The organism is Yersinia sp. 22-579 (genome assembly GCF_030433455.1).
GTDB classification, from domain to species: Bacteria; Pseudomonadota; Gammaproteobacteria; order Enterobacterales; family Enterobacteriaceae; genus Yersinia; species Yersinia enterocolitica.
Map to the genome: position 1 here is coordinate 171194 of NZ_JAUJTZ010000002.1, position 230686 is coordinate 401879.

Sequence of the window (230686 nt, forward strand, 5' to 3'; positions counted from 1 at the left end):
TACGATTTTAGGCTGAGTTTGGCCGCTGCCAATTAAGGCATTTAATTTTTTCATGTTTAATTACCCTTCGTTAAATCTTTTAGTATCTGTAGCGACGGAAATAAAATGCTGGATTAAACCTAACGCAAATACACGCAACAAATGCACACCCTATATGCTTAATTAGGCGACATCCTTGCGGGATTCAGCAATACGTTGGTTGATCCACTCGTCAATCTCGCTTTCAACGAAGGCAATAGAACGGGTACCGATTTTAATGGAGGAAGGGAAGCGATTCTGGCTGATAAGACGGTAAAGCCAAGCTTTACTGTAACCAGTTCGGCGTTGGACTTCTGATAAGCGGATAAGTGATTGTGGTACTTGCGGCATGTAGCCCCCTGTTTACGTTAAAATAACAAGGGGGATTAAAAACTTTTAATGTGCAGATAGCATTGCAAGCAAAAATGTAAAAACAAAATGCAAAACTAACCAATTGATTTATTTAATGAATTTGCCTTTGCAAAAATCCCATTAATTGTGCGTTCTCCTATCCCCTTAATTTTTTTATCGCTGATAGAAGCAGCTAAATCACCTTGAGTCCATTTTTTTGCTTTTGAAGTAACCAAATCCAGCATGTTGGCAACTAAAAGCAAATACTGAATATCAGTAAATTCTTCAGAATCATCACTTAAAGATTGCTCAAATTCCGATAAATTTTTTGGTCTTACACCTATTTCATATCCTTCAGGGAGTCCACCCGCTGGAAAATAGTCTCCACCATGAAGTTTTAATGTCTTATCCTTTCTACGATTTCTATTTTTTTTAACTATTTCTTCATCAAAACGTTCCAAGAGATTAATAAGATCTCCATTCTCATCCTTTAAAAAAACACCATCTAAATTAACCATCTCAGGAGCTTCTTTACCTCTATTTATCTCATACAAAAATTCGATATCAAGTCTTTCTGCTCCTATCATGGGTAGATCATACAAAACATCATCAAGATAGTATAAATCTCCTATGCTTTTTCTAGATGAGAACATTATTTTTTCAGAGAAAAACTCAAAAGTAGACTCTTCCTCCGAAGAAAATCTATCGGCATAATCCTTAATATAATCAAGATACTTGATATATATATATTGATCCACATCGGATAATTCTTTTATTTCCTTTGGAACTGATTTTAACTTTTCTATATATTCATTATTTGAATCAAACCCTGATAATTTAAAAAATGCATATTGCTTTTTAAGCTCCTCAGAGTATTTAATTAATTTGTCTTCTTTTTTTATTCCGACATGCTTTGCGCTATAAGGTAATCTAACAGTAAGAACCAAATGACCTTCAAGCCCAAATTCCAGTAAATCTAAAATGGTCACCTTCTCTTCCAGAACTGAAGATAATCTTAATGCTGCTTCGTCTAAAGATAACCATTTTTTTACTTTTAATAATTTACTTTTTAGCATATATCTACTGCTCCTCTAGATGTTAGAGATTTTGCCAGTCAGCAGGTATGTACTTGTTTTCTGGACTAGGCATAGCCTTATTCTCTTGAGGTCTACTATAAATCACCACTGTATACTCGTCCAGCACCTACCCCACCGATGCACAGCATCACTTCACATTTTCACATCAAACTGTGGTGAACAATTTCGGCTTATTGATGGCAGATTTAGGGTGACTTAACTGAGAGAAAGCCAATTTTGCGGGGGATAACGTGAATAGGGTCGGTTCAAACGGCCTAAAGTCGGTTCAGGGTCGGTTCAAAAAATGAATTAATTAACCTATAAATCAACCAACTAAAATATTGAACCGACTGAACCTACTGAACCGACCCTTTTTTATTCCTCACGGAAGAATTTTACCTAATCACTAAACTTTTGACTGACGTTCCAGGCTATCCATATAGTCGGCATACCACTGAAGCATTTCTCGACGACCATCCAGATACTGGGCGTGATTGTAGGTACCACGAATGCTGTTTTTATCCACGTGTGCCAACTGTGTTTCTATCCACGCAGTATTAAACCCCTGCTCATGTAAAATGGTACTCATAGTGTGACGGAAACCGTGACCAGTGGCTTTACCATGATAACCAATACGTTTTATGACCTGATTAATACTGGCTTCGCTCATTGGCTTTAAGCTGTCATTACGACCGGGGAATACCAGTTTAAATCGCCCAGTAATCTCATGTAATTGATGCAGTAATGCCAAAACTTGCTCTGACAAGGGAACCAAGTGAGGACGACGCATTTTCATTCTGGCGGTGGGAACTTCCCAGACGGCTTTGTCCAAGTCAAATTCTAGCCACTCAGCAGCCCGTAGTTCAGTTGTACGAACACCAGTAAGCATAAGTAGCCGTGTTGCTATTCGAGTGACTGTGCTGCCGCTATAGGCATTGAGAGCGTTAAGGTATGCGGGAAGCTCGTTAGCTAAGAGGTGGGGGTAATGCGTATGCTTCTGAACAGCCAGAGCGCCAGCTAGTTCACTTGCTGGATTGTTCTCTGCTCTGCCAGTTACTATTGCATAACGGAAGGTTTGGCTGCATGCCTGACGGATTTTACGCATCTTATCGAGGACTCCACGCTTTTCTAATTTGCGTAGGGTTTCGAGAATTTCTAGAGGTTTGATTTCGGCAACTGGACGTTTGCCAACGTAAGGGAAGATGTCTTTTTCGAATGACTCCATTAAATCTTCAGCATAACCTTTGGACCAATTGGGCCTTTTGTAGGCATGCCATTCTCTGGCTAGAGCTTCGAACGTGTTATCAATGCTGACTTTTCTGGTTTGTTTTTCTACTTTTTTTTCTTCACCAGGGTCGCCGCCCACTGCAAGTATACGCTTTGCCTCATCTCTTTTTGCTCTGGCTTCAGCAAGAGTGATATCAGGATAGACCCCAAATGCTAGCAATTTTTCTTTACCGGCGATCCGATACTTCAGCCGCCAACAACGTGAACCAGTAGTTTTTACTAACAAAAATAATCCACCGCCATCAGATAGCTTATAAGGTTTCTCTTTTGGCTTTGCCGTATCGACTTGTCGGGCGTTCAATTTCATGTGGGGGTATCTCACTTCATTGAACCTAGACATACCCCCAATAGTACCCCCACTTTGTTGTTGATTGCAGTGGATGTAGGTAGACGTTGGGATGCTAGGAATTGTCAGAGAGGCTGATTATATAAGGGATTAGTAGACTTAGATAGACGGCAGAAGAAGTATAGATGGTACGCCCTACAGGGCTCGAACCTGTGACCTACGGCTTAGAAGGCCGTTGCTCTATCCAACTGAGCTAAGGGCGCATTTGATATTTACCGCAGCATAGAACGCTGCCGGTAGTCAGTTGCGGGTTGGATTATACGGGCAGTCGCTTTTGAGTCAATGGGTTTTCGCCTTATGGTTTATCAACTGGCTATTTAATCGTTAATTAATCGTTATTATACGCCTGACAGCACGCCCCGCTTCTGACAAAATAGGCGGATTCCCGCTTTTTTAATTGATGGACCCTTCCACTGATGTCAGCGAAAATTATAGATGGTAAAACGATTGCGCAGCAGGTACGAAACGAAGTAGCTGCGTTGGTACAGAAACGTTTAGCTGCCGGTAAACGTGCTCCCGGCCTTGCTGTTGTGTTGGTAGGTGAAAATCCAGCTTCACAAATTTATGTCGCCAGTAAACGTAAGGCATGCGAAGAAGTGGGTTTTGTTTCCCGTTCTTATGACCTGCCGATGACCACCACGGAAGCCGAGCTGTTAGCATTAATTGATTCACTGAATAATGATAGTGAAATCGATGGGATTCTGGTGCAACTGCCACTGCCCGCGGGGATTGATAATGTCAAAGTCCTGGAACACATTCATCCAGATAAAGACGTCGATGGTTTCCATCCTTACAACGTGGGTCGCTTGTGTCAGCGCGCACCTAAACTGCGCCCTTGCACCCCACGCGGTATAGTGACACTGCTGGAGCGTTACGACATCCCGACTTACGGCCTGAACGCTGTCGTCGTGGGAGCATCCAATATTGTTGGTCGCCCGATGAGCCTTGAGTTATTGCTGGCTGGCTGCACCACTACCGTCACGCATCGTTTCACTAAAAATCTGCGCCAGCATGTCGAAAATGCGGATTTATTGGTGGTCGCCGTCGGTAAACCCGGTTTTATTCCCGGTGAGTGGATTAAACCCGGCGCAATCGTGATTGATGTCGGCATTAACCGCCTTGAAAGTGGTAAAGTAGTCGGCGATGTAGAATTTGATGTCGCTGTTGAGCGTGCGGGTTGGATTACACCGGTTCCCGGTGGCGTCGGGCCGATGACCGTTGCAACACTGATACAAAATACCTTGCAAGCCTGCGAGGAATATCACGACATCAACGAAAATAGAGTGAAAGGACAGTAATGGACATTTTTCATTTGGAAAAACACCCGCACGTCGAACTGTGTGACTTATTAAAGTTGCAAGGTTGGAACGATAGCGGAGCATCAGCAAAAGCCGCCATCGCTGATGGGCAGGTAAAAGTCGACGGAAATGTAGAAACGCGTAAGCGCTGCAAGATCCTGGCTGACCAAATTGTTGAGTTTCAAGGTATGAAAGTACAGGTTAAAGCCTAATAACCTCAGCAACGGCGAGTTTTAGCTGGTTATTGCAAAAAACTGCCGTTGTAGTAGTGAAAAGTACAAGATATAGGCAAAAAAATGCGGTTGCTGGCGAACACCAGAACCGCAATTTTTTTAATTTTCTACCTGTCAGACTTCAAGCTGCGTGTGCCTTCCTGCAACTCGAATTATTTAGGCTAACAGCACCTAAACTACCTGTTACTTACGACGCCAGGTCGTCCCTTGCGGGCCATCTTCCAGCACAATACCCAATTCATTCAATTGATCACGAGCGGAGTCTGCCAGCGCCCAATCTTTGCTGCTGCGGGCATCGTTGCGCTGTTTGATCAGAGCTTCGATTTTTGCCACTTCATCGTCGTCCGTTTGCGCACCACTTTGTAAAAACAGTTCTGGATCCTGTTCCAATAATCCCAGCACATGCGCCAGTTTACGCAACTCTGCGGCTAACGCATTTGCCGCGGTCATATCTTCAGTTTTAAGACGATTCACTTCGCGTGCGATATCAAACAGCACCGAGTAGGCTTCTGGAGTATTGAAATCATCATCCATTGCCGCACGGAAACGCGCTTCAAACTCAGCGCCACCCGCCGGCGTTGCATTCTCGTCAGTGCCGCGCAGCGCAGTATATAAACGCTCTAATGAAGCACGTGCTTGCTTGAGGTTTTCTTCGCTGTAATTAAGCTGGCTACGATAGTGGCCAGACATCAGGAAATAGCGCACGGTTTCCGCATCGTAATACGCCAGCACATCACGGATAGTGAAGAAGTTATTCAATGACTTCGACATTTTTTCTTTGTCGATCATCACCATACCGGAATGCATCCAGTAATTAACATATGGGCCATCATGGGCACAGGTAGATTGTGCAATCTCATTTTCATGGTGCGGGAACATCAAATCAGAGCCACCACCATGAATATCGAAATGCGCACCGAGCTGTTTACCGTTCATTGCGGAGCATTCAATATGCCAGCCTGGGCGGCCCGGCCCCCAAGGTGATTCCCAACTAGGTTCACCCGGTTTGGACATTTTCCACAGCACGAAATCCATCGGATTACGTTTAACATCAGCCACTTCAACACGTGCACCTGCCTGCAACTGATCCAAGTCCTGACGTGATAACACACCGTAATCCGGATCACTTTCAACCGAGAACATAACATCCCCATTGGCCGCCACATAAGCATGGTTGCGGGCGATCAAACGCTCGGTTAGCTCAATAATCTCTGGAATGTGATGAGTAGCACGTGGCTCTAAATCTGGGCGTTTAAGGTTCAATGCATCAAAATCTTTATGCATTTCAGCCAACATGCGCGTGGTCAATTGCTCACAAGTTTCATTGTTTTCAATGGCGCGTTTGATAATTTTGTCGTCAACGTCTGTCACGTTGCGGACATATGTCAGAGAGTAACCTAAATAACGCAAATAACGCGCAACGACGTCGAAAGCGACAAAAGTACGCCCATGCCCAATGTGACACAGGTCATAAATGGTGATCCCGCATACGTACATGCCAATTTTACCGGCATGAATAGGCTTGAATTCCTCTTTTTGGCGACTCAGTGTATTAAAAATCTTTAGCATCGGGACATTCCGTGGTTTTTGTTTTTGCGAAACGCATGGTTTAAAAAGATATCATCAGATTATGCGGCAAATCAGCTCATGATACAGCACTTTTTCGCCTATCCTGGCGGCGTTTCGAGTGCTGACTCAATCCCGCAGATATGATATAAGAGCCGTCTAAAGAGTCACGACTCATTTGTGAATACACTTATTACACTAGCAGGAACATTATTATGGTCACTTTTCATACTAATCACGGCGATATCGTCATCAACACCTTCGCGGATAAAGCGCCGGTTACCGTTGAAAACTTCCTGAACTACTGCCGTAAAGGTTTCTATGATAACACTATCTTCCACCGTGTTATCGATGGTTTCATGATTCAGGGCGGTGGTTTTGAGCCAGGCATGAACCAGAAAACGACTGATGCTCCAATCAAGAACGAAGCCAACAACGGTTTGAAAAATACCCGTGGCACTTTGGCAATGGCGCGTACTAACGATCCACACTCTGCCACAGCTCAGTTCTTTATTAACGTTGCAGACAATGACTTCCTGAACTTCCGTTCAGAACGCCCGGATGGTTGGGGTTACTGTGTATTTGCTGAAGTGACTGAAGGCTTGGACGTGGTTGATAAAATCAAAAACGTGGCTACCGGTCGCAGCGGTATGCATCAAGATGTGCCAAAAGAAGATGTGATCATTCAAAGCGTTACTGTAAGCGAGTAATAACGGCTTAATGAGCACGCTTTTTATTGCAGATTTGCATCTTAGCGTTCAGGAACCGGCAATCACTGCCGGTTTTCTGCATTTTATCCAGCGTGAAGCGATTCATGCTGACGCGCTATATATCCTAGGCGATTTATTCGAGTCCTGGATTGGCGATGATGATCCCGAACCGCTGTATCGGCAAATCGCTGCTGCGTTAAAATCACTCCAACAACACGGCGTGCCTTGCTACTTTATCCACGGAAATCGCGATTTTCTACTCGGTAAACACTTTGCTTTTGAAAGTGGCATGACTTTGCTACCGGAAGAAAAAGTTGTTGATTTATATGGCCGTAAAATCGTTATTTTACATGGCGATACCCTGTGTACTGATGATGCTGACTATCAGCATTTTCGCCGTCGAGTACACAACCCTGTGATCCAAAAATTATTCTTATGGCTGCCGCTGCGCTTTCGGTTACGCATTGCTGCTTATATGCGCAATCAAAGCCAACAAAATAATAGCGGCAAATCGCAACTGATTATGGATGTGAATCCACACGCGGTAGTTGAGACTTTCGAGCGGAATAATGTCAGTTGGATGATTCATGGGCATACCCATCGCCCTGCTGTTCATACTGTTGAATTAGCATCGACAACCGCACACCGGGTGGTTTTGGGCGCCTGGCATGTTGAAGGCTCAATGGTTAAAGTCACGGCCGATAAGGTTGAATTGATTAAATTCCCGTTTTAGCCTTCACGTTTTACCTCATAAACCACGATAAAAAACTAATAAAACCCGCCAAAAGCAGCTACGCAACCGTTTTCCTAGCCTGTGGCTCATGATATGCTCTACGCCCTCTTCGCCAGTCACGATTTATAGAAAATCGCTCTGGCCGACGCTTGCGCAATCACAGGAGCTTTACACTCATGGGAGCTAACCTCGATTCGGCTTATCCAGCCGGGGTTAAAATCGCTATCGTAATGGGGTCCAAGAGTGACTGGGCCACCATGCAGTTCGCCGCCGACGTGCTCACCACGCTCAATGTCCCGTTTCATGTCGAAGTTGTTTCCGCGCACCGAACCCCTGACAAACTGTTCAGTTTTGCCGAACAAGCCGATGCCAATGGCTTACATGTCATTATTGCAGGTGCGGGCGGCGCAGCTCACTTGCCGGGTATGCTGGCAGCCAAAACACTGGTACCCGTACTCGGTGTGCCGGTACAAAGTGCGGCATTAAGTGGTGTCGATAGCCTGTATTCCATCGTGCAGATGCCGCGTGGGATTCCTGTGGGAACATTGGCGATTGGTAAGGCGGGTGCCGCGAATGCCGCCTTGCTAGCAGCGCAAATATTGGCACTGCATGATACTGAATTGGCTGCACGTTTAGCTGATTGGCGCAAAAACCAAACCGACGAAGTGTTAGATAATCCAGATCCGCGGGTGCCAGACATACAGGTGACGGCATGAAACCTGTTTGCGTATTAGGAAATGGTCAGTTAGGGCGCATGCTGCGTCAGGCCGGCGAGCCGCTAGGTATTGCCGTTTATCCGGTGGGTTTAGATGCCGAGCCAGAAGCCGTGCCCTATCAGAATAGTGTGATTACCGCCGAAATTGAGCGCTGGCCGGAAACTGCTTTAACGCGCGAACTCGCCACCCACACGGCTTTCGTTAACCGCGATATTTTTCCTCAGTTGGCTGATCGTCTGACGCAAAAGCAATTGCTCGATAGCCTGAATTTGGCGACCGCTCCCTGGCAATTATTGGCGAGCGCCAGCGAATGGCCGCACATTTTTGCCACGCTGGGTGAATTAGCCATCGTAAAACGTCGGGTCGGCGGTTATGACGGCCGAGGTCAGTGGCGTTTACGCACCGGTGAACAAGAGAGTTTACCCGCCGATGCTTACGGCGAATGTATTGTCGAGCAGGGTATTAACTTTTCTGGCGAGGTTTCACTGGTCGGTGCGCGCAGCCATCAAGGTAAATCGGTCTTTTATCCACTCACCCATAATCTGCATGAAGATGGCATCCTGCGCATGAGTGTGGCTTTACCACAACCCAATAGCAAACTACAGCAGCAAGCAGAAAAAATGCTGTCTGCCATTATGGATAAGCTGAATTATGTTGGTGTGATGGCGATGGAATGCTTTATCGTCGGCGACAGTTTGTTGATCAATGAGCTGGCACCACGGGTACATAATAGTGGGCATTGGACACAAAATGGCGCTTCTATCAGCCAGTTTGAGCTGCATCTGCGCGCTATTTTGAATTTGCCACTGCCAACGCCGGTGGTCAATACTCCGTCGGCGATGGTCAATCTGATTGGTACGCCAGTGAATACCGAGTGGCTGTCACTGCCCTTGGTGCATCTGCATTGGTATGAAAAAGAAGTGCGCGAAGGCCGCAAAGTGGGTCATCTGAATTTAAATGATCCCGATGGTGCGGCATTAAGCACCGCCTTGGCGACACTGGCCCCGCTGTTACCAGCGGAATACCAAAACGCCCTGCGCTGGGCGCAAGCCAAGTTATAACTGAAGCGCGGGCAGTTTATGCCGCCCGCGTTATTTCACTAATCCGTGTAATGACGGAACAGCGCCCGCCCTCGCAATAATCGAGCCCCTAACCAACCACCGCACAGTGACAGCAACAAGGCCGCAGCCAGCGGTAATAACCACCACATGACCCAGTTTGGCTGCCACGGGAAATCAAACACTAACCGTTGTAATGCCCAAAGTGCGGCTTCGGCACCAATGGCTGCCGCCAGCCCCGCCACCAGCCCCAGTAACGCAAACTCCCACCACAATGTACCTCGCAGTAAGCGTTTACTTGCACCAAGTGTCCGGTAAACCACCAGTTCTTGACGACGCTGGCGCATACCAACTTGCACTTGCGCTAATAGCAGTAAGGTGCCACAGATGATCACCAATACCACCATCACTTCCAACGCTCGGCTAACCTGTTGCAGCACTTGCCCAACCTGTTTCAACATCGCGCCGATATCCAGCAAGCTGAGAGTCGGGAACTGGCGGTTCAATTGCGTCAAAACCTCCCCGTCACCGTGATAACGGAAGCTGGTCAGCCAGGTTTGTGGTTGCCCATCCAGAGCGCCCGGCGGGAAAATAAAGTAAAAATTAGGGCGCAGACTTTCCCAATCCACCTGACGAACACTGCTCACCGTGGCACCAAATGACTGCGTATCGCCACTGAATGTCAGTTTATCGCCGATTTTAATACCCAATCTGTCAGCAATCCCCTGCTCTATCGATACCTCATCCGCCTTAGGCGGCCATTGGCCTGCGGTCAAAATATTGTGCGCCGGTAAATCCTGCTGCCAGGTCAGATTCAGCTCCCGATTAACCGCCTCACCACCGGGTGCATCTTCTGCGACCCGCTCAGTCGCCAGTTGCTGATTAATCTCACTCAAACGCACTCGGACGATAGGATAGAAAGTCGACGGCGTTATCTGATGCTGCGTGAGAAACTCCGTGACTTGCGGCACCTGTTGCGGTGTCATATTCAGCAAAAAGTAATTCGGGCTGTCTGGCGGCAACTGTTGTTGCCAGCGGTCCAATAGATCCCCGCGCAGCACCAATAACAGCGCCAAAAGCATAAATGAGAGTGAGAATGCGGCCAGTTGGGTCAAGGTCATCCAAGGTTGGCGCAATAGGCGGTTTATAGCCAGCCGCAATGACAGGCGAGTGACCGTCAGGCGGCGTAACAGTAATAAACCGCCCCATCCAACCACACCTAGCAGCAACGCCAATACCACCATCCCCCCGAGGATCGCCCATAGCAGCGTATTCCCCCCCATCAGTAAGGCTAATAGCCCCACCACAATGACGAGCATCACCGGAATAAAGTAGCGCAGCGGCCAGACATTAGCGGAGACATCACGGCGCAGTACTCGCAGCGGTTGAGTCGCCAGCAGTTGCCGGTATGGGCGAATACCCACCAGCAGAGAAATCAATATCAGCGATCCCATTGACCATACCCATGGCCATACGCCAGCTGCCGGTAATGCGGCGGGTAATACCGGGGATAACAAACGAACTAATATTTTCTCGAACAATAAACCAATGACACTGCCGCACAGCCCTGCCAATACTAAAACCGAGAGCCATTGGCCGATAATCAACCGCCGCAATGCACTGCGCCCGGCACCTAATGTCTTTAGCACGGCCACCAGATCATAGCGACTGCGGCAATAATGCCCCATCGCCACGGCAACAGCGGCAATGGAGAGCAATAACGTCAATAACGCCGATAACAGCAAGAACTGCTGCGCGCGCTGTAGGGATTTCCCCAGCGCACCGCCCGACTCTTGCAAACCATACCAGCGCTGATCCGGTTTCAATTGCGGCGTCAGCCAGTCACTAAACTGAGTAATAGCCTCCGTTGGGCCTGCAAACATATAAAGATAGCTCAAACGGCTGCCCGGTTGTATTGCACCGGTTTTCTCTACATCCGCCAGATTGATTAAAATTCGCGGTGCGGTCTGGAAGGGGTTAAAACCCGAATCAGGTTCCTGCAGCACTTCGCCAATGATTTTCAACGAAGTATCACCAACTTCCAGTGTGTCGCCGACTTTAACGCCGAGCAGCGCCAACAACCGCGGGGCCACCAGCGCGGTTCCCGGCTCAAGTTTGACTTGTGTCGGTGAGGTTTCTAGCTTGCCATACAATGGATAAGCTAAATCTGTGGCTTTTACATCTGCCAGTTGTGGGCGATCACCAGCAAAAGTCATGGTCATAAATGAAAGCTGGCGGCTGACAGACAATCCCTGCTTTTTCGCCTCCAACAACCACTCTTCCGGGGCTGGGTGAGACGTCTTCAGCACCCGATCGCCCGCCAGAAAATCACGACTTTGCTGACTAAGCCCTTTTTCCATGCGATCGCTGATAGTCCCTAGCGCCAGTACACAAGCGACAGCCAGAGTTAATGCCAACCAGACAATCAGCAGTGAGGGCGAGCGCCATTCACGCCAAAACCAGCGCCAAATCATGCTTCCTCCCACAATTTACCGTCTTGTAGCCGCAGCCGACGCTGGCAACGGCCAGCCAGTTGCACATCATGGGTTACCAGTATCAGCGTGGTGTCATAGTCGCGATTAAGAGAAAAGAGTAAGTCAGCAATACGGTCACCGGTATGGCGGTCAAGATTGCCGGTTGGCTCATCGGCAAATAACACTTTTGGCCGACCACTAAAAGCCCGAGCCAGCGCCACCCGTTGCTGCTCGCCGCCGGAGAGTTGGGCAGGAAGGTGGTGAAGGCGCTTCTCAAGGCCCACCAGCTTTAATAGCTCAATGGCATGCACTTTACTCTCGCGCTCACTTTCACCACGTAACAGCGCCGGAAGCTGCACGTTTTCTAATGTATTAAGTGTCGGCACCAACATAAATGATTGGAAAACAAAACCGACATTTTTTGCCCGCAGTTGTGCGCGCCCTTCTTCATCCATGGCAGTCAAAGAGTGGCCGAGTAAACTCACCTCACCGCTACTGCCATCATCGAGGCCCGCCAGAATTCCCAGCAAAGTTGATTTACCTGAACCTGACTCACCAATCAGCGCAATTGTCTGAGCGGGTTTGACAACCAGCTCAACTCCGGTAAGGATGGAGAGCTGTTGCTCACCCTGACCGACGTGTTTATTAAGATGATGAACTTCAAGAACGTTTTCCGCTGGCATCTTCCCTTCCTATTACTATTGGGATTATTCAGTTTGCGTGCCGCCGCAACCGATACACTTTTGATTCTCGGCGACAGTTTAAGCGCCGGTTACCGCCTGCCCATTGCCGAAGCCTGGCCTTCACGACTGGATAAAACATGGCAGACTACCCCATCATTACCAAAGGTGGTTAACGCCAGTATCAGTGGCGATACGGCGGCCCAGGGCTTAGCCCGTCTGCCTGCCTTGCTGAAACAACATCAGCCCCGCTGGGTACTGATTGAATTAGGTGCCAATGACGGCCTGCGCGGTTTTCCACCGCAGGATATTCAACGGGATCTCACGCAAGTTATCAATCTGATAAAAGAAGCAAAAGCGCAACCTTTGTTGATGCAAATCCGCATTCCACCTAACTACGGCCGCCGTTATACTGATGCCTTCAGTGCGATGTATCCACAACTGGCACAGCAATTTGGCATTCCATTGGTACCTTTCTTTATGGAACAGGTTGCTGTGAAGCCAGAGTGGATGCAGGATGATGGTTTACATCCTAACGCACAGGCGCAACCTTTCATTGCAGATTGGATGGCGCAACAACTCAAGCCGTTAGTAACTAGTAAGCAGTAATAACACTTGTTCAAACAAATAGAACCACTCACCAGGTAAAGTTATGCAAAAAACAGTATTAATTACCGGTTGTTCCAGCGGCATTGGCCTGGTTGCAGCACAAGACTTGAAAAACCGAGGCTATCGCGTCCTCGCCGCCTGCCGTAAGCCCGATGATGTGGCAAAGATGATACTGTTGGGTCTGGAAGGTATTGAACTGGATTTGGATGACAGCGCCAGTGTCGAACGCGCGGCAGCACAAGTTATTGAACTGACTGACGGGCGTTTGTATGGTTTGTTTAATAATGGTGGTTTTGGCCTGTACGGCCCATTACAGACAATTTCACGCCAGCAGTTGGAAAAACAATTTTCCACCAATCTGTTTGGCACCCATCAATTGACGCAGCTTTTACTGCCCGCCATGCTACCTCATGGTGAAGGGCGCATTATTCAAACCAGTTCAGTGATGGGATTGGTTTCAACTGCCGGCCGTGGTGCCTATGCCGCCAGTAAATATGCGTTAGAAGCTTGGTCGGATGCATTACGAATGGAACTGCATGACAGCGGAATTCATGTCAGTTTGATTGAACCAGGCCCGATAAGCACCCATTTCACACAAAATGTGAATCAGGCCCAAGTTGATAAGCCGGTGAGTAACCCCGGTATTGCGCAGCGTTTTACACTGCCACCAGAAGCGATTTTGCCGAAATTGCGTCACGCGCTGGAAAGCCCGCGCCCGCAATTGCGATATCCGGTCACCTTAGTGGCCCATGCATTGACGATACTGCGCCGCATATTACCGGGCCGAATGTTAGATAAAGTCCTGCGTGGCAATTCTTGATAATAGTGATGAGGGTTGAAGCAACATAATTAGCCCCAATTAACTGCTATACCCTAAATAATTCGAGTGGCAGGAAGGCGGCAAGCGAATGAATCCCGATGAGTTGACACCAGTCAATGATTCGGGTGAATGAGAGCAGCCAACACACATGCAGCTTGAAGTATGACGGGTATAAAACGGATGAGAGAAATAATTCATGCTAGCACCTACAACGATTGATATTACCGAAGCGAACCTACATCAGACCTTAGAACAGTCCATGACAGTACCGGTGCTGTTCTATTTTTGGTCTGAACGCAGCCAGCACTGTCTGCAACTCACTCCAGTGCTGGATAAACTGGCCGCTGAGTATGCAGGCCAATTTATTCTGGCGCGAGTCGATTGCGATGCACAGCAGATGGTGGCTTCACAATTTGGTTTGCGCTCAATTCCAGCCGTTTATCTGTTTAAAGACGGACAACCGGTTGATGGCTTCCAAGGGCCACAGCCAGAAGAAGTTATCCGCGAATTATTGCAACGGGTATTACCGAAGCCTGAAGAGTTGAAAGCGGCCGAAGCGGCACAGTTGATGAACGAGGGTAAGGTACAAGAAGCACTACCACTGCTGAAAGATGCGTGGCAGTTAATGCAACAAAGCCATAACCCGCAAACCAGCGATATTGCGCTGCAACTGGCTGATGCGCAAATTCAGCTCAACCGTAGCGAAGATGCCGAAAGCGTATTGGCGACCATACCACTGCAAGACCGTGATAGCCGTTATCAGGGGCTGATTGCACAAATCGAGTTGCTCAAACAAGCCGCTGACACACCAGAAATCCAGCAACTCCAACAACAAGTCGCTGAACAACCTGATAACGTCGAACTGGCGGTTCAGTTAGCGCTGCAACTGCATCAGGTTGGCCGTAACGAAGAGGCGCTGGAGTTGTTGCTAGGCCACTTGAAGCAAGATCTGGCCGCCGCGAATGGTACTGCGCGTAAGACATTAATGGATATTTTGGCGGCATTAGGCACTGGCGATGCACTGGCGGCTAAATACCGCCGTCAGCTTTATGCATTACTGTACTAACAGGCGCTCTTAACGATCATTTTTCGCCCTACCTGTTACCATTATTTGCTACTGCGCGGGGCCAACCCGCGCTGTTTTATTCTGCCCCAACCTGACTTTCTCTCATTTACACGCTTTTACCTGCCTTTCGTTAGGCATTTAGCGCCCCGTCACGTAATATTAAGAAACAAAAATCATTGCTGACAGGAAGTTAAATATGTTTACGGTTATCCCTGTTCTTATTGTTGTAGCTCTGATTGTGGTCTTTTCCTCAATCAAAATCGTCCCACAAGGTTTTCAATGGACAGTCGAGCGTTTTGGCCGTTATACCAAAACACTGATGCCAGGCCTGAATATCGTCGTGCCATTTATGGATCGTATTGGTCGTAAAATCAATATGATGGAACAGGTTCTGGATATTCCATCCCAAGAAATCATTTCCCGCGACAACGCCAATGTGGCGATTGATGCTGTCTGCTTTATTCAGGTTATTGACCCGGTGAAAGCCGCATATGAAGTCAGCAATTTGGAGTTGGCTATCGTCAACCTGACCATGACCAACTTCCGTACTGTTTTGGGTTCTATGGAGCTGGATGAAATGTTGTCCCAACGCGACAACATCAACAGCCGCCTGCTGCACATCGTCGATGAAGCCACCAACCCGTGGGGCATTAAAATTACCCGTATTGAAATCCGTGATGTGCGCCCACCGACTGAACTTATTTCTGCGATGAATGCCCAGATGAAGGCTGAACGTACTAAACGTGCTGATATTCTGGAAGCCGAAGGGGTTCGTCAGGCGGCTATTCTGCGTGCTGAAGGTGAGAAACAATCACAAATTCTGAAAGCCGAAGGTGAACGTCAGTCTGCATTCTTGCAAGCAGAAGCTCGTGAACGTGCGGCAGAAGCGGAAGCTCAGGCAACCAAAATGGTTTCTGAAGCTATTGCTGCCGGTGATATTCAAGCTATTAACTACTTTGTGGCACAGAAATATACCGACGCCCTGCAACACATTGGTTCGGCCAATAATAGCAAAGTCATTATGATGCCACTGGAAGCCAGCAACCTGATGGGTGCTATCGGTGGTATTGCAGAGCTGATTGGTGAGAGTAAAAACAGCCGGGGTAAATAACCATGCTGGAGGAAATTGCAGCAAATCCAAACTGGTTTTGGCTATCACTCGGCGGCCTATTACTGGCAGCCGAGATGCTAGGGGCCAGTGGTTATATGCTGTGGAGCGGTGTCGCAGCCGTGGTGGTCGGTATTCTGGTCTGGCTTTTCCCCTTTAGCTGGGAGATGCAAGGCGTACTGTTTGCTGTTTTGACAGTCGTATCAGCCATCTTGTGGTGGTATTGGCTCAGTAAGCGTATCAAGCCACAACCCGCGATGTTGAATCAACGTAATCATCAATTGCTGGGAACGCGGGCTACCCTGACGGAACCGACAGTTGATGGCTACGGTCGCATGAAAGTGGGTGATAGCAGTTGGCGCATTTATAGTGCTAATGAGCTAAATGTCGGCACCGAAGTTGAAGTCATTTTAGTGGAAGGCAATACTTTGCACGTCAGGGCTGTTCACCACTAAAACATTGAAAAGGCGTATTTATTTTGATACGCCTTTCACATAACATTAGCCAACTTTTTGTTTCTCACTCCCGTGACAACACCCCGCCAAGTTATTAATAATCGGGCAATCTGCACCCTCATCTCCTGGGCACTCGTCTGCCAAAGCCAATAAACGTAATCGCATCTGATTGAGATCATTAATATGTTTCTCGATTTCCGCTACCTTTTGTAACGTTGCAGCTTTCACATCCGCACTGTGGCGAGCGGGGTCATGAAACAATGCCAGCAGCTCGCGGCATTCATCTAATGTAAAACCGACCTGCCGTGCCTGACGCAACAGTGTTAACTCTTCGATATGTTTGGCGCTGTAGCTTCGATAACCATTATCCGTGCGGATAGGCGGTGTCACCAGTTTCTTTTCTTCGTAAAAACGAATGGCCTTACTGGTTAAACCGGTTTTTTTTGCGACATCGCTAATATTCATTCTTCCCCCTTGACCTTCCCCTTGCTGGAAGGTTTAACCTCTATAATTAGTGAAAGGAAGGATGTCAGTCAAGCGGAATAAAACCTGTACAGATCAAAGTCCGTTATTGCCCTATATAAGCGATATGACTGGGAATACCGACTAAACTTATCCCGACAAATTTATGGATAGGTTCCTACTCGATAAGGAGTCAACTATGTTGCAAACCACAGTGCTGGCCTTACACGGCCTCTCCTGTATGAATTGTGCCAAACGCGTAAAAACGGCATTAGAAAGCCGTGAAGATGTTCATCATGCAGAAGTGAATGTTCACTATGCCAAGGTAACGGGTGAAGCCGACACCACAACACTGATTGATACGGTTAAACAAGCGGGTTATCAGGCAGAGGAAGCTCAAACTCCTGATATTGAATTACAGCTATCAGGCTTGAGTTGCGGGCACTGTACCGAATCTACGCGCAAAGCGCTGGAAGCCGTTCCCGGTGTGATTGCAGCAGATGTCTCCCTCGACAATGCCAAAGTGTATGGCAAAGTTGAGGCACAAACGTTAATTGATGCTGTGGAGCAAGCAGGCTACCACGCCACACTGCCGGGGGCGCAATCCCCAAAAACTGAGCCGCTGACTCACTCAGCCCCATCTTCGCCGGAATATCTGGCAGCGGCCTCTTCAACCATTCCGGCAGCGACAACTGACATTAAAAATACGCAACCCAGCCAGCCGCTAGCAGAACCTGCTGACAATGATAGTGTTCAGTTGTTACTGACCGGGATGAGCTGTGCCAGTTGTGTATCTAAAGTACAAAATGCCCTGCAAAGTGTTGATGGTGTTGAGGTCGCACGAGTCAATCTGGCGGAGCGCAGTGCATTAGTCACCGGTCACCCTAGCAATGAGGCACTGATTGCAGCGGTCAAAAATGCCGGTTATGGCGCTGAAATCATTGAAGATGAAACAGAGCGACGCGAGCGCCAACAGCAAATGTCGCAAGCCAGTATGAAGCGTTTTCAGTGGCAAGCGGCACTGGGGCTGTTATTGGGTATCCCATTGATGGGATGGGGGTTATTTGGCGGTAGCATGACGCTAACCCCTGAGACTCAAACGCCGTGGCTGATAGTTGGGATAATCACTCTGCTGGTGATGATATTTGCCGGTGGGCATTTTTATCGTAATGCCTGGGTCAGCCTAAAAAATGGTAGTGCCACCATGGATACCCTGGTAGCGCTAGGTACCGGTGCGGCGTGGATCTACTCCATCACAGTGAATATCTGGCCGGATGTCTTCCCGATGGAAGCCCGCCATCTTTATTATGAAGCCAGTGCCATGATTATCGGTCTGATCAACCTTGGTCATGCGATGGAACAACGCGCCAGACAACGTTCTTCCAATGCGCTGGAGCGCTTGTTGGATTTGGCACCGCCGACAGCCCGGCTGGTCAGCGATGAAGGTGAAAAACTCATCCCATTGGCCGATGTGCAGTTGGGTATGACCTTGCGTTTGACCACCGGTGACCGCGTGCCGGTTGATGGTGAGATTGTACAAGGCGAGGTGTGGATGGATGAAGCCATGTTGACTGGCGAACCTATCCCACAACAAAAGTCCACCGGTGATGTTGTTCATGCCGGGACACAAGTACAGGATGGTACGGTACTGTTTCGCGCCAATGCTATCGGCAGCCAAACAACATTAGCGCGAATCATTAAGCTGGTGCGTCAGGCCCAAAGCAGTAAACCAGAAATTGGCAAGCTGGCCGATAGGATCTCCGCGGTATTTGTGCCAACGGTGGTCGCCATTGCCGTTATTGCTGGGCTGATTTGGTATTTCTTCGGCCCGCAACCGCAATTAGTCTATACCCTGGTGGTCGCCACCACAGTGCTGATTATCGCCTGCCCTTGTGCACTTGGGCTGGCAACGCCGATGTCAATCATCTCAGGCGTGGGTCGGGCGGCTGAATTTGGGGTATTAGTACGTGATGCCGATGCGTTGCAGCAGGCCAGTAATCTCGACACCTTGGTATTCGACAAAACCGGCACTCTGACCGAAGGGCATCCGCAAGTGGTCGCCATTCATACCTTTAATGGGGTCAGTGAGCAACAAGCGTTGGAATGGGCGGCCGCGTTAGAAACCGGCTCGAATCACCCACTGGCACGCGCCATTTTACAACGCGCCGAGGGGCTGACACTGGCAACGGTCAACCAATTCCGCACATTACGTGGTTTAGGTGTTAGTGGCGAGGTTGATGGCGTGGCGCTGTTGCTGGGGAATAATCGCCTGTTGGAGGAGCAACAGATTGATACCAGTGAGTTGCAATCATTAATACAGCAACAAGCTGAAAGTGGTACAACTCCGGTTATTCTGACAGCACAAGGTAAGCCTGCGGCACTGCTATCAATACGCGATCCGCTGCGCAGTGACAGTATCAGCGCATTGCAACGTTTACATCAGCGAGGATACAACTTGGTGATGTTAACCGGTGATAACCCTATTACTGCCAATGCCATTGCCAAAGAAGCAGGTATCGATCAGGTGATCGCCGGTGTCCTGCCTGATGGCAAAGCTGAAGCTATCAAGCAACTGCAAGCTGCCGGGCATAAAGTGGCCATGATTGGTGATGGTATCAATGATGCACCAGCACTGGCGCAAGCCGATGTCGGTATTGCCATGGGAGGCGGCAGTGATATTGCGATTGAAACTGCGGCTATTACCTTGATGCGCCATAGCCTGCATGGAGTTGCAGATGCTGTTGAGCTTTCCAAAGCAACATTGCGCAATATGAAGCAAAACCTGCTGGGCGCATTTTTCTACAATGCGCTGGGGATCCCGATTGCTGCGGGTATTCTATTCCCGTTCACCGGCACATTACTCAGCCCAGTAGTTGCTGGTGCGGCGATGGCACTGTCCTCTATTACCGTAGTCAGCAACGCTAACCGCTTATTGCGTTTTAAACCTAAACAATAAAAACTCGGTGGCGCACAACCCTTTCTTGTGCGCCACTAAGCGTTTAGGATACAGAAAACGCTAAAAGAGAAGCATATAGGCATGGGCCAATTATTACGCCGCATCGCAAAATTTTTAGGGGTTGGTGCTCCAGCTACTTACTCCTACCCCGCTTTAGATGTCACCTTAGCCGGTGAACGCCACTTGCATCTGGTCGGTAGCATCCATATGGGAACCGAAGGCATGTTTCCCCTCCCCCACGAATTGCTGAATAAATTGAATCAAGCTGATGCGCTGATAGTAGAAGCAGATATCACTGACGCAACCTCGCCGTTTGGTAACGAAAATCTGGCTGATCCGTTGATTGACCGATTATCTGAAGAGCACTACCAACAATTGTTGCAACGCTGCGAAGAACTCGGTCACGATCCGCAGTCCATGGCCTTTCTGCCCGCATGGCAAACCGCCTTGATGCTTCAGGCACGCCAGGCCCAACGTTTGGGATTACGCGGCGAATACGGCATCGATTATCAATTACTGAAAGCGGCCGCAGCGCAGAAGAAAACCATTATTGAGCTGGAAGGCGCACAAATGCAGCTCGATTTACTGGAAACACTGCCCGACAATGGCATGTCTTTACTGCTCGATACCTTAACTCACTGGCACACCAACGCTCGCCTGTTGCAAACCATGATTGGCTGGTGGTTGGAACATCATCCGGTCAATGACTTGTCCACACTGGCCCCCACTTTTAGTCCGGGGTTGTACGACGTACTGATGATACAGCGCAATAAACGCTGGCAGCAGCAGCTTGAACAACTGCCAGCCGGCCACTATGTGGTCGCGGTTGGTGCATTACATTTATATGGCGAAGGGAATCTCCCTGAACTCTTGCAGCCCAACCATCGGTAAAAAATACAAAAAAATGGCCGATATCGCTATCGGCCAGTCAAAGAGGAATTTTCATTATTTTAGTTATTAAGCCCTCACATTCCTTGCGGAAAATATGAGCAGCCAGTATAGGGTAGCAACCTGACGATTAGATTAGCAACTGACATTCATCATATATCGTATCGCATCGGATCATTGTGCTGATTTTATTAGGTTAATTTTTAGTCTTGTGACAAAAATTAGGTGTAGGATATTCCAACTGAATAAATTTTCATTTTAAATTGGACGTTTATTATGACACCTGCAGTCGTTTTGCTGGAAAAACAAAAAGTTCCTTTCACATTACACCCCTATCACCATGACGCCACAGAAACCAATTTCGGTGATGAAGCGGTTAAAAAACTGGGCCTCAATGCCGATCAAGTTTATAAAACATTGCTGGTTGCGTTAAATGGCGATGCCAAAAATCTGGCGGTTGCCGTCACACCGGTGGCCACCCAACTTGATCTTAAGAAAGTGGCGCGTGCATTGGGGGTAAAAAAAGCCGAGATGGCGGATCCACAATTAGCGCAGCGCAGTACTGGCTATTTAGTTGGCGGTATCAGCCCATTGGGGCAGAAAAAACGCTTACCTACTGTGATTGATAGCCCTGCTCAAGACTATGCCACCATATTTATTTCCGGCGGTAAACGGGGGTTAGATATTGAATTGGCAGCAACAGACCTATGCCGTTTATTGCAGGGAACCTTTGCTGATATCGCCAAGCGGGATTGAGTCATCACAAATATGAAAGGGCCACAAATAGCCCTTTCATAAAAAATTAATTTATTGTCTATAAAGCTCTTTTACGTTAAATAAACCTTTATCACTGTGATTAGTTTTAAATGAGGAATATAAATCTATTGGATTTTTTAAATTTCCGCCTTGCAAAACTGGCGTATGTATTGAGCCAAGATCACAGAAAGGCACCTCCCAGAGCGGCAACTGAGCACATCGTGTGAAACAGCTAGGTTGGTGGAAACACGCGAGTGCACTCGCAACAGGCAGTGCTGTGAGCATTGAAAAAATAATAACTATTTTATGAAAGCGCATAGTGAGCCTCCTGAACCTAATATCCAATAAATAACAAGTAACTTACTTACCATCTTTGGCTTAGTCCCAGTGATATTATCTCACTTAGGTAAAAGTGATTTTATGAACACAAATATAAACAATACATCAACAAAATATATTTTCCGCTTAACACACCTTGGTTTCTAGATATAACCAATAGCAATCAGGATTATATAATAGGAGTCACTGACTATAGTGACTCCTTATCTAATTGATTATTTATAAACAATCTCGCCTTTCGGCTGATATTGGCTGGCATCCAGTGGTGAGTGCTTTTCAATATACTGTTTAAGCACTTCTGCGTCGATAAAACCGGTATTCACATAGCTCGGTAAAGTATCAATCTTCGGATAACCATCACCACCTAGCGCATTGAAATTCAAGGTTGCCAGACGATAGGTTTTATTCGGATCTAACGGTTTGCCTTGTATTTTCACGTCACTGACACCTTTGCCATCAGCGACTAAACTGACATTGGCAAATTGTGCATAAGCACCTGAATCGACTTTCTTATTGGCCACAACCGCCAGATACTTCTCAACTTCACTGCCTGTCATATCAGCATAAACCAGGGTATTACCAAATGGCTGGACCTTAAGAACATCTTTATAGGTGATATCACCCGCATCGATAGAGTCACGAACCCCACCGCCACTCATCACCGCAAAATCAGCACCCGCACGTTCCATTTGTGCCGCCAATAGCAACCGCGCCAGATTGGTTTGCTCGAAACGCACTTTGCTGCGATCCCCTTCCAACTTACCACTCACACTACCCACTTTGACATCCAGCTGCGCTTTGCCCTGTTGTTCAAATGGTGTCAGCAGTTTCAGCATTGACGGGTCTTGAGCAATCTCTTGCGTATAAAAGATGCGCTCACTGGTGCCATCAGCTTTCTCTACTTTTTTCTTCAAATTGATTGGGATTAACTGATAGCTCACTAACTTCAGCTCGCCATTACGGAATTTGAAATCTGCCCGCCCCACATATTTACCCCATTCATGCGCCTGTACTATCCACGTACCATTCTGCCGATCTGGGGCACAAGGCGTACCTGGCACATAATCAGCCTGCTTATGGTTCTCACTGGCCATACAGACCGGATCTTGTGAGTGCCCACCCACAATCATATCCAGATAGCCCGCCGGTAAACTGCGCGCCATCTCGACATCACCCGGCGCATTCGACCCGTGTTTGCCATCATCATAATGGCCCATATGAGTCGCCGCGATGATAATGTCAGGCTTTTCAGTTTTTCTCAGTTGCTCGACAACTTGCTTTGCTTCTGTCGCAGGCACGCGGAATTCGATATCGGTGAAATACTCGGGATTGCCGATCTTAGCGGTATCATCAGTGGTTAAACCAATTACGGCGATTTTCACACCTTGCTTATCAAACAAGGCGTAAGGTTTGAATAATCGCTGTTGGGTGCTTTTCTGATAAATATTGGCTGATAATAATGGGAAAGTGGCCCATTTCTCCTGCTGGCGCAGCACACTCAGTGGATTATCGAACTCATGGTTGCCGATAGCCATTGCGTCATAACCGACCAAATTCATACCGCGAAAATCAGGCTCAGCATCCTGTAAATCAGATTCCGGAACACCGGTATTGATATCCCCACCGGAGAGCAACAACAAGCTTCCCCCTTCTGCGGCAACTTGCTTACGAATGTCATCAACTAAGGTTTTCTGTGCCGCCAGGCCATATTCGCCGTGGTCATTTTGCCAGAAGTGGCCATGATGGTCATTGGTGTGCAGTATGGTGATATCGTAAGTTTTATCTTTTTCCCAGGCGGCAGCCCATCCCGGTGCAAACGCCAGCGACACAGCTAAAGCAGCTGCTGTGGTCGATAATGAAAAACGCATCGCAAATCTCCATGTTGTCGTTAAAACCAGCCCGTTCAGTGCCAGTTTAATGAGTAAAAATGGGGTGACACATACCAATATCATGATAAATCAAGATCATACTGTGACAGAGTTCGTATTGTAGTCTGATGATCTATCGGTGAATTTCAGAATATTTGAATATATATCAAATTGTATCTGCTGTAGTAAAAATCATTCGATCTGCATAATATGTATTCATTACCAATATATTATTAACAGTGATAATTATTAGGCGAATACTCACTATGACCGATCGTTCTGAGACGGAACTCCCTCCCTCCGTCAATACCCAACCCTTCGATAATACCAAGGTAAAGCGCACATCATTTTCCATCTTGGGTGCGATCAGCGTATCTCACTTACTTAACGATATGATCCAGTCGCTGATTCTGGCGATTTATCCTTTATTACAAGCTGAATTTTCTCTGAGTTTTGCGCAGATAGGATTAATCACCCTCACTTACCAACTGACCGCCTCATTATTACAGCCACTTATTGGTCTCTATACCGATAAGCATCCGCAGCCCTATTCACTGCCAATTGGCATGGGTTTCACCTTATCAGGTATCTTGCTGCTTGCGGTTGCCACGACTTTCCCGGTGGTTTTACTGGCAGCGGCATTAGTCGGAACCGGTTCTTCGGTCTTCCACCCAGAATCCTCCCGCGTAGCCCGTATGGCATCCGGTGGCCGCCACGGTATGGCTCAGTCTATTTTTCAAGTGGGAGGCAACTTCGGCAGCGCTCTCGGCCCACTATTAGCCGCTATCCTTATTGCACCTTACGGTAAAGGCAATGTAGGTTGGTTTTCACTCGCGGCACTGCTGGCTATTGTGGTGCTGTTGCAGGTCAGTAAATGGTATCAGCAACAACAAAGAGCAACCTATGGCAAAGTAGTAAAAGTCTCATCGGCCAAAATACTGCCTAAAAAGACGGTTATTAGCGCGTTAGTTATCTTGATGGTACTGATATTCTCTAAATACTTCTATTTGACCAGTATCAGCAGCTATTACACCTTTTATCTGATGCATAGGTTCGGTGTTTCGGTACAAAATGCCCAAATACATTTGTTTGTGTTCTTATTTGCCGTTGCCGCAGGCACCATCATTGGCGGGCCTCTTGGCGATAGGATAGGTCGAAAGTATGTTATTTGGGGGTCAATATTGGGCGTTGCGCCATTTACCCTTATTTTACCCTACGTTTCTCTGTATTGGACCGGGGTTTTAACCGTGATCATTGGCCTTATCCTCGCCTCTGCCTTCTCGGCAATACTGGTGTATGCGCAAGAGCTTATTCCGGGGAAAGTGGGCATGGTATCTGGTCTATTCTTCGGTTTTGCTTTCGGTATGGGGGGTTTAGGTGCGGCTGTACTAGGGTATGTTGCTGATTTAACCAGTATTGAACTGGTTTATCAAATATGCGCCTTCTTACCATTACTGGGGATAATTACGGTCTTCCTGCCTAATATAGAAGATAAGTAATAGTAATAACCTTATAATCCCGACTGAGATATGTGTTTCAGTTGGGAGATTTCCCTGCGTAATAGAGACAGAAACAGCAAATCCCTCACAAACAACCACTTCAAACAATTTCCATGCCAAAGCTGACTTTTATCGATAAAAAATGAATTTTTATCGCGCATTGATCGCATAAATGCAATAAACTGATGTTATTGCTGTGAAATGCTTGCCGCCCTGCCGAACTAGAAGGAGTCTGGATGCACCACTCAACACCCTTAATTACCACGATCGTCGGAGGCCTTGTTCTCGCCTTCCTCTTGGGCTCCTTGGCTCACCGCCTGCGCATCTCACCACTGGTGGGGTACCTTGCCGCAGGGGTGCTGGCCGGGCCATTCACGCCAGGTTTCGTTGCTGATACCTCATTAGCACCAGAACTGGCTGAAATTGGTGTTATCTTGTTGATGTTTGGTGTCGGACTTCACTTCTCACTTAAAGACCTCCTCGCAGTAAAAGCCATCGCCATACCCGGTGCTGTGGCACAAATTGCCGTTGCCACCTTACTTGGAATGGGACTGTCTCATTTATTAGGCTGGGATTTGATGACGGGTTTTGTCTTCGGTCTTTGTCTATCAACAGCAAGTACCGTGGTATTACTGCGAGCTCTAGAAGAACGGCAACTCATAGATAGCCAGCGGGGGCAAATTGCTATCGGCTGGCTGATTGTCGAAGATTTGGCGATGGTACTCACATTGGTGCTATTACCAGCCTTTGCCGGCGTGATGGGTAACGAAACCACCAGTCTCAGCCAGTTATTCACTGAACTAGCAATAACCATCGGTAAAGTCATTGCCTTCATTACGCTGATGATTGTTGTCGGTCGTCGTTTGGTCCCCTGGATACTGGCTAAAACCGCCAGTACCGGTTCCCGTGAGCTATTTACCTTGGCAGTGCTGGTATTAGCGCTTGGTATTGCTTACGGCGCTGTAGGGCTGTTCGACGTATCCTTTGCTCTCGGTGCATTCTTCGCAGGAATGGTATTGAATGAATCAGAGCTCAGCCACCGTGCGGCGCAAGATACCTTACCGCTACGTGATGCATTCGCCGTACTGTTCTTCGTTTCAGTTGGGATGTTATTCGACCCAATGATTTTGCTACGTGAACCATTAGCTGTACTGGCTTCACTAGCTATCATTATCTTCGGCAAATCAGCCGCAGCGTTTATATTAGTGCGCATGTTTGGTCACTCAAAACGTACAGCACTCACCATTTCTGTCAGCCTGGCGCAAATCGGTGAATTTGCCTTTATTCTCGCCGGGCTTGGAATTTCTCTCGGTTTAATGTCTGAGCATGGCCGTAATCTGGTGCTGGCGGGCGCAATTCTATCAATTATGCTCAACCCGCTACTGTTTACACTATTGGATCGCTATTTGGCTAAAAACGAGACGATGGAAGATCTGATTCTGGAAGAGGCAGTCGAAGAGGAAAAGCAGATCCCGGTAGATTTGTGCAATCATGCACTATTAGTCGGTTATGGTCGGGTGGGGAGTTTATTAGGTGCAAAACTGCACGCGGAAGGTATTCCATTAGTGGTCATTGAGAACTCTCGACCAAGAGTTGAAGCGCTACGTGAACAAGGTATTAATGCGGTATTAGGTAATGCTGCAAGTGCAGATATTATGTCGCTGGCTCGTTTGGATTGTGCTCGTTGGTTATTACTGACCATACCGAATGGCTACGAAGCTGGTGAAATTGTCGCCTCCGCCAGAATTAAACGGCCAGATCTTGAGATAATTGCTCGCGCGCATTATGACGACGAAGTGGTTTATATCTCGGATCGTGGCGCGAACCAGGTTGTGATGGGCGAACGTGAAATTGCCAACAGTATGCTTAATATGTTGAAGATAGAAACGCTGACCGAAGAAGACAAACGCCCTCTTTGCCCAATTTAAAAACATCTCAGTGTTTATAACTGATGTTCTATATCCAATAGATTTCAAGCTGCAGGAAGGCGGCAAGCAAGAGAATCCCGATGAGCTTACACCAGTAAGTAATTCGGGTGAATGAGAGCAGCCAACACACCTGCAGCTTGAAAGATGACGGATATATTATCTTTCCCAGTACGACTCTTCTAAACTGTCTTCCCGCTCAGGCAAACCACGCGTCAAACGCGGTGAATGCTGATTCAATACTTGATAACTAACCCGATTGGCATATTTACATACTTGCGCCAATGAAGAGTAGCTCAGGTAGCTACGTACATGTTTGCTAGAGTTAGGAACATTGTTACGATGAAAACCATTGGCAGCAATGTCATGCAGCACCGCCGATAAAGCACCATCCCCTGCCCCATTAGTATTCATTATTTTCTCTGGGCCACCCATATAAGGGGCAATATGAGAATAAATCCGTAATGGGTTATCACAATGCTCTTTACGCATCGCGCGGCTGAATTCATACAAGTTAAATTCAGCAATCGCACCGGGTAATAATGGGTGCTGAGTTTGGCGCTTATTAGCCTCTTCCGTATAGCCCGCCATATAAAGGCCATTAGGGCCAGCGGTACAAAGCACTAAATCAACCCAGTTCAAGGCCATATCTGAGGCCATCAGCGGATCATTAAGCCCCGTCAGTTCATAAGCTTCATCTTCATTCATCGCTACTATAGAGACGTTCTCTTTAAGAAAATCACGCCACCACTGTGGATTATCTGCAATAACGTATTTTGTCCCAAGTGTCATCACGACAGGAACATTATATTTCTTCGCATAACTGATAGCTTGCATCGTCGCTTCAGGCATTGGTTCGCCCGGCTTACAACGCACCAAATAAGCGGTAAGAACCAATGCCGATGCCCCTGCGATAATATCTTCAGGGATACTTTCCGGTCGTAGTTGATTCATTTGACCGGGACTGATCGCAAATGTGCGCTCGCCATTATCCGTAATGAGAGTGAAACAGCGACCAATCGCACCATCAACTGCCTGTAAATAGTTCAAATCAGTGCGACTAGAGGTATTACACAGATAACGATAGGCATAACTACCAATTTTGATATTGCTACACATCGTACCTAATAAAATAGAGCGGTCATCCGCCAAAACAGAATAATTGTGCAACGTATTACCAATGGTTCCCCCCGCAAACTCATGCGTTATTAACCCCTTGGCGGTCAGTTCCTGATAAAGGTGTTCAGCAACATCATCCTCGATAACCAAAGAATGCCCCTGACTAAGACCATAACGCGTAATAAAGTCCTCATCGACTTTCGCTTCAATATCAACTAGCGTCTGATCAATACCAACAATATAAGACGTGCTCACTTCATTTTCTGTCTGAGCCGGTTGTAATAAAGGGTCACGAGCATTAACAGGAAAATAGTGCTTAGATTTGCGTTTACCAGGAAATTTCATTGTTGTTTGTTACAAAATTAGGGATGAAAAGATAGGAGGATTTTAGCACAGCTGACCAAGTATTCAGCGAACATAACCATTTGGATTAGATTGCTGCCAATTCCATGCATCTTTTAGCATGTCTGTTAAATTTCTTTTGGCCTTCCACTTTAATTCCTTAAAAGCAAGCTCAGGGCTGGCCCAACACTCAGCAATATCGCCAGGGCGACGAGCCACAATTTCATAAGGAATTTTTTTGCCTGATATTCGCTCAAACTCTGCAATCATCTCAAACACTGAATGCCCAACACCCGAGCCAAGATTATAAACCTTAAAACCCTGCTTCAGGTTATTAAGCGCACAAAGATGCCCTTCTGCAAGATCCATAACATGGATATAATCCCGCACACCTGAGCCATCTACGGTAGGGTAATCATTACCGTATACTGCTAATTTGGGAAGTTTACCAATTGCCACTTGAGCAATGAATGGTAGTAAGTTATTAGGCTTCCCATTTGGATCCTCGCCAATTAGCCCTGATGTATGAGCACCAACAGGATTAAAATACCGCAGCGCTCTTATAGAGAAATCAGGATAAGCAAAAGCGAAATCTTTCAATATCTGCTCAACCATGACCTTTGATGAACCATAAGGATTTGTTGTTCCGCCAATACGTGCATCTTCAGTCAGGGGAACAAACTCAGGATCACCATATACTGTCGCAGAAGAGCTAAATATTAATTTTTTTACGCCAGAGATAGCCATTTCTTCAAGCAAAACAATCGAGCCGGTGACATTATTTTGGTAATATTCAATGGGTTTAACTACTGACTCGCCCACTGATTTCAAACCTGCAAAATGAATAACAGCATCAACTTTATGCTCGAAAAATATCTTCTTAAGGCAATTCCTATCTAATATATCACCTTGGTAAAATACGGGTGTGTGGCCAGTGATTTTAGATACACGTAATAATGACTCAGCAGAAGCATTAGATAAATTATCTAATACAACAACATTTTCACCATTTTCTAACAGAGTCAGTACAGTATGTGACCCTATATAACCTGCACCACCCGTTACTAAAATAGTCATAATTCACCTATTAAATTTAAGAAACCAAGCATATCTATCATCCAAGAATAATTTTTCTACATTTATCTTTTACGTTATTTATATCAAATTTATTCTTTTGCTTCTGTGCTGCTTTATAGAATGAATCATAGTTTGAAAATACAGTATTAAGAGCGGAATCTAATTCCTCTGTCGTATTAGCAATTAAGATACCGTTTTGATTGACTACCTCACTGCAACCACCGACATCACTCAAAATAACCGGTAGACTGGCACTGGTAGCCTCAATTGCGGCCATAGGTAAACCTTCACTTTCTGATGTTAATACAAAAACATCATACTCATGAAATCTGTCGAATCCTTTAATTTCACCGTAAAAATGAATATTGTTATAATCTGCATATTCTTTTTTAAGATCTTGATAGTATTCCCCGTCACCAACGATATCCAGGTCAAATTTAGGGTTAGCTGCAGCGACTTTTAATATTAAATCAGGACGTTTAGGATAAGCCAATCGACATACATAAATGATTTTATTTTGGCATGGACGGTCAGGTCGCTCAGTTAGTGGTGTTATCGCATTAAGCTGGGTTATAATTTTCTCAGGTTTAATTCCAATTATTTTAATAGCTTTATCTGCATCACTTTGAGAAACACACCATACGACATCTGTAATGTTTGATAGTAGCTTTTCAATATAACAAAATATGAATTTGAGTACATTACCATTGTAAATACATGACCATCCGTGAGAAACATACACGCCACGAAAACGTAGGAATAAACGGGCCAACCTACTATAAAGACCGGCATTGGCAGAACTGGAAACAACAATATCAATCTTATTTTCTTTAAGCGTCTTGTACAAAACGTAGATGGCCTTAATACTAGCCATTTTTCTTATCTCTGGAATAATAACGATTTTGTCACAGACAATAGTTTCAGTTAACCAGCCCGGTTCAGAAGTTATTAAAATAATCTTACAATCGTCTTTAAGTAGTTTGACTTGCTCCAAAACCCAACCTTGAGCACCACCAATGATTGATTTAGTAATTACAAATGCAATATTCTTCATATTAATTCCATAAACAATAAAATGCAAATATTCCTAGAGAGTAACTTTAAGCCGTTAGTGAACAATAACGTTTTTTGCATTTTCGCCGTGAGCCTTTTGCCAAACAACATCACAGATGCCATCTGTTGGTTGAAACCCTGTAGGTGCTTCTAATAATAAAGAACGGATACGTTCGTAATTAAAGTCATTACAGGCAGTTTCAATTTTGTTCAGCAGAGTATTCAAATTGTCCCAATCAAGCATAACTTCAGTTGCAGTCATAATTCGAGGATGATAGGTATGCTGTACGGAATCACCAATAAGTAACTCTTCGTATAACTTTTCTCCAGGCCGTAATCCTGATATTTCAATCGCGATATCGCCATCAGGATTTTCTTCACTCTTAATAGAAAGGCCCGAAAGATTAATCATTCGCTTGGCCAAATCAATAATTTTAACAGGATCGCCCATATCTAATACAAAAACATCACCGCCGTGTCCCATAGCACCAGCTTGAATAACAAGTTGAGCAGCTTCAGGAATAGTCATAAAGTAGCGAATAATATCTTTATGTGTAAGAGTGATTGGGCCACCCTCTGCAATTTGTTTCTTAAAGAGAGGAACAACAGAACCAGACGATCCAAGCACATTACCAAAACGAACCATACAAAATTTTGTTTTATTTTGTTCTGTCGATAATGCCTGCAACACAAGTTCGGCCATTCTTTTGGTAGCCCCCATGGTGTTGGTTGGCCGTACAGCTTTGTCCGTGGAAATTAAAACAAATTTCTCAACCTTAGATTTTATTGCTGCTTTAGCACAATAAAGCGTACCGAATATATTATTTCTTACTCCCTCTATCACGTTGTTTTCGACAAGAGGTACATGCTTATAGGCTGCGGCATGATAAACAGTATTTACATGGAAGCTAGACATTATCTGAACTAACCGTTTTTCACTTTGTACAGACCCAAGTAATGCAACAAATTCTGTCTCAATTTTATTATTTTTACATATTGCTGCTATTTCATTTTCTATGGAATAAAGCGAAAACTCAGAAATATCAAAAAGAATTAATAAACTTGGTTTCTCAACAATAATCTGACGACATAGCTCAGAGCCTATTGACCCTCCAGCGCCAGTCACCATCACCACTTTCCCAGTAATATTTTTAGCTAACAGTTTTTCATCTGGTACGACTGGATCTCGCCCCAGCAACTCTTCGATAGAAACTTTCTTTAAGCTGCTTATTTGTGCTCGACCTTCAACCAAATCAGACATTCCCGGAATAGATAAAACTTCACAAGAGAGATTTTCGAGTTTATTGACAACTGCTCGACGCTGACTTTGGCTAACACTGGGCATAGCCAGTAATACTTTCTTAATGCCATAGCGCCCAATTAAATATTCAAGTTTTTCTGAAGGATAAACTGTGACACCATGAATAACAGCTTTATGTAACTTAGGATTATCATCAACAAAAGCAATAGGGAAATATTCACTGGCTTGCATTAGAGCGGGTAATAATTGCCTTCCAGAAGCGCCCGCACCATATATAACAACGGGAATCTGTCCTCTAACACCATAATTTAATAGCATCCTAAAAAACAACCGAGAGCCGCAAATAAGCACTAATGAGAAAATAAAGAACATGACAGAGACTGTTCTTGGTAAATATACTCCTAAGAAATAAGATCCAAGAACAAGTAAACCAGAAGAAAGAACAACACCTACGAGCACAATACTGACAATCTTAGCACTGACATAACGTAATACTGTTCGATATAAACCCAATCTTACATATACAAAAAGTGTCGGTGGTATAATTGCAGCTAAAGCAACCCATTGCTCAATGCTGGTAAAGGGACTATCTACGTCCAGTCGTACCCAGAAAGCCCCCCAGTATGCTAGAACAATTAGAATCGTATCTAACAATAGCATAATAATTCGTTTAACAGTTCTTGGCAAAGATAATAAAAATACGAGAAGCATATAATACCAACCCTAATAAGGAATACACGGTTTTACGCAGTATTCATTCAGCTCAATTATCCAGTCACAAATTAAAATCGATTAATTATTATTAATGCCGGCATTAAGTTTATAATCAATGTATAAAATAGGAGTATAGGAAATAATGAGTGCTATTATTGGATTGACTATATTAAGCCCTACCAATAATGCAATAGGAAATAGCCAAATTATATTTATAGCAATTGTTGATAAAGTCACAGGTAAATGACGTTTAAATTTTCTGGACGCAATTTGATAGCCATGGCTTCGGTGAGCTTCATAAACCTTAAAACCACCAAGAACACGACGTACCAAGGTCCATGTTGCATCAACAATAAATACGCCTAATAGTATTAGCCAACAAAAGAAAAATTTTGTTTCTATCCAACCAGCACTTATTGCTAAAGAACCGATCATTAACCCCAGAAAACCACTTCCTGCATCGCCCATAAATATCTTAGCTGGCGGGAAATTCCAAAGTAAAAAACCTAAAACAGTGCACACAAGCAACCAAAGAACCAGATAACTATTCAGTTCAATGTAATCTCCACTTATATAATAAATGACAATCATCCCGATACAAGCGATTACCGCCTCTGCGCTTGCCAAGCCATCAATACCATCCATAAAGTTATAGAGATTTAGCATCCACACTAAAAATAACAAACCAAATAAGCTGCCAAAGATTCCCAAGTCAATAATAAAATCTGAAACTTTTAAGACAGGGAAACCACCTAAGCAAAATAGTAAAAATGCCGCAGCGGAAAAATGAGCCAAAAGACGCCAGCGAGCGGCAATATGCCCATGGTCATCCCAAAAGCCAACCAGAGCTATTACCCCGCCAGATACGATTAGCCCTACCGCCGATAAAATAGGAAGATAGCCCAAGAAATAGAAAAGAATTATACCAATAAGGAAACTGATAACGATAGCAACCCCCCCGCCCCTTGGGGTCGGGGTTACATGTGAGCTGCGAGAGTTAGGAGTATCAATAATATTATTCTTTAATGCATAGAGCCGTAATAAATATGTCAATCCTACTGATGCAAGAAAGAATATTGTTAGTAAAAAAATGAAAGTTAGCATTTCGAGCCCCAAACTTTTCCTGACAGTAGAAATTATAAAAACATTTCGTTGTTCTTAACATATCTAGCTTAACAATTATTTTTTAAATTGAGTGTAAATGGATAACCAACGTTCAATTATCGTCTCAATGGAGTTTGTTTGTATAATTCGTTCTCTCGCTTTATTACCTAATATTTCTTTTTCATTATCAGATAGTTTTATCATTTTATTTATTGCTTGAGATAAACTATTAGGGTCTTTTATCGGGACAATCGAACCGCAATCTCCTAATGCCTCGGTTATACCTCCGGCATCAGTTGCAACGATAATTTTCTTGCATGCCATCGCTTCAGTAATAACAAGCGGAAAACCTTCCCATTCAGAAGAGAGCACAAAGATATCAGCAGCACACATTAATTGTCGTATATCATTTCTTTGTCCAATAAATGTTACATATTTATCAATGCCAAACTCTTTGGACATATTCTTAAGATAACCGTCTAGATGACCGGTTCCAACAATAAATAGCTGAGGAAAACTTTGTAAGCTACGGTCTTTAATAAGTAAAGAAAAGGCTGTTAGTAAGTTTGGATAATCTTTTGCTTCTGTTAGCCGCCCTACGCTGAGAAGTATTGGAGTATCATTAAATATACCTAGTTCTGACCGTTTTGCCTTCCTCTCATCCATTGAAAAATCAAACTGCGAAGCATCAATACCATTTGAAACAACAATCATTCTACCAGGACTTGAGGCACCCTTACGAATGAAGGAATCAACTGCATCTTGACTAACATTGGTCGACAGGGAAGCAAGTTTGTCAGTATATTTATATGCTAACATCCTCAATGAGCTTCCTTCATTAGTATTATGTGCTGTACATATTAAAGCTGGTATTTTCGTAATAAAACGCAGTGTTCTGGCAAATAAATTCGCATGAAACATATGGCTGTGTACAATATCAGGTTTGAATTTTTTTATTATTTTTTTAACTTCAAATAACCCTTTAAATAGACTAAAAGGAGTCTTGTTTAGCTTTAATTCATTTAATTGAATACCATCATTGGGTCTAACTAATGTTTCGCCAGTTAGCGAAACAATCATTACGTTATGCCCTGCCTCATACATTTTATTAGCGATCAAGACAGTTTGTTTCTCAGCTCCTCCCATGCCAAGCCCTGTAATAATATATAATAAATTCACTGAAACCTCTTGTTATTTTATTTGAATTTTATACTAATCCATTATATTTACAATTTTGCTAATAGACTAAACATCCGCTGAAATTCAATTTTAGATATTCTCTATTAAACTTTTCCATTTATCACCTATTGCCACTTCTATTTTATACTTTTCTGCATTCTTTAATGACCTGAGCGACATAGACTCTCTTAAGTCATCGTCATTCATAAGTAAAATAAGTTGCTGAGTAAAAGCATTACTATCAGAAAATGGAATAAGGAAACCATCTTCATTGTTAATAATCAACTCAGAAGGACCGGTATCACAGTCATATGCAATTATTGGTAACCCACTAGCTTTTGCTTCAAGCAGTACCATTGGAAAACCTTCAAAACGCGATGTCATTACATAAATACCAGCCTGGTCATATAATTCGCTCACATGAGGAGTTGATGGGAGTAATTTTACATTTTTTAAGTTTAATGTTTTTATCTTATCTAATAACAATTGCTTATCCTCTCCATCACCAGCAATGATAAGGTCCCAATTATTATTCTTTTCTTCAACCTTAGCCCAAATATCTAATAAAAGATCAAAACCTTTCTGATAAGAAAGACGCCCTAGAGCTAAAATTTTTTGGGAGTGTTTCGTTGTTAATTTATTTTTTGACTCAAAAGGTAATGGGTTGGGTATTGATATTATTTTTTCAGGATATTTATTTTTTTCTAACCAATAGTCGCGATCTTTCTCTGTTAGAGTGACAACTGCATCGGAATATTTGGCTGCTATTTTTCTAGCCAGTTTACGTGATTTTATATTCAGATTACTTTTATAGTTAAAATGCTCCCATGATATATGCTTTATCTTGGTACCTAATAATGCAGTAGTGCTAAATAATGCTAACATTGTGTCAACATCAATCAAAACATCTATTGATTCATCTAGTAAGATACGACGTAACTTAGAAACAACCGAAACATAGGCCAGTGAAAAACGTCTTTTTTCATCAAAAAGTGAGACTAATTTTATATTCTCGTCGACAGAAAATTTAGGTGGCATATTGCCACTTAAACTGATAATAACAACCTGGTAGCCATTTTTACCAAGATAGTTAGCAAGTGCTATGCTGACTCGCTCAGTTCCACCGGTATGACTTATATCACCACCAAAGAAAGCGATTTTTTTCATAAAATCTCTTATTATCTTTTAATTTTTCGGATTATTACACCAGGTAATGTAACCACTCGCACTAAAAGAGATGATTTATTATGATCAATATATTCCGCATCCATCATAACGAGAGCCTGGTTAATTCTTAAAACAGATTTTACAAAATCTAACGGACGAGATAACCATATTTTAAATGGTATATTTTCTAATAGGGCTTTACGCGAAATATAATGACCTACAGCATGTTTTTTTATAGATGATTTACTTAATCTATTAGTCTGATCATCATCAAAGAAAATACCCACGTGAATTGAGCTATAATAAAAACAATACTCTTTAGATACTGTGCTATAAAACCAAATTTCCGGAATAAATTTTATATTTTCGTTTATTGGATACAAATACTTCTTTAATATTTTAGTTTTAAAAAAATCAATTCTTTCGCCACGAAGACCTGATCGAAACTCGTCAAACCATGAGCTTTCATCATCGCGCCCATATAAATACAAGCTATCAGGTTTCATCTTATTTGAATTCATCGAAATTGCTCGTATACCGATAATTGATTCGTCGTCAAACACGTCTCTTATTGAAAGTAAATTATTAATTGAACCAGTAGCAAGAATGTCATCAGAATCAACTCCAATAAAATACTCTCCCTTAGCATTTTCAACGGCTCTATTCCAGGATGCTTGTTTTCCACTATTATTTTGATATATATACTTTATCTTTAATTTATTTTCGTTTTGAAACTCTTTAACTATATTGGCCGTATCATCTGTCGATCCATCATCAATGATTAGCCACTCAATATCATCTCTATGTTGTTCTAAAATTGAGAGATAGCAACGTTTTAGCACATGTGATCTATTGAAAGTAGGTGTAAATATAGTAACCAGCGTCATTTTATTTTTTCACCTCTTTTTCGACAGATGAAATAAGCCTGAAAAATAACTTATTTTTAATCAGGTAATATAAAATAGGTTTTAGCTTCCCCGAGTGGAGTATCGGTTTCATTGAAACAATAGCATAAGATTTATTAAAACTGTCTAGTGCTCTTATTTTATTATAATGATAAATCCTAGCACACTTTGAAACATGTGAAATAAAGACGCTGGCTAAGACGACAGCCCAGTATTTATTTTTATGTTTTAAGTATTTATCCCTAAATCTTACCAATCCGAATTCACTGTCATCCAAGTCTGATATATTCAGATTTTTAGTAATACTACTCGATATCTGCCTATATTTGACAATTAAATCTTTACACTCGAATATTGATTTACATTTATCAATCAGTATAGGCAATAATAATTGATCTTCAAATCGCCGTCCCACATCAAAAAGCATTCCATCAAAAATATTTTTTCTAAAAACACATCGCCAGACATAAAACATCTCACTTTCAGCTATTTTTAATTTCACATGGTCAAGACGATCAATAGTAAATTTATTTACTTTTATTAACTCAAATACATGTTCTTTATCATCGAAAAACTCAGAGTAATTGAAAACCATACCATCTGGTGAATTCTCTAGAATAATTGTCTTAATTGAGCTATAAATTCCATCACACCAAATATCATCAGCATCTAAGAAAGTAATATATTTCCCTGTCGAAACCGACACTCCCATATTCCTCACAACAGATATACCTGTATTTTCTTGTGCAAGATAAACAAAATCATATCTTTCACGGTACTTCTGTATTATATCGTCAGAATGATCTGTTGAACCATCATTAATAATTATAACTTCTAATGTATTATCCCATTGGACAAATACAGAGCTTAGACATGCATCAAGATATTGTTCTGCATTAAATACAGGTATAATCAAAGAGAGCAGTTTTTTATTATCCATTTTTATTTCTCGAAAGAATTTCAAACAATAATTTCTTTCTCTTAAGAATAAGAATTAAGCATATGAATGATAAAGTTTCAATAAAAATAATTGAAAGCACTCCACCCCATGCGCCATACATAGATGCAAGATATGCACAAAGAGGAATATGAATCACTGCTGAAATCATGGGCAAAATAGTGTAGGATTTCTTATGCCCGTGGGGGAGTAAAATATAATTACCTAGTACAGTAGACTGTATGACTAACAAATAAACCGGAGAGAATAAAATCAGTAAGGTTGATACTTCTGAATATTCATGTCCAAACATAATTTTGGTAATTAGTTTAGAAAAGACAATAACAAATATAGTTATGATTATACATAATGAACCTTGCCAATAAAAAATTTTTCTAATTAAAGCATACGCTTCATCTTTTTTATTGACTAATAATGAATTTATTCTCGGATAAAATGCATTTCCTAAAACGAGAAAAACACCAAGGATAGCACCTTTTACTCTATCTGCTGCCGTGAATATACTGACTTCATAGACATTGCTGAATATGCCAATAATAATTGTAGTGCTCATGGTATAAAGGCTGATAGAAAGTGTGGCGCAAAATATCGGAAACGAATCTTTTAGAGTATATGCTACCCTCAGACTAGAAAAGCTAACTACCCTAACTAATTTTTTCCGGTATATATATATTATTGCTATTATACCTGCCAGTAAATTCATTGATGATTGAATCATTACGGCATATTTAACATCTGCATCACTATGAACAAATATAAAAAATAATGGCAACATTGATAACTTTGCAACTATCATTAAATTAGTCACCACGGACAGTTTTTCTATTCCTTGGAAAAACCACACTGGCATCAGTGTCGTCCCTATTAACATGAGTACTGTATAAATTAACTCACGCTGAATCACTGCATGTGAATTTGTAGCAAGAAGTAAAACTACTATTACAATTGAAACTAAGCATAATATAGATTTTGATATGAGCGTTTCAAAGAAAATCTTAGATATATATTCTGGGTCATCTTGGTGTTCAGCTATTTTTTTTGACGCTGATAAATTAAATCCAAAATCAATTAAAATAACAAAATATTGAGCTAATGAAAGTGTAAGACTGTAGACACCGAAACCTTCAACTCCTAAGACACGAGTCAGATAGGGTAACGTTAAAAGTGGAATAATATAATTACTCCCTTGTAACAAAAGCAAAGAAAAAATATTTCTCCGTAACACTGACATTTAAATTTCCAGCTATTGGGTTAAATTACATTTTCATGAGAGTTTAGTCTATTTGTTAACTCCCCCATAAAGTGAAATATCTTTCGCACCCGAAATCTACAGAAATACAGGCCTAAATCAAAATCAAGACACGCTACCGCCCTTGGCTCACAGCTACCAATGCACTGTTTTCTCATTTTATGATGTAGCTCAATTAAAAAATCAAACTACAATAGTGAGTTACAAAAACATTTACATATCTTTTTTATAAAAATGTAATTCTCATACATCTAAATAGGCATTACAAGCAAAAGGGCCAGGTAAAAATATGTATTGATGTATCATTCAGGTAACGATCAATACATAAAAAATCATGAACGATAGGGTAATAAACTAATCTATTGTTTTACCAACTGTTCTAAAAGGTCTATATGTGCCTTGTCATCGTTCAGCGCGGGGATATATTCAAACTTCTCACCGCCAGCATGTAAGAAAATATCTCGATTTTGTTCTTTGATTTCTTCCAATGTTTCCAGGCAGTCAGCAGAAAAACCGGGGCATATCAACTGAATATGTTTAACACCCTGGGAAGGCAGACTTTTTAAGGTTTCGTCAGTATATGGAGTTAACCACGGCTCGCGACCAAAACGTGATTGATATGTCATCATGATTTGCTCTGCCGGTAAGGCTATTTCAGCACGTAAAGCGCGACTGGTTTCTTCACAGCGTTGTGGGTAGTCATCCCCTAATTGCGCATAGCGTTTAGGAATACCGTGAAAAGACAGGACTAATCTGTCTGGTTTACCATGTTGCACAAAAGAGTTTTCAACACTTTGTTTTAGCGCTGAAATATAGGCAGGGTGCTCAGCATAATCACGGATAAAAGAAATCGACGGTAAACAGCGATAACCTTTCAAAATACGGGCAACAGCATCCCAGACGGCCGCACTGGTCGAGCAAGAATATTGCGGATAAAGCGGTAATACCACCAGCTTGGTAACACCTTGCGCCAATAGTTTATCAATAGCACCTGGCAGATTCGGTGAGCCATAACTCATCCCTAACTCTACAGGGATATCGGGCATACGGGCGGCTAACGCTTTTTGTTGCCGGCGGCTATAGACCAATAAAGGCGAACCTTCTTCCATCCAGACAGATTGATACAGTTTTGCCACGCGCGGGGATCGAATCGGTAAAATTACTCCACGTAGCAAAGGCCACCACAACCATGGTGAAGTATCAACTACCCGGCGATCACTCAAGAACTCAGCCAGATAGCGTTTTACTGCTTGCGGTGTCGGGGCATCCGGTGTTCCCAGATTAACCATCAGTACGCCAAGCTTGCTTTGCTTCATGCAGGAGTCCTTATTGTGTATTAAGCCGCTTATTCAAACCGACAAATATATTTCAGCTGTTCTGTAAAATAATAAAGGCGACCTCAGGCCGCCTTGACTATCTTACCATCCAGAATTAACCGAGAATAGTCGCCAGTTCCGCACTGACTTCTGCTACTTTACGGGTTCCGTCCAGTTTAAAATATTGTGTGTTACCTGCATCAGCTTCTTTACGATAGTAAGAAACCAATGGTGCAGTTTGCTGATGATATTCAACCAGACGTTTGCGCACTGTTGCTTCCTGATCATCTTTACGAATTGTCAGTTCTTCACCGGTCACATCATCTTTATCTTCAACTTTAGGTGGGTTGAATTTAATGTGATAAACCCGACCTGAAGCAGCATGTACCCGACGCCCAACGATGCGATCAACAATCAGTTCGTCTGGAACATCAAACTCCAATACATAATCAACCTTGATACCTGCTTCTTTCATGGCATCAGCTTGAGGAATGGTACGCGGGAACCCATCTAGCAGGAAACCGTCACGGCAATCGTCCTGTGTAATGCGCTCTTTAACCAATGCGATAACCAGCTCATCAGTGACCAGCTTGCCGGCATCCATAATTTCTTTCGCTTTCAGACCTAACTCAGAACCTGCTTTTACAGCGGCGCGCAACATATCACCAGTAGAGATTTGCGGAATACCGTATTTCTCCATGATGAATTGAGCCTGAGTACCCTTACCAGCGCCCGGAGCGCCCAGCAGAATGATACGCATTGCGTAAATCCCCTTGCTATGTAGTTTTTCTATGTATTTTTACGTAAACAAATCAAAATTGCGGAAACAAGCAACCTTACCATTTTCAGGGGGGTTGGCTCAAGGCGCACGAGGTGACTTCGTAGAATTGGATCGGCAGAAACAGGCAGGATAAAAATTTAATTCATTGAAATAAAATAAAAACGCCCCGAATAAGCTATCTATCCGAGGCGTTCTAATACTAAATTAAGCGGTTAATAACTGATTCATTCGACGAATAAACTGGTTAGGATCCTCTAGGGTTCCTCGCTCAGCCAATAGTGCTTGATCCAGCAGTAACTCAACCCATTCAGCGAACTGCGTATCATCAGCCACATCAGCAGCACGTTTGACCAGGCTATGTTCCGGGTTCAGTTCAAAGATATACTTCACTTCCGGTGCCTGCTGACCCGCAGCGGCGAACAATTTCGCCATTTGCGTGCTCATTTCATCCGCATCCGTGGTGACAATGGCCGGAGTATCCGTCAAACGGTGGGTCAGACGGACATCTTTTACACGCTCACCCAACAGCGTTTTCACACGCTCGACAAAAGGCTCCAGCGCTTTATCCGCTTCTTGCTGTTCTGGGCGCTCTTCATCGGCCAATTTGTTCAATGAGTCATCTGCTTTGCTGACTGATTGGAAAGCTTTACCATCGAACTCAGTCAGGTAGCTCATCATCCATTCGTCAATACGATCGGACAACAGCAAGACTTCAATGCCTTTTTTACGGAACAGCTCCAAATGCGGGCTGTTCTTGGCAGCGGCATAGCTATCCGCAGTGATGTAATAAATCTTCTCCTGCCCTTCGGCCATGCGGCTGACATAGTCTTCTAGCGACACGGTTTGCGCGGAGCTGTCAGTATGGGTCGAAGCAAAGCGCAGTAACTTGGCAATGGTATCTTTGTTGCTACCGTCTTCCGCTGGCCCCTCTTTAAGAGCCATACCAAACTGTTGCCAGAACTGCTGATACTTCTCAGCGTCATCTTTAGCCAGTTTTTCCAACATTTGCAGTACACGTTTGGTCAGCGCACTGCGCAGGTTCTGCGTTACACGGCTGTCTTGCAAGATCTCGCGCGAAACGTTCAGCGGCAGATCATTGGAATCAATCAGGCCGCGAACAAAACGCAGATAATTCGGCATGAACTGCTCAGCGTCATCCATGATAAACACGCGCTGTACATACAGTTTGAGGCCGTGCTTATGGTCGCGATTCCACATATCCCAAGGCGCTTGCGCCGGGATGTACAACAGACTGGTGTACTCTTGCTTACCCTCTACGCGGTTATGACTCCAAATCAGTGGATCAGTGAAGTCATGAGCAATATGTTTGTAGAATGCTTTGTATTCGTCGTCAGTTATTTCAGCTTTGCCGCGAGTCCACAACGCCTGGGCTTTGTTGATTTTCTCCCAAGTGACAGTGCCATCTTCTTCATTTTTGCTTTCGATTTCGACTGGCAGTGCAATATGGTCTGAATATTTGCTGATAACAGAACGCAAGCGCCAGTTATCAAGGTATTCATCTTCACCTTCGCGCAAATGCAGAGTAATTTCCGTACCGCGCTCTTCTTTGGTGATATCCGCTATGGTGTAATCACCCTCGCCTGCTGATTCCCAGAACACACCTGCATCTGCGGGCGCGCCAGCAGCGCGAGTGCGAACGGTGACTTTATCTGCCACGATGAAAGCAGAATAGAAGCCCACACCAAACTGGCCAATTAATTGGCTATCTTTCGCCTGGTCTGAGCCGATAGATTCGAGGAATGCTTTAGTCCCTGATTTCGCGATAGTACCGAGATTATCAATGACTTCTTCACGGCTCATACCAATACCGTTATCACTTAGTGTCAAAGTACGCTTTTCTTTATCAAAAGATAAACGCACACGCAGCTCGCCATCGCCTTCAAACAATTCTGGGTGAGACAGTGCGCGGAAACGAAGTTTATCTGCCGCATCAGAGGCGTTAGAGATAAGCTCGCGCAAGAAAATTTCTTTATTGGAATAAAGCGAGTGAATCATCAAATGAAGAAGTTGTTTTACTTCTGACTGAAATCCACGGGTTTCTTGACCTTTCATACTCATTAATTACCTCAATCCAAATTACCGACAGGTAGATAAAATCGAACAGTGAGTATCAAATGGGGTCAATTGCGGGGGCTTTCAAGCCTTAACACAGAAAAAACAGAGAATCAGGGGCGATTGATTGAACATCACGGATGAAATTATTCATATGATAATCAATAACAAAACAATCGCCCAGCAGATTAAATAAGATGGGACTTGCTAAAACTAGTACTTAATGGGATTACGTCCCGCTAATGAGTGGGATAGGGTTGTACCATCAACCATTTCCAACTCACCACCGACTGGCACACCGTGTGCAATACGGCTGGCTAACACACCATACTGACCGCACATCTGACCAATATAGTTGGCAGTTGCATCCCCTTCGACTGTCGGGTTAGTCGCCAGAATGACTTCACTGATAGTTTCAGTTTCCAGCCGTTTTTCAAGCAAATCCAAACCAATATCACCGGGACCTATGCCGTCCATGGGCGATAAATGCCCCATCAACACAAAATAGCGCCCGCCAAACTGGCCCGTTTGCTCAATGGCATGGATATCTGCCGGGCTTTCGACCACGCAGATTTGACCATTTTGCTGCCGCCGTGGATTAGAGCAAATGGTGCAATGCTCTTGCTCGGTAAAGGTACGGCAGTCAGCACAGTGACCAATTTCAGACATTGCACGCGTCAATGACTGTGCCAGGCGCATTCCACCGCTACGATCCCGCTGTAGCAATTGGAATGCCATACGTTGCGCCGATTTCGGGCCTACGCCCGGCAAACAGCGCAACGCCTCCATCAATGATTCAAGGAGTGGACTGGTTTGCATCAGAACGGCATCTTAAAGCCTGGTGGTAACTGCATACCACTTGATACTGAAGCCATTTTTTCTTTTTGCGTTTCATCGATGCGACGAGCAGCATCGTTCAATGCCGCAGCAATCAAATCTTCCAGCATTTCTTTATCTTCTTCGACCAACAGGCTTGGGTCGATTTCAACCCGGCGGCAGTTATGCGCCCCATTGATAGTCACTTTTACCAAGCCCGCGCCAGATTCACCGGTAACTTCCAATTTGGCGACTTCTTCCTGCATCTGCTGCATTTTTTCCTGCATCTGCTGGGCTTGCTTCATTAAATTGCCAATACCGCCTTTACCAAACATAGTCATCTCTCATAGCAAGGGGCCGCGTCAGTGCACCATGCACTTATCGCAGCGGTTAAACCGGTCGGATACTTTCTTCATCCAGTTCGGCGTCGAAGAAACGACGCAGCGTCTGAATATTATTATCCGCAATAATTGACTGGCGTGCTTGTGCCAGCTTTTCTTCATAAATGGCCTGCCGCCACTCTAACGGGGTACGCTCCGCCAGATTATCATCTTCGATAACACTTAGTGTGACTGTATTACCGTGTAATTCACTCAATGCGTCTGCCAACGTCTTTTGTGCCGAGGGCGAGTTTAAATGGCGCTGAGCAGAACGCAGGTGAAGGCGAATATTACCCGGTTCTATTTCTTCTTTAAATGCATTCAGCGCAAGTTGTTGCACCAATTTGGGAATGTGTAATTTATCAATTTCTGCTGCCCAAGGATCGCGTACCATCGCTTCTTGAGCCAATTTAGCAGAAAGTTCCGGCGTTTTTTCATGCTCCAATGCCGATCGCAATGCTTTTGGTGTCGCTACCGGCTCTGCTGGCACCTCTGGCTGATTCTGCGCAGTCCAGCGATAAGCTTCTTTCTTCGCCGGTTTCTTCTCTTCCGTGGATTTGGCGGCCAGGCGCTGCTGGCTGCGCTCAGTCACCGAAGCTAAACGCTCCAGCGCTGAGTTTACCGGCCGCGCTTTTCCTGGCGCTGCCGGCTCATTCTTTTTTGGTGGGGTCGTCCCCGACTTGCGCAGTAACTGCGTGCGTGCTTGCAGCAATTGCGCGGTAGCGTCTGGAAGCTCGGTGTTAACCGACGCAGTGGCACCTAATGGCGGGGCCTCATGCTGTGGCGCATGTTGGGTAGATGACGGAGCCTGAAAATGTTGCTGCGGCGCTGGTGTATTATCCGCTATCGCCGCAGGAGCACTAACTGGCACCCTCTGTGGCTCGGCAATTATCGCTTTAGGGTGAAACGCCAAGGCACGCAATAAAGTCATTTCGACCCCCATGCGGCGGTCAGGGGCATATGCTAACTCTTTTCGCCCCACCAGCAATGTCTGGTAGTACAGTTGGATATCTGTCGGCGGCAGTGTCCGCGCCAACTCGCGTAATCGCGGCTCAATAGTCGCGTAGTGATTATCCAGCATGGAGGGCAATAACTGCACCATCGCAATGCGGTGCAGCAAACTTAAGGTTTCGACTAATAGATTTTCCCAGTCAACACCGCGTGATGCCGCTTGCTCAAGCTGGGCCATCACTCGTGCACCATCGGCACTCACTAACGCTTCAATAATCGCCAGCGGTTGTTCGTCATCCAATGTGCCCAACATTTGGCTGACAGTGGCGGTAGTGACATGACCATCCCCCATCGCGATGGCCTGATCAGCCAAACTGAGCGCATCGCGCATACTGCCATCAGCAGCGCGCGCCAGTAATTGCAATGCTCTGGCATCACTACTGATTTGCTCGGCTAACAATATTTTTTCGAGCTGGGCACGAATCACCTCAACATCAATGACCTTTAGGTGAAACTGCAAACAGCGAGAAAGTATGGTGACGGGTAACTTCTGCGGATCGGTTGTCGCCAGCAGGAATTTCACATGGGCTGGCGGTTCTTCAAGAGTTTTCAACAAGGCATTGAAACTGTGCCGTGACAACATGTGCACTTCATCGATCAAATAGACTTTGAAGCGGCCACGAGCCGGCGCATATTGGACATTATCCAGCAGTTCGCGGGTATCTTCGACTTTAGTGCGCGAGGCCGCATCAATTTCGATCAGATCAACAAAACGACCTTGCTCGATTTCCAGGCAATTTGCACAGGTGCCACAAGGGGTGGCAGTAATGCCCGTTTCGCAGTTGAGGCCTTTGGCTAACAACCGGGCAATAGAGGTCTTACCTACCCCACGGGTGCCAGAAAATAAATAGGCGTGATGAATTCGCCCTAATGAAAGGCCATTAGCCAACGCCGTCAGGACATGTTCCTGACCAACGACGTCGGCAAACGTTTTGGGGCGCCACTTACGGGCAAGGACCTGATAGCTCATTAATACCGGAGAAGTTGAATAATATAGAAGGTCATGCTAACACAGCCTCACTACTGACAGCGAGGCTGATATTTTCAGTACAATCAATGGCCAGAAAAATCAACCAGACTGTAGCAAGTAATGCCTTGGTCATTCAGGCGAGCTTCGCCACCCAAATCGGGTAAATTAATCACAAACGCGGCATCGGTGACTTCACCACCCAGTTGACGAATAAGTTTAACCGTCGCTTCAATTGTCCCACCGGTCGCCAGTAAGTCATCAATAACCAAGACCTTATCGCCCGGTTTAATGCTGTCGGTGTGGATCTCAAGTTTGTCAGTACCGTATTCTAACTCATAGCTTTCGCTGATGGTCTCACGTGGTAACTTGCCCGGCTTACGGACGGGAACAAAGCCAACGCCAAGAGACAAAGCCACTGGCGCACCAAATAGAAAACCACGCGCTTCGGTGCCCACGACTTTAGTTACGCCCTTATCCAGATAGCGCTCAGTCAACAGCTCAATGCTGGCGGCGTAGGCTAATGGATCTTCCAGCAAGCTGGTCACATCACGGAACAGTATTCCCGCTTTTGGGTAATCGGGGATAGTTTGGATACTGTCTTTAATATATTTAAGCTGTTGTGCTGTATTAGGTGCAGTAGCGGTCATAATTTGTGCCTGATAAAACTGCTGTACATACTAAAGCGCGGCCAGTCGATGCTAAAATGGCATCAACTGAGTAACTTAGCCTATCAACCCATCACGCCTCGATAGAGTAAATTACGTCATCCTTAACCCTAAGGATGCAACGAGGGGATATCCCGCGCACGAAAACGCTCAAATCTATGCAAACTGGCATTAAAATGCAACTGATGTGAACGACTCAGGGCCTTTTTTGTTGCGATAGGTCAATAACTGGCATCCGTAACATAAAGGTCAATAATAACGTCAATATCACCAGCAAAATGCCTCTGACCCACCAAATTTTCACCAACCAGAGCGAAATTGCGAACGTGAGCACCGTCACCAATATTGCTTTCCATTTAACGCCTGGGGGCAAAGCCCGATGTTGCTGCCATGTGCGTATGTAACTACCAAACCATGAACGATAAAGCAGCCAATGATGAAAACGAGGAGAGGATCGTGCAAAACACCACGCCGCCAGTAGCAAAAATGGCGTAGTGGGTAACAAAGGAAGCACAACACCTAAGGTTGCCAAAACCACTGCCAGCCAACCCAAAGCTATCAACAACCAACGAGACATACACTCCCTTTATAATAATATTTCTCAATGTGGTCCTATCATTAACGCATGCACTGGTCATCATCAATAGATATTATTGGCATTATTACCACTAACATAGCGTTTTAGCCGCCCCTCGCTTGTATCGACATTCAAAGGCAAGCTGGCGGAAAAATCCCCCAGGAGAAGCGCCATGAGTACAGAAAAGCTATTACAGGTGCTTGAAAGCCAAATTGAGGCATTATCGGCTCAGGTCGGCCCACAAGCTAACATGCCTTCTCAGCAGGCCCGTTTTGACCTGAAATTATTTGGCAATCATGGTAACCGTTTTCGCGATTATCTACTGGAAGTACACAAAAACATGGCCCAATTAAAACAGGTCGTTGCAGAAAATCGTACACAGCAGGTCGCCTTTTTAGCTGAAAAGCTGGTCGCACAAATATCCGCCTTACAACGAGAGTTAGCCACTCAAAAGCTGAGAAAAACCAACCCTGAACCCAAGTATAATAAGTTAGACCCTTACCACAAGCTGGCTGAGCATCAAGATTATGAGCGGCGAATACTGGCCATGATTCAGGACAGAGAAAGCCAACTGGGTAAGCAAAATTTATTGACCGAGCAACAGAAGATACAAAAAGAACTCGCCGCACTGGAGGGCCGTTTAATGCGCTGCCGGCAGGCACTGATAAAAATAGAACGCAGTATTGAGAAGAAAGAGAACGGTTTTTGAATATTTATCACATTTTTTGAATCATTAGGGTTTCGATAGCGAATACTTTTCTATAATGTTTTATACCTACCTTGTTTCAAGTTGCAGGGGTTAGCTGGTTCAATCCCCCATGTGCTGTGTTTATGTGAACTTATCGGGTTTTCTCACTAGCCACCTGAGTACAGCTTGAAATCTATTGGGTAGATGAATTGAAATCAAGTTAGGTGGGAACTGGCAGTAACTTATCCCCATCAAACTTTCCTCACTCACTGAAAATCAAATATTGGCCAGATTATGTCAGTTGAAAAAGCTTCACCAGAACTGCAACTGGCAGTAGATCTTATCTACTTGCTGGAATGCAATGAGATAGCGCCGGAAACAGCACTGGCAGCGTTAGCTATCGTGCAACTTGATTATCAGCATAAGCTGCGCAATCAAACATCTGATTGACCCGGTTATTCCTGATGTTTAGCCAAGGCGATACCATCGAGTATCGCCTTGTTGTAGTTAGTTACATGCAAAACGTATGAATTCACCGTTACCCCTACCTAACAGTTTTAAGCGAGTGGCTTGTTGATATCCGGTAAATCAGGTTTGGTATCCCCAATTGGCGACTTCTCCGACGGTGCAGAGGGCAATTCTTTCGTATCAAAAGGCCGGCTTACCTCTTGAATTTCAGTGCCATCAGGTTTGTGTAAATACACATCCAACTGATTAAACGCAATGTTGATGTCATTCTCGCGGCATAACTTATCAATCGCACTATTCAATTCATCAACCGTATAGCTGCGGTCACGTAATTCGCGTACATACACCCGCAATTCATGATCAAGGGTACTGGCACCAAAGTTGAGGAAGAATACATGAGGCTCAGGGTCAGTCATAACCCGCGGATTCTCATGAGCCGCTTTTAGCAATATATCTTTAACTTTCGCTAAATCAGAGCCATACGCAACGCCAACTTTAATAATAATCCGGGTAATAGTATCTGATAGCGACCAGTTGATCAGGCGCTCGGTAACAAAGGCCTTATTCGGAATAATCACCTCTTTGCGGTCAAAGTCGGTGATCGTGGTGGCACGAATACGGATTTTGTTAACATTGCCGGAGAAAGTGCCAATGGTTACGGTGTCGCCAATACGAACAGGGCGTTCGAACAAAATAATCAAACCCGATACAAAGTTGGCAAAAATCTCCTGCAAACCAAAGCCCAAACCAACTGACAGCGCGGCAACCAGCCATTGCAGTTTATCCCACGATACCCCGAGAGAGCTGAGTGCAGTTATCCCCCCAATCGCGGTAATGAGATAGGTTAAAATGGTGGTGATGGCATAAGAGGTGCCCTGACGTAGCTGTAACCGCGACAACACCACCACCTCAAGCAATCCGGGCAGGTTGCGCGTCAGGATATAAGCAACCACTAGCGCCATTAATGCCACGAGCATATTTCCCAATGTGACCGCCTGAGAAACACTCGCGCCCGCCACGGTTGTGGTGTAATGCCACAAAGAGATGCTGTCGAGATAGGAGATAACCGTTATCAAATCAGCCCAGATGGCATAGAAACAAGTGGCGAAAATCAGGAACAGAACCATAGTGGTCAAACGCAATGACTGCTGGTTAATTTGTTCCAGTGCCAGTGGGGGTTCTTCGACCGGCTCACCGCCCTCAGCCCCCTCTTTCACCAGATTTTGTCGCCGGGCGATGGCGCGACGATAGGCTAAACGTCGTGCCGCAACCCCCAACCCACGAATCGCCGTCAGGTAAATGATATTCCACAGGAATAATAAATAGAGACTATCAATCCAGCGGCCTGCCAGTTGCAGAGTTGTGTAGAAATACCCAGCAACCATTAATCCAATCAATATGATCGGCGTTCCTGCAATAGCGGTGACTATCACGAGTCGAACCGCGTGAGAATCTTTCTCACGCCAGCTATCACGGCAGAAGGGATAGACAAACAGCGCCAACAATGCCAAAGCAATAACAATGACGACCTGCCCGATAACATCATCTACCAACCGAAGTGGGCTTTTCTCCCCCAAGGCAGACCAGAAGATAACAGGCAGCAATGCAGCCCCCAATCGCACCATTTGACGTCGATAATGGGCGCATCGGTCAGCGGCTATCATAAAGTGCCGCTCGGTAATGCCACCTGGCGATAACATGCGATAGGTCAGGTCAAACACCAGCCAGAACAGCGCCAGACGTTGGAAGAAACTCCAGAAGAAATCACTAAGATTAAAATCTGAACGCAAACACCAATAACCTATACCCAATATGATCAGAGACCCTGGCAACACTTTCAGCAAGGTGAGCATGATGGCTTTCGGTGTGTGCATTTGACTGTCGTGTTTTAATTGCCCGACATCAGCGGCCAGACTATCCAGATGCTTATTAATGATTTTGTAGCGTGAGCGGATCACACCGACCACAATCAGCATTGGTATCAGGAATACCAGTGATTTCATTAACCCTGCTAATACATCATTCCATGACAGGGTAAAATTAAAATTACTCAGCTCAGCTTTCACTGCTCCCGGCAATGCTTTTAGCCAAGACCAATCCATTGGTTTATTGCTACTAACCCAGAAAATTTGCTGTGTCAGTGTATGTTGTAGTGACTCGTTAACACTCAATAACTGCTGCTGATTAATTTGCAGGTTAATTGCCAGAGTCAGTTGATTGCCCAGCTGTTTATTCAATTGATCTAACAATTCGCGACGAATATCAACTATTTGCCCCAGTGCGTCTTCAACATCAGGGCTGACTTTTTCTTTACTGTCAGTCATCAGGGTTTGAATGTAGTCATCCCCCTGGAATAGCTGGTCACGCTGCTGATTAATTTCAAATTGTTCCAGGCGCAAATCAGCGATTCGTGGACCCATATTGGTAATCAGCCCAGATGCAGGTAAGTTGAGTTGCTGCTGATACAGAATACGGGAAAGCAACAAGCTGCCACGTAAAACGGTAATTTGTTCCTTTAAATTACGTTCAGATTGTAATGCACGATCCAGCCAGTTTTTGACCCGGATATTCTGTTGTACCAGCGTGTTACCTTCTTTAGTGGCGTTAATCAGCCGCTGGCTCAACTCTTTGTTTATCGCCAATTCACGGCTAACCAAGGGGTCATTTTGGATATCAGTCGCATCATCAGGCACTTGCGCTTCTTTGGCTGTTTTCTCCGAAAGAATCAACCGTTTACCGCTCACCACCTCTTGCAATAGCTGGACATAACGCTCCAACTGATTAATGTGCGCAGTGGTGTAATCCCGCTGTTTTTGCAGTAAATCTTGTAAGGTGGTATTGGCTTCCAGATTTTTACGCTGTAAATCTAGCTGCGCATTTAGCATGACTTGTTCAGTCAATAGCGCTTGCTGTTGGGTGGGCCGTAAAACTTCTTGATTCGGAGCCAATCCATTGAGTTGGTTGCGAATCTGCATTAAACGCATCGATGCGTTATACATAGCACTCTGCACGCGTTCTGGCTGAGTTTGCAGGGAGATTAGCTGGCTATTATAAGCCGAAAGATCTTCTTGGGCAGATTGTAAGTCATCCAGAGTTTCATTTAGGCGAGATTCTAATTGGCGCAATGAATAATTAGACAGGGATTCTCGGGTCAGTGTATCGGCTGAACTGTTCTTAAGCGCATCCAGCCCTTCCGTCGCCTGACGCAGCTTCGCCGGAGCCTGTGCTAATTGTTGTCTAAGTTGAGCGGCTTCCTGCTTGGTACGCTCAATGGTATCAAGGTATTCCAGCGTTTTTGTTAGATCTTGCTGCGATAACTTTTCAGCAGGTGACAATATTTTTTGTTTTGATAATGCATCTAACTGACTCAGCACTTCACTGCGCGTTGGCACATCTATATTCATTCCAGCCGCGAAAATTGCCGGTGAAATTAGCAATGATATTATAAGCAGGATAATCATTGTTTGCAGACGCAATAAAAAGGCGCTTGATAACAACGAAAATGACAAAGAATCTGGATTAGGAAATCTGCTGCTCATATTTGAACTTCATTTCAACAGAGAGAGTGAAATCCTATCACGTTCAGTCTCGAGTCATAATAAGAAAAGTTTTTCCGGTCATGAATAGCGATCATTAATGCGGGCAGTTACGCATTTACTCTTGAACAATATGTAACAGATAGAAATAACAGTTGATTGAGGAAGCCAAAATCAGCAACGCTCTGGTCACTCAAAACGTCAGCACTTTCTCGGCAGCCAGCGTCCATTGGGCCAATTCAACCAAAGTGCCGATTTCCACTCCGTCAACCAAGGTTAATCCCGTTATCCCACGCGCATCTGTACAAGTTTTACAGAGTTTAACCGGGACATTCTGTGCAGTGAGAATTTCCAACATCTGCCGTAAATTGTAACCTTCTGCTGGCTGCTGCCCTTGAAGGCCGGCAATAACCGCATCAGACATTAAAAATAAACGTAAATCGAGATCGCCTTGCTGTTCTTTCAATGCGATGGATAAACGCAACGCATTAAATAACGACTCTTGTCCATACGCCGCACCATTGGCAATGACGACCAGTGAATTCGTTTTGTCGCTCATATAAATTTCTCCAGTTAATCCGATACCTTGCTATTCATCTCTTTTTGCAATGAAAGGCTGTGGGCCAGCATATCCAGATAGGCATCAATTAATACCGGCGCCTCTTGTTTTATATCAAAACTTTCTGGCATAAAAAGCCAGTTTTCCATCAAACCTGTAATATAGGCTCTCATGATAATCGCAGCACGGCGGGTATCAAGATTGACGGGCAGCTGATTAGCATCAATACAGCCTTGCAAAACCGATTCAATTCGCTCATAACTAGCTAAATCAAGGACTTTACGTGCATCGTGGAAAGAGGTCATCTCTCCGACAAATTCGCATTTATGGAACACAATTTCCATCAATGCGCGTCGCCGGCAATCCTCTCGCGTAGAAACAAGCACATAAATGAGTATTTCACGGAGAATACGGAGTGGATTATCAGGATATTTTGCCTGATACTCTAATTCGAGCAGATCAACTTTAGACTCTGATAACTCCCAGACTTCGTTAAATAGGTCTACCTTATTCTTGAAGTGCCAGTAAATTGCGCCTCGGGTGACACCTGCGGCGACAGCAATATCAGTAAGTGAAGTGCCTGAAACGCCGTGCGCAGAAAATTCCCGCACTGCGGCATCTAAAATTTGTTGCCGGGTCTCTTCGGCTTGCTGTTTGGTTTTTCGTGCCATAGCGTTGTTTTTTCGAGGGGGTGCGATTTACATACATTCACGAATGTATGTACCATAGCACGCACATATAATTTACGCAGCAATGGGTTTTAAAGCTTGTGATCCATTGAATTAAATTAAAAATCGGACACTTGAGGTTTATCTATGAGCAAAAACAGAGGGGTAATGCCTCTGGCTGCAATTCTGGTACTTTCAGGCAGCTTAGTACTTATAGGATGTAATGACAAAGATGCGGCGCAAGCCCATGCTCAACAGGCACCTGAAGTCGGCATTGTGACATTAAAAGCAGCACCACTGAATATCACAACCGAATTGCCTGGCCGCACGTCCGCATTTCGTGTTGCAGAAGTTCGTCCGCAAGTTAGCGGTATTATTCTTAAACGTAACTACGTTGAAGGCAGTGATGTCACCGCCGGAACATCCCTTTATCAAATTGACCCAGCCACTTATCAGGCTGCTTATGACAGCGCCAAAGGTGACTTAGCTAAAGCACAAGCTGCAGCTGAAATCGCTCGTCTGACAGTTAATCGCTATAAACCATTGCTGGGTACCAACTACATCAGTAAACAAGAGTACGACCAGGCGGTATCTAATTCTATGCAAGCTAATGCAGCAGTCGTTGCGGCAAAAGCAGCAGTAGAAAGTGCCCGCATTAACCTGGCTTATACTCAGGTGACCTCGCCAATCAGTGGCCGTACCGGTAAATCTTCAGTGACTGAAGGTGCATTGGTGACCAGTGGTCAGGCAACTGCTTTGACAACAGTCCAACAACTTGATCCGATGTATGTTGATGTGACTCAGTCAAGTGATGAGTTCCTGCGCCTGAAAAAAGAGCTGGCTGATGGCACGCTGAAACAGGAAAACGGTAAAGCTAAAGTTCGCTTGTTACTGGAAAACGGCTCTGAATATGCCGAAACCGGTACCTTGGAATTCTCTGGTGTGACCGTAGATGAAACCACTGGCTCTATCACTATCCGCGCTATCTTCCCTAACCCGAATGAAGCGTTATTACCAGGGATGTTTGTCCGCGCCCGTCTGGATGAAGGTGTCCGCCCTGATGCACTGTTAGTGCCTCAACAAGGTGTGACGCGCAACCCACGCGGTGAAGCAACGGCCATGGTTGTTGGTGCTGATGACAAAGTTGAGTTACGCACACTGGTCGCTAATCAGGCTATCGGTAATAAATGGTTGGTAACTGAAGGCTTGAAAGCAGGCGATCGCCTGATCGTTTCCGGCTTGCAGAAAATCAGACCGGGCGTGCAGGTGAAAGTGCAGGAAGTTACTGAGACAGAACAAAAAGCAGCCCCGGCTGACACAGCGAAGAAGTCTTAAAAGGAGCCGGTAATTCATGGCTAAGTTCTTTATTGATCGCCCTATTTTCGCCTGGGTTATCGCCATCATAATTATGTTGGCCGGTAGCCTGGCGATAATGAAGTTACCCGTAGCGCAATATCCGACCATTGCGCCACCGGCAATTTCAATCTCCGCCAACTACCCTGGCGCCGATGCGACAACTGTGCAGAATACAGTTACGCAGGTTATCGAACAGAACATGAACGGTATCGATAACTTGCTGTATATGTCTTCCAGCAGTGACTCCTCCGGTAACGTGCAGTTGACGTTGACCTTTAACTCAGGCACTGACCCCGATATCGCTCAGGTTCAGGTGCAGAACAAACTGCAATTAGCCATGCCTTTACTGCCGCAAGAAGTGCAGCAGCAAGGTGTGAGCGTTGAAAAGTCCAGTAGTAGCTTCCTGATGGTTGCCGGCTTTATTTCTGAAGACGGTACCATGAAACAGGAAGATATCGCCGACTATGTAGGTTCTAACGTTAAAGACCCAATTAGCCGTACCGCAGGTGTGGGTGATGTTCAGTTGTTTGGTTCCCAATACGCGATGCGTATTTGGATGGACCCGCACAAACTAAATAACTACGGCTTGACGCCGGTTGATGTTATTAACGCCATTAAAGTGCAGAACAACCAGGTTGCCGCCGGCCAATTAGGTGGTACACCGCCAGTTCCAGGGCAAGAACTGAACTCCTCTATTATTGCTCAGACCCGTCTGACCAATGCGGAAGAATTCAGCCAAATCATGCTGAAGGTCAACACTGATGGTTCACAGGTTCGTTTGAAAGATGTGGCTATCGTTCAACTGGGTGCTGAAAACTACAACATTATTGCCCGTTTTAATGGTAAGCCAGCTGCAGGTATCGGTATTAAGTTGGCAACAGGGGCTAACGCCCTGAACACCTCTGCGGCAGTAAAAGCTGAATTGGCAAAATTACAGCCGTTCTTCCCGGCAGGGTTGAAAGTGGTTTACCCGTATGACACCACACCGTTCGTTAAAATCTCCATCAACGAAGTGGTTAAAACACTGGTAGAAGCCATTATTCTGGTGTTCTTGGTCATGTATCTGTTCTTGCAAAACTTCCGGGCGACGTTAATTCCAACGATTGCCGTTCCGGTAGTATTGCTGGGAACTTTCGCCATTCTCTCGGCCTTTGGCTATTCGATAAACACCCTAACGATGTTCGGGATGGTGTTGGCGATAGGGCTATTGGTGGATGACGCCATCGTCGTGGTAGAGAACGTCGAACGTGTGATGCAAGAGGAAGGGCTACCACCGAAAGAAGCCACCAAGAAATCCATGGAGCAAATCCAGGGCGCATTGGTGGGGATCGCGATGGTGCTGTCAGCGGTATTTATCCCGATGGCCTTCTTCGGTGGCGCAACCGGGGCGATTTATCGTCAGTTCTCTATCACTATCGTTTCGGCCATGGTGCTCTCTGTTCTGGTAGCATTAATACTGACGCCAGCACTGTGTGCCACCATGTTAAAACCGATCGCCAAAGGCGAACATGGTCCGAAAACCGGCTTCTTCGGTTGGTTTAACCGCATGTTCGAGAAAAGCACCCATCACTATACCGACAGTGTTGGCAACATTCTGCGCAGTACCGGGCGTTATTTGGTTATCTATCTGGCCATCGTGATTGGTATGGGCGTGCTGTTCCTGCGCTTACCGACATCATTCTTGCCGGAAGAAGACCAAGGCGTGTTCCTGACTATGGTGCAAATGCCAGCAGGTGCGACCCAAGAACGTACGCAGAAAGTGCTGGATCAAGTCACTGATTATTATCTCGACAAAGAAAAAGATGTTGTTAACTCAGTATTTACCGTTAACGGCTTCGGTTTCAGTGGTCAGGGTCAAAATACCGGTTTGGCATTCGTGAGTTTGAAAAACTGGGATGAACGCCCTGGCGAGCAAAACAAAGTTCCAGCGATTGTTGGCCGTGCTTCTGCTGCCTTCTCGCAAATTAAAGACGGTTTAGTGTTTGCCTTTAACTTGCCAGCAATTGTGGAACTGGGTACAGCTACCGGCTTTGACTTCCAGTTAATTGACCAAGGTAACGTAGGACATCAAAAGTTAACCGAAGCACGTAACCAACTGCTCGGCATGGCGGCACAACACCCGGATATGCTGGTAGGTATGCGTCCTAACGGTCTGGAAGATACGCCGCAGTTCAAAGTCGAAGTGGATCAGGAAAAAGCACAAGCTCTGGGTGTGGCTATTTCTGATATCAATACCACCCTGGGTTCAGCAATGGGCGGCAGCTATGTAAATGACTTTATCGACCGTGGTCGTGTGAAGAAAGTTTACGTGCAGGCTGATGCGCCATTCCGCATGTTACCAAGTGATATTGATAAGTGGTATGTCCGTAACAGCACTGGCCAGATGGTGTCATTTGCCACCTTCTCCAGCGCCAAATGGGAATATGGTTCACCGCGACTCGAACGTTATAACGGCTTGCCATCCATGGAAATTCTGGGTCAGGCCGCACCGGGTAAAAGTACCGGTGAGGCGATGGATCTGATGCAAGAATTGGCGTCTAAGTTACCAAGCGGCATCGGCTATGACTGGACCGGTATGTCCTATCAGGAACGTCTGTCCGGTAACCAGGCTCCGGCGCTGTACGCCATTTCACTGATTGTGGTGTTCTTGTGTCTGGCAGCGTTGTATGAAAGCTGGTCGATTCCATTCTCCGTTATGTTAGTGGTACCGCTGGGTGTGGTCGGTGCGTTATTGGCAGCCTCTCTGCGTGGCCTGAATAACGACGTTTACTTCCAGGTAGGCTTGTTGACCACTATCGGGCTATCGGCCAAGAACGCCATCTTGATTGTTGAGTTCGCTAAGGACTTGATGGATAAAGAAGGCAAAGGCTTGGTGGAATCAACATTGGAAGCGGTACGTATGCGTCTGCGCCCAATCTTGATGACCTCACTGGCCTTTATCCTTGGGGTTCTACCATTGGTAATCAGTAGCGGTGCAGGTTCTGGTGCACAAAATGCGGTTGGTACAGGTGTTATGGGCGGTATGATAACCGCTACCGTACTGGCTATCTTCTTTGTTCCGGTATTCTTCGTGGTGGTTCGCCGCCGCTTCAGCCGGAAAAATGAAGATGTAGAACATGCACATGCTGTTGACCATAAGGTGAAGTAAACCTGACTGGTAACCCATGATGTCATATTTAAAAGGCCGCAAATGCGGCCTTTTTCTTTATCTACCATCAATCTCGGCAACATCGCCTCAGCAGAAAACAGGGCGCTATCGCCACACTGAAGCAGCCAATTTCGTGCAAATGATTATATTGTGATCAATATACCAAATAACGATTTGAGCATTTGCAGCCGTACAATAAATTACTAATATACAAATATTCATAAAAATGAAGATAAAGAAATGGAAACGAGATTAAAAATTTTATATGACACGCAGGTTATTGATTCTGCGGTCTACTTCGGGATGCTGAATGTTCTCACTCGTTTGGAACAACACTGGCAACTATCTATTCGCCATTCCCAGGGAGAAATGCTGATCACTCATATGGCAAATGCGCTGATGCGAGCGAGTCAGGGGCAAGTTATTCCAGCTATCGATGATGAAATATTAAAAGAGATCGAAACCACAGCCGTTTTTGCCAATATCAGGGAAATTAATAACGACCTACTCTCACTGTTTACCTTTCAAGTGCCCGATTACGAAGTAGGATATTTATTAGCAAATCTATATGGCCTGCATCTTGCGCAGCAGACGGCGTGCTAAATATTTTAGCGCTCGTTAAATATTCAAAAAAATGAAAATAAAATGGCGTTATATAGGGATCTAATATGCTACTGAAAGCATTACAAAAACAAAATCCAGCGCTGATAGAAGTCGCTCTTTTACTCTGGAAACAAGGGGTGATTAGACCTGACAGCTATGTTATTGACGTTGATCAGGTCAAACAGAATGCGAGTTTGCTACTGGAAACAGCAACACGTTATGGCATTACTCTTTATCTAATGAGTAAGCAGTTTGGCCGCAATCCACTACTGTGCAAACTCCTGCTGGAATGTGGCTACCAAGGTATCGTCGCGGTAGATTTCAAAGAAGCACGTCAACTCTATCAATATAACTTGCCGGTCGCCCACATAGGCCATTTAGTTCAAATTCCCAGCGCAATGGTGGATGAAGTTGTATCCCGCAAACCCGAGGTCATTACTGTTTACAGTATTGACAAAGCACGCGAAATTGCTGCGGCCGCAGTGCGTCAAAATAAAAAACAAGCCCTGTTATTAAAGGTTTGTCATCACGGCGACCTGGTTTATCCCGGCCAGGAAGCGGGGTTCTCTCTGGATGAATTACCCACTGTTATCCGTGAAATAAAAACAATACCCGGCATCCGTTTGGTGGGCGTCACGCATTTCCCTTGCATGCTTTTTGATAATGAAAAAGGCAAGACGCTGCCCAGCCCAAATCTCAATACATTGATTGAAGCAAAAAGTATTCTTGAGCAGCAGGGCATAAAGGTTGAGCAGGTTAATGGCCCCTCCGCCACCGGGGTTGAAAGCTTGCCGCAATTGGCTAAATGGGGAGTAACGCACGCCGAACCGGGGCACTCTTTAACCGGAACCATGCCCTCTAACCAACAAGGTAATCAGCCCGAGCATGTCGCCATGCTGTATCTGACTGAAGTTTCCCATTGCCATCAAGGCAAAAGTTATTGCTATGGTGGCGGATACTATCGGCGCGGCCATTTAAGCAATGCGCTGGTGTATGACCAACAGTGGCATACCGCCAAAGTAGTGAGTCCAGCCAATGACAGCATTGATTATACACTGGGTCTTACCGAGCCATTCACCATCGGCAGCCCGGTGGTGATGTGCTTTCGTACACAAATTTTCGTTACCCGCAGTGATGTGGTCTTGGTCGCAGGCATCCAATCCGGTCACCCCACCTTACTCGGAACTTTTGATAGTCAGGGTAATACCATTCCAACGTCCACAGGACAGGAGGGGTTATGAGTAAGTTTATTGTACTGGTCATCGACAGCTTTGGCGTGGGTGCCATGCCTGATGTCTCTGCCGTGCGTCCACAGGATCTCGGAGCGAATACTTGTGCTCATATTTTACAAACTTACCCGGAATTGCGTTTAGCCAATTTAGAGAAGTTGGGGTTACTTAACGCCTTGCATATCGGCTCTCCAGATTTTCAGGACAGCGTGATGCAAGACAACCCTCTGGCCAGTTTTGGTGTCGCACTATTGCAACATGAAGGTGGTGATACCTTTATGGGCCATCAAGAAATCATGGGCACCCTGCCCCGCGCGCCCTTAAGCATGCCGTTCTCCACCGTAAAGTCACGTGTCGCTGATGCATTACGCCAGCAGGGTTATCAGGTTGAAGAGCACAGTGCGCCTGATGATAGCAGTGATTTACAATTTCTATGGGTCAATAACTGCGTCGCAATTGGCGATAATCTTGAGGCAGATTTAGGTCAAGTATTTAATATTTGTGCTAATTTAAGTGCCATTGATTTTGAGCAGGTCGAAAAGATAGGTCGGATAGTTCGCGGTTGTGTGGAAGTAAACCGCGTTATCGCCTACGGAGGGCAACTGATGAATAGCCAGGAAATCATCAGTGCAGCTGAAGTTAAGCAACAACATTATATTGGCATTAACAGTCCAAAATCCGGTGTTTACGATACCGGTTTTCAGGTTATTCATCTCGGTTATGGTGTCGATGCTGATGTTCAGGTGCCTCATCAGCTTGAGAAAGTGAATATTCCCACAGTATTGGTGGGTAAAGTCGCGGATATTGTTGCCAATCCGGCGGGGAGAAGTTACCAGCAATTGGTTGATTCCCAAGTTATTTTGGATATCACATTAGCAGAAGTACAACGCGCGGGTAGTGCCTTTATCTGTACCAATATTCAGGAAACTGACTTGGCAGGCCACGGGCAAGATGTCGAGCGCTATGCAGAACGCCTGCAATTAGTCGATAACATGTTAGGGAAAATTACCGCAGCCATGGCACCCGGTGATTGTCTGGTCGTGATGGCCGATCATGGCAACGACCCAACAATCGGCCATAGCAAGCACACACGCGAGCAAGTTCCATTACTGGTCTATCATCCGGGAATTAAATATTCACAGCAGAAAGCTATTCACCTGGGGGTCCGGGAAACTATGTCAGATGTTGGCGCGACAGCCTGTGAGTTTTTCGCGGCAATTGCGCCACAAAACGGTCACTCTTTCTGGCGACAACTTACTGAAGCCAGTAAATAATGGAATATATTCAGATTATTTAAAATATATTCAGGGTACTTAAGGAGAAGTCATCATGTTTAAAATTGCTATTGGTGGGCAGTTGAATAAAAACGAAATACAAGATTGTTTAATTAAATATGGCGCGGGGAAAATCACTTCTGACATATTTACCGACATGGATGCCGCTATGAAAGTCAAAAATGGTAGCTTCGACTATTACGTAGGGGCTTGCCAAAGTGGTGCCGGTGGTGCTTTGGCTATGGCTTATGCCCTGATTGGACGCGATAAGTGCGCCACAATAGCCAATGCTTTGACCCAACCCTCAGAAGCCAATATCAGCCAATTGATAGATCAGGGGAAAAAAGCATTCGGTTTTACCAATGACCGTGTTGAAAATTCTGTTAAAGCCTTGTGTGCCGTTTTATTGGCTGAAAAGTAATACTGAAAATCTATTACTGTCATTCATTTTATTCTAAAAAGACTGACACAACTGACAACAATAATAAACAAATTAGCCTGGGGCTCATTGGCCCCGATGGGGTCGTGATATGGAATCGTTTAATTTAGTCAAGATTATTCTTTTCTCGCTAATGGGGGGGTACGCCACCTTTCTCGCCAATAAATCTATCGCGGTGTATCACGATGGATTGCGGCCTATTATGCCGGAGTTCATGAACGGCAATATGAGCCGGAAAGAGCTGGCGGGTATCTCTTTTGCTATCAGCATCGGGTTTATTACTGGTTTCGCCATGCCGATTACATTGGCAACCGGCATTATCGTTATTCATATCGTTTTGCTCACAGCGGATATTATTGGGGTATCACTGAATAATACTAAGTTAGCCGTATTAATTGGCACAGTTTATGGCGCTTTAATCACTATTGCGCTGGATGGATTGATTAAAGGCTTCAGTTATCTGCCGGTCAACTTCCTTGATGCCCTCGCCTCGGTGGGTGATCCGATAATTTATGCATTTGTGGCCTTCCCTGCCATTGCCGTCGGTTATCAATTCGGTAAGAAAGCCGGGTTAATCACCATCATTATTGCCTTCCTGGCCCGTGTGGTGATTGAGCGAATTAACCCAGTCACCATTGCTGGTAATGAAGTCGCGCTCAGCCCGGAAGGTATTGCAATGCTGTTTGGTATGATTTGCTTGCTGTTCTTTGCTTCTCGCGATAAACGCCACGGCGAAGAAATAGAACATAGTCTGTTTGATGACAATATTAAGCGCATTCGGAAAAATGCGATTTATCTGTTGCCAATGGCCGCATTGATTACTATCACTGCCCACTACCACTGGATTGCGGGTGAACCGATTGCAGCAGCATTACTCGGAAAAGGGCAAATTACCTCTGCGGCCATAGTGGCAATTGTCCAAGCACTCGCTTTCATGCCACTGATTATTACAACTGCAATGATAAGCGGAGTGTATGGCACTAATGGCTGGTGTGACTGGTTCCTCGGCTTAGGCTATCTGGCACCTAACCCAGTGGTGGCTGGCATACTGGGCGCGGGGGCAATGGGGGTCGAGATCACCAGTTTGAGTCGAATTGGTAAAGCGATGAACCGCTTCCCGTCGTTGAAAATGTCCGGTGATAATATTCGTACCGCCATGACGCAAATTCTTGAAATTGCACTTTTAGTGGGCGGGGTTAATGCGGCAAATCAGATCTGGCCCGGTACCGGCATTTTCGTGGTGGTCAGCTTGTATATCCTCAACGAAATTTGTGGCCGTCCGGTTATGAAACTGGCGGCAGGCCCGATTGCGGCCATTGTCGTCGGTATATTGGCTAATATCTTTGCTGTACTCGGATTACATGTAGTCGCCTAGTCGCAGGCCGTAGAGCCATCCATCTAAAAAAGCCCGCAAATTTCGCTTTGCGGGCTTTTTATTTATTCGGATTTGAAACTCGGACTTGAAACTGAAAATCGAAAGGAGCATAATTATTGTTATAGTATAACATAACAAATGGAGTTCATATGAAACCTGGCATCCATCCTAACTACCGAACTGTGGTTTTTCACGATACCAGTGCAGACACTTATTTCACTGTCGGTTCAACTATCGCCACAGCGCGCACTATTGAGCGCGATGGTCAGACCTATCCTTACGTCACATTGGATATCTCTTCAGCATCGCATCCGTATTACACCGGGAAACAAAAAGAGTTTTCAAAAGAAGGTAGCACCGCGCGTTTCCATCAACGTTACGGCAGCTTCCTGACCAAAAAAGCCAGCTAATTCTGAGAGTTAATTATGCAAGTATTGAGTTCATTACGTTCGGCAAAAAACCGCCATCCCGATTGCAAAATCGTCCGTCGTCGTGGTCGGGTGTATGTTATTTGCAAAAGTAATCCACGTTTTAAAGCGGTTCAGGGAGGAACCCATAAGAAGCGTTGATGTTGAGTGTATTCCCTGCCGTTAAAAAGCCCCGTTGCTGCCCAACGGGGCTTTCCTATTTGTCATAAAAGGTTCGAGAACTCAGCCCCTTGGTTCCCTTCGAGGCTGAGTAAATTTCATCCTATTATTACTTCATAGCGCCAACAAGGGTATCCACATTGTGTTTAAACGCTTGCGCATAGGTTGCTGCCGGGCCACCAGCAGCAGATAACGCCTCTGGATAAAGCTCTCCGCCGGCTTGTGCACCACTGGCTTCGGCAATTTGTTTTACCAACCGTGGATCAGTTTGGTTTTCAATAAAATAGGTTTTTATTTTCTCTTTTTTGATTTGGTTAATCAGCGCAGCAACCCCACTGGCGCTGGCTTCAGACTCGGTGGAAAACCCGACTGGTGACAAGAAGTTAACCCCATACTCCTGGCTAAAATAGCCAAATGCATCATGGCTGGTCAGTACTTTTCGCTGCCCGGCAGGGATTGCAGCAAACTGCGCTTTGGCATAAGCATCCAGTTTTTCCAGTTGCTGAATGTATTCTCCTCCACGCTTGCGGAAATAGTCTGCATCTTCTGGATCGGCGGCAATCAATGCATTCATCACGTTGTTAGCATATTTGATACCATTCGCCATACTGTTCCATGCATGGGGATCCGTCACCATTTTGCCTTCCTCATCCATCTTACGGGTATCAACCCCGGTTGATGCAATCACAACCTGTCCTTTATAGCCCGAGGCAGTGATCAATCTTTCTAACCACCCCTCCAACCCTAATCCACTGACAAACACCACATCAGCTTTGGACAATTGTTTACTATTTTTCGGCGTGGGTTCAAAACCATGTGGATCACCATTTGGCCCGACCAAGGTCACCACATTGACGTGCTCGCCGCCAACCTGCTGGACGATATCACCTAAAATAGAAAAACTGGCAACGGCTTCAACTGTTTTGGCCATCGCCAGTGGGCTTGACAGTAGGGCAGCTACCGCCAAACTAATAGGTAAATACTTCATTTAACTCTCCTTTAATGACACGGGGTTTTCAATAAAAATAAATAGTTCTCAACGGCGCGCGGTGGCTAGCACACCACCACGCGTTCCAAATAAAATAGATAAAAAGAAAATTAAACTGGCGCTTAAGACAATCGCGGGCCCGGCAGGTAATGAGGCGTAATAGGACCACAGTAAACCGACGATGCTGGCAATCATGCCGATAGTCATGGCGATCCCCAGTGTTTGCGGCAAATTTTTGGCCCAAAAACGCGCACTGGCTGCCGGTAGCATCATTAATCCGACTGACATCAGAGTGCCTAAGATCTGAAACCCAGCCACCAAATTAAGGACGACCAACGACAGAAATAACGCATGAACCACCATCAACCAGCGACCCATACTCACCCGTAGAAAAACGGGGTCAAATGACTCCACCACCAATGCGCGATAAATGGCGGCTAATGCCAGCATGGAGAATGTCGTGATAACACCAACCATGGTCATGGCGTTGGTATCAACCGCCAAAATAGAACCGAACAACACATGCAGCAGATCCATACTGGAGCCGCGCAAAGAGACGAGGGTGACCCCCAGAGCCAAAGAACCAAGATAGAAACCGGCAAAGCTGGCATCTTCTTTTAACAGTGTTCGGCGACTCACCCAGCCCGACATCATGGCAACCGCAAGCCCAGCAATGAAACCACCAATCCCCATAGCAACCAACGACATACCTGAAATCAGATATCCAATAGCCGCCCCCGGCAATACCGCGTGTGACAGGGCATCACCAACTAAACTCATTCGTCTTAATAATAAGAAAACCCCTAGAGGTGCTGAACTGAGCGACAAAGCTAAGCAGGCCACCAATGCTCGTCGCATAAAGCCAAAATCCATAAAAGGATCGGCAATTAAATGAAACAACGTCATAAATTGATTGCTCTTAATGTGCTGGGTCGAGAAGAAAAGGAGCAAGATGAGCCGTGCGAGTGATGCCACTGTACTAAAACCTGCTCAGCGGACTGCCAGCAATGGCCTTGAGGTGTTAGCCATAAAGCATGAGGAAAATGTTCTTCCACCATCGACATGTCATGTAAGACAGCAATGATGGTTCGCCCTTCAGTATGTAGCTGATGAATAACCTCAAGCAGCAATCCGACAGTTTGGCTATCGATCCCGGTAAAAGGCTCATCCAATAAAATCAATTGCGCTTGTTGCACTAAAAGACGCGCAAATAACACCCGCTGTAACTGCCCGCCGGAAAGTTCACCTACAGGCTGACGAGCCATATCCTGCATTCCGACCGCACTCAATGCCTGGTTAATTCGTTGTCTGGATTGATGATTAATCCCGCCGAGTAACCCACTTTGGGGCCAACACCCCATGGCAACAACATCTTGAACGACAATAGGAAACTGCCGGTCTAATTCGGCTTGTTGCGGTAAATAGGCCATTTGCGGAACTCTCCCGCCGGTAAAGGTAATCTGTCCCGCTACGGCCGGTTGTAGTCCTGCCAACGTTTTAAGCAAAGTGGATTTACCCGCACCGTTTGCCCCGATAATGGCGGTAAGCGAACCGGCAACAAAACAGCCATCAATAGGCGGTGTCAGAGCATGATTACCATAGCCAATTTCAGTATTCTTAAGATTTATCATGGCAATACATTCGCCCAATAAATAGCGCACCACAGCAACACACAAAGCAAAGCAACACCGGCAATGCGCTGCAAAGAAGATAATGAGAACAATGTCCAATGTGGCAGTGGGGTAAACCGGGCAGTGAATTTATTCATGTCAGAAAGAACAAGTGATTAATTGATACAATATAACATCACAATGAATTATTAAATTCAAGCGCACATCGCTGCCTTACCGATTTCAAAAGTAACAAGCCATGACGGGATACCAGCACAATATGGGCATAAGGGGGAAGCAAACCTGCCGCTGTTGATAAAACACACAACACTCTCATAGTTAGTTACAGTAAATTAAACTATCTTTACTGAGGGCTGACTGGTGAGTACGCACTGAATTTTGGTAATCTAACAGCAGAACTATTCGCTCGTGCTCGCAAAACAGTAAATTATGCAATAAAAATAAGCCATGCGGCGGCCCCACCTCTTGATCAAATCCGCATAGCATTCTAAATTAATAGAAGTAGGTTGAATTAATCGTAAGTAATAGTCGTAAATATGAGGATGACTATTTGGGAATTGTTATTTTATTGCCATATGGCGTTATTGAAGATGGCAGTTTTAATAACACCACTGAGTGTTAACTCGCCAGTTTAGTTGATAAATCTCATTAAATTTGATTTTTTTGATTCAAATCATACGAGTAGTAACTCAAAAAAATTGCTATCGCATTTTTTGTGACAATGGCAATGCGCTAATGAATTAATCTTGTCACCATGAGCGGACAATTAATGAACAATGAAATAGCCGGGGACTTCTCCTCAGGGTGTTACCCGATTTCATTACTAACGGATGCTATCAGAAATAATATTCGTGAAATTGAAGGAAGTTTAGTTTCCGGGTTAATGTATTATTCTGAAAATGCACAGTACACAGAAGGCTCATTAGAAATTCTTGATATTTCCACTTTGAAAGATAACTGTTATTCAATGAGTTACTGTTATAGGTGGTATATCTTCAACCCTTGTTTGGATATCAACACTGAAGATTTACTAACAAATACTGTAACATTTATTGTACATCCCCAAAAAATCATCTTTGATATAATTAACAATGACAGACCTTCAACCGCTGACGAATTGTAAGATTAAGTAATAAAGTTGCGCGGTGAGCGGAGAAATGATTTATATTAATAGCAAGACCAGTTTATTTAGTTTCTGATAAGCCCCTGCATTTATATGATTACCGATCTACTCACATTGTGTTATCAACACCGAATTAAGCGTTTACGGAGGGGATGATATGGATGAGTACTCACCTAAGCGGCATGACGTTGCCCAATTGAAGTTCCTGTGCGAGAGTTTGTATGATGAAGGCATTGCTACCCTTGGTGATAGCCATCATGGCTGGGTAAATGATCCAACTTCAGCCGTAAACCTGCAACTCAATGATTTGATCGAGCATATAGCTTCATTTGTGATGAGTTTTAAAATAAAATACCCGGATGGCGGCGACCTTTCAGAGTTAGTGGAAGAATATTTAGACGACACATATACTCTGTTTAGTAGTTACGGAATCAATGATCCGGAATTGCAGCGCTGGCAAAAAACCAAAGAGCGTTTATTCAGACTTTTCTCAGGGGAATACATCTGTACCCTGATGAAAACTTAAGGGATAGTTTCCCTATATTATTTTTATATTGAGAAGAAAAAACACCATGACAAAAACTGACTACCTGATGCGTTTAAGAAAATGTACGACTATTGATACATTGGAACGTGTAATTGAAAAAAATAAGTACGAACTTTCTGACGATGAGCTGGAATTGTTTTACTCAGCAGCAGACCACCGCTTAGCTGAACTCACAATGAATAAACTTTATGATAAAATTCCACCTACTGTATGGCAACATGTGAAATAGTCTGCTTAACGCTGGTTAAGACACACAACGTTGAGCCGATAATCGTTATCGGCTTCAATGCAGCAAGCGGGTTGTAAGTGTTTAATGTTAGATAAACGTCCTGATAGAACTACGGTATTGAAGGTTAACTTTAATCCCGCGTTATTGCATACCTGTGTTTAGATGTGGCCAAATGCGTTATCAGAGTATTTAAGTAGTACGCTCTTACGTGCTATTTAATTTATTAAAAACCTGCCTGGCTGCTAATAATTTAGAGATATTATTAATTATTGGCTAAAACTAAAATGCAAATAGAAAATTCAACCTGTAAACAAATAAGAATATTCTTATTTTATCATTCAGTCATCAGATGATGTTTGCGCTTGTGTGAACGATACTCGTCACCTATGGCGCTCAGGTGAAATATTGATTCATCAGAAATGGTGGAGGCCCTGCCAGCTACATCCCGGCACACACCTCGCCTGCTGCGGCTGCTTCCTTCCGGACCTGACCGAGTTCACAAGTTAGTGTTGCGGGAGAACCAACAGGGCCTCCATTGTCGTTAACGGCTCCTTATATTCTGGAGCGGTGGGCATTATCGGCCATGAACTTCGAAATAGCAAGACAACACACGCTAACTGGTGGTTTCTTGCCCAGGCGGTTCAAAGTTAGACCTAAACCTATTTTCTTCTGGCAAAAAATGCACTGATAATGTTATTTATTGCCTTCATTCTATTTATCCCACTCTATTTCTTACTGTCTCTCCATGACCATGTGCAGTGAAAACAGATCAGAAAGAGGACGCAGTGACATCAACAAAAATAGAACTAAAAAAACCGGGTGACACAGCAGAACACAGTAAAATGGACAGCTTTCGTCAGCGGGTATTTCACGTTGTGGCAGCTATCCCCTATGGGCAAGTCACCACCTATGGTGATATCGCCCGTCTGATAGGTTCTCCCCGAGCTGCGCGGCAGGTGGGCGGTGTTCTAAAACGCTTACCTGAAGGCTCTATTTTACCCTGGCATCGGGTGATTAATCGCCATGGCGAAATATCGTTAATTGGAGAAGATTATCTCAGGCAGAAAAATGCATTGCTGGCGGAAGGTATTGAAATAAGCCCTGCCGGGCGGATTGATTTACAGCAATATCGTTGGCAATACAGCTAGCTTCAGCGCCACAGGGAACGATGCCCTGTAGCGCATACAGCCAGTCGAAAGTTACTGTATCGTCCCAGTGCCAGTCATTGTAGCAGTAGGAGCAGTTTCAATAGCCACAGAAGTCACAGGAACCAGCAGCAAGTTAGCCTGTGTACCGGTACCATTGTTAATCACTTCCTGGATAGTATCAGTGATAAACATTAGCTGACCATTATGGGTAATGGCTGCACTCACAATGATCCGCGCATTTGGCTGAATCTCAGCTGGGTTAAACGGCAAGGTAAAAGTAAAGGGTGCTTGTTTACCCTCGGTGCGAATCGCTTTCTGAGCAATAACTCGCGTTGGCGCATCAGCCAGTGAGGCATCCGACAGCGTCACCGTAACGACAGCATCAGGTGGCAAGGCAATGCGCTCGCGGATATTCACTGTCCCTTGTACGGCAGGTTGTGCAATAGGTGCAGCGGCTGTCGTGATTCCTGCTGGAGCCGGAACGGGAACATCAGCCCCTTTATGGGCACACCCAGCTAAACTGACTACCAATGCTGCCCCACCCGCGATCTGCCAGAATTTTTTTGATTGCCAAGGTTTCATAGGTCGCACTCCTTCTTATTATTAAGATGCGAGTTCTATCCAAAAAAACTCGCGTTTAATAAGTGGCTTCAACCACCTAGCAAGCTAATTATAGCACAATCTGCTAGCCCCTGCCGTTTCTCTCCCGATTGAGCCATTTATCAGACTATTCCTTATAAGTCTAACTTCAACCGCACTGCTGTTTCACAGCAATATATTGACGATAGCCCTGATGATTCAGCACACTGTGTACGAACTCAACCACCAGGGGCCACAACATGAGCCAGGCATTAAAAAAATTGCTCGATCTACTCTTTCTTGAAAAAATTGAAGAAGGGATCTTCCGTGGCCAAAGTGAAGATCTGGGTTTACGCCAGGTCTTCGGGGGGCAAGTTGTCGGTCAGGCGATTTATGCGGCAAAACAAACTGTCCCCACTGATCGAGTGGTCCATTCATTTCACAGCTATTTTTTACGCCCGGGGGACAGCAGCAAACCCATCATTTATGACGTAGAAACACTGCGCGATGGCAACAGTTTCAGCGCCCGTCGGGTCAGTGCGATTCAAAATGGTAAACCTATCTTTTATATGACGGCGTCATTCCAGAGTCAGGAAGAGGGTTTTGAGCACCAAAATACCATGCCGGACGTCCCACCACCGGAAGGATTAATGTCTGAAACGGACATCGCCCGCAAATTTGCCCATTTAATTCCCGAGAAAGTGCGGGATAAATTTATCGGCCATCAACCGATTGAAATGCGTCCGGTGAAATTCCACAACCCACTGCAAGGTTCGACTGCGGAACCCAATCGCTATGTCTGGTTTAAAGCTAACGGCGAAATGCCGGATGACTTGCGAGTTCATCAATATTTACTGGGTTATGCCTCTGATTTTAATTTCTTACCGACGGCCTTGCAGCCTCATGGAATTGGGTTCCTTGAACCAGGGGTGCAAATCGCCACAATCGATCATTCCATGTGGTTCCATCGCCCATTCCGTCTTGATGACTGGTTGTTGTATGCGGTAGAAAGTACCTCAGCGTCAGGTGCTCGTGGCTTTGTTCGCGGGCAAATCTATAATCGGGAAGGAGTCTTGGTTGCCTCTACGGTGCAGGAAGGTGTGATTCGCTTACATCGGTCATAGCAAAAAATAGAAGGGGCGATGTCTCCATCGCCCCTGTTGCTATCATCATTATTATTTATTTTACTGTCAGTGATAACTTACTGACACTCTTAACTTACTGATTGTAAGCATTTTCGCCGTGGCTGTTGACATCCAGGCCTTCGCGCTCTTGCTCTTCTGGTACCCGCAGACCAACCACCAGGTCAGCAATTTTGTAGGCAACGAAAGCAACCACACCGGACCAGACCAAACACACCCCCACACTGAACAACTGTACACCCACTTGATGACCCATAGTGACGCCAGCTGCATAACCTGTGCCGCCCAATGAGGCAGAGGTGAAGACACCTGTCAGGATACAACCGACAATCCCGCACACGCCGTGAACACCGAACACGTCGCAGGTATCATCCACCCGCAGCCATTTCTTCAGCAGAACCACACCCCACAGACCGGCGACCCCACCCACTAAACCGATAATCAGTGCGCCACCGACACCAACAGTACCTGCGGCAGGTGTAATCGCAACCAAACCGGCGATACAACCTGAACATGCGCCTAACAGAGACGGCTTGCCACGCAAAATCCACTCAGCAAATACCCAGGAAAGAATGGCACCTGCGGTTGCAACTACGGTGTTCAAGAAAGCCAATGCAGCGATTTCGTTAGCGGCGCTGGCTGAACCGGCGTTGAAACCAAACCAGCCGATATACAGAATTGCCGTCCCGGTAAACACCATCGGTAAGTTGTGAGGTTTAAATGCCTCTTTACCAAAACCGGCGCGTTTACCCAGTAAGTAAGCCCCTACCAACCCCGCGATCGCGGCGTTAATATGCACTACAGTGCCGCCCGCAAAGTCCAGTGCGCCGTCCATTGCCAGGAAACCACCGCCCCATACCATGTGCGCCATTGGCAAGTATGAGAAGGTGAACCACAGCACAGCAAAAATAAGCACCGCAGAGAAACGAATACGCTCAGCAAATGAACCCACCACCAGAGCCACTGTGATACAGGCGAAGGAAGCCTGGAATACTACATGGATATATTGGTAGAAGGTGCCGCTCAGGCTGGTCAGGCCGATACCTTTGAGCATCGCCATATCGAAGTTACCGAAGAACGCGTTGCCCGTACTGAACGCCAGGCTGTAACCATACAAAATCCACAAGACACAAATCAGCGCAAAACTCACCATGACCTGAGTCATCATTGACAATACGTTTTTGGAACGCAGCAGGCCGCCGTAGAACAGGGCAATACCGGGCACGGTCATAAACAGCACCAACGCGGTGCAAATCATCATAAAGGCATTATCTGCTTTGTCAGCCACTGCCGGTGCAGCAGCCATTGCCAAAGAAGGCAGCATCGCTACCGAACTCAGGCCCAACACGGATAAAAGTTTTTTCATCATCAACCCATCCCTATTCACTAAATTTGAGCCTGCAAATTACAGTGCTGCTTCGTCTGTTTCGCCGGTACGGATGCGAATAACACGTTGCAATTCAGCAACGAAAATTTTGCCGTCACCAATTTTTCCGGTATAAGCGGCCTTACTGATAACATCAATCACTTCATCTAATTGATCATCCGCAATCGCGATATCAATTTTCACTTTGGGTAAGAAATTGACGCTGTATTCCGCTCCCCGATAGAGTTCTGCGTGCCCTTTCTGGCGACCAAATCCTTTCACTTCGGTTACGGTCAACCCCTGAATACCTACTGAGGACAAGGCTTCGCGCACATCCTCCAACTTAAATGGTTTGATAACCACGGTAACCAGCTTCATATTTGCCCCTTCTCGAATTAAGTCGAATTTATGTCGGCCACGAAATACTTATCTTCCACGAAACACTTACTTTTCTTAAAACAGTTACCTTTCTTAAAACATTTATCTTTCTTAAAACAAGTAAAGCAAAGGCTATGCCATAAATAATATTGGCGAGAATTTAATACTGAAATGGCGAACTGATGGGGCTTGAGATGCGCAGCACAATAGCGATGTGACGAAATAGAGAGGATTGAACAGTTTTTGCGCACCAAATTAGTGCGACACGCGTCACAGAAGTGCACTGCGGTATATTCGCGCTATTGCTTTGCCTGATTATGGTGCGGCAGCTTATTCCTAATAGGCGCTGGCAGAGTTATTGACTGAAATGAAAAGTAACAGCAGCGAAATGAGGAATAGTGAAAAGTAATGGGGCCATTTGACCCCACAACGTTTTATTTAACTGACTGCAGTTTCGACTTGATCAATAGCTGCCAAATCTTCACTGACTAATTGCAACTGATACATTTGATAATAACGCCCATGTGCAGCTAGCAACTCTTGATGCTTACCCTGCTCAACTGCCACACCACGGTGTAATACCAAAATAGTATCAGCATCGACAATGGTTGAAAGGCGGTGAGCTATCACCACCAGCGTGGTGTTTTTGCGAATCAGCTGTAATGCCCGCTGAATGGCCTGTTCAGTGCCCGAATCAATATTGGCGGTCGCTTCATCCAAAATCAGAATTTGTGGCGCTTGTACCAATACGCGAGCCATCGCCAATAGCTGTTTTTGCCCGACGGACAGCGTGTTGCCCTGCTCCCCAAGCAAACTGTGTAGCCCATCAGGCAACGCACGGACTAGCGAAGCCAACTGCACAGTTTCCAGTGCATCCCACACTTGCTGCTCACTAATGTCACGGCCTAATGTCACATTGGCAAAAAACGAATCAGCCAATACCACTGGGTCTTGCTGCACCATAGCAACGCCCTGTCGCAGGGTTTGATGTGATAATTCGGCTAGAGGGCGACCATCAAGTAAAATCTCTCCTTGCTGCACCGGGTAATAGCCCATTAACAGATTTGCCAGGGTACTCTTGCCACTACCGGTATGCCCTACTAAAGCGACAAAACCGTGTGAAGGCACATCAAGGGAAATATTTTGCAGCACCATTTTATCGTGGCGATAAGCAAAGCTGACATTTTTCACTTGAATATGGCCGCTGGTCAGCGGGCGATCATCGCTACCATATCCTTGCTGGACGCGGTCCATCAAATCGAAAATACGCTCTCCCGCGACCACCGCCTGTTGCAAGATCGACTGCTGTGATGTCAATTCAATCAATGGCTCATTGAGGCGGCCAAGGTAGTTGATAAATGCATATAGCACCCCAACCCCGACTGAACCTTCCGGGCTGAAACCGAAAAGCAGTAATAAACCGCATAGCACCATGGCAGAAAACAGGCTCAGTAACGGGCGCAGCAGAAAGCCTTCCAGACGCAATGTTTGCATCCGCGCCTTATAATGGGCACGGCTGGCAGACTCCATGCGTTCACCAAAACGCGCCTGCTGGCGGAACTGTTGAATAACACCCATCCCGCTAATGACTTCATTAAAGCCGTCGTTAATATCGGCCAAATAGGCCCGAACCCGGCGTACTACTGGCGTGCTGTAGCGCTGGTAAATCGCCATAACCACCAGTACCGCAGGGAAAATACAAATAGAAATCAGCGCCATGCGCCAATCCAGACTGAACATCGCCACCAGCATTGCACCAATTAACGCCGCGCTTTTCAATACCGTCGACACCACCATCACATACAAATCTTTTATGACTTCGGTATCGTTGGTTACGCGGGAAATCAATTGCCCGACAGGTTGAGTATCAAAAGCACTAAGAGGTTGGCGCAAAGCTGCATCCATCACTTCAATCCTGAGCCGTTGAACCACACCGACTGCCGCACGATTAAACAGCAATGCTTGAAAATAGTGCAATGCGGCTGCCAGTAATTGCAGCAGCAAATAAGCCAAGGCCAGCCCGCTGACTAATCCCAAAGGTAACGTGCCTTTCGCCACTACGTGGTCAATGAAATAGCTGATCAATAGTGGGCCGCTGACTTCGGCTGCCGCAGCAACCCACAGCATCAGCACCGCCAGCCCTAATGGCTTGCGATAGGGGGAGCCATAAGAAAGCAGGCGCTTGAGGGTTGGCCAAAGTTGCTGAACTTTACTCATCGGTTTTGGCCTCCGACTCACCGTCATCCAATGCTGCCTCTAATTGTTGATAGCGATACATTTCCCGATACCAGCCAGACTGATTCACCAATACATTATGCGTACCGCGTTGCATCACCCCACCATGCTGCAACACCAGAATTTCGCTGGCTTCAGTTAAAGCAGAAAGGCGGTGTGCGCTGATAATCACAGTACGATGCTCGCCCCACTCGCGCAGGTTCTTTAAGATTTCATGTTCGGTTTGGCCATCAACCGCAGAAAGTGCATCATCAAGAATCAGAATTTCAGTATCCAACAACAATGCCCGAGCAATAGAAATACGTTGCTTTTGCCCACCGGACAGCATCACACCGCGCTCACCCACCTCAGTGTCATATCCTTGTGGGAGGCGCAGGATGTCTTCATGTACGCTGGCTAAACGAGCAGCGCGTTCGATTTGATCCTGAGTGGCATCAGGTTTACCTAATGCAATGTTGCCCGCGACCGTATCTGAGAATAAGAAAGGTGTCTGGCTGACCACAGATAAACGCCCGCGCCAGTCATGCAAACGGATATCAGACAGCGGATGCCCTTGATAACAAATCATGCCGTCATCAATATCAAATTGCCGCTGAATTAATGCTAATAAGGTACTTTTGCCGGAACCCGTTGGCCCACATAGACCTAACATCTGCCCCGGTGCCAATTTCAGTGATACATCGTGTAAAGCGGGCTTTTCAGCTTCAGGGTAATAGAAATGACGAATATTCACCGCTAAAATACCGCGATCGTTTGATAATGCGATGTCACCATCTTTCACGACTGGCGCTTCTTCCAGCAAACTGCGGATACGACTATAGGCAGCACTGCCGCGTTCAACAATATTGAACATCCACGCCAGTGCCAGCATCGGCCAGATCATTAACCCCAAATACATCACAAAGCTGGTTAACTGCCCTAAGGTGATGCTGTGATTGACCACCATCCAGCTACCACCACCGATGGCTAATAAATTTGCGATACCGATAGCAATATAAATGGTTGGATCAAAACGGGCGTCAATACGAGCGACATACATATTCTTGGCACCCGCTTCTTCAGCAACCTTCGCAAATTGTTGCGACTGACTGTTTTCCAGACCAAAGGCTTTGATCATGCGGATGCTGGTGAGACTTTCCTGCGCCTGATTATTCAGAGCTGAAAATGCTCCCTGAGCTGACTTAAAACGCTGATGCAATTGATCGCCGTAATATTTGATAACCACCGCCATGACTGGCATGGGAAGCAATGACAGCAAGGTTAGTTCCCAACTGATTTGCGTGCTCATGACAATCAGCACCGCACACCCCATCACCAGCGAATCGACTAGCGTCAATACGCCCTCACCTGCGGCAAAAACTACGCGGTCAACATCATTCGTAGCGCGTGCCATTAAATCGCCAGTACGGTGACGTAAATAGAACCCAGGAGCCTGGCGGCTAAGTTGGCGATAAAAATTCGCCCGTAACTCCACGGCCAATTGATAGGAGGCCCCGAAAAGTAACACTCGCCAAACGTAGCGCAACAAATAGACCACGATGGCCGTCACCAGCATCACGCCAATCCATACCAATAACATATTGGTCGACATCTGTTTGGTGCTGATGCCATCGACAATTACCCCTACCAACTTAGGGGGTAATAATTGCAAAATAGCAATAATGATCAGTAGCAGCACGGCACCTACATAGCGACGCCATTCACGGCGGAAATACCAGCCTAATTGTGCAAACAATCTCACGCAGTTTTATCCATGATCTGACACCGAATAACATCGGTATTTGTTCGCTAAACGCGACAGGGCAGTAGAATACCATCGTTAAAATGGTTTTTTATATCCAATAGATGCCAGGCAGCCAACACTTCAGCTGTTTGGACCATAGCGGATTATCACTCAGGCACTGGCAACACTGTGGTGTATTTAATCTTTTCCATCGCAAAGCTCGAAGTCACATCAATCAACCCTGGAACACCGTTAACCATACGCTTGTAAAAACTGTCATAGCTTTTCATATCGGCAACTTCGACCTGCATCAAATAGTCGTATTCCCCCGCCATGCGATAGAAGGCCAGCACCTCTGGCATCTGCTTGGTGAACTCGACGAACTCCTGATACCAACCGCTATTATGCTGCTGTGTCTTGATCAGTACAAATGCGGTGAGTCCTAATCCTAATTTTTCACTGTCTAGTAATGCCACGCGCCCACGAATAAACCCCTCATCCTCAAGGCGCTTCAAACGTTTCCAACAGGGTGTAGAGGTCAAATTGACGGCTTCGGCCAGTACTTGCAGCGACTGCGTGCAATCTTCTTGCAACATGCACAGAAGTTTACGGTCAGTTTTATCTAACATAGCGGGCAACCATAGAATAAATTTCTACCATTTGGCGATAAAGAAGGAAAAATGGCAACGTTTTTTTCTTTAATAACCGTTAATCTAGTCATCATTAGTTTACTACCTACATCGCAGGCCATAAAAATGACCAACACTTGGGTAAAAAATGCGATCAGCGAAATAGAAGCCGATTTTCAACGCTCCGCTGATACACACCTAATCCGCCTTAATCTGCCAGCATTCCCTGGTATTTATCTCTATTTAAAAGATGAAAGCACGCACCCAACCGGTAGCTTAAAGCACCGTTTGGCCCGTTCATTGTTCCTCTATGGCTTATGTAATGGCTGGATTAAAGAAGATACAACGATAATCGAGGCTTCATCTGGGAGCACGGCGGTGTCGGAGGCCTACTTTGCTCGCTTAATTGGTTTGCCCTTTATCGCGGTAATGCCAAGCTGCACTGCCCGGCGTAAAGTGGAGCAAATCTCCTTGTATGGTGGCCGCTGTCATTTTGTCGATCATGCCGGGCAAATTTATGCTGCCTCCGAGCAATTGGCGCGTGAACTTAACGGCCACTATATGGACCAGTTTACCTATGCTGAGCGGGCAACTGATTGGCGCGGCAATAATAATATTGCCGATAGCATTTTCCGCCAAATGGCGCGCGAACCTTTCCCCGTACCTGACTATATCGTGATGAGCGCAGGTACCGGCGGCACCTCAGCCACTTTGGGGCGCTACATTCGCTATCAAGGGCATGACACGCAACTGATGGTGGTCGACCCGGAAAACTCCGTTTTTTATGATTGTTTTTGTCACGGTGACCGCACCGTAACCGGCAGTTGTGGCAGCCGTATTGAAGGTATTGGCCGGCCGCGAGCGGAGCCATCATTCATTCCAGAAGTGATTGACAGTATGTTGCGGGTTCCTGATGCAGCCAGCGTTGCTACCATCCATTGGCTGGAAGGCATTTTGGGCCGCAAAGTGGGGGCGTCAACCGGCACTAACGTTTGGGGAACATTACAACTCGCTAAGCAGATGCGCGAGCAAGGTAAAACCGGTGCTATCGTGACGTTACTGTGCGACAGCGGTGAGCGTTATCTCGATACTTATTACGACCCTCAATGGGTCAGCAACAATATTGGCGATTTAACGCCATATCGTGATGAATTAAACAATCTGTAATATCGTGATAAACGGGGCCGTAAACCGGCCCCTTTCAGAAGAAAAAAACCGGATGGTTATCCGGCTGGCTAATAGCTATCCTCAAAGTCATTAGTTTTATCGCACCAATAACCCGTGGATATACCTCAGAATTCGGGGGAATAGGTGAGGTGTGGTGAACTTAGCCAATGTTGCAAATAATGAGCTACGCCTTGTTCCTCGCAGCGACCAATAACCTGTAACTGAGGTAACTCTTGTTTCAGTTGAGGTAATGCATTTCCCATGACTAACCCACGACCGACTCGCGACAACATTTCTTTATCATTCATCGCATCGCCAAACGCCATGCAATCAGCCAGGGTTAAATCAAGATGATGGCTCAAACGCTCTAAAGCAGCCCCTTTGTTACAACCACGAGGTAGCATTTCGAGGCAATCGACGGCTGAGAAACAGAAATCGGCTTTATCACCCATTTGTTGCTCAAGCTGAATCTTAAGTTCGACCAGTTCCTGATGTGGCGCAATAAAACAAATTTTGTGATTACCCGTTTTCGGTAATGCATCTAGCGCAGTCAGTTGGAACTGGAAACTGCTGGTTTTATGGGCTGCTAATAAAGCGGGATCATTGTAATCAGTAAACCAGCCATCATCGCGGAAGATATGAATGCTGGCATTGGTCTGCCAAGGGGTACGCAGCACAAACTCCACCAGTTCTGCCGGCAAATCCATACCATCTAAATGCACACCATCCATGTCACACACTCGTGTGCCATTACCCGTAATTAAATAACCGTTAATACCCGAATGAGATAGGATCCCTTTCATATCAAGGTAATGCCGACCGGTAGCGAATGTCAGGATCATCCCCTTTTCCACTAACTGGTGTAACGCATTTAATGTCGCACCACCAATTCGATGGTCACGCATCAGTAAGGTTCCATCCATATCAAAAGCGGCTAAACGGTACATTCAAAACCTCACTAAGAGTGAAACTGGTGGTATGTATAAAATTATGGCGTAGTATTTACGGAACTAATAGTGAACAAATAATTTAAACTATTCCGGATTTAGCATGCGCATTATTCACCGACTTACCCAATATCAGCGCTTATTCCAAAAGTTCGGAGAAAACCTGGCTTCGACAACAGTAAGTGAAGTCGCAGGTTTGCTATTTTGCAGTGAACGCCACGCTCGCACCTTAATACAACAGTTACAGGCAAATGGCTGGCTCAGTTGGCATTCGCAAGTGGGCCGGGGCAAACGCGCACAACTACAATGCCTGAAAAGCCCCGATACACTTCGGGCAACCTATATGCAGGCGTTTCTCGAACAAGGTGATCATCAGGCTGCGCTCGAATTGGCTCAACTGGAACCTGAACGTTTACAGGCGTTGCTGAACCCTCATATGGGGGGGCAGTGGCAAGCAGACAGCCCAGTATTACGTATTCCATATTACCGTATGCTTGAGCCGTTAAATCCACTCACCGCCACTGGTCGGGCAGAGCAGCACCTGATTTACACCTTGCACGCGGGGTTGACTCGCTTTAATACCGGTTGCCCACAACCCCAACCGGATCTGGCCCACCACTGGCAAGTCAGTGATGATGGTTTGACCTGGCAATTCTTTTTACGTAGCCAGTTGCGTTGGCATAATGGGGAGCGCCTTCACGGTCAGCAATTATTGCAAACACTCAAGCTATTGCGTGCCAATACCCGCAGCCAGCCAAGTTTTGCCAATATTTTGACCATTACCCTACCCCACGCTCTATGTCTACAGTTTACCCTTTCTCAACCAGACTACTGGTTGGCTCATCGATTGGCTGATTTACCCTGCCGGCTATTTCATCCAGATAATCCTTTGCTGGGTGCCGGCCCGTTTAAATTGGCGACCTTCGAACAGCATCTGCTACGGTTAGAACAACATGAGTTCTACCATTTGCAGCACCCTTATCTGGAAATCATTGAATACTGGATAACCCCGAATCTAATGGTGCAATCAACCGACGGTAGTTGCCAACATCCGGTGCGTATTACCATCGGTCAGGAAGAGGACTTCCCTTTAGCCCGCCCCGTTCAACGCAGTATGAGCCTGGGGTTTTGCTATCTGGCGGTTAATCAGCATCGCAGCAATATGACTTCTCAGCAACTCGCCCGGTTACTGATGTTAGTGCAAACCTCGGGCATATTAGAGGAGTTATCAATCCGGCGCGGGATCATAACTCCAAGCCATGAAATGTTGCCGGGTTGGCCCATCCCACGGTTTGCATCTGATAATGACTCGCCATTGCCGGCTCATCTGATATTGATATATCAACCGCCAATGGAGCTTAAAAGTGTCGCCGAGCAGCTAAAAGTTGTATTAGCAGCACAGGGCTGCACATTAGAAATCCGTGCCAGCCACGATAAACAGTGGAAAGATAGCCACCAAATTGAAAAGGCTGATTTATTATTAGCAGACCATTTGGTTGGTGAATCACCAGAGGCGGCAATGGAAAGCTGGCTCCGACTTGATCCCCTGTGGCGTGGCATCCTGTCACCATCACAGTGGGAGCAGCAGCAAAAAACACTGACCCATATTCAGCAAATAGAGCTGGCTTCAGAGCGGCATCACCAATTACGGGAGCATTATAATGATCTGATGCTATCCGGATTGATTCTACCGCTGTTCAACTATCAATATCAGGTCAATGCTCCACCACGAATTAATGGTGTGACATTAACGGCTTACGGTTGGTTCGACTTCAGTCAGGCGTGGCTCCCTCCGACTGCGACGTGATAACCAAACTCCGGTAGCTACCTTTTCTTGCGCTATCTAAGTACCATATTGCCAGTTTTCAATTTTGCTGTGAGATTTGCGCTTTAAGGCTCACAGCTGTACGAGGTAACAGTATGAAACGTGCCGTAGTTGTCTTTAGTGGTGGACAAGATTCCACCACCTGCTTGATTCAAGCATTACAGCAGTATGATGAAGTCCACTGCATTACCTTCGATTATGGGCAGCGACATCGTGCTGAAATCGATGTCGCTCGTAAACTGGCAATTCAACTTGGGGCTAAAGCGCACAAAGTACTGGATGTGGGCATGCTTAATGAGTTAGCTGTCAGTAGCCTGACCCGAGACAGCATCCCTGTACCCTCTTACAGTGAAGAAGATGAGGATTCGATTCCCAGTACCTTTGTCCCTGGCCGTAATATTCTATTTCTGACCCTGGCTGCTATTTATGCTTATCAAGTACAAGCTCAGGCTGTCATTACCGGTGTCTGTGAAACAGACTTTTCGGGTTACCCAGATTGCCGGGATGAATTCGTTAAGGCTCTTAACCATGCCATCGATTTAGGTATTGGCCGTGATATTGCTTTTATCACCCCGCTAATGTGGCTGGATAAAGCCGAAACATGGGCGTTGGCGGATTACTATCAGCAACTCGATCGTATCCGTCATGACACATTAACTTGTTACAACGGGATTCAAGGTGATGGTTGCGGTCAATGTGCTGCCTGCCACTTACGCGCCAAAGGGTTAGAGTTCTATCTGGCTAATAAACCTAAAGTCATATTAAGCCTAAAACAAAAAACCGGACTGGTCTAACCGCTTTAAGCCCATAGACTAGCGGCAACCTGACTTTCTCTACCTCCTCCAGAGCGAGGTAGAGCCCTACTAAGCACGATCCCTTTTTTATAAACCCCGATTAACAAACTCCTGAAGTTTTTCGCGTAATTCCCCATCAATGGGTAATGCCTTTTGATTACGCAAATCGATGCACACAAAAGTCAGCTCTGCATCAGCCACAGGAATAGAATCAGGCTCTAGCGTGACAGTCTGTTTCATCACACCACTTTTTCCATTCAACCTTAATAGTTGACTATCGATCCGTAACAGGTCGCCCAAAACCGCAGGCCGACGATAGTTAATATTGATATTAACCACGATAAAAGCGATTTGATTTTCAGCCATCCATTGTGCTGCTGGCTCTCCATCAAGCCATTCCCAGCGGGCTTCTTCGAGAAACTCTAAATAGCGGGCATTATTAACATGTTGAAAAACATCAATATGAAAACCCCTGACTCTAATATGAGTATGCATGCGACGAGCTTCTCCAGACAATAAGTTGTTATTATAGAATGACAGATACAACTGGTATGACCTCAAAAAGAAAGCCTAGCAGAGGAAGAGCGCTTCATAGCGTGCTTATTATATAATCCGGACCAACATCACAGTTTTACCTGACAGCTGCGACTTACATTATGAAATAACTGGAAGTTATTCCTGGTGAAAAAGCCAGGCAAACACAGCATCTGCCTGACTGCGATATCTGTTTTTCTGACTCTATTTACATTCTAAGCTTGCTGCGATTCCTCTCTAAGAAAGAGGGGCCAATACCTGGCACTTCAAGCAGTTGCTCTGCATCAGTAAAAAAGCCGAACTGCTCACGATAGTTAACAATTGCTTCCGCTTTCTTCCTGCCAATCCCGCTGAGGGACTGCGCCAGCTGTTCCGCATCTGCACTATTAATATTGATTTGGCTCTGCGGATTATCCTGTAAATTGCCAGCAGTGGCTGTTACGACCATTTTGTCATGCGTGGCTTTCTCGGGAGTTTTCGATACGGTATTTGCCTTGGTTGTAGCCTTTCCTGGTACTGACGGGTTAAGAATTTTACCCTCAGAGGAGCTTGGGGCGGCATAAGCCAAAGGTTGAATATTAAAACCTGCCAGTAATGTCGTGATGACAAATAATTTTCCTATGAATTTCATGCTGTATCCTCCTTGTGTTTGACAGCATGCCTACCTTGCCTGAGCCTCCGATTTGTCGCAAAGGCCAGTTTTTAGATATGCGAAAGGCCGCCAAAGCGACCTTTCGTTGTTACATCCAATTGCAAATCAATGCGAGGCTTATTGAGGTTGTTGCTGCTCCGCAGGGCCCATCTTGATAGTGGCCTGTTTACGCAGATTCGCCATCAGTGCATCGAAGGTCACACCACTAGCCCCCTCTTCCATCTTAGCGATAAAGTTCTTCATTTCGCCTTCCGGCAATTTGCCCGGGGTCACCGATAACAGTTCGATCAATACGATGTTATCTTGGCGATCCTGAGACAATCCATATACCGGCTGGTCTTTTTGTGGATGAGGCAAGGCAAAGATAGTCTGCACTAATTGGTCATCATCTGGCGCGCGTGACAAGGTTTTCTTCTCACCGAAGCTGATTCCAGCGGCCTTCATAGCTTCTTCGCCCTTACCTTGTTTCAGCGCAGTCAGGATCTTCTCGCCATCAACACGAGCTAATTGCTCCGCTTTCTGACGTTTTACCAGTTCGGCGACCTGATCACGAACTTGATCAAATGGTTCGATTCCTTCAGGTTTGTGGCCGTCAATGCGGATAACAAAAGCACGATCGCCGTCAACAGTGATGACATCAGAGTTGCTACCAGGTGCGCCATTCTCACCTACCAAGCCCCCCTCAAAGATAGCTTGCACCACAGGCTTGAAGTTAACCTCAGTTGGCACCGCATCACGGGTAAACCAACCAGTTTGCTTAGCTTTCGCACCCGCGGCTTCTTCAGCCGAAGCCAGAGACTCGTTATCGCTGGTAGCCGCTTCGCTCACTTTTTGTTGTAAGGCGTAGTATGCATCAACCGCTTTTTCCTGCTTAACCTGTTTAGCCAGCGCATCATGAACTTCTGACAACGGTTTTACCTGCGCAGGTTTGATATCGTTAAGACGAACAATCAAATAACCCACGGAAGATTTCACCACATCAGACAACTGGCCTTTCTCAGTCAGATTTGCTTGTTTCAGCTCATCCGCTGTTGTTTCCGGTTCTAACCAACCCAACTCGCCGCCATTTTTGCGGGAAATGATGTCAGTCGATTTCTCTTTTGCGATTGCAGCAAAATCAGCACCTTTTTTCAGCTCATCCAATGCAGTTTTGGCTTCAGCTTCAGTTTTAAACTGAATGACACTGTAGTTGCGTTGCTCAGGCTTAGTATAAGTACTTTTATGCTGGTCGTAATACGCGGCGATATCTTCTTCAGTAACAGTAATTTTGTCCTGCATCGCCGCAGCATCCATTGCAATGAAACTGATTTTCATCTGTTCCGGTGCAATGAAGCTATTTTTGTTCTGATCGTAATAGGCTTGCAGTTCTTCATCTGTGACTTTCTGCTGCGCTTGAAGTGCTTTGAGGTCTAGCGTTGCCAGACGGACTTCACGTTGCTGCAAAATCAACTCTGACATCGCTTGTGCTTCGACAGGCAGGACGAAACCAGTATCGCCGAAGGCTTGTAGCAATTGCTGATTAATCAGCTGCTGGCGCTGTAATTGAGCGAATTGATCTGGGGTGTAGCCCATTCGATTGACCAGCTCAAGGTATTTGTTGTTATCGAACTTACCATCAGTCTGGAAATAAGGTGCCTGGCGAATAGCATCTTTCACTTGTTCGTCACTGGCAGTCAGGCCTAACTTTTTAGCATATTGGTCGAGCAACATATTGTTGACCAATTGCCCAAGTACCTGCTGACGCAGTTGCAGCATGTAACCTTCGTTCGCGGCCAACGCGGAGAACTGTTCGCCCAATTGCTGTTGCAAGCGGCCACGTTCGCTCTGTACAGCCTGTTCTAACTGAGCACGACTAATCTCTTGGCCATTAACTTTGGCAGCAAAGTCGTTGGAGCCACCAATCAGATAGCTGCCAACCCCAGTCAGGATAAAGGACAACATGATCAGGGCCAGAATGATTTTGAGCACGACGTTATTAGCAGCCGCGCGTAAATTGTCCATCATAATGTGACAATACTCCGCTGTAATATGGATAAAAACTGTTGCGCAGGTCTAAATAAACCCAGCATTCCTTGCGACAGCCCTTCATGCTGCTGCGCGAAAAAAAAGCGCATCATTAACGATGCGCCTTGTATCTTACCTTACCAACTCAACTGCGTCAGGTTATTGTTAACACAAACACAGGTGAGAAGTGACGCGGCAATCAGTTTACAGCGTCTTTCAGGCCTTTACCGGCACGGAAGCCTGGTACTTTGGCTGCTGGAATACTGATTTCTTTGCCTGTCTGAGGGTTACGGCCAGTACGTGCAGAACGCTCACGTACTGCAAAAGTACCAAAACCAACCAGAGCTACGTCATCTCCTTCTTTCAAAGATTCAGTAACAGAAGCAATAATTGCATCCAATGCGCGCCCAGCGGCCGCTTTAGAAATATCAGCACCTGCGGCAATTTTGTCGATCAGTTGTGACTTATTCACTCTTTCATCCCCTTTAAAATTCTATTGTCGCGCCGAAAATCCCTACGGACAACACGACAGCGCAGCTGTTATATCAATCCTGTCTGACCTTAGCAAGCAGCCCAAAGACTTAAACTTTTACCAGACAGACGAACTAACTTAGCGGCACAAAAAATAGCTGGCAAGTAGCATTTCACTTACCAGCATCAGTTTTATCAATACTTCTTGCGATCCGTCACTATTTTGACGCTACCGGCTGTGCCCCGAAGGCAGGATTTTGCAAAGCAATGGCTAAAACATCATCAATTCGTTTAACCGGATGAATTTCCAGATCGGCGATAACATTGTCTGGAATCTCTTCCAAATCACGTTTGTTATCATCTGGGATCAACACAACTTTAATCCCACCACGGTGAGCGGCCAACAATTTCTCTTTCAAACCACCAATTGGCAATACCAGCCCACGTAAGGTGATTTCACCGGTCATTGCAACATCTGCCCGCACCGGGTTGCCGGTCAAACAAGAAACCAGCGCTGTACACATCGCAATACCCGCGCTCGGCCCATCTTTCGGCGTCGCCCCTTCTGGCACATGCACGTGGATGTCGCGTTTTTCGTAGAAATCAGGGTTAATGCCTAATTTATCTGCACGCGCACGGACCACGGTCAATGCCGCCTGAATGGATTCTTGCATGACTTCACCCAATGAACCGGTGTAAGTCAGTTTACCTTTACCTGGCACACATGCGGTTTCGATGGTCAGCAAATCACCACCCACTTCTGTCCATGCCAGGCCAGTCACTTGACCGACACGGTTTTCAGTGTCTGCGCGACCATAATCGACTTTCTGCACGCCCAGGAAGTCTTTCAGGTTGTCACCGGTAATTTCAATGTGCTTAACCGTTTTATCCATAAGCAGATTTTTTACTGCCTTACGGCACAGTTTGGAGATTTCGCGCTCCAGACTACGCACCCCAGCCTCACGGGTGTAATAACGGATAATGCTCATGATCGCACTGTCATCGATGGTGAGTTCACCTTTCTTAATGGCGTTGCGCTCAAATTGTTTTGGCAGCAAATGCTGCTTGGCAATATTGAGTTTCTCATCTTCGGTATAACCGGACAGACGAATCACTTCCATACGGTCCAGCAACGGCGCCGGAATATTCATGGAGTTAGAGGTTGCAACAAACATCACATCCGACAGATCGTAATCCACTTCCAGATAGTGATCGTTAAATGCCACGTTTTGCTCTGGGTCTAACACTTCCAGCAATGCTGACGCCGGATCACCACGCATATCGGATGCCATTTTATCGATCTCATCCAATAGGAAGAGTGGGTTTTTTACCCCAACTTTTGCCATTTTCTGGATCAATTTACCCGGCATAGAGCCAATATAAGTACGACGATGACCACGGATCTCTGCTTCGTCACGTACTCCACCCAGCGCCATACGCACATATTGCCGGCCTGTCGCCCGAGCAATAGATTGCCCCAGCGAGGTTTTACCCACCCCAGGAGGCCCTACCAGACACAAGATTGGCCCTTTGATTTTGCTGACCCGGCTCTGGACTGCGAGATATTCCAAAATACGATCTTTAACGCGTTCCAAGCCGTAATGATCGGTATCCAGAACTTCCTGCGCTTTTACCAAGTCTTTTTTAACTTTGCTGCGACTGTTCCACGGCACCTGCAACATCCAATCAATGTAACCACGAACGACAGTGGCCTCCGCCGACATTGGTGACATCATTTTCAGTTTTTGCAGTTCAGCTTCGGTTTTTTCGCGGGCATCTTTCGGCATTTTAGCCGCTTCGATTTTGCGTTTTAGCGCTTCATGTTCGTCAGGTGCATCGTCCATCTCGCCCAGTTCTTTCTGAATGGCTTTCATTTGCTCATTCAAATAGTACTCGCGCTGGCTCTTTTCCATCTGCTTTTTGACACGATTACGAATCCGCTTTTCAACCTGCAACAGATCGATTTCGGATTCCATCATTGCCATCAGATATTCCAGACGTTCGGTCACATCGAACATTTCCAGAACAGCTTGTTTGTCATTTAACTTCAACGGCATATGTGCCGCGATAGTGTCAGCCAGACGTGCTGCATCATCAATACTGTGCAACGAAGCCAAGACTTCCGGTGGGATCTTTTTGTTCAGTTTGATATAGCCTTCAAACTGATTAATCGCCGTGCGGACCAGCACTTCTTGCTCACGATCGTCCATTACCGGCGATTCAAGATATTCCGCCTGAGCAGCAAAATGCTCACCGCTGTCGGAAAGCGTGGTGATACGCGCACGCTGTAGCCCTTCAACCAGCACTTTTACCGTGCCATCAGGCAATTTCAGCATTTGTAGAATCGAGGCTACGGTGCCGACTGAAAACAGATCATTGATACCAGGCTCATCCGTCGAGGCTTCTTTCTGCGCAACCAGCATGATTTTTTTATCATGGTCCATTGCAGCTTCCAGGCACCGAATCGACTTTTCCCGGCCAACAAACAGTGGGATCACCATATGCGGATAAACCACCACATCGCGCAGAGGCAATACGGGGATTTCTATGCGTTCGGAACGCTCAGGGTTCATAGAGCTCTCTCTTAGTTTAGCTTCCGCCAGATTACTGGGAATCTCGTGAAACACGAGTCATCACGAGTTTCACTAAATAGGTAATTGAGTATATGGGGACGAATGTCTTACATTCAACGATTACAATGCGAGGAAAAAGAAATGGGGGATAAAATCCCCCATTGTCATACTAACCATCTGGATTATTTGGCTAATTATTCGCCAGAAGCTTGTGCTTCCGGTTGGCCATAAATCAGCATTGGTGCAGATTGACCAGCAATAACTGATTCATCTACTACCACTTTTTCCACACTTTCCATTGACGGTAAATCGTACATGGTATCGAGCAAAGCACCTTCTACGATAGAACGCAGGCCACGAGCACCTGTTTTACGGGCCATCGCTTTCTTGGCAATAGCGGTCAGCGCTTCATCACGGAACTCAAGTTCCACACCTTCAAGATTGAACAATGCCTGATATTGTTTAGTCAGCGCATTTTTCGGTTCTTTCAGGATCTGAATCAGTGCGTCTTCACTCAATTCACTCAAGGTTGCAACCACGGGTAAACGACCAATAAATTCAGGGATTAAACCGAATTTAATCAAGTCTTCCGGCTCAGCCTGGCTCAATAACTCGCCTTCTGTCGCCTTTTCTGACTTGCCTTTTACCGTGGCCCCGAAGCCAATACCACTGCCGGTGTTAATGCGCTGCCCGATAACTTTATCCAGACCCGCAAAAGCACCACCACAGATAAACAGAATCTTAGAGGTATCAACCTGCAAAAATTCTTGCTGTGGATGCTTACGACCACCTTGCGGTGGTACGGCAGCGATAGTCCCTTCGATCAATTTCAACAGCGCCTGCTGCACACCTTCACCCGAAACATCCCGAGTAATAGATGGGTTATCAGACTTACGTGAAATCTTATCAATTTCATCGATATAGACGATGCCACGTTGCGCTTTCTGGACGTCGTAATCACATTTCTGTAGCAGCTTCTGAATGATGTTTTCAACATCTTCACCCACGTAACCAGCTTCGGTCAGTGTGGTCGCATCTGCCATAGTAAACGGCACATCCAGGAACCGAGCCAATGTTTCCGCTAACAGCGTTTTACCACTACCCGTCGGACCAATCAGCAGAATATTACTTTTACCCAACTCGATACCATTACTGGTATCGCCATTGCGTAACCGCTTGTAATGGTTATACACAGCAACAGCCAGCACTTTTTTCGCCGGTTCCTGCCCAATGACATAATCATCAAGATGGCGACGAATTTCATGCGGCGTTGGCAGTGAACTACGCTCCCGGTGCGGCGCAACTTCTTTGATCTCTTCGCGAATAATGTCGTTACACAAATCGACACATTCATCGCAGATATACACTGACGGCCCGGCAATTAGCTTACGCACTTCATGCTGGCTTTTGCCGCAGAAAGAGCAATACAGCAGCTTTCCAGAACCGTCTTTGCGCTTATCTGTCATCAGTAAACCTCTTCTTCAGTATCTGCCACATCTGAAACTATGCGGCAGGGAGACTATTCTCGCTATTTCTGTACGCCACGTTAGCTTTCAACGGACAGCCGATATAATGGGTAGTGTACAAACAATACGCAATCGGGCCTTATTCAGCACTCGATTTGTTCTCGTTACATTCACTATATATTTACATTAACTATAGTATATCGGCCCACAGAAATAAGTCGTTAGTCACGACGGGTGAACACAGAATCAACTAAACCGTATTCTACAGCCTCATCAGCTGACAAGAAACGGTCACGCTCAGTGTCTCTCTCTATTTCTTCAAGAGATTTACCCGTGTGTTTTGCCATCAGTTCATTCATGCGTGATTTCACTTTCAAAATCTCTTTGGCATGAATTTCAATATCTGTAGCTTGTCCCTGGAAACCGCCCAACGGTTGGTGAATCATGACCCGTGAATTCGGCAAGCAGAAACGTTTACCCTTAGCACCCGCAGTCAACAGAAATGCACCCATTGAACATGCCTGGCCCATACAAATCGTGCTGACATCCGGCTTGATGAATTGCATGGTGTCATAAATTGACATCCCAGCAGTAATCACTCCGCCCGGTGAGTTGATATACAGGAAGATGTCTTTTTCTGGATTCTCTGCTTCCAGAAACAGCATTTGCGCTGTGATCAGGTTGGCCATATGGTCTTCAACCTGGCCTGTCAGGAAAATGATACGCTCTTTCAGCAGACGGGAGAAAATATCGTAAGAACGTTCCCCACGTGAAGTCTGCTCAACCACCATTGGCACCAGAGCCATGTTAGGTGCAAATTGATCTCGTTCGCCACTGTATGACATTACCGTCTCCTAATAGAATTTACTTTGGCGCCATTCATAACCGATTCTACTTGAGATAAGGAATGATGACTATGTTCATGCGTGCAAACAGTCCGGTTATCCAGACCTATTCTGACGGCGGTAATCAGCCAGTGTTTCATATGAACGTCTGTTAGATTAATTGGGGGATTAATATTCATTTTCAAGCCCCAGCGATATTTTTTTAGCCTAACAACCCTCTTTTTAACCTGAAAACTGCCCACCATCTCTGCCGTAATCACGACGCCCTATTGATTATTTATCTGTTGAGCACTTCATTTTACTTTTCAAATATAGCGCAGATTGCAGCGAAACATGCCAGATTAATCATACTATTGAGGGATAATTGTTACTAAAAGAAAAAGCCCGTGACCATAGGGCTACGGGCTTTTTCAATACACCAGATAAATTATATCCAGTTTGATACGCTAAAAAACATTACGCCGTAGTGGTCTGATTCATCAGCTCACTGAAAGTCGTTGGTTTTTCAGTTACTTTGGCTTTAGAAAGCAGAGTTTCTACTGCTTGTTCTTCCAGAGCAACATTGCGCATATTGTTCATCAGCTCTTTGTTTTTGCTGTAGAACTCAATAACTTCTTGTGGATCTTCGTACGCAGAAGCCATTTCTTCGATCAGTGCTTTAACACGATCTTCATCTGCTTTCAGTTCGTGCTGGCTGATAACTTCGCCCAGCAACAGACCGACAACAACGCGACGTTTAGCTTGTTCTTCGAACAATTCACGTGGCAATTCAGCAGCTTGTTTCTCGTTACCACCGAAACGCTGTGCAGCCTGACGGCGCAGAACGTCGATTTCACCTTCAACCAGTGCAGCTGGAACATCGATTTCGTTCGCGCTAACCAGACCGTCGATTGCCTGAGTTTTAACACGGTTACGTACCGCGCCTTTCAGCTCGCGTTCCATGTTTTTACGCACTTCAGCACGCAGACCTGCTACTGAACCATCAGCAACGCCGAAACGTTTGATGAATTCTTCAGTCAGTTCTGGCAGCTCACGCACTTCAACTTTCTTCAACACGATGTCGAATTTAGCTGATTTACCTTTCAGGTTTTCTGCGTGGTAATCTTCTGGGAAGTTTACGTCGATGGTGAATTCTTCACCGGCTTTATGGCCGATTACACCTTCTTCGAAACCTGGGATCATACGACCCTGGCCCATTGCTAACACGAAATCAGTCGCTTTACCGCCTTCGAAAACTTCACCGTCGATAGAACCGGTGAAATCCAGAGTTGCGCGATCTTCAGCAGTTGCTGCAGCGTCAGTTTCTTTCCAGGTAGCTTGTTGCTTACGCAGAGTTTCCAGCATGGTATCAACGTCAGCGTCGTTTACTTCAACAACTGGCTTTTCTACTTCAATGCTTTCCAGATCTTTCAGCTCAACTTCCGGATACACTTCGAACTCAACGGAATAAGTAAAATCTTCACCCTCTTTGTACTGGCCCGGCACGTAGTTAGGTGCGCCAGCTGGGTTGATTTTTTCTTTAATGATCGCGTCAACGAAATTACGTTGCATCAGATCACCCAGTACGTCCTGGCGAACAGATGCGCCGTAACGCTGTTCAACGATGTTCATTGGCACGTGGCCTTTACGGAAACCGTCGATACGAACATTTTTAGCAGCTTTAACTAATTCGCTTTTTACGGCTTTTTCAATGCTGTCAGCAGCAACAGTAATTGTTACACGGCGGCCAAGGCCTTGGGTGGTTTCAACAGAAACTTGCATCTTGTTACCTCAAAAAAATCACAGTGCTCGGTCAACTCCAGAAGCTGCAAACGAAGCAGCACCATTTCCCTTTCAGGAATGATGCGAACTCTGAAAACACCCTCTAAGAACCGGGACGGCCGCATTAAACAGAACCGAGTATCCCAGATGTCAGAAGCGTCCCGAAACCATTCCGGAAAAATAAGACGCGACATTATAGCGGCGCACAAGGTATGAGTCGAGGAAAGCAAGCGAATGTTGTCGCGGTAAAATTCACGCGTGAATCGTTCCCTCGGCTAAAACTCCTGTGGCGCACTAATGAAATGAAGATGTCGCCTATATAGAAACACAAGCGGCTCTAGGGCCGCCTGCAAAATTCTCACCTACTAATACCCTAAATCATATCGGAATGACTACTGTTATCAGCCCGATTTAATTAATCTGGCAACTGAGCTAATGCGCCCGAGCCACGACAAGAGGGCGAAGCTGGCACAGTGTCTTGCAATCCAGCCCACTCTTTCAGGGTGTATGTGTGTAAGGCCAGCGCATGAACAGTGCTCGCCAGTTCCTCAGCCAATGCACTATAAATCGCACGGTGGCGATTGAGAAAGCGTTGATCTTGAAATTTATCGCTAACGATCACAATTTTAAAATGACTTTCCGAACCAGCAGGAACATTGTGGCGGTAACTTTCATTAATTACCTCCAGATGATCCGGTTCGAATGCCGCTTTTAGTTTTTCTTCAATTTGTTCTCGAATCAAAATCATCATGCTCTCCTTACTGCTGAGGCAGAAAACTGCCCACTCGGTATTGCAACACACGTTCTATTGCAATATTAGTGTATTTTCGCTGTTTTATAACATTTCAGATACAAAATATCCCGAATATCTCACTGCGACCGGTTCTGGCGAAAAGGCTCTTCTTCTCATCAACCAAAATACGATTTGCAAGGGCTTTAAATTAAATGACAGGCCATTCGGGGGAAAAACGTATTTTTTGGTGAATTTCTCTACATCGGGATCTTCCACCAGCCACTCGCAGTGCTATGATGTCGCCACTGCAAACTCGCAAAATAACATGGCTGCTATCCCGCTCTGATTATTAAAGAATTCCATAACTATTGAGAAAGTGAACATGCTAAAGAAAATTCTTTTCCCGCTGTTGGCTGTTTTTATACTGGCGGGCTGTGCTGCCAGTAACAACACCTTGAACGTTACCCCGAAAGTCGTCTTGCCACCCCAAGACCCAACACTGATGGGAGTGACTATCAGTATTAATGGTGCCGATCAGCGCCAAGATGCTGCCCTGGCTAAAGTGAATCGTGATGGACAACTGGTGGTATTAACACCGTCTCGTGATCTGCGTTTCCTGTTACAAGAAGTGCTTGAGAAACAAATGACTGCCCGTGGTTATATGATTGGTACCAATGCGCCGGTTGATCTGCAAATTGTCGTGAATCAACTGTTCGCTGATGTGCAAGAAGGCAACCTTCGCTACAACATCACCACCAAAGCCGATATTTCTATCACTGCTACCGCGAAAAACGGCAACAAGCAGGTTAAAAACTACCGTGCCAGCTATAACGTTCAGGGCGCATTCACTGCAACTAACGAAAAAATCACTAATGCTGTTAATACCGTGCTGAGTGATGTTATTGCAGATATGGCGCAAGACACCAGCGTCAGCAGCTTTATCAAACAAAATGCCCGCTAATCTGCTCTTTGCTTAACATTATTACTGCTTAACAGAATGCTCCACCCTGTTGATAGGGTGGAGCACGTAGGTCTCACATGCCCAATCGCTATTCGAACCTTTTTACCCAACGTAATTCGCTTGTTCTTTTGTTGTTGGGATTTGCCTCAGGCCTCCCTTTAGCCCTTACAGGCGGGACATTGCAAGCCTGGATGACGGTTGAAAACGTCAGCCTGAAAACTATTGGGATTTTTTCGCTGGTCGGCCAAGCCTACGTTTTTAAGTTCCTCTGGTCCCCACTGATGGACCGCTACACCCCTTCCTTTCTGGGGCGTCGCCGTGGCTGGTTGATCATCAGTCAGCTGTTATTAATTGTCGCCATTATCGCCATGGGCTTTATGGAACCGGCTAAACATTTATGGTGGCTGGCCGCTATCGCCGTGCTGGTTGCATTCTGTTCTGCATCGCAAGATATTGTTTTTGATGCCTATAAAACTGATTTACTGACAGCGGAAGAGCGCGGTACCGGTGCCGCAGTGTCGGTATTGGGCTATCGCCTCGCCATGTTGGTGTCTGGTGGGCTGGCACTGTGGATAGCGGATCGTTATCTCGGCTGGCAATCCACTTACTGGCTGATGGCCGGGTTAATGCTCATTGGGGTATTTGCCACGTTATTTGCCCCAGAACCCGATATTCGTATTGCTCCGCCGAAAACCCTGGAACAGGCAATCGTCGAACCGTTGCGTGACTTTTTTGGTCGCAACAATGCCTGGCTGATTCTGCTGCTTATCGTGTTGTACAAAATGGGTGATGCTTTTGCGGCTAGCTTAAGTACCACTTTTTTGATCCGAGGGGTCGGATTCGATGCAGGCGAAGTTGGGTTGGTCAATAAAACCCTGGGATTAATCGCCACCATTATTGGCGCACTGTATGGCGGTTTGCTGATGCAACGCCTGAGTTTATTCCGGGCATTGATGATATTTGGCATTTTACAAGCCATATCCAACATTGGTTATTGGCTGCTATCCATTACAGATAAAAATATCTTCTCCATGGGCAGTGCCATATTCCTGGAAAACCTGTGTGGTGGGATGGGGACGGCAGCCTTTGTCGCTCTGTTGATGACGCTTTGCAACAAATCTTTCTCGGCCACGCAATTTGCTTTGTTATCAGCACTCTCTGCTGTGGGTCGGGTATATGTTGGCCCAATAGCGGGGTGGTTTGTTGAAACACATGGCTGGCCATTGTTCTATTTATTCTCTATTGCTGCTGCCATTCCTGGACTCTTACTGCTCTATATCTGCCGCCAGACCTTGGAATACACACAAAAAACCGATGAATTTATGCCCAGAACAGAGTTTAAAACAGCTTATCGGTGGGCATTGCGTTTTCTAACCATTGGCTGCGTATTATTAGCTGCATGGCTGATTTTACTCATATGTAACGCATTAGATTGGACGTCGGCTTCAGATGTGGCCGATACACTGCTACTGCGTGGCATTCAGCTCAGTGTGGTTGGTATGGTTCTGGGTGGCGTATTGGATTATCTTGCGCTTAGACGTGAGAAATTAGCGTAATAAACCACATTTAAATATGAAAGCTGGCACATGTGCCGGCTTTTTTTATGGTTACAAAACAAACCACCTGAACACATCATCGCCATTATTTTGATATGAATCACAAATTTCAGTAACACTTGCAAAATATTATTCACAAAACGAGATCCATATCACTTTCAACTATTTATCCTTTCGTGCTCTGAGACTATGATGAGCGCACTTTTTGTTAAGGACAGTGTCCTTTTATTTCTTCTGGCATCTTTCAACCACACAGAGGCATTTATGCGTAAAATTCTTATCGGCGCTGTGGCGCTGACTGCGATCACGTTGGCTCCGGCCGTCCAAGCTGAATATCAGTGGGGTTTTGCTAATATCAGCATGAACTACCTTGACTGGACTCGCAGCACTACGCATAAATCCGGTGGTTCTTCGCATAAAGATGACTTTGCGTATATTGAGTTGGAAGGTGGTGCAGGTTATAGCTGGGGCGAGATTTACGGTTTCTTTGATTTAGAAAACCCATTCAATTCGAAAACAGCACAACCAGGCGATAACCAGCGTTATACCTTTAAAACAACAGGTCGCTACTATTTAGGCGATTCTGGTTTCAACCTTTATGGCCATATTTATGGCACTTACTCACTGCCCAGCGCTGAGGGTAACGATTACAGCAACTTCCATGAAGTGAATACCTTGTACGGTATCGGCTACAACGCCACTGTTGCCGGTGTGTGGATGAAACCCTTTGTTGCGCTGCACTATGTTGATCAGACTTATTACTCAGGTAATAACGGTTATGTGGTGGGTTGGGTTGCCGGTTATGACTTTACTGCATTCGACGAAAACTTCAGCATCACCAACTGGAACGAACTGGAGTTCAACCGAGCTGAGCGCTATGCCGCAGGTAACGGTGGTCGTAATGGGGTGAACGGTGCTCTTGCTCTTTGGTGGACTCCAATTAAGCAATTCACCACGGGTATTCAGTACCGATATGCTTATAACAAATTAGGCGAAGATTTTTTACAAGATGGTATCGTGTATTCCATTAAATATAATTTCTAGCTAAATGATTCCGGGGTACCTATTTTTAGCACTCCGGAATATATTTTAATTTACCGTGGCATCACATATTATTTACATAAAATAAGCCCAGGTAATAAATAAAAATCAGTATTTCCCGTGAATAAAAGCGTAATAACCGTTGTTTTTCCTTAACATCCGCCGTTTTACAGCCCCCCACCTTCGCCAACATATTGTTGCGATTAGTAAATTGTCACGCAAGGTAACATCTGTGACCCCCTTAACATAAAGTGTCAACAAGCCGCTGACACAATCTTAAGCATGTTTACAGTCCTGCAACCTTCCCGTAAAATGCCCGCACACATGAAACGACAATAGAGCCCTTTTGTAATTGAGGTCGTTAGATGAGACTTAAGAAATACATTAAAAATATGGGTATGTTGTCTATATTAGCAGCCACGGTAATGCTCAGTGGTTGCGATATGGTATTGATGAACCCCAAAGGCGCAATCGGAGTCGAGCAAAAAACACTGATACTGACAGCTATCGGTTTAATGTTGATCGTCGTAGTTCCGGTTATTTTTATGGCGTTTGCTTTTGCATGGAAGTACCGCGCGTCCAACAAAAGTGCGACCTATACCCCAAACTGGTCCCATTCCAACAAAATTGAGCTTGTTGTATGGGCTGTTCCAATCATTATCATTGCTATTTTGGCAACGATAACCTGGAAAACCTCCCACGAACTTGACCCGTTCAAGCCGCTCGAAGTAGCGGGTAAAGAACCAATCACTATTGAAGTGGTTTCCCTGGACTGGAAATGGCTGTTTATCTATCCAGAGCAAGGTATCGCTACAGTAAATGAACTGGCTTTCCCTACTGATGTTCCGGTGAACTTTAAAATCACCTCTAACTCGGTCATGAACTCGTTCTTTATCCCTCAGTTAGGCGGGCAGATTTATGCGATGGCCGGGATGCAAACCAAACTGCATCTGATTGCCAACGAAGCCGGTAAATACAATGGTATTTCCAGTAGCTTCAGTGGCAAAGGCTTCTCTGGTATGAAATTCACTGCGATCGCAACACCTACGCAGGAAGACTTCAACCAGTGGGTCGCACAGGTGAAAAAATCGCCGAACACTCTGAATACTACTGACGATTTCAATAAACTGGCTGAACCGAGCGAAAATAACCCGGTTGAGTATTTCTCCAGTGTTAAACCGGAGCTGTTTAAAGGAATTATTGGCAAGTTTATGGGTGATATGAACATGCACAAGAAAGGCGATGATACCCATTCAGGTATGGATATGAGCCAGGGCATGGATATGGGCGAACACGCCGCTCACGCCGGAGCCGAGGAATAAAACGATGTTGGGAAAATTAACACTTGATGCGGTTCCGCTACACGAACCAATCATTATGGTTACCGTTGCTGCAATTGTTCTGGGCGGGGCGGCTCTTGTTGCCCTCCTGACCTATTTCGGCAAGTGGAAATGGTTATGGAGCGAATGGCTGACCTCGGTTGACCATAAAAAAATCGGTATCATGTACATTCTGGTCGCCATGGTCATGCTTCTGCGTGGTTTTGCCGACGCCATCATGATGCGTAGTCAGCAAGCACTTGCTTCAGCTGGTGAAGCTGGCTTCCTGCCGCCTCATCACTACGATCAGATTTTCACCGCTCACGGCGTTATCATGATTTTCTTCATGGCGATGCCTTTCGTAGTGGGCCTGATGAACGTGGTCGTACCGCTACAAATCGGTGCTCGTGACGTTGCCTTCCCGTTCCTTAACTCCCTGAGTTTTTGGTTCTTTGTCGTCGGGGTGGTGTTAATTAACATTTCTCTGGGGGTCGGTGAATTCGCGCAAACCGGTTGGTTGGCCTATCCGCCATTGTCAGGTAAAGAGTACAACCCAGGTGTCGGGGTCGATTACTGGATCTGGAGTTTACAGATTTCTGGTTTAGGTACCTTGCTGACCGGTGTTAACTTCTTCGCCACTATTTTGAAAATGCGTGCTCCTGGCATGTCGATGATGAAGATGCCTGTCTTCACATGGGCGGCACTTTGCACCAACATTTTGATTATCGTTTCTTTCCCGATCCTGACTGTGACCGTCGCGTTACTGACTCTGGACCGCTACCTTGGCACCCATTTCTTTACCAATGATATGGGTGGCAACATGATGATGTACATCAACCTGATTTGGGCCTGGGGCCATCCGGAAGTGTACATTCTGGTTCTGCCGGTATTCGGGGTATTCTCCGAAGTTACTGCGACCTTCTCAAGAAAACGTCTGTTTGGTTATACCTCTTTAGTCTGGGCAACCATCGCGATTACCGTACTGTCGTTTATTGTTTGGCTACACCACTTCTTTACTATGGGGTCAGGTGCCAACGTTAACGCCTTCTTCGGTATAGCGACGATGATTATTTCTATCCCAACAGGGGTGAAAATATTCAACTGGCTGTTCACCATGTACCAAGGCCGTATTCAGTTTAACTCCGCGATGCTGTGGACTGTTGGCTTCATCATCACCTTCTCTATTGGTGGGATGACCGGTGTTCTGTTGGCGGTACCGGGCGCAAACTTCGTGCTGCATAACAGCTTGTTCCTGATTGCTCACTTCCATAACGTGATTATCGGTGGTGTGGTGTTCGGTTGCTTCGCTGGCCTGACTTACTGGTGGCCTAAGTCCTTCGGCTTTACGCTGAATGAGAAATGGGGCATCCGTGCATTCTGGTTCTGGATTATCGGCTTCTTCGTTGCCTTTATGCCGCTGTACGTATTGGGCTTTATGGGTATGACCCGTCGTCTGAGCCAGGATATCAACCCGGAATTCCACCCGATGTTGATGGTAGCAGCAGGCGGTGCAGCACTGATTGCTTGCGGTATCTTGTGTCAGGTTATCCAGGTGTTCGTCAGTATCCGTGACCGCGAACAAAATCGCGATCTGACTGGTGACCCATGGGGTGGCCGTACGCTGGAGTGGTCTACCTCTTCCCCACCGCCATTCTATAACTTCGCCGTTGTACCTGAAGTGACAGACCGTGACGAATTCTGGGATATGAAAGAGAAAGGCGAAGCATACAAACGCCCAGCGAAATACGAAGAAATCCACATGCCGAAGAATACCGGTGCAGGTGTGATTATTGCTGGCTTCAGCTTGATCTTCGGCTTTGCTATGATCTGGTACATCTGGTGGCTGGCCATTGTTGGCTTCGTCGGCATGATTGTGACCTGGATTGTGAAAAGCTTCGACGAGGATGTTGATTACTATGTGCCGGTTGCAGAAGTGGAGCGCATTGAAGATCTTCATCATGAACAAATCAGCAAAGCAGGCGTGAATCATGTCAACTGAAACTCTGACTAACCATAACGTCGCCCATGCAGAGCATGGGCATCACGATGCAGGAGCGACGAAAGTCTTCGGCTTCTGGATCTACCTGATGAGCGACTGCATTTTGTTTGCGACATTGTTTGCAACTTATGCAGTGCTGGTAAACGGGACAGCTGGCGGCCCTTCAGGCCGGGATATCTTCGACTTGAACTTTGTTCTGGTTGAAACCTTCCTGTTGCTGTTCAGTAGTATTACTTACGGCATCGCTATGCTGGGCATGAACAAAGGCCACAAAAATCAGGTTAATACCTGGTTAGGTCTGACCTTCCTGTTCGGTCTGGGCTTTGTGGCAATGGAAATCTATGAATTCCATCACCTGATTGCTGAAGGCTACGGCCCGGATCGCAGTGCGTTCCTGTCTAGCTTCTTCGCGCTGGTTGCCACCCACGGTATTCACGTTACCGCTGGCCTGGTTTGGATCATCATTATGATGATTCAAGTAGCAAAACGCGGCCTGAATGAAACGAACCGTACCCGCCTGATGTGCCTGAGCTTGTTCTGGCACTTCCTGGATGTGGTCTGGATCTGCGTATTCACCGTTGTCTATCTGTTAGGAGCTATGTGATGAGCCATCCAACATCTAGTCATTCAACAACGACTCACGGTGGAGCCAGCCACGGTAGCTTGAAGTCATATATTATTGGCTTCATTCTGTCGGTTATTCTGACAGTTATTCCATTCGCTATGGTGATGAGTGGTACCGCCTCCCATACGACTATTCTGGCCACAGTGGTCGGTTTAGCCGTGGTGCAGATTATTGTGCACCTGGTGTACTTCCTGCATATGAATGGATCGTCCGAAGAACGTTGGAATCTGGTGGCGTTCCTGTTCACCGCTATGATTATCGCAATCGTTGTTGTGGGCTCACTCTGGATTATGTACAACCTCAACATCAATATGATGGTTGACTGAAGAGCTGCATGTGATGATTAAGCAATACCTGCAAGTAACTAAACCAGGAATTATTTTCGGCAATTTAATTTCTGTCGTTGGGGGATTTCTCCTCGCTTCCAAAGGCGTGATTGATTACCCACTTTTTCTCGCCACCCTGTTCGGTGTCTCGTTAGTTGTTGCCTCCGGGTGTGTATTTAACAACTATATCGACCGTGATATCGACCGCATCATGGAGAGAACGAAGAATCGTGTCCTGGTAAAAGGGCTTATCGATCCGAAAGTGAGCCTGATTTATGCTTCGATACTGGGTATTGCTGGCATGCTGCTGCTCTATGTTGGCGCTAACCCGTTAGCCATGTGGCTGGCTGTAATTGGTTTCGTGATTTATGTCGGGGTTTATAGCCTCTACATGAAACGCAAATCCGTCTACGGCACATTGATTGGCAGCTTATCAGGTGCCGCACCTCCAGTGATTGGTTACTGTGCCGTTACCGGACAGTTCGATATGGGTGCTTTGATCCTGTTGCTTATCTTCAGCCTGTGGCAAATGCCACACTCATATGCCATCGCGATTTTCCGCTTTAAGGATTATCAAGCTGCCAACATTCCGGTTTTGCCGGTGATAAAAGGAATATCGGTCACCAAAAACCATATTACCCTTTATATCTTGGCATTTATGGTTGCCACCTTAATGCTGACCTTAAGTGGCTATGCCGGTTATAAATACCTGGTTGTCGCTGCTGCGGTAAGTGTCTGGTGGTTGGGTATGGCGTTGCGCGGTTACAAAGCGACCAATGACAGCGTATGGGCGAGAAAACTCTTTGTATTCTCTATCATTGCTATTACGTCATTGAGCGTCATGATGTCGGTTGATTTCAATGTTCCTTCCTCGGCTGGATTACTGACTTACGTCGGATAACTTCAACCCTGTAGTGATAAAAATGGCTGGCGGGCTATTCCTGGCAGCCATTTTTTATTTCTCCTCTACCCTACTGTTATCTAAAAACTCGCCTGTAATACATTCTAAACATCAATAGATTTACCCACTGGCCCTAACATCATTACAATGGCGCAGAATGTTTTTTTGAGGTGGTAATGAACGACAATAAAATGACCCCGCTAGAGCTCCGGGCAACCTGGGGGCTGGGTACGGTATTTTCTTTGCGCATGCTCGGCATGTTTATGGTTCTCCCCGTTCTCACCACTTATGGCATGGCGCTTTCCGGTGCCAGCGAAGCATTGATTGGTATCGCCATTGGCATTTACGGTCTGGCTCAGGCCATTTTTCAGATTCCATTTGGGCTGGTTTCTGATCGTATTGGCCGTAAGCCGCTGATCGTTGGTGGCCTACTGATATTTGCACTGGGAAGTATGATTGCCGCACTGAGTGATTCTATCTGGGGCATCATTCTGGGTCGCGCATTACAGGGCTCAGGTGCTATCGCTGCCGCAGTCATGGCACTGCTGTCTGATTTGACTCGTGAGCAAAACCGTACCAAAGCAATGGCATTTATCGGTGTTAGCTTTGGTATTACTTTTGCCATCGCGATGGTGCTGGGGCCAATTATCACTCACGCTTTTGGCTTGCATGCTCTGTTCTGGGCAATAGCGGTACTGGCACTATTCGGTATTGTTATTACATTAGCCGTGGTACCGGATGCCGATAGCCATGTACTTAACCGCGAATCCAGTATCGTCAAAGGTAGCGTGAGCAAAGTACTCAATAACAGCCGGCTACTCAAACTCAATTTCGGCATCATGTGCTTGCACATCTTATTGATGTCGAGCTTCGTTGCTTTACCACAGATTATGGCCAGTGCAGGTTTAGCTCCAGCCCAACACTGGATTGTCTATCTGGTGACCATGTTGGTTTCCTTCGCTGCAGTCGTGCCGTTTATTATTTATGCTGAAGTCAAACGCAGGATGAAGCAGGTCTTTATGGGCTGTGTCGCTGTGCTGTTTGCCGCCGAAGTGGTGCTGTGGTCTGCCGGGCAACAGCTGTGGGTCATCATTGCCGGTGTACAGTTATTTTTCATTGCTTTCAATGTGATGGAAGCAATATTGCCATCATTGATCAGTAAAGAATCGCCAGCAGGCTATAAAGGCACCGCCATGGGGATTTACTCCACCAGCCAGTTTATTGGGGTGGCTATCGGTGGCAGTTTAGGCGGATGGCTTTTTGGTATGGAAGGGGCAAGTATGGTATTTGCCGCTGGGGCGGTTATCGCGCTGGTGTGGTTTGGCGTGAGTGCCACTATGCAAGAGCCACCTTATGTCAGTAGCTTGCGAATTACCTTGTCCGAATTGGCGGTAAAAGACTCAGCGTTAGAAGAACGAATTAGAGCACAACCTGGTGTCACTGAAGCGGTAGTGGTGAGAGCCGAGCGCAGCGCTTATATCAAAGTGGATACCAAAAAAACCAATCGCAGCCAGCTAGAAGAATTGGTCAACGCGATATAAACAAAAGCAGGTACAAAAGTGATCGATACTTTTGTACCTGATTTAGCTAAATATTAGTCGCGGAAGTTATTGAACTGGAATGGCTGGCCCAGATCAGCGCCACGAATTAATGCCATCACACTCTGCAAATCATCACGGGCTTTGCCGGTGACCCGCACTTGTTCGCCCTGAATTTGTGCCTGAACTTTCAGCTTGCTGTCTTTAATCAGCTTAACCAGCTTCTTCGCCTGCACACTTTCAATACCTTGCTTCAACTTGGCTTCCACACTGTAGGTTTTGCCACTGCGATCCATTTCTTCCGGGATCTCCAGTGCCGCCCCTTCAATGCCACGCTTAGTCAGTTGAGCACGTAAAATATCCAACAGTTGCTCGACCTGAAAATCAGATTCACTGGCAACTTTGATACTTTCGTTCTTTTCATTTAACTCAAAACTCGCTGGAATATTACGAAAATCCCAACGGTTCGCCAGATCACGGGTGGCGTTTTCAACTGCGTTACGCACTTCCTGCATATCAATTTCAGATACGATGTCGAAAGATGGCATATTCCCTCCTCCTGATAAGATGAATGGCGAGCATAATAACCGCTTTATCCCTACAGACAAAGCCAAGCCGCTGACAATTACTCAACTTACACTTTGTTCTTAGCAGAGCCAATGTATAGCTAACTCTGCGTTTAATGACCAAAAAGTCTATAATCAAAGCATAACACTTAGAAACAAGCAGTATGCTTTCCGCCTACACCAAGGAGGTCTCAATGAAAATTACTGTGCTTGGTTGCGGAGCTCTCGGGCAGTTATGGTTATCAGCGCTCTACCAGCAGGGTCACGATGTGCAAGGCTGGCTTCGTGTGCCACAGCCCTTCTGTTCAGTTAATGTCATATTGTTAGGCGGCGAGGCATTCAATCAAAATCTCCCCACTAACGATCCTGAGCATTTGTCGAAAAGTGAATTATTACTGGTTTGCTTAAAAGCGTGGCAAGTTTCCAGTGCAATCACGGCCTTACTGCCTAAGCTTAATCCCGAATGTAAGATTTTACTGCTACATAATGGGATGGGTACGCAGGAAGAATTACCCAGAGATGATCATCTCTTTCTCCACGGTGTAACCACTCATGCTGCGCGCCGTGATGGCAACACAATTGTCCATGTCGCCAGCGGTATCACCCATATTGGCCCGATGTCTCCTATTGCAACCGATATCAGTAACCTGGCAGATATCTTACATCAGGCTTTGCCGGACGTGGCCTGGCACGATGATATCTCGGCGGCCTGCTGGCAAAAACTGGCAGTAAACTGCGTGATTAATCCGCTTACCGGCCTGCATAACTGCCGTAATGGTGATTTGCAGCGCTATCCAGAGCTGATTGAGCGGTTATGCGCGGAGGTCGCCAGTGTGATGGAGATGGAGGGCTATCATACCTCAACAGAAAGTCTGCTTAGCTACGTCAACAATGTTATCCAGAGTACCGCCGATAATGTCTCGTCACTGCTACAGGATTTGCGTTGCCAGCGGCATACTGAGATTGACTACATCACCGGTTACTTACTACGGCGTGCCAGGAATCACGGTATGACTCTGCCAGAGAATGCCCGGTTGTATGATTTAATTAAACGTAAGGAAAATGAGTATGAGCGTATCGGCGCTGGTTTGCCTGGCTCCTGGTAGTGAAGAAACCGAGGCCGTCACCACGATTGATATTCTGGTGCGCGCAGGTATTAATGTCACAACAGCCAGTGTCGCCAGTGACGGCGCATTGGAAATCGTCTGTTCACGCGGCGTCCGTTTACTGGCCGACACCCGCCTGGTGGATGTGGCCGATCAAAAGTTTGATGTGGTTGTTCTGCCTGGTGGTATTAAGGGAGCGGAATGTTTTCGCGACAGCCCATTGTTAGTTGCTACTGTAGAACAAACGCATAAAGAGGGTCGTTTGGTTGCCGCCATTTGCGCCGCCCCGGCTTTAGTACTTGAGCATCACAAGTTATTCCCAGTGGGCAATATGACTGGGTTTCCGGCATTAAAAGACAAAATTGATTCAACAAAATGGATGGATCAACGTGTTGTTTATGACCGACGAGTCAATCTGGTCACCAGCCAGGGGCCAGGAACGTCCATCGATTTTGCGCTAAAGATTGTTTTTTTACTGCTCGGACGAGAAAAAGCAGAAGAGATCGCCTGGCAGTTGGTACTACCGCCAGGGATTTATAACTACCGAGAATAATAATACTGTGAACTAAGGGGTGACGGCGATACTGCGCAAGCCCAAAATCCACACACGCAGTAGCCGCTAACTATCCCCAACAAGGCGTAGCGAGCGAAAGGAGTTTGGGTGCGCCCTGCGCGCAGAACCCGGAGCGTACAGGTAGTACGTGAGGAGTTCGAGCACAGCGCAATCCCAAAATCCACACGCGCAGTAGCCGCTAACATCCTGCAATAAGGCGTAGCGAGCAAAGTCAGTCTGGGTGCGCCCAGCGCACAGCCAACGGAGCGTACACGCAGTACGTGACGGCGGCGAGCACTGCGCAAGCTCGGAATGGCAAAGCGTAGTAGCCGCTAACTTATCACCTTTAAGGGCGGTAAACTTTCACGTTAGTATACCCCTGCTCACGCAGATACAACGCCTGTAAACGGCTCATTACACCACGGTCGCAATACAACAGATAGCTCTTGCTCTGATCCAAATCGGCAAATTGCGTACTCAGTTTATAAAACGGCAACGCACGTACTTCAATTCCGTCCAGCTTCAGTGGCTTTTCATCTTGCTCATCGGGAGCTCGAATATCCAGCAGCACATCGGTATCCGCCAATTCTGCAACAGTTTCAACTTCAACTACCTGCTCACGACTTTGTTCGGCGATTTCACGGATATCGACGTTTTTGGCTTCGCTGACCACTCGATCCAAAATGGAGAAATCAAAGTGAGATTCTTCTTCTTCAATCTTGGCCTTAACCGCTTTCACCGTCGGGCTTTTTGAAATCACGCCGCAATATTCTGGCATGGTTTTAGCGAAATCTTCGGTACCGATTTCACGCGCCAGATTGATGATGTGCTCTTTGTCATGAGAAATCAGCGGGCGCAAGATCAGGGTGTCAGAGGCATTATCAATTAAACGCAAATTGGTCAGTGTCTGGCTGGATACCTGCCCCAGTGCTTCACCGGTGACTAGCGCCTGCACACCATAGCGCTCAGCCACCTGAGATGCTGCGCGCACCATCATGCGTTTCAACACCACGCCCATCTGACCATCTTCGACTTTTTCGAGGATTTCGCCCACCACCGGTTCGAAATCGATGGCAACAAAACGCACCCGATGGGAGCTACCAAAACGATTCCACAGATAATGAGCCACTTGCTTCACCCCAATCTCATGGGCAGAGCCACCAAGATTGAAGAAACAATAATGCACGCGACAGCCACGACGCATCAGCATATAGCTGGACACACCGGAGTCAAAACCGCCTGAAATCAGAGATAAAACATCTTCCTGCGTACCAATTGGGAAACCACCCAATCCTTCATGACGCGCCTTGATCAGTGTCAGTTTGTCCTGATCAATTTCTAAATGAACGGTCACCTGAGGATGGGTCAGTTTAACTTTGGCACTTTCTATGTGTTGGTTCAGGCCACCACCGACATAGCGCTCGACATCTCCAGAGGAAAATTCATGTTTACCACGACGTTTTACCCGAACACAGAATGTTTTTCCGACCAGTGTTTCGCGATAAGCTTCCAGCGTTTGCTCAAAAATATTGTGCATATCGGTGTAGCTGCGATCTTCCACTTCAAGAATATGGTGAATCCCTGGGACACGAGTCAGGGCATCACAAATCTGTGGGCCAAGATTGTCATCTTTAGTGCGGATTTCAATATGATCCCAATGACGAACCACCGCGAGGGTATCGTCCTCAAGGTTTTTCAATACGTTGCGAATATTGGTTGTGAGGATCTTAATGAAGCGCAATCGCACAGATTGACTCTTGATGGTGATTTCTGGGAACAATTTAATGATAAACTTCATGGCGGTCTTTAGTTGTCTGGTTATGGAGTGATGGCGTCGCTATCGATAGCAACAGTCAAAGGCGTCAGCGAAAACATGCAAGCCGTGGAGTATATCACTATATGATGCGCGGCTGCGTACTAAAAACCAGACTTAAACGTCACGATTTCCCCTTCATTATCCGCTAGAATAGCCGGTAATAAGCTTTTGACCTGAAGAGTTGCTCTCTGTAAGCAGAAAAAAGACGTTACGCGCCATCAAGGTTACGTTTCATAAAAAATATCGAGTCGAATAAAAACTATGCCGAAAAAAGCCGCATCACCTGAAACCAAAGCCGCCAGTTTTGAGACATCGCTCAGCGAACTGGAACAAATCGTTACTCGCCTGGAGTCTGGCGAACTTCCACTGGAAGAAGCGTTAAATGAATTTGAACGAGGTGTACAATTAGCGCGTCTTGGGCAGCAGACATTATTGCAAGCCGAACAGCGCGTTCAGGTTCTCCTGAATGATGAAGTTGATGCGCCACTCGCCCCTTTCACCCCGGATGCTGAGTAGTCTTATGTCTAACACCCCCTCCTCAGTTGATTTCAATCAACAACTTGCCGCACATCAGCAGCGAGTCAATCAGGCTCTGTTGGATTTCATTGCGCCGCTCCCTTTTGGCAATAGTGATCTGGTAGAGGCAATGCGCTATGGCGCTGTGCTGGGTGGTAAGCGGCTGCGCCCTTATCTGGTTTACGCCACTGGCCAAATGTTCGGTCTGCCACTGACCAGTCTGGATGCCCCAGCGGCGGCAATTGAATGTATCCATGCTTATTCATTAATTCATGATGATTTACCGGCGATGGATGATGATGATCTACGCCGTGGGCAACCGACTTGCCATGTGAAGTTTGGTGAAGCCAATGCCATTCTGGCCGGTGATGCCCTGCAAACGCTGGCATTTTCTATCCTGGCAGAAGCACCCATGCCCGATGTGGCTGATAAAGATCGGCTGTCGATGATTGCAGAATTAGCCCATGCCAGCGGTGTTGCCGGTATGTGCGGCGGCCAGGCATTGGATTTGGCAGCAGAATCCCGTCAGATAACACTGGATGACCTTGAGAAGATCCACCGTCATAAAACCGGAGCACTCATTCGTGCCGCAGTTCGTCTCGGTGCGCTGGCTGCTGGTGCCCCTGGGCGTGAAGCCCTCCCCTTACTTGACCGTTATGCCAATGCAATCGGTCTGGCCTTTCAAGTGCAAGACGATATTTTAGACGTTATCGGCGATACAGCTACAATTGGTAAACGCCAAGGTTCTGATCAGCAACACGGGAAAAGCACTTATCCGGCCCTTATGGGGCTAGATTGCGCCAAAGCCAAAGCCACCGATCTTTATCAGGAAGCACTTAGCGCCCTGAATGCGCTGTCGGCGCAATCCTATAACACAGCGCCACTACAGGCGTTAGCCTGCTTTATTATTGAGCGTGATAATTAGAAATATGCTGGCAGTGAGTCAATGCCTACTTAACCTTTTGATATGAGCATCGAATGAGTCTTGATATAGCCAAATACCCGACATTGGCACTTGCAGAAAATCCCGAAGAACTGCGCATGTTGCCGAAAGAAAGTCTGCCGAAGTTATGTGATGAACTGCGGCAGTATTTGCTTGCCTCTGTCAGCCGATCCAGTGGGCATTTTGCCTCAGGGTTAGGTGTGGTCGAGCTGACTGTCGCGTTGCATTACGTCTACAACACGCCGTTTGATAGTTTGGTGTGGGACGTCGGCCATCAGGCTTATCCGCACAAAATATTGACGGGCCGCCGCGAACAAATAGGGACTATTCGCCAAAAAGATGGTTTGCATCCTTTCCCTTGGCGTGGCGAAAGTGAATATGACGTCCTTTCTGTCGGTCACTCCTCAACGTCCATCAGTGCTGGCTTAGGCATGGCGGTAGCTGCGGAGCGTGAAGGTAAAGGGCGGCGTACTGTGTGTGTGATTGGTGATGGTGCTATCACGGCTGGTATGGCTTTTGAAGCCATGAATCATGCAGGCGATATTCACTCAGACATGTTGGTTATTCTTAACGATAACGAAATGTCTATCTCCGAAAACGTAGGCGGCCTGAATAACCATTTGGCGCAGTTATTATCTGGCAAACTCTACGCCAGTCTGCGTGAAGGTGGCAAAAAAGCATTTTCGGGTTTACCGCCGATTAAAGATTTGCTGAAACGTACCGAAGAACATCTGAAAGGCATGGTGGTACCCAGTACCTTATTTGAAGAGTTAGGCTTTAATTATATCGGCCCGGTTGATGGTCACGACGTGCAAGCGCTGACGCAAACATTGAAAAATATGCGCAGCCTGAAAGGCCCACAACTGTTGCATATCATGACCAAAAAGGGCAAAGGCTACGCACCGGCTGAAAAAGATCCCATCGGCTGGCACGCGGTACCAAAATTTGATCCGGCCTCAGGCACACTGCCAAAAAGCCAGGGCAATATCCCCACCTACTCCAAGATTTTTGGGGAATGGTTATGTGAAACCGCCGCCAAAGACAGCCAGTTAATGGCCGTAACGCCAGCAATGCGTGAAGGCTCGGGGATGGTGCGCTTCTCGCGTGAATATCCGCAGCAGTATTTTGATGTGGCGATAGCCGAGCAACATGCGGTGACCTTTGCTGCCGGTCTGGCAATTGGTGGTTATAAACCTATCGTTGCTATCTACTCCACTTTCCTGCAACGGGCTTATGACCAGTTAATCCACGATGTAGCCATCCAGAATCTGCCAGTACTATTCGCCATTGACCGTGGTGGTTTGGTGGGTGCTGATGGCCAAACCCATCAGGGCGCATTTGATCTATCATTCATGCGCTGCATCCCTAACATGGTCATCATGACACCAAGCGATGAGAACGAGTGCCGTCAGATGCTGCACACTGGCTATCACCACAACGGACCAGCGGCGGTACGGTACCCGCGCGGCAATGGTACTGGTGCAGTGCTTGAACCATTGGCAATAATGCCGATTGGTAAAGGGATCGTGCGCCGCGCAGGTGAAAAAGTGGCCATTTTATGCTTTGGAACATTGCTCGCTCAGGCGCAAATCGTCGCCGACAATCTGAATGCCACACTGGTTGATATGCGTTTCGTTAAACCATTGGATGAAGAGTTGGTACTGGAACTGGCTGCCAGCCACCAGATATTGGTTACCGTTGAAGAAAACGCCATTATGGGTGGCGCGGGCAGTGGTGTGAATGAGCTACTAATGGCAAAACGCCAGTTAGTGCCAGTATTGAATCTCGGTTTACCAGACCATTTTGTTCCACAAGGTGAACAGGATGAAATGCGCGCAGAATTCGGTTTGGATGCCGCGGGAATACAGAGTCAGATTGAAGCGTGGCTGGAGTGATAACACTCTCTGAGGCATAACATCTGGCTATACCTCAGACTACGGACAACCCCCAACAACTCAATCTTGCAAGGTGAGGACAGGCAGAAGAGTAAAGCGTCCGCGCCAGGGATGGCGCGGCTCGAGCCCCCAGGGATGGGTTTACGGCGTCTTTATGATCTGCCTGTTTTCGCCGCTATGGAGCACTTTGTTATTAATCTCTGACATAACTTCTTAGTTATGCCTTAATTTTAATCGCTATTTAATAAAATAGATCTGCTGGCCAGTAGTGCCCCACGACAAAAATAATCGCCGCCGCAACCACCCCGGCGATGATGTCATCCACCATGATCCCCATGCCACCGTGAACATTACGATCAAACCAGCGAATCGGCCAAGGCTTCCAGATATCAAAAATACGAAATGCCACAAAACCAGCGACTATCCATTGCCAATCATTGACCGGCAATGCCATCAAGGTAATCCACATCCCGACAAATTCATCCCACACGATACTACCGTGGTCATGAACTTGCATATCTTTGGCGGTGCGATGGCAAATATAAACACCAATACAAATGCTAAACATCACCGCGAGAGAGTAGAGTTGCCAAGGCAGCTGAATCAATAACAGCCAAAAAGGAATGGCTGCAATTGATCCCATGGTACCTGGTGCCCACGGCGATAATCCGCTGCCAAAACCCGTAGCTAACAAGTGCCACGGATTAGATAAACGCAGACGACGTTTGGCTTCATCCATGCGTTTTACCTGCTGAGAAATGGTCGAAACCACGCAGATTCATCTCAACCGCCTTACCTTCACGGAAAAATTTAACCCCTTCCGATTGCGGGCCAATCTGACCAATACAAGTGTAGCCGGCCCCGGTATGGCCCAATGCAACTTTCAGCGCCCCACGGTTTATTTCTGGCACGGTAAAGCACAGTTCATAGTCCTCACCGCCACTCAATGCCCAGCGCAGAGCTTGTTCAGCATCTACCTGATTTTTCAGGGCATCAGAATAGGGCAAAGCATCTAACTCAATGCGAGCACCGCAACCACTGGCTTTGAGGATATGTTGTAAGTCAGAAATCAAGCCATCGGAGATATCAATGGCAGAGCTGGCAAGATCGCGCAAAGCCTGCCCCTGTAGGACTCGGGGTTGTGGCCGCAAATGGCGATGAATGAGCGCCGCTCTGTCAGCCTCATCATCAACCCGCAGCTCATTTTGCAAAATTGCCAAACCAGCTGCACTGTCACCCAAGGTACCAGTCACATAGATCCAGTCACCGATCCGAGCACCAGCACGCTTCAATGCTCGTCCTTCAGGGACTAAACCTTGGATGGTTAACGTCAGACTCAATGGCCCACGGGTGGTGTCACCACCAATCAATTGCATGCCATAATAATTAAGCTGATCAAACAAACTATCACTGAATGATTGCAGCCAGTCTTCATTGACATTAGGAAGGGTCAGAGCAAGAGATAACCAGGCAGGATCGGCCCCCATAGCCGCTAAATCGCTAAGGTTTACCGCTAAAGATTTGTATCCGAGATCGGCCGGATCGATATCCGGAAGGAAATGAACACCAGACACCAGCGTATCTGTACTGATGGCCAACAGCTGTTTCTCTGCCACTGTAAGAAGTGCGCAGTCGTCTCCAATACCCAGTTCTACATCCCGGCGATTACTTCTGAACCGGTCAAAGTAGCGGGCAATGAGGTCAAATTCGCCACATGCCATAATACAATTCCAGAAATGTTAACTGATCAATAAATTAAGGCCGGAAACCGGCCCCAATTCAAGTCGTTAATGTAACGAGTTACTTTCGCTTACGTACCGTCGGAGCGACCTTATCCAGCACCCCGTTGACGAACTTATGGCTATCAGCAGCACCGAACGTTTTGGCAAGTTCGATCGCTTCATTGATCGCCACTTTATAAGGGACATCATCACGTTTGCTCAGTTCAAACAGCGCAATACGCAGAACGGCTCTTTCAACCTGACCTAATTCTTCGAGCTGGCGAGAAAGAACAGGCGCCATTAGCGCATCCAGAGATGCTGCGTTAACGGCAACCCCAGACAGCAATTCGCGAAAATAGGCGATGTCTACATCTTTGACATCCTGCTCAGACAGGAACTGTAATTCAACATCAGCGATGTCGTTTTTAGACAACTGCCAAGAGTAGAGCGCTTGAACAGCGCACTCACGAGCGCGGCGACGAGCAGCAGGTTTCACGGAATTCCCCTTAACTTAACTAAATTCAGCCTTTAATAGCTTTGATTACATTAATCATTTCAAGCGCGGTCAGGGCAGCTTCTGCACCTTTATTACCTGCTTTAGTACCGGCACGCTCAATTGCCTGCTCAATACTTTCTGTGGTCAGCACACCGAAAGCTACTGGAATATCGCTGTTCATAGCCACACTTGATAGACCAGAACTCGCTTCACCAGCAACATATTCAAAGTGTGCAGTGCCCCCACGGATAACCGTACCCAGCGCAATCACCGCATCGTAACGATTTGTTTTTGCTAACACATTAGCAACCAGCGGCAATTCATAAGCACCCGGAACCCAAACAACAGTGATGTTGTCATCCGGTACCTGGCCAATGCGCTTCAGGGCATCAATGGCACCTTCCAGCAAGCTGTCGTTGATAAAGTTGTTAAAACGCGCAATTGCAATCGCCACGCGGGCATTAGGAGTAGCAACAACACCTTCGATAACGTTCATAGCTTTCCTCAATATGGGTTCATACCCCGCAGGGGGGCGGATTCTATCATATTCTTTCACGCCCTGCCCCTGCGCATTTGTAAAACACTGGCAAGACTATGATTAGCAGAGGGAATCCCTGCCAGATAATTTCATTAATACTTCGGTTTCAAGCGCAGACGTAAGTCTGGTCCCACCTGACGAACCTCACTGAATACGAATTCAGGGGCATCACTTAGTTGCGTTAACCCAGTCAACTGGCATAACCCACGGGCATCGCTGCCTAACAATTTTGGCGCAATATACAGAATTAGCTCATCAACCACACCCGCCTGCAAAAGCGCGCCCGCAAATTGTGGCCCGGCTTCAACCCAAACAGAATTAATTTGCCGCTTACCTAATTGCATCATTAATAAGACTAAATCCACCCCATTGCCATGACGTGGTAGCAACAATTGCTCGACATTGTTAGGCCATGACTGCTCATCTGCCTCAACTCGAGCTAACCAACACGGGCCGTCTTGCTGTATGACTTTATGCTGTGGCGTCACGCGGTTATGGCTATCGACAATAATTCGAACCGGCTGGCGCAGTGCATCTTGAGGGTACAGCGCCTGGGTTTGTGCATCCAGCTCCTGCCAGCGCACGGTTAGCGCAGGATCATCAGCCAATACGGTGGCACTGGTGCTAAGGATAGCAGAGCTTTGCGCCCGAAAACGCTGCACATCCTGACGCGCTTGTGGCGAGGTAATCCACTGGCTTTCACCCGAGGCCATTGCGGTGCGGCCATCCAGGGATGCAGCCATTTTCAATTGCAGATAAGGAAAGCCAGTGCGCATCCGTTTCAAGAAACCGAGATTAACCGCTTCGGCTTCCGCCAGCATCAAACCGTGGTCAACTTCAACCCCAGCCTGTTTTAATTTATATAACCCGCGCCCGGCAACTTGCGGATTAGGGTCCTGCATCGCGGCTACCACGCGTTTTACACCGGCAGTAAGCAAAGCATCAGCACAGGGTGGCGTACGCCCGTGGTGGCTACATGGCTCAAGGGTAACATAGGCAGTCGCTCCACGCGCTTTCTCACCCGCCATCCGTAAAGCATGCACCTCGGCATGAGGTTCGCCAGCACGCAAATGATAGCCCTCACCGACAATCTCGCCATCGCGCACCAGAACACACCCGACATTAGGGTTCGGTGACGTGGTAAAACGCCCTAGCCACGCCAACTCAAAGGCACGGGCCATATAGAATTCATCGGGCTGCATGGCTTTCCTTACTTTTATGCTGTGGTTATTAGCAGGGTGCTAACGGCTTTGACGACGATGTTGATTAATCCTGCAAGCGAGCAATTTCTTCGCCGAATTCGCGGATATCTTCAAAACTGCGATACACCGAGGCAAAGCGGATATAGGCTACTTTATCCAGACGCTTCAGTGCTTCCATCACCAGATTACCCACCATCTTGGTAGGCACTTCGCGCTCGCCGGTGGCGCGTAACTGAGATTTAATGTGACTGATTGCCGTTTCCACATCATCAGAGCTGACAGGCCGTTTTTCCAATGCTTTCAGCATGCCACGGCGTAATTTTTCCTCATTAAAGGGTTCGCGCACATCATCACTTTTAATCACGCGCGGTAACACCAGTTCAGCCACTTCGAAAGTGGTAAAGCGTTCATTACAATCTAAACACTGGCGGCGACGGCGCACTTGCGAACCATCGCTCACCAGACGGGAGTCAATGACTTTGGTATCCACAGCGGCACAAAACGGGCAATGCATAGCGCTTCCTGATAGGTGAGCTTAAACTTAGCGACAGTTTACCGCGAACTGCTGCGACAACAAAGGGTGGAAACCGCAGTTTATGCTGATTAAGCTATGGCGAGTTTGATTCGGCAAGTTTCGAATCAAGAGACTTTAACCATTCCTTTTGCAGTTCTAACCAAACTTTACGATCCGGCGATAACACATTGAGTGGGTCAAAAGGATATTGGGCTGGTGTGCCCTTAACTAATATCTGAGTTACTAATCCATAGAGCCATTTTGCTCTTACGACACAGCCATAACCCGGTTTTTTTCTTAATTCTGTAATTAGCTCTCTTAATTCTAATAAATTTTTGGTGGACTGCATATTTTCATTTTCTTTACTCTTGAATAAATCAGAAAAAAGTAAAGAAGCTATAGCATTAATCAATCGAGTCCAAAGAGTATCTTGTTTATTGAATAACTTAATCAACATAGAATTGATTAATTGTAAGGCATTAGCGTCTTCCTTACATTGCATAGGTTCTGATTTCTCATGAAAAGTGGGTAACAAATTCAGATTTAAGATTATCTCCTTTTCATAAGGTATCATTAGCATCTCAATTTCACGAACTTGCTCTTTAAGTATGGTCACATCATTAACCGCTGCCATCCTATCTTTTAAGATGATATCTTTGTTCATCATTAAATTAACCCCATGAAATACATTGGATTCAAACAGTCTATTATGCATTGCGACTAAACCACGAGTGATACAATATAAACCCATTAACTTAATTAATTTATCTTGTGTACGGGAAATATTTTCTTTTGCTAAATTTACGCTCTCATAATCCTCACTCCGCATTCTATTTAGCATCTGGACTTTACTTTTATTACACTCATGATAATTTTTATTATTAGAGTCTTCAGGTGAAGCAGCGTCCAGTTTCATACCTTGCTTTAACGCCAATTGATAAATACCTTTTTTCGATTCTAGTAAATCATATCCCTTACAGATATCAGAGTCGTTATTTTGCATGGCTAATTTAACATTCTCCACAAATGATTTATACTTAGTACCTGTACCAATCATTAAATATGAATTCACCTTACTTATAATATCATCTACATCAACTGCTTTCATTACGGCTTCTTTAAGATTATGAAATTCACCTTTTGTTTTTTTGGCAGGAGTGGCTATTACGTTTAAAAAAATATCGGAAAATTCATTTTTCATATGAATGACATATTCAACCTTAGTCGTTAGCTTATTATAAAGATCGCATTCATTATTTACATTCACACCTGATACACTCACATTATTAATCTTCACTATTACCTCCTTTTTTTTAAAATATTTATCACTCCATAAATAATACCAACTATAAAATAGTCCACTATCAATTCAGTCCGATAATTTACAAATAAATTATTTGTATTATGTTCCATCCTTATTAACTTCACTATATGAATATAAATAAAAAATACATTCAGTTATGTAATGTATTTTTTAAAAACACTCAATCAGTTAAATAAAGAATGTGGCAAAAAAGCAGAGTAGAATCTTTCGATGTTGTTCTTTTGTTGCAGAGGAGATATCTGGCTAATGAAACAAAAAGCCCCAACACAGGGTGTCAGGGCTTAGCTTTCGTACTATGGCTTACCCGCTATTAAGGCAGGATTGAAGGCTGATCTGCACCCTCTTTCTCAACTTTCTGCTGCAACATATGCTCGCGTTTCATACCCAGTTTCAACGCCAGCGCAGAGGCCACGTAGATGGATGAAACAGTACCGATGGAAACACCGATCAGCATCGTCAATGAGAAGCCTTGCAGCATCGCACCACCGAAGATAAACAGCATCAATACCACCATCAGCGTGGTTGCAGAGGTCATGATAGTACGGCTCAAGGTCTGAGTCAGAGACACGTTCATGATTTCGTAAGGCGTACCGCGGCGAATCTTGCGGAAGTTCTCACGAATACGGTCTGATACCACGATACTGTCGTTTAGTGAGTAACCGATAACCGACATCAATGAAGCGATGATGGTCAGATCAATCTCAATATGGAACAACGACAAGATCCCCATGGTAATAACCACGTCATGCGCCAAGGCGATAACCGCCCCCAGTGCCAGACGCCATTCAAAACGGAAACCGACATAAACCAGAATACACAGTAACGCGACAATCAACGCCATGCCGCCAGCTTGGGCTAAATCACTGCCCACACTTGGCCCGACGAACTCGATACGTTTTACCGATGCATTCTTATCAACCGACTCATTAATAACAGAGATGACTTTGTTACCCAATTCCTGCCCGGCAGTTCCGGTGGCGGGTGGCATACGTACCATCACATCACGGGTGCTACCAAAGTTTTGCAGAATTGGCGATTCAAAGCCCGCGGCTTCCAATGTGTCACGCAGTTGGTCCAAATCCGCAGGTTTCTCCAGGGAAATTTCAATCACCGTACCACCGGTGAAATCCAGACCCCAGTTAAACCCTTTAGTGGACATCACCACAATGGATGCCACTAACAACAGCAATGAGACGCCGAAAGCAACATAATCCCAGCGCATAAAGTCATAGACTTTACGGCCGTAGTTCAGTTGTTCAACAGTATAATCCTGTGCCACAACGTACTCCTCAAATAGACAGCTTGTTAATGCGCTTGCCGCCGTAAAGCAGGTTGACGATGGCACGAGTACCGACTATTGCGGTGAACATTGACGTTACAACACCGATTGCCGTTGTAATGGCAAAGCCTTTAATCGAACCGGTACCCACAGCATAAAGAATAATCGCTGTGATAAGTGTTGTTACGTTCGCATCGACGATACTTGAGAAGGCACCTTTGTACCCCTCATGAATCGCTTGCTGAATCGTCCGCCCGTTCTTGTACTCTTCTTTTATTCGCTCGTTAATCAGAACGTTAGCATCAACTGCTACCGCCAGGGTCAACACTATCCCGGCAATACCCGGCATGGTTAATGTCGCCCCCGGTAACAGAGACATCACGCCCACGATCAACACCAGGTTCGCCAACAGCGCAGTACTGGCAATCACCCCAAATTTACGGTAGTAAACCACCATAAACAGGATAGAAACCGCCAAGCCCCACAAGCAAGCTTCCAAACCTTGGGTAATATTCTGAGAACCCAAAGTTGGCCCAATAGTGCGTTCTTCGACAATCTGGATAGGTGCAATCAATGCACCAGCACGCAGCAATAGAGAAAGCTGACGAGCTTCAGCCGGATTATCGATACCGGTAATGCGGAAACTGTTACCCAAGCGAGACTGGATGGTCGCGACGTTGATAACTTCTTCCTGCTTAACCAGAACCGCTCGGCCATTAGCATCTTTTTTACCGCTGTCTTTATATTCTACAAACAAAGTCGCCATCGGCTTGCCGATATTGTCTTTGGTAAAATTAGACATAGCAGAACCACCCGCGCTATCGAGCGAGATATTAACCTGAGCCTGGTTATATTCGTCGGTGCTGGAAGTGGAGTCGGTAATATGGTCACCGGTCAGGATAACGCGCTTGTACAAGACAACCGGGCGGCCTTCACGCGTGTTTTTGACTTCAGAATCGCCCGGTACACGACCGGAAGCAGCAACGGAGGCATCAACATTGCTATTGACCAAACGGAATTCCAGAGTTGCAGTTGCACCAAGAATCTCTTTGGCACGTGCAGTATCCTGAATACCCGGCAATTCAACGACAATACGATCTGAACCCTGGCGCTGAACCAACGGCTCGGCCACACCTAATTGGTTAACCCGGTTACGCAGAATAGTAATGTTTTGCTGAACGGCGTATTCGCGCGCTTCCCGCAGACGGTCATCACTCATCACAGCTTTTAAGGTATTGCTGCCATTGGAGCCAATCACCAGATCACGGTGGCGAGGAGAAAGGTAGCTGATAGCGTCATCGCGAGTTTTATCATCGCGGAAACGCACTTCAACACCATAATTATCCAGTTTACGTACCGTCGCATACGGGATATTTTTCTCACGCAAATCACTGCGCAGAGTATCCATCGTTTGCTCTTGTAACTTGCCAAGCGCAGTGTCCATATCCACTTCCATCAAGAAGTGCACACCACCACGCAGGTCAAGACCAAGCTTCATCGGCTCTGCACCCAATTTTGCAAGCCACGAAGGGGTTGCTGGAGCAAGGTTCAGCGCGATTACATATTTGTCCCCCATCGCAGCCATAAGTGCTTCACGAGCGCGCAGCTGGACGTCAGGATCTCTAAAGCGAGCCAGGATTGCACCATTTTCCAGTGCAATAGACTTGCTCGCTATGTTGTCTTTTTCTAAAACGTCACGGACTTGGACCAGCGTTGTTTCACTGGCGGCGATTCCTCGCGCACCAGTGATTTGAACAGCCGGATCCTCACCATAAAGGTTGGGAAGTGCGTATAGCAGACCGACGAAGATCACCACGATCAACATCAGATACTTCCACAAAGGATAACGGTTTAACACGGCAATTCCCTTCGGGAAAATCGAAAATTACAGAGCTTTCATTGTACCTTTCGGTAAAACGGCAGCAACGAAGTCACGTTTGATCATCACTTCAGTGGTGTCGTTCAGTGCGATAACGATATAGCCAGTTTCCGCAACTTTAGTAACACGACCAAGTAAGCCACCAGTGGTCAATACTTCATCACCTTTACCAATAGAATCCATCAGTTTTTTGTGTTCTTTGGCACGTTTTTGCTGTGGACGCAGGATCATGAAGTAAAAAATCAGACCAAATACCACCAGCATAATCACCAGGGAGTACGGGCTGCTCTGAGCCGGAGCCCCAGCGGATGCGACAGCATCAGAAATGAAAAGACTCATTAAAATTCCCTCATTGTTATCAATATCAATAGTGTGAAATCAGTGTGTTAAAATCAGCAACCGCAAAATCCTAACCGTTTAGTCCATAATTGCAAAGGCAATAATTTTAAAATCAATCACTTATTGTGGAGATAGTGGTGGAACAGGCTTTCCTATCCGACCATAGAAATCTTCAACGAAGCTCTCTAATTTACCTTCTTCAATAGCCTGACGTAAACCCGCCATTAAGCGTTGATAGTAACGCAGGTTATGAATGGTATTCAGGCGTGCGCCCAGTATTTCGTTACAACGGTCGAGATGATGCAAGTAGGCGCGGCTATAATTGCGACAAGTGTAGCAATCACAGTGTTCGTCGAGCGTTGCAGTATCACTCTTATGCTTGGCATTACGGATTTTTACCACTCCGTCAGTGACAAACAAATGGCCGTTACGAGCATTACGTGTTGGCATAACGCAGTCAAACATGTCGATGCCACGACGTACACCTTCGACCAAATCCTCAGGTTTCCCAACGCCCATCAAATAGCGTGGTTTATCTGCTGGAATCTGCGGACAGACATGTTCCAAAATACGGTGCATATCTTCTTTTGGCTCACCTACCGCCAAGCCGCCCACAGCGTAACCATCAAAACCGATATCTACCAGCCCTTTTACCGATACATCACGTAAATCTTCGTAAACGCCACCCTGAATAATACCGAACAAAGCATTTTTATTGTTCAATTCATCAAAGCGGTCGCGACTACGTTTGGCCCAACGCAATGACATTTCCATCGAACGTTTCGCATAATCCCAATCAGCTGGATAGGGAGTGCATTCGTCGAAAATCATCACGATATCAGAGCCGAGATCATACTGGATTTCCATCGATTTTTCTGGGCTGAGAAACACTTTATCGCCGTTGATAGGGTTTTGGAATGTCACCCCTTCTTCTTTGATTTTGCGCATCGCCCCCAGACTGAAGACCTGGAAACCGCCTGAGTCAGTCAGGATAGGGCCGTGCCACTGCATAAAATCATGCAAGTCGCCGTGCAGCTTCATAATTTCCTGACCAGGGCGCAACCACAGGTGGAAAGTGTTCCCCAGCAGGATCTGCGCGCCAGTTTCTTTCACTTCTTCCGGCGTCATTCCCTTTACCGTGCCGTAAGTTCCAACCGGCATAAATGCCGGGGTCTCTACGACACCGCGTTCAAATACCAGACGACCACGACGGGCACGCCCATCAGTTTTTTGTAATTCGTACTTCACATAACCTCCAGCATCAGAGAAACAGTCTGGTGCGTGATTAAAAGGAGCGCATGATAGCAACTGACCAACCCGCGACACAAGCCAGACGGCTTAAGTAGCACTTATCGTTATATGCGCAATTCTATAATTTTGTGTGCCACTTGATCGATAATACTTTGTCGTTTTGGTGGATAACATCCACAGCGGGAACAGGCCGATATCTCCATAAAAAGTTATGCTTGAACTATACTTTTCATGAATCTGTGACACTGAAGATATCCACCTGTTCACTACCCTATTCTCATTATTCCTGTTGATAATACGGGGCAATAAATGACAAAAAAACCGAATATCCTATTAGTACACGGCGCATGGGGCGATGGCTCTCACTGGCGTCATGTTATTCCTACGCTACACAACAAAAATTATCCGGTGTACGCAGTGCAAAACCCACTGACATCATTGGCGGATGACGTGGAACGGACAAGAAAGCTGGCCACTTCATTGGAAGGCCCCACTATTTTGGTGGGTCATTCCTATGGGGGTATGGTGATTTCCCAACTTGGTGACTTGCCTCATGTGGTTGGGCTGGTCTTTGTTGCCGCTTTTGCACCGGATAAAGGCGAAAACCTTGGCAGTATTTTCCAACTACGCGCCCCTCCTTCGGGGGCGGCCAATCTTGTTCCAGACTCGGATGGTTTTCTTTGGATTAAGCGAGAAAAATTCCACGAAAGTTTCTGTCACGACTTAGACAAAAACGAAGCCATCATTATGGCTGCCGCGCAAAAGCCTACCTCAGGCCGTTGCTTTGAAGACACCTCGGCAGAACCAGCGTGGAAAACCATACCTAGTTGGTATCAGATTTCCAATCAGGACCATATGATCCCGCCAGAAACTCAGCAGTGGTTTACAGAACGGATGAAACCGAAGAAAACCATTCGTCTGGACTCCAGCCATGCCTCTCTGGCTTCCCATCCCAATGAAATCATTGCGTTGATTGAAGAAGCGGCCAAAGGCCATTAACCAACGTTTACCCCGGAGACAGATAGCGCCTGGCTCCGGGTGTTTCAGGGGGTAATCACATATGCAGATTTAGGGGATATCATCTCCAGAAAAAATCGGCATAAGCTACTGATTATCCGTGCTATTCAGGGATACCATTTCTGTGCTTGCCTGTGGGTTACGGCTGATAAACATGGCATCACCGTAACTGAAGAAGCGATATTGCTCTGCAACCGCCTGCTGGTAAGCATTCATAGTATTTTTATAACCAGCAAAAGCAGAAACCAGCATTATCAATGTCGATTCAGGCAAATGGAAATTGGTTATTAATGCATCAACAACCTGATAGTGATAACCCGGATAAATAAAGATTTTGGTATCACCAAAGAAAGGGGCAATCAGGCCATTATCACTCGCCTTGGCGGCACTTTCCAGTGAACGAACTGATGTGGTACCCACCGCAACGACCCGATTGCCACGGGCCTTACAGGCCAGGACTGCATCAACCACTTCCTGCGGCACTTCTGCATACTCAGAATGCATGATGTGATCTTCAATTGTTTCGACTCGCACTGGCTGGAACGTACCCGCACCGACATGCAAGGTAACAAAAGCCATCTCAATGCCTTTTTCCCGCAAAGCGGCCAACATCGGTTCATCAAAATGTAAACCGGCGGTCGGCGCTGCCACTGCTCCCAGGCGCTGGCTGTATACCGTTTGGTATAGCTCGCGATCGGCATCCTCATCAGGTCGGTCTATATAAGGAGGCAAAGGCATATGGCCGACTGCATCCAAAATAGTGAAAACATCCCGCTCATCGTCAAAACGCAACTCAAATAGTGTGTCATGGCGTGCCAGCATGGTGGCATGGATGCTCTCATCGTCACCCAGCAGCAGCTCAGTACCAGGTTTAGGCGCTTTTGATGCTTTGACATGAGCCAGAACACGGTGATCATCCAAAACGCGCTCGACCAATACTTCAAGCTTGCCGCCGCTGGCTTTGCGGCCAAATAAACGCGCGGGAATAACCCGCGTATTATTGAATACCAGCAAATCGCCAGGCACCAGTTTATCCAGCAAATCAGTAAAAATGCCGTGCGTTAGTGCTCCCGTTGGGCCATCCAGTGACAATAAGCGGCAACCGCTACGCTGGGGCTGAGGGTAATGGGCAATAAGAGATTCTGGCAGCTCAAAAGAAAAATCGGCAACGCGCATGGCTTTCCACTTTATATCAGAACAGACCCAGCCCACAGATATCAGGGGCAGGTTCACAAAAATAGGCGGCTAGTCTAGAACCCTGAAGGGCAGGCTGCAAGAAATAAGGAGAGTTAGCGGCTATTTGCATTATACTCAACGCATGAATTTTCTTGCTCACCTCCATCTTGCAACACTGGCTGATAGCTCTTTATTGGGCAATTTGCTGGCCGATTTTGTGCGCGGTAATCCACAAGGGGAATACTCCCCTGAGATAGTCGCTGGCATCATGATGCATCGCCGCGTTGATGTGATGACTGATACATTGCCATTAGTGAAAGAGGCACGTGGCTATTTCAGTGCAGACTATCGCCGGGTTGCACCTATTACTCTGGATGTATTATGGGATCATTTCCTGTCACGCAACTGGGATAAACTGATGCCTGACTGCTCGCTGCCCGATTTTATCGAGCACGCACAATGCCAAATTTTGCCACATTTACCCCTGACACCGGCTCGCTTTCAGAACCTCAATGCCTATCTGTGGCCAGAGCGTTGGCTGGAACGCTACGCTGAACTACCCTTTATAGCTGATGTGTTACAAGGTATGGCTAACCGACGGCCAAAGCTGGCAGCACTTGCAGGGTCATTTCACGATATAGAGCAACACTATCAGCCATTAGAGCAGTTGTTTTGGGCTTTTTATCCTGCAATGATGGCACAGGCACAAGATAAACAAATTTAGATTAAAACATTCTTTATTGTATGGTTATTGATTCTAAGTTACTTGCGCTTTCTGTAAGAATGGGTATCTTAGCAAGACTAAGAAACAAAAATCGTTGTAACAATAGGTAAAAGCTATCACAGCAATTGGTATTTATCCCTTTATTCATCGCGCTTAAATACCTATGCTGTGCCGATACTTTTAAGACAACTGGTTAATCCATCCCTAATTAACAGGAGTAATTTATGGTTCTGGTAACTCGTCAAGCCCCTGATTTTACAGCAGCTGCTGTTCTTGGTAGCGGCGAAATCGTTGAAAACTTCAACCTGAAAAAACACCTGAACGGCCGCCCTGCTGTCCTGTTCTTCTGGCCAATGGACTTCACTTTCGTTTGTCCTTCAGAGTTGATCGCTTTCGACCACCGTTACGAAGAATTCCAGAAACGTGGCGTTGAAGTTGTTGGTGTTTCTTTTGACTCCGAGTTCGTACACAACGCATGGCGTAAAACCCCGGTCGATAAAGGCGGTATTGGTGAAGTTAAATATCCAATGGTTGCTGATATCAAACGTGAAATTCAGAAAGCCTACGGCATTGAGCACCCAGATGCAGGTGTTGCACTGCGCGGTTCTTTCCTGATCGACAAAAACGGTGTTGTTCGTCACCAAGTGGTTAACGACCTGCCACTGGGCCGTAACATTGACGAAATGCTGCGTATGGTTGACGCACTGCAATTCCACGAAGAACACGGCGACGTTTGCCCTGCTCAGTGGGAAAAAGGTAAAGCAGGTATGGGTGCATCTCCAGATGGCGTAGCTAAATACCTGTCTGAAAACGCCTCTAAACTGTAATAAAAGTTTACACAGCTAACGATTAGATTGTTAGCTATCAAGCCAGTCGGTGCAAACTGACTGGCTTTTTTATTCTGACAATATTTCAACCTGCCCAGCACCGCCCCAGAATCTATTGAAATAGCACTCCTCATTCCCAGCTTATCTCCCTTATTAGTCCCCCTTAATTTTCAGGATGTTGCTTCTATTTATTTTAATTTTCTCTCAAAAAATAGATCGATATGCATGTAAGTGCTTACTCATTTATTCTAAATGTTCAACTTAGTTGCATTCATAAACATTAATTCTGCTATTAATTATTACCATGTGTGTGTTCTGCACATTTCATAAGCAGCACTTCTAAGCTGCCAAACAAAATGACCAGGTAATCCCTGGCGAGCAGGAAACAACAGGAGTCAGAATGTTTTTGAAAAAATGGAATAAACCTTTAACTGTATTGGCTTTACTGGTGAGCGGCACACTTCATGCTGCCTCAACACCCGCAGTAGAAGCAAAAAATGGCATGGTTGTGACATCCCAGCATCTGGCTTCACAGGTTGGGACCGATATTTTAAAAATGGGCGGAAACGCAGTTGATGCAGCGGTTGCTGTGGGTTATGCGCAAGCAGTAGTGAATCCGTGCTGTGGCAATATTGGTGGTGGTGGCTTTATGACCATTCACCTTGCAGATGGAACAGACACATTTATAAACTTCCGTGAAACCGCTCCTGCCGCTGCCAGTGCCGATATGTATCTGGATAAAGAAGGTAAAGTTACTAAAGACGCCAGTTTGTATGGTTATCTGGCGGCTGGTGTTCCTGGCACTGTTTTGGGAATGGACAGTGCACAAAAGAAATACGGCAAATTAACCCGCCAGCAAGTCATGGCTCCGGCGATCAAACTGGCACGGGAAGGCTTTGTGTTAACTCGTGCTGACACGGATATTCTTGACACAACGGTTAAACGTTTCCGCCAAGATCCTGAATCAGCTCGTATTTTCCTACGTAAAAATGGCGAAGCTCTGCAACCGGGCGACCGTCTGATTCAAACTGATCTGTCTGATACTCTGACAGCTATCTCGGAGAAAGGGCCAGATGCTTTCTATCAGGGGAAAATACCGCAATCAGTTGAAGCCGCGGCTAAAAAAGGTGGAGGTATTTTGACCGCTGCTGATTTTGCCAATTATAAAATTACCGAAACCGCCCCTATTACCTGTAGCTACCGTGGCTATAAATTCGTTTCTTCTCCGCCACCTAGCTCCGGCGGCGTAACCTTATGTGAGACGTTGAATGTCCTTGAGGGATATGACCTGAAGAGTATGGGCTTTAACTCTGCCGCTTATATTCATACGCTGACAGAAGCGATGCGCCATGCTTATATGGATCGTAATACGTTCCTCGGTGACCCAGAATTTGTTAAAAACCCGATTGACCGCCTGTTGAGTAAAAGTTATGCCGCTGATATTCGCAAGCAAATCGTCGCCAATAAGGCCACGCCGTCGGTAGAAGTTCAGCCGGGCATGCAGCCGCATGAGAAACCTGAAACAACTCACTATTCTATCGTCGATCATGATGGCAATGCCGTTTCTACTACCTATACGGTGAATGGTCGCTTTGGTGCAGTCGTTATTGCGCCTGGTACCGGCTTTTTCCTGAATGATGAAATGGATGATTTTACCGTCAAAGTCGGTGAGCAAAACCTGTATGGTTTAGTACAGGGAGCAACCAATTCTATCGCCCCCGGTAAGCGCCCACTATCGTCTATGAGCCCGACATTGGTGACCAAAGATGGTAAGACATTTATGGTCTTAGGTTCACCGGGCGGTTCACGAATCATCACCATTACCTTGCAAACCGCATTGAATGTGATTGACCACGGTATGGCACCACAAGAGGCCGTAGATGCACCACGCATCCATCATCAATGGCTGCCCGATGAAGTTTACTACGAGCAACGTGGGGTATCCGCAGACAGCCTTAATCTCCTGAAAACAATGGGATATAAAATGGTTGAGCAGAATCCTTGGGGAGCAGCCGAGTTAATTTTGGTCGGATTAGCGGGTGTTGAGGGTGTCAGCCCTGCCAATTCGGGCAATGATTCTGCCGTCTCAGGGAAAGTGAGAGAGGGTTACTTGTATGGGGCTAATGATGTTCGCCGCCCAGCAGGAGCCGCCATAGGTTACTGATAGTAATGGCTTACTAATGTAGCTCATCCCCCATCAATATATCGATGGGGGTATTCATCTGTTTAGATTACCACGGTAGAGTATGTCCTTGATAATCGATAAAGCCGTGACCGCCCTTACCGGAAGCGTGCTCAATTTGGTCAACCACCCCTTTCACACTGGTCGCAATCGTTAGTGGTGCTGCATCCCCGCCCATATCTGTTTTTACCCAACCTGGGTGAATAGATAACACCGTCAGTGAGGGGTCCGCTACCTCAGCGACCAAATTGCGCGTCATCATATTCAATGCAGCTTTACTGGCTGAATACAAAGGTTTATGGCCTGAAGCATTATGTCCAAGACTCCCCAGTTGTGAAGACATAAAGGCTAATACACTGTGAGTAGGATTACGCTGTGCTAGCAAAAACTGGGCAATACGGATGGGAGAAACCGCATTGGTCTGGAATAATTCGAGAATCTCTTCCGGTTTGGCATCAACCGCGGATTGATGCTCCGGCCCAGAGATACCGGCATTAATAAAAATTAGATCAAACGTTTGGCCCTGTATCTGTGGTAAGAATGTTTTAATACTGTCGGGTTGGTTAATATCCAATGTTAGCCAATGGGCCGCATGTGCAGCGGTATCTTTTGCTACACCGCGCGTGGTCGCGGTGACCGACCAACCACGGCGGTTAAGCTCATCAACCAATCCCAGTCCCAATCCCCGAGAGGCGCCGATTATCAATGCCTGTCTTTTAGCTGTGCTCATCATATTTTCCCTTCGGTGAATTTACCTGACAACTATCTATACCCGTTATATACATAGTATTTCAACCAAAGAAAAAGCGGCACTTAACCGCTTTTAATATCTTGCACTGCGTGACTAACTCTTAAGTTAGCGCTCACTATGGCCAATCACTAAGATTGACCACGCCACAATGTGACACTCTCACCAGACAATTGCAGATTGACGCCTGCATCAGTGAGCTCCAGTTCTGATATCCCTTCTAAACGCTGCCACTGAGCAACATTCAGTAAAGGAGATGCGGGCAAGAAGATATCACTAGCGCGATTGCGCTGGATGGCTACCATCACCCGCTCGCGCTGATAGCTGCGAATAAAGACCAGAGAATCGCCATTGGCATGAATAACCTGGCATCCACCGCGTCGCAGTGCCAAACTTTTGTGCCGTAAAGCTGCCATCCGCTGACACAATTTCAGCAAGTCGCCATCCCACAATGCCTCGTCCCACGGGAAAGGTTTGCGGCAGAAGGGATCATTGCCGCCATCGAGGCCAATCTCATCGCCATAAAATAAGCAGGGCACGCCAATCCAGCTAAATAGCCATATTAAGGCCATTTGCATCCGCGTCTTATCGCCATTCAGCAACGTGATAAAACGGGCTGTATCATGGCTATCCAATTGATTAAATAAACGCAGCTGATGACCATGAGGTAATCCGGCACGATATTCATCCATCCAATAGGCACAATCCTCCGCACTGAGTTTTATTGGATGATAGGCGACATCACAACCCGCCAGGAAGCTGCGTACTGGCAAGGCAAACCCCATATAATTCATAGCCGCATCTTCTACTCCGGCATGGAGCCAATTTCGTGCATCGCCAAAATGCTCACCCAAAATATAGGCCTGAGGATTTTCGTCTTTCGCCGCCTGATAAATACCCGCCAGATGATGCAAATTCCCTTTTGCTCCGCCCTCTTCACCCAGCATATGCACCACATCCAGCCGCCAGCCATCAATACTGTAAGGCGGTTTTAACCAATGGCGCACCACGCTATCTTCGGCGCGATAAATTTGGTTGACCACATCTTCACTCGTGAAATTGAGTTTCGGTAAACTGGCATTGCCCTTCCAATCGAGTGCCCGGCCATCGGGGAAGAAATTAAACCACCCACGATAAGGTGAATCTGGATGATGACAGGCACCGTTTTCCCCCTGCTGATGACGATCAAACCAATGATGGGAATCTCCGGTGTGGTTAAACACACCATCGAGCACCAATTTCATGCCAGCATCACGGGTAGCGCTGCGTAATTGCAAGAAAGCACTTTCGCCACCAAAGTAAGGATCAATCTGATAATAATCTTGTGTATCGTATTTATGTACGCTGGGTGCGGTGAAAATCGGGTTGAGATAAAGTGCAGTCACACCCAACTGTTGTAGATAGGGGAGTTTTTGGCAAATACCAGCCAAATCGCCGCCATAGAATGTCGAGGCAGCATTCACATCATCCAATGGTTGCTGCCATTCACGACGCGATACCGCGCACCCCGCAGCATGATGGGTATAACTACCATCCTTCACACCATGTTCACCCAAACTCGAGGCAAAACGATCAGGGAAAATTTGATAAAAAATCTGATCGGCAACCCAATCAGGGCCACTGTCTGGCAGCTCAATAGCAAACTGAGCCAATTGCGCCGGAGGAACTATCGAAAAACCTAATGGCCCGAACCACAGTTGATCATCATTCCACAGTAACTTGAAGCAATAACGCCGTACTGGCTGACCTTCATGTAATGGCAATGATGTGCGATAACGCCAGAAACCATCGTGCAGTTCACCCTTCATGGTGAGCAGCCACTCTTCATTATCCGGCTCACAGCGTAAGAAAACTTGCGCTGGTAAATTATCCTCCTGCAACCACTCTCCATGTAACCACAGTGTAATATGTAACGCATCGCCCCGTAGACGGACAAAAGGCGCGACCGGTAGATGCCAACCACTCAGCATACAACTCTCCTGCTTTAACCAAAACGATTACTGTTAAGGCTATCTGGTGCAGACATTAACGCCGCGACACATTCACCTGTATAAAATTAAGTCGATAGAAACAATGCCATGTTGCGGAGGAATCCCCATCATCTGTCAGCATAAATATTGAGGATGAGGTCGGGGGCGGAGAGAACTATGAAATGGCTAAATAAAGAGACAAAAAAACCGGGATATCTCCCGGCTTTATATTCAAAATTACTCTGCGACTTTCAGCTCGTTCGCCTTCTTCTTCTGATGATTTACCTTGAAGTAATATCCCACCAGCAATAAAGCTATCCACACTAACCCGACATACAGGGAGACGCGAGTCGTTGGGAACCAACCAATCAGCCCAATGATAAACACCAGGAAAATGATAGCTAGCACGGAAGTAAAGGTGCCGCCACGCAGCGGGAAATCGAGCGTTTTCACTTGATCTTTACTTAACGAGCGGCGGAAACCAATTTGGGAGAATAGGATCATAATCCACACCCAGACGGTCGCAAAAGTCGCGAGTGACGCGATAACCAGGAACACATTTTCCGGCATAATGTAGTTTAGATAAACCGCCGTCAGCATGGCTCCCATCATCACCAATACCGTCACCCACGGCACACCGCGTTTAGAAATCGCTGCAAAGGCTTTTGGCGCATGGCCCTGCTCTGCCATCCCGTTAAGCATACGGCCGACTCCGAACACATCACTGTTAATGGCTGATAATGATGCGGTGATAACCACAAAGTTCAGAATCCCCGCAGCAACAGTAATCCCCATATGCTGGAAGGTCAGCACAAACGGGCTACCGTTAGTGCCCACTTGGTTCCATGGGTAAATAGACATGATGACAAACAGGGTACCGACGTAGAACATCAGGATACGCCACGGCACTGAGTTGATGGCTTTCGGAATAGACTTTTTCGGATCTTCTGCTTCACCGGCAGTAATCCCGATAATCTCAATCCCACCATAAGCAAACATCACCAGTTGCAATGACAGGATCATGCCGACAAAACCGTTACTGAAGAAGCCGCCGTTAGTCCATAAATTATGAATACCGGTCGGCTGCCCACCATTACCAATACCCCAGACAATGATACCAATACCGGCCAGGATCATAACGATGATGGTGGCAACTTTGAAGAATGAGAACCAGAATTCCAGCTCGCCGAACACCTTAACACTCATCATATTGACTGCACCAATGATGAGGACAACACTCAATACCCATATCCAATGCGGCACGTCCGGGAACCAGACCCCCATATAGATACCGAACGCGGTCACATCGGCAATAGCAACAATTAGAATCTCAAAGCAATAAGTCCAGCCGGTGATATAGCCCGCCATTGGCCCAAGGTAATCTTGTGCATAACGAGAAAAAGAGCTGGCCTGTGGGTTATTAACTGACATTTCACCTAAGGCGCGCATGATGATAAATGCCACCACACCACCAATCAGGTACGCCAATAATACGCTTGGCCCCGCCATTCTTATTGCATCAGCCGAACCATAGAATAAGCCGGTACCTATTGCTGACCCCAATGCCATAAAGCGGATATGGCGTGTCGTCAGGCCGCGTTTCAGCTTATTTTTGACTGGTAATTCCATGAACTTTATCCCGTCTTTTTTCAGCAAAAAGCCACGGGGATGAGCCGTGGCTAAAAATACTCGATAACTGTGCAGTTATTGCTTGGCGGCAACGACCTGGCGACAGCACAGGCGATCGTACAACCCTACGACGACGAATACCAGTAGGGATGGTGATAACCATGCCAGACCTTGTTCAGCCAATGGCAGGTGCTGAGTCCATTCCGGCAGATATTGTGCAAAGGTCGAGGCCTTTACCGCATCAAGGATACCGAATAATAAACTGACCAACATGACCGGAGCTACAATACGTGGAGCATGGTGCCACCAGCGCAAAGTGAAACTCATCAACACCAACACAATGCATGGCGGGTAAATTGCCGTCAGCACCGGAATGGAAATCTGAATCAGATGGCTCAGCCCCAAATTCGATACCATCATGGAGAAGATACCGAGGATAAATACCAGTGCACGGTATGACAGCGGCAAATACTGGGCAAAGAATTCAGCACAGGCACAAGTCAGGCCTACCGCAGTCACCATACAGGCGATGAAAATCAATGCAGCCAGGAACACGCTGCCTAAACCACCGAAGGTGTGCTGAACATAGGCATGCAATACCACCGCACCATTTTGCGCATCGGGCACCAAACCACCGCTGCTTGAACCCAACTTAAATAAGCTCAGATAAACCAGCGTCAAACCGATACCGGCAATCAAACCGGCCCAAATGGTATAGCGCGTCAGCAATCCAGCAGAAACCACACCACGTGAACGCGCTGCATTGACGATGACGATACCGAACACCAAAGCACCCAAGGTATCCATGGTCAAATAGCCATTGACAAAACCAGAAGAAAACGCGGCATTCTGATATGCATCAGTGGCCGGAATCAGCGGGCCAGCAGGCCAAATCAAAGCCGCAATACCTAAAATAGCCAGTGCTAAAATTTTCAGTGGCGCCAGAATATGCCCGACCGTGTCGAGCAAACGCCCCGGATACAGGGAAATCCCGATAACCAGTGCAAAGTAGACCACACTATAAATAAACAGCGGCAGTGGGCCATCACCCGTTAAAGGCGCAATACCGACTTCAAAGGAAACTGTCGCAGTGCGCGGGGTGGCAAATAGAGGACCAACGGCCAGATAACAAACAGTTGCCAGTACCAGACCAGCACCGCGACCAATTGGGGTACTCAGAGCATCAATACCGCCGCCCACTCGAGCCAGCGCGATAACAGTAATGACCGGTAATCCAACGGCGGTAATCAGGAAGCCCAAAGCGGCCCACCACACATGTTCACCCGATTGCAAACCAACCATCGGCGGGAAGATGATATTGCCGGCCCCAACGAATAAGGCAAAGGTCATAAAGCCCAATGCCATAATATCTTTAGATGATAAACGATGACTCATAGTGATGTGCGTTGCCTAGTTAAATGATCAAAAGAAAAAGTCCTAAGTTGTGGCTTTCCGACGTGATCGAAACGATACAAAGCTCTGATAAACGCAAACTCCGGCGGTTAATAAGCAATCTATTTCGTCAGTATGCAGTGTTTTTGAAGTTATTTGCAGGTGGAATAGGCCAACAACGGCGGTAAGTAGACCGTTTATAGCGGAGAAAGGCAAGTCGGGATCACAAAAGCAGAGTCTTCATCCATACAATATTTAAAAAGCAGTTAATCATGCCAGATTTCGAGAAATACACATCATATGATTTGTATCATTTATATCCAACCGTTAACAGATTACGGCAGATACACGCTAATAATCCGCCAAATTAATAGGCAAAACCCAACTCTTTTCGAGTGTGATTCAGGATCTCAGGGGGCAAGGGCAAATAGCCGTCATGAGTCACGCGCTTTTGCCCTTCTGGTGACAAAACACGCTCAAGAAAGGCCGCAGTCAACGGCTCCAACGGCTTGCCCGGTGCTTTATTGATATAAATATACAGATAGCGAGATAGGGGGTAGCGGCCATCTTTAACATTCTCAGCCGTTGGCATCACATAATCCTGGTCGTTCGCCGACAAAGACAATGGCTTAACACCACTGTTTCGAAAACCAATGCTGGCGTAACCCATACCATTCAGTGAACCAGCGACAGCTTGCACCACGGAAGCTGACCCAGGCAATTCATTGATATTATTTGAAAAATCACCACCACACAGTACCAATTGTTTGAAAAAGCCATAGGTACCGGAGGCAGAATTTCGGCTATAGCGTTGTATCGAGCGTTCAGCCCAGCGCCCTTTTAGCCCAAGTTCGCCAAAACGTTGGATGCGATGAGATTCCCCGCAGCGACGATTTTGCGAAAATACCGCATCAAGCTGAGATAAGGTGAGTTTATCCAGTGGATTATCCTGATGGACAAAAACCACCAATGCATCCACTGCGACAGGGACAGCAAGTGGTGGATAACCATAACGCTCAGTAAATGCCGTGATTTCAGCCGCTTTCATTGGCCGGCTCATCGGGCCGAGTTGAGCGGCCCCTGCTGCCAGTGCCGCGGGAGCGGTTGAGGAACCTGCCGCCTGTATTTGCAAATTAACGCCGGGGTAATGATGATTGAAATCATCAGCCCATAAAGACATCAAGTTAGCTAAAGTGTCAGAACCGACACTGGAAAGATTACCAGACAGAGTATCTGGCTTTGGCGCATCGACCACTGTGGCAGGCGATACCGCGACAGGGAGTGCCAGGACGCCGCAGCTAAACCCTAGCAGAGCATGCAACAGCGCCAGTTTTCCCCATCTCATCAGTTTGATATCCATACAGTCTTAGGATTTGACTGCATTCTCGGTTAAAACCGTCGGAACAATCAACCGATTCGGTAAGGTAAAGATAAATCTCGTCCCCAGACCGATTTCACTCATCACATCCAAACGCGCATCGTGATGGCTCAAAGCATGCTTCACAATGGCCAACCCCAAGCCACTACCCCCGGTTTGTCGTGAGCGGGCTTTGTCCACCCGATAGAAGCGCTCGGTCAGGCGTGGCACATGTTCAGGGCCAATACCCGGTCCATTGTCACTCACCTGAAATTGTGCCCCTTGAGGTGTTCGCTGCCAGCACACCTCAATTTTGGTGCCATCAGGGGTGTGATTGACTGCATTATAAACCAGATTGGAAACCGCACTGCGCAGTTGATCTTCGTTACCGAATACCTTCAATTGCTCATTAATTCGGAAGGTGATCTCATGACGCCCATTACTCAGCGCTTGCACTTCGTGTTGTAGCATTTTCAGCATGCGCGGAATATCGACCTGCTCATTCATATCCACATTAGGTGCTGCTTCAATTCGCGATAACGTCAATAATTGTTTTACCAGCCCATCCATGCGCTTGGTCTGTTCTTGCATCGTCCCTAGCGCTTTATCTCGTAATGGCCCGACCAACTCTTGGTCGTGCATCATTTCCAGATATCCCTGTAACACCGTCAAGGGAGTGCGCAGTTCGTGGCTCACATTGGCAAAGAAATTGCGCCGCGCCCCTTCCAACTGACGCATTTGGGTAACATCACGAGCCACCATAAGCAATTGCCCTTCTGAATAAGGCATCACACGGAACTCAACGTAATAACCATTATTGAGTTGCAGGGTCAATGGGCGGGAAAATTCTTGTTGTTGCAAATATTGACTGAATTCGGGATAACGCAGCAAGTTGAGAATATGTTGGCCGTTATCCTCCGGCCAACGGAAGCCGAGTAATTGCTGAGCCAAACCATTACACCAGAAAATATTGCCATCAATGGTCGTCATAACCACCGCATCAGGTAAAGACTCAGCACCACTGCGGAAGCGTTTGATAAGTAAAGCCAACTCACGACGCCGGCGGCGATTTCGCAGTTGCATCTGGTACAAGCCGTAAAATAAAGGCTCCCAACTCCAACGCCCTGAAGGTGGCGTCATGCTGCGGTCTAACCACAGCCAGTGTGACAACTTGAGTTGGTTATAGAAATTCCACACCAGCGCCGCAATAACCGAGACTAATAATAGCCAGGGAAGGTACCCGATAAAGGCACCTAACAGTAATGCGGGCAGACAAAAAAGAGCCAGCTCTAAAGCCAGCGTTTTCCATGATAAACGTTCTAACACAACGAATTCTCCGGCACTGAAAACTCAGTAGCGCGTTGAGAAACGGTATCCGGTTCCCCGGACAGTTTGTACCATTCTGTCATGGCCATCAATTTCCAGCGCCTTACGTAGCCGACGAATATGCACGTCAACGGTGCGATCTTCTACATAAACGTTAGTGCCCCAAACATAATTAAGCAACTGTTCACGGCTGTAAACACGCTCCGGGTGAGTCATGAAAAAATGCAATAATTTAAATTCGGTCGGCCCCATATCCAACGCTTGCTCATTGGCCATAACCCGATGCGAGGAGGGATCAAGGCTCAACCCTTGCATTTCAATCACTTCTTCAACCGCCATTGGCGATATCCGGCGCATAACCGCTTTGATACGCGCCACCAGCTCTTTGGGTGAAAAAGGCTTAGTAATATAGTCATCCGCCCCCACTTCCAAACCACGCACTCTGTCTTCTTCTTCGCCACGCGCTGTCAGCATCATCACCGGAATATCTCGGGTCAGAGCTTCACGTTTCATATGCTTAATAAACTGAATCCCCGAGCCGCCAGGTAACATCCAGTCCAACAACACTAAATCAGGGTAAGGCTCGGACAAACGAGTTACGGCACTGTCGTAATCCTCGGCTTCTAACGGTTGGTAGCCATTCTGTTCCAACACAAAGCACACCATCTCACGGATTGGTGCTTCATCTTCAACTACCAGTATGCGTCTTGCCATCATCAACCCTGCCAGTAAGTTAGTGGTCACTATTTGATTTCGGAAGTCATTATGCGTCAGTTTTGTGACATTTTTATGAAAAACATCACCCTCTTGCAAGCAATAAGCATAGTGATAAATTTCATGATAAATGCAAAATGCAGCACTCAAGTTTGCGAGGCGTCTCGGAGATTTCCCTCACAGCCTTTTTTTAGCCGCGACATCCAGCAGGCAGCGTTTATAATCAGCGCCATTATCTTTAAACGGCGACCTGCCCGAGCGGGAGATTTATGCGCATTATTCATACCTCTGACTGGCATTTGGGCCAAAATTTCTTTACCAAAAGCCGTGCGGCTGAACATCAGGCATTCCTGCGCTGGCTCATAGAACAGATCAAAGAAAATCAGGTAGATGCGCTGATTGTGGCGGGTGATATTTTTGATACCGGCTCCCCACCCAGTTATGCACGTGAGCTATATAACCGTTTCGTGGTTGAACTACAACCGACGAACTGCCAGTTGGTTGTTTTGGGGGGCAACCATGATTCAGTATCAACGCTGAATGAATCTCGCGGCTTGCTTTCTTATTTGAATACCACAGTCATTTCCTGCGCCAGCAGCAATCTGGAGCAGCAGGTTATTATTTTGAAAGACCACCAAAATCACCCTGCGGCACTGCTGTGTGCTATTCCCTTTTTACGTCCACGGGATCTAGTCACCAGCCAGGCGGGTGAATCCGGTGGACAGAAACAGCTGGCGTTACAGGAAGCAATTGCTGCCCACTATCAGGCGCTCTACCAGCGAGCCATCGAGCTGCGTACCGAGTTAGGCCTGCCCTTGCCGATTATTGCTACCGGGCACCTAACTACGGTGGGGGTCACTACCTCGGACTCGGTTCGTGATATTTATATTGGCACATTGGATGCTTTCCCGGCCCACGCTTTCCCCCCGGCAGATTATATTGCTCTGGGCCATATTCACCGTGCTCAGCAAGTAGCAAAAACCGAACATATCCGTTATAGCGGCTCGCCAATTGCCCTGAGTTTTGATGAGCTGAGCAAAGAGAAAAGTGTTTATCTGGTGGAGTTTGCCCAGCAGACATTAGCCTCAGTGACCCCAATCTTCATCCCACAATTTCAGCCAATGCAATTAATCAAAGGCGACTTAGCGCAAATTGAGCAACAGTTGACTAAATTTTCCGACCACCAGGGGTTACCGGTGTGGCTGGATATCGAAGTTGCCACACAAGATTATCTCACTGATATTCAAAGACGAATTCAGGCATTAGCCGCAGAACTCCCCGTTGAGGTGGTACTCTTACGCCGCAGCAAAGAACAGCGTAATAACAGTATTGAGCGGCAGGAAAAGGAAACACTCAATGAACTGAGTGTCACTGATGTATTTGAACGCCGGCTGGCGCTAGAGGCGGATTTAGCCGAACCACGCCAAGAGCGCATGCGACAGATGTTTAATCTGGTGGTTGAAGATATCACACAAGGTAAAGATACCGCAGAGGAGCAATCTGCATGAGAATTTTAAGTCTACGGCTGAAAAACATTAATTCTCTACAGGGTGAATGGAAGATAGATTTCACCGCCGAACCTTTTGCCAGCAACGGTTTATTCGCGATAACCGGCCCGACTGGGGCAGGGAAAACCACTCTGCTCGATGCCATTTGTCTCGCGTTATACCACCAGACCCCGCGGTTGAATGTCACCCCCAGCCAAAACGAACTGATGACTCGCCACACGGCGGAGTCACTGGCTGAAGTCGAGTTTGAGGTAAAAGGAACGCGTTATCGTGCTTTCTGGAGCCAACGGCGCGCTAAAAATAGCCCGGAAGGAAATCTGCAAGCGCCTAAAGTTGAGTTGGCGCTATGCGAAAACGGCAAGATTCTGGCCGATAAAGTGCGCGATAAGCTTGATATGGTTGCCGCAATCACCGGGCTGGATTTTGGCCGCTTTACCAAATCGATGATGCTGTCACAGGGGCAATTTGCTGCATTTCTCAATGCTGATGCCAATGATCGCGCGGAATTATTGGAAGAGTTAACCGGCACGGACATCTATGGTCGGTTGTCTGAACACGTATTTGAGCAACATAAGCAAGCCAAGATCGCACTGGATGCATTGCATCAACGCGCCAGCGGTATTGAACTGCTAAATGAAGAGCAGCGTGCAGATCTGGCGCAACAATTAGAGGTACTCGGTGAACAAGAAAAGCAGCTTGCTTCAGAACAGCGGGTAAATCAAAAGCAAATAAATTGGCTCACCGGATGGCAGCAACAGCAAAAAAATGTGTTGGAATATCAACAGCAGCAGAAAATCATTGAGCAAGAATATCTGCAAGTACAACCCGAACTGCAACGATTGGCCCGTAGTGAACCAGCAGAAAAGTTACGCCCCCTATTACGCGAGTGTTCCCGTAGCCTACGGGATTTGCAGCAGATACAACTGCGCATCACCACACTGACGCAGCAGCAACAGCAACTTCAAACACAACTGACGCCACTAGCTCAGGCGCTGGAGCAAGCCAATCTTGCCCGCCAGCAACACGCAACTCATCAGCATGAGCAAGAAATACTGATCGAGCAAAAAGTCGTTCCGCTGGATAACCTTATTGCTCAGCAGCAACACTCATTAATGCTACTAGGTACGCAACTGGAACAGTTGCGCACCAAAAAACAGCAAAGTAAACAGCAAGTTGAACTGAATGAACAACAGTTCAAGCTAGCTCACCAGCGCCTGCAACAACTGACTGAGTACACCCAGCAGCATGCCCACCATCAACACTGGGAAAAAAACCTACCTTTGTGGCGTGAGCAGTTCCGCCAATTACAAATGCAGCAACAACAATCAGTTGAAAGCGAACAGCAATTGCAACAGCAGGCCACGTTACTGGCGACCTTACAACAGCAAATTGACACACTGAATGAACAAGATAAACAGCAACAAGCTGCATTAGTACAAGCCCACTCGCAGACCGGTAGTATTCAGCAACAATTGTCAGCACTTGAGCAACAACAGCCCTCCGCGCAGTTACGCCAGCAACTCATCGAGCTACAACAACAACGGCCGGTGCGACAGCAATTAGCGGCATTATCGCCATTGGCGCAGCAAGTTCAGGCGTTGCATGATAAACAGCAACAGCAGTTTGTTGCCCAGCAGCAGCAACTACAATTACTCGAACAACAGCTAGCAGAAAAACGTCAGTTATATAAACAACACAAACAGCATCTGACTGATCTGGAAACTTTGCTGGAACGCGAAAAACAAATCGTCCGGTTAGAGTCTGAAAGAGCCAAACTGCAACCAGGAGAAGCATGCCCATTATGTGGTGCATTGGATCACCCAGCCATTACTGAGTATCAGGCAGTAAAACCCTCAGAAACGGCAGTGCGAGTAGAAGAACTGCGACTTCAGGTTGAACAACTTTTCACTGCGGGAACTGAATTACGCACTCAGGTCGCAAGCATGCAGCAACAACAGTTGCATCTGGAGCAAGAGTTACAGCACAGCCAGCAGCAACTGACAGATTATCACCAGCAATGGCATGCACTGACTCAAACATTAACGCTAACATTTGCGTTGAATGAACCTGAGACCTTAATAACCTGGTTGGAACAACAAGAACAATCAGAGCAAACCTGTCAGCTAAAACTGGCGGAATATGAACGATTGAATCAACAATATCAACAAGCTAAAGATATTCTGACTCAAGCAGAACAGCAGCAGCAAAAACATCAGCAGCAATTGGCCCTAATGAGTCAGCGCCGACAAGATGCCGAGCAAGCGCACCAAAAGTTGCATGCACAACATCAACACCAACTGGTTGAATTGGCAAAAACACGCCAAGACTTTAGCCATGCCCTGGCTGAATTATCGCTATCAATGCCTGAAGCAGACCAACAACAGAGCTGGCTGGCACTGCGGGAAGAGGAAAATCAACGCTGGCACCAGTATCAGCAGGAACAACAACAGTTGGCGCTGGGGCAAAAAGCACTGGAAACGCAAATTGAAAATGAACGTCGCCACTTGCAAGAGTGCATTGATCAGTTGTCCATACTCACACAACAATATCAGCAAATTGAGACACTGTTGCAGCAACAAAAGCAACAACGTCAGGTGCTATTTGGTGACCGCAGCGTGGTTGAAGCCCGCCAGTTATTGCGCCAACAACAGCAAAAAGTAGAACTGGCCCAACAAAATACAGCACAAGCCCTGCAACAGGCACAATCTCAACTTAACTTGCTCTCCGGCGAACTGACGGGGCTAGAACAGCAGTGCAAACAAAATCAACAACGAGTCACTACAGCCCAAGCTGAATTACGACAAGCACTGGCAAGTAGTGAATTTGATGATGAGGCAGCCTTAACCGCCGCGCTCCTGAGTGAGGAAGAAAGGCAGCGTTTGCAGCAATTGCAACAGCAACTGAGTGAGCGCCAGCAACAGGCCAATATCCGTCACCAACAAGCCAGTGAAGCATTGGCTCAACTGATACAATCTTGCCCTGATGGCGTCGACCAGACATCTGAGTTGGCGGTATTACAGCGGCAATCAGAACAATTACTGGCTCAACTGAAAGCCAATACCTTACGGCAAGGTGAGTTACGCAATCAGCTAGAAAGCGACATAATTCGCCGCCGCAACCAACATGCACTGTTTGAGCAAATTGAACATAGCCAGCAACAATATGATGACTGGAGCTATCTCAATCACTTAATTGGCTCTAAAGAAGGTGATAAATTCCGCAAGTTTGCCCAAGGCTTGACACTCGATCATTTGGTCTATCTGGCAAACAACCAACTCAGCCGCCTACATGGGCGCTATCAATTACAGCGTAAAACCAGTGACGCGCTGGAACTACAAGTGGTGGATACCTGGCAAGCGGATGCTATCCGTGACACCCGCACCTTGTCAGGGGGAGAAAGCTTCCTGGTCAGCTTAGCTCTGGCTTTGGCGCTATCAGATCTGGTCAGCCATAAAACCAGTATTGATTCCCTATTTCTCGATGAAGGCTTCGGTACCTTGGATGCAGAGACACTGGATACGGCACTCGATGCCCTTGATAGCCTGAATGCATCGGGTAAAACCATTGGAGTTATTAGCCATGTCGAGGCGATGAAAGACAGAATCCCAGTGCAAATTAAAGTGAAAAAAGTCAACGGATTGGGTGTTAGCCGCTTAGATAACATCTTCCGAGTCAATCAAGACTAAGCATTTAGAGTTGCAGCCACGCAACAAGCGAGCAAATCCCGATGAACTTATTTATAACTAAGATCAACTATAAGTAAGTGATTCGGGTGCACTAGCACAGCTAACAACGCTGTGGCGTCAAGGACGAAGGGCCGGCCACAACCAAGCGGCCCCGCGCACCCCACTAGAATCCCCATGCACCGCTTTACGAACAGGGGTTTCGCACTCGCCGCCAAATACCCAAGGGCTAATTAACACAGGCAATGTTTTATATAGGCGGTCGACATTGCTCATCCCGCCGCCTAATACCACAATATCAGGATCAAATAGGTTGATAACATGGGCTAATGATTTGGCCAAGCGACGCTCGTAATTGACCATTACCTGCTCAGCCAACACATCACCTTGTTCAACTAACGCCATGATCTCATGGCCCTTAAGTGGTTGACCACTCAGGCGAAAATAATCCGTAGCAAACCCCGTTCCGGAGACAAAGGTCTCAATACAGCCTGATTTCCCACAATAACAAGCTACTTCCTGCTGATACTGCCGCTCTTCGTCATCCTGCCACGGCAATGGGTTATGGCCCCACTCACCGGAAATACCATTACCACCAGCATGCACACGCCCATCAATGGCAATACCTGAACCACAACCCGTACCAATAATGACTGCAAATACCAGATGCTTTCCAGCACCTGCACCATCTGTTGCTTCAGATACAGCAAGACAGTTGGCATCATTCGCCAGACGCACCGGGCGAGAGAGAAGCGTTGACAAGTCTTTATCCAACTCTTGTCCATTCAGCCAAACTGAATTGGCATTTTTCACCTTCCCGGTGAAAGGAGAAAGTGTCCCGGGGATACCCACGCCAACACTGCCCTGCTCCCCAGTAGCCTTTTCTGCATCGGCGACTAATCCCGCAATTGCCTGCAAGGTTTTTTGATAATCATGGCGTGGGGTGTCGACCCTTTTACGGAAAAGCTCCAGCCCATCATTTGCTAAAGCAATAACTTCTATTTTGGTACCACCCAGATCTATACCAATGCGCATAGCGCCTTACCTCATCGACAGGATTGTTTGTGATGTGACGATCGTGATAACCGGCCTATATCTGCATATACTTCGGCAGTTCAGGGAAATCACGATAATAAGAATCCGCTTCTTTTAGTTTGGACAATACCTCGCTACGACACAATCTCTGGCGCACGCAATTTTGCGTTTTGTCGTATTTGAATCCTGTGAGATATGAATCAGCTTCAGTGAGTTACCCCGCAGCACTGTTTTTTTCTTATTCTTTTACTAGGGCCCAACGCCTCAATTCGTTATCATGCCGCCCTGCGTTTGATTAACTCGCGCGCTCCAGGCGCGCCCGAGCCAGGGATAACACTATGCTGTGGTTTAAGAATTTAATGGTTTACCGTTTGAGCCGGGAAGTTTCGCTGTCTGCGGATGAAATGGAGAAACAGTTAAGCGCCTTCAGTTTCACACCATGCGGCAGTCAGGATATGGCAAAAACCGGTTGGGTATCACCGATGGGTTCACACAGCGATGCCTTAACTCATACGGTTAATGGCCAAATCGTCATCTGTGCGCGAAAAGAAGAGAAAATCTTGCCATCGCCGGTCATTAAGCAAGAGTTGCAAGCCAAAATTGAACGGTTGGAAGGTGAACAGCATCGCAAGCTGAAGAAAACTGAAAAAGACTCATTAAAAGATGAGGTTTTACACAGTTTATTGCCACGTGCATTTAGCCGTTTTAACCAAACCTTCTTATGGATTGATACCGTCAATGACCTGATTATGGTCGATGCGGCCAGTGCCAAGCGTGCTGAAGATACCCTGGCATTACTGCGTAAAAGCCTGGGCTCTTTACCGGTCGTTCCACTGACGTTAGAAAACCCGATTGAACTGACGTTAACTGAGTGGGTTCGTAGCAAAGAATTACCGTCAGGCTTTGCACTGATGGATGAAGCTGAATTGAAAGCTATTCTGGAAGATGGTGGCGTGATCCGTTGTAAGAAACAGGATCTGTTCAGTGATGAAATCGCGGTGCATATAGAAGCAGGTAAATTGGTGACTAAGCTGGCGCTCGATTGGCAAGAACGTGTTCAGCTCGTTCTGTCCGATGACGGTTCACTAAAACGCCTGAAATTCTCTGATACCTTGCGTGAGCAAAACGAAGATATTGATCGGGAAGATTTTGCTCAACGTTTCGATGCCGATTTTATTCTGATGACCAGCGAGTTGGCTGCTCTGATTAAAAATCTGATTGAAGCCTTGGGTGGCGAAGCCCAGCACTAATATCGCCGTAGCTTTAAGCGCCAAGTATATAAGCCCTCTCCACATTTGAGAGGGCAAATTCAAAGAATAAATTAACTCAAGTATTTACACAGATACGAAGATGCTTCAGCCACTTGCAAATTAAATTCACTTTCCCCTGGGATATAGAAAGTTTCACCGGGATTGAAAACTTCCCAGCCGGATGAACCAGGGATCAATACTTTTAAGCTACCGGTGATTACCGTCATCTCTTCCGGTTTAGCGGTACTAAAGGTGTACTCGCCCTTTTCCATCACCCCAACGCTAGCCTGTCCAATGCTGTCACTGTCAAAACCAATAGATTTCACTTTCCCGGTAAAATACTCATTAAATTTCAGCATAGTTTTGCACCCGCGTCTTAATCAAAATTGAGCTTTCATATTAGAGTCACTATAAATGGTCTGTCACTGATTATTATGGCGAAATGGGATCATAACCGGATTCACTGCTGTGGTTGCGGAGAAAGCATACGATTTAGCGACCAGAAAACACCTTCACAGCATAGGGTGAAGGTTCATAGTACGAAAACGAGGTGATATTAAAGATTGCGGAGAATGTACAGCGCCAGCGAAGTTTCAAACACCACAATCGATATTGACCAAAATGCTGGCATAAAATTAGTGTGTTGATGGATAAAGCATTTGAAGGTTTTCATCGGCCCGCCTTGGTGGCCTTGCCATAAGAGGCATTAATTGACGCAAGTAATTTACGTCAAAATGATTACGTAGGTGATAATTGTACTCTTCGTATAATTAACAGGCAATCAGATAGGCGAGCGATTCATTCCATAAAGCACGTATCTGACAAATTAGACCGGTTGGCTATTTCACTTTCTCATCAGCCAGTATGTGCAAAATCTGCTCAACAACCTCTTCTGGTGGTTGAGTGGCATCCAGCACATGATGAGCAACCTCTTGATAGAGCGGCTCCCGGCTGGCTAACACATCCAGCATTTCTTCAACAATCGGTTTGCCAGTCAAACTTGGCCGCTGGGCATCTTCCGGATCTTCCGCCAATCGTTCTGCCAACACATTCGCTGATGCGCGCAAATAAATAACCCCCCCGTGCTGGCGCATAAATGTACGGTTATCATGGGATAACACCGCACCACCACCGGTAGCAACCACTGTTTTAGGCGCGGTTACGGTCTGTAGGGCCATACTTTCTCGCAGACGGAAGCCATCCCACCCCTCGCGGGCAACAATTTCGGCTACACTCGACTGCAAAGTTTGCTGCATAAACAAATCTGTATCAATAAAGCGATATCCCAACGCCTGTGCCAACGCTTTCCCTATTGTTGTCTTACCTGCACCGCGCGCGCCGACCATAAAGATAGTCTGTGTCATTACTTGAAAGTCCTTTCGCATCCGCTTTTAAGGATAAATTCTCGACATCAAAAAACCGGCCACTATTATTGGCCGCTTAAACTGGATTAACACTCAGTCCTACGCTGTAGATGCAAATCATACCTATAATTGAGGGTAGTGCAAACTTTACAATATTGTAAAATTAACGATACAGCTAATGGATAGCCTATTGCACTATCCCCCGAACATCGGGGGATAACCGGAATTAGAAATCAACACTGGCGCGCAAAACAAGCTGCCGAGGCTCACCAACAGCAACGCGCAAATTACCGCCACTGGATGGGTAATAGGTTTTATCCAGGAAGTTCTTCACATTGAGTTGCCATTTCACCCGATAATTATTGATAGGCAATGAATAAGAGATAAATGCATCGGCCACCGTGTAGTCATCTAAGGTAAAACTGTTGGCTGCATCACCGGCTCGCCGCCCGACATAACGTGCACCCGCGCCTATTCGTAAATCATCACCGCCCTGCCAACCGGTAGATCCCAATGCTTGCGTCAGAAATACAGAGGCGCTATTACGGGCCACATTAGTCATCTGATTGCCTTTATTATCAGGATCTTCTGTTACTCTGGCATCAGTATAAGCATAAGTAGCAATCGCGCTTAAGTTATCGGTCAACTGCCCAGCGATATCTAACTCAACCCCTTGCGAACGCACACGACCTGCGGTACGAGTGATGGTTTCACCATTAACTAACTCATTGACCATGACATTACGTTTTGCAATATCAAACAGCGCCAAAGTCCCCGTCACGCCATTGACTAACTCCACTTTACTTCCTACTTCCCAGGATTGGCCTTGCTCCGGCGGCAGCGAATCTATCTGGGTGGCGATAGATGAATTAGGTTTGAAAGACTCACTATAACTACCATATAAAGAGACTTCTGGTGTCAGCTTATAAACCACTCCGGCACGGGGAACTAACTTACTGTCAGAGCTATCAGTATTGGTGATGAATGGCCGGCCTTTACCCGCAAAAACATCAAAACGATCGTAACGTAAACCTGCCAGTACAATCCATTTATCGGTCAACTCAATGGAATCTTGCATAAACCAGCCATAGCTTTTTAGGTTTTCACGCTGGTCACTGTCTTTAGCGCTGACGGCCGTTGACGGTGGCATCAAACCATATACTGGATCATAGATATTAAAGTTTGAGTTCTTTTTACCGCGAATCATATCGCCACGATATGTGCGGCTATCTTCATAATCAAAACCAAAGAGCATCTGATGGCCTATGCCGCCCAAGTCAAGGTCACCATTGAGAGTTATCTGCACGGCCTGAGCGCGGCTAACTGCACTGGCAGTAGCGTCGGCCTGACGACTCAATACGCCTGTAATGGGATCCAGCAATAATGCACGAGCCTGGTTATCACTATAACGATTACGGTTATAGGCGTAGGTCAGAGAGCTTTTCCAATTATCATTCAGCACCTGATCAATTTGCAGCGTGATATTGTCCTGATCACCACGAGTGGCGTTATAGGCTTCATCAAAGCGACGATCACGCGGAGTATTGACCGGTTTCCCGGTGCGGCTATCAATAATAGTGCCGCGATCAAAGGGAGTGAGATATTCCATATGTTCGTAAGCCACACGTACTGTGGTCGTGTCACCAAACCACATAACCGATGGCGCAACGACTGTTTGACGATTACGACCAAAGTTGCGCCAATAATCAGTTTCATCGTGATCGACAATCATCCGATACGCAAAACCGGACTGGCCCAATGGGCCAGTGACATCTAGCTGCCCGCCGCCGCCTTTAAAACTGCTGCCCCACCCTTCAATATGTGTTTGCTGCACTAGCTGTGGCTTCTTGGTAATCATATTGATCACCCCACCCGGCTCCCCCATGCCATATAACATTGAGGCCGGGCCTTTCAAAACTTCGACCCGTTCCGTGGTGGGGGTGAAATTACGAGCCTGAGCTGAGCGCACGCCGTCGCGCAAGATGGAGCCATCACGGTTATCACCAAACCCTCGCTTCATCACTGCATCTTGTGTGCCACCTAATGTATTAGATTGAGTAATGCCACTGACGTTATACAGCGCCTCATCAATATTTCTTGCTGCCTGGTCACGTAATACTTGCCGCGGAACCACGTTAACCGCCTGCGGTACATTCAGCAGGTTGGTTTCAGTGCGCGTTCCGGTAACACTACTGGTTGGTTGATAGCTTTGTGTGTCAGCTTCACGTTGCTGACCAATCACCACTATTTTGGTTTTTTCTTCACTATTCTTGGTTGCTGTTTGAGCATCAGCAGCTTGGGCTGTTGGCCCCATAACAAGCAGCGGCAGGCTACACCAGTACATATGCTGGCGCTTAATTATTTTCATTTTCTAACTGACTCCAATAAATCCCTGAGAAAGGTAACGGCAAAAATTGTTGATATAATTGTTGGAAAGTTTGTTGCGGATTGATATCGGCAAAGAGGTCTGGATAGAAGGCCTTTGCAAACATTTCTACCGCCACAACGTGGTAGGGGCTGAGGTAGAAATTGTGCCAGATACTGTAGGCCCGCCCCTGTGTTACCGCGTTAAGATGAGAGAGGATCGGTTGCTCTGATAACACTTGTTGGAAGCTGTGCTGCGCCTGTTCGATATTAACCAGCGGCCCTAATTGTAAACTTGAGAAGCGTTTTCCTGTCGTGCCTGCCATGCCAGTTGCGATATAAATATCGGGATTGGCTTGCAGCACATTTTCTGGATTCAGCTCACCATAAACAGTATTAATACGGGAAACGGCGATATTATCGCCCCCAGCGAAAGCAATCAGGTCACCTAGATTGCCTTTAGAGGCTGTGGTACAACAACTTTCGCGTCGCCCAAGATGCAAATGCAGCATAACTGTCGGCTTTCGCCCTTGATAATTGGCGAGACGCTGCTGGATAAGCTGCATATGCTGTTGATAAAAATTGATAAATTGCTCAGCACGGGCTTGGCGATTAAGCACCTCGCCTAAAAGTTTAATACTGGGAACGGTGTGTTTTAATAAATCGACCCGCAGATCCACATAGATAACCGGAATACCGGCTTTCGTCAGGCCCGCAAGTGTCCCATCGTCGCCCTCGGCACGAGCAAATCGCGGCAGAATAATCAGATCAGGTTGTAATTGGATTAAACGCTCAACATTGATCTGACGAATATTTCCACTGCCAATTATTGGAATCTTGGCGATTTCGGGGAATTTTTGGCTGTAAAGCTGCCAGCTTTGCGCATCAAAACGCTCAAGATCTGCTGGCCAACCAATAACACGCTGTGCAGGATTGCCTGGTTCTAATAACGCCAATGTATATAACATCCGGCTTTCACCCAGAATAATACGCTGCGGGTTATCCGGTACGATGACCTGACGACCGAGAATATCGGTAACACTTTTTGCCTGGCTGGTGAGAGTGAAACTTAACAGACAAAAAACCAATAGAATTTGAAAATAGCGCATGCACATCACATAATCCAAAAAAACAAGTGCGCATGGTAATCATTATCATTGATATTTTCAATTGTATTGATTATTGCATCAGGAGATGAAAGAAAAACAGCAGAAAGTCCCCCTCAGCCCCCCCCTAATTAATAAAGAGAATTGTGCTTTTCGCCTGATAATCCGCTGAAAAATCAGAGAGAATAGTGCAATTTAGCTGAGGGTAATAACCAGACTGAGCCTCTAACGAGGCTGACAAATATAGACCAAAGCCGGCGGGAAATTACGCACGACGCGTATCTTTTTCCAGGTGAAATAGCGGGATAATAGAGGCTCGGAAAGGTGACTGTACTGGAATAACACCAAAACACCCTGGTTGGCTCGTAAGCGCTGCTGGGCCTGCTGTAATATCTTGATACTTATCTTGGTCGGGATTGATAATAATGGTAAACAGCAAAACACCACATCGTAATCTTGATCCAATTGTTCAGCAGAGCGGAAAGCGACCTGTAATCGAGAGTCATTAATCTGATGCAGAGAATGCACAAAATGAGGCTGGATTTCATAAGCCTGCAAGCGCGAGCTTTCTGACATATGCGACAAAATACGCTTGGTCAGCACGCCATCGGCCGCTCCTAGCTCAGCGATATTAAGACTTTTTTTCCAATCTACCTGATTTAACATCGCCTGACATAACCAAGGCGAGGAAGGGGCCAAGGTACCAACGGTACGTGGTGAGGCAATAAAACGCTGTAAATAAGAAAACTGACTTTTAAAATTACGCCGGACAGTGTTTAGCATAGCCGCTCCTCGGAAACCCGGATGGACTACAATAACACCTTATTTTCCTTAAGTTCTCATTAAGATTGCTCTAAGAGTTAACTATTTTTAGTCTATAAATAGAAGAAATTTGTCTTTATGAATACTTGCAACACTAAAACAATCAAGCCCGATATAACAATAAATAACCATTGTCATATCGAGCTTTTAATCAATATCAATACTGTATCTAACTATTTCGTTAACACTTACTGACGATGAAGAATTAACGGTAAATTTCAGCGCTGGCACTGTAATTACTCGAATCACCGGGGTTACTGATACCAATAATTCGGTAGTGGCTGGCACCATCAGCATCCGCTTTCGCTTTCAGTGCTGACTCCACATCCGTCGGTGACCCACTGACATTAGAAAGAGAAATAACCCCGATGCTTTGCAATTTGGTTGCTTGTTCTGAACTGACTTCTTGCGCGGCCATAGTGGCGAATGATGCGGTAGCAATAAGTGCAGCTGCGATGACTGGTAGTAGTTTCATAATATGCTCCAACTGACGGGTTATATGTAATGTCTTTGTGAGGTTAATTATGAGTGAACCAATGCAAGGGGACGTAATGCTGTGTAAAGAAGACTAATCATTGTGAGGAGAATAAGGAGGAAATAAAAATATCTATGTCGCAGGAGAATATGAATAAAAAACAAGGACGCCAGTATAATATACCGCCGCCCAGTTATATATATTTAGATACGCTTTGCAACAATCATCATAATATCACTGGTGAAAGAACCATCAGGTTGAATTTCATAATGGTTAATTACGCTATCAGATGCTGATTTTTGTAGCTCACGGATGGCGGTAGCGAAATGTGTCGGTGTACGCATTCTGGTAATCCAACTACTGAACTCCAAATATAACCGATCAGACGTCACTTCATTAATGAGCAATCCTGCCTCGGTAAACAGTGCCAGCCATTCACCAGGAGCGTAATTACGAACATGTGAGGTATCACGTAAAACCTCCACAGTTTGTAGATAGATATCTAACACTGGATGACCAGGGGAAACGACATCCATAAATATCACCTTGCCACCGGGCCGTAATACCCGCTTAACTTCGCGCAAAGCCTGGCCCACATCATGCCAGTGGTGAGCTGAATAGCGGCTAATGACAATATCAAAGCTCTGATCATCAAAGGGTAATGATTCAGCTAACCCTTGCTTTACTTCAATATTAGTCAGCTTTTTATCCGTAGCAACCTGGCTGACAACATCTAGCATTTGTGCTGAAAGATCATAAGAAACCACTGATTTTACCGCCGCCGCAGCGGTAAAGCTGGCGTGCCCCGCACCACAACCGAGATCAAGCAAACGAGCATCACCGTGGGGTTGTAGTAGTGTTGCCAGGCGCTGTAAATCTTTACCTTGAGCATGAACCGTACTGGTTAAATAGGCATTTGCCTGATCACCAAACTGCCGTTCAACGGCATCTTTGTGGCTATTTTGCGTCGTCATTACATCCCCATTTTATGATTTAACCAGCTGATTTACTTTATCTACCTTATTACCTAAAAAGCGTTAAAATGTTTCTTCCGAATTAAATCTACTCTACCCAAAACTGAACAATCACAATAGCGTGTTTACATTAGGGAAACATCATGATCGTACTCAGAGAGATGCGTGCTGAGGAACTTAGCGACTATCGGAATTTATTTATTACCGAATATGCACAAGATTTATCGTCCAACAGTGGCTATAGCAGTGAACAGGCCATCGCTCATGCCAGCCATAGCTTTGATAGCTATCTACCAGTGGGTGTTAATAGCCCTGACGATCATTTGTATTGCATCGAAAATAAAAGCAATATCGGCCAAGATAGTCAACTGGTGGGCTATCTATGGTTTGGTTTAGGTGAAAATGATAGCGCGGCCTTTATTAAAGATTTTTATGTGCTACCGCAGTGTCAGCGCAAAGGATATGGCTCGGCCTGTTTACAAGAATTAGAAAAATTGCTGGTGGCTCAAGATATATTTGAGATAAAGCTACGCGTCGCGGCGGATAACCCACAGGCGAAGAGATTATATGAGCAAATGAAATTTGTGATAACGGGGTTTAATATGTCCAAATCACTGCAACCAATGGACAAATCATAATAGAGATAAAGGCAATATTAAGGATGCGCTTGCAGGTCAGCAAACGAAAATAGATAAAAGGCTGAGAATCGGACGAACAGTTCATCAGGATTGTTGCCTGCTGTTCCTCTGATAAATCAGTCTAATCGAAGTGTGGGCGTGAGATTAAACCATTTTGTCATCACCCATCTGTTGCAGTTGATCCTTGTAAGACTTCACTTTCTGGCGCTTCTTCATCCAGATTGAGAATGACACAACAAAAATCCCACCTGCCAAGGTTAATACACCCAATTCATGCTGATAAAACAGCATAATAACGAAATAGACAGCAGATATAATTGCTACCCATTTAGCCGAATGACCAATAGAACTTTTCTCATCAGTCAAACGGCGGATACTCTCTTCCTCGCTGATCCCCATACTTAATCCTCCTTATTGTTCAGCTTATAATATTGGGGCAGTTGCATGATAATTCAACATATTTTTCAGCTTTTATTTTGTTAAGTCGAGATAACGCTGATTGACTATCCCGACTCGGTTGATATTAGCTACAAAATAATAATCAGTTCGTACTCTCCACCGTCCAGCGCTAGCCGTAATCCATCCGGTTGAGAGGAGATAGGCGAGCCATTCAGTGTCGCAGAACTGATCTCCTGACAGCGCTGAGCCGGGCTTTCAACACGAATGGCATAGCGCGTGTTGGCAAGGTTAACAGTCGCTTCAAAACCTTGCCAACTGGCTGGAATGCAAGGATTAATGACTAACTCTTTTCCTTCTCGCCGAATCCCCAGAATACCTTCGATACCGGCACGATGCATCCAGCCTGCTGAGCCGGTATACCACGTCCAGCCACCACGCCCAACGTGAGGTGCGACAGAATAAACATCGGCAGCGACCACATAAGGTTCAACTTTGTAACGCTCAATTCCCGCCGGGGTATTCCCATGATTTATCGGATTAAGTAATGCAAACAAATCACGGGCTTTATCCCCCTCCCCTAACTCAGCAAAAGCAAAAATCACCCACATCGCAGCGTGACTATATTGGCCGCCATTTTCTCTTAATCCCGGTGGATAACCTTTAATATAACCGGGGTCGTCAGGGGTTTTATCGAACGGTGGAGTGAACAACAAGGCCATGCCATCGTTAGGGCGAATAAGATGATGTTCGAGCGAGGCCATCGCCTGCACTGCCCGCTGCGGATCTGCCGCTCCAGATAACACCGCCCATGATTGGGCGATAGAATCTATGCGGCACTCTTCGCACTCTTTGGCCCCCAACCAACTGCCGTTATCAAAGGTGGCACGTCGATACCACTCACCATCCCACGCTTCCCGCTCCAATGCCGAGATTAAGCCAGTAAGATGGTGTTGCCATTGGCTGGCCCGCTGCGGATCACGCTCTTTTGCCAGCGGAATAAACATTTTCAGCGTTGCCACCAGCAACCAACCTAGCCAAACACTTTCGCCTTTTCCTTCCTCACCAACCCGGTTCATCCCATCATTCCAGTCCCCCGTTCCCATCAATGGCAGACCCAGCTCTCCCGTCAGTTCAATACATTGATCCAAACCTTTGGCGCAGTGTTCAAACAGTGAGGCGGTTTCTTGCGCCACCAATGGCTGGAAAAAGGCATCGTGTTCGCCCGGATGCAATATCGGCCCTTCGAGGAAGGGTACAATTTCATCCAGTACCGCGCCGTCACCACTGACAAGAATATAAGTGGCTGTCGCATAAGAGAGCCATACCCGATCATCAGAGATTCGGGTACGCACTCCCTGCCCTGAATGTGGCAACCACCAGTGCTGGACATCGCCTTCAATAAATTGTCGCCCGGCCGCACGTAGCAGATGGTGACGAGTTGTCTCCGGCAGAGCAAAGGTGAGCGCCATACCATCTTGTAGTTGGTCACGGAATCCATAAGCGCCACTGGCTTGATAAAACGCCGACCGTGCCCAGACTCGGCATGCCAGTGTTTGATACAGCAGCCAACCATTGAGCATGATATCCATTTGCCTGTCCGGCGTTTTCACCTGAACCGCCTCCAACACCGTACGCCAGTATTCAATGACTTCAGTCAGTACGGCATCCAGATTGGCGGCGCGGTAGCGCATAATTAACGCCTGCGCGTCACTCACAGAAGGGCTCTGCCCCATAAACCAAACCACTTCAACCTGCTCACCGGCGGCCAGTTCAATGGTCTGCTGTAGCGCACTACAGGGATCGAATCCCGCCCCTGTCACGCCAGATAGTGGTACTTTTGCCAGCAGCGAAAATGGGGCAGCACTATTGCCATAATGGCCGAGGAACTCGCTGCGGTCAGCGGTCCAACGACTCTGCTGCCCATTGAGATCGGAAAAAGAAATTCTACCGGGGAAAGCGGTACTCCACGGATTACGCGCCAACATCGCGCCGGTTGTCTCATCCATTTCGGTGATAATAAATGGCCCGGTGGCACCGCGCGATGTCGCCAATACCCACTCGGCATAGGCCGTTACTGAGATACGCCGTGGTGTATCTGACATATTATGTAATGTCAGGCGAGATATTTTGATCGGGTCAGCCAACGGCACATATTGCAGCAGCGCCATACCAATACCATTAGCCTGATGCTCAAATCGGCTATAACCACGGCCATGTCGAGCAATGTAAGTGCCACCATCACGGATAGGCTGCGCCGTCGGGCTCCACAGTTGTCCGGAATCTTCATCGCGTAGATAGAGGCATTCACCAGATGAATCGATAACTGGATCATTTAACCACGGCGTGATCTGGTTTTCCCGACTGTTTTCAGCCCAGGTATAACCACTGCCGCTCGCGGAAACCTGGAAACCAAAGGCCTGATTAGCAATAACATTAATCCAGGGCGCCGGTGTATTTTCCCCGTCATTGAGGCAAGTGACATATTCCCGCCCCTGTTGAGCAAAGCCGCCCAGCCCATTAAAGAATTCTAAATTATCCGGTTGCGGTAATAATGTTTTCGCTAGTGGCAATTGTGCTGTTATCGGTGAATTAGCTGATTTAACCAGAGAAAATCCTGATTCTTTATCTTTATTAATCAATTTCTTATCATATGTGAATAATTTTTTAGCCGGCGGAATCCCCTTTTTATCCTGCGTGAATAATAGATGATTCAGTTGATTGCCCAATGTGCCATAACGGGCTGAGAGCACCACTCGCGCGACAGAGCGCAATAATGCGCGTGTTTCGGCACTCATCAGATCAGCTCGTAAAGCATATGCAGAACCCTGGCGAAGTTCATCACCAAAACGAGGGCGCGATTGGCTGCTGCGCACCGCAGTTTCAATGGCGATTTGCAGATCCTGTACATACGAAGAGGCTCGCTCGTTGATGATAACCAGATCAACAGCCAGACGTTTCATACGCCAGTATTCATGAGCGCGCAGTAGTTGCCGCACTTGCTCAATGTCTTCGATATCTTCAATACGCAGTAAGACTATCGGTAAATCGCCGGAGATTGATTGCGACCACAACATTGACTGGATTCCCGCGCCCCGCATGATAGTTGTGGACGGCGAGCGGAAGCGGGCATCGGCATACAAAATCGGCGCAGCCAGTTGCTGAAAATCAGCGGCTTCTTCCGCTTTAATTTCCAGATGACGCAATTGCACCTGAGCCTGAGTCCAGGCCAGTGTTTTAGCACGATCATACGCGCTACGGTCACGGTGTTTATCCACCATATCCAGCAAATCTTCTTTTGAAGAGGCAATCAGTGTCCAGAAAGAAACCGTGATAGTCTTACCGGCCGGAATCAGTAAGCTTTGGCGCAACGAGAATATCGGATCGAGCACTGTCCCAACCGTATTTGACAGTGCCCCCCCTGCTTGTAGTGCTGTTGAGGTGGCAACCCGATTACCACGGCCAATAAATTTTGCCCGGTCCGATTCATATTGCAATGCAGACATCGGCAAGCCATCAGCCACCGCAAAATGCGCCGCCCAGACCTGAGGCTCTTGCGCCGTCCGAGGCCGACGAGTGGCAATTAAGGCCCCCAACTCCGGTAAGAACTCGGTCACGACAAACATTTTGGCGAATGCCGGATGAGCATTGTCGGCCGAGGCTGTCGCAAGCACGACTTCAGCATAAGAGGTCAGTTCAATCTCGCGAGCACGGCGACCGGTGTTCAGCAACGAAACGCGACGAACTTCACCATCATCTTCACTGGAAATCAGTACATTCATGGTGCTGGTAAGTGTGCCATCGCGACAGATAAACTCAGCATGATCCTCACCAAAAATCACCTCACGATGCGCATTATCACTAGCGGCCAACTGTGCCCCAGCCGACCAACTGCGACCACTGCGTAAATCGCGCAGGAAAATGAAGGAACCGTAATCATCACAGGTAGCATCTTCTCGCCAGCGGGTGACGGCAACATCCAACCAGCGGCTATAGCCGGCCCCCGCGGTGGTCAACATCACAGCATAACGCCCGTTGGATAATAGATGAGTGACCGGTGGCCCGATAACCGGTGAAGACAGGCGACGCACTGTGGGCAACGCGCTGTCCGCCACCGCTGATAGCAACACCTCTTCGGTACGTGGGTAGGCAATGGCCACATTGCGCGGCATGCGCTCTTGTAGCAATAACTCACAGGCCTGAATCATCGGTTCATGATGGAAGCGATTACGCATCCGGCCCTGCTGCACGGTATTGGCGATAGCCACAATGGTCATCCCCTGATGGTGCGCCATATAGTTGCGCACCATCACCACCGGCTGGTTTTCTGGCAATCGGGAGCGCGTAAAGTCTAACGCTTCATAAAAACCATAACGCCCCAGTGCCCCCATATCGGCCAGCCGCTCATAGTTTTGCAATGCGCCGTGAGGGTCAATCATGGTAGCCAGCCCCGTCGCATAAGGCGCGATGACGGTATTTTCTGATAAGCCGCGTTTTAACCCAAGCCCCGGCACACCAAAATTAGAATATTGATAGGTAAACTCGATATCGCGCGCACTGTATGCCGACTCAGATATCCCCCACGGGATATTCAAGCTACGCCCATAAGCCTGTTGCCGTTCAACCACCAATTGATTGGTTTGCTCTAATAAGCTCCCTGCAGGTGCCCGCATCACTAATGACGGCATCAAATATTCGAACATCGAACCTGACCATGAAATCAGCGCCGCACCTTTGCCGATTGGGGTTGCAGCCCGCCCTAAACGGAACCAATGCCGCGTCGGCACATCCCCTTTGGCGATAGCGAACAAACTGGCAAGTCGCGCTTCAGAAGCCAGTAAGTCATAGCAACTCGGGTCAAGGCTGTTATCCACCAGCGAATAGCCGATAGACAGTAACTTGCGTTCGGGATCGAGTAGGAAAGCAAAATCCATCGCCAGCGCCATATGACGAGCTTCGGCTGCTAATTTGAGCAATCGGTCATTGACCTGCTCCTGCACCTCTTGGGTCAATTGTTGGTCATATTCATGTTCTGCGGCAGCAACAATCAGCGCCTCAATCCAATAACTCAAATCAATAAAGGCATGATCATCGATTGGGCGAGCGACACCGTGCACCATCGCAGTGGCTTTCGCCAACAGAGGTTTCAACGCCAGCGGTAACATTTCAGCTTCGCCAACATCTTTTAAATCCAGGCGAATTTGTTCCAGGACAGCCCAGAGTTTACGTTTAAAATCAGCATCACCCGGCGGGAGTTGCCTAAACGAAGCTTCAGCCAGCAACAGGTTATCCATCAACCCCTTGGCCCCGTTGGCCGCTAAGGGTTCTGCGGCCCACTCTTCACAGGTATTGGCCAGTACAATCAAATGCCCGGCCAGATTTCCACTGTCAACGGAGGAAACATAAGCCGGTTCCAGTGCGCGCAGATCTTGCGTCCCATACCAGTTAAAGAAATGCCCACGGAAACGCGCCAATTTATGAAAGGTTTCAAAAGTGGTTTCCAGCCGTATCAAAGTGCGATACGTCCCCGCCCAACCAAAATCACGGGCCACCACAGTTGAGAGCAAATACAGGCCCATATTCGTTGGGGATGTGCGGTGTGCCACCACCGGTTTTGGGTCCTCCTGAAAATTATCAGGCGGCAGCATATTCTCATCAGGCGTGACAAAAGTTTCGAAGAAACGCCAGGTACGGCGGGCGATCAGCCGCAGCTCGGGAATATCTTCCCCAGTCATCGGTTTATGCGATACCACCTGATGGGCGCGACTGGCCCACAATGCAATGGCAGGGGCAAACAGCCAAAGTAGCGCAAAAGGCAAAATCAACGGCCAGGTGGCGGGAGAGACAATCAGTGCAATGGCGGCCATCAGCAAACCGAATAATGTACCACCGGCCATATGGCGATAAAAACCGGCTAAACCGGGGCGCGGCTTGCCTGCGGATTGGGCCGCCGTCGTCCACTCCAATAAGTTCCGATGCGTTATAAACAGGCGAATCAGTGTGCGCCCAATAGCATCTGCCATTTGCCAGGCATGGTCAGCCAAAAAGACCAACGAAAGTAATATCTGGCTACCGGCGCGTTTGGCATCATCTAATAAAGAGCGTAAATGGTTACTAAGCCGAGTATTTTGAGATGGCCATAATGAGAACAAAATCGGCAATAAAGAGGGCAAGGCAGCCAACACTATCACCACTAGCACGCCAACCCATGCCGCTGGCATGGGGAGCATCCAACTGCCACCCAGCAACAACAGGGTAAAAGGGGCAACCAGTGAACGGCGCAGGTTATCAACCATCTTCCAACGCCCCAGCAGCGGGATACTTTGATTGCTTTTACTATGTTTGATAATGGATGGTTTAATGATGGATGGTTTGATAATCCAGGGCAGTAACTGCCAATCGCCCCGCGTCCAGCGGTGTTGGCGCTTGCTAACGACGTCATAGCGTGCCGGTGACTCTTCAACCACTTCAATATCTGAAGCTAAGCCTGCACGGGCAAAAACCCCCTCAAACAGATCATGGCTGAGTAAGGTATTGTCCGGCACCCTACCTGCCAGTGAGGCTTCAAACGCATCAACATCATAAATGCCTTTGCCGGTGTAGGAGCCTTCACCAAACATATCCTGATAAACATCTGAAACCGCAGCGGCATAAGGGTCGATACCGCCGGGGCCGGAAAAAGCCCATTGATACAATGAACCGCCTTTTCCCATTGGTAATGCCAGTGTCACTCGCGGCTGAAGAATGCCATAGCCATCAACAACTCGTTGTTGATCAACACTAAAGCGTGGCCGATTAAGTGGATGTGCCATTTTACCGATTAAACGCAGCGCCGCATCACGCGGAAGGCGGGTATCAGCATCCAGCGTAATCACATAACGAACCCCTGTGGGCACCTGCGGTTCACCAGCCGCAGTGGCAATAAATGAGGTATCTGTTGCTCCGCGTAACAGGCGGTTAAGCTCATGCAACTTGCCTCGCTTGCGCTCCCAGCCCATCCAGCGGTTTTCACTTTCATTAAATATGCGCTGACGATAAAGCAACAGGAAACGCGGGCCAGCCGGACCGGGGCCATATTGTTGATTTAGTCGGGCAATAGCTGCGTCAGCCAAAGCCAATAGTGGGCCATCACTCGGCAATACCTGCGTATCAGCATCAACCCCATCGAGCAGCAGCGCAAAAGTCAGAGAGCCGGTAGTACCCGACAAATGATGAACTTCCAGTTGCTCAATTTGCTCCAGTAAATCAGCTTTACTGGTTAACAATGTGGGCACCGCCACTAAGGTACGCAACTCATCGGGGACACCACTGGTCAGTTCCAGCCCCGGCAAAATCGTGGCACCAAAGCTCCAGGTAATAACGCGGTTAACCAACGCAGCTGCCACTTCAGTCGCCGGAATAAACCCGACTAAGGCAAATATCACCAACCATCCGACTGCCAAACCAGGGAAAGAGAGCGCCCACCATGCCAATGCCAGCAATCCCACCGTAACCAGTAAAATCGCCCCTATGTAACCGCCGACACCCAGACTGATACTCAGGCGGCTGAACCATAATCGCATTGAGGGGCTGAATCGGATCTGATTCTCTAATTCACGACGCCCAGCCCCAATTAAGTGATAACCGGGGTCACGGCAGCGATCGATATTTTCCGGTTCTGCGGTGGTTACCGCATTCTGCGCCGCTTGTAAGGCAAAGTTGGCAATCTCCAGTTCAGTGTAAGTCGAGCCACGGCATAATTGTTCTATGGCGCTGCGATACAGATTGCGGGTTTGAAAATCCATACTGGCAAAAGCGCTTCCCTGCCGTAAACATTCATCAACCAGACTGACACTCTCAAATAAATCAGCCCAATCAATATCCGAAATCATCCGCATACTGGTAATCACATTTCGGACCGAAACATTAGACGCCCCTTGACGTAATTGGGCATGCTGAACCACTTCGCTGATCGTGACTCCTTGTAACTTCAGGCGGTCTTCCAGCCATCCCAGTGCTGGTGTGGTGCGCGGATCTTGATCGCGCAGCCGTTTTGCCAGCTGAGATGCAAATTGTTCAGATAATGGCTCCGTTGAACGCATCGCAATATCGGACTCTAGCGCTAAGCGGCTATCCCCTGCTGCCAATAACCGATTTGCCAGTGCTTCGGCGTCTGCACGCGCTTTGCGCCCTTGCGTAATCTGGTCGGCAAGGCGGCGTAAGTTCTCTATCAGCACAATACGCAGTGTAATCGCGACCGCCCATAGCTCACCGATAGTCAGCGGTTGAACACGCTGATAGGCCATAATAAAACGGCACAATACCTCGGGGTCCAAATGGCTATCGGTATGTGCGACAAAGGCCCAGGTAATACCCAATACCCGCGGGTAACCAGCAAATGGCCCATCAGCCAGTTTGGGCAATTGGCGGTAATAGCCCGGCGGTAAATCGTCGCGAATCTCGCGGATCTGTTCTTCAACCAGATGATAATTATCCAGCAACCACTCAGCCGCAGGTACTACCGCACGACCTTTTTCTAACTCTGCGGCACTGGCCCGATATGCCGCCAGCAAGGTATTGGCATTATCATCCAGCCGCGCATGCAAAGTAGACACCCGGGGTGGATGGGGTGTTATCGACTGAGCTTTAGCAAGGCTTTCAGCATGTTGCTCCAACCGCTCGACACTGAATAACTCTTCCCTGACCGGCGCTAAATCATGCCAGGGTGTGACTGTAGTTCGTGATCCCAAAATGGATCTTTGCCCAAGAATAGTCTTTAGAAATGATTTCATAGGTACCTTTCTGGTCGGGTGCTCATACAGTCTTATGGCAATCTGTACAATAAAAAATCGGGGCGAGCCGCATGGTCTTGAACAGAAAACACCCTTACAGGCAGAATGCTGTCAAAGATGCTGAGTGAAGGTAGAAAGCAAAAGACTGATACATACAAACGAACAGTCAAAAAAGAGGCGAGTAAAGGCTGACGTTATGCATAAATATGCGACAGCGATAAAGCTGAATAGTATTAACTATAGCCCAAAGAAAGAAATACGGATTAGAGAATAAAATAAGGCAAATAAAACAAATGGTTATAAATATAGCCAGAGAGGGAATTGTCAGACCTGCTGTCTGGGTACAATGATTCAGGCAGCAGGTGTTTCAGAAACTAAATACTATCCTGGAATTTTCGCGCTTTGGCCGTTTGCTGTTTTTCCAGTTCAAAAATAGCCCGTTGCAATCCTTTTTCCTGGATGGGGCTTAAACGCGGGAATTTAAAACTCAAGCGCTGCACAGTGAGAGTTTCACCTTTGTTATTCACCACTTGTTTATCGATAGCTCGGATAAACTGCAAATCCAACTTAAAAATACCAAAACCACATAAATCGACTGACACATCACGCAGGATGCCACAATTCTGGACAGGGAATTCACTGCCTTTCACGGCATACACGCCCATTCCTCCCAAAGAAACATCAGCTAATGTGTATGAGAATTTACTACCATCAGCGAATTTGCCTGCACAATAATAGGCAGGCCATTGAGGAATATTGACCCGGAAATATTCCCGACGTTGAATAAAGTAAAGGCTGTCAGGAATGGAGGTACTGAAAGCGGGTAAAGATAAATACTGTATTTCTTTCAGTGGATTGCAGGTAAATTCAATTTTTGCGCCTGTCGGTTCTGCAATGATTGTCAGTTGGCTGGCAGCAAGTGCCGCAATATTCTCATGAGCTACACTGCCAAAATCAAAAATAAATTGATTTGTCTCAGGAACGACATCCAGAATACGGCTAATAAATTGCCCGCGAGCATGAACTATCATCACTGCGGTATCATTCTTCTTTAAATCACGAAGAATTGCACAGATCGCTAATTTATTGGTTTTTACAAAATTCTCTTTAGACGTTTCGCTCACCAGCCATCCCCATCTTTAATTTATTGCTCTGGCTACCCAGACTATTATTAATAAGCATATAAATATCAGAAATCGTTATCGGCAGATTTTGGCGAAACTTTAGTTATTATTTTATAAAATGAAATGTGAGTCCCTGGTGTGGCCACCGGCTGATTAGGCACACCGTTACAGCCTAAATAGACCGTAACGGTGTTTTGTCAGAGCTAATTCAAGGTCCAGTAGGATTTATTCGCTTCAATTAAATCGTCTAGAATCAGCTTCGCGACTTTGGCACTGGGGATAGTTTTGGACAATGTCAGTGCTTGCCACAATTTTTGGTAGGACTTTTCAATCCACGCATCTACCACCAATTTTTCTACCGCATGCTGCTGATATAACAGGCCACGCTGGAAAGTCGGAATATCACCAATAGCCAATGGTTCTACCCCCTCAGCGCCAACCAGACAAGGCACTTCCACCATCGCATCATTATCGAAATTACTGATAGCGCCTTTATTAGGCACAATCAATAACATGCGACGCTTGGTATTAAACGCAATGGCTTGTGCCAGATCGACGATATAAGACGCATGTTCATCAATTTTGAGTTGAGTATTGGCAGCACTCCCCTCTGCAATAATTTTACGGCACTCATCAAACACGAACTTTTCTCGGCCTTCCATCACTTCATTAGCTCGGGAATGGTCAGGTGAGGTATGTGCCACCATATCGTCGCCGTACAAATAATATTGCAAATAGGTATTTGGGAAGCTGCTGGGGTCTAGTGCAAAACTATCCCGTGCTTTAGCAAAAGTTTCATTCCAGCTGATCTCTTCTTTACCCTCACCTTGCTCATCAGCATAACCATATTGTCTGACGTGCTCGGCCAATTTCGGCATTAAGTCTTCGCCAGTGGCTTTATCACGTACCGAGCTCCACCAGCCAAAATGGTTGAGTCCGTAATAGCGAGTTTCTAAATCTGCCGCAGAAGGATAGTGCAGTATTTTAGCCATTGCCTCTTCAATACTGATAGGCATGTCACAAATATGATAAATACGAGCCGTTGGCCGTAAGCGGCGCGTCGCCTCAGCAACAATAGCAGCCGGGTTTGAGTAATTTAGCATCCAGGCATTCGGAGAATATTCCGTCATATAATCAAGAATCTCCAACACCCCGCTAATAGAACGCATACCATAGGCTATTCCCCCCGCGCCACAAGTCTCCTGCCCAACACAGCCATATTTCATTGGGATTTTTTCGTCTTTTTCACGCATCGGAAGTTTGCCTTGCCGAATATGTGCCATCACGAAATCAACTCCGCTAAAAGCAGATTTGGGGTCGGTGGTATAGGAGAACTTTATTCCGCTTGATTGCTCACGCAGAATAATCTCACAAGCTTTGGCGACAATCTCCTGGCGTGGGCCGTCATTGTCATACAGTTTTATTTCCGAAATAGGGAAACGATGTAAATTATCCAGTAGCATAAGAATAATGCCATGTGTATACGTTGAACCACCACCAGCAATCAAAATGGATGACTTTTTCATCTAAAAACTCCTTAATTCATCAACTCAGCAAATTGTTCATAAATATGCGTCACATTGTTGCCAACAATCACCTGCACATCATTGCCATTTTTATAAACCTCAATCGCGGAATAGGCTTTGAATGCAGTGCTGGGCTGAACCCGGCTAATGTCCTTTACCACTAATCTCAAACGAGTAAAGCAGTGGGTATAACTTGCAATATTATCTTTCCCACCAGCGGCTTCTAAATAAGCACTGGCACGCTGTTGGAACTCATTCCCCTGACTTTCGCCTTTTTGTTTATAATCTTGTTTTGAATAAAGCTTGAGATCACTATCTTCACGCCCCAAGGTTTTGAAATTAAATTTCAGAATCAAAACGCGGAATATCAGGAAATAAACACCACTAAAAATAAGGCCGACAATAATTTGGGTAATCATGACATTGGCGTGGTTACTGAACATTGGAATCCAGTTTTGTGTTGCCCACTCAAGTATTCCAGAACCAAAGTTCCCCACCACACCCAAGCTATACATCACCACGGTCATGGTGGCGGAAAGCATGGCATGGACTACAAATAACGCCGGAGCAATAAACAGGAAGGTAAAGTCCAGCGGTTCAGTAATACCGATAAACATGCTGGTAATCGTTGCCGGGATCAATAACCCCGCAACCTTGGCTTTATTTTCTGGTTTTGCCGTACTGTATATTGCCAACGCCATTCCCAAACCACCAAATACCGCCCCATTGCCCTGCATGGCAAAACCGCCAGCCGGGAACAGCTGTTTTAACGGTTCGGTCGATTGGCTGAATTCTTGTAAATGGGTTAGCCAATACAGTGTGGTACCACCAGATACAGCGACATCAGTATATTGGAAAGGGCTATAAACAAAGTGATGCAGGCCGGTAGGCAATAAGATCTTTTCCAGGAAGATATAACACCAGATACCAAAATTACCGGCATGCAAAATGAAACCTTGCAATGAAATCATGCCTAACTGCACTTTTGGCCACAGCATTAATGTTATAAAGGCCAGCGGCAGCATGACAATAAAACCAAGAATATTAACGAAGGCTGCGCCCTGGAAGATGCTGATATAGTCAGGTAATTCAGTTGAGTAATAGCGGTTATGTATCCAGGTCACCAGGCTGCCACACAGAATTGCACCAATCACACTGGTATCCAGCGTTTTAATTCCACCAATCATCGCCAGACCACTGGTACCGCCGGTCTCTTGTGCGAAATTAACCCCCCAATGTGCTCCCCAGACTTCACACATTGCCCCGAGGAAAGCATTAAAGGTCAGATAAGTAATTAATGAGACTAAACAGGCAGAGGCTGGTGCTTTATTTGCTAATTTAATAGGTAAGCCAACAGCAAATAACAACCCCATATTGTTGAATACCGTCCAGCCACCGGATTCAATAATTTTCAATAGTTGGAAAAATAGACCATCTGGGCTGGCAAAGGTTGGATTTTGTAGTACCAAAGATAGACCGACTATCATCCCGGCAAAAGGGAAGAGTAGCACCGCACCAAGCATTGCCCCGCCAAACCGATTAAACGAACTTAACATGACCGCTTCCCTCTTGAGTATAAACAGTCATCACTCTATGGAATCGGCAGGTTATGATTTGGCGATTGATAAAAATATGTGATCACGATTGCATTAAATCGTTAGTCACACTTGTATATTATTTCCTTAAAAGTTAGACATTTAAGCTATTTTTCATACCGACAAAATTTTATCAGCTATTTATCAATTAGTTGAAAACACATTCGTGATGAGCATCTCCACCAAAATAGGTATGAAAATGGTATATAAAAATCTAGTCACCAATATCCGAAAACTAATAAATCATCAGGATGTTTCTGTGGGTGATTGCTTGCCCTCTGAAATTCAGTTAGCTGAACGTTTTGGTGCGTCACGAATGACGGTCAGGAAGGCATTGGATGTTTTAATTCAGGATGGTTTATTAGAGCGTCAGCAAGGTCGGGGCACCTTTATTATCGGGAAAGATCTTAAACACGATAATAATCATCTGAACAGTTTTACTGAACACATGAAAATGCTCGGAAAAACACCCCATACGGAGGTATCTGAATTCAAAATCATTAGAGCTCCGCAGGCTATTGCCAGCCAATTAAATATCCAACAAGATGACAAAACATATTATATCAAGCGATTACGCTATGCCGATAAACAGATCATTCAGATAGAAGAAAGTTACTTACCAGTGACTCTGATGCCGGATTTAACCTACCACCATCTTGAATCATCAAAGTATGACTTTATTGAAAAACAGGCCAATTACCAAATTGAAGGTTGTCGGCAAACTTTTTTACCGATTGTTGCCAGTCAGGAATTCGCTTTGCAGCTTCATTGTGATCCGCGTACGTTATTGCTGCAACTATTGGCGGTATCGAATACCACGGATGGGGTGATTGTGGATTTCTCGGTAATTACCTTTAACCCGGTTGATTATAAAATCAGTTATTATCTTAAACGCCACCCGCTGGATTAAATTTAAAAATAAAGCGACATTGGCGGATGCCAAATATCGCTTTACTGAATAACGCCGATTCGTAATAAATTAGCTACGAACTAAATCATCGCCGTAACCAATCCACTTATAGGTTGTCAATGCATCCAACCCCATTGGGCCACGAGCATGGAGTTTTTGTGTGCTGACTGCCACTTCTGCGCCCAAGCCAAACTGCCCACCATCAGTGAAACGCGTGCTGGCATTGACATAAACGGCTGATGAATCAACCGCGCGAACAAAATGTTCAGCATTGCCGAGTGAGCGCGTCAAAATAGCATCAGAATGACTGGTGCCATGTTCACGGATATGGTCGATGGCTGCATTAATGTCAGCCACAATCTCCACATTGAGATCCAGAGATAGCCATTCATCATCATAATCAGCAGCTTCTACCGCCACGACCCTGGCTTTACCTTCCGCCAAAAACGGCATAGCTTGCGGGCTGGCATGCAGCGTCACACCAAAGGCATGCATTCTGTCACTCAATACCGGTAGGAAACGCGCGGCAATTTCTTGGTGGACAAGCAAGGTTTCCAATGAGTTACATGCACTTGGCCGCTGAATTTTAGCGTTTTCAATCACTAACAAGGCTTTTTCAAAATCAGCGCTTTCATCGACAAAAGTATGGCAAACACCGATGCCGCCGGTGATAACCGGAATTGTCGATTGCTCACGACACAATTTATGTAAGCCCGCTCCGCCGCGTGGAATCAACATGTCGATATAGTTGTCCATCCGCAGTAATTGAGTCACTAATTCACGATCCGGGCTTTCAATCGCCTGCACCGCAGCGGGTGGTAAACCACATTGCTCCAGCGCTTGCTGGATAACTTTTACTGTTGCCTGATTGGTGTGATGCGTCTCTTTACCGCCACGCAAAATAACCGCGTTGCCGGTTTTCAAGCATAAACTGGCCACATCAATCGTCACATTAGGGCGTGCTTCATAAATGACACCAATCACTCCCAGCGGGACGCGACGGCGCTCAAGTTTCAAACCACTGTCGAGTAAGCTACCGTCAATAACCCGGCCAACAGGGTCATTCAGGCGACATACCTGACGCACATCATTAGCAATGGCGGCTAAACGTGCAGGACTTAGCAGCAATCTGTCCAGCAACGCCTCACTCATACCGCTGTCACGGGCAGCCGCCATATCTTGTTCATTGGCCTGTAAAATGGCCTGACTTTCAGATTCCAGCAGATTGGCAATCACGGCCAAAGCTTGATTCTTCTTTGCCGTACTCAACATTGCCAATTGCCAGGAAGCCTGTTTAGCGGCTTTCCCCATCTGTTCCAGCATGCTCATGCTTGCTCCTTAGCTGACAATCATATCGTCACGATGAACAGCCACCGGGCCATATTCATACCCGAGGATTTCACTGATTTGTTGCGAATGGTGCCCCGCCAGCATACGTAAGGCATCACTGTTATAGCGCGACACGCCGTGAGCCAAATCGCGCCCACTGAGATTACGAATACGAATAACTTCGCCGCGCGAGAAGTTCCCCACCACACTGCGAATGCCTTTTGGTAGCAACGAGCTGCCGCGCTCCATTATCGCGGTTACCGCGCCATCATCGACGGTAATTTCACCGGCTGGCGGTGCACCAAAGATCCACCGTTTGCGGTTTTCCAGTGGTGTTTCAAGAGCGTGGAATCGAGTGCCAACTGGCGTTCCCTCAATCACGTCAGCAATAACACCCACCTGACTACCCGCAGCAATCACGACATCAATACCGGCACGACAAGCAACATCAGCAGCCTGCAATTTTGTCGCCATGCCACCGGTGCCAAGACCAGAGACACTATCGCCTGCAATCCCGCGCAAAGCATCATCAATACCGTGCACTTCGCGAATTAATTCAGCTTGCGGATTATTACGTGGATCAGCCGTGTATAGCCCGGCCTGGTCTGTCAGCAGCAGCAATTTATCGGCACCAGCCAGAATCGCCGCCAATGCAGAGAGATTATCGTTATCGCCAACTTTGATTTCAGCAGTGGCAACTGCATCATTCTCATTGATAACCGGCACTATGCGGTTATCCAGCAAAGCATTCATGGTGTCGCGGGCATTTAAAAACCGCTCACGATCTTCTAAATCAGCACGGGTCAGCAACATCTGGCCGATATGAATGCCATAGATTGAGAACAGTTGTTCCCAAAGCTGAATGAGCCGGCTCTGCCCGACAGCGGCGAGTAATTGCTTTGAAGCAATAGTGGCGGGTAATTCTGGATAACCCAGGTGTTCACGCCCTGCTGCAATGGCACCAGAGGTGACAATAACAATACGATGACCTTTTGCGTGTTGCTGGGCGCACTGGCGCACCAGTTCAACAATATGGGCACGATTAAGACGACGGGAACCGCCAGTCAGGACACTCGTCCCCAATTTCACAACCAATGTCTGGCTGCCACTCATAATTTTTCTGCCGTTGGGATGTAAGAATAAAAGAAAGGGTATAGGAGTCTTTTTAACAGGTGGGAGACGTTATGCCAAGCACTTTGCGGATCAGCGTCTTAATTGGCATTGCAGGTTAGGTACAAACCTGCAATGCCAGTTAAACAGGTCTATTTTTATGCCGACAACTTAACCGGCTGCTCGCTAAAATCTTGTGCTGGCTCCAATCTCATTTCAATGGAAGTCAGCATCTCGGCGAGGCGTTTATGGAAACCACGTAATGTAGTCTCCAGTTTCTCTTGTACTTCAGGATCTTTAATCTTTTCAGCTTTCCAGTTGCCATCTTTATTAAACAGGCCGAGCTGGTAAACATAGGTGAAATGATCAGCCGCAGGTTCCAGCTCTATCCACCATCCCCAGAACTCACGCTTCTCTGGAGCAAGCTTCACATTGACGCACACAGCCAAACAATCAAAGAAAAATCGGTCGTTCTGGCACTGCCCTTCACGCAGGTATGGCCCTAAAGCTGCAAAACGTTTCATAAGCTTGCTTTTAGGATGAGCACTGGTTGACGTCATTCTTAAATCTCCTTATGTAGACTCACCTTTTTAGCAAACTGTTAAAAATTAGCAACTCATTAACGCATTTTATCTTCTAACCACTGGCTGGTTTGCAATAATGCGCGATGGAAATTGTCATACAGCGGTGTTGATGATATGGGTAATAATTTGCCATCGGCAGAAGAAGAACAAATGAGTTTAGCTTCCTCTTTCGGGCTGAAAGGGTCGTTTTCCCAGAAACCAGCCAACATCGGAGTTTGGCAACGCCGCCCCAATAATCCTTGGGTTTTTAAAGAGTAGCGGTTCATTTCTGCTCTGAGTATTTCATCCGCAGCATCTGCCATGCCCAAACGACTGGCCATCACATCCATATACATATCAGGCATTTTGCGCTGGCTATCCGCGTTGCACAAAAGATGATGCACAATTGGCCCGAGGCACGCCACTGCGCGCACACGCTGTGGTTCCAGATACCCCAGACGTACCGCCACGTTGGCACCGAAACGAAAACCAAAAACACTGACGCGTAGGTGATCAATCCACGGAATATTGGGCAATGCTTGCAACACTTGCTGATGCAGGAAGCTGGTGTCCTGAGTGAGTTTCCACTTTGATGAAGCCCCGACGGATGGCAGATCGATGGTCAACATCGCTATTCCTTTGGGGGCCAGATAGTCGCGGAACAGGCGATGATAATCACTTTGCAAAGTATCCAGCCCACCGCACATCAGTACGGTTGGAAATGGTGCACTGCCGATAGTCGGCATATGCAGGAACCCGGTAAGCGTACCGCCATCAGAAATATCAAAACTGAGTTCTTTCAAGGTGTAAGGCAGATGTTTAGCCGCTTCTTCATATGCGCGATTAGACAGCACCTCTACTTGCTCGGCCAACTCATCCCCTTTCAGATGTGGATAACCGGCAATGCTGTATAAATTTGCCGCATTCAACCAATACTGGCCAGCATTCATTGGGTCAGCTTCTTCCATGGCTTTTTGTTGCCACTGCATCCCCTGATGGGCCCATTCATAAATCCAGTTACCATTGCGGTAACCCACAACAGTATCGAGCAGTTCGTTATCGCTGTGTTCCGCTTTAGAGCAAGCAATGCGTGACAATACCTCTTCGATTTCAAGCGGATCGACACCACGCCAGGTCCAGATTAGGCGGTTGATCATGCGGTACCAATGACTGGTGGTGTCACCATCCAGCGCCGAATGAACATTCATTGCCTGATTGCAGTGGGCGTGCCGCACTAGCGTTGAGGTTTCAGGATGCTTAAATTTTGGTTTGAACAGAATTTCAGAAAGGTTGGCTTGTGCCATGATAACAATAGCCTCCATAAGCCGTGATTCAAGCCCGTTAGGGCTGGTCAGATGGAGTCAAGTGTACTCATACTGCGGGGAAAATGAAACGCCCGGTAGGCACCGGGCATTGAAAGCGAACTAAATTACTTACCGCTTAGTGGGGCAACGAAGGTTACCGCCATATCCCAAGGCTGTTCAATCCAGGTACCCTGCGGAATATCAACCACATAGTCATCAACTAATGGGCGTCCAGCAGGTTTGGCAAAAATGGTGACAAAATGTGCTTTCGGATACATTTCGCGGATAGCTTTCGCGGTACCGCCAGTATCAACTAAGTCATCAATCACAATAAAGCCTTCACCATCGCCTTCAGCACGTTTCAGGACTTTAAGCTCGCCTTGGTTATCATGGTTATAGCTGGCGATGCAAACGGTGTCGACATAACGAATACCCAGCTCACGCGCCAGAATACCCGCTGGTACTAAGCCACCACGGCTAACCGCGATGATGCCTTTCCATTGATCAGCAGGCAATAAGCGACTTGCCAATTTGCGGGCGTGAATTTGCAACATATCCCAGGTAACAACGTATTTTTCGCTCATAAAGTGTAATCCCAGCCAGTATAGAAGTGGCTTGCCATGGTTCAGAAGGGGAAAAAAGGTTGCGCGAGATTATAGAGAGCCAGCCGGATAAAAACCAGCAATTATCCGGCTAATTAATCAGGTTAGTTACAGTTATTGTGCGGCGATACGCGCGTAATACTAATGAAAGTGATATTCTCAAACTATCTCGCCATCTTAATGGCGGTGTATCACCACCCTTAAAATCTTTAGTCATCAACCCAATAGCATCTCTGACATCTCTACTGTGAGGTTGCCGATATGAGAATGCTGTTACAGGAGACTTACAGTGTCTGAACTGTCTCAACTTTCGCCTCAGCCGTTGTGGGATATTTTCGCCAAAATCTGCTCGATCCCTCATCCGTCTTACCATGAAGAAGCGCTAGCGCAACATATTATGACCTGGGCCAAAGAAAAAGGTCTGCATGCCGAGCGTGATAAGGTCGGTAATATCCTGTTGCGTAAGCCTGCTACCAAGGGGATGGAGAACCGCAAGCCCGTTGCCCTGCAAGCCCATTTGGATATGGTTCCGCAGAAGAATAATGATACGGTGCATGACTTTACCAAAGATCCTATTCAGCCTTATATCGACGGTGAATGGGTTAAAGCCCGTGGCACCACATTAGGTGCAGATAATGGCATTGGTATGGCCTCCGCGCTGGCGGTACTGTCTGACGATAACGTCGAGCATGGTCCGTTGGAAGTGCTGCTGACCATGACCGAAGAAGCCGGTATGGATGGCGCATTTGGTCTGCAACCTAACTGGTTACAAGCCGATATTTTAATTAATACCGACTCCGAGCAGGAAGGCGAAATCTATATGGGTTGCGCCGGTGGTATTGATTTTATTACCACTTTAGCGCTAAAGCGCGAAGCAATCCCCGCCGGTTATCAGACGCTGAAACTGACGATTAAGGGTTTGAAAGGTGGTCACTCAGGAGCTGACATCCATTTAGGACTCGGCAATGCCAATAAACTGCTGGCTCGTTTCCTGTTCGATCATGCCAAAGAATTAGACCTGCGGGTACTGGATTTGAATGGCGGCACCCTGCGTAATGCCATCCCACGTGAAGGTTCTGTGACTCTGGCAATTGCCCCAGACAAAGTCGATCAGCTGAAAAGCCTGAGCCAAGAGTACCTGGCCACCTTGAAAAATGAGCTAGCCGCAGTTGAAAAAAATCTGACTGTACTGCTTGAACCACTATCTATTAATGACAAAGCTATTGATGCCAAAGCGCTGACCAAAGAGACGCAGCAGCGCCTGATCGCTTTATTGAATGCCACACCAAATGGTGTCATTCGTATGAGTGATGCGGTGAAAGGCGTGGTTGAGACCTCACTGAATGTGGGTGTAGTGACCATGAATGAAAACGAAGCAGAAATCATTTGCCTGATTCGTTCCCTGATCGACAGCGGTAAAGATTATGTCGTCGGCATGCTGACGGCTATTGGTCAGTTGGCTGGCGCTGAAACTTCACCGAAAGGCGGCTACCCTGGCTGGCAGCCAGATCCAAGCTCACCGGTGATGGCGCTGGTGCGGGAAACCTACCAAAAGCTGTTTAACAAAACACCTAATATCATGGTGATTCATGCGGGTCTGGAATGTGGTTTGTTCAAGAAACCTTATCCAGATATGGATATGGTGTCGATTGGGCCAACCATGACTGGGCCACATTCACCGGATGAACAAGTTCATATCGAAAGCGTGGGTCAATATTGGCAATTACTGACGGCGCTGCTGAAAGCAATTCCTGAGCGCGCATAAGCTGAATTAGCTAACTTTTAATACAATAATGGCGGACCTAATGGTTCGCCTTTTTTCATACTATTTTCAGCGCTATTCCCAACTCAGCAACAATTGCCGCTCAAGTTGTGGGTCGAGTAACGTGACGTGCAACCCGACCAGTCGAACCCCTCGCCCCGCGCGCCGCTCATTCCATGCTGTCCGTGCCACTTGTAATAAATCGGCTTTATTCAGCTGTGGCCAAACATGTTCTTGTGTCGTTTGCTGAAAATCATGAAATTTGAGTTTCACCCCTTGCCGGGCAATATGCAAATCTGGCCTGACTTTACGAAGGCGAGTCTCCAGCTCAATATAAAGCTTTTCAATCAATGACTCACAGCTTTCCCAATCATGAATATCTTCGGCTAGTGTTTGCTCGACTCCAACTGATTTACGTAAACGATCAGGAGAAACTTCACGTTCATCAATGCCGTGGCTGCGCTCCCATAACACATGACCAAACTTACCAAAGCGCTTTAATAATTCTGCCTGCGAATAGTTTTGTACATCACTACAGGTTATCAGCCCCAGCTCTTGTAAACGTTTTGCGGTCACTTTACCCACCCCGGGGATTTTACTTAGCGGTAAGTCGCGCAAGAAAGGCAATACCTGATCCGGGGTTATCACATACTGACCATTGGGTTTATTTAAATCAGACGCGATCTTGGCTAAAAACTTGATAGGGGCAATACCGGCAGAAGCCGTTAAATTGAGCTCCATCGCAATGGATTGGCGGATTTCTTGTGCTATTAATGTGGCGGAACCACTGCATGCCTGACAATCAGAGACATCCAGATAGGCTTCATCCAGCGAAAGTGGCTCAATTAATGGAGTATAGCGCGCAAAAATCTCACGAATATGCTGCGAAGCTTCTTTGTACGCAGCCATTCGGCCGGGGATCACTTTCAGTTGTGGGCAAAGTTTCAATGCCATAGCGGTGGGCATCGCACTGCGAACCCCATAACGGCGGGCGGGATAATTGGCGGTGCTAATAACACCGCGCCGGTCACGGCTACCGCCAATCGCAATAGGAATATCACGCAAGCTGGGATCGTCACGCATTTCGACTGCCGCGAAGAAGCAATCCATATCGACATGAATAATTTTTCGCATGTTTATTTCCCCGACCAAACCACTGTATAAGAATACAGTTAAATCGGAAAAATTCAAGATTATCCTAGATCCGCATCACACCAATAGTATGACAGCGAAAAACTAGGCGGGAAGCAGCGCAACCACTTCAATTTCCAAGGCCAGATCATGATGCAAAACCGGCACTGGTACTATGCAGCGAGCCGGTTTATGTGACCCCAGCCAATCAGCATATAGCGCATTAAAATGTGACCATAGTGCGATATCACACAAATAAACTCGCACCTGAACCAGGCTATTTACAGTACAATGACAATCCGCGAGTATCCCCTCAATATTGGTAAATACCTGCTTCACCTGAATATCGAAAGGTTGATTTGATAAGGCCACCCCCAATGGCGTGACAGGCAATTGACCGGAGAGATAGATCATACCGCCCGCACAGACAGCATGGCTATAATGGCCCGCCGGCGGCAGGCCTGATGTTGAATTTATCAAGATAGGCTCAGACATCATCAAAGCTTATCAATAAAGTGAGCCAAACGCCCTAAATCAACATTACCGCCCGAAATAATGACCCCAACTCGTTTACCGCGCAGCTCCAACTGGTCACCAAAAGCCACTGCTGCCCCTAAACAGCCGGTGGGTTCAACCACAATCTTCATTCGACTGGTGAAAAATTTCATCGCAGAAATTAACTGATCATCAGTCGCAGTCAGAATATTATCAACTCGCTCCTGAATGACTGGGAAAGTGTAGTGACCCAAAGCCGGAGTTTGTGCACCGTCCGCAATGGTCACTGGCGTTTCAATCTTAACGATTTTTCCACTGCGAAAACTCTGTTGCCCATCATTACCCGCGGCAGGTTCCACCCCAATTACCTGACAATTGGGGTAAAGCGCTTTGGCGACGGTGGCACAACCAGACAACAGCCCCCCGCCTCCAAGTGGTACCAGCAGCACATCCAACTCACCCACTTCTTCAAATAATTCTTTCGCCGCTGTCCCCTGGCCGGCCATCACATCCGGATAATCGTATGGCGGGATTAATGTTAGCCCCTGTTCCTGTGCCAGTTTATTGCTAATAGCTTCGCGATCTTCAAGGTAGCGGTCATACAGCACCACTTCGCCGCCATAGCCACGGGTCGCCGCAATTTTGACCGCTGGAGAATCCTTAGGCATGACAATAACAGCGCGAATCCCTAATTTACGAGCCGATAAAGCAATAGCTTGTGCATGATTACCCGACGAGAAAGCAATAACCCCTTTTGCTTGCTGTTGCGGCGATAATTTCACCAGCGCGTTATAGGCCCCTCGAAATTTGAATGCCCCCATATGCTGGAAATTTTCGCATTTAAAAAACAGCTGCGCGCCGGTCTGCTCATTGGCAGTGGATGAGGTCAAAACCGGAGTTTTGAGCGCAACCCCAGTAATCCGCTGGTGTGCTTGAACAATATCGTCGTAACAGATTGCTAATGGGGCCATCTTCAGTTTCCTTCAGTAGGGAGATAGGTATAGACAGTCGAGCGGGCGACACCCAGATTATTCGCAACCACGGTCTGGGCATTTTTCAAATCCATCAAACCGGCCTGTGCCAATTGACGGACAATTTCACGCCGCTGTGCCGGATTCAGTGCGCGTGGCGTGGTATTGTGCGCCGCTGCAAATTGCTCCAACTGAGTCCGTAACATCTCAAGGCGAGGTGATGCCAAAGACTCTTGAATTTCGGTGGGCGTAGTTTGTGTCAGCTGTGACAGGCTGGCACTAACGGCAGAAAACAGGGAGATGTCCATATTCAGACAGAGAGCCCCGATAAACTCTCCTTTGCTATTTTTCAGGCCAATTGATGTGCTTTTTGCCGGACGGCCATCAGGAAATTGGTTCGGATAGTTAAGGATGACCTCAGGGAAGTTAGGATCAGCAATACGGCTCAATCCCAGTTCAGTCGCTGGTTCACCGACTTCCCGACCGGATAAGTTGTTTGAAATCGCCGCAATAGCATGTTCAGGCTGAGTCAGGTCGTGCAAGACAAATTCCACTAAGGGTGCAAATGTTTTGCCCAGTGCTTCAACGATTTTTTTGCTCTCCCGCAACAGGAGTTGATCTTCTGTTAGTTTCATAATTGAAGTATTGTCATTTTATGACATTTTGTCAAACTGATTGTATGCGCATAACATCTCAATAAAAAAGCTGCGCGCGGCAGCTTTTTATCATTGAATTCGTGATAGTCAGTGTTACTTAAGAATAGAGCTTTTCAGTGATTTATCTTGCTGATGACGTTCTAAAGCCAGCTCAATCAGTATGGTGATCAATTCCGTCGAGCCAACCCCTGTAGCGCGCCACAATTTAGGATACATACTAATATTGGTAAATCCAGGAAGGGTATTTATTTCATTGATAATTATGGTGTTATCGGCCGTTAAAAAAACATCGACCCGAGCCATACCACGGCACTCAAGTGCGCGAAATGCTGCTAAAGCGACTGCACGAATATTATCACTGACGGCACTGTCTATTGATGCAGGGATAATGACCTGAGCACCGGTTTCATTAATATATTTTGTGTCATAGGAATAAAACTCGTCGCTAATAACGACTTCACCACACAAACTGGCTTGCGGATTATCATTGCCCAAAACTGCACATTCGATTTCTCGCCCAACAATAGCCGATTCCACCAGCACTTTATGGTCAAAATCAAAGGCTAATGCTACCGCCTGCTCATATTCGTATGCATTACGCACTTTACTCACACCAACCGAGGAGCCCTGATTTGCTGGCTTTATAAATAAAGGTAACCCGAGTTTTGCCGTAACTTGCTCAAAACGATAGTTATCTTTATTCGCCCGTGTCAGGGTAATAAATGGTGCAATATTCAACCCAGCATCACGCAATAAACGCTTGGTAATATCTTTATCCATGCTAACCGCAGAACCCACAACACCGGAGCCGACAAAAGGAATATTTGCCATGCGTAGCAGGCCTTGCAAGGATCCATCCTCCCCTAATGTCCCATGGACAATCGGGAAAATGACGTCCAACTGAGCCAATGCAGAGGCATTATCGGTAGCAATCAGCTGCTGATGCTCTTGGCCTGGGATCAGCGCGACATTTTTGTTTGAATGGTTCAGGGAAATCAATGCTGGGTTTTCTGCATTTAACAAGTAATTAGATGCATCATTAACATGCCATATTCCTTGTTTATCAATACCTAATAACATCACATCGAATTTTTCTTTATCAATCGCATCTACGATGTTCTTGGCCGACTGTAATGACACTTCATGTTCAGCTGATTTACCGCCAAAAATCACACCTACTCGCAATTTCGACACACTGCATTCCTTCTTGAGACCTGGTACTTAGGGCGCGACCACCCAATAAAATTACAGGTAACATTAATACAACCTTTGCATGCTTCACTAATGTTTTTTAAGATTCCTACAGAATTTTCTGGTTCAGATGGATAAACCACTTTTGTCTGAGAGAAATTAGCACCAAATACTTCTTTTAATAAGATAAGACGTTAATTCGCCATAGCAAATAGTCATAATTATCCTAATCAATATGGCAACCAAATTAGCCAATAACAGAATTGAATTCTGTTATTGGCTTTTTTTCCATTTTTGTCATTTATTTTTAATAAAAAATCATTAAATTCGACAAAGCCAAATAATATTGGCTATATGATTAACATCACCCTGCAACAACTCATCACCAGTCAATGGATGGAAATTAAATATTATGCGAAATTATATTATGGCTACTTTATTACTCTCAACTACTTTTGTAACAAATGCTAATTCAGTCACTTCAACAATGCCCCAACAAGCACCACAAATTATTGCTCACCGGGGTGGAACAGCCGATGCACCTGAAAATACAATTCCAGCCATTAAAAAAGCATTGGCTAATGGTGCAGATGCAATCTGGATAACACTACAGTTATCAAAGGATAATATTCCAGTATTGTATCGCCCTATTCTCCTTGAGGACTTAACCAATAAATCAGGGAAAGTTTCTGGCTATACCGCTAAACAACTCGCCGGTTTTGATGCCAGCGTTAACTATAATGAAAAACATAATATTCAACCTAAATCAGCTCCACGCATTGGCATTCCTACGCTGGATGAAGTATTGAAGACCTTCCCGACAACAACATTTTACCTCGACATTAAATCACCAGATGCAAACCCAGTTGCCTTTGCCGCAGCACTACAAAAAACGCTGAATGCAACCACCAAAGGCGAAAAAAACCGGCTGGGCAGAACCCGAATTTACTCAACCAATGATAGTTATCTGAAAGTATTGGATGCGGTTAATGAAAAAAGTGATGCTGCACATCAAATTCAGCGTTTTGAAAGCCGTGACTTTACTCGAACGCAGCTAGCCAACATTACGATGGATCATAAATGTGAATTACCAGCAGATAATAAAGAGCGCTGGTATGGTCTGGAATTACACCGCAATGTTGAAGTCGTGGAAAAATACACTCTGGGTGAAGGGCGTTCTAAAGCAGTATTAAGTTGGGATAAAGAAGCCGTTGATTGTTTCCGTAAAAATACAAATGCACATATTATTTTCTTCGGAATTAATACTCCTGAAGATTATATGAAAGCAAAAGAGTTAGGTGCTAATGGTGTAATGGTCGACTCTCCAAGCCAATTTAAAAAGATAGCCCACGACAATAAATAACTATACCGTCATATTTCAAACTGCATGTGTGCTGACTGCCTACCACTCGAATTATTTAGGATATAAAAAACAAAACCCCTCGCTCAAATCCTTATTAAGCGAGGGGTTTTACAGACAGTAAGACAATTTAGATCCCAGCTATAGAATGCGATACTGCTCCAGAGCTTTCTGACGAGCGGACTCTTTGGCTAACCGTTTCTTACGCGAATCACAAGGCTCGGGGCAATCACACACTTTCTCCATACCCAAAGCACTAATGCCTCCGCAACTGCCCTGTAAGGTTTTACGTTTTACGATATAACCCAGCGACATCCCAGCAATGACCAAGAGAAAAAAGACAAAGGACGCGATAAAAACAGTTAACATATCCCTCTCCTGTCACAGCCGCTTTTGCAGATAAGGTTTGAACGACTCTGAAGAACGCTCCTCAAAACCATCATCAGTTTTCACTATCATAAATACCGGAATACCCAATAAATTAGCTAATGCCATTCCTCGCTCCGGCCCAAGCACGCCTAATCCAGTCGAGAGCCCGTCAGCGGTCATACAGCTTGGGTCTAAAACAGTAATGGAAACTAAGCGATGCTTAATTGGCCGCCCGGTTTCAGGATCAATGGTATGTGAATAGCGCACGCCATTTTGTTCAAAGTAATTACGGTAATCACCAGAAGTTGCGATAGCCATTCGACCGGGTTCGATAATCTCTTGCGCACTTTGCTCTGACCCTGCAACAGGCTTTTCAATGGCAATGCGCCAAGGTTTATTCTCCCCATTATTACCCCGAGTCCGAACCTCACCGCCAATATCAACCATATAGTTATCGATATTCTGCGCTTCCAAATATTCGGCAACAACATCGACCCCATATCCTTTAGCTATAGCAGAAAGATCAACATACAGTTCAGGAATATGTTTGATTAAAGCTCCATTTTCTACGGCAAGTTTATCAATACCAACCCATTCCCGGCGTTTGGTGATCTCAGCATCAGTAGGCACCACATTTGGTCGTCCTTCTGGGCCAAAGCCCCATAGATTAACCAACGGCCCGACAGTTACATCCAACGCTCCGTCCGTCAGGCGATTAATACGAATAGCCTCACGTACCACCTTGGCGGTAGCAATAGAAACAGGAAATGGCGTATCCACTTGCTGACTTTTATTGAAACGGCTCAGCTCGGAATTCGGTCGATAAGTCGACATTTGATCATTAACCTGTTCCAGTTCGCGATCTATTTCCTGTTGTAACTTTTTCGGGCTGAGGGTTGATGAGTCACTCACATACTTAATTGAATATGAGGTACCCATAGTTTTACCTTCGAGGTTGATTTGCTCAGGACCACAACCTGTTAGCAGCAAAACCCCCACAGTAGCCATTAGCCAATGCATTATATGTTTTCGCACAATATCCCCAATTAATGTAGAAATCCGAGTGGTGGCAACTCAGCCACCAAAATCATCGAGCATAATGTTTTCATCTTCCACCCCAAGGTCTTTCAGCATCTTGATGACCGCCGCATTCATCATTGGCGGACCACACATATAAAATTCGCAATCTTCAGGTGCTGGGTGATTTTTAAGATAGTTTTCTAATAACACGTTATGAATGAAGCCGGTATAACCCGTCCAATTGTCCTCTGGCTGCGGGTCAGACAAAGCCACATGCCAACGGAAATTATCATTTTCAGCCTGTAACTGATCAAAATCTTCTTCATAAAACATCTCGCGCCGTGAACGCGCACCATACCAGAAGCTGATTTTACGCTTTGAATGCAGCCGTTTAAGCTGATCAAAAATATGCGAACGCATTGGGGCCATACCCGCGCCGCCGCCAATAAAGATCATTTCCGCATCAGTATCTTTGGCAAAAAACTCGCCAAACGGCCCGGAAATCATCACTTTGTCACCCGGTTTTAGCGACCAAATATAGGAAGACATGATTCCTGGTGGAGCATCTGGTACTGACGGTGGCGGTGTGGCAATACGCACATTTAGCATGATAATACCGTGCTCTTCCGGGTAGTTTGCCATGGAGTAAGCGCGCACTGTTGGCTCCGTCACTACTGATTCAAACCGGAATAAATTGAATTTATCCCAATCGCCACGATATTCCTCAGGCACATCAAAATCAGCGTATTTTACCCTATGGGGTTCAGCCTCAATTTGGATAAAGCCCCCGGCGCGGAATGGCACCACCTCACCATCCGGTATTTTCAGCTTCAGCTCTTTGATAAATGTGGCTTTATTATCATTAGAGATAACTTCACATTCCCACTTTTTCACCCCAAAGATCTCTTCCGGCAATTCAATTTTCAGATTCTGTTTCACACTAACCTGACATGCCAGCCGACAACCTTCTTTGGCTTCCCGCTTTGAAATATGAGAAAGCTCCGTGGGCAAAATATCGCCACCGCCTTCTTTAATCGTCACACGGCACTGCCCACAAGAGCCGCCCCCGCCACACGCGGAAGAAACAAATATGCCATGACTGGAAAGCATATTGAGCAGCTTATCCCCTGCCGGAGCAGTGAAACTCTTATCTGCATCTTCATTTATATCAATTGTAATATCACCAGTATTCACCAGCTTTGACTTGGCAAATAAAATCATCACCGTCAATGCCAAGACAATGAGGGTGAACATCACTACGCCTAGAATTATTTCCATGAATTATTCCTGCCTTTATAAGTTCACGCCGGAGAAAGACATAAACCCTAAGGCCATCAATCCGGTAGTGATAAAGGTGATCCCTAGCCCCTGTAAACCCGCAGGTACATTGGCATACTTCATTTTTTCACGAATACCTGCTAACGCGACAATGGCTAACATCCAACCAATACCGGAACCAAATCCATAAACGATGGATTCAGGAAAGTTATAATCACGCTGTGCCATAAACGACACCCCACCGAAGATGGCGCAGTTCACCGTAATCAGTGGCAGGAAAATACCCAGTGCGTTGTACAGCGCGGGAAAATACCGATCCAGGATCATTTCTAGCACCTGCACAATGGCGGCGATAACACCAATAAAGGTAATAAAATTCAGGAAACTGAGATCAACCCCCTCAACTAATGCGCCATCCCGTAGAACCAGGTTATAAACCAAATTGTTAGCAGGCACAGAGATACCCAAGACGACGGTTACCGCAATGCCAAGGCCAAAGGCTGTCGAGACTTTCTTGGAAACTGCCAGGAAAGTACACATTCCCAGAAAGAATGCTAACGCCATATTCTCAACAAACACTGCGCGGACAAACAGACTGATGTAATGTTCCATCATCAATTACTCCTTCTCAATCTGCGCAGGTTTTAGGGTTCGCAGGCCCCAAATCAGCAAGCCAATAATAAAGAATGCACTAGGTGCCAACAGGAACAATCCATTAGGCTGATACCAGCCACCATTCTGGACAGTTTCCAGTACCGTCACACCAAACAATTTACCGGAGCCAATCAACTCACGGACAAAACCTACCAGCACTAACACCACGCCATAGCCCAAGCCATTGCCGATGCCATCCATAAAGCTTTCGATTGGTGGAGATTTCATCGCATAAGCCTCTGCGCGCCCCATCACAATGCAGTTAGTGATGATCAGGCCAACAAATACTGATAGCTGCTTGGATATCTCATAGGCATAAGCGCGTAAAATCTGATCCACCACAATGACCAATGAGGCAATAATCACCATCTGAACAATGATACGTACGCTGTTTGGAATATGATTGCGAATCAATGAGATGAAGAAGCTGGAGAATGCTGTAACCAAGGTTACCGCCAGTGTCATCACTAAAGCCGTTTCCAATTTGGTGGTGACAGCCAACGCAGAGCACACTCCCAGAATTTGCAGCGCAATCGGGTTGTTATCAAATAACGGCCCCAATAAGACCCGTTTAATCTCTTTGCTATCAGCCATTTTTTAACCCTCCTTCACGCACTTTTTTCAGGAACGGGCCAAAGCCGTTTTCACCGAGCCAAAAGTCAAAGCTGTTTTGTACCCCATTGGATGTCAGCGTCGCACCAGATAAACCATCTATTGCATGGGGATCGTTAGCAGGCGCTCGCCCCTTGACAATACGAATAGCCGGTTGCCCTTGATCGTCAAATAACCGCTTGCCAATCCATTGGTTACGCCAAATCGGGTTTTCAACTTCACCACCCAGCCCAGGGGTTTCACCTTGATCGTAATAAGTGATACCACGTACGGTTTTACCGTCAGTGTCGATAGCAACAAAGGCATACATCATTGACCACAAACCAGAACCGTAAATCGGTAACACAATTTTATCGACCTGCCCGCTTTCACTGCGCACCAGATAAATTTCAACCACATTCGCTCGACGGCGAATACCGGCCATATCCTGTGCTGGTGTCAGTGCAATACTCATTTGGTTATCACGCAGTGCCTGTACGCGATCAAAGGTTGCCGGATCTTGTTGAATAAACTCACCGCTCTGTAAATCCAGCAGGCGTGGTTCAATCCGCTGCGCAAACTCACTCTGTACTTCTTCTGCTGGCATTCTCGGTTGCAGTAATCCTGCCACTGCCAGAATATTGCGTTGCTTATCAAGTAAGCGCTGTTCTTGTTGCTTAGCTTTCAAACCTACCGCGGCACCCGCCACGATGACAGAACACACCAGACAGAGCACGATGACCACCAGCAGTGTTTTACCGATGCTGTCATTATTCCTTGGTTTATCATTCGCCACGGGCTTTCCTCCGCTTGATATTGGCCTGAACAACCACATAGTCGAACAGTGGCGCAAACAGGTTAGCGAACAGAATCGCCAGCATCATTCCCTCCGGATAAGCGGGATTGGCGACGCGGATTAATACACACATCGCGCCAATCAAGCCGCCATACCACCACTTACCTTTATTGGTAAAGGAAGCGGATACCGGATCTGTCGCCATAAAGATCATGCCAAAGGCAAAACCACCGAGCACCAGATGCCAATACCACGGCATGGCGAATAACGGGTTGGTTGTGGAGCCGACCCAGTTAAACAGATAAGCGGTTGCTATCATGCCAATCATGACCCCAGCCACGATTCGCCAGGACGCCACGCGACCGAAGAGGATAATGGCCCCACCGATAAGAATCATCAGCGTGGATACTTCGCCAATCGAACCGGGAATATTACCAAGGAAGGCATCCATCCAAGTGATAGGTTGACCCGAGACGGTATTGACTAAACTGTGGCTACCGTTAACACTCCATTGCGATAAAGGCGTTGCCCCCGAGAAACCATCTGCCGCAGTCCAAACCAGGTCACCCGATATGTGTGCCGGATAAGCAAAGAACAGGAAAGCACGCCCCGCCAGTGCCGGATTAAGGAAGTTGCGTCCAGTACCGCCGAAGATCTCTTTGCCGATCACTACCCCAAAAGAGATCCCCAGCGCCGCCTGCCATAATGGTAAGGTCGGGGGGACTATCAGGGAAAACAGAATCGAGGTAACAAAAAAACCTTCATTAATTTCATGTTTGCGGATAATGGAAAACACCACTTCCCAAAAACCACCCACAATAAATACAACGGCATAAATTGGCAGGAAATAAACAGCGCCTAGCACCATTTTGCTCACCCAACCGGCATCTGGTGCTAATGATGCACCCAGTAGTTGCGCCAATCGGTAATGCCAGTCACTGGCAATAATCTGTTGTAGTTCTGCGCCGCTGTAGAGTTGGTTTAATGCCGGTATCGCCTGCCCGCCAACGTTATACATTCCCCAGAACATCGCCGGAAATACCGCCAGCCACACCAGAATCATCATCCGTTTTAGATCAATAGCATCGCGAACGTGAGAGGCACCCGGTGTCACTTTACCTTGGGTATAAAAAATGGTGGCCGCAGCTTCATACAGCGGGTAATACTTCTCAAGCTTGCCACCGGCTTCAAAGTGGTGCTCTATTTTCTCAAGAAAACTTTTCAGGCCCATCGGTTATCCTTCCTGCTCAATCTTGGTCAGTATGTCGCGCAATACCGGCCCATATTCATACTTACCGGGGCAGACAAATGTACACAGAGCCAAATCTTCTTCATCCAACTCCAGACATCCGAGCGCTGCGGCGCTATCAGTATCGCCAGCTAGCAGATCACGCAGCAAATGAGTGGCCAAAATATCCAGTGGCATAACGCGCTCATAGTTACCAATCGGCACCATCGCACGCTCCCCACCATGCATATCAGTGGAGAAAGCAAACAACTTGTGCTTGAAGAAATGGCCCAATGTGGTGCGAGTAATCGAATATTTATCACGCCCCGGCATCACCCAACCGAATAGCTCTTTTTCTCGCCCTTCGCGGATGACAGACACTTGTTGATGAAAACGCCCGAGATAGCCATGAGTGGCGGAGAAAGCAGTACCGCTGAGCACGGAACCGGAGATAATGCGGTTATCCCCCTCTTTCAGTTGACCGGCAGTGAGTTCAGATAAACTGGCCCCAAGGCGAGTTCGCAGTAAAACCGGCTGCTCCACCTGCGGCCCTGCCAGTGAGACGATACGATCTGTCCACAGCTCACCACGAGTAAATAATTTGCCGATGGCAATCACATCCTGATAGCCCACATGCCATACCGTTTTGTTCAGACTGACCGGCTCAAGGAAATGGATGTGAGTTCCTACCAAACCAGCAGGATGCGGGCCAGAGAACTCATTATAAGTCACCTGTGCGTTCTGATAGCTGGCAACGGCCTGCCCCGGCGCATGACACACATGCACTTTCCCTTCGGTCAGACGGGCCAATATAGTTAAACCATGATTGAAGGCATCAGACTCGGCGGCAATAATAACTTGCGGGTTGGCAGCCAGCGGTTGGGTATCCATGGCGCTGACAAAAATGGCCCGCGGACGACTATTAGGAACAGGAGTTTTGCTAAAAGGGCGGGTACGCAGAGCAGTCCATAAACCCGATGCCAGCAAATGGCGCTGCACTTGTTCATCACTCAGTTGGTTGAGAGAGGACTCCTCATAATGTTCAAACGGAACTTGCTCGTTCCCGTCAATTTCAATCACCACAGACTGCAGAACCCGCCGCTCACCACGATTGATGGCACTGACTTTGCCACTAGCAGGGGCGGTGAACATCACACCTGGATTCTTTTTGTCTTCAAATAGCGCCTGGCCTTTCTTTACCCAATCGCCTTCTTGAACCAACATTGAGGGACGCATCCCAACATACTCTTCACCAAGCAAAGCCACATGATGAATTGTTGGCCCCTCTTCTATTATTTGTGCAGGTGCCCCAGCGATGGGGATATCTAACCCTTTCTTTATTTTAATCATAGAGTTGAACTACTTTATTAGTTATATCAAATGCTGTACTAACCCAGAGTGTACAGCCACACAAAGATAAGATACTTTCATGGTTCAGTTAAACGGCGGTGTAATACCGAGTCGATTAGATAAACATAAATACTGACCGAAAGAGTCTTAGATATTAATACGGATACCCTTATTGGATGTTATCGAAGCCTAGATAGCGAAACAGCCAATAACTGAGCGGGTCATCAGCAGTGAGCAATTTTAGCATTTGCCACCCAGCACTGTCTGACAAATGCAGTGACTTGAGTCAAGCAAACACAAATAATTTACTGCTAAATTTTGTATATATTCGGTAAAATCGTGTTGTTAATTCATCTTTAACGATTTTGTATTTATTTTATACAAAACATATATTGCTAAAAATTTTCTGACTGATAATCTGCGCCTATAAATCAGAAAGTCAGTGGCATCTATAAATATAAGTAGGAATAAGAATGGGCAAAATCGCGCCGTCATTCGTGACGATAATGTTTGCGATGATAATTTGTTTGCCTGCGGTCTCCTTCACCAGCTCAGCCAGTGAGCCTGTGGCGGTATCCAAAGAGCTAAAACAGCAATTACTAGGGTCATCGGTCTATATTCAAATCTTCAAAGAAGAACGTACTCTGGAATTATATGCCAGGTTACAAGGTGAGTATCGTTTGGTGCAAAGCTACCGTATCTGTGAATTCTCAGGTGGACTTGGTCCAAAACGCCGTGAAGGGGATTTTAAGAGTCCGGAAGGTTTTTACACTATTGATATGCGCCATTTAAAACCCGACAGTAAGTTTTATCGGGCTATTAATATTGGCTTCCCAAATGATTATGATAAGTCGCAAGGTTATTCAGGGAAATATCTGATGATCCATGGCGCTTGCAAATCAATCGGCTGTTATGCAATGACTGATGCCTATATGGACGAGATATTTAACTACGTGCAAACGGCATTTATCTTTGGTCAGGAAAAAGTGGATATCAGCATCTATCCGTTCCGCATGACTGAACAAAATATGCAACGCCACCGTAACTCTTCGGATTATAACTTCTGGCGTCAGTTGCAGCCGGGTTATGAGTATTTTGCTAAGAACCGCATGCCGCCTTCAGTTTCTGTCATCAACGGGCAGTATGTCCTTAGCCGCCCGCCGACCTCCAGTACACCGACCTCGCAGTATGCGATGACAAAATCAGATGCGCTGACAAAATCAAATACGCTCGCCAAAACAGAATAATGCAAACTCACCTGGTACAATTTTGTGCCAGGTTTCATTACCAGTTAGAGGCTGAGTAGCGATCACCGTAACCACATCTTTAGGTGTGGTTTGGCGTTGAAAATCGATTTCAACATCCCTATCCAGCAAAGTCGCTTTGCCGAAAGGCGCACGACGCGTTATCCAATATAAATTGGTTGAACAGAACGCCATCACAAAACGCCCATCCGAGAGCAACATATTAAACACCCCTTTGGCGCGTAATTGCTCACATAGGGTGCCAATATAACGAAATACGGCGGGCCAATTACTCGGTGTGCGCGGGTAGCGTTTTGCCAGTTGATTCAGCAGCCAGCAGAAAGCATATTCACTGTCTGTTTGACCGATAGGTCGGAACGTTCCGGTATCCAATTGGCGATAGCCTTTAAGTTGGCCGTTATGGGCATAAGTCCAATTTCTTCCCCACATTTCACGGGTAAAGGGATGGGTATTTTCTAATGCCACTTCGCCGCGGTTTGCCTGACGGATATGGGAAACCACCGCACAGGATTTAATCGGATAATCTTGTACCAATCGGGCAATGGGTGAATTAAAACTGGGTTGAGGATCTTTAAACGTGCGGCAGCCATTACCTTCATAAAAGGTAATCCCCCAGCCATCTTTATGTGGGCCAGTTCCCCCGCCTCGTTGCACCAGGCCGGTAAAGCTAAAGCAAATATCCGTCGGAACATTTGCGCTCATCCCGAGCAGTTCGCACATATATTCCTCCGAGTACCTAAATATGGCTGTAATAGCCGAACCCTTCACTCAATCTCAAGGTGACCAACGAGATAACGACTATCGTTGGTCACCTTGGCACATCAAGCTTTTACCATCTCTTTTTCAATCAACTGAATCAAGATGTGAATCACTTTAATATGAATTTCCTGAATACGGTCTGCATAGCCGAAATGAGGAACTCGAATTTCGATATCCGCAGAACCCGCCATTTTGCCGCCATCTTTACCTGTCAGAGTGATGACTTTCATGCCTTTAGCACGCGCGGCTTCAATAGCTTTAATGATATTACCTGAATTACCTGAAGTGGAAATACCTAACAATACATCCCCTTCACGGCCTACAGCTTCAACATAACGCGAGAAAATGTAGTCATAACCAAAATCGTTACTGACACAAGAGATATGGCTGACATCTGAAATAGCAATTGCCGGATAACCTGGGCGGTTTTCACGGTAACGGCCGGTCAGCTCTTCTGCAAAATGCATGGCATCACAATGGGAACCGCCATTACCGCATGACAATACTTTACCACCCGCTTTAAAAGAATCAGCCAGTAATACGGCTGCGCGCTGAATAGCATTGATATTGTCATCATCTTTCAAAAAGTTTGCCAGTGTGTCTGCTGCTTCATTCAGTTCACTGCGGATTAAATCGTGGTACATGGGAGCCTCTTTATAGTCCTATGGCATCATTATTCTTCCTCAGTCAGTGTACCGGATAGCAGAAACTGCGAGAAGCGCTGTGATGAATTAGCCAGTACGGTTTTGCATTAGCCAAAACAGTTTTAGCGGTTAGTGCTGCCAATTTGTGAGATGAGTTGTAAATAACATGTAATGGTATTGATAAATATAATGAGATGAACTACAACAAATGTATCACTCAACAGGTCAGACCTCCTACATCTCAGGAGCTTCATTATGATGGTTCTAAGCATTGTTGCCTTGCTGGTTCTTATTGGTGTGCTGTTCTATCACCGGGTGAACCTGTACCTCAGTAGTTTGATTCTTGTGGTTTATACCGCAGCGATGGGTGCGGCACAGTTATGGTCATACTGGGCATTACTGCCATTGGTGATTGTTCTGCTGCCTCTGACACTCACACCACTGCGCCAATCCCTGTTTTCAGCACCAGCACTGCGCATGTTCCGTAAAGTCATGCCAGCCATGTCGCGTACTGAAAAAGAAGCGATTGATGCGGGTACCACTTGGTGGGAAGGCGATTTATTCCAGGGCCAACCCGACTGGAAAAAATTGCACAACTATCCAAAACCGCAATTAACCGCAGAAGAACAAGCATTTATTGATGGGCCGGTTGAAGAAGCCTGTCGTATGGCTAATGATTTTCAAATTACCCATGAGTTGGCTGACCTGCCGCCAGAGCTGTGGGCCTATCTGAAAGAGAATCGCTTCTTCGCGATGATCATTAAGAAAGAGTACGGCGGCCTTGAGTTCTCAGCCTATGCTCAGGCGCGGGTACTGCAAAAACTGTCCGGTGTGTCTGGCATATTGGCTATCACCGTCGGCGTACCCAACTCCCTCGGCCCCGGAGAATTACTGCAACACTATGGAACTGAAGAGCAAAAAAATCATTATTTGCCGGGCTTAGCGCGCGGTGACGAGATCCCTTGTTTCGCCCTGACCAGTCCGGAAGCCGGTTCAGATGCCGGTGCCATTCCGGATACCGGCACAGTCTGTATGGGTGAATGGCAAGGCAAACAGGTGCTGGGTATGCGCCTGACCTGGAACAAGCGCTATATCACCCTCGCACCCATCGCCACCGTGCTCGGGCTGGCATTCAAACTGTCTGATCCTGAACATCTGCTGGGCGAAACGGTTGATTTAGGGATTACCTGTGCGCTTATCCCAACCAACACCCCAGGGGTGGAGATCGGCCATCGTCACTTCCCGTTGAACGTACCGTTCCAAAATGGCCCAACCCGCGGTAACGATATCTTTGTACCGATCGATTACATTATTGGCGGGCCAAAAATGGCCGGTCAGGGCTGGCGGATGCTGGTGGAATGCCTGTCTGTAGGGCGTGGTATTACCTTGCCTTCCAATGCCACCGGTAGCTTGAAAAGCGTGGCGATGGGTATCGGCGCTTATGCTTATATTCGCCGTCAGTTCAAAATCTCAATCGGTAAAATGGAAGGGATTGAAGAGCCGTTGGCACGCATTGCCGGTAACGCCTATGTTATGGATGCCGCAGCCACCTTGATTACCAGCGGCATTATGTTGGGTGAGAAGCCGGCGGTGTTATCTGCCATTGTTAAGTATCACTGTACACATCGTGGTCAACGCGCAGTTATGGATGCGATGGATATCGCCGGGGGTAAAGGTATCTGCCTTGGCCCGGCCAACTTTGTCGCCCGTGGTTATCAAGGAGCCCCCATTGGTATCACCGTGGAAGGCGCGAATATCCTGACCCGCAGTATGATTATCTTCGGTCAGGGCGCGATCCGCTGCCATCCGTTTGTACTGGATGAAATGGCGGCTGCGCAATCGAATGATGTTGCCGCTTTTGACAAAGCGCTATTTGGCCACTTGGGTCATGTAGGTAGCAACAAAGTCCGCAGTTTCTGGCTCGGGCTGACCAATGGCCGCACCAGTGCCACGCCGACCAAAGACAGTACTCGTCGTTATTACCAGCATCTGAACCGCTTGAGCGCCAACCTGGCCTTGTTGTCTGATGTCTCGATGGGTGTGCTAGGGGGGAGTCTGAAACGTCGTGAACGAATTTCTGCCCGTTTGGGGGATATTCTTAGCCAAATGTATCTGGCCTCAGCTACGTTGAAACGCTTTGAAGATGAGGGCCGTCAAAAAGAAGATCTGCCACTGGTGCATTGGGGGGTACAAGATGCACTGAATCAGGCAGAACAAGCGCTGGATGATTTACTGCGTAACTTCCCGAATGGCTTTATTGCCGGGTTAATGCGGTTTGTTGTCTTCCCATTTGGGCGCGCTCATCAGGCCCCATCAGACCGTCTGGATCACCAGTTGGCGCAACTGTTGCAAATACCGTCAGCCACCCGCAGCCGTATTGGCCGTGGTCAATATCTGACACCGAGCGAGTTTAATCCGGTAGGTTTACTGGAAGCGGCATTGCAGGATGTGATTGCAGCAGAGCCGATTCATAAGCGCCTGAGTAAAGAGGCAGGCAAGAGCTTGCCATTTACCCGACTAGATAAGCTTGCTAAACGCGCGCTGGCTGAAGGAAAAATCAATGCTGAAGAAGCCGCAATACTGACCAAAGCAGAACATAGCCGCCTGCGCTCTATTAATGTCGATGAATTCGAAGCGGATGCACTAGCGACCAAACCCGTGGCAAAACAGCCGGCAAAACAACGGCAAACTGAAGCGGCATAACGATCTAATCTCATTGAAGTGAGTGTCTAACTCTCTATCCAAAGCCTCCCTTAGCGGAGGCTTTTTTTATCTGCCAGCAAACCACGAACAATCAGTCCAAACTGCTCAGGTTTTCCGGCAAATAACACATTATCAGGCTGAATCTGTAACAAGCGTTGGCGTAAACTTTGACGCCACTCTTTATCCGAAATCAGCCGTACTGTTACTGCAATATACTCTGCCAAATCATGCGCGATTAACTCTTCATCTAACCCCAAACGACGAAATAACCCCTCATCGATATGCTCATGAACTTCGGTTCCACTTAGGCACACACCGGGTAAACCCTGGCGCACGGTATCAACAATCCCATTGGTATTACCAAAGGGAAATGGATTGATAAACAGGTCACACTCATTAATAACCTGTAAGTAATCCAGATACTCCAAATGCTCATAAACTCTGGCTTGAGGAAGAATATCATTAACGGCTTTTTCCATCACCCGATGGGTAATTCCCCAACAGAACCCCACCAGAAAATGAAATACCACTGGTGTTGATGTTTGCCGAGCGATTTCAGCACAAGTGGCTAAAAAGCGAGGGTTAATTTTCATGGCAGAAGCACAAACAGCAATATGTACAGCTGGCCGCTCAGCAAAATGTAATATAGGTTCCGGCTGGCTAATATTGGCGGGCGGCACGTAAGGCAGGCAATCTTTAGGTAATGAGACGACTTTTTCTGAGAAACACCCAATATCACCTAAATAATCCTCCTCCACTAAAACTGCATCAATATAATCAGAATGAGTGGTCGCAGGGTGCCCCAAGGCTATCACTTGCAAAGGGGCCAGGCGCAGGTTAGTCAGCGCAATGGTGAGCGGGAACATCCCAACACTGGGGAAATAGATAACATCGGGAAGCAACTGTTGCGTTAATGCCACAATGGCCTCGACCGCCCCCGCTCGATTAACCTCAGTAAAGTCATCAAACACAGCCCGGGTTATTGTGTCGGTTGCATCAATAATAGTGACACCATGAGTAGAAAACTGCTCGCGCGCCGCCCGTAACGTACTGGAATGAGTGCGATAGATAGAATGACCGCTGTTAAACCATTCAAGAATAACCAGCATCAATGGCTTATCGCGTGATGGCGGTGATAAGTGATTATCAGATAGACCATTGTGTAAGAGTGTGTTGCGTAAGTGGAAATTAATACTGCGTTTGATGGCGTGTTTTTCCGCTATATCAGCATAACTGCAATGCATATAAACATCATGCAAGATACGTTCTGGTAGATGTTCAAGGCTATCGAGTGTCAATAATCGTTCCGGTAACCATCGCAATAAAAGCTCACGCTTTGCGTGCCCCACTACGCTGGGTAAAATTCGCGGGGACAATAAAGCCAGAAATAAGGCTGCCGCTGCATTGGGATTAAATTGCCATAATATATCGGGTTGTAGAGGAATACCGGATTCCGGTAAATACATGACACAGAATTTAAGAAAATTATTCTGCTCAAAGCGAAGAGGATGAGCACATCCCTCACCGACCTGATTAAGATTAGTAATGACGTGATCGGCATGACCAAAGGGGGACGCTGCGAAAATTAATGCAATCCAACGATGGAAATTAATAAGTTGTAAGAATCCTTTTTCAGATAACACAAATCCAGGATCAGAGAATAAGTTGCCAATAGCTGCCGCGAGCCGATTACAATAATGTTCCTGTTGTTGTATCGATTGTTGCTTAAGCGAAAAAACATCCCAGCGACCATATTGAGTGTCCAGTTGCTCCAGCATTAATATCAGTAATCGCCCCGCATCCTCATAACGCCGTACACATACTAAAAATTCGAAATAAGGCAATGAAAAAGCTGTCGAATTCTCTACTTCTTGTGATAACTCAACCGTTTTATCCACCATTATCAGCTCTCCTTGTCACTTCGATATCACGACTTTCCGAGTAAATTTAGCGAGTTAACAAGCCTGTTACTCCTGACCTAAGGTCTTGGTCAGGGGCTTCCACTTTCCTAAAATATGCGTATCGCAAGGCTCGCTACCGGTGGTAACGCTCTCAGGAATACAAACCGCGACACTGATATTGGCCGCGATATCACGCTCAGATTCAGTCACCACAGGCGGCGGCAAGATTTGCTCGTCAAGAGAGCTGAGGATCTGGTTTCGCTTTATGAGTAATGAGCCGAGTTTACTTTCCTTCTGAGGCTGCGTTATCTGCTTTGATAGCGTTTTTCCCTCAGAGATCAAAGTTGGGGTTGGAGTTGGAGTTGGAGTCGGGGTTGGAGTTGACGTTGACGTTGACGTTGATGTTGATGTTGGGTCAGGTTTGGTTCTACCGTCAGGACTATGCTTATCAACCGGCTTGCCATTAATAGTGGCATTGCTACCAATATTTTCCGGCAAGGCTATAAACATCAGTGGCTTATCTGAGCCAGTATTTCCCCCAAGCGCCATCTCAGCTATCACAGCCTTATCATTGAGAAAAATGCCATGATTATTAGCTGAATTGCCATTCACCGAACCACCACTCATTGGGCCATTAATATGAATACCATGACCATCACCAGTAGCATTACCATTAATCGTCGTATTACCGGTGTTGGATACTGGGCCGGTTATCTTGACGCCATGACCATCGGTGGCATTACCGGCTAATGTGGTGTTATCCAGCGTGTTATTGCCGTCAAGCTGCACGCCGGTGCCGATATCGCCGCTGGCATTGCCAGTCACCGCCAGCAGGTCATCGGCTCCGCCGCCAGTGAGCGTGGCATTCGGGCCAATATCCACCCCGATACCCTCGTCGCTCTCGCCATGCACCGCACTGCCATGATTGCCGGTCAGATTGGCTGCGATTTCGATACCCTTGCCATCCGAGCTGTTGCCGTTCAACGTGGCATTATCAAGTTCACTATCGCCATCGACCTTAATGCCTGAGCCGAGATCTGAAGTTCCGTTGACCGTACCACCCGAAATGGCCCCATTCAGTTGCACGCCGTAGCCGTCGTCCGTGGCTTTACCGTCAAGCGTGCTATTGCCTTTATTGGTCAGCGGGCCGTCAATATCAATACCCACACCCTCAGTGGCACTACCGGCTAATGTGGTGTTATCCAGCGTATTATTGCCATTAAGCTGAATACCGCTGCCAGTATAGCTGCGGGCATCACCGGTAACCGCCAGCTGATCGTCGGCTCCGCCGCCAGTGAGCGTAGCATTCGGGCCGACATCCACCCCATTGCCGTCGGTAGTCTCGCCATGCACCGCACTGCTATGATTGCCGGTCAGATTGGCTGCGATGTCGATACCCTTGCCATCCGAGCTGTTGCCGTTCAGCGTGGTATTATCAAGTTCAGTGTCGCCATCGACCTTAATGCCTGAGCCGAGCTCTGAAGTGCCATTTACCGTGCCGCCCGCAATAACGCCGTTCAATTGCACGCCGTCGCCGTCCGTGGCTTTGCCATCAAGCGTGCTATTGCCTTTGTTAGTCAGCGGGCCGTCGATATCAATACCCACGCCCTCGGTGGCACTACCGGCTAATGTAGTGTTATCCAAGGTGTTATTACCATTAAGCTGCACACCGCTACCATGATCCCCGGTCGCATTACCATTGATAACCAACAGATCATCCGTGTCACCACCCACAAGGAGGGTATTCCTATCAATCATCACCCCGGTGCCATCGGTTACATCACCTTGCACTGAGCTGCCGTAATAACCTGACATATTGGCGGTGATTTCCACACCGATACCATCAGTGCTGGTTCCTTTAAGCATGGTGTTGTTAAGAACAGTTTCAGCGCCAACTTTCACCCCGCTACCACCGGACGAAATGCCAGTAACGTGGCTATCATCTAGCGAGCCACTAACCTGCACCCCCACCCCGCTGGCTGAAGTTCCGTTGACAACACTGTTATTGAGTGTTCCATTAACTTGCACCCCGATGCCATCACCTGAAGCTATGCCGTTTAGTCGGGTATTGCCACTATTAGTCAATGAACCGGAAATATCTAAAGCGATACCATCAACAGTTGAACCATTTAAACTGGTATTACTTAAATCGTTATTACCATTGAGTTTTATCCCAGTACCACTATCCATCGTCGCGGTCCCTTGCAAGGTGAGCAAATCCGTTTCACTGGTACCTGTAACATGTAAATTCTCACCAATATCAATGCCATAACCGACACCATCTGTTGTTCCATTAATAATACTCTGATGAATACCGTTTATATCACTGGTTGTCTCCACCCCTATGCCATGAGTACTGCTACCATTGAGCGCGGCATTATCGAGTATGGTATGGGTAATAACACCAGAACCAGGCAATGAATCAACTTTGATACCACTGCCATTAATTGATTTGCCGGTCAGTGCAGTATCCGTGATGGTGGCATTACCGCTAATGCGTAGGCCTTCTGCTTGAATTGAACTGCCAGTCACATTAATACGGTTAATTTGATGTTCGGCACTGAATAAATGAACCCCAGAGCCATCAGTACTGGTTCCTTCAATCGTGACAGGGCCGCTACTATTATTAACCACACCGGAAATAGCCACCCCACTGCCAGCAACACTGCTACCTTTAATTAGCGAGTCACCGTCACCATTTAATACAACTGTATTATTACTAATGGGGAAATTAATACCGGCACCACTGGTTGAACGCCCTTCCATTGTTAAAGAACCATTATTATTAATAGTTAACGTATTAGGGCTTAGATAGCTGATGCCATTTCCGCCCGCAGTCATTTCTGAACCGGTATTTTCACCGAGAAGAGATAACTGGCTATCCTTGGCAATATTAAGGGTATTGGCACCATAAAACGCAATACCATGACGAATTGCACCGGTGCCACCGGTCTCACCTTGGATAGCAATATTCCCTGCAACGGATAAGTTGCCATTGGCTCTAAATAGGGTACCTGCGCCTTGGGTAGTATTAATCGCTTTGCCAATAAGTGAGCCATTTAGCGCTTCGATGCTGTTATTCCCTCCCAGACTTAATACAGAATTTGTGGCAGTGGATAACGTTGATAGTGCTTCACCATAAACCGTAACATTCCCCAATACGGCATTAAGAGCGACATTGTTAAAATAAACATCGCCATCACCGGCTGATGAGCTATTAATATCAATATTCTTCCCAACTGATGTCAAACTCACATTCGCCAGATTAACGGATGAGCGCGGATTTGAACCTTTGCTATTATTGCCTTTTAAACTGATATTCCCTTGTGCAACTAAATGACTACGTGACTCGTCTGATAACCCTTGCACTAGAATGGCTTCACTTGCGGTACTGCTCGTAGCCGCTAACATAAGATCCTTTTGTGCACTGAAGGTTGTATTTTGCCTGATAACAATACCTCTATTGGTTGAAGTTGCATTGGCATTAATATTTCCCGTTAATGTCGTAATATCAGCTTCACGGATAACCACTCCATCAGCGCGACTAGTATTAGATATCAAGTTAACTTCATTTGCTCTAATGTTTGTATTGGCGATGCCAATACTTTTTGATCCATTGTTATTTGCTGTGAAATTTCCATTTTTTGCGGCAAAATTGACATAATCAACACCAATACCAGCCCCTGTCATGTTCTCATGATTATTGGCTATTATTGAGATATCTTTCCCTACCGTAACATTCATTCTATTAGATGCGGTTCCAGTGATTGTCACCGCTTCAACATTCGCTCCGGAGGTATTAACAGCTAGAGATAAATTCTGCCCAGCACTCATTCCACCATTACCTTTAAAATATAATGCTTTATGGTTTGGCGAGCTTAAATTGGCTTTAATATCACCTTTAGCCGTAAGAAAAGTGTTTGTCATCACTACCGCATCGTTATCGCTGATATTGCCATTCAATATAATATTATCAGCACTGATATTAACATTACTAAAAGGGCTACCTTTTATCCCACTGATATTTAAATTAAAATCCTCGCTCTGAGCTTTTATATTAGTATAATCTGCGGAAATAGTACTTCCAACTTCAGTTCCTTTATTAACTGCCACCATAGAGATATTGCCACCAGCAGCCATATTGACCTGAACACTACTGGAGTTACCGCTCATCTTTATTGCATCAGCGCCTGCAGTCGTAGAATTAGTAGTCACACCTTGCAAACTGATATTTTTACTGGCGTTCAGATTAGTATTACCTGAAATCCAAAGCCCTTTATGGGTAGTCGTAGCATTCGCACTAATATTACCTGCGGTTGCCGTAACATGACTATCTCTGAGTAATAAGCCATCAACTCCTTTAGTGTTTATTTCAACGTTAACATTATTGCCACTAATTTGTGAACCTTGAACTCGCAGTCCAAAACTAGTCTGAGTGGTAATTTCGCCATTAATATCAAATGAAATATTGCCAGACTTAGAGACAAGGCTTCCATTAGTAAAATCGACTCCTCCTGAGGTACTACCATTGGCATTTGCCTGGAAGGTTATATTTTTATCGCCAGCAATAGTTGCATTAGTAAATGTTCCCATCCACGAACTCTTAGAATTAGATATCATAGTAAATGACATATTACCTTTCCCAACTAAAACTGAATCACCGGATATATCAATACCACGCCACCCTTGCTGATTAGCATTACTACTTTCACCGGTTATACGTGTTTCACCTGCCACAGTAATATTAGCAGCATTACTAATATTGACGCCTACATGGGATGCCAACCCGGTATTCCCCTCCAGTGTCAGGTTGCCAACCTGATATCTTCCTCCCATAATAATAATGCGTGCTGTATTATTTTTATTGGAATTTTTTACCAGTAAATCCCCACCATTTAATAAAACATCACTATTATTTAATGTAATTGTCGAATCAACTATTGAGTCTCCCGATAATAAATTAAGGTTCAGTTTTCCTGTGGTCGCCGTAATATTATGGCTACTACTAACAATATTGCCGTCAGCCTGTAACGTCAGAGTCGCATCGCCACCCGCTGTTTTATTGATATCAGCTTGCAGCGTAATATTACACCAGCGGCAATTCGTTAAACTGCCATTGCTGGTGGTAATTGTGACATTGGTACCTTTATCGAGCTGAGCATTGATACTGGTGTTCAATATTTGCGTAATATTAGCCATTGGCGTGAAAACCTGGGCATTTTTTACATATCCGGCAGGAATATCACCGACCTGAACCGAGACTCCATTTTCAGCACCACGACTAACAATATTTACCTCTGCCGGATCGAGTAACCAACTGCCCATGTTGCCCATAATCGCACTGGCATCAACCCGACCAAAAGCCTGCAAATTGCGCTGACTGGATGTTTCTACTTGCCCACCATCACCTGACAGTGGCCCACCTCGGGCATGAATATCACCATAGAAACTGGTGTAATATTCAGACCACAAAACTGCGGTGCCGCCAGCCCCTTGATGTGTGGAGGAAACATCAATATGCGCACCTTTGTCCATCACAACCGAACGCGCATTTTTTATCAGCTTATTTTTGCCCTGCCAGTCGCCACCGACCAGTACTTTGCCCCCGCTCTCATCCCCACTCGCATCAATTTTGGTCGCAGCAACCAAATGTATATTTTCTCCGATTAGGATAACATTGCCGCCACGTCCCTGCTGGCTGCTGACATTAATCATCCCCTGCTGACTCACCACACCCTCATTGCCGCCATCGAGGTAAATAACACCATTTTTTTCAGACAAACCACGCGCCTGCAAAATACCGGTATTATCAATCACGGTATTCATCAACATCTCTTTACCCTGTGCGGTCAGTTGAATAACCCCCCCATCAGCTCGAATCAACCCACCATTTTGTAGCAAAGTATTGACCTGCTCGCCTTGAACTTGCACCCCGAGTAAGTTGCCGCGATCCAAATTAAGGGTAACGCGACTGCCGCTCGCTAATGCCACTTTCCCTTGCGGCGTATTGATAACACCGGATGGCTGATTATCAACCTGCTGACCAATCAATGCGATATAGCCACCTGCCGTGGTGTGCAAATTAGCCTGATTCACCAACTTGCCTTCTTGTTTTTGGCTGATCAGCGTATAATTCCCGCTAATAAAGTCATGATTAGACATTGATTTAGTACTGGCAACTAAAGCACCGACATCAACTTGCGCACCTTTACCAAATAAAATGCCATTCGGATTAAGTAAAAAGACCTGACCATTAGCGTTCAGGTTGCCATATATTTGTGATGCATCCCGGCCGATCACCCGGTTCAGCGCGATACTCTGCTGCCCTGGCTGGTTATAAATAACGTTGTTGCCCTGCGCGATATCAAAACTACTCCAATTGATCGCTAACTTATCGCTTTGCTGCGTTACAGTAAGAGTGGTGTTATTAACATCCATCGTCCCTTGGCCAAACACAATATTGCCATTGACCGGCAATGAGGGGTGGGCAAATACCAGTAGTGGTAATGTGCCGAGCACTAATCCCGTCAGAATAGCCAGGTGACTTAATTTTCCAGCCTTCGTATGACTATTATTAATAATTTCTTTGCCGAAAGACGAAAATGATCGACCGTAAGTTCGGGTAAATTCTCCCACAGCAATTAAGCATCCCAACCGACGGCAGAAAATAAGTTTGTATAATTTACTGTTCATTATTCACGTCCATTAAATCTGACAAATATGCCGATAAGCGCTAAAACAACTTGTAAGCGCTAAGCCAAAGTTGGTCGTTATCCGGTTGAGAAGTTGCAGCCTGGCCGGTGCGGTGTGCCCAAGTCAGATTCAAAAAATAATCTGCCGGACGAGAGAGAGTGATATAGGCACCAAAGCCTGATAGGTTAATATTATTTCCCGTCAGTCCCTCGATAGGCTGGCGAAAATAGGATCCCCATCCTTGGTCAAAAAATGCCGCAACCGTGATTTGATTGCCCGCACCAGCCCAGTCTGGAAGCGGGGGTTGCCAGCGAGTCCGTAATTCGGTGGTAAAAAGCGTGCCTTTATCCACCGCTCCTGCGCCAATACCGTAAGCCCGAGCCGCCAATGGTCCTCCCAACAGCAGTTTTTGTGAGCTATCAAGATTCTTACTGGCCATTTGACCGGTAAATTGGTTGAAGAAAGAGAAATAAGGGCCAAAACCTTGATCATGACCCGCGCGATAATTAAAGCGGGCAAAAGTACCGCTAATACCGGTCAATGAATTCATGCTCTGACTAAATTCGTCATCCAATGAAAGATGACCGGCTGTACCCAGTAAATTAAAATGACTTAACCCACGTGGCACTGCGGAAAAAGTGCCATCAATCCCAAACTCACCGGCATCCAGATTACGTTTTTGTTCCGGTAACAGAATAAGTGCATCACGCATTCTGCTCTGATAGTAACCTGCATTCGCATCAATCCGAGCCGCCGAATTACGTATCCACGGATGACTCAGATTAATGCCCCAACGGTTAGAATGACCTCGAGCATCCAATATTTCGAAAGGCCCCTTCAGGGTATAATCCAAATAGCTATAATTAAGCGCTGCGCGGGTGCCATAGGTATTAATCGGAAAATTGTAATCCAGCATGCCATTGAATACATCTGCCGAGCTGGATAAAATAAAATCGGTTCGTAATTGATCTCCCCACCCCGTCAGATTATTGGCAGCCCCTCCGGCTAATAACCGATTATGACCAGAGTAATCATTACCTTGATTATCTATGCCGATATATCCCATCGCGGTCTGTCCTGGGGTAATATCAGCATAAATTCTTGTCATTCCCGATTGGGTTCCTGGCTTTAATGCCAAAGCCGCATCAACTCCCGGTATTTCATTAAGAATGAGAGCAGTTCTTTCAAGACGAGATAATTCAGCCGGTGAAGCCGCACAATCTTTATTACCAAAGAATCCGACTTCTTTACTGCAACTATTACTTTCAATCACAGCAGTAGCAAAGTCAGTGTTCAATCGACTTAGATTATTGACTTCCGGATTATCTAATCGGCCACCAATAATACGAATGACGACCATACCTTCACGAATAGTTTGTGGCGGCAATATTGCCTGAGCGGCAACAAATCCCTGTTGTCGATAGAAACGAGTGACCGCCAAAGTCATGGATTGCAAATCGCTAAAGGTTAATCTCTGCCCTAGCCAGGGAATAATGACTCCACGTAGCGCTTTATTATTTCCGTCGCCAGACTGTAATAACTGAGTATCACCCTCAAATCTAACTTCACGCAAAATGATTGTTTCCGTCGCTGTAGAACGACCAATCGAAGGGGCCGAAATCAAAGGCGGAAGCTTAACTTCAGCCTTCTGTGGCGCAAGCAGTGGTTCCGGTGTGGTTTGCCGTATTTCGTTACTAATCGCACCAGCATTCGGTACATTTATAACCTGAGGAGCGGCAACGGCCTGCGAACAAAAAAAAAGGATTGATATTATTACCATAAAGCTAAAGTAATTCTGATACCGTGATTTTTCTGGATAATAAAAATATCGCATAAAATACGCCTGCTTAGCATGATGACAACGCCAGTTTAAATAAAGAAATCTTAGTTATTTAACGCTGGTCCATTAGGATTAATTTTTAGTTGTACCTTTATAAAAAATAAAATTAAACAGAATGTGCTAGCTGTAATAGTTATAAATATCTTAAAGAGGGGTCGCTGTTGTTTCAGACTAATATTCAGTTCATATTTATAACAAATAGTTATTTATGGTAGATACATCATAATCAACATTAAATAATAATTACATCTCATTCAATTAACTTATTGGAGCAACTTTGTTTATTATAGATAGCAGGATAATAACGCAACAAATTGAAATATATATACTAAAATCAAAGACAATCATCTAAGACACAGGAGGTTCAACTAAAAGCAATGAAATAATAAGCTATAAACAAAAATAATCATGACAATAAAAAACATTAATATCACTTTAGCTTTACCGCTATACCAATCATTAAATGGAATATTAGCCATGTGATTTTTAATTATTATAAATACTATGAGTAATAGTGATTCACATAATAAAAAACCCCGTATTACTTAACGGGGTCATTATATTTTCATTCATATGACTATCGCGTTGAGCTATGGATAATCTTTGCTATCCATTCTGTCTAATACGTGCAATAAAATCATCAATGCTATCTATGCGTGGCGCTGCCAAAATCAAAGTATGCCCCAAACTCAAAGCATGCCGCTGGCATGCCCGGCGCATCTCATCATCAGCGATACTATCCAAATCAGCCACATGGGCCAACCCAATGGTGCGCCGAATCAATTCACTGCCACAATATCCCACTGCATCTTGCCAAACCTGCTGTAGAAATAGCTGGGCGTAACCCGCCGTTGCCAACGCTGAATCTTGTGTTTTTTCCTCGCTTAATGCCAGAAAACGGTGGGCGAAGGTTTCCCACAAAATATGAATATCTTTCAACCGCTGTTCACGGCCCGCCGCCGCGTCCCTTGGGCCAGCTAACCCCGGCAGACCAGAGTAGTTAAGCAGTAAATTACCCAGTGCGGTACCCACATCAAAACCTATCGGGCCATAGAAACCAAACTCGGCATCGATGGCTTTCAGCCGCCCCTCGGCAACAAAAATAGAACCACTATGAATATCACCGTGCAGCAATGCTTCGGCTTTGCTCAAAAAACGGTGCTTTAGCGAAGCGACAGCCAACTTGAGTGCATCATCCTGACGTAATGCCAGCACCTCGGGTAATAGAGCCGGATCGAAATTATTACGCTCATGATCAATGTAGGGATCAGTAAAGAACAGATCTTCGGTAATTTGGCACAATTCCGGGTTGATATAGCGGCTGACTGCGGCCTTTTTAGCTTGGGCCGACTGATAAAAATCGGACGTATGGAATAAGGTTTGCGCTAAATACTCAGCTAATTGCCCCGCCGCTTGCGGATAGTATTTTCCCTTCACCAATTCACTGCGCCAGATTTCGTGATCAGATAAGTCTTCCTGAACCATCACCGCCAACTCTGCATCGTGATGCAGAACATTAACCGTATGTTGTGGGCAAAATTGGCTGTGGGTTAACAGAGTTTCTGCTTCAATTCTGGCGCGATCCAGAGTCAGCGGCCAGGACTCCCCCACACAACGCACATAAGGCAGTGCTTGTTTAACAATCACCCGACTAATCCCGGTAGCATCACGGATTTTAAACACCAGGTTGAGATTCCCATCGCCAATTTCGTCGGCTGTCACCAGCGCCAGTGGATCAGCTATTTGACCAAATTGGCGAGCATATTCAACGGCATCCGTAGCAGTAAATGTATGGTAGCGCGACATCTTCAACCTCATTATTCTTTATCTGATTCTGATTCACTCACCGCCAACCATTTGCTTAGCCGTGAAATTATTCCCTGTTCGAGCAAAAAAATCCGTATTTAGGCGTAAAACCATATAGACGTCTACACATCCGTAAGGTATGTTGGCAGAATAAGAAACCAGATGCAATAACGCAACATGGATTTAACTGACAATGCAGACGCTTAACACGCTTGATTTACAAACGACCAGCTTAAAGATTGTTGATGGGAAGCTGTGGATACTTGACCAACAAACCTTGCCACAACGCCAGGAATGGCTGTCCGCCGATACGGTGGAATTGCTGATTGAGCATATTCAAGCGCTGCGCGTACGCGGCGCGCCATTGATTGGCTTATCAGCCAGCCTGCTGTTGGCTTTGTTGGCAGAGCGCGGTTTGCCGCAAGCCCAGCTTGAACAAGCACTGATTGCGCTGCGGGAATCGCGTCCAACCGCCGTGAATTTAATGAATAATCTGGCGCGGATGCAGCAGGCGTTATTGCAGGCTAATTGGGTCGCAGCCATGCCTCACGAAGCATTGCGTCTGGTCGAGGAAGACCGCGAGTTATGTGAGCAGATTGCCCAGCATGGGGTGCAATTGGTTAAACCTGGCAGCAACTTACTCACCCACTGCAACACCGGCGGGCTCGCCACTGCGGGCATTGGTACGGCTATCGGCGTGCTACTGAAAGCGCATCAGCAAGGTAAGATCAAGCAGGTGTGGGTAGATGAAACCCGCCCATTGCTGCAAGGTGGTCGCTTAACCGCCTGGGAACTCGGCGAATTAGGGATTCCCTATCAATTAATTTGTGATTCGATGGCTGCCAGCCTGATGGCTCAGGGCAGAGTCGATGCTGTCTGGGTGGGCGCTGATCGCATTGCGGCGAATGGTGATGTAGCGAATAAAATTGGTACCTACAGTTTGGCCGTATTGGCGCATTATCACCGCATTCCATTCTACGTAGCGGCCCCGCATACCACTCATGATCCTGACTGCCCAAATGGTGCGGCCATCCCCATAGAGCAACGGGATGCCAGCGAAGTCAAAGGGGTATCAGGCGGTTTCGGCCATTGCCAATGGGCACCTGCGAATGCGCCGGTGTATAACCCGGCGTTTGATGTTACCCCAGCCGCATTAATCAGTGGCTGGGTGCTAGATAGCGGTGTTATCACGCCAGAACAAGTCGCCGCAGGGTTCTTCCAGCCGAAGAGTTAAGCAGTATTTGAAATATTATCCCCAAAGTCATTGGAGTCGCAGGTAAGCGAGCGTAGCTGACACCCCTGCGGCTTTAAGGACGGAGGGGATTAGTCCAGACGCGGGTAGGCATCGGCTATCTTATCGCCGGTAAAACGCGCCACCCAACCCTCTGGATTATCAAATACCCGAATAGCGGTAAAATTCGGTTTAGAACCCATATCAAACCAATGCGGTGTATCCGCTGGAACTGACAGTAAATCATTCTTTTCACAAAGAATTTGGTAAATCTTATCATTGAGATGCAAGCAAAATAACCCAGTTCCTTCGACGAAGAAACGCACTTCATCTTCACCGTGGGTATGTTCTGATAAGAATTTCTCGCGCAATACTTCACGCTGCTCATTATCAGGACGCATACTGATCACATCCCAGCTCTGATAGCCCTTTTCCGCGACCAACCGGTTAATTTCATGCTGATAAGCTGCAATCACAGCGTCCGGTTGTGGGTTCTCGCCCAGTTCGCGATCCGCCTGCCAGCGCTCAAATCGTACGCCAATAGCGGTCAATTGCTGTTGAATTTCCTCAGCATCGCGGCTTTGCCACAGCGGCTGTTCTGGCTGCTCATCACTAAAAATGGTTAATCCGCTCATGCTGTAAAACCCTCTATGTCTATTTCATCAAAACGGCTGACTTGGGGATGACGGCTTTCGCTGTCGGGAAGATCTCGAATCAACTGACAAGTCTGCCAACCGGCAAGCTGTGCGGCATCCAATTCCTGGCGGATATCAGATAAAAACAGCAATGCTTGCGGGGCAATAGCCAGCTGATGAGCAATATTCTGGTAAGCGCTCACTTCGCGCTTTGCCCCAACATGGGTATCAAAATAACCACTGAATAATGGCTGTAAATCACCTGCATCACTGTAACCAAACAATAATTTCTGAGCATCAACCGAGCCGGATGAATAGATATACAACTTCAGCCCTTGCTGCTGCCAATCAGCCAGTTGCGGCGGAACATCGGGGTACAGATGGCCACGAAAATCACCTTGCAGATAGCCGCTGCGCCAAATAATGCCCTGAATGGCTTTTAGTGCAGTAGATTTGCGGTCTTCATCCATAAAACTGTGCAATGTGGTAATCAGAGTTTCAATATCTGCATCCGGTTGTTCAATTTCACGCCGCAAGCTGAGCAGTGCGCTCGCAACCTCTTCATCCTGCTGATGTTGACGTAAAAAAGGCGTCAACCGCTCGCGGGCATAGGGAAACAACACTTGGTGAACAAAGCGGATGTCGGTAGTGGTGCCTTCAATATCGGTCACTATTGCCTGAATCATTTTGCCCCCAGTTTAAAATTGGCATCCAACAGACGGCGTTGCAGTTCACACTGGAACAAAAATTCCAGCCCTTCCAAATGACGGCGGGCTTCAGACACACTATTTCCCCAACAATACAAACCATGCCCACGGACCAAAAAGCCATAACGTAATGGATGATTATCAGCCAGCGCGGCAACTCGCTGTGCCAAGGCCGGGATATCCTGATCATTATCGAAGATGGGGATCACCACGCTATCCAGATGACTGCGTTGCCCTGAGAGGGATTTCTGCATCTCGTAGCCGTGCAATACCAACTCATTGCTACGCTCGACGCGCGATAGCACCGTAGCATTCACCGAGTGAGTATGTAATACCGCATTGATTTCAGGGTACAGCCGATAAAGCAGGGTATGCAGGCCCGTTTCCGCTGACGGGGTGCGCCCGCTGGGAACATGGTTATTGGCCGTCTCCACCAGCAAAAAATCATCCGCAGTCAAACTCCCTTTATCTTTGCCCGACTCCGTAACCAGACATTGAGTGGAATCCAGTCGCAGGGACATATTGCCGCCGGTCGCTGGGCACCAGCCCTTCTCGCCAATCCAGTGGCAGGCGGCTAGCAGCGCGCCGAGTTGTACATTTTCTGTCATTGCATATCCCTGTTGTGGTGTTGATGTGCTATGGCATGTTGCCACTGCAATCGGCATGACGACATTTGTTAGCGCAAAAAAATCATTAGCACAATTTTATCTATGCTTAGCCAATTTCGTCATTTAGCCGTTTAAACATCTAAGCGTCTTGATTGCCAAATCTTAACATCGTGTTATATTGACAGCAACATACAGCGCCAGGAGTATTCACCTGCCATGAGCACTTTATCTTTTATTCCAGACAGTAAATTACCCGCACAGGGCACCACAATCTTTACGCAAATGAGTGCATTGGCGCAAAAACATCAAGCAATTAACCTGTCGCAAGGCTTCCCTGATTTTGATGGCCCAGATTATTTAAAACAACGATTAGCCTATCATGTTAGTCAGGGCGCAAACCAATATGCTCCCATGACCGGCGTCGCACCGCTACGCACCGCCATCGCCGAGAAAACAGCTAAAATCTATGGCTGGAAACCCGATGCCGATAGCGAAGTCACTGTCACCACCGGTGCCAGCGAAGCTCTCTTTGCCGCCATTACCGCGTTGGTGCGCCCAGGCGACGAAGTTATTTGCTTCGATCCCAGCTATGACAGTTATGCCCCAGTAGTTAAATTGGCCGGAGGAATACTCAAACGCATTGCGCTTAAACCTCCCGCATTCAACACCGACTGGGCTGAGTTTGCTGATTTGATATCTGAACGCACCCGATTGGTGATTGTGAATACGCCACATAACCCCTCGGCAACAGTGTGGCGCGCAGCAGATTTTGAACAATTGTGGCAAGTGATTGCTGAGCGCAATATTTATGTTCTCAGTGATGAAGTATACGAACATATTTGCTTCAGCGCGGCAGGCCATGCCAGTGTGTTGGCCCATCCACAATTGCGCCAGCGGGCTATTGCAGTCTCCTCTTTCGGCAAAACTTTTCATATGACCGGCTGGAAAGCGGGTTATTGCATCGCCCCCGTGGCGATCAGTGCCGAAGTCCGCAAAATTCACCAATATTTGACATTTTCGGTGTGCACTCCAGTCCAGTGTGCACTGGCTGACATGCTTAATAGCGAACCGGAACATTGGCAACAATTGCCGGAATTCTACCGCGCGCGCCGAGATCGATTCGTCAATGCGCTGTCAGCCAGCCGATTCAATATTCTGCCCAGTGAAGGAACCTACTTCTTGTTGGCCGACTACAGCGCTATTTCTGATCTCGACGATGTTGAGTTCTGCAAATGGCTCACCGAACACGTAGGTGTCGCCGCGATACCTTTATCAGTATTCTGCGCAGGCCCATTCCCCCATAAATTAATCCGGTTGTGCTTCGCCAAACAGGATGCCACGCTGGATGCTGCTGCGGAGCGATTGTGTCAACTTTAAAACTAACTCTGCTGCAACAACCGCTGGTGTGGCTGGATGCTCAGGCGAATCTACGCCACTTTGACATGTTGCTGGAATCCATACAGCAGCGTGATGTGATTGTATTGCCGGAAATGTTTACCACCGGTTTCGCGATGAATGCCGCTGAAAATGCATTGCCAGAAACTGAGGTTATTGATTGGTTACGCCACTGGTCGGTGCGCACCAATGCCCTGATTGGCGGCAGCGTAGCTCTGAATACCCCTGACGGCGCGGTTAACCGTTTTCTGTTGGTGCAGCCAGATGGAACAATCCATCACTATGACAAACGCCACTTATTCCGTATGGCTGGTGAGCACCATCACTACCTGGCGGGTAAAGAGCGTAAAGTTGTTGAGTGGCGCGGCTGGCGAATTCTGCCGCAAGTCTGTTATGACCTGCGCTTTCCGGTGTGGTCGCGCAATCAGCAAGATTATGATTTAGCTCTGTATGTCGCTAACTGGCCTGCCGCCCGCGCTAAACATTGGCAAACGCTATTGGCGGCACGAGCAATAGAAAATCAGGCTTATGTCGCTGGCTGCAATCGGGTTGGTCATGATGATAATGGTCATCATTATCAGGGTGATAGTGTGATTTTGGATGCTCAGGGCGAGATTCTGGCCCAGGCAGAACTGGGGCAAGCGGCGCAACTGGATGCAGAGTTGTCTTTAGAAACCTTACAAGCCTATCGGGAAAGGTTTCCGGCTTTCCACGATACCGATAAGTTTTTATTGTTGTAAGTGCTGAACGATGGGGAGCAGGCGACAAAAGTACTCCCCAAGTACGTTTAACTTACCGTCCACCGCGTCTCTGATGCCGCACACGACAACACCGTTTCCAGATAAGCCTGAATCCCCATTGCTACATCACTGCAAGTCACCGATTCATCAGGATGATGACTGACCCCACCTTTGCAGCGCACAAATAACATCCCTACCGGCCAACACTCCGCCACCGCAATGGCGTCATGACCTGCGCCGCTGGGCAGCGCTAATGAGCGCCCCTGCACCTGACTAACACTGGCACTAATGTGTTGCTGCAAATTATCATCACAGCCGGTTGCATTGATGTGGTAAAACTCTTGCGCTGCAAAAGTCAGGCCACGGCGCGCCGCTATCACCTCAGCTTGCGCCAATAAATGAGCCAATAACTTGCTGGCGCTACTGTCCTGCGGCCCCCGAATATCCAGAGTCAGCTTCACCTCCCCCGCAATCACATTCACCGCACCAGGCAAACAGGCCAGAGTCCCCACCGTCGCCACCAAATGCTCGCCATAGCTCTCGGCTAACCGCTCAACGGAACAAATCCATTCCGCTGCACCCGCTAATGCATCCTGCCGCAGCCCCATTGGCACGGTACCAGCATGACCCGCCAGCCCGGTAAAGTGGCAATTCAGACGACGAGCACCATTGATTGCGCTCACCACACCCAATGCCAAACCGGCCTTTTCCAAACTCGGCCCTTGCTCAATATGCAATTCAAGATAGGCACATAAATCACGGGTTGCCCGCTGCGCTTGAGCAACCGCCATCGGATCGAGGCCGACATTCGCCATCGCCTGCGCCACACTGACCCCCTCGGCATCTGTTTTACTCAACCAATCTGCGGGCCAACGGCCGGTAATTCCTTTACTGCCGAGCAACGTGATGCCAAACCGTGTCCCTTCTTCGTCGGCAAAACCAATCACCTCAATGGCAACCGGTAAGCGCCGCTGTTGGCGGTGTAAGTAGCCCACCACCTCCAATGCGCCTAATACCCCCAGCATGCCATCATAACGGCCGGCATTGCGCACTGTATCAAGATGAGAACCCAGTAATATGGCTGGTGCATCAGATTGCAAACCTTCATAACGGCCACAGATATTTCCGACCGGATCCTGCCAAACCTGCATGCCAACCGCCCGCATCCATTCCCCCACTTGCTGATTTGCCCGCAAATGCTCAGGAGACAAATACACTCGCGTCAGCATATCGGGGGACTCACTGATTGCCGCCAGCACATCACAACGGGCTAATACCCGTAATGCGGCTTGCTCTGCCTCGGCATCAGGCAGGGTAACGGCCATCAGTTTTGTTCAACCTGATAGACACCCCACGCCGCTTGCAGCCCAGCGCCCTGAACAGTGACAAACCCTAACCGGTTCAACACCGCTTCAAGAGCTACCAGTGTTTGCATCACACAATCTTTACGGGCGTTATACCCCATCGTGCCTATACGCCAAATTTTGCCATTCAGCGGCCCAAACGAAGTACCTATCTCAATACCAAAATCATTCAACATCAATTGCCTAACTTGTTCACCGTGGATCCCCGCCGGAATGACCACGCCCAACACATTGTTCATGCGATGCTTCAGGTCACCGAAAACGGCAAGCCCCATGCCTTGAATCCCCGCGAGCAATGCCGCGCCGTGCAAGGCATGACGCGCAATGCCGTTATCCAAACCTTCCTCCAGCATCACCCGCGCACATTCTCGGGCGGCGAACAACATGCTGGTCGCCTCAGTATGATGATTCAGGCGCTCCGGCCCCCAATAATCCATGATCATGCCCAGATCAAAGTAATTGGAATAGATCATCTCTTCATCGCCATCAGCATGATCCGCCGTGCGGATCCCCTGTTCAATACAGTTGCGACGCCGAATTTGTTCAGCAAATCGTGGACTCAGCGTCACCGGAGAACTGCCCGATGGCCCACCGAGGCACTTTTGTAGCCCAGCCGAGACTGCATCCAGTCCCCATGCATCTGTTTCCAATACGTTTCCACCTAATGATGCAGTGGCATCGGTATAAAATAGCACTTGATGACGGCGGCAAATTTCGCCCAGTTCGGCCAGCGGTTGCAACATGGTGGTTGATGTGTCGCCCTGTACCGTCAACAACAGGCGCGGGCGCACTTTCTTGATGGCATCCTCAATCATATCCGGTGTGAATACTTCGCCCCACGGCACTTCAATGATATGGACCTCGGCGCGGCAACGGCGGGCAATTTCACATAACAAATGGCCGAAACGACCAAAAACCGGCACCAGCACTTTATCGCCCGGTCGAATAGACGACAGCAAAACAGCCTCGATACCGGCGCGGGAGGTGCCATCAACCAACATCGTCCACTGATTTTTAGTGCGGAAAACACCGCGATACAGCGCCATCACCTGATTCATATAATCCGTCATCGCCGGATCATATTGCCCGATCAACTGGCTTGCCATCGCGCGCAGTACCCGTGGATCGGCATTGATCGGCCCCGGCCCCATCAGCAACCGTGCCGGTGGATTAATCTGACTAAACAACGGGTTATGGTTAACTGCCGACATAGAAAATCTCCATTCTTATATGAATCAGTAAAATGTTTCCTACAAACCACGCACTGAGGATATAAATTGTTTTAATTCAGCTGTTTGTGGCTGAGCAAATAACGCACGACTTTCGCCCTGCTCCCACACCCGCCCCTGATGCATAAACACCACACGGTCACCGACTTCACGCGCAAAATTCATCTCATGGGTTACCAGAATCAAGGTCATGCCTTCAGCAGCTAGCTGCTCAAGAACTTTTAGCACTTCTCCCACCAGCTCAGGATCCAGTGCAGAGGTAATTTCATCACACAACAAGACCTTAGGTTGCATCGCCAACGCGCGGGCAATGGCCACTCGTTGCTGCTGGCCGCCAGAAAGATTGGCAGGGTAATAATCCATCCGATCCGCCAGCCCGACTTTGGTCAACATCTCTGCTGCCAGGTCACGACACTCGGCAGCGCTCTTTTTCAAGACTCGGCGCGGTGCCAGCATCACATTCTCAAGTGCAGTCATATGCGGGAACAAATTGAAGTTCTGAAATACCATCCCCACTGAGCGGCTAATTTCACGCGCTTGCGAATCGCGGTTGGTCACCGTCATCCCGCCGAGTTTGATACTGCCGTCCTGATAGCCTTCCAGCCCATTCATGCAGCGCAGCAAGGTGCTTTTACCTGAACCGCTGCGGCCAATGATCGAAATGACTTCGCCGATCTCGATATCCAGATCCACCCCTTTCAGCACATGATTCTGGCCATAGTATTTTTGAACCTGATTAATGGTGATCAGCGGCATGGAATTTCTTCTCCAGATAATGGCTGTAACGCGACAAGGGATAACACATCAGGAAATAGCCCAGCGCCACCAAGCCAAACACTTTAAATGGCTGATAAGTGACATTATTTAACATAGTTCCGGCTTTGGTCAGCTCAACAAAACCGATGATGGATGCCAGCGCCGTCCCTTTGATGACTTGCACTGAAAACCCCACCGTAGGTGCAATCGCAATACGCGTCGCTTGTGGCGCAATCACCCGAAATAAGGTTTGGCTGAAACTCAGGCCCAAACAGCGGGAGGCTTCCCACTGACCTTTCGGTAAAGCATCAATACTGCCACACCAGATATCCACCAGAAAGGCACTGGTGAACAGCGTCAATGCCATCGCCGCCGCCGCCCACGGACTGACATCAATGCCCAACAGTGCCAACCCGAAGAAAGCCAAAAACAGCTGCATCAATAGCGGTGTGCCCTGAAATAGCTCGGTGTAACCGCGGACAAAAAGTGTCATCCAGCGCCAACGGCTCAAGCGCATCAGCATCAGCGGCAATGTCACCAAAGTCCCGCCGAGAAAGGCGGTCAATGACAGTAGCAGCGTCCAGCGAGCTGCCAGCAGCAGGTTGCGGGTGATATCCCAATCAGTAAACATCATGAGGCACGGCTCCCAAAGAATCGGCGTCCAGCCGCCAACAACAACTGACGCATCGCAATAGACAACAACAGGTACAGCAATGTGGTCACCAAATAGACCTCAAAACTGAGGAAGGTACGTGACTGAATCAGGTTGGCAGCAAATGTCAGTTCTTCGAATGACACCTGCGACACCACCGCAGAGCCGAGCATCACTATGATGCATTGGCTGACCAGTGCTGGATAAATGCGCTGCAATGACGGTGGTAAAATCACCCGAAAAAATGTCTGACTGCGGCTCAAACCCAGTACTCTTCCCGCTTCCCACTGACCTTTGGCACTGGCCTGAATCCCGGCGCGGATAATCTCCGTGCTGTAAGCGCCTAAATTTATTGTCATCGCCAACACCGCAGCCTGCCCGGCGCTTAATTTCAACCCCAGCGTCGGTAAACCAAAAACGATGAAAAACAACTGCACCACAAAAGGGGTATTACGCACAATTTCCACATAACCGCTCCATACTCGCCGCAAGATGACTTTATTAAGCCGAGGGTCATGACTACAGCGGATCGCCGCGCCGACAATCCCCAGTGCGATCCCCCCCAAGGTTGCGATAGCCGTCAGCTCAATAGTGATCAATAAACCCGATAACAACTCGGGCAGATAGGGCCACAGAGCAGGAAAATTCAGCTGATAGGTCATCGCTCGCTCCTGTTATGCACCGAGATCGGCTGGTAACGGGGCTTTCAGCCATTTTTCGGACAAGCCATTCAGGGTTTTATCTTGCAAAGCTTCAACAATCAGCGCATCAACCTTAGCTTTCAGTGCCGGTTCCCCCTGACGTAAACCGATATAACACGGTGAGTCTTTCAGCATAAATTTCGCCACAGGTGCCTGAGCTGGATTCTGACGGGCCAAGGCACTTACCACCAAATTTCCGGTTGCCAGATAATCCACCTGCCCGGACAAATAGGCTGATAACGTGGTGTTGTTATCCTCATAACGTTTTATTTGGGCATCTTTGGGCGCTAACTCACTCAGCACCATATCTTCTACCGCCCCGCGCGTCACACCGACAGTTTTACCGGCCAGTTGCTCTGGCTGTTTCAGTGCATCCTCTTTCGCACCAAAAACACCAAGGAAAAACGGCGCATACGCACGACTAAAGGCGATCGCTTTTTCCCGCTCAGGATTTTTACCCAAGCTGGAAATCACCAAATCCACTTTATCGGTTTGCAGATAAGGAACGCGGTTAGCGCTGGTCACTGGCACCAGTTGCAACTTTAGTTTCATTTTATCGGCCAGATAATGCGCCATATCGATGTCATAGCCTTGCGGCTGAAGATCCGTTCCGACGGAACCAAATGGGGGGAAATCCTGCGGAACAGCTACTCGTAACACGCCACGCTGTTGAATTTGCTCTAATTGATCAGCTAATACAGCGGGAACCTGGACCAATATCAGTGCTGCACCCAGTAATGCCAACAACCGCTTTTTCATGTTCATAGCTTATCTCCGATAATGCAGTAATGAAACAATGGATTCTTAAAACCAAATTACTGAAACCATCGTTGCAACTACTGTGCCAATAAACCACCAAGATGAAAGTCCCATTATTAGTGGCATCACGCTATGTAGGGAATAAATCGGAGGAATAAATCGGAGCAGATATTCACAAAAAAAGTGCAGAAGGATAATTTATTTGCACCATAGAGAGGCAATCAATCACAAACAATGCTAACTGAAAGGGAAGCGTGCCGTTGGGGTCGAAAGCGGCTTACGCCGCCGGAGCGCCCCTAGGTACGATAACCCTTTCAAACACTGAAGTTAACGTTGCTCCAGCTCGCCGAAAGCGTCATACAAATCAGCAATTTGATGAATGCGCTGTCGGCCCTGTGTCAACATTTCATGCAGCAACGCATTACTGAGTAAATTTGCCAAACTCATGGCCGAAGAATAACTGTCAAAGGCAGACACACTGTCGAGCGGCGTAGTTAACCGCCAGTGTGCTAATGACAGCAACGACTGGGCTTGCGGCTCACAAATCAGCAAGGTAGGCACACCTTGCACCTGCATTTGCAGCAAAATTTCGCGGATAACTTTCGGGCGGCGTCGGAATGCCACCACCACCACCACATCACGCGGCCCGGCATCGACTAACTCCTCTGACAATGTTTGCCCTGCTTGCGGGATTAACTGGACAGACTGACGAACCTGCAACAATTGCTGGCGTAGATGCAAAGCAATCGGATAACTGTTACGTAACCCCAATAACAAGATACGCGGTGCCCGCATCAAGGCATTGATAATGTCGCTAAATTGCTGGCTATCTAATTGATTTACCCAATGAGTCAGGTTTGCCATTTCCTGCTTATAATGGCGCGCCAACAAGGTATTCCCTTGCACAGCATCGCGATTATCGGTCAGCGGCATTCCGCTTTGGCGCAAGGTTCGCACCTCTTCCCGCATTTCTCGATAGCTGCTATAACCCAGCCGTTTAAACAGGCGGCTGACCGTCGCCTTAGACACGCCACTCAGCCGCGCCAACTCGGCGCTGTTGTAACTGATCAAGTCATCAAAATGACCAAAAATAAAATCGGTAACGCGCTGCTCCTGCGGGGTTAATTGCGCGTAATGCGCCCGCAAACGCTCATCAATCTGTTTCATACCCTTCTCCGGCCAATGAAACTATCGTTTCAGCATAGGCATTTTCGCGGAACATAGCACACAAGTCCCCAGCGCTAATATGAGAATTTTCATTCGTTACATAAAATCCGACATTGTGGAACGCCTCTTGCTTAGTTTCTGCTACCTCAGTTTTCTATTTCAATAAATGGGTGATAAGGAAAGCAGAAATGATCAACAGCAACATGGCACCGCAAGGAATGGCGGTTACCCCACATCATTTAGCCAGTGAAAGTGCCCTCGCTGTATTACGTGAAGGCGGCAACGCAATTGAAGCCATGGTCGCAGCGGCGGCCACCATAGCGGTGGTTTATCCACATATGAATGGACTGGGTGGCGATGGTTTCTGGCTGATTGTCCCGCCCAATGGCGATCCGATTGCCATCGATGCCAGTGGAGCCGCAGGTGAGCTCGCGACGCTTGAGCGCTACAGCACATATCAACAGATCCCGCACCGTGGGCCGCAAGCCGCATTGACGGTTGCCGGAACTGTCGGCGGCTGGGAAGAAGCGCTGAATGTTGCTCGCGAACTCGGTGAAAATACCCTGCCACTGCGCCGCTTACTGGCAGATGCGATTACCTACGCTACACGCGGTATTCCGGTCACCCCGTCCCAAGAAGCAGCCACCCGAGCTAAATCCAATGAGCTGGCTGAATTCACTGATTTTACCGACGTTTTTATACCGCAAGGCAATATTCCAACAGCGGGCGAACACTTTGTTCAGCCGCAATTGGGCCAAACGCTGACAGCGCTGGCAGAGCAAGGGCTAAGTAGCTTTTATCGCGGCCCGCTAGCTGAAAAAATCATCATTGATATTACCGCCGCAAAAATGCCGATTACCGCCCAAGATCTGGCGCAATATCGGCCTAAACGCTGTACACCTCTGCGGCTACGCCACCAGCAAGGTGAAGTCTTCAACCTGACGCCACCGACGCAAGGTTTGGTATCACTGGCGATTCTCGGATTGGCTGACCGCAAATCGGTCGCCCAAATGAGTGAAGGTCAAACCATTCACACCCTCGTGGAGGCAACCAAACTCGCCTTTGGGCTGCGTGATCAGGTGATTACCGATCCGCTGTGGATGGAGCATTGTCCACAATCCCTACTGGAAAAAGAGCCGCTCGACCAACTGGCGGCTTACATCAATAGCGAGCAAGCCGCCAATTGGGGCAGTGGTCGCGGGCCAGGTGATACCGTCTGGATGGGGGTGATCGACAACAATGGGCTGGCGGTTTCCTTTATTCAGAGTATTTATCATGAATTTGGTAGTGGAGTGCTACTGCCCACGACGGGCATTATTTGGCAAAACCGTGGCGCATCTTTCAGTCTTGATCCCAAGCATCTGCTAGCGTTAGCGCCGGGAAGACAGCCATTTCACACCTTAAACCCTGCCGCTGCCCGCCTGAAGGATGGCCGAACCCTGGTGTATGGCGCGATGGGCGGAGATGGTCAGCCACAAACCCAAGCGGCGGTGTTTATCCGCCACATTGTGCAAGGCTTGCCCTTACAACAATCCATCACCGCACCACGCTGGCTATTGGGGCGCACGTGGGGGGAAAGCTCTGACTCACTGAAATTGGAGGCACGTTTCGGGGCCGAAACCCTTGATTACCTGCGCCAACGCGGGCATCAGGTTGAACTACTACCCGATTTTAGCGAGGTTGTCGGCCATGCCGGAGCTATTGTTCGCCACCGTAATGGCATGTTAGAAGGCGCATTTGACCCACGCAGTAATGGCAGCGCCGCCGGTTATTGATTTCATCCACAATTTACTTATTCAGCACAGGAATTGTCATGAAAGAAACATCAGAAAAAAATGCTATGGATTGGGCTGCTTACATTCGGCAAATGGAAATATTATTAGCATTAGAGTTGGACGACACCCGCCGCGCGGCATTGCTACAACAATTTGAACGCATTGCTACTATGGCTGGCCCCTTGATGGCGCTGCCTCTGGATGAAAAGCAAGAGATAGCCGGGGTATACCGGTTATGAAACAGATTTCAACTCTGACTATCACCGAAATTCAGCAAGCGCTCAATCAGGGTGAATTATCCGCACAAGAAATAGCCTTACACACGTTGGATACCATCAGCGCGGCCAATCCCGCGATCAATGCTTATACCCATATCACCGCAGATCGTATGCTCAGTGAAGCATATCGGCTGGATACCTTACGCGCCAAAGGGCAAGCTCTGCCCGCCTTGGCAGCCATTCCCTATGCGGTAAAAAATCTGTTTGATGTGGCGGGTGAAACCACGCTTGCCGGAGCCAGCCTGTTTTGTGAACGCGCGCCAGCGAGGCAAGATGCGCCGGTTATTTCACGCCTCGCTCAACAAGGGGCTATGTTGTCCGGCATGCTGAATATGGATGCTTACGCCTATGGTTTTACCACCGAAAACAGCCATTACGGTGCCACGCGTAATCCGCGCGATGTTAACCGTATTGCTGGTGGCTCCTCCGGTGGATCGGCGGCAGCGGTTGCTGCGGGGCTGGTTAATTTCGCGCTTGGCAGCGATACCAACGGCTCTATTCGGGTTCCGGCTTCGCTATGCGGTATTTTCGGGCTGAAGCCGACTTTTGGCCGATTATCACGCCGCGGCACTCACCCATTTGTCGCCAGTTTGGACAGTATCGGCCCGATGGCGCGCTGCACGCAAGATTTAGCCGCCGTCTATGATGTGATGCAAGGAACGGATATTCAGGACAGTTTTCAATCGGATAAACCTGTCTCACCCTGTCTGAATTTACTCTCGCGTGGTCAGCATGGCTTGCGAAGTGCCGTGCTGGGCGGGTATTTCCAGCAATGGTGTGACGATGATGCCAAAGCTGTGGTGCAGGTCGTCGCCAAAGGGCTGGAAGCGACCACCGAAGTCGAGATGCCACAGAGTGATTTGGCCCGCACAGCCGCATTTATCATCAGTGCTGCCGAAGGCGGAAATCAGTATCTCCCTGCCCTAAGAAAATCGCCACAACGTTTTGAGCCGCACTCACGGGAACGGCTATTAGCCGGAGCCATGCTACCAGCAAGTTGGTATATTCAGGCCCAACGTTTTCGCCACCATTTCCGTCAACAAATCCTGCCGTTATTTGAACATTGGGATATTTTGATTGCGCCCGCAACACCTTGCAGCGCCACTATTATTGGTCAGGAGATGATGCGAATCAATGATACCGAGCTCCCCATTCGCGCCAGTATGGGGATGCTAACCCAGCCTATTTCGTTCCTCGGCCTGCCAGTGGTAACCGTCCCATTGAGAACGGCTGGCGGCCTGCCAATCGGGGTGCAACTCATTGCCGCACCGTGGCGCGAAGACCTCTGTTTACGTGCCGCTTATGCATTAGAACAACAAGGATTAGTGAGCGCGCCGGTCAGTAGCGTTATTTAGGAAGCACCTTTCGATGGGAGCAATAAAATGAAAAATGAATTTATCGATCGCCCAGCGATCCTTGCACAGGTGAATGAAGCATTTTACCGCTATGAACAGGCGTTGATTAGCAACGATATTCCGGTATTGGATGAATTGTTTTGGCACGATAGCCGCACTGTGCGCTTTGGTGCGGGAGAGGATCTGTTTGGCATTGATGCCATCAGAGCGTTTCGCCAGAGCCGACCATCAAAAGGTTTGGATCGTACTTTAGAGAATACGGTGATCACCACTTTTGGTGAGGACATAGCGGTTGCCAGTACCGAATTCTACCGTGAAGGCACTTCACGAGTCGGCCGACAGATGCAAACATGGGTTAAGCTGCCCTGCGGCTGGCGGATTGTGGCAGCGCATGTGAGTTTTATTTCGGAGTAAAGTTTGGTTTGGTGATCAGGTTCGGTGGTTAAAGCATGGGAGCATTGTTTCGGTTGATTAAGTGATCTCGTTCGGTTGTTAAAACTTCACGGCCCACTTAACCTCCGATGAACCAACCGCCAAAGGGGGCAGCGGCCCCCTTGTGGAATCCTGCGCTTGCGCACGTATCGCCTGCCCACTGCGTGGGTTCCCTCACTCATCATTTCGCTGACGGGACGGCTTTACGCGGGTCCCTCCGCGTGACGCCTAAATCCGCCGTCCATGGCGGATTTCCCTTGCTACATTCTTCACTCGGCTGCTCAAATATGCTTTTAACATCAAGACCAAAACCATCGTTTTTGGTCTTGAATTAGATTTTGACGTTGAGCGCAATCAGGAATATTGCCGACAAGGATGGAGGGTAGAGTGAGCGGGCATGGACGCCCGCGAAAAGCGCGCTTGGGCAGGGATGCCCATCGCGCTGGCTCGTCAGCCCGAAAGACGCAGGAGGTTTACCCGTAGGGCAATATTTCGCGCAAGCCGCAGGTGCAGGAGGGCCGGCTTGCCCTCCTGCTCGGTTGAGGCCGCGGAGGTAAAGTGATCACTGAACGAATATCAACCGAAAGATGATCCGGTCTGCTCTAACAACCGAACTAAATCACTTAATCAACCATCAACCAAACCTACCCAAAACTAAACTGAATTAAAGTGAGGTAAAATTTATCTATTGGTTTATCACCCTTATTTATCTAATACTGTCGCTCTTTTCAATTCAGAATAATTCGTTATGACACAAAAAACCGAAAACGCCGGTTTAAGCCCAGCATTGATTGTCTTGATGTCGGTCGCTACCGGACTGGCGGTTGCCAGCAACTATTATGCCCAGCCATTGCTGGAAACCATTGCACAAGCCTTTAATCTTTCGGTCAATCAGGCCGGTTTCATCGTAACAGCGGCTCAGTTAGGCTACGCGGTGGGGTTAATGTTCCTGGTTCCTTTGGGGGATATGTTTGAGCGGCGCGGGTTGATTGTCGGCATGACTCTGCTGGCAGCTGGCGGCATGCTGATTACCGCGATGTCGCAAAACCTCGCAATGATGATTGTCGGCACCGCTCTCACCGGCTTGTTCTCCGTGGTAGCGCAATTGCTGGTGCCCTTAGCCGCCACACTGGCTGCACCGGAAAAACGCGGCAAAGTGGTCGGCATCATCATGAGCGGCCTATTGTTGGGTATTTTACTGGCACGAACGGTGGCAGGCGCATTGGCCTCCATCGGGGGATGGCGGACCATTTATTGGGTTGCCAGTGTATTAATGATAATCATGGCGTTGATTCTATGGCGCTATCTGCCGCGCTATAAGCAACATTCCGGCCTCAATTATGGTCAGTTGCTCGGCTCAATATTTTCTTTATTTATCCGTACCCCGGTGCTGCGCACCCGCGCCTTACTGGGTGCACTGTCATTTGCCAACTTTAGTGTCTTGTGGACGTCAATGGCTTTCCTGCTGGCTTCACCGCCTTTTGGCTATTCAGAAGCCACCATCGGGCTATTTGGTTTGGTCGGGGCGGCGGGTGCATTAATGGCCACTAAAGCGGGTCAACTGGCAGATAAAGGAAAGGCGCGGATAACCACCAGCGTGGGTTTGATATTATTGCTGTTGTCATGGATCCCAATAGCCCTGGGACAGCATTCAATCATTGCGCTGATAATCGGGATTATCGTGTTAGATCTGGCCGTTCAAGGGGTGCATGTCACCAATCAGAGCGTGATATACCGCATGATGCCAGAAGCCAGAAATCGCTTAACTGCGGGTTATATGACCACTTACTTTATTGGTGGGGCATTAGGTTCCCTGATTTCAGCCGCCGCCTATCAACATGCAGGCTGGTATGGTGTGGCGCTTGCCGGACTGGTGCTGTGTATCTTGAACATCACCACCTGGTTGGCGGGTAAACGCTTTGATCCCCCAGCTAATCAACCGGTCGAGTAACCTTGATTAGTTAGCTAACTAATAATCAATTGAGATATAAATTTGGGTTATAGGGTATTAAGACAATTACCACTCTGGTAATGTTACTTAACTTTATCCTATATCCTAAATAATTCGAGTTGCATGTGCGTTGGCTGCTCTCTCGCACATGCGGCTTGAAGTATGACGGATATATAACTCAAATTACCGATAGCTGACCCTATGCAAAGCCAAACTACCGACTCCCCCTCGACGGCCCAGCCGACCGCCACCTTTATTGAAGGAATAACCGATAGCCTACCGATTGTTATCGGTTATCTACCCGTCGCTTTTGCCTTTGGTTTGAGTTCGGTAAAACTTGGCTTTACTCCGTGGGAAGGTATTTTCTTTTCTTGCATTATTTATGCCGGAGCCAGCCAATTCGTGATTACCGCCCTGCTCAGCGCGGGGATGTCATTGTGGGTTTCCGCCTTGACCGTGATGGCTATGGATGTCCGCCATATATTGTACGGGCCTGCACTGAAACACCGCATTGTAACCAAATTATCTGGCAAAAAAACGGCGCTGTGGGCCTTTGGTCTTACTGATGAAGTGTTTGCCGCCGCCACAACCAAGCTAATGAAAGATCAACGGCGCTGGAGCGAAAACTGGATGCTTGGCATCGCGTTCACCTCTTGGTTGTCTTGGGTGGCTGGCACCGCTATCGGCGCGATGTTTGGTAATGGGCCGCTGGAAAATTACCCGGCGATTGAAGCATCACTCTCCTTTATGCTCCCGGCGCTATTCCTCAGCTTCTTATTGGCCTCGTTCAAACGCCAATACAGCCTTACCGTTATTGCTTCACTGACCGGAGCCTTGCTGGGCGTGCTGCTGTTCTCTATTCCGGTGGCTATTTTGGCCGGTATTGGCGGCGGATGCCTGGCAGCCCTACTCCAACCCGTCCCCGAGGCCGTTATAGAAAATAACGAGAGTGATAAAGAGGAGCCGAAGCCATGAATATGGATGTTGTGATCATTGGTTTGGTGGTGGGAACGGTCAATTACCTGTTTCGTTATCTGCCGCTGCGCCTTGGGCCTGCCCGTAAACAAGCAGGCCTGCAACGAGGGAAAGTCTCCCTGTTGCTAGACAGCATCGGGATCGCCTCTATCTGCGCGTTGTTGGTGGTTTCCAGTACCCCGGAGATAGTGCATAACCCACAGAAATTAATTCCTACACTAATTGGTTTTTTAGTTATCTGCGGATGCTTTTATAAAACCAGCAGTATTATCTTCGCCACGTTACTGGGAGCACTCAGTTACGGCCTGACATTCAAATTACTGATGATTTTGGCATGACAATTTGCCTGAATTGTGAACTGAAACACAATATCCTTACAATTAATAATACTAATTATTCACACACAGTGACTGAATAACACGAATTGCTAAATTTTTCTCTTATTAACCCGTTTACATTATTAGTCACTACCGTTACTGTACCATTTGAAATTAATGAGGCTCCTTATAATGGAAAGTTCCTTTAGTCCCATCGAACAGATGCTTAACTCTCGTGCCAAACGTCAGAAAGATTTCCCTTACCAAGAAATTCTGCTGACGCGCTTATGTATGCATATGCACAGTAAATTGCTGGAAAACCGCAATAAAATGCTGAAAGCTCAAGGGATTAACGAGACCCTGTTTATGGCGCTAATTACGCTGGAAGCACAAGAGAGCCACAGTATTCAGCCGTCAGAACTCAGTGCCGCACTGGGGTCTTCACGCACCAATGCCACCCGTATTGCTGACGAGTTGGAAAAGAAAGGCTGGATTGAACGCCGCGAAAGCCACAATGACCGCCGTTGTTTGCATTTACATCTGACAGAGGCGGGTGTTGAGTTTTTAAATCAGCTACTTCCCCCACAACATAAGTGTCTGCATTTTCTTTGGTCAACACTGGACGCCGACGAGCAGCAACAGCTTGAAACGCTGACGCGCAAGTTGCTGACGCGTTTGGACCAAATGGAAATACCGGAACAATAATTCCACCGGTTCTATCCAGATACATAACTTTATCCAGGTAAATCACTATGTCATCCCCACATAGCTGGAGACTCGCGCCCCTGCTCGTCGTGCTGATACTGGCGGGCTGCGCCTCAAGCGATAATATTGCTCCTCAGTCTCAAATGCTGGATAACCAACAACTGCAATTGGCGCCCCCCAAAGTCAGCTCGTTGGCACTCAGTCCTCAGTGGTGGCGGGTACTGGAAGATCCCCAACTTGATGCTTTGATGTCCCAAAGCTTACAAACCTCGCCTTCGCTTAAACAAGCGGCGGCACGGGTGCGTGAAGCACAAAGCGTAGTGGGTCAGGCTGATGCAGCAAATGGCCCCAACCTGGATCTCAACGGTAGCAGTAAACGGGAAAAAGTTTCGCAAAATACACTACAACCGTTCTTGCAGTCGTATCCTGACAAGCCCTTGTATGAAACCTCCAATACACTTGGCCTGAATCTTAGCTATGAGTTTGATTGGTGGGGTAAATACCGCAATCGGGTCAATGCAGCTAATGCACAAGTTAATGCTGCCCGTGCAGAACAACAGCAGGCCGCGCTGACACTAACCAGCTCAGTGGCATCGGTTTATTACCAATTACAGAGTAATTTTGCCCTGCAAAATGTGTTGCAGCAGGAAGTTGATAATAATGATCGTCTGGCTGAACTGCGCACTAAGCAATATCAGGCGGGCATCTATGGCATTGAAATCCCACAGCAAACAAAAGCTCAGGCGGATACGGCCAAACAACAAATCATTCAACTGCAATCTCAAGGTGAGCAACTGAAACATCAGTTGGCAGCGCTGACAGGGCAAGGCCCGAATGCCACACAAAATTTGCGCCAGGTGCCATTACCCGATATCACCCGCCTGGCCCCTAAAGGCGAGCTGACCACGGATTTACTGGGCAAACGACCGGATATTACTGCTCAGCGCCAACTGGTTGAATCTTATGACCAGCGAGTTAAAGCAGCACGTAAAGAGTTTTATCCCAGCTTATCCATTACCGGATTTGCCGGGCTCTCTACCACTAACTTCCAAGGCACTAACCCTAATCTGTTGGAAGCGGCCAGTCAGGCATGGAACTTTGCTCCAGCCATCTCACTGCCCATTTTCCACGCTGGCGCGTTGCGCAGTAAGTTAGGTGAAGAGTCAGCCCTTTATGATGAAGCAGTTGAATCCTATAACCAAACCATCCTCAATGCTGTGCGGGAAACTGCGGATGCCATCACCATCCAACAAAGCAGTCAACTCCAGCTACAGCAAGCTATATCCGCATCGCAATCCATGCAGAAGGTTTATAACGTCGCCGACGCTCGATATACGGCAGGGATTATCGGGCGCGATGAACTGTTGATTAGCCAGTCGCAATACCTGCAACAGCAGCAATCAGAACTCAATGCCAGCAACAACTTATTGCAGGCCAAGATTGGTTTGATCCGTTCACTCGGTGGTGGCTATCAGGCCCCCGTCAGTGATGGTTCACAAAATAAAATAATATAAATGTGGGGAACACCATGAGTACAAACGCGGAAGCTCAAGTGCCGCAACAACCGCAGAATAAAAAGAAGCAACGTAAACGCGTGCTGCTAATACTGACGGGTATTTTTATTATTATTGGGGTGGCTTACCTTATTTATTGGTTCCTGGTGCTGCGTCATCACCAAGAGACTGATAATGCCTATGTTTCGGGCAATCAGGTACAGATAATGTCACAGGTTCCTGGCAGTGTGGTCAGCGTTAATTTTGAAAATACTGATCTGGTCAAAAGTGGCGATGTGCTGTTAACACTTGACCCAACCGATGCTGAACAAGCTTATGAGCAGGCGAAAACTGCACTGGCAAATACCGTGCGCCAAACCCACCAGCTCATCATTAACAGCAAACAGTATCAGGCCAATATTGCGCTGAAGAAAACTGAACTGAGCAAAGCACAGAATGATCTGAAACGCCGTGTGGTGCTGGGTTCTGTTGATGCAATTGGTCGTGAAGAACTGCAACACGCTCGTGATGCCGTCGATGCAGCACAAGCTTCATTGGATGTGGCGATTGCACAATACAACGCCAATCAGGCGCTGGTTCTGAATACACCTTTGGAAAAACAACCGGCGGTAGAACAAGCTGCGGCCAAACTGCGTGATGCCTGGCTCGCCCTGCAACGCACCAAAGTTGTCAGCCCGATCACCGGTTTTGTTTCGCGTCGCAGCGTGCAAGTGGGCGCTGAAATTGCCAATGGTGCGCCATTGATGGCGGTCATTCCGGCTAATGAAATGTGGATTGACGCTAACTTTAAAGAAACACAATTAGCCAATATGCGTATTGGCCAACCCGCCACGGTAGTCACTGATTTCTACGGTGACGATGTCGTCTTCCAAGGGAAAGTTGTCGGTCTGGATATGGGAACAGGCAGCGCCTTCTCACTGCTACCCGCCCAAAACGCCACCGGCAACTGGATCAAAGTGGTTCAGCGCTTGCCGGTTCGTATTGAACTGGATGCCAAACAGCTGACTGAACATCCGCTACGTATCGGTTTATCAACCACCGTTAGGGTGGACACCGCCGATACCGATGGCCTGGTGTTAGCGCAAAACGTGCGCAAAGAACCGGCATTTGTCACCAATGCGCTGTCATTGGATTTAGCGCCAGTTAATCAAATGATTAGCGACATTGTTCATGCGAATGCGGGTTAATGTTGATGCAAATGCAAGTTAAGCGCGCCGGAGGCCTCTGTGGCACAAAAACCGCTTGAGGGTGCCCAACTAGCCTGGATGACGGTCGCATTATCGCTAGCGACTTTCATGCAGGTGCTGGATTCCACCATTGCAAACGTGGCTATTCCGACGATTGCCGGGGATCTTGGCTCGTCCAACTCCCAAGGCACATGGGTTATCACCTCATTCGGTGTGGCAAATGCGATTTCCATCCCGATCACCGGTTGGCTGGCAAAACGCATCGGTGAAGTCAGATTGTTTCTGTGGTCAACCGGGTTATTTGCACTGGCTTCATGGCTATGTGGCGTGTCAAACAGCCTGGGGATGCTTATTTTCTTCCGGGTCATTCAAGGGCTGGTCGCAGGCCCATTGATCCCATTGTCACAAAGCTTACTCCTGAATAACTACCCGCCCGCGAAGCGAAGTATGGCCCTGGCATTGTGGTCGATGACTATTGTTGTCGCCCCAATCTTTGGGCCGATCCTCGGCGGTTATATCAGTGACAACTATCACTGGGGCTGGATCTTCTTTATCAACATCCCGATCGGACTGGTCGTCATTTTGATGGCCGGCAGTACGCTGAAAGGGCGAGAGACCAAAACCGAAATCAAACCTATTGATACCGTGGGATTGGTATTATTGGTGGTGGGGATCGGTGCCTTACAAATCATGCTCGACCAAGGTAAGGAGCTGGACTGGTTTAACTCAACCGAGATAATCGTCCTGACGGTCATTGCCGTGATTGCCATTACCTTCCTGATAGTGTGGGAGCTAACCGACGACCATCCGGTGATTGATTTGTCATTATTCAAATCGAGAAACTTTACTATTGGTTGTTTGTGTATCAGCCTGGCCTATATGTTGTACTTTGGCGCAATTGTCTTGTTGCCGCAGCTACTACAGGAGGTGTATGGCTATACCGCCACCTGGGCCGGTCTGGCATCAGCGCCAGTGGGTATCTTGCCGGTGTTGCTGTCACCTATCATTGGGCGTTTCTCGCATCGCATTGATATGCGGCAGTTAGTCACATTCAGCTTCATTATGTATGCGGTCTGTTTCTACTGGCGAGCATATACATTCGAACCGGGAATGGACTTTGGTGCCTCGGCGTGGCCACAGTTTGTACAAGGTTTTGCTATTGCCTGCTTCTTTATGCCACTGACAGCGATTACTTTGTCCGGCTTACCGCCGGAGCGTATGGCGGCAGCATCCAGTTTGTCTAATTTCCTGCGAACATTGGCCGGGTCGATTGGTACCTCAATCACCACCACTTTGTGGACGCAAAGAGAGTCGATGCACCATTCGCAGTTGACGGAGTTTGTTAATCCGTTCAATCCGAATGCTACACAGATGTATCAGGATTTAGAGAAGCTGGGGATGAATCAGCAGCAAGCGTCGGCTTATCTGGCGCGAGAAATCACCAATCAGGGGCTGATTATCTCTGCCAATGAGATCTTCTGGCTCTCGGCTGGAGTGTTCCTGTTGCTACTGGCTCTGGTGTGGTTTGCCAAACCGCCATTTACCTCCGGTGGAGGCGGCGGTGCCCACTAACAGACAATACTGAGCAACAAAAAGGGCGCTGACTTATCATCAGCGCCCTTTAAAGTTATCGACAAAGCTATTTTATAGTTCGGAGATTAGCGGGGGCGACTGTACCGATGGGCGCTCCGACGGCTTACGCCGTTACGACCCATTCGGCACATTTCCCCGCTTATCAACTTGTTACTTTATATTTTAGCTATTGTAACGATGAATGAATTAAGCCTGATTTTGGCGCCACCACTCCGACAGCAAAATACCTGTCGCAACTGACACATTCAAACTTTCGACTTTGCCAGTACCGCCGATAGATACACTCACATCACCCTGCTGCCAGGCGCTATCGGTTAGGCCATCACTTTCTTGCCCTAAAACCAGCACCATTTTAGCTGGCAGTTCAGCTTTTGCCAAACTGACACCTTTATGGCTTGAGGTGGTCACGATGGTGTAGCCAGCTTTACGGAAGGTATCCAACACAGAAAGGAAATCATCAGCATTGATTGCTTTGATATGCTCCGCACCGCCTTCTGCTGTACGAACTGCCGCGCCAGACTCCAGCATCGCTGGGTCTTGCAGCAACACGCCGTTGATACCAAAGTGCGCACAGGTACGCATAATGCCGCCCAGATTATGTGGGTTACCCACATCTTCCAGTGCCAGTACACAATCTTTCGCCTGAGTTTGCTGTTGCAGATAAGTTTCTGCATCCAAACCCTGACGTTTCTTAATCAGGAAACACACACCACCGTGGTGTTCAGTACCAGACGCTTTTGCCAGCTCATCTTCTTCAACCACATGATAAGCCTTGCGGTTAGCCGCCATCCATTTCAGCGCTTCGCGAAAACGTGGGGTAACTGACTGCACAAACCAGGCACGCACGATAGCATCTGGGCGGCTTTCAAACAGCGCTTTACAGGCATTTTCGCCATAAACGCGTGTTTCTTCAGCCCGCTGACGACGCAATTGCGCCGGATCCACATGGCTTTTGCCACTGATGCCGCCGTGATCAAACTCAGGTTCTTCTGATAGCGCACGAGACACGGTTTTCCACGGTGAATCGTAAGGGCCATTATTATCAGAACGCGCCGGACGGCTAGGACTCACGCGTTCATTACGGCCGGAATCGTTACGACGTGAGTCATTATTACGCGGTGAACTGCCCCGACCTGCATTATCACCCGGACGACCTTTGCCTGCCGGACGCGGGTTTTTACCCCGGTTATTGCTGTTACGGTCGTCGCTGCTGTTTTCGTCACTGCGGACGTACATCACTTTAACTTTGCCGTTTTTGCCACTAAATGAATCGTTCATTGTCTTCTCCACCAACGCGCAGGGCGCGAAGATTACCTGATGTCTGCTCGGTTAGCCATAAGCAAGCGCTAAAAGCTAGCAACTATCGTATTCATCGAATAAACCATTTTGGCAATGACTTCATTTATACCCATAATAGATAACAACAACGAAACAATTCAGCTCATATTGACTGTCTGGTTTCTCTTAATCTACTCAGATACAAAATAAAGGCTAATTTATGAATACGGTATGTACAGCTTGTATGGCGACAAATCGCCTACCTGAAGCACGTATTGATGACGGCGCTAAATGTGGGCGCTGCGGCCACTCTTTATTTGATGGCAGCGTCATTAATGCCACCGCCGAAACACTGGATAAACTGCTACAAGATGACCTGCCGGTCGTCATCGACTTTTGGGCTCCTTGGTGTGGTCCTTGCCGCAGCTTCGCGCCCATTTTTACAGAGGTTGCCGCAGAGCGCGCCGGAAAAGTTCGCTTTGTTAAAGTCAATACTGAAGCAGAACCGGCACTCAGCACTCGTTTCCGTATCCGCAGCATTCCCACCATTATGCTGTATCGAAACGGCAAAATGGTCGATATGCTTAGCGGCGCATTGCCAAAGACCGCTTTTGATAATTGGCTAAATGAGCAATTATCAGCGGAACCCGCTGCCCGCTAAGCTAGTTTAACTCATTTATCACCATTCGGGGCCGTTCAACTGCCCGATAGAGACAGGTTATAATCCAAAACAACGCCCTGGCAGTTTTCTGTTGGGGCGTTATTTTTCTTTTATGGTATGACTGAGCACTGGGGTTGATTAGAATAGCGCTATTTCTTCAGGAGTCCGTCGTGACTGAATCATCTACTACCGACCAGGCTTTGCCTACGGTCATAACGACGGGAAATGCAGTACTGCGGTTACGCCAGCAGCGGTTATCCGCGTCTACCCGCCCGTATCGCGCCCGTGGTTGCCGCGCTATTCGCTGCCAAGGCTGCCTGCTGACTGAGCGTTTTTGTTTGTGTGATACCATCAAACCACAACCGGCCAGCAGCCGCTTTTGCCTGATCATGTTTGATACCGAACCCCTTAAGCCCAGTAATACCGGCCGCCTAATTGCTGATACTCTGCCAAACACTCAAGCCTTCCTCTGGGCGCGAACAGAAGTTGATCCTGAGCTGTTAGCCGCAATACGTGACCCTTCTCGCCAGCCTTATGTGGTGTTTCCGGAAAAATATGCCGCCCCTGGCCGGCAGGTACTCAATCAATTACCTGTAAGTGATAAACCACCGTTATTTATTTTACTGGATGGTACCTGGACTGAAGCTAAAAAAATGTTCCGCCGAAGCCCGTATCTTTCCGAACTACCTATGTTGTCGCTGAATGTCAGTAACTCCTCGGATTATCTACTGCGGGAAGCACAACGCCCGGAACAACATTGTACTGTCGAGGTTGCCGCCGCCCTGCTGCAACAAGCCGGTGATATTCAGGCAGCGGATGGATTAACCGCACATTTCCATTATTTCCGTCAGCAATATTTAGCCGGAAAACCTCATCATCCAGTGGGCCGAGTCACAGCAAGTATCGAAGATATCGCATAAAATCAGTAAAGCAGCCTCTAACTTATGCAACTTGAAAGATGACGGGGATAATATGAGCCAACGTGGATTAGAAGCACTACTACGCCCGAAGTCTATTGCCGTTATTGGTGCCTCTGAAAAACCGGAGCGTGCAGGTTTTCTGATGATGCGTAATCTGCTGGATGGCGGGTTCAATGGCCCAATCCTCCC

The 230686-nt window shown here is 46.9% G+C and carries 198 protein-coding genes, 1 tRNA gene, 1 other RNA gene and 1 other annotated feature (2 of these 201 cut by a window edge); of the genes, 79 read left to right on the forward strand and 121 right to left on the reverse strand.

The window, feature by feature from the left end; all coding sequences use genetic code 11:
- The 5 genes from QSV56_RS03155 to QSV56_RS03175 form a co-directional block, all read right to left on the reverse strand.
- A protein-coding gene (locus QSV56_RS03155; RefSeq protein WP_050914898.1) for a hypothetical protein crosses the window boundary here: on the reverse strand, nucleotides 1-54 show its 5' end (the start). Its footprint begins 459 nt before the window's first position; only the first 54 of its 513 coding nucleotides appear in the window; its start codon is at nucleotides 52-54; its stop codon lies beyond the left edge, outside the window.
- A gap of 108 nt (nucleotides 55-162) precedes the next feature.
- The gene (locus QSV56_RS03160) at nucleotides 163-369 is read right to left on the reverse strand and encodes an AlpA family transcriptional regulator (RefSeq protein ID WP_050914899.1); all 207 of its coding nucleotides are present in this window, start codon (nucleotides 367-369) and stop codon (nucleotides 163-165) included.
- Nucleotides 370-464: 95 nt separating this feature from the next.
- Nucleotides 465-1445 (reverse strand): hypothetical protein, encoded by a 981-nt coding sequence (locus QSV56_RS03165; protein ID WP_050914900.1) that lies wholly within the window; start codon nucleotides 1443-1445, stop codon nucleotides 465-467.
- Nucleotides 1446-1851: 406 nt separating this feature from the next.
- Nucleotides 1852-3039, reverse strand: a complete 1188-nt coding sequence (locus QSV56_RS03170) for a tyrosine-type recombinase/integrase (protein WP_301210691.1) — start codon at nucleotides 3037-3039, stop codon at nucleotides 1852-1854.
- Nucleotides 3040-3204: 165 nt separating this feature from the next.
- Nucleotides 3205-3281: transfer RNA gene (locus QSV56_RS03175), tRNA-Arg, on the reverse strand.
- A 213-nt stretch (nucleotides 3282-3494) separates the two neighbouring features.
- Here QSV56_RS03175 and folD point away from each other — a divergent pair.
- Nucleotides 3495-4376, forward strand: coding sequence for a bifunctional methylenetetrahydrofolate dehydrogenase/methenyltetrahydrofolate cyclohydrolase FolD (gene folD, locus QSV56_RS03180; protein WP_011816853.1), 882 nt, complete (start codon nucleotides 3495-3497; stop codon nucleotides 4374-4376).
- The gene (gene ybcJ / locus QSV56_RS03185; protein WP_004390634.1) at nucleotides 4376-4588 is read left to right on the forward strand and encodes a ribosome-associated protein YbcJ; all 213 of its coding nucleotides are present in this window, start codon (nucleotides 4376-4378) and stop codon (nucleotides 4586-4588) included. Before folD ends, ybcJ begins: the two co-directional genes overlap by 1 nt.
- A gap of 204 nt (nucleotides 4589-4792) precedes the next feature.
- On the opposite strand, the gene cysS is transcribed toward ybcJ, so the two are convergent.
- Nucleotides 4793-6178, reverse strand: a complete 1386-nt coding sequence (cysS, locus tag QSV56_RS03190) for a cysteine--tRNA ligase (protein WP_050158688.1) — start codon at nucleotides 6176-6178, stop codon at nucleotides 4793-4795.
- A gap of 212 nt (nucleotides 6179-6390) precedes the next feature.
- Between cysS and ppiB the strand changes: the two genes are divergently transcribed.
- The 4 genes from ppiB (at nucleotide 6391) to purK (ending at nucleotide 9395) form a co-directional block, all read left to right on the forward strand.
- Nucleotides 6391-6885 carry a peptidylprolyl isomerase B gene (gene ppiB / locus QSV56_RS03195; protein ID WP_005158275.1) on the forward strand — a complete coding sequence of 165 codons (495 nt, stop codon included), beginning with the start codon at nucleotides 6391-6393 and terminating at the stop codon, nucleotides 6883-6885.
- A gap of 10 nt (nucleotides 6886-6895) precedes the next feature.
- A complete protein-coding gene (locus QSV56_RS03200) occupies nucleotides 6896-7618 on the forward strand; it encodes a UDP-2,3-diacylglucosamine diphosphatase (RefSeq protein WP_019081249.1) in 723 nt (240 codons plus the stop codon).
- Nucleotides 7619-7794: 176 nt separating this feature from the next.
- Entirely contained in the window at nucleotides 7795-8334 is a 540-nt protein-coding gene (gene purE / locus QSV56_RS03205) for a 5-(carboxyamino)imidazole ribonucleotide mutase (RefSeq protein ID WP_050880139.1), read from the forward strand.
- Nucleotides 8331-9395, forward strand: coding sequence for a 5-(carboxyamino)imidazole ribonucleotide synthase (gene purK, locus QSV56_RS03210; protein ID WP_046051427.1), 1065 nt, complete (start codon nucleotides 8331-8333; stop codon nucleotides 9393-9395). Before purE ends, purK begins: the two co-directional genes overlap by 4 nt.
- Before the next feature lie 38 nt (nucleotides 9396-9433).
- Here the strand turns inward: purK and ybbP are convergent, their stop codons facing one another.
- Entirely contained in the window at nucleotides 9434-11866 is a 2433-nt protein-coding gene (gene ybbP / locus QSV56_RS03215) for a putative ABC transporter permease subunit YbbP (RefSeq protein WP_301210697.1), read from the reverse strand.
- Nucleotides 11863-12549: a putative ABC transporter ATP-binding protein YbbA gene (gene ybbA / locus QSV56_RS03220; RefSeq protein WP_019081253.1), complete on the reverse strand. Its 687-nt coding sequence runs from the start codon at nucleotides 12547-12549 to the stop codon at nucleotides 11863-11865. The genes ybbP and ybbA overlap by 4 nt, the downstream gene beginning before the upstream one ends.
- Here ybbA and tesA point away from each other — a divergent pair.
- The 5 genes from tesA to QSV56_RS03245 all read left to right on the forward strand — a co-directional run bounded on the left by tesA (nucleotide 12520) and on the right by QSV56_RS03245 (nucleotide 16604).
- A complete protein-coding gene (gene tesA / locus QSV56_RS03225; protein WP_026018172.1) occupies nucleotides 12520-13155 on the forward strand; it encodes a multifunctional acyl-CoA thioesterase I/protease I/lysophospholipase L1 in 636 nt (211 codons plus the stop codon). The two genes, ybbA and tesA, sit on opposite strands and share 30 nt — an antisense overlap.
- A gap of 43 nt (nucleotides 13156-13198) precedes the next feature.
- Complete coding sequence (locus QSV56_RS03230; RefSeq protein WP_301210700.1) at nucleotides 13199-13975, forward strand: SDR family oxidoreductase; 777 nt, start codon at nucleotides 13199-13201, stop codon at nucleotides 13973-13975.
- A 196-nt stretch (nucleotides 13976-14171) separates the two neighbouring features.
- Nucleotides 14172-15041, forward strand: coding sequence for a co-chaperone YbbN (locus QSV56_RS03235; RefSeq protein ID WP_019082582.1), 870 nt, complete (start codon nucleotides 14172-14174; stop codon nucleotides 15039-15041).
- A gap of 196 nt (nucleotides 15042-15237) precedes the next feature.
- Nucleotides 15238-16152: an SPFH domain-containing protein gene (locus tag QSV56_RS03240; RefSeq protein WP_005158246.1), complete on the forward strand. Its 915-nt coding sequence runs from the start codon at nucleotides 15238-15240 to the stop codon at nucleotides 16150-16152.
- Between the two features lie 2 nt (nucleotides 16153-16154).
- Nucleotides 16155-16604: an NfeD family protein gene (locus tag QSV56_RS03245; protein ID WP_005158242.1), complete on the forward strand. Its 450-nt coding sequence runs from the start codon at nucleotides 16155-16157 to the stop codon at nucleotides 16602-16604.
- 45 nt (nucleotides 16605-16649) lie between these two features.
- Here the strand turns inward: QSV56_RS03245 and cueR are convergent, their stop codons facing one another.
- Nucleotides 16650-17069, reverse strand: a complete 420-nt coding sequence (gene cueR / locus QSV56_RS03250; protein ID WP_046695335.1) for a Cu(I)-responsive transcriptional regulator — start codon at nucleotides 17067-17069, stop codon at nucleotides 16650-16652.
- 196 nt (nucleotides 17070-17265) lie between these two features.
- Between cueR and copA the strand changes: the two genes are divergently transcribed.
- The 3 genes from copA to ybaK all read left to right on the forward strand — a co-directional run bounded on the left by copA (nucleotide 17266) and on the right by ybaK (nucleotide 21666).
- Nucleotides 17266-20022 (forward strand): copper-exporting P-type ATPase CopA, encoded by a 2757-nt coding sequence (gene copA / locus QSV56_RS03255; protein WP_019081257.1) that lies wholly within the window; start codon nucleotides 17266-17268, stop codon nucleotides 20020-20022.
- Between the two features lie 81 nt (nucleotides 20023-20103).
- On the forward strand, nucleotides 20104-20913 hold the full coding sequence (locus QSV56_RS03260; protein ID WP_046051432.1) for a TraB/GumN family protein: 810 nt from the start codon (nucleotides 20104-20106) through the stop codon (nucleotides 20911-20913).
- 273 nt (nucleotides 20914-21186) lie between these two features.
- Nucleotides 21187-21666, forward strand: coding sequence for a Cys-tRNA(Pro)/Cys-tRNA(Cys) deacylase YbaK (gene ybaK, locus QSV56_RS03265; protein ID WP_019082579.1), 480 nt, complete (start codon nucleotides 21187-21189; stop codon nucleotides 21664-21666).
- Nucleotides 21667-22220: 554 nt separating this feature from the next.
- Here the strand turns inward: ybaK and ushA are convergent.
- Entirely contained in the window at nucleotides 22221-23873 is a 1653-nt protein-coding gene (gene ushA, locus QSV56_RS03270; RefSeq protein WP_050130606.1) for a bifunctional UDP-sugar hydrolase/5'-nucleotidase UshA, read from the reverse strand.
- Nucleotides 23874-24139: 266 nt separating this feature from the next.
- Between ushA and QSV56_RS03275 the strand changes: the two genes are divergently transcribed.
- Together QSV56_RS03275 and ybaL are read left to right on the forward strand one after the other, a co-directional pair.
- Nucleotides 24140-25372, forward strand: coding sequence for an MFS transporter (locus tag QSV56_RS03275; protein ID WP_019081261.1), 1233 nt, complete (start codon nucleotides 24140-24142; stop codon nucleotides 25370-25372).
- A gap of 236 nt (nucleotides 25373-25608) precedes the next feature.
- A complete protein-coding gene (ybaL, locus tag QSV56_RS03280) occupies nucleotides 25609-27300 on the forward strand; it encodes a YbaL family putative K(+) efflux transporter (RefSeq protein WP_005158223.1) in 1692 nt (563 codons plus the stop codon).
- Nucleotides 27301-27456: 156 nt separating this feature from the next.
- On the opposite strand, the gene QSV56_RS03285 is transcribed toward ybaL, so the two are convergent.
- The 18 genes from QSV56_RS03285 to QSV56_RS03370 form a co-directional block, all read right to left on the reverse strand.
- Nucleotides 27457-28761, reverse strand: a complete 1305-nt coding sequence (locus tag QSV56_RS03285; RefSeq protein ID WP_046695339.1) for an inosine/guanosine kinase — start codon at nucleotides 28759-28761, stop codon at nucleotides 27457-27459.
- A 63-nt stretch (nucleotides 28762-28824) separates the two neighbouring features.
- On the reverse strand, nucleotides 28825-29835 hold the full coding sequence (gene galE, locus QSV56_RS03290; RefSeq protein ID WP_301210714.1) for a UDP-glucose 4-epimerase GalE: 1011 nt from the start codon (nucleotides 29833-29835) through the stop codon (nucleotides 28825-28827).
- Nucleotides 29836-29872: 37 nt separating this feature from the next.
- Nucleotides 29873-30889 carry a glycosyltransferase gene (locus tag QSV56_RS03295; RefSeq protein WP_019081264.1) on the reverse strand — a complete coding sequence of 339 codons (1017 nt, stop codon included), beginning with the start codon at nucleotides 30887-30889 and terminating at the stop codon, nucleotides 29873-29875.
- 54 nt (nucleotides 30890-30943) lie between these two features.
- Nucleotides 30944-32860: a nucleoside-diphosphate sugar epimerase/dehydratase gene (locus tag QSV56_RS03300; RefSeq protein WP_301210717.1), complete on the reverse strand. Its 1917-nt coding sequence runs from the start codon at nucleotides 32858-32860 to the stop codon at nucleotides 30944-30946.
- 81 nt (nucleotides 32861-32941) lie between these two features.
- A complete protein-coding gene (locus QSV56_RS03305; RefSeq protein ID WP_301210719.1) occupies nucleotides 32942-33967 on the reverse strand; it encodes a glycosyltransferase family 4 protein in 1026 nt (341 codons plus the stop codon).
- A 75-nt stretch (nucleotides 33968-34042) separates the two neighbouring features.
- Nucleotides 34043-35146: a glycosyltransferase gene (locus QSV56_RS03310; protein ID WP_301210721.1), complete on the reverse strand. Its 1104-nt coding sequence runs from the start codon at nucleotides 35144-35146 to the stop codon at nucleotides 34043-34045.
- 90 nt (nucleotides 35147-35236) lie between these two features.
- The gene (locus QSV56_RS03315; protein ID WP_046695342.1) at nucleotides 35237-36313 is read right to left on the reverse strand and encodes a glycosyltransferase family 4 protein; all 1077 of its coding nucleotides are present in this window, start codon (nucleotides 36311-36313) and stop codon (nucleotides 35237-35239) included.
- 11 nt (nucleotides 36314-36324) lie between these two features.
- The gene (locus QSV56_RS03320; RefSeq protein ID WP_046051439.1) at nucleotides 36325-37200 is read right to left on the reverse strand and encodes a glycosyltransferase family A protein; all 876 of its coding nucleotides are present in this window, start codon (nucleotides 37198-37200) and stop codon (nucleotides 36325-36327) included.
- Between the two features lies 1 nt (nucleotide 37201).
- Nucleotides 37202-38158, reverse strand: a complete 957-nt coding sequence (locus tag QSV56_RS03325; RefSeq protein WP_046695343.1) for a glycosyltransferase — start codon at nucleotides 38156-38158, stop codon at nucleotides 37202-37204.
- Entirely contained in the window at nucleotides 38151-39407 is a 1257-nt protein-coding gene (locus QSV56_RS03330; RefSeq protein WP_050164434.1) for a flippase, read from the reverse strand. Before QSV56_RS03330 ends, QSV56_RS03325 begins: the two co-directional genes overlap by 8 nt.
- Nucleotides 39408-39784: 377 nt before the next feature.
- Entirely contained in the window at nucleotides 39785-40741 is a 957-nt protein-coding gene (gene hemH, locus QSV56_RS03335; RefSeq protein WP_050121951.1) for a ferrochelatase, read from the reverse strand.
- 115 nt (nucleotides 40742-40856) lie between these two features.
- The gene (gene adk, locus QSV56_RS03340; RefSeq protein WP_005158184.1) at nucleotides 40857-41501 is read right to left on the reverse strand and encodes an adenylate kinase; all 645 of its coding nucleotides are present in this window, start codon (nucleotides 41499-41501) and stop codon (nucleotides 40857-40859) included.
- A gap of 225 nt (nucleotides 41502-41726) precedes the next feature.
- Nucleotides 41727-43595, reverse strand: coding sequence for a molecular chaperone HtpG (gene htpG, locus QSV56_RS03345; RefSeq protein WP_032901629.1), 1869 nt, complete (start codon nucleotides 43593-43595; stop codon nucleotides 41727-41729).
- A gap of 213 nt (nucleotides 43596-43808) precedes the next feature.
- Nucleotides 43809-44414 (reverse strand): recombination mediator RecR, encoded by a 606-nt coding sequence (recR, locus tag QSV56_RS03350; RefSeq protein WP_005158177.1) that lies wholly within the window; start codon nucleotides 44412-44414, stop codon nucleotides 43809-43811.
- A complete protein-coding gene (locus QSV56_RS03355; RefSeq protein ID WP_019081276.1) occupies nucleotides 44414-44746 on the reverse strand; it encodes a YbaB/EbfC family nucleoid-associated protein in 333 nt (110 codons plus the stop codon). The genes recR and QSV56_RS03355 overlap by 1 nt, the downstream gene beginning before the upstream one ends.
- A gap of 55 nt (nucleotides 44747-44801) precedes the next feature.
- Complete coding sequence (dnaX, locus tag QSV56_RS03360; protein WP_046051443.1) at nucleotides 44802-46772, reverse strand: DNA polymerase III subunit gamma/tau; 1971 nt, start codon at nucleotides 46770-46772, stop codon at nucleotides 44802-44804.
- Nucleotides 45408-45472 (reverse strand) — a sequence feature (DnaX frameshifting element). It overlaps the preceding gene by 65 nt.
- 83 nt (nucleotides 46773-46855) lie before the next feature.
- Nucleotides 46856-47419, reverse strand: a complete 564-nt coding sequence (gene apt, locus QSV56_RS03365) for an adenine phosphoribosyltransferase (RefSeq protein WP_019081278.1) — start codon at nucleotides 47417-47419, stop codon at nucleotides 46856-46858.
- Between the two features lie 214 nt (nucleotides 47420-47633).
- The gene (locus tag QSV56_RS03370) at nucleotides 47634-48014 is read right to left on the reverse strand and encodes a DUF454 family protein (protein WP_032901148.1); all 381 of its coding nucleotides are present in this window, start codon (nucleotides 48012-48014) and stop codon (nucleotides 47634-47636) included.
- A gap of 172 nt (nucleotides 48015-48186) precedes the next feature.
- On the opposite strand from QSV56_RS03370, the gene priC reads away from it, so the two are divergent.
- Both priC and rsmS read left to right on the forward strand, forming a co-directional pair.
- Nucleotides 48187-48723, forward strand: coding sequence for a primosomal replication protein PriC (gene priC / locus QSV56_RS03375; protein ID WP_005167706.1), 537 nt, complete (start codon nucleotides 48187-48189; stop codon nucleotides 48721-48723).
- Nucleotides 48724-48996: 273 nt separating this feature from the next.
- Nucleotides 48997-49152, forward strand: a complete 156-nt coding sequence (gene rsmS / locus QSV56_RS03380) for a pleiotropic regulatory protein RsmS (RefSeq protein WP_050321690.1) — start codon at nucleotides 48997-48999, stop codon at nucleotides 49150-49152.
- Between the two features lie 107 nt (nucleotides 49153-49259).
- Here rsmS and mscK read toward each other — a convergent pair whose 3' ends face one another.
- The 3 genes from mscK to acrR form a co-directional block, all read right to left on the reverse strand.
- Nucleotides 49260-52709 (reverse strand): mechanosensitive channel MscK, encoded by a 3450-nt coding sequence (gene mscK / locus QSV56_RS03385; protein ID WP_301210734.1) that lies wholly within the window; start codon nucleotides 52707-52709, stop codon nucleotides 49260-49262.
- A gap of 190 nt (nucleotides 52710-52899) precedes the next feature.
- Nucleotides 52900-53265 (reverse strand): DsrE/DsrF/TusD sulfur relay family protein, encoded by a 366-nt coding sequence (locus QSV56_RS03390; protein WP_005158156.1) that lies wholly within the window; start codon nucleotides 53263-53265, stop codon nucleotides 52900-52902.
- Between the two features lie 14 nt (nucleotides 53266-53279).
- On the reverse strand, nucleotides 53280-53936 hold the full coding sequence (gene acrR, locus QSV56_RS03395) for a multidrug efflux transporter transcriptional repressor AcrR (protein WP_005158153.1): 657 nt from the start codon (nucleotides 53934-53936) through the stop codon (nucleotides 53280-53282).
- A 144-nt stretch (nucleotides 53937-54080) separates the two neighbouring features.
- Here acrR and acrA point away from each other — a divergent pair, with 144 nt between their 5' ends.
- From acrA to ykgO, 9 genes are all read left to right on the forward strand, one after another.
- Complete coding sequence (gene acrA, locus QSV56_RS03400; RefSeq protein ID WP_005158151.1) at nucleotides 54081-55268, forward strand: efflux RND transporter adaptor subunit AcrA; 1188 nt, start codon at nucleotides 54081-54083, stop codon at nucleotides 55266-55268.
- 16 nt (nucleotides 55269-55284) lie between these two features.
- Complete coding sequence (acrB, locus tag QSV56_RS03405) at nucleotides 55285-58437, forward strand: efflux RND transporter permease AcrB (RefSeq protein ID WP_019081282.1); 3153 nt, start codon at nucleotides 55285-55287, stop codon at nucleotides 58435-58437.
- Between the two features lie 240 nt (nucleotides 58438-58677).
- Nucleotides 58678-59040, forward strand: coding sequence for a PRD domain-containing protein (locus QSV56_RS03410; RefSeq protein ID WP_050158136.1), 363 nt, complete (start codon nucleotides 58678-58680; stop codon nucleotides 59038-59040).
- A 65-nt stretch (nucleotides 59041-59105) separates the two neighbouring features.
- Nucleotides 59106-60281 (forward strand): YhfX family PLP-dependent enzyme, encoded by a 1176-nt coding sequence (locus QSV56_RS03415; protein WP_046695346.1) that lies wholly within the window; start codon nucleotides 59106-59108, stop codon nucleotides 60279-60281.
- A complete protein-coding gene (locus tag QSV56_RS03420) occupies nucleotides 60278-61543 on the forward strand; it encodes a phosphopentomutase (RefSeq protein WP_301210741.1) in 1266 nt (421 codons plus the stop codon). The genes QSV56_RS03415 and QSV56_RS03420 overlap by 4 nt, the downstream gene beginning before the upstream one ends.
- 55 nt (nucleotides 61544-61598) lie before the next feature.
- The gene (locus QSV56_RS03425; protein WP_005167683.1) at nucleotides 61599-61964 is read left to right on the forward strand and encodes a DUF2620 domain-containing protein; all 366 of its coding nucleotides are present in this window, start codon (nucleotides 61599-61601) and stop codon (nucleotides 61962-61964) included.
- Nucleotides 61965-62073: 109 nt separating this feature from the next.
- Nucleotides 62074-63357, forward strand: coding sequence for a YhfT family protein (locus QSV56_RS03430; RefSeq protein WP_011816884.1), 1284 nt, complete (start codon nucleotides 62074-62076; stop codon nucleotides 63355-63357).
- A 149-nt stretch (nucleotides 63358-63506) separates the two neighbouring features.
- Nucleotides 63507-63767, forward strand: a complete 261-nt coding sequence (locus tag QSV56_RS03435; RefSeq protein WP_019081286.1) for a type B 50S ribosomal protein L31 — start codon at nucleotides 63507-63509, stop codon at nucleotides 63765-63767.
- Between the two features lie 15 nt (nucleotides 63768-63782).
- Complete coding sequence (ykgO, locus tag QSV56_RS03440; RefSeq protein ID WP_002208618.1) at nucleotides 63783-63926, forward strand: type B 50S ribosomal protein L36; 144 nt, start codon at nucleotides 63783-63785, stop codon at nucleotides 63924-63926.
- A gap of 127 nt (nucleotides 63927-64053) precedes the next feature.
- Here ykgO and QSV56_RS03445 read toward each other — a convergent pair whose 3' ends face one another.
- From QSV56_RS03445 to QSV56_RS03460, 4 genes are read right to left on the reverse strand one after another with little or no spacing between them, the layout of a single operon-like run.
- Nucleotides 64054-64932: a metal ABC transporter substrate-binding protein gene (locus QSV56_RS03445; protein WP_019082550.1), complete on the reverse strand. Its 879-nt coding sequence runs from the start codon at nucleotides 64930-64932 to the stop codon at nucleotides 64054-64056.
- 48 nt (nucleotides 64933-64980) lie between these two features.
- Nucleotides 64981-65838 (reverse strand): metal ABC transporter permease, encoded by an 858-nt coding sequence (locus QSV56_RS03450; RefSeq protein ID WP_050870301.1) that lies wholly within the window; start codon nucleotides 65836-65838, stop codon nucleotides 64981-64983.
- The gene (locus tag QSV56_RS03455; protein ID WP_019081288.1) at nucleotides 65835-66563 is read right to left on the reverse strand and encodes a metal ABC transporter ATP-binding protein; all 729 of its coding nucleotides are present in this window, start codon (nucleotides 66561-66563) and stop codon (nucleotides 65835-65837) included. The genes QSV56_RS03450 and QSV56_RS03455 overlap by 4 nt, the downstream gene beginning before the upstream one ends.
- Nucleotides 66560-66700 carry a hypothetical protein gene (locus QSV56_RS03460; protein ID WP_172653924.1) on the reverse strand — a complete coding sequence of 47 codons (141 nt, stop codon included), beginning with the start codon at nucleotides 66698-66700 and terminating at the stop codon, nucleotides 66560-66562. Before QSV56_RS03460 ends, QSV56_RS03455 begins: the two co-directional genes overlap by 4 nt.
- 632 nt (nucleotides 66701-67332) lie before the next feature.
- On the opposite strand from QSV56_RS03460, the gene QSV56_RS03465 reads away from it, so the two are divergent.
- From QSV56_RS03465 to ymoA, 3 genes are all read left to right on the forward strand, one after another.
- Entirely contained in the window at nucleotides 67333-67686 is a 354-nt protein-coding gene (locus QSV56_RS03465) for a hypothetical protein (protein ID WP_046695349.1), read from the forward strand.
- 157 nt (nucleotides 67687-67843) lie between these two features.
- Nucleotides 67844-68212 (forward strand): Hha toxicity modulator TomB, encoded by a 369-nt coding sequence (gene tomB / locus QSV56_RS03470; RefSeq protein WP_005167670.1) that lies wholly within the window; start codon nucleotides 67844-67846, stop codon nucleotides 68210-68212.
- 46 nt (nucleotides 68213-68258) lie between these two features.
- Nucleotides 68259-68462: an expression modulating protein YmoA gene (gene ymoA / locus QSV56_RS03475; RefSeq protein WP_002208622.1), complete on the forward strand. Its 204-nt coding sequence runs from the start codon at nucleotides 68259-68261 to the stop codon at nucleotides 68460-68462.
- Between the two features lie 429 nt (nucleotides 68463-68891).
- Here ymoA and ffs read toward each other — a convergent pair.
- An RNA gene (gene ffs / locus QSV56_RS03480) (signal recognition particle sRNA small type) lies at nucleotides 68892-68988 on the reverse strand.
- Nucleotides 68989-69304: 316 nt separating this feature from the next.
- On the opposite strand from ffs, the gene QSV56_RS03485 reads away from it, so the two are divergent.
- The gene (locus QSV56_RS03485; protein WP_050880165.1) at nucleotides 69305-69610 is read left to right on the forward strand and encodes an MGMT family protein; all 306 of its coding nucleotides are present in this window, start codon (nucleotides 69305-69307) and stop codon (nucleotides 69608-69610) included.
- Between the two features lie 51 nt (nucleotides 69611-69661).
- On the opposite strand, the gene QSV56_RS03490 is transcribed toward QSV56_RS03485, so the two are convergent.
- Nucleotides 69662-70192 (reverse strand): YbaY family lipoprotein, encoded by a 531-nt coding sequence (locus QSV56_RS03490; protein WP_046051452.1) that lies wholly within the window; start codon nucleotides 70190-70192, stop codon nucleotides 69662-69664.
- A 257-nt stretch (nucleotides 70193-70449) separates the two neighbouring features.
- On the opposite strand from QSV56_RS03490, the gene tesB reads away from it, so the two are divergent.
- Nucleotides 70450-71313 carry an acyl-CoA thioesterase II gene (gene tesB, locus QSV56_RS03495; RefSeq protein ID WP_019082546.1) on the forward strand — a complete coding sequence of 288 codons (864 nt, stop codon included), beginning with the start codon at nucleotides 70450-70452 and terminating at the stop codon, nucleotides 71311-71313.
- Between the two features lie 94 nt (nucleotides 71314-71407).
- Here the strand turns inward: tesB and amtB are convergent, their stop codons facing one another.
- From amtB to QSV56_RS03520, 5 genes are all read right to left on the reverse strand, one after another.
- Complete coding sequence (gene amtB, locus QSV56_RS03500) at nucleotides 71408-72697, reverse strand: ammonium transporter AmtB (RefSeq protein ID WP_005167660.1); 1290 nt, start codon at nucleotides 72695-72697, stop codon at nucleotides 71408-71410.
- Between the two features lie 39 nt (nucleotides 72698-72736).
- A complete protein-coding gene (gene glnK, locus QSV56_RS03505) occupies nucleotides 72737-73075 on the reverse strand; it encodes a P-II family nitrogen regulator (protein ID WP_002208627.1) in 339 nt (112 codons plus the stop codon).
- Nucleotides 73076-73513: 438 nt separating this feature from the next.
- Nucleotides 73514-75292 carry a SmdB family multidrug efflux ABC transporter permease/ATP-binding protein gene (locus tag QSV56_RS03510; RefSeq protein ID WP_046051454.1) on the reverse strand — a complete coding sequence of 593 codons (1779 nt, stop codon included), beginning with the start codon at nucleotides 75290-75292 and terminating at the stop codon, nucleotides 73514-73516.
- Nucleotides 75285-77051 carry a SmdA family multidrug ABC transporter permease/ATP-binding protein gene (locus QSV56_RS03515; protein WP_019081296.1) on the reverse strand — a complete coding sequence of 589 codons (1767 nt, stop codon included), beginning with the start codon at nucleotides 77049-77051 and terminating at the stop codon, nucleotides 75285-75287. The genes QSV56_RS03510 and QSV56_RS03515 overlap by 8 nt, the downstream gene beginning before the upstream one ends.
- Before the next feature lie 149 nt (nucleotides 77052-77200).
- On the reverse strand, nucleotides 77201-77662 hold the full coding sequence (locus tag QSV56_RS03520) for an Lrp/AsnC family transcriptional regulator (RefSeq protein ID WP_005163482.1): 462 nt from the start codon (nucleotides 77660-77662) through the stop codon (nucleotides 77201-77203).
- 126 nt (nucleotides 77663-77788) lie between these two features.
- On the opposite strand from QSV56_RS03520, the gene QSV56_RS03525 reads away from it, so the two are divergent.
- Nucleotides 77789-78829: a PLP-dependent cysteine synthase family protein gene (locus tag QSV56_RS03525; protein ID WP_019081297.1), complete on the forward strand. Its 1041-nt coding sequence runs from the start codon at nucleotides 77789-77791 to the stop codon at nucleotides 78827-78829.
- A 125-nt stretch (nucleotides 78830-78954) separates the two neighbouring features.
- Here the strand turns inward: QSV56_RS03525 and cof are convergent, their stop codons facing one another.
- Nucleotides 78955-79776 (reverse strand): HMP-PP phosphatase, encoded by an 822-nt coding sequence (gene cof / locus QSV56_RS03530; protein WP_019081298.1) that lies wholly within the window; start codon nucleotides 79774-79776, stop codon nucleotides 78955-78957.
- Nucleotides 79777-79879: 103 nt separating this feature from the next.
- On the opposite strand from cof, the gene QSV56_RS03535 reads away from it, so the two are divergent.
- On the forward strand, nucleotides 79880-81583 hold the full coding sequence (locus tag QSV56_RS03535; protein WP_301210758.1) for an SgrR family transcriptional regulator: 1704 nt from the start codon (nucleotides 79880-79882) through the stop codon (nucleotides 81581-81583).
- 113 nt (nucleotides 81584-81696) lie between these two features.
- Nucleotides 81697-82395 carry a 7-cyano-7-deazaguanine synthase QueC gene (gene queC, locus QSV56_RS03540; RefSeq protein ID WP_050121925.1) on the forward strand — a complete coding sequence of 233 codons (699 nt, stop codon included), beginning with the start codon at nucleotides 81697-81699 and terminating at the stop codon, nucleotides 82393-82395.
- An 87-nt stretch (nucleotides 82396-82482) separates the two neighbouring features.
- On the opposite strand, the gene QSV56_RS03545 is transcribed toward queC, so the two are convergent.
- The 9 genes from QSV56_RS03545 to bolA all read right to left on the reverse strand — a co-directional run bounded on the left by QSV56_RS03545 (nucleotide 82483) and on the right by bolA (nucleotide 93446).
- Entirely contained in the window at nucleotides 82483-82890 is a 408-nt protein-coding gene (locus tag QSV56_RS03545) for a thioesterase family protein (RefSeq protein ID WP_046051458.1), read from the reverse strand.
- Nucleotides 82891-83137: 247 nt separating this feature from the next.
- The gene (locus tag QSV56_RS03550) at nucleotides 83138-83560 is read right to left on the reverse strand and encodes a ComEA family DNA-binding protein (RefSeq protein ID WP_046051459.1); all 423 of its coding nucleotides are present in this window, start codon (nucleotides 83558-83560) and stop codon (nucleotides 83138-83140) included.
- Between the two features lie 138 nt (nucleotides 83561-83698).
- Nucleotides 83699-85585: a peptidylprolyl isomerase gene (gene ppiD / locus QSV56_RS03555; protein WP_019082540.1), complete on the reverse strand. Its 1887-nt coding sequence runs from the start codon at nucleotides 85583-85585 to the stop codon at nucleotides 83699-83701.
- A 199-nt stretch (nucleotides 85586-85784) separates the two neighbouring features.
- The gene (gene hupB, locus QSV56_RS03560; RefSeq protein WP_004392663.1) at nucleotides 85785-86057 is read right to left on the reverse strand and encodes a nucleoid-associated protein HU-beta; all 273 of its coding nucleotides are present in this window, start codon (nucleotides 86055-86057) and stop codon (nucleotides 85785-85787) included.
- A 217-nt stretch (nucleotides 86058-86274) separates the two neighbouring features.
- On the reverse strand, nucleotides 86275-88629 hold the full coding sequence (gene lon, locus QSV56_RS03565) for an endopeptidase La (RefSeq protein WP_004707582.1): 2355 nt from the start codon (nucleotides 88627-88629) through the stop codon (nucleotides 86275-86277).
- 194 nt (nucleotides 88630-88823) lie between these two features.
- Nucleotides 88824-90095, reverse strand: coding sequence for an ATP-dependent protease ATP-binding subunit ClpX (gene clpX / locus QSV56_RS03570; RefSeq protein ID WP_005163503.1), 1272 nt, complete (start codon nucleotides 90093-90095; stop codon nucleotides 88824-88826).
- A 221-nt stretch (nucleotides 90096-90316) separates the two neighbouring features.
- Nucleotides 90317-90940 (reverse strand): ATP-dependent Clp endopeptidase proteolytic subunit ClpP, encoded by a 624-nt coding sequence (gene clpP / locus QSV56_RS03575; RefSeq protein ID WP_005167636.1) that lies wholly within the window; start codon nucleotides 90938-90940, stop codon nucleotides 90317-90319.
- Between the two features lie 456 nt (nucleotides 90941-91396).
- Nucleotides 91397-92701 carry a trigger factor gene (gene tig / locus QSV56_RS03580; protein WP_005163508.1) on the reverse strand — a complete coding sequence of 435 codons (1305 nt, stop codon included), beginning with the start codon at nucleotides 92699-92701 and terminating at the stop codon, nucleotides 91397-91399.
- Nucleotides 92702-93116: 415 nt separating this feature from the next.
- A complete protein-coding gene (bolA, locus tag QSV56_RS03585) occupies nucleotides 93117-93446 on the reverse strand; it encodes a transcriptional regulator BolA (RefSeq protein ID WP_172653975.1) in 330 nt (109 codons plus the stop codon).
- A 370-nt stretch (nucleotides 93447-93816) separates the two neighbouring features.
- Here bolA and QSV56_RS03590 point away from each other — a divergent pair, with 370 nt between their 5' ends.
- The 9 genes from QSV56_RS03590 (at nucleotide 93817) to QSV56_RS03630 (ending at nucleotide 103703) form a co-directional block, all read left to right on the forward strand.
- Complete coding sequence (locus QSV56_RS03590) at nucleotides 93817-94395, forward strand: lipoprotein (RefSeq protein ID WP_005167631.1); 579 nt, start codon at nucleotides 93817-93819, stop codon at nucleotides 94393-94395.
- Between the two features lie 77 nt (nucleotides 94396-94472).
- The gene (ampG, locus tag QSV56_RS03595; RefSeq protein ID WP_301210765.1) at nucleotides 94473-95951 is read left to right on the forward strand and encodes a muropeptide MFS transporter AmpG; all 1479 of its coding nucleotides are present in this window, start codon (nucleotides 94473-94475) and stop codon (nucleotides 95949-95951) included.
- A gap of 264 nt (nucleotides 95952-96215) precedes the next feature.
- Nucleotides 96216-96995 carry an outer membrane protein OmpK gene (locus tag QSV56_RS03600; RefSeq protein WP_013649444.1) on the forward strand — a complete coding sequence of 260 codons (780 nt, stop codon included), beginning with the start codon at nucleotides 96216-96218 and terminating at the stop codon, nucleotides 96993-96995.
- Between the two features lie 362 nt (nucleotides 96996-97357).
- Nucleotides 97358-98314, forward strand: a complete 957-nt coding sequence (gene cyoA, locus QSV56_RS03605) for a cytochrome o ubiquinol oxidase subunit II (RefSeq protein WP_019081306.1) — start codon at nucleotides 97358-97360, stop codon at nucleotides 98312-98314.
- Nucleotides 98315-98318: 4 nt separating this feature from the next.
- Entirely contained in the window at nucleotides 98319-100310 is a 1992-nt protein-coding gene (cyoB, locus tag QSV56_RS03610; protein ID WP_005163523.1) for a cytochrome o ubiquinol oxidase subunit I, read from the forward strand.
- Nucleotides 100300-100914, forward strand: a complete 615-nt coding sequence (locus QSV56_RS03615; protein ID WP_005163525.1) for a cytochrome o ubiquinol oxidase subunit III — start codon at nucleotides 100300-100302, stop codon at nucleotides 100912-100914. Before cyoB ends, QSV56_RS03615 begins: the two co-directional genes overlap by 11 nt.
- Nucleotides 100914-101261 carry a cytochrome o ubiquinol oxidase subunit IV gene (locus tag QSV56_RS03620; RefSeq protein ID WP_005163527.1) on the forward strand — a complete coding sequence of 116 codons (348 nt, stop codon included), beginning with the start codon at nucleotides 100914-100916 and terminating at the stop codon, nucleotides 101259-101261. The genes QSV56_RS03615 and QSV56_RS03620 overlap by 1 nt, the downstream gene beginning before the upstream one ends.
- A 13-nt stretch (nucleotides 101262-101274) precedes the next feature.
- Nucleotides 101275-102162, forward strand: coding sequence for a heme o synthase (gene cyoE, locus QSV56_RS03625; protein ID WP_005163530.1), 888 nt, complete (start codon nucleotides 101275-101277; stop codon nucleotides 102160-102162).
- A gap of 176 nt (nucleotides 102163-102338) precedes the next feature.
- Nucleotides 102339-103703 (forward strand): MFS transporter, encoded by a 1365-nt coding sequence (locus QSV56_RS03630; RefSeq protein ID WP_019082538.1) that lies wholly within the window; start codon nucleotides 102339-102341, stop codon nucleotides 103701-103703.
- 53 nt (nucleotides 103704-103756) lie between these two features.
- On the opposite strand, the gene QSV56_RS03635 is transcribed toward QSV56_RS03630, so the two are convergent.
- Entirely contained in the window at nucleotides 103757-104248 is a 492-nt protein-coding gene (locus QSV56_RS03635) for a YajQ family cyclic di-GMP-binding protein (RefSeq protein WP_005163537.1), read from the reverse strand.
- A 212-nt stretch (nucleotides 104249-104460) separates the two neighbouring features.
- On the opposite strand from QSV56_RS03635, the gene panE reads away from it, so the two are divergent.
- Together panE and yajL are read left to right on the forward strand one after the other, a co-directional pair.
- Nucleotides 104461-105372 carry a 2-dehydropantoate 2-reductase gene (panE, locus tag QSV56_RS03640; protein ID WP_046051463.1) on the forward strand — a complete coding sequence of 304 codons (912 nt, stop codon included), beginning with the start codon at nucleotides 104461-104463 and terminating at the stop codon, nucleotides 105370-105372.
- Complete coding sequence (gene yajL, locus QSV56_RS03645) at nucleotides 105335-105925, forward strand: protein deglycase YajL (RefSeq protein ID WP_019081310.1); 591 nt, start codon at nucleotides 105335-105337, stop codon at nucleotides 105923-105925. Before panE ends, yajL begins: the two co-directional genes overlap by 38 nt.
- Nucleotides 105926-106271: 346 nt before the next feature.
- Here the strand turns inward: yajL and thiI are convergent, their stop codons facing one another.
- Nucleotides 106272-107723, reverse strand: a complete 1452-nt coding sequence (gene thiI, locus QSV56_RS03650; protein WP_019081311.1) for a tRNA uracil 4-sulfurtransferase ThiI — start codon at nucleotides 107721-107723, stop codon at nucleotides 106272-106274.
- 279 nt (nucleotides 107724-108002) lie between these two features.
- On the opposite strand from thiI, the gene xseB reads away from it, so the two are divergent.
- The 3 genes from xseB to dxs are packed head-to-tail and all read left to right on the forward strand — an operon-like array spanning nucleotide 108003 to nucleotide 111095.
- Nucleotides 108003-108257, forward strand: a complete 255-nt coding sequence (xseB, locus tag QSV56_RS03655; RefSeq protein WP_019081312.1) for an exodeoxyribonuclease VII small subunit — start codon at nucleotides 108003-108005, stop codon at nucleotides 108255-108257.
- Nucleotides 108258-108261: 4 nt separating this feature from the next.
- A complete protein-coding gene (gene ispA / locus QSV56_RS03660; protein ID WP_019082535.1) occupies nucleotides 108262-109182 on the forward strand; it encodes a (2E,6E)-farnesyl diphosphate synthase in 921 nt (306 codons plus the stop codon).
- A gap of 53 nt (nucleotides 109183-109235) precedes the next feature.
- Complete coding sequence (gene dxs / locus QSV56_RS03665; RefSeq protein ID WP_019082534.1) at nucleotides 109236-111095, forward strand: 1-deoxy-D-xylulose-5-phosphate synthase; 1860 nt, start codon at nucleotides 109236-109238, stop codon at nucleotides 111093-111095.
- 241 nt (nucleotides 111096-111336) lie between these two features.
- Here the strand turns inward: dxs and pgpA are convergent, their stop codons facing one another.
- The 11 genes from pgpA to tgt form a co-directional block, all read right to left on the reverse strand.
- A complete protein-coding gene (gene pgpA, locus QSV56_RS03670) occupies nucleotides 111337-111834 on the reverse strand; it encodes a phosphatidylglycerophosphatase A (RefSeq protein WP_019081315.1) in 498 nt (165 codons plus the stop codon).
- Nucleotides 111827-112816: a thiamine-phosphate kinase gene (gene thiL, locus QSV56_RS03675; protein WP_019081316.1), complete on the reverse strand. Its 990-nt coding sequence runs from the start codon at nucleotides 112814-112816 to the stop codon at nucleotides 111827-111829. Before thiL ends, pgpA begins: the two co-directional genes overlap by 8 nt.
- A gap of 79 nt (nucleotides 112817-112895) precedes the next feature.
- Nucleotides 112896-113312 carry a transcription antitermination factor NusB gene (nusB, locus tag QSV56_RS03680; RefSeq protein ID WP_005166503.1) on the reverse strand — a complete coding sequence of 139 codons (417 nt, stop codon included), beginning with the start codon at nucleotides 113310-113312 and terminating at the stop codon, nucleotides 112896-112898.
- Between the two features lie 25 nt (nucleotides 113313-113337).
- Complete coding sequence (ribE, locus tag QSV56_RS03685; RefSeq protein ID WP_019081317.1) at nucleotides 113338-113808, reverse strand: 6,7-dimethyl-8-ribityllumazine synthase; 471 nt, start codon at nucleotides 113806-113808, stop codon at nucleotides 113338-113340.
- A 134-nt stretch (nucleotides 113809-113942) separates the two neighbouring features.
- Entirely contained in the window at nucleotides 113943-115052 is a 1110-nt protein-coding gene (gene ribD, locus QSV56_RS03690) for a bifunctional diaminohydroxyphosphoribosylaminopyrimidine deaminase/5-amino-6-(5-phosphoribosylamino)uracil reductase RibD (RefSeq protein ID WP_301210777.1), read from the reverse strand.
- 64 nt (nucleotides 115053-115116) lie between these two features.
- Nucleotides 115117-115566, reverse strand: a complete 450-nt coding sequence (gene nrdR, locus QSV56_RS03695) for a transcriptional regulator NrdR (RefSeq protein WP_004716459.1) — start codon at nucleotides 115564-115566, stop codon at nucleotides 115117-115119.
- Between the two features lie 94 nt (nucleotides 115567-115660).
- A complete protein-coding gene (locus QSV56_RS03700) occupies nucleotides 115661-116863 on the reverse strand; it encodes a hypothetical protein (protein ID WP_050158150.1) in 1203 nt (400 codons plus the stop codon).
- 337 nt (nucleotides 116864-117200) lie between these two features.
- Nucleotides 117201-118169, reverse strand: coding sequence for a protein translocase subunit SecF (gene secF, locus QSV56_RS03705; RefSeq protein ID WP_013649437.1), 969 nt, complete (start codon nucleotides 118167-118169; stop codon nucleotides 117201-117203).
- A 10-nt stretch (nucleotides 118170-118179) separates the two neighbouring features.
- Nucleotides 118180-120027, reverse strand: a complete 1848-nt coding sequence (gene secD, locus QSV56_RS03710) for a protein translocase subunit SecD (protein ID WP_011816910.1) — start codon at nucleotides 120025-120027, stop codon at nucleotides 118180-118182.
- Nucleotides 120028-120054: 27 nt separating this feature from the next.
- Complete coding sequence (gene yajC / locus QSV56_RS03715) at nucleotides 120055-120387, reverse strand: preprotein translocase subunit YajC (RefSeq protein ID WP_005166605.1); 333 nt, start codon at nucleotides 120385-120387, stop codon at nucleotides 120055-120057.
- A 120-nt stretch (nucleotides 120388-120507) separates the two neighbouring features.
- Nucleotides 120508-121635, reverse strand: a complete 1128-nt coding sequence (gene tgt / locus QSV56_RS03720; protein ID WP_019081321.1) for a tRNA guanosine(34) transglycosylase Tgt — start codon at nucleotides 121633-121635, stop codon at nucleotides 120508-120510.
- A 312-nt stretch (nucleotides 121636-121947) separates the two neighbouring features.
- On the opposite strand from tgt, the gene QSV56_RS03725 reads away from it, so the two are divergent.
- Nucleotides 121948-122637: an alpha/beta hydrolase gene (locus tag QSV56_RS03725; protein ID WP_046051470.1), complete on the forward strand. Its 690-nt coding sequence runs from the start codon at nucleotides 121948-121950 to the stop codon at nucleotides 122635-122637.
- A gap of 105 nt (nucleotides 122638-122742) precedes the next feature.
- Here QSV56_RS03725 and queA read toward each other — a convergent pair whose 3' ends face one another.
- Entirely contained in the window at nucleotides 122743-123831 is a 1089-nt protein-coding gene (gene queA / locus QSV56_RS03730; protein ID WP_019081323.1) for a tRNA preQ1(34) S-adenosylmethionine ribosyltransferase-isomerase QueA, read from the reverse strand.
- A gap of 142 nt (nucleotides 123832-123973) precedes the next feature.
- On the opposite strand from queA, the gene QSV56_RS03735 reads away from it, so the two are divergent.
- The 3 genes from QSV56_RS03735 to ggt all read left to right on the forward strand — a co-directional run bounded on the left by QSV56_RS03735 (nucleotide 123974) and on the right by ggt (nucleotide 127546).
- Nucleotides 123974-124555 (forward strand): ACP phosphodiesterase, encoded by a 582-nt coding sequence (locus QSV56_RS03735; protein WP_019081324.1) that lies wholly within the window; start codon nucleotides 123974-123976, stop codon nucleotides 124553-124555.
- Nucleotides 124556-124779: 224 nt separating this feature from the next.
- Nucleotides 124780-125382, forward strand: coding sequence for a peroxiredoxin C (locus QSV56_RS03740; RefSeq protein WP_004707520.1), 603 nt, complete (start codon nucleotides 124780-124782; stop codon nucleotides 125380-125382).
- A gap of 400 nt (nucleotides 125383-125782) precedes the next feature.
- Nucleotides 125783-127546, forward strand: a complete 1764-nt coding sequence (gene ggt, locus QSV56_RS03745) for a gamma-glutamyltransferase (RefSeq protein WP_301210784.1) — start codon at nucleotides 125783-125785, stop codon at nucleotides 127544-127546.
- Between the two features lie 67 nt (nucleotides 127547-127613).
- Here ggt and QSV56_RS03750 read toward each other — a convergent pair whose 3' ends face one another.
- From QSV56_RS03750 to phoB, 7 genes are all read right to left on the reverse strand, one after another.
- On the reverse strand, nucleotides 127614-128294 hold the full coding sequence (locus QSV56_RS03750; protein WP_019081326.1) for an SDR family oxidoreductase: 681 nt from the start codon (nucleotides 128292-128294) through the stop codon (nucleotides 127614-127616).
- Between the two features lie 149 nt (nucleotides 128295-128443).
- Entirely contained in the window at nucleotides 128444-130282 is a 1839-nt protein-coding gene (malZ, locus tag QSV56_RS03755) for a maltodextrin glucosidase (protein ID WP_046051473.1), read from the reverse strand.
- Between the two features lie 237 nt (nucleotides 130283-130519).
- A complete protein-coding gene (gene proY / locus QSV56_RS03760; RefSeq protein ID WP_046695359.1) occupies nucleotides 130520-131911 on the reverse strand; it encodes a proline-specific permease ProY in 1392 nt (463 codons plus the stop codon).
- Nucleotides 131912-131986: 75 nt separating this feature from the next.
- Nucleotides 131987-133306 carry a branched-chain amino acid transport system II carrier protein gene (gene brnQ / locus QSV56_RS03765; protein ID WP_005167571.1) on the reverse strand — a complete coding sequence of 440 codons (1320 nt, stop codon included), beginning with the start codon at nucleotides 133304-133306 and terminating at the stop codon, nucleotides 131987-131989.
- 364 nt (nucleotides 133307-133670) lie between these two features.
- The gene (locus QSV56_RS03770) at nucleotides 133671-134648 is read right to left on the reverse strand and encodes a PstS family phosphate ABC transporter substrate-binding protein (protein ID WP_046052066.1); all 978 of its coding nucleotides are present in this window, start codon (nucleotides 134646-134648) and stop codon (nucleotides 133671-133673) included.
- A gap of 21 nt (nucleotides 134649-134669) precedes the next feature.
- Nucleotides 134670-135986, reverse strand: coding sequence for a phosphate regulon sensor histidine kinase PhoR (gene phoR / locus QSV56_RS03775; RefSeq protein WP_005160583.1), 1317 nt, complete (start codon nucleotides 135984-135986; stop codon nucleotides 134670-134672).
- 24 nt (nucleotides 135987-136010) lie between these two features.
- Nucleotides 136011-136700 (reverse strand): phosphate response regulator transcription factor PhoB, encoded by a 690-nt coding sequence (gene phoB, locus QSV56_RS03780; RefSeq protein WP_026018045.1) that lies wholly within the window; start codon nucleotides 136698-136700, stop codon nucleotides 136011-136013.
- A 269-nt stretch (nucleotides 136701-136969) separates the two neighbouring features.
- On the opposite strand from phoB, the gene sbcD reads away from it, so the two are divergent.
- Complete coding sequence (sbcD, locus tag QSV56_RS03785; RefSeq protein WP_050327183.1) at nucleotides 136970-138208, forward strand: exonuclease subunit SbcD; 1239 nt, start codon at nucleotides 136970-136972, stop codon at nucleotides 138206-138208.
- Nucleotides 138205-141894 (forward strand): AAA family ATPase, encoded by a 3690-nt coding sequence (locus QSV56_RS03790; protein WP_057625767.1) that lies wholly within the window; start codon nucleotides 138205-138207, stop codon nucleotides 141892-141894. Before sbcD ends, QSV56_RS03790 begins: the two co-directional genes overlap by 4 nt.
- A gap of 117 nt (nucleotides 141895-142011) precedes the next feature.
- Here QSV56_RS03790 and mak read toward each other — a convergent pair whose 3' ends face one another.
- Complete coding sequence (mak, locus tag QSV56_RS03795) at nucleotides 142012-142926, reverse strand: fructokinase (RefSeq protein WP_019081334.1); 915 nt, start codon at nucleotides 142924-142926, stop codon at nucleotides 142012-142014.
- Nucleotides 142927-143264: 338 nt separating this feature from the next.
- On the opposite strand from mak, the gene rdgC reads away from it, so the two are divergent.
- On the forward strand, nucleotides 143265-144176 hold the full coding sequence (gene rdgC / locus QSV56_RS03800) for a recombination-associated protein RdgC (protein WP_019081335.1): 912 nt from the start codon (nucleotides 143265-143267) through the stop codon (nucleotides 144174-144176).
- A 71-nt stretch (nucleotides 144177-144247) separates the two neighbouring features.
- On the opposite strand, the gene ppnP is transcribed toward rdgC, so the two are convergent.
- The 7 genes from ppnP to QSV56_RS03835 all read right to left on the reverse strand — a co-directional run bounded on the left by ppnP (nucleotide 144248) and on the right by QSV56_RS03835 (nucleotide 151281).
- Nucleotides 144248-144535 carry a pyrimidine/purine nucleoside phosphorylase gene (gene ppnP / locus QSV56_RS03805; RefSeq protein WP_019081336.1) on the reverse strand — a complete coding sequence of 96 codons (288 nt, stop codon included), beginning with the start codon at nucleotides 144533-144535 and terminating at the stop codon, nucleotides 144248-144250.
- A gap of 480 nt (nucleotides 144536-145015) precedes the next feature.
- Nucleotides 145016-145540: a shikimate kinase AroL gene (gene aroL / locus QSV56_RS03810; protein WP_019082520.1), complete on the reverse strand. Its 525-nt coding sequence runs from the start codon at nucleotides 145538-145540 to the stop codon at nucleotides 145016-145018.
- Between the two features lie 226 nt (nucleotides 145541-145766).
- Entirely contained in the window at nucleotides 145767-147908 is a 2142-nt protein-coding gene (locus QSV56_RS03815) for a TonB-dependent siderophore receptor (RefSeq protein ID WP_072085973.1), read from the reverse strand.
- A complete protein-coding gene (locus QSV56_RS03820; RefSeq protein WP_026018168.1) occupies nucleotides 147895-149013 on the reverse strand; it encodes an ABC transporter substrate-binding protein in 1119 nt (372 codons plus the stop codon). The genes QSV56_RS03815 and QSV56_RS03820 overlap by 14 nt, the downstream gene beginning before the upstream one ends.
- Nucleotides 149014-149235: 222 nt before the next feature.
- Nucleotides 149236-149793: a class I SAM-dependent methyltransferase gene (locus QSV56_RS03825; RefSeq protein WP_005167550.1), complete on the reverse strand. Its 558-nt coding sequence runs from the start codon at nucleotides 149791-149793 to the stop codon at nucleotides 149236-149238.
- A 244-nt stretch (nucleotides 149794-150037) separates the two neighbouring features.
- On the reverse strand, nucleotides 150038-150307 hold the full coding sequence (locus QSV56_RS03830; RefSeq protein ID WP_005160540.1) for a DUF1471 domain-containing protein: 270 nt from the start codon (nucleotides 150305-150307) through the stop codon (nucleotides 150038-150040).
- 203 nt (nucleotides 150308-150510) lie between these two features.
- Complete coding sequence (locus QSV56_RS03835) at nucleotides 150511-151281, reverse strand: class I SAM-dependent methyltransferase (protein WP_046695361.1); 771 nt, start codon at nucleotides 151279-151281, stop codon at nucleotides 150511-150513.
- 143 nt (nucleotides 151282-151424) lie between these two features.
- Here QSV56_RS03835 and QSV56_RS03840 point away from each other — a divergent pair, with 143 nt between their 5' ends.
- On the forward strand, nucleotides 151425-151919 hold the full coding sequence (locus tag QSV56_RS03840; RefSeq protein WP_046051476.1) for a GNAT family N-acetyltransferase: 495 nt from the start codon (nucleotides 151425-151427) through the stop codon (nucleotides 151917-151919).
- Between the two features lie 144 nt (nucleotides 151920-152063).
- Here QSV56_RS03840 and QSV56_RS03845 read toward each other — a convergent pair whose 3' ends face one another.
- The 5 genes from QSV56_RS03845 to QSV56_RS03865 all read right to left on the reverse strand — a co-directional run bounded on the left by QSV56_RS03845 (nucleotide 152064) and on the right by QSV56_RS03865 (nucleotide 165292).
- Nucleotides 152064-152318, reverse strand: coding sequence for a hypothetical protein (locus QSV56_RS03845; RefSeq protein ID WP_005160536.1), 255 nt, complete (start codon nucleotides 152316-152318; stop codon nucleotides 152064-152066).
- A gap of 128 nt (nucleotides 152319-152446) precedes the next feature.
- Entirely contained in the window at nucleotides 152447-161086 is an 8640-nt protein-coding gene (locus tag QSV56_RS03850) for a glucoamylase family protein (RefSeq protein ID WP_301210802.1), read from the reverse strand.
- A gap of 374 nt (nucleotides 161087-161460) precedes the next feature.
- Nucleotides 161461-162210 carry a flagellar brake protein gene (locus QSV56_RS03855; RefSeq protein ID WP_019081343.1) on the reverse strand — a complete coding sequence of 250 codons (750 nt, stop codon included), beginning with the start codon at nucleotides 162208-162210 and terminating at the stop codon, nucleotides 161461-161463.
- A 203-nt stretch (nucleotides 162211-162413) separates the two neighbouring features.
- Nucleotides 162414-163736: a 6-phospho-alpha-glucosidase gene (locus QSV56_RS03860; RefSeq protein WP_019081344.1), complete on the reverse strand. Its 1323-nt coding sequence runs from the start codon at nucleotides 163734-163736 to the stop codon at nucleotides 162414-162416.
- Nucleotides 163737-163747: 11 nt separating this feature from the next.
- Nucleotides 163748-165292: an alpha-glucoside-specific PTS transporter subunit IIBC gene (locus QSV56_RS03865; RefSeq protein ID WP_050298526.1), complete on the reverse strand. Its 1545-nt coding sequence runs from the start codon at nucleotides 165290-165292 to the stop codon at nucleotides 163748-163750.
- Between the two features lie 238 nt (nucleotides 165293-165530).
- Between QSV56_RS03865 and QSV56_RS03870 the strand changes: the two genes are divergently transcribed.
- Nucleotides 165531-166241 (forward strand): GntR family transcriptional regulator, encoded by a 711-nt coding sequence (locus QSV56_RS03870; RefSeq protein WP_019081347.1) that lies wholly within the window; start codon nucleotides 165531-165533, stop codon nucleotides 166239-166241.
- Nucleotides 166242-166310: 69 nt separating this feature from the next.
- On the opposite strand, the gene proA is transcribed toward QSV56_RS03870, so the two are convergent.
- From proA to gpt, 5 genes are all read right to left on the reverse strand, one after another.
- Nucleotides 166311-167564 carry a glutamate-5-semialdehyde dehydrogenase gene (gene proA, locus QSV56_RS03875; protein ID WP_032901182.1) on the reverse strand — a complete coding sequence of 418 codons (1254 nt, stop codon included), beginning with the start codon at nucleotides 167562-167564 and terminating at the stop codon, nucleotides 166311-166313.
- A gap of 15 nt (nucleotides 167565-167579) precedes the next feature.
- The gene (gene proB / locus QSV56_RS03880; RefSeq protein WP_005167536.1) at nucleotides 167580-168683 is read right to left on the reverse strand and encodes a glutamate 5-kinase; all 1104 of its coding nucleotides are present in this window, start codon (nucleotides 168681-168683) and stop codon (nucleotides 167580-167582) included.
- A gap of 155 nt (nucleotides 168684-168838) precedes the next feature.
- Nucleotides 168839-169240, reverse strand: coding sequence for a sigma factor-binding protein Crl (gene crl, locus QSV56_RS03885; RefSeq protein ID WP_019081349.1), 402 nt, complete (start codon nucleotides 169238-169240; stop codon nucleotides 168839-168841).
- Between the two features lie 59 nt (nucleotides 169241-169299).
- Nucleotides 169300-170547, reverse strand: a complete 1248-nt coding sequence (gene frsA / locus QSV56_RS03890) for an esterase FrsA (protein WP_019081350.1) — start codon at nucleotides 170545-170547, stop codon at nucleotides 169300-169302.
- Between the two features lie 125 nt (nucleotides 170548-170672).
- Nucleotides 170673-171131, reverse strand: a complete 459-nt coding sequence (gene gpt / locus QSV56_RS03895; protein WP_019081351.1) for a xanthine phosphoribosyltransferase — start codon at nucleotides 171129-171131, stop codon at nucleotides 170673-170675.
- Nucleotides 171132-171438: 307 nt separating this feature from the next.
- Here gpt and pepD point away from each other — a divergent pair, with 307 nt between their 5' ends.
- Nucleotides 171439-172914 carry a beta-Ala-His dipeptidase gene (pepD, locus tag QSV56_RS03900; protein ID WP_019081352.1) on the forward strand — a complete coding sequence of 492 codons (1476 nt, stop codon included), beginning with the start codon at nucleotides 171439-171441 and terminating at the stop codon, nucleotides 172912-172914.
- Between the two features lie 72 nt (nucleotides 172915-172986).
- Here pepD and dinB read toward each other — a convergent pair whose 3' ends face one another.
- The 5 genes from dinB to ddlA all read right to left on the reverse strand — a co-directional run bounded on the left by dinB (nucleotide 172987) and on the right by ddlA (nucleotide 177358).
- Nucleotides 172987-174045 carry a DNA polymerase IV gene (gene dinB / locus QSV56_RS03905; protein WP_019081353.1) on the reverse strand — a complete coding sequence of 353 codons (1059 nt, stop codon included), beginning with the start codon at nucleotides 174043-174045 and terminating at the stop codon, nucleotides 172987-172989.
- A 102-nt stretch (nucleotides 174046-174147) separates the two neighbouring features.
- Complete coding sequence (locus QSV56_RS03910) at nucleotides 174148-174540, reverse strand: RidA family protein (protein ID WP_046051480.1); 393 nt, start codon at nucleotides 174538-174540, stop codon at nucleotides 174148-174150.
- Nucleotides 174540-175508: a threo-3-hydroxy-L-aspartate ammonia-lyase gene (locus QSV56_RS03915; RefSeq protein ID WP_046695367.1), complete on the reverse strand. Its 969-nt coding sequence runs from the start codon at nucleotides 175506-175508 to the stop codon at nucleotides 174540-174542. Before QSV56_RS03915 ends, QSV56_RS03910 begins: the two co-directional genes overlap by 1 nt.
- 2 nt (nucleotides 175509-175510) lie before the next feature.
- Nucleotides 175511-176143 carry a PAS domain-containing protein gene (locus QSV56_RS03920; protein WP_011816929.1) on the reverse strand — a complete coding sequence of 211 codons (633 nt, stop codon included), beginning with the start codon at nucleotides 176141-176143 and terminating at the stop codon, nucleotides 175511-175513.
- Between the two features lie 114 nt (nucleotides 176144-176257).
- Nucleotides 176258-177358, reverse strand: coding sequence for a D-alanine--D-alanine ligase (ddlA, locus tag QSV56_RS03925; RefSeq protein WP_046051482.1), 1101 nt, complete (start codon nucleotides 177356-177358; stop codon nucleotides 176258-176260).
- Nucleotides 177359-177767: 409 nt separating this feature from the next.
- Here ddlA and QSV56_RS03930 point away from each other — a divergent pair, with 409 nt between their 5' ends.
- Complete coding sequence (locus QSV56_RS03930) at nucleotides 177768-178718, forward strand: glycerophosphodiester phosphodiesterase family protein (protein WP_046051483.1); 951 nt, start codon at nucleotides 177768-177770, stop codon at nucleotides 178716-178718.
- A 138-nt stretch (nucleotides 178719-178856) separates the two neighbouring features.
- Here QSV56_RS03930 and nqrM read toward each other — a convergent pair whose 3' ends face one another.
- From nqrM to QSV56_RS03970, 8 genes are read right to left on the reverse strand one after another with little or no spacing between them, the layout of a single operon-like run.
- Nucleotides 178857-179084 carry a (Na+)-NQR maturation NqrM gene (nqrM, locus tag QSV56_RS03935; protein WP_019081358.1) on the reverse strand — a complete coding sequence of 76 codons (228 nt, stop codon included), beginning with the start codon at nucleotides 179082-179084 and terminating at the stop codon, nucleotides 178857-178859.
- A gap of 12 nt (nucleotides 179085-179096) precedes the next feature.
- Nucleotides 179097-180119 carry an FAD:protein FMN transferase gene (locus QSV56_RS03940; protein WP_072082941.1) on the reverse strand — a complete coding sequence of 341 codons (1023 nt, stop codon included), beginning with the start codon at nucleotides 180117-180119 and terminating at the stop codon, nucleotides 179097-179099.
- Between the two features lie 39 nt (nucleotides 180120-180158).
- A complete protein-coding gene (nqrF, locus tag QSV56_RS03945; protein WP_019081360.1) occupies nucleotides 180159-181382 on the reverse strand; it encodes an NADH:ubiquinone reductase (Na(+)-transporting) subunit F in 1224 nt (407 codons plus the stop codon).
- A 15-nt stretch (nucleotides 181383-181397) separates the two neighbouring features.
- A complete protein-coding gene (nqrE, locus tag QSV56_RS03950; RefSeq protein WP_004392325.1) occupies nucleotides 181398-181994 on the reverse strand; it encodes an NADH:ubiquinone reductase (Na(+)-transporting) subunit E in 597 nt (198 codons plus the stop codon).
- 6 nt (nucleotides 181995-182000) lie between these two features.
- Nucleotides 182001-182630: an NADH:ubiquinone reductase (Na(+)-transporting) subunit D gene (locus QSV56_RS03955; protein WP_005160493.1), complete on the reverse strand. Its 630-nt coding sequence runs from the start codon at nucleotides 182628-182630 to the stop codon at nucleotides 182001-182003.
- The gene (locus QSV56_RS03960; protein ID WP_019082507.1) at nucleotides 182623-183423 is read right to left on the reverse strand and encodes a Na(+)-translocating NADH-quinone reductase subunit C; all 801 of its coding nucleotides are present in this window, start codon (nucleotides 183421-183423) and stop codon (nucleotides 182623-182625) included. Before QSV56_RS03960 ends, QSV56_RS03955 begins: the two co-directional genes overlap by 8 nt.
- The gene (locus QSV56_RS03965) at nucleotides 183413-184654 is read right to left on the reverse strand and encodes an NADH:ubiquinone reductase (Na(+)-transporting) subunit B (RefSeq protein ID WP_019082506.1); all 1242 of its coding nucleotides are present in this window, start codon (nucleotides 184652-184654) and stop codon (nucleotides 183413-183415) included. The genes QSV56_RS03960 and QSV56_RS03965 overlap by 11 nt, the downstream gene beginning before the upstream one ends.
- A 3-nt stretch (nucleotides 184655-184657) precedes the next feature.
- Entirely contained in the window at nucleotides 184658-186001 is a 1344-nt protein-coding gene (locus tag QSV56_RS03970) for a Na(+)-translocating NADH-quinone reductase subunit A (protein ID WP_019081363.1), read from the reverse strand.
- A gap of 473 nt (nucleotides 186002-186474) precedes the next feature.
- Between QSV56_RS03970 and dpaA the strand changes: the two genes are divergently transcribed.
- Nucleotides 186475-187248 carry a peptidoglycan meso-diaminopimelic acid protein amidase gene (gene dpaA / locus QSV56_RS03975; RefSeq protein ID WP_046051488.1) on the forward strand — a complete coding sequence of 258 codons (774 nt, stop codon included), beginning with the start codon at nucleotides 186475-186477 and terminating at the stop codon, nucleotides 187246-187248.
- On the opposite strand, the gene QSV56_RS03980 is transcribed toward dpaA, so the two are convergent.
- Nucleotides 187222-187986 carry a class II glutamine amidotransferase gene (locus tag QSV56_RS03980; protein ID WP_046695368.1) on the reverse strand — a complete coding sequence of 255 codons (765 nt, stop codon included), beginning with the start codon at nucleotides 187984-187986 and terminating at the stop codon, nucleotides 187222-187224. The two genes, dpaA and QSV56_RS03980, sit on opposite strands and share 27 nt — an antisense overlap.
- A 101-nt stretch (nucleotides 187987-188087) precedes the next feature.
- A complete protein-coding gene (lpcA, locus tag QSV56_RS03985; protein ID WP_005167499.1) occupies nucleotides 188088-188669 on the reverse strand; it encodes a D-sedoheptulose 7-phosphate isomerase in 582 nt (193 codons plus the stop codon).
- 255 nt (nucleotides 188670-188924) lie between these two features.
- On the opposite strand from lpcA, the gene fadE reads away from it, so the two are divergent.
- Nucleotides 188925-191372 carry an acyl-CoA dehydrogenase FadE gene (gene fadE / locus QSV56_RS03990; protein ID WP_046695369.1) on the forward strand — a complete coding sequence of 816 codons (2448 nt, stop codon included), beginning with the start codon at nucleotides 188925-188927 and terminating at the stop codon, nucleotides 191370-191372.
- Between the two features lie 50 nt (nucleotides 191373-191422).
- On the opposite strand, the gene QSV56_RS03995 is transcribed toward fadE, so the two are convergent.
- From QSV56_RS03995 to mtnK, 4 genes are all read right to left on the reverse strand, one after another.
- A complete protein-coding gene (locus QSV56_RS03995; protein WP_050298528.1) occupies nucleotides 191423-193273 on the reverse strand; it encodes a glycosyl transferase in 1851 nt (616 codons plus the stop codon).
- A gap of 66 nt (nucleotides 193274-193339) precedes the next feature.
- Entirely contained in the window at nucleotides 193340-199966 is a 6627-nt protein-coding gene (locus tag QSV56_RS04000; RefSeq protein WP_301210821.1) for a filamentous hemagglutinin N-terminal domain-containing protein, read from the reverse strand.
- Nucleotides 199967-200006: 40 nt separating this feature from the next.
- A complete protein-coding gene (locus tag QSV56_RS04005; RefSeq protein WP_301210823.1) occupies nucleotides 200007-201800 on the reverse strand; it encodes a ShlB/FhaC/HecB family hemolysin secretion/activation protein in 1794 nt (597 codons plus the stop codon).
- A 612-nt stretch (nucleotides 201801-202412) separates the two neighbouring features.
- On the reverse strand, nucleotides 202413-203612 hold the full coding sequence (gene mtnK, locus QSV56_RS04010) for an S-methyl-5-thioribose kinase (RefSeq protein ID WP_301210825.1): 1200 nt from the start codon (nucleotides 203610-203612) through the stop codon (nucleotides 202413-202415).
- Nucleotides 203613-203805: 193 nt separating this feature from the next.
- Between mtnK and mtnA the strand changes: the two genes are divergently transcribed.
- Nucleotides 203806-204846 (forward strand): S-methyl-5-thioribose-1-phosphate isomerase, encoded by a 1041-nt coding sequence (gene mtnA, locus QSV56_RS04015; protein ID WP_242365340.1) that lies wholly within the window; start codon nucleotides 203806-203808, stop codon nucleotides 204844-204846.
- A gap of 89 nt (nucleotides 204847-204935) precedes the next feature.
- Here the strand turns inward: mtnA and QSV56_RS04020 are convergent, their stop codons facing one another.
- Genes QSV56_RS04020 through QSV56_RS04030 form a run of 3 tightly spaced genes read right to left on the reverse strand, consistent with a single transcriptional unit; the run spans nucleotide 204936 to nucleotide 206793 of the window.
- Complete coding sequence (locus QSV56_RS04020) at nucleotides 204936-205478, reverse strand: acireductone dioxygenase (RefSeq protein WP_019081371.1); 543 nt, start codon at nucleotides 205476-205478, stop codon at nucleotides 204936-204938.
- The gene (gene mtnC, locus QSV56_RS04025; protein ID WP_301210829.1) at nucleotides 205475-206164 is read right to left on the reverse strand and encodes an acireductone synthase; all 690 of its coding nucleotides are present in this window, start codon (nucleotides 206162-206164) and stop codon (nucleotides 205475-205477) included. Before mtnC ends, QSV56_RS04020 begins: the two co-directional genes overlap by 4 nt.
- On the reverse strand, nucleotides 206161-206793 hold the full coding sequence (locus QSV56_RS04030; protein ID WP_026018049.1) for a methylthioribulose 1-phosphate dehydratase: 633 nt from the start codon (nucleotides 206791-206793) through the stop codon (nucleotides 206161-206163). The genes mtnC and QSV56_RS04030 overlap by 4 nt, the downstream gene beginning before the upstream one ends.
- A 216-nt stretch (nucleotides 206794-207009) precedes the next feature.
- Between QSV56_RS04030 and QSV56_RS04035 the strand changes: the two genes are divergently transcribed.
- Together QSV56_RS04035 and QSV56_RS04040 are read left to right on the forward strand one after the other, a co-directional pair.
- Nucleotides 207010-208170 (forward strand): pyridoxal phosphate-dependent aminotransferase, encoded by a 1161-nt coding sequence (locus tag QSV56_RS04035; RefSeq protein WP_301210832.1) that lies wholly within the window; start codon nucleotides 207010-207012, stop codon nucleotides 208168-208170.
- A complete protein-coding gene (locus QSV56_RS04040; RefSeq protein WP_046051497.1) occupies nucleotides 208158-208928 on the forward strand; it encodes an amidohydrolase in 771 nt (256 codons plus the stop codon). Before QSV56_RS04035 ends, QSV56_RS04040 begins: the two co-directional genes overlap by 13 nt.
- Before the next feature lie 47 nt (nucleotides 208929-208975).
- Here the strand turns inward: QSV56_RS04040 and hpxK are convergent, their stop codons facing one another.
- The 7 genes from hpxK to QSV56_RS04075 form a co-directional block, all read right to left on the reverse strand.
- Nucleotides 208976-210253 carry an allantoate amidohydrolase gene (hpxK, locus tag QSV56_RS04045; protein ID WP_050162331.1) on the reverse strand — a complete coding sequence of 426 codons (1278 nt, stop codon included), beginning with the start codon at nucleotides 210251-210253 and terminating at the stop codon, nucleotides 208976-208978.
- Nucleotides 210253-211503, reverse strand: coding sequence for an alanine--glyoxylate aminotransferase family protein (locus QSV56_RS04050; protein ID WP_050321668.1), 1251 nt, complete (start codon nucleotides 211501-211503; stop codon nucleotides 210253-210255). Before QSV56_RS04050 ends, hpxK begins: the two co-directional genes overlap by 1 nt.
- Before the next feature lie 39 nt (nucleotides 211504-211542).
- Nucleotides 211543-212277, reverse strand: a complete 735-nt coding sequence (locus QSV56_RS04055; protein ID WP_019082492.1) for an amino acid ABC transporter ATP-binding protein — start codon at nucleotides 212275-212277, stop codon at nucleotides 211543-211545.
- Complete coding sequence (locus tag QSV56_RS04060; protein WP_301210840.1) at nucleotides 212258-212911, reverse strand: amino acid ABC transporter permease; 654 nt, start codon at nucleotides 212909-212911, stop codon at nucleotides 212258-212260. Before QSV56_RS04060 ends, QSV56_RS04055 begins: the two co-directional genes overlap by 20 nt.
- A complete protein-coding gene (locus QSV56_RS04065) occupies nucleotides 212908-213591 on the reverse strand; it encodes an amino acid ABC transporter permease (protein WP_050162333.1) in 684 nt (227 codons plus the stop codon). Before QSV56_RS04065 ends, QSV56_RS04060 begins: the two co-directional genes overlap by 4 nt.
- A gap of 12 nt (nucleotides 213592-213603) precedes the next feature.
- Nucleotides 213604-214395, reverse strand: a complete 792-nt coding sequence (locus tag QSV56_RS04070; protein ID WP_019081381.1) for a transporter substrate-binding domain-containing protein — start codon at nucleotides 214393-214395, stop codon at nucleotides 213604-213606.
- A gap of 321 nt (nucleotides 214396-214716) precedes the next feature.
- Complete coding sequence (locus QSV56_RS04075) at nucleotides 214717-215556, reverse strand: MurR/RpiR family transcriptional regulator (RefSeq protein ID WP_005164995.1); 840 nt, start codon at nucleotides 215554-215556, stop codon at nucleotides 214717-214719.
- A gap of 188 nt (nucleotides 215557-215744) precedes the next feature.
- On the opposite strand from QSV56_RS04075, the gene QSV56_RS04080 reads away from it, so the two are divergent.
- From QSV56_RS04080 to emrB, 11 genes are all read left to right on the forward strand, one after another.
- Nucleotides 215745-217331, forward strand: coding sequence for a gamma-glutamyltransferase family protein (locus QSV56_RS04080; RefSeq protein ID WP_301210843.1), 1587 nt, complete (start codon nucleotides 215745-215747; stop codon nucleotides 217329-217331).
- Nucleotides 217332-217369: 38 nt separating this feature from the next.
- A complete protein-coding gene (gene hpxX / locus QSV56_RS04085; protein WP_005164999.1) occupies nucleotides 217370-217570 on the forward strand; it encodes an oxalurate catabolism protein HpxX in 201 nt (66 codons plus the stop codon).
- A complete protein-coding gene (locus tag QSV56_RS04090) occupies nucleotides 217567-218964 on the forward strand; it encodes an AtzE family amidohydrolase (RefSeq protein WP_050130691.1) in 1398 nt (465 codons plus the stop codon). The genes hpxX and QSV56_RS04090 overlap by 4 nt, the downstream gene beginning before the upstream one ends.
- Before the next feature lie 27 nt (nucleotides 218965-218991).
- The gene (gene hpxZ, locus QSV56_RS04095) at nucleotides 218992-219378 is read left to right on the forward strand and encodes an oxalurate catabolism protein HpxZ (protein ID WP_301210846.1); all 387 of its coding nucleotides are present in this window, start codon (nucleotides 218992-218994) and stop codon (nucleotides 219376-219378) included.
- 766 nt (nucleotides 219379-220144) lie between these two features.
- Entirely contained in the window at nucleotides 220145-221347 is a 1203-nt protein-coding gene (locus QSV56_RS04100) for an MFS transporter (protein ID WP_301210848.1), read from the forward strand.
- 201 nt (nucleotides 221348-221548) lie between these two features.
- A complete protein-coding gene (locus tag QSV56_RS04105) occupies nucleotides 221549-222322 on the forward strand; it encodes an AzlC family ABC transporter permease (protein WP_019081387.1) in 774 nt (257 codons plus the stop codon).
- A complete protein-coding gene (ygaH, locus tag QSV56_RS04110; protein ID WP_019081388.1) occupies nucleotides 222319-222660 on the forward strand; it encodes an L-valine transporter subunit YgaH in 342 nt (113 codons plus the stop codon). The genes QSV56_RS04105 and ygaH overlap by 4 nt, the downstream gene beginning before the upstream one ends.
- 171 nt (nucleotides 222661-222831) lie before the next feature.
- Nucleotides 222832-223344, forward strand: a complete 513-nt coding sequence (mprA, locus tag QSV56_RS04115; protein WP_005165011.1) for a transcriptional repressor MprA — start codon at nucleotides 222832-222834, stop codon at nucleotides 223342-223344.
- 47 nt (nucleotides 223345-223391) lie between these two features.
- Nucleotides 223392-224858, forward strand: a complete 1467-nt coding sequence (locus QSV56_RS04120) for an efflux transporter outer membrane subunit (protein ID WP_046051504.1) — start codon at nucleotides 223392-223394, stop codon at nucleotides 224856-224858.
- A 14-nt stretch (nucleotides 224859-224872) separates the two neighbouring features.
- Nucleotides 224873-226045 carry a multidrug efflux MFS transporter periplasmic adaptor subunit EmrA gene (gene emrA, locus QSV56_RS04125; protein WP_019081390.1) on the forward strand — a complete coding sequence of 391 codons (1173 nt, stop codon included), beginning with the start codon at nucleotides 224873-224875 and terminating at the stop codon, nucleotides 226043-226045.
- A gap of 39 nt (nucleotides 226046-226084) precedes the next feature.
- A complete protein-coding gene (gene emrB / locus QSV56_RS04130; RefSeq protein WP_011816951.1) occupies nucleotides 226085-227617 on the forward strand; it encodes a multidrug efflux MFS transporter permease subunit EmrB in 1533 nt (510 codons plus the stop codon).
- Between the two features lie 207 nt (nucleotides 227618-227824).
- Here the strand turns inward: emrB and QSV56_RS04135 are convergent, their stop codons facing one another.
- Nucleotides 227825-228916, reverse strand: coding sequence for a tRNA/rRNA methyltransferase (locus QSV56_RS04135; protein ID WP_301210856.1), 1092 nt, complete (start codon nucleotides 228914-228916; stop codon nucleotides 227825-227827).
- A 220-nt stretch (nucleotides 228917-229136) separates the two neighbouring features.
- Here QSV56_RS04135 and trxC point away from each other — a divergent pair, with 220 nt between their 5' ends.
- From trxC to QSV56_RS04150, 3 genes are all read left to right on the forward strand, one after another.
- The gene (gene trxC / locus QSV56_RS04140; RefSeq protein ID WP_026018050.1) at nucleotides 229137-229577 is read left to right on the forward strand and encodes a thioredoxin TrxC; all 441 of its coding nucleotides are present in this window, start codon (nucleotides 229137-229139) and stop codon (nucleotides 229575-229577) included.
- A 170-nt stretch (nucleotides 229578-229747) separates the two neighbouring features.
- Nucleotides 229748-230497: a tRNA-uridine aminocarboxypropyltransferase gene (locus QSV56_RS04145; protein ID WP_301210860.1), complete on the forward strand. Its 750-nt coding sequence runs from the start codon at nucleotides 229748-229750 to the stop codon at nucleotides 230495-230497.
- A gap of 52 nt (nucleotides 230498-230549) precedes the next feature.
- Nucleotides 230550-230686: the start of a bifunctional acetate--CoA ligase family protein/GNAT family N-acetyltransferase gene (locus tag QSV56_RS04150; RefSeq protein ID WP_046051507.1), read on the forward strand. 2506 nt of this gene lie beyond the right edge of the window; the window shows 137 of its 2643 coding nt (coding positions 1-137); the start codon lies at nucleotides 230550-230552; the stop codon falls past the right edge of the window.

Bases quoted from the DNA above. Each gene is read 5' to 3' on its own strand.
- QSV56_RS03160 (WP_050914899.1), bottom strand. From the start codon at position 369: ATGCCGCAAGTACCACAATCACTTATCCGCTTATCAGAAGTCCAACGC.
- QSV56_RS03165 (WP_050914900.1), bottom strand. From the start codon at position 1,445: ATGCTAAAAAGTAAATTATTAAAAGTAAAAAAATGGTTATCTTTAGAC.
- QSV56_RS03170 (WP_301210691.1), bottom strand. From the start codon at position 3,039: ATGAAATTGAACGCCCGACAAGTCGATACGGCAAAGCCAAAAGAGAAA.
- folD (WP_011816853.1), top strand. From the start codon at position 3,495: ATGTCAGCGAAAATTATAGATGGTAAAACGATTGCGCAGCAGGTACGA.
- ybcJ (WP_004390634.1), top strand. From the start codon at position 4,376: ATGGACATTTTTCATTTGGAAAAACACCCGCACGTCGAACTGTGTGAC.
- cysS (WP_050158688.1), bottom strand. From the start codon at position 6,178: ATGCTAAAGATTTTTAATACACTGAGTCGCCAAAAAGAGGAATTCAAG.
- ppiB (WP_005158275.1), top strand. From the start codon at position 6,391: ATGGTCACTTTTCATACTAATCACGGCGATATCGTCATCAACACCTTC.
- QSV56_RS03200 (WP_019081249.1), top strand. From the start codon at position 6,896: ATGAGCACGCTTTTTATTGCAGATTTGCATCTTAGCGTTCAGGAACCG.
- purE (WP_050880139.1), top strand. From the start codon at position 7,795: ATGGGAGCTAACCTCGATTCGGCTTATCCAGCCGGGGTTAAAATCGCT.
- purK (WP_046051427.1), top strand. From the start codon at position 8,331: ATGAAACCTGTTTGCGTATTAGGAAATGGTCAGTTAGGGCGCATGCTG.
- ybbP (WP_301210697.1), bottom strand. From the start codon at position 11,866: ATGATTTGGCGCTGGTTTTGGCGTGAATGGCGCTCGCCCTCACTGCTG.
- tesA (WP_026018172.1), top strand. From the start codon at position 12,520: ATGAACTTCAAGAACGTTTTCCGCTGGCATCTTCCCTTCCTATTACTA.
- ybbA (WP_019081253.1), bottom strand. From the start codon at position 12,549: ATGCCAGCGGAAAACGTTCTTGAAGTTCATCATCTTAATAAACACGTC.
- QSV56_RS03230 (WP_301210700.1), top strand. From the start codon at position 13,199: ATGCAAAAAACAGTATTAATTACCGGTTGTTCCAGCGGCATTGGCCTG.
- QSV56_RS03235 (WP_019082582.1), top strand. From the start codon at position 14,172: ATGCTAGCACCTACAACGATTGATATTACCGAAGCGAACCTACATCAG.
- QSV56_RS03240 (WP_005158246.1), top strand. From the start codon at position 15,238: ATGTTTACGGTTATCCCTGTTCTTATTGTTGTAGCTCTGATTGTGGTC.
- QSV56_RS03245 (WP_005158242.1), top strand. From the start codon at position 16,155: ATGCTGGAGGAAATTGCAGCAAATCCAAACTGGTTTTGGCTATCACTC.
- cueR (WP_046695335.1), bottom strand. From the start codon at position 17,069: ATGAATATTAGCGATGTCGCAAAAAAAACCGGTTTAACCAGTAAGGCC.
- copA (WP_019081257.1), top strand. From the start codon at position 17,266: ATGTTGCAAACCACAGTGCTGGCCTTACACGGCCTCTCCTGTATGAAT.
- QSV56_RS03260 (WP_046051432.1), top strand. From the start codon at position 20,104: ATGGGCCAATTATTACGCCGCATCGCAAAATTTTTAGGGGTTGGTGCT.
- ybaK (WP_019082579.1), top strand. From the start codon at position 21,187: ATGACACCTGCAGTCGTTTTGCTGGAAAAACAAAAAGTTCCTTTCACA.
- ushA (WP_050130606.1), bottom strand. From the start codon at position 23,873: ATGCGTTTTTCATTATCGACCACAGCAGCTGCTTTAGCTGTGTCGCTG.
- QSV56_RS03275 (WP_019081261.1), top strand. From the start codon at position 24,140: ATGACCGATCGTTCTGAGACGGAACTCCCTCCCTCCGTCAATACCCAA.
- ybaL (WP_005158223.1), top strand. From the start codon at position 25,609: ATGCACCACTCAACACCCTTAATTACCACGATCGTCGGAGGCCTTGTT.
- QSV56_RS03285 (WP_046695339.1), bottom strand. From the start codon at position 28,761: ATGAAATTTCCTGGTAAACGCAAATCTAAGCACTATTTTCCTGTTAAT.
- galE (WP_301210714.1), bottom strand. From the start codon at position 29,835: ATGACTATTTTAGTAACGGGTGGTGCAGGTTATATAGGGTCACATACT.
- QSV56_RS03295 (WP_019081264.1), bottom strand. From the start codon at position 30,889: ATGAAGAATATTGCATTTGTAATTACTAAATCAATCATTGGTGGTGCT.
- QSV56_RS03300 (WP_301210717.1), bottom strand. From the start codon at position 32,860: ATGCTTCTCGTATTTTTATTATCTTTGCCAAGAACTGTTAAACGAATT.
- QSV56_RS03305 (WP_301210719.1), bottom strand. From the start codon at position 33,967: ATGCTAACTTTCATTTTTTTACTAACAATATTCTTTCTTGCATCAGTA.
- QSV56_RS03315 (WP_046695342.1), bottom strand. From the start codon at position 36,313: ATGAAAAAAATCGCTTTCTTTGGTGGTGATATAAGTCATACCGGTGGA.
- QSV56_RS03320 (WP_046051439.1), bottom strand. From the start codon at position 37,200: ATGACGCTGGTTACTATATTTACACCTACTTTCAATAGATCACATGTG.
- QSV56_RS03325 (WP_046695343.1), bottom strand. From the start codon at position 38,158: ATGGATAATAAAAAACTGCTCTCTTTGATTATACCTGTATTTAATGCA.
- QSV56_RS03330 (WP_050164434.1), bottom strand. From the start codon at position 39,407: ATGTCAGTGTTACGGAGAAATATTTTTTCTTTGCTTTTGTTACAAGGG.
- hemH (WP_050121951.1), bottom strand. From the start codon at position 40,741: ATGAAGCAAAGCAAGCTTGGCGTACTGATGGTTAATCTGGGAACACCG.
- adk (WP_005158184.1), bottom strand. From the start codon at position 41,501: ATGCGTATCATTCTGCTGGGCGCTCCGGGCGCTGGTAAGGGTACTCAG.
- htpG (WP_032901629.1), bottom strand. From the start codon at position 43,595: ATGAAAGGTCAAGAAACCCGTGGATTTCAGTCAGAAGTAAAACAACTT.
- recR (WP_005158177.1), bottom strand. From the start codon at position 44,414: ATGCAAACCAGTCCACTCCTTGAATCATTGATGGAGGCGTTGCGCTGT.
- QSV56_RS03355 (WP_019081276.1), bottom strand. From the start codon at position 44,746: ATGTTTGGTAAAGGCGGTATTGGCAATTTAATGAAGCAAGCCCAGCAG.
- dnaX (WP_046051443.1), bottom strand. From the start codon at position 46,772: ATGAGCTATCAGGTCCTTGCCCGTAAGTGGCGCCCCAAAACGTTTGCC.
- apt (WP_019081278.1), bottom strand. From the start codon at position 47,419: ATGACCGCTACTGCACCTAATACAGCACAACAGCTTAAATATATTAAA.
- QSV56_RS03370 (WP_032901148.1), bottom strand. From the start codon at position 48,014: ATGTCTCGTTGGTTGTTGATAGCTTTGGGTTGGCTGGCAGTGGTTTTG.
- priC (WP_005167706.1), top strand. From the start codon at position 48,187: ATGAGTACAGAAAAGCTATTACAGGTGCTTGAAAGCCAAATTGAGGCA.
- rsmS (WP_050321690.1), top strand. From the start codon at position 48,997: ATGTCAGTTGAAAAAGCTTCACCAGAACTGCAACTGGCAGTAGATCTT.
- mscK (WP_301210734.1), bottom strand. From the start codon at position 52,709: ATGAGCAGCAGATTTCCTAATCCAGATTCTTTGTCATTTTCGTTGTTA.
- QSV56_RS03390 (WP_005158156.1), bottom strand. From the start codon at position 53,265: ATGAGCGACAAAACGAATTCACTGGTCGTCATTGCCAATGGTGCGGCG.
- acrR (WP_005158153.1), bottom strand. From the start codon at position 53,936: ATGGCACGAAAAACCAAACAGCAAGCCGAAGAGACCCGGCAACAAATT.
- acrA (WP_005158151.1), top strand. From the start codon at position 54,081: ATGAGCAAAAACAGAGGGGTAATGCCTCTGGCTGCAATTCTGGTACTT.
- acrB (WP_019081282.1), top strand. From the start codon at position 55,285: ATGGCTAAGTTCTTTATTGATCGCCCTATTTTCGCCTGGGTTATCGCC.
- QSV56_RS03410 (WP_050158136.1), top strand. From the start codon at position 58,678: ATGGAAACGAGATTAAAAATTTTATATGACACGCAGGTTATTGATTCT.
- QSV56_RS03415 (WP_046695346.1), top strand. From the start codon at position 59,106: ATGCTACTGAAAGCATTACAAAAACAAAATCCAGCGCTGATAGAAGTC.
- QSV56_RS03420 (WP_301210741.1), top strand. From the start codon at position 60,278: ATGAGTAAGTTTATTGTACTGGTCATCGACAGCTTTGGCGTGGGTGCC.
- QSV56_RS03425 (WP_005167683.1), top strand. From the start codon at position 61,599: ATGTTTAAAATTGCTATTGGTGGGCAGTTGAATAAAAACGAAATACAA.
- QSV56_RS03430 (WP_011816884.1), top strand. From the start codon at position 62,074: ATGGAATCGTTTAATTTAGTCAAGATTATTCTTTTCTCGCTAATGGGG.
- QSV56_RS03435 (WP_019081286.1), top strand. From the start codon at position 63,507: ATGAAACCTGGCATCCATCCTAACTACCGAACTGTGGTTTTTCACGAT.
- ykgO (WP_002208618.1), top strand. From the start codon at position 63,783: ATGCAAGTATTGAGTTCATTACGTTCGGCAAAAAACCGCCATCCCGAT.
- QSV56_RS03445 (WP_019082550.1), bottom strand. From the start codon at position 64,932: ATGAAGTATTTACCTATTAGTTTGGCGGTAGCTGCCCTACTGTCAAGC.
- QSV56_RS03450 (WP_050870301.1), bottom strand. From the start codon at position 65,838: ATGACGTTGTTTCATTTAATTGCCGATCCTTTTATGGATTTTGGCTTT.
- QSV56_RS03455 (WP_019081288.1), bottom strand. From the start codon at position 66,563: ATGATAAATCTTAAGAATACTGAAATTGGCTATGGTAATCATGCTCTG.
- QSV56_RS03460 (WP_172653924.1), bottom strand. From the start codon at position 66,700: ATGAATAAATTCACTGCCCGGTTTACCCCACTGCCACATTGGACATTG.
- QSV56_RS03465 (WP_046695349.1), top strand. From the start codon at position 67,333: ATGAACAATGAAATAGCCGGGGACTTCTCCTCAGGGTGTTACCCGATT.
- tomB (WP_005167670.1), top strand. From the start codon at position 67,844: ATGGATGAGTACTCACCTAAGCGGCATGACGTTGCCCAATTGAAGTTC.
- ymoA (WP_002208622.1), top strand. From the start codon at position 68,259: ATGACAAAAACTGACTACCTGATGCGTTTAAGAAAATGTACGACTATT.
- QSV56_RS03485 (WP_050880165.1), top strand. From the start codon at position 69,305: ATGGACAGCTTTCGTCAGCGGGTATTTCACGTTGTGGCAGCTATCCCC.
- QSV56_RS03490 (WP_046051452.1), bottom strand. From the start codon at position 70,192: ATGAAACCTTGGCAATCAAAAAAATTCTGGCAGATCGCGGGTGGGGCA.
- tesB (WP_019082546.1), top strand. From the start codon at position 70,450: ATGAGCCAGGCATTAAAAAAATTGCTCGATCTACTCTTTCTTGAAAAA.
- amtB (WP_005167660.1), bottom strand. From the start codon at position 72,697: ATGAAAAAACTTTTATCCGTGTTGGGCCTGAGTTCGGTAGCGATGCTG.
- glnK (WP_002208627.1), bottom strand. From the start codon at position 73,075: ATGAAGCTGGTTACCGTGGTTATCAAACCATTTAAGTTGGAGGATGTG.
- QSV56_RS03510 (WP_046051454.1), bottom strand. From the start codon at position 75,292: ATGAGTAAAGTTCAGCAACTTTGGCCAACCCTCAAGCGCCTGCTTTCT.
- QSV56_RS03520 (WP_005163482.1), bottom strand. From the start codon at position 77,662: ATGTTAGATAAAACTGACCGTAAACTTCTGTGCATGTTGCAAGAAGAT.
- QSV56_RS03525 (WP_019081297.1), top strand. From the start codon at position 77,789: ATGACCAACACTTGGGTAAAAAATGCGATCAGCGAAATAGAAGCCGAT.
- cof (WP_019081298.1), bottom strand. From the start codon at position 79,776: ATGTACCGTTTAGCCGCTTTTGATATGGATGGAACCTTACTGATGCGT.
- QSV56_RS03535 (WP_301210758.1), top strand. From the start codon at position 79,880: ATGCGCATTATTCACCGACTTACCCAATATCAGCGCTTATTCCAAAAG.
- queC (WP_050121925.1), top strand. From the start codon at position 81,697: ATGAAACGTGCCGTAGTTGTCTTTAGTGGTGGACAAGATTCCACCACC.
- QSV56_RS03545 (WP_046051458.1), bottom strand. From the start codon at position 82,890: ATGCATACTCATATTAGAGTCAGGGGTTTTCATATTGATGTTTTTCAA.
- QSV56_RS03550 (WP_046051459.1), bottom strand. From the start codon at position 83,560: ATGAAATTCATAGGAAAATTATTTGTCATCACGACATTACTGGCAGGT.
- ppiD (WP_019082540.1), bottom strand. From the start codon at position 85,585: ATGATGGACAATTTACGCGCGGCTGCTAATAACGTCGTGCTCAAAATC.
- lon (WP_004707582.1), bottom strand. From the start codon at position 88,629: ATGAACCCTGAGCGTTCCGAACGCATAGAAATCCCCGTATTGCCTCTG.
- clpX (WP_005163503.1), bottom strand. From the start codon at position 90,095: ATGACAGATAAGCGCAAAGACGGTTCTGGAAAGCTGCTGTATTGCTCT.
- clpP (WP_005167636.1), bottom strand. From the start codon at position 90,940: ATGTCATACAGTGGCGAACGAGATCAATTTGCACCTAACATGGCTCTG.
- tig (WP_005163508.1), bottom strand. From the start codon at position 92,701: ATGCAAGTTTCTGTTGAAACCACCCAAGGCCTTGGCCGCCGTGTAACA.
- QSV56_RS03590 (WP_005167631.1), top strand. From the start codon at position 93,817: ATGCTAAAGAAAATTCTTTTCCCGCTGTTGGCTGTTTTTATACTGGCG.
- ampG (WP_301210765.1), top strand. From the start codon at position 94,473: ATGCCCAATCGCTATTCGAACCTTTTTACCCAACGTAATTCGCTTGTT.
- QSV56_RS03600 (WP_013649444.1), top strand. From the start codon at position 96,216: ATGCGTAAAATTCTTATCGGCGCTGTGGCGCTGACTGCGATCACGTTG.
- cyoA (WP_019081306.1), top strand. From the start codon at position 97,358: ATGAGACTTAAGAAATACATTAAAAATATGGGTATGTTGTCTATATTA.
- cyoB (WP_005163523.1), top strand. From the start codon at position 98,319: ATGTTGGGAAAATTAACACTTGATGCGGTTCCGCTACACGAACCAATC.
- QSV56_RS03615 (WP_005163525.1), top strand. From the start codon at position 100,300: ATGTCAACTGAAACTCTGACTAACCATAACGTCGCCCATGCAGAGCAT.
- QSV56_RS03620 (WP_005163527.1), top strand. From the start codon at position 100,914: ATGAGCCATCCAACATCTAGTCATTCAACAACGACTCACGGTGGAGCC.
- cyoE (WP_005163530.1), top strand. From the start codon at position 101,275: ATGATTAAGCAATACCTGCAAGTAACTAAACCAGGAATTATTTTCGGC.
- QSV56_RS03630 (WP_019082538.1), top strand. From the start codon at position 102,339: ATGAACGACAATAAAATGACCCCGCTAGAGCTCCGGGCAACCTGGGGG.
- QSV56_RS03635 (WP_005163537.1), bottom strand. From the start codon at position 104,248: ATGCCATCTTTCGACATCGTATCTGAAATTGATATGCAGGAAGTGCGT.
- panE (WP_046051463.1), top strand. From the start codon at position 104,461: ATGAAAATTACTGTGCTTGGTTGCGGAGCTCTCGGGCAGTTATGGTTA.
- yajL (WP_019081310.1), top strand. From the start codon at position 105,335: ATGAGCGTATCGGCGCTGGTTTGCCTGGCTCCTGGTAGTGAAGAAACC.
- thiI (WP_019081311.1), bottom strand. From the start codon at position 107,723: ATGAAGTTTATCATTAAATTGTTCCCAGAAATCACCATCAAGAGTCAA.
- xseB (WP_019081312.1), top strand. From the start codon at position 108,003: ATGCCGAAAAAAGCCGCATCACCTGAAACCAAAGCCGCCAGTTTTGAG.
- ispA (WP_019082535.1), top strand. From the start codon at position 108,262: ATGTCTAACACCCCCTCCTCAGTTGATTTCAATCAACAACTTGCCGCA.
- dxs (WP_019082534.1), top strand. From the start codon at position 109,236: ATGAGTCTTGATATAGCCAAATACCCGACATTGGCACTTGCAGAAAAT.
- pgpA (WP_019081315.1), bottom strand. From the start codon at position 111,834: ATGGATGAAGCCAAACGTCGTCTGCGTTTATCTAATCCGTGGCACTTG.
- thiL (WP_019081316.1), bottom strand. From the start codon at position 112,816: ATGGCATGTGGCGAATTTGACCTCATTGCCCGCTACTTTGACCGGTTC.
- ribE (WP_019081317.1), bottom strand. From the start codon at position 113,808: ATGAACGTTATCGAAGGTGTTGTTGCTACTCCTAATGCCCGCGTGGCG.
- ribD (WP_301210777.1), bottom strand. From the start codon at position 115,052: ATGCAGCCCGATGAATTCTATATGGCCCGTGCCTTTGAGTTGGCGTGG.
- nrdR (WP_004716459.1), bottom strand. From the start codon at position 115,566: ATGCATTGCCCGTTTTGTGCCGCTGTGGATACCAAAGTCATTGACTCC.
- yajC (WP_005166605.1), bottom strand. From the start codon at position 120,387: ATGAGTCTTTTCATTTCTGATGCTGTCGCATCCGCTGGGGCTCCGGCT.
- QSV56_RS03725 (WP_046051470.1), top strand. From the start codon at position 121,948: ATGACAAAAAAACCGAATATCCTATTAGTACACGGCGCATGGGGCGAT.
- queA (WP_019081323.1), bottom strand. From the start codon at position 123,831: ATGCGCGTTGCCGATTTTTCTTTTGAGCTGCCAGAATCTCTTATTGCC.
- QSV56_RS03735 (WP_019081324.1), top strand. From the start codon at position 123,974: ATGAATTTTCTTGCTCACCTCCATCTTGCAACACTGGCTGATAGCTCT.
- QSV56_RS03740 (WP_004707520.1), top strand. From the start codon at position 124,780: ATGGTTCTGGTAACTCGTCAAGCCCCTGATTTTACAGCAGCTGCTGTT.
- ggt (WP_301210784.1), top strand. From the start codon at position 125,783: ATGTTTTTGAAAAAATGGAATAAACCTTTAACTGTATTGGCTTTACTG.
- QSV56_RS03750 (WP_019081326.1), bottom strand. From the start codon at position 128,294: ATGAGCACAGCTAAAAGACAGGCATTGATAATCGGCGCCTCTCGGGGA.
- malZ (WP_046051473.1), bottom strand. From the start codon at position 130,282: ATGCTGAGTGGTTGGCATCTACCGGTCGCGCCTTTTGTCCGTCTACGG.
- proY (WP_046695359.1), bottom strand. From the start codon at position 131,911: ATGGAATTACCAGTCAAAAATAAGCTGAAACGCGGCCTGACGACACGC.
- brnQ (WP_005167571.1), bottom strand. From the start codon at position 133,306: ATGAGTCATCGTTTATCATCTAAAGATATTATGGCATTGGGCTTTATG.
- QSV56_RS03770 (WP_046052066.1), bottom strand. From the start codon at position 134,648: ATGAGATGGGGAAAACTGGCGCTGTTGCATGCTCTGCTAGGGTTTAGC.
- phoB (WP_026018045.1), bottom strand. From the start codon at position 136,700: ATGGCAAGACGCATACTGGTAGTTGAAGATGAAGCACCAATCCGTGAG.
- sbcD (WP_050327183.1), top strand. From the start codon at position 136,970: ATGCGCATTATTCATACCTCTGACTGGCATTTGGGCCAAAATTTCTTT.
- QSV56_RS03790 (WP_057625767.1), top strand. From the start codon at position 138,205: ATGAGAATTTTAAGTCTACGGCTGAAAAACATTAATTCTCTACAGGGT.
- mak (WP_019081334.1), bottom strand. From the start codon at position 142,926: ATGCGCATTGGTATAGATCTGGGTGGTACCAAAATAGAAGTTATTGCT.
- rdgC (WP_019081335.1), top strand. From the start codon at position 143,265: ATGCTGTGGTTTAAGAATTTAATGGTTTACCGTTTGAGCCGGGAAGTT.
- ppnP (WP_019081336.1), bottom strand. From the start codon at position 144,535: ATGCTGAAATTTAATGAGTATTTTACCGGGAAAGTGAAATCTATTGGT.
- aroL (WP_019082520.1), bottom strand. From the start codon at position 145,540: ATGACACAGACTATCTTTATGGTCGGCGCGCGCGGTGCAGGTAAGACA.
- QSV56_RS03815 (WP_072085973.1), bottom strand. From the start codon at position 147,908: ATGAAAATAATTAAGCGCCAGCATATGTACTGGTGTAGCCTGCCGCTG.
- QSV56_RS03820 (WP_026018168.1), bottom strand. From the start codon at position 149,013: ATGCGCTATTTTCAAATTCTATTGGTTTTTTGTCTGTTAAGTTTCACT.
- QSV56_RS03825 (WP_005167550.1), bottom strand. From the start codon at position 149,793: ATGCTAAACACTGTCCGGCGTAATTTTAAAAGTCAGTTTTCTTATTTA.
- QSV56_RS03830 (WP_005160540.1), bottom strand. From the start codon at position 150,307: ATGAAACTACTACCAGTCATCGCAGCTGCACTTATTGCTACCGCATCA.
- QSV56_RS03835 (WP_046695361.1), bottom strand. From the start codon at position 151,281: ATGACGACGCAAAATAGCCACAAAGATGCCGTTGAACGGCAGTTTGGT.
- QSV56_RS03840 (WP_046051476.1), top strand. From the start codon at position 151,425: ATGATCGTACTCAGAGAGATGCGTGCTGAGGAACTTAGCGACTATCGG.
- QSV56_RS03845 (WP_005160536.1), bottom strand. From the start codon at position 152,318: ATGGGGATCAGCGAGGAAGAGAGTATCCGCCGTTTGACTGATGAGAAA.
- QSV56_RS03850 (WP_301210802.1), bottom strand. From the start codon at position 161,086: ATGAAATCATTTCTAAAGACTATTCTTGGGCAAAGATCCATTTTGGGA.
- QSV56_RS03860 (WP_019081344.1), bottom strand. From the start codon at position 163,736: ATGAAAAAGTCATCCATTTTGATTGCTGGTGGTGGTTCAACGTATACA.
- QSV56_RS03865 (WP_050298526.1), bottom strand. From the start codon at position 165,292: ATGTTAAGTTCGTTTAATCGGTTTGGCGGGGCAATGCTTGGTGCGGTG.
- QSV56_RS03870 (WP_019081347.1), top strand. From the start codon at position 165,531: ATGGTATATAAAAATCTAGTCACCAATATCCGAAAACTAATAAATCAT.
- proA (WP_032901182.1), bottom strand. From the start codon at position 167,564: ATGCTGGAACAGATGGGGAAAGCCGCTAAACAGGCTTCCTGGCAATTG.
- proB (WP_005167536.1), bottom strand. From the start codon at position 168,683: ATGAGTGGCAGCCAGACATTGGTTGTGAAATTGGGGACGAGTGTCCTG.
- crl (WP_019081349.1), bottom strand. From the start codon at position 169,240: ATGACGTCAACCAGTGCTCATCCTAAAAGCAAGCTTATGAAACGTTTT.
- frsA (WP_019081350.1), bottom strand. From the start codon at position 170,547: ATGGCACAAGCCAACCTTTCTGAAATTCTGTTCAAACCAAAATTTAAG.
- gpt (WP_019081351.1), bottom strand. From the start codon at position 171,131: ATGAGCGAAAAATACGTTGTTACCTGGGATATGTTGCAAATTCACGCC.
- dinB (WP_019081353.1), bottom strand. From the start codon at position 174,045: ATGCGAAAAATTATTCATGTCGATATGGATTGCTTCTTCGCGGCAGTC.
- QSV56_RS03910 (WP_046051480.1), bottom strand. From the start codon at position 174,540: ATGATGTCTGAGCCTATCTTGATAAATTCAACATCAGGCCTGCCGCCG.
- QSV56_RS03915 (WP_046695367.1), bottom strand. From the start codon at position 175,508: ATGGCCCCATTAGCAATCTGTTACGACGATATTGTTCAAGCACACCAG.
- QSV56_RS03920 (WP_011816929.1), bottom strand. From the start codon at position 176,143: ATGAAACTAACAGAAGATCAACTCCTGTTGCGGGAGAGCAAAAAAATC.
- QSV56_RS03930 (WP_046051483.1), top strand. From the start codon at position 177,768: ATGCGAAATTATATTATGGCTACTTTATTACTCTCAACTACTTTTGTA.
- nqrM (WP_019081358.1), bottom strand. From the start codon at position 179,084: ATGTTAACTGTTTTTATCGCGTCCTTTGTCTTTTTTCTCTTGGTCATT.
- nqrF (WP_019081360.1), bottom strand. From the start codon at position 181,382: ATGGAAATAATTCTAGGCGTAGTGATGTTCACCCTCATTGTCTTGGCA.
- nqrE (WP_004392325.1), bottom strand. From the start codon at position 181,994: ATGGAACATTACATCAGTCTGTTTGTCCGCGCAGTGTTTGTTGAGAAT.
- QSV56_RS03955 (WP_005160493.1), bottom strand. From the start codon at position 182,630: ATGGCTGATAGCAAAGAGATTAAACGGGTCTTATTGGGGCCGTTATTT.
- QSV56_RS03965 (WP_019082506.1), bottom strand. From the start codon at position 184,654: ATGGGCCTGAAAAGTTTTCTTGAGAAAATAGAGCACCACTTTGAAGCC.
- QSV56_RS03970 (WP_019081363.1), bottom strand. From the start codon at position 186,001: ATGATTAAAATAAAGAAAGGGTTAGATATCCCCATCGCTGGGGCACCT.
- dpaA (WP_046051488.1), top strand. From the start codon at position 186,475: ATGGGCAAAATCGCGCCGTCATTCGTGACGATAATGTTTGCGATGATA.
- QSV56_RS03980 (WP_046695368.1), bottom strand. From the start codon at position 187,986: ATGTGCGAACTGCTCGGGATGAGCGCAAATGTTCCGACGGATATTTGC.
- lpcA (WP_005167499.1), bottom strand. From the start codon at position 188,669: ATGTACCACGATTTAATCCGCAGTGAACTGAATGAAGCAGCAGACACA.
- fadE (WP_046695369.1), top strand. From the start codon at position 188,925: ATGATGGTTCTAAGCATTGTTGCCTTGCTGGTTCTTATTGGTGTGCTG.
- QSV56_RS03995 (WP_050298528.1), bottom strand. From the start codon at position 193,273: ATGGTGGATAAAACGGTTGAGTTATCACAAGAAGTAGAGAATTCGACA.
- QSV56_RS04000 (WP_301210821.1), bottom strand. From the start codon at position 199,966: ATGAACAGTAAATTATACAAACTTATTTTCTGCCGTCGGTTGGGATGC.
- QSV56_RS04005 (WP_301210823.1), bottom strand. From the start codon at position 201,800: ATGCGATATTTTTATTATCCAGAAAAATCACGGTATCAGAATTACTTT.
- mtnK (WP_301210825.1), bottom strand. From the start codon at position 203,612: ATGTCGCGCTACCATACATTTACTGCTACGGATGCCGTTGAATATGCT.
- mtnA (WP_242365340.1), top strand. From the start codon at position 203,806: ATGCAGACGCTTAACACGCTTGATTTACAAACGACCAGCTTAAAGATT.
- QSV56_RS04020 (WP_019081371.1), bottom strand. From the start codon at position 205,478: ATGAGCGGATTAACCATTTTTAGTGATGAGCAGCCAGAACAGCCGCTG.
- mtnC (WP_301210829.1), bottom strand. From the start codon at position 206,164: ATGATTCAGGCAATAGTGACCGATATTGAAGGCACCACTACCGACATC.
- QSV56_RS04030 (WP_026018049.1), bottom strand. From the start codon at position 206,793: ATGACAGAAAATGTACAACTCGGCGCGCTGCTAGCCGCCTGCCACTGG.
- QSV56_RS04035 (WP_301210832.1), top strand. From the start codon at position 207,010: ATGAGCACTTTATCTTTTATTCCAGACAGTAAATTACCCGCACAGGGC.
- hpxK (WP_050162331.1), bottom strand. From the start codon at position 210,253: ATGGCCGTTACCCTGCCTGATGCCGAGGCAGAGCAAGCCGCATTACGG.
- QSV56_RS04050 (WP_050321668.1), bottom strand. From the start codon at position 211,503: ATGTCGGCAGTTAACCATAACCCGTTGTTTAGTCAGATTAATCCACCG.
- QSV56_RS04055 (WP_019082492.1), bottom strand. From the start codon at position 212,277: ATGCCGCTGATCACCATTAATCAGGTTCAAAAATACTATGGCCAGAAT.
- QSV56_RS04060 (WP_301210840.1), bottom strand. From the start codon at position 212,911: ATGATGTTTACTGATTGGGATATCACCCGCAACCTGCTGCTGGCAGCT.
- QSV56_RS04065 (WP_050162333.1), bottom strand. From the start codon at position 213,591: ATGACCTATCAGCTGAATTTTCCTGCTCTGTGGCCCTATCTGCCCGAG.
- QSV56_RS04070 (WP_019081381.1), bottom strand. From the start codon at position 214,395: ATGAACATGAAAAAGCGGTTGTTGGCATTACTGGGTGCAGCACTGATA.
- QSV56_RS04075 (WP_005164995.1), bottom strand. From the start codon at position 215,556: ATGAAACAGATTGATGAGCGTTTGCGGGCGCATTACGCGCAATTAACC.
- QSV56_RS04080 (WP_301210843.1), top strand. From the start codon at position 215,745: ATGATCAACAGCAACATGGCACCGCAAGGAATGGCGGTTACCCCACAT.
- hpxX (WP_005164999.1), top strand. From the start codon at position 217,370: ATGAAAGAAACATCAGAAAAAAATGCTATGGATTGGGCTGCTTACATT.
- QSV56_RS04090 (WP_050130691.1), top strand. From the start codon at position 217,567: ATGAAACAGATTTCAACTCTGACTATCACCGAAATTCAGCAAGCGCTC.
- hpxZ (WP_301210846.1), top strand. From the start codon at position 218,992: ATGAAAAATGAATTTATCGATCGCCCAGCGATCCTTGCACAGGTGAAT.
- QSV56_RS04100 (WP_301210848.1), top strand. From the start codon at position 220,145: ATGACACAAAAAACCGAAAACGCCGGTTTAAGCCCAGCATTGATTGTC.
- QSV56_RS04105 (WP_019081387.1), top strand. From the start codon at position 221,549: ATGCAAAGCCAAACTACCGACTCCCCCTCGACGGCCCAGCCGACCGCC.
- ygaH (WP_019081388.1), top strand. From the start codon at position 222,319: ATGAATATGGATGTTGTGATCATTGGTTTGGTGGTGGGAACGGTCAAT.
- mprA (WP_005165011.1), top strand. From the start codon at position 222,832: ATGGAAAGTTCCTTTAGTCCCATCGAACAGATGCTTAACTCTCGTGCC.
- QSV56_RS04120 (WP_046051504.1), top strand. From the start codon at position 223,392: ATGTCATCCCCACATAGCTGGAGACTCGCGCCCCTGCTCGTCGTGCTG.
- emrA (WP_019081390.1), top strand. From the start codon at position 224,873: ATGAGTACAAACGCGGAAGCTCAAGTGCCGCAACAACCGCAGAATAAA.
- QSV56_RS04135 (WP_301210856.1), bottom strand. From the start codon at position 228,916: ATGAACGATTCATTTAGTGGCAAAAACGGCAAAGTTAAAGTGATGTAC.
- trxC (WP_026018050.1), top strand. From the start codon at position 229,137: ATGAATACGGTATGTACAGCTTGTATGGCGACAAATCGCCTACCTGAA.